Consider the following 230,686-nt stretch of genomic DNA (forward strand, 5'->3'; position numbering starts at 1 on the left):
AGCAGGCACTGTGGAAACGCGCCGAAAGCCTGTCGGACATCACGCTGATTACCCCGGCCGCGCTCAAGCAGGTGGCGTGGGGCGAGAACGATGCCTTTGTCACGCTGGAGGACGGGCGCATGCTGACCGCCCGTCTGGTGATCGGCGCCGACGGCGCCCAGTCGTGGCTGCGCCAGCATGCCGATATCCCGCTCACTTTCTGGGATTACCGCCACCATGCGCTGGTTGCCACCATTCGCACCGAAGAACCGCATCAGGCGACGGCGCGGCAAATTTTCCACGGCGACGGCATTCTGGCGTTCCTGCCGTTCAGCGATCCGCATTTGAGTTCCATCGTCTGGTCGGTGACGCCGGAAGACGCCGAGCGGCTCAAACAGCTTGAGCCGGAGCAGTTCAACCGCGAGCTGGCGATGGCCTTCGATATGCGTCTGGGCGCCTGCAGCCTGGAAAGCGAGCGGTTGACGTTCCCGCTGACCGGCCGCTATGCGCGCAGCTTCGCCGCGCACCGCCTGGCGCTGGTGGGCGATGCGGCGCATACCGTGCATCCGCTGGCCGGGCAGGGCGTGAACCTGGGCTTTATGGACGCCGCCGAGCTGATTGCCGAACTGCGCCGCCTGCAGCGGCAGGGCAAGGATATCGGCCAGCACCTCTATCTGCGCCGCTATGAGCGCCGCCGCAAACATGGCGCGGCGGTGATGCTGGCCAGCATGCAGGGTTTCCGCGAACTGTTCGACGGCAACCACCCGGCCAAAAAGCTGCTGCGCGACGTGGGGCTGCGGCTGGCGGACAGCCTGCCGGGCGTCAAGCCAAAGCTGGTGCGTCAGGCAATGGGCCTGAACGATCTGCCCGAGTGGCTTGCCTGACACCTGCCTTCTGCGAGCCCCCAGCGGGCTCGCGCTTCTCGCCTTATGCCATCGTCTTTCCTTATATAACCCTTCATTTGAAATAATCTAATTTCAGCCGCTTTTTATCATTACTTTTTCTAATTCCATGTTCGGTTATCAAAAGTCGGAATCTCATGTGCGGCCGTCGGTTTGTTATATAACTTCGGAGTTTTGCCGCTTTAATTGTTAATTTTGTGCCTTAAAGCGCATTTTTCCAGTGAAAAACTCTGCACACTAGCCCGGCATTTTACCGCCCTGGAACGGCGATGAGCCTATTTTAACTTATGGTTAATGTGGTCGTTCGGTGATAAGTTCGAGGGAAAGGTATCGTTTGCGTCACGGCGGTTGCACGCAGTTTCCGCCCGTCCCGGCGCAGCATTTGTGTTGAGCAGTCAGTGCGCCATGGCGATCGGGCCGCGAGCCAGGCTCCGCCGCATTGCGTGGCAGCACCCTAACTTCTAGCGACGAGTGGAAAGAGGGAAAAGATGGCAAAGCAAACCCCACTGTACGACCAGCACGTGGCGTGCGGTGCGCGCATGGTAGACTTTCACGGCTGGATGATGCCGCTGCACTACGGCTCGCAGCTCGATGAGCACCACGCGGTGCGTCAGGATGCCGGCATGTTCGACGTGTCTCATATGACCATCGTGGATCTGCACGGCGCCCGCACCCGCGAGTTCCTGCGCTACCTGCTGGCGAACGACGTCGCCAAACTGACCCAACCCGGCAAGGCGCTGTACACCGGCATGCTGAATGCCTCCGGCGGCGTGATCGACGACCTGATCGTTTATTTCCTCACTGAAGACTATTTCCGCCTGGTGGTGAACTCCGCCACGCGCGACAAAGACCTGGCCTGGATTGAAGAGCACGCCGCGCCGTATGGCGTTGCGCTGACGGTGCGCGACGATCTGGCTCTGATCGCGGTACAGGGCCCGCAGGCCAAAGAGCGTGCCGGCACGCTGTTCACCCCGGAACAAAAAAGTGCGGTCGAAGGCATGAAGCCGTTCTTCGGCGTGCAGGCCGGCGAGCTGTTCATCGCCACCACCGGTTATACCGGCGAGGCCGGCTATGAGATCGCGCTGCCGAAAGAGCAGGCGGCGGATTTCTGGCAAAAATTGCTGGCCGCGGGCGTCAAGCCGGCCGGTCTGGGCGCGCGCGACACACTGCGTCTGGAAGCGGGCATGAACCTCTACGGGCAAGAGATGGACGAAGGCGTTTCGCCGCTGGCCGCCAACATGGGCTGGACCATCGCCTGGCAGCCGGAAGATCGCCGTTTCATCGGCCGCGAAGCGCTGGAACAACAGCGCGAGCAGGGCACCGAGCAACTGGTCGGCTTGATCATGACGGAAAAAGGCGTATTACGTAATGAGCTGCCGGTGCGTTTCACCGACGCGGCGGGGCAAACTCACGAAGGCGTGATCACCAGCGGTTCGTTCTCTCCGACGCTGGGCTTCAGCATCGCGCTGGCGCGCGTGCCGGCAGGTATCGGCGAGCAGGCCATCGTGCAGATCCGCAACCGTGAAATGCCGGTCAAAGTGACCAAGCCCGGTTTCGTTCGCGCCGGCAAGCCGCTGACAAATTGATTTTTATTGATTCTTCCCTAGGGATTTCGCGCTGCGGCTAGGCGGCAAGTGCGCGAGTCTTCGGGAGCTTACTGCGGTAAGTGACCGAGGTGAACGTACGCAGCCAACAACGCTGCAGTGTGAAAGATGACGGGAAATTATTTCTTCGAAGGAGTAATCGGCTATGAGCAATGTGCCAACAGAATTGAAATACGCATCCTCCCACGAGTGGGTTCGTTCAGAAGGTAACGGCGTTTACACCGTAGGCATCACCGAACACGCGCAGGGACTGCTGGGCGATATGGTGTTTGTCGATCTGCCGGAAGTGGGCCGCAACGTCGCCGCCGGTGAAGATTGCGCCGTGGCGGAGTCCGTCAAGGCGGCGTCGGACATTTACGCGCCGATCAGCGGCGAAATCGTGGCGGTGAACGGCGAGCTGGAAAGCTCTCCGGAGCTGGTGAACAGCGAGCCCTACGGTGACGGCTTCCTGTTCCAGATTAAAGCCGCCGACGAAGGCGAGCTGGCGAACCTGCTGGACGCCGCGGCTTATCAGGCCTCGATCGACGAGTAATCGTGACCACGCCCCAGGCCTGTTGGCCGGGGCGTTTTAGTTACCGCTCAAGCTATATCCCGTATCACGCAAGCATTCAGGAATTTGTAGCAATGACTCAGACACTCAGCCAACTCGAACACAGCGAAGCGTTCATTGAACGCCACATCGGCTCTTCTGCGGAACAACGCCAGGAGTTGCTGGCAGCGGTGGGCGCTCGCTCGCTCAGCGCGCTGATCCAACAGATCGTGCCGGCGGACATTCAGCTGCCGGGGCCGCCGCCGGTCGGCGACGCGGCGACCGAACACCAGGCGCTGGCTGAGCTGAAGGCGATCGCCTCGCAAAATCAGCGCTACAAATCCTATATCGGCATGGGCTACAGCGCCGTGCTGACGCCGCCGGTGATCCTGCGCAACATGCTGGAAAATCCGGGTTGGTACACCGCTTATACCCCTTATCAGCCGGAAGTGTCGCAGGGCCGCCTGGAAGCGCTGCTGAACTTCCAGACCGTGACCCTCGATCTGACCGGCCTGGATCTGGCTTCCGCTTCGCTGCTGGATGAAGCCACCGCCGCCGCCGAAGCGATGGCCTTGGCCAAACGCGCCAGCAAGCTGAAAGACGCCAATCGCTTCTTCGTGGCTGACGACGTGCATCCGCAGACGCTGGACGTGGTGCGGACCCGCGCCGAAACCTTCGGCTTCGACGTCATCGTCGATAAAGCGGAAAAAGTGCTGGAGCTGGACGGCGTGTTCGGCGTGCTGCTGCAACAGGTGGGCACCACCGGCGAGCTGCACGACTACAGCGCGTTGCTGGCCGAATTGAAATCGCGCAAAATCATCACCAGCGTGGCCGCCGACATCATGGCCCTGGTGCTGCTGACCGCGCCGGGCAAGCAGGGTGCCGACGTGGTGTTCGGCTCCGCGCAGCGCTTCGGTGTGCCGATGGGCTACGGCGGCCCGCACGCCGCCTTCTTCGCCTGCCGCGACGAGTTCAAGCGCTCGATGCCGGGCCGCATCATCGGCGTTTCCCGCGATGCCGCCGGCAACACCGCGCTGCGCATGGCGATGCAGACCCGCGAGCAGCATATCCGCCGCGAGAAGGCCAACTCGAATATCTGTACCTCGCAGGTGCTGCTGGCCAACATCGCCAGCCTGTACGCGGTGTACCACGGCCCGCAGGGGCTGCAGCGCATCGCCGGGCGTATCCATCGCCTGACCGACATTCTGGCCGCCGGGCTGCAGAAGGCCGGCCTGACGCTGCGTCACAACACCTGGTTCGACACCCTGACCGTTGAAGTGAAAGACAAGGCGGCGGTGCTGGAACGCGCGCTGAGCTTCGGCATCAACCTGCGCACCGATATCCACGGCGCCGTGGGCATCACGCTGGATGAAGCCACCTCGCGTGAAGACGTGCAAACGCTGTTTGCACTGCTGGCCGGCGACAACCACGGTCTGGACATCGACGCGCTGGACGCGGCGGTGAGCAAGAACAGTCAATCGATCCCGGCCGCCATGCTGCGCCAGGATCCGATCCTGACCCATCCGGTATTCAATCGCTATCACAGCGAAACCGAGATGATGCGCTACATGCATCGCTTGGAGCGTAAGGATCTGGCGCTGAACCAGGCGATGATCCCGCTGGGCTCTTGCACCATGAAATTGAACGCCGCAGCGGAGATGATCCCGATCACCTGGCCTGAATTCTCCGAGCTGCACCCATTCTGCCCGCCGGAGCAGGCTGCCGGCTACCAGCAGATGATCGGCCAACTGTCTCAGTGGCTGGTACAGCTGACCGGTTATGACGCGGTGTGCATGCAGCCGAACTCCGGCGCGCAGGGCGAATACGCCGGCCTGCTGGCGATCCGTCGCTACCACGAAAGCCGTAACGAAGCGGGCCGCCACGTCTGCCTGATCCCGAGCTCGGCACACGGCACCAACCCGGCCTCTGCCCAAATGGCGGGCATGAGCGTGGTGGTGGTCGCCTGCGACAAGAACGGCAACATCGATCTGCACGATCTGCGCGTCAAGGCAGAGCAGGCGGGCGAAGAACTCTCTTGCATCATGGTGACCTACCCGTCGACCCACGGCGTGTATGAAGAAACCATTCGCGAAGTGTGCCAGATCGTGCATCAGTTCGGCGGTCAGGTGTATCTGGACGGCGCCAACATGAACGCCCAGGTGGGCATCACCACGCCAGGTTACATCGGCGCGGACGTTTCGCACCTCAACCTGCATAAAACCTTCTGCATCCCGCACGGCGGCGGCGGCCCGGGCATGGGCCCGATCGGCGTGAAAGCGCACCTGGCGCCGTTCGTGCCGGGCCACAGCGTCGTGCAGATCGACGGCGTAACCACCCAGCAGGGCGCGGTTTCCGCGGCGCCGTTCGGCAGCGCCTCCATCCTGCCTATCAGCTGGATGTACATCCGCATGATGGGCGCGGAAGGCCTGAAGCAGGCCAGCCAGATGGCGATCCTGAACGCCAACTACATCGCTACCCGCCTGAAAGGCGCATACCCGATTCTGTATACCGGCCGCGATCACCGCGTGGCGCACGAATGTATCCTCGATATTCGTCCGCTGAAGGAAGAGACCGGCATCAGCGAAATGGACATCGCCAAGCGCCTGATCGACTTCGGCTTCCACGCGCCGACCATGTCGTTCCCGGTGGCGGGCACGCTGATGGTCGAGCCGACCGAGTCGGAAAGCAAGGTGGAACTGGATCGCTTTATCGATGCGATGCTGGCGATCCGCAGTGAGATCGACCGCGTCGCCAAAGGCGAATGGCCGTTGGAAGACAACCCGCTGGTGAATGCGCCGCACGTGCAGGCGGAGCTGGTCAGCGACTGGCAGCACCCGTACAGCCGCGAGCTGGCGGTGTTCCCGGTGGCCGGCGTGCGCGAGAACAAGTACTGGCCGAGCGTTAAGCGTCTGGACGACGTGTACGGCGACCGTAACCTGTTCTGCTCTTGCGTGCCGATGAGCGATTACGAATAACACGTTCGGCAAAGTTTGTGTTCGGGGGACACCGCATCATGCGGTGTCCCTTTTTATTTTATTGCGGCCTATTCTTTCCTGTACGTTCCCACGATTTGAGGAGTCACCATGCAAGCGGCAATCGTAACAGCGCTGGGGCAAGCCCCGGTTTTCGGCACCTTTGAGGAGCCCTTGGCGCAGGCGAATGAAGTGCCGATCGAGGTTCTGGCGGCCGGCATCAAACAGCTGGATCGCGCTACCGTCGCCGGTACCCATTACTCCAGCCCCAAGCAGCTGCCGATCGTGCCCGGCACCGACGGCGTGGGCCGGACGGCCGACGGGCAACGGGTCTATTTCGCCTCCTTCCGCCGTCCTTACGGCGCGATGGCTGAGCGCAGCGTCGCGTCATGGACGGTGCCGGTGCCGGAGGCGGTAGACGACGCCACGGCGGCGGCGCTGATCAACCCGGCCTTCGCCGCCTGGCTGCCGCTGCGCTGGCGAGCGGATCTGCAGCCCGGTGAAACGGTGCTGATCATCGGCGCTACCGGCACCTCGGGCAAACTGGCGGTTGCGGCGGCGCGTCAGGCGGGAGCCGGGCGCATCGTTGCCGCCGGCCGTCGGCTGAGCGTACTGGAGGCGTTGGGCGTGGATGCCACGGTGGATCTGAGCCTGCAGGGCGAGGCGCTGACGCAGGCCTTCGCGTCGGCGGCGGGGCCGGGCGGTTATCAGGTGATCGTCGATTATATCTGGGGCCCGGCGACCGAAGCGCTGCTCGCGACGCTCAATAATCACGATCTCTCGTCTTACGCCGGCGGGCGCGGTATTCGCCTGGTCAACGTCGGCTCGATGGCCGCGGCGGATATTCGGTTGCCGGCGGCGGTATTGCGCAGCAATCAGCTGCAGATCCTCGGCAGCGGCACCGGCAACTTCCCGCCGATTCCGGAGATGCAGCGCTACGCGACCGACATTCTGGCGCTGGCGGCGACGGGTGCGCTCACTATCGAGACGCAGGAGCATGCGTTGGCGGAGATAGCCGAAGTGTGGGATCTGAACAAGAAAAGCGACGTGCGTTCGGTGATACGCATCGCCCGTTAGGCCCTTGTCTTTAACGGCAAGGGCAGACCAGGTGAATATCCTCCGGCTCGCGGGCGAACAGCTCGGCATCCGGGCGCTCGATGAGCCGGCAGCCCTGCGCCAGATAGAAGTCTACGGTGCTTTTGTTGGGGATGGAGGAGACGTATAGCCCAGCAGCGCCTTCTTGTGCCGCCTGACGCAGGCAGAGTTGAAACAGTTGCTTGCCCAGCCCCTGGCCGCGTTTGCGCGCGCTGACGTAAAAGAACAGCAGCTGGCGCAGATCCCGCTGCGGGCCGCGCGGCTCTGTGTCCAGCGCCGCTGCCGCGACGATCTCCTTGCCTTCGAACCGCGCGAAGAACGCGCCGCCGCGATCGAAGCAGGCTTCGTGGATCGGCGTATAGGTTTCCCGGTCGTGCGGATCCCAACCGCGCACGTCGTAGTAATCCGGGTAGGCTTGCAGCTTGCCGTCCTGCAGGCGATACAGGGTGTCGATGATTTCACTGCGGTCGATATCCCATAGGCGGTCGAGTTGCTGCCGTTGCAGCAGAACAGGGGCGCTCATGATCGTTGTTCACTCTCCGTCTGTGGCCGGTAACTTTCCGGCAAATCGATAATAAAACCGATGCCGCGATCGTCGAGGCCTTCGGTAACGCGCAGCTGCGCGCCGATTTTGTCGGCCAGGTTCCGGGCGATGGCCAAACCCAGCCCGCTGCCGGTCTGCTGCGTGCCGGGCACGCGGTAAAAGCGTTCAAACAGGCGCGGAAGGTGCTCTTCGCTCACTCCGGGGCCGTTGTCGCGCAACGTAATATAGCAGCCGAGCGGCGCCAGCGAACGGACATTGGCTTCGATGCGGCTGCCGGGCGGCGCATACTTGAGCGCGTTGTCCAGCAGGTTGGTGAAGATGGCGATCAGCGCTTGGCGATCGGTGTTTATCACCACGTCCTCGCTGCCGTCGAGCGAGAGTTCCACATCCTTTTCCAACGCATAGGGGACGTGCTGCGCGATGCATTTGCCAATGTCGGCGTAGATGTCCACCGCCTCGATTTTCAGCGGAAAATCCTCCGCCTCCAGCTTGGCCAGGTTGATCAGCTGGCGCGACAGCGACGCCGCGCGATCCAGCCCCTGCTGCATGTCGCCGATGATTTCCCGGCGCTCCTGCTGCTCGCTGACCTGGGTCAGCAGATGCAGCTGCGCCAGCACAGCGGCGATCGGCGTACGCAGTTCGTGCGCCGCATCGGCCATAAAGCGTTTTTCGCGCTGGTTGGCGGCGTCGATGCGCGCCATCAGCTTGTTGACCTCCACCACCACCGGCCGGATTTCCTGATACTGCTCGCTGACGTTGATCGGCGACAGGTTACCCGGCTGGCGATCTGAGATGGTGCGGGCGATCTGGCGCAGCGGCCGCAGGCTGAAGTAGGCGGTAAACAGCAAGGTGATGATGATCGCCGCCAGAATGCCCAGCAGCGGCACGGCGGTGCTTTCCGCCGGGTTGCCGAACAGCGTGGAACGATCGGCGAAGGATTCGCCGACAATCACCCGATACTGCCGCTTTTCGCTCCAGCTGCCGGCAAGATGCCAGTTGGCGCCGGCGTACTTAACGGAACCGGACAGCACCGAAGGCGGCAGGCGCAGCGGTTCTCCCTGCGTTTGCGAACTGTAAAGCACCCGGTTGTCCCGGTCGTAAACCACGAACAGCGGGCGGTAATCGATTTGATCCTGCATGCCGTTATTGATGGAATCAATGTACATGCCTTCAATGGTTTTGATGATGCCGCGGTAATCGATATTGTCGGTGCCGGTTTCATCGAGAATATTGGCGATACCCACGGCGACGATGCGTTGCTGGTTATCGAAGTATTTTTCCATGTCGGGGTAATACCAATATTTCACCCAGGCGACGAGGAGCCCCCACAATCATAAAATGGCCAGGACCTGGAAAATAATGGTGCGCATAAAGAAGGACTTGAAACCGATCATCCTGCTACTCTTTCTTCAGCAAATAACCAATGCCGCGTACGGTAATAATTCTTTCTTTACCGATCTTGCGCCGTAAATTATGCATGTGCGCTTCCAGCGAGTTGCTTTCCACGCTGTCGCCGTGGCCGAACAGCCGCTGTTCCAACACCGCTTTGCGCACCACGGTGCCGGCACAGCGCATCAGCTCGTGCAGCAGGTGATACTCTTTTTTCGACAGCATCAGCAGTTCGTTATCCAGCGTCACCTGATGGTTGACCGGGTCGAGATACAGCGTGCCGAGGCTCCAGGTTTGCGAAGCGAAGCCCGCCATGCGCCGGTTGACCGCCTTGACGCGCGAGATGAGCTCGGGCAGCGCAAAGGGTTTGGCCAGAAAGTCGTCCGCGCCGGAATCCAGGCTGTTCACCAGGCTTTCGATGCGGTCGCGGGCGGTCAGGATGATGATGGGGATATTTTGCCCGGCGGCGCGCCAGGCGATCAGCTTTTGCAAACCGTCGCCGTCCGGCAGCGTAAGATCCAACAGCATCAGGTCGAACCCGCCGGGTGAAAGTTTATTTTCTGCGTCCGAGAGCAGGCGCACCCAGCACAAATTAAAGCCGGTGAGCTCCAATGCGCGGCATAGCGCCTTGCCTAATTGCAGGTCGTCTTCCACCAACAGTATGTTCACGTTTGTTCCGTTGAGATCCTCAAGTCGCGATTATCTAACTATAACCCTGCCGGGAAGACAACGGGGAAAATCGCTTTGCCTGCGCGTTCTTAAGCAAACCTTAATCTGGCTTTAATCTCGCGTTAAGGGAACGCGGGGGAATTTCAGTTATTTTGCTGCCATTCGATATCACAACAGAAGGAGCGAAACATGCAGACTGACGGTTCCCCGCTCGCGAGCACCTCGCGGCGGCTGATATATTCAGGCGTGGCGGCCGTGCTCGTTCTGTTGATGCTGTCTTTTCGCGGCGACGCCCAGAGCCATGGCCATAGCGGCCTGCATGCTGCCGGCTTGCAACGGGTGCATCAGGTGACGACGCCGGACGCCTACGGCTGCGTCAAAGCGCGCATTAAAAAGCAGCTGCGCCGCCTGGCTCAGCTTTAAAGCGTTTTTTAGAGCGCGTCTCTATACTCTGACGGGCAAATGGGGCGCCTGTGCGCAGGCCGCTGTGTTGATATCGCCAACCAGAGAAAAACAATATGACGAAAGTGGCATTGGTCACAGGCGCGAGCCGGGGAATTGGTCGTGCGGTTGCTTTGCTGCTGGCCCGGCAGGGCTATGCGGTGGGGGTGAATTACCTGCGCGACGAAAGCGCGGCGCGGCAGGTGGTGGCGGAGATTGAGGCGCAGGGCGGTAAGGCGCTGGCGCTGCAGGCCGACGTGGCCGATGAAGCACAGGTGATGGCGATGTTCGCTGCGCTGGACGCCGGGCTGGGCACGCTCAGCGCGCTGGTCAACAATGCCGGGATTCTGTTCCAGCAGGCGAACATTGAACAGTTGACCGCCGAGCGCATCAATCAGGTGCTCGGCACCAACGTGACCGGTTACTTCCTGTGTTGCCGCGAGGCGGTGAAGCGCATGGCGCTGCGCCATGGCGGGCAGGGCGGCGCTATCGTCAACGTTTCCTCCGTGGCGTCCCGGTTGGGAGCTGCCGGGGAATACGTCGATTACGCCGCCTCGAAAGGCGCCGTCGATACCCTGACCATCGGGTTATCGCGCGAGGTGGCGGCGCAGGGCATCCGCGTCAACGGCGTGCGGCCCGGATTCATCTATACCGAGATGCACGCCAGCGGCGGCGAGCCCGGCCGGGTGGATCGCGTGAAGGGCAGTTTGCCGATGCAGCGCGGCGGGCAGCCGCAGGAAGTGGCGGAGGCGATCGCTTGGCTGCTGTCTGACGCCGCGTCTTACGTGACCGGCACTTTTATCGAGGCCGCAGGCGGGCGTTGAATGCATGAGGGGGGGGTGACATCCCGACGTGCGGAGTGTGTTTTGATTAAATAACAATCAAAATGTAGTTACAAAAATGTATGTCTATTTTGAATGGAATCAGGATAAAAATCACAGCAACCAGCGCAAACACCGCGTCAGTTTTGAGATTGCGCAACGGATTTTTCTGGATCCCAACCATTTGGCCGTGCTGGAGAGGATCGAGGGCGGAGAAGAACGCTGGCAAACGCTCGGTACGGTCGGCTCCTGTTTGTTGCTGCACGACGATCGAAACGGATGTCGAAGGCGATACAGTAGAGATCGTGCGTATCATTTCAGCACGCAAGGCCGATGCCAAAGAGAGGGGAAGATATGAAGCGCAAAAATTCAGCCAAAAATCTGGCGCATAGCGTACTCCCTCCGTTGACGGAGGAGCAGAAAGCGCAAATTGCTTCGTTGAGCGCGCTGCCGGATGAGGATATCGATTATGCCGATGTCCCGGCCCTGGGTGAGGAAAAGTGGCAGACTGCGGTGCAGGCGCGTTTTTATAAACCGATGAAAGTATCGAAAACCATCCGAATCGATGCGGATGTGTTGGCCTGGCTTCAGCGGCCAGGCAAAGGCTATCAGAAACGCCTGAACACCGTGTTGCGTGAGGCGATGTTGAAAGAGCATGAGCACGAGGAATAAGTCGTGTCAGACGGGTAACGGTCCGGTGAGGTTCTCACCGGATTTTTTTGCAGTTTTTTTAGGGCAACGCCTACCAACGTCGGCCACCTCTCGACGGAGCTCGGTCAAAACTATAAAAACGGTCATTCCGCGGAGCGTGAAATGTGACCGTTTACCGTTTATCTCCTGCCCATCGGCAGAACAGGGTCATCATAGCTATTCCCGGTAATATCATGCGCCGCGGGGTTACCCGTCGTGCAGCAGCGCGCTGCGGAACGACAGGATATGCGCCTGCGCGGCGGCGGCGGCGGCGGCGCTGTCTTGTGCGGCCAGCGCGGCGATAATTGCCCGGTGTTCGTCGATCACTTCGCGCATATGCCCTTCTCGCGACAGGGTGCTAGCCCAAAAACGCTGCGCTCTGGCGTGCAGTACACTCAGGATATCCGCCAGCATGTTATTGCCGGCGATCTGCGCCAGTTCCTGGTGAAATTCATGATCGAGTGTCATCATGCGCACTCTATCTCGCTCCTGGCTCGCGGCTTCGATTTGCCGATTGAGTTCGGTCAGCATCGCGATTTGCCTCTCGGTAATCTTCTGGCTTGCCAGCCGCATACACAGCATCTCGTTAGCCAGCCTTACTTCGATCAATTCCAACGCATCGTCCATCGACAACGGTGAAACCATCACGCCTTTGCGCGGGATGATCTGCAATAACCCCTCGTTGGCCAAGCGGTGAATTGCCTGATTGATCGGCGTTCTGCCCATATCCAGATCGTTCATCACCTGCGCGGTATTGAGATATTCGCCCGGCTTGTAGCTGAGTGTGACCAGCGCCTGTTTGAAACGCCGGTAGGCCAGCTCGTTCAGTGACACGCCGGCTTCTTCCGTCATCGGGCGCTGCGGGCTTTCTGCGTCAACAGTCTTCACGTTTTGCTCCTGCAAGAAGAAAGTTTTTAGACATAGTACACAAAAACATGGCATGGAAATCGCTTATTTGGTAACTAAAGATATAGTGAAATTTCACAGTGTTTTAACAAAAGGGGCGAAACGACCATGAGACTGACCTTCACTTTACCTGAATCCTGCGGCGCGGCGACGTTGAATGTTGAGATTGATCATCTAGTGATCGCCGGTTGGACCGGACGCGATCGCGAAGCGATCTTGCACCATATTCGTGAATTGGCCGAGCTGGGTGTGCCCCAGCCCAGTGCAATCCCCCTGTTTTACCGCGTTGCGGCCAATCAGTTGAGCCAGCAAGAGACCATTGAAGTCATTGGCAACGCGACGTCCGGCGAAGTGGAGCCGCTGATTTTTGCCCACCGCGGCGAACTGTTCGTGTCATTGGCGTCCGATCACACCGATCGTCAACTCGAAGCGCACAGCGTAGCGCTGTCGAAACAGATCTGCGTTAAACCGGTGGCACGAGCCGCCTGGCCGCTGCAGGAGGTACTGGAACATTGGGACAGTTTGATCTTGCGTTCGTGGATCAGGGAAGAGAGCGAATGGCGATTGTATCAACAGGGCTGCCTTGCCGCGTTGCGTACGCCCGGTGATTTGCTGGAACGTTACTTCACCGGTATGCAGCCGCCGGAGTGCGGGTTGGCGCAGCCGCAAACGCCCGATGGGTTGGCGATGACTTGCGGCACGGTGGCGGCGATCGGCGGCATTCGACCGGCCGGCGAGTTTCGTATGGAACTGGTAGACGAGGTGCTTGGGCGAACCATCAGTCATTGCTACCGCAGCATCGAATTACCGGTGGTGGCGTAATGAAAAAGCTGACTTTGATGCAGGCCACCGCCGGACTGGCTAGCGGTGAGTTCACCGCAGTGCAACTCACCGCCGCCGCTTTGGCGCAGATCGTCGATGAGCGGGGGGAGGGGGGACGCGCGTTTACGCGAACATACACCGAGTGGGCGCAACGGCAAGCGCAGGCCTCCGATAGGCGACGCGCCGCCGGCTCGCCTCTGTCGGCGCTGGATGGCGTGCCGATCTCGGTCAAGGATCTGTTTGACGTGGCCGGTGAGGTGACCACGGCCGGTTCCCGCGTATTGGCGGATGCGCCAGCCGCTGAAAAACACGCTGCGGTAGTGGAGCGGCTGTTGCAAGCCGGCGCGGTGGTGGTTGGCAAAACGACGATGACGGAGTTCGCCTATTCCGGTCTGGGCATCAATCCGCATTACGGGACGCCGGCCAATCCTTGGGAGCGCCAGGCGGCGCGTATTCCCGGCGGCTCCTCTTCCGGTGCGGCGGTGGCGGTGGCCGACGGCATGTGCCTGGGCGCGATTGGCAGCGATACCGGCGGGTCGGTACGTATTCCCGCCGCGCTGTGCGGGTTGACCGGTTATAAACCCACTGCACGGCGTATCAATGACGCTGGCTTACTGCCGCTGTCGCCTTCGCTGGATTCGATAGGCGTGATTGCTCATGACGTCGCCAGCTGTATTGCGCTGGATGCACTGATTGCCGACTGTCCGCTACGGGTGCCGCAAAAAACGTTGGCGCAGGCGCATTTTGCCGTGCCGCAAGCGGTGGTGCTGGATGAACTGCAGCCGGAAGTCGCCGGGGCGTTCCAGCGCAGCCTGCAATGCCTGAGTCAGGCTGGCGCACGTATTGAATTTATCCCCGCCACGGCGTTCGCCGAGCTGGCGGCGATCAATGCCGATGGCGGTTTCACCGCGCTGGAGTCCTGGCGTTGGCATCAAGCGTTGATCGCTGAACGGGCTGATGGCTATGACCCAAGGGTACTGTCGCGCATTCGCCGTGGCGCATCCTTGGGCGACGCCGATCTGCAGCTGTTGCAGCGACAACGCGCCGACTGGCAGCGGCGAGTTACGGCGGAGCTGCAGAGGTTTGACGCTGTGCTGATGCCGGCCGTGCCGATGATTGCGCCAACTATCGGCGAGCTGGCGGCGGATGATGCCTACTTCCGTTGCAACGGACTGATGCTGCGCAATCCCGCGATCATCAATTTCCTCGACGGTTGCGCGCTGTCCTTGCCTTGCCAACAGCCAGGAGAGGCGCCGGTCGGTCTGATGCTGGCGGGCTTGCCGATGCGTGATGAGGCGTTGTTAGGGTGGGCGCTGGCGATCGAGCGCTGCCTCGCCGACGCGTGATTTTCCGGTGGGCGCAGGCCTGCCTTTTGAGATGACCAGGAGAATATCCATGAATGATTCCCAGAACGGAATGCTGTTTGTCGCGACGGATGTTGCCACGCAGGATGATGCGGATTTCAATCGCTGGTATGACCGCGAACATGTGGAGGAGCGAGTGCGGGTGCCCGGCTTTTTATCCGGCACACGCTATCGGGCATTGCAGGGGGGGCGTCAATATTTGGGGTTGTATAAAACCGAATCGTTGGCCAGTTTCACTTCCGAAGCCTATCGCGCCGCGTTTCAACACCAAACGCCATGGTCGGTGGCCAGTCTGGAGAAAATGCGTGATCCAATACGCCGAGTGTGTGCGGTGGAGGCGGTCACTGGCCAAGGGTGCGGCAGCCATCTCTGTATCTTCGTGCTGCCGTCGGCGGTATCGGAAGCGCTGCATGCCCGCATTTTGCAACTGGGCGCGCAGCTGGCTGAACAGCACGGATTCGTGCGCAGCAGCCTATTGACGCCGGATGCCGAACTCAGTTCCCCGCTGCCGAAAGAATCGCGAGAAAACCGCCGAATGCTGCCGATGCTATTGATCGAAAGCAGCGACGCCGAAGCCGGCCTGCGTTTAAGCGAGCAGGCCGCTGAAGCGTTGAACATGTCCGCCGCCGATGCCTGGCACTATGTCCTTGGCTGGCAACTGACCGCACAGGAGTTGACATCATGAATGCATACACTACTGAAACGGCACAGGCTGCCACACCGGCCGCAGAAAGTGCCGCCGCACCGCCCAATACCGGCAAACTGGCGGCGGCCAGCTCGATCGGCACGGCGTTGGAATGGTACGATTTCACCGTCTACAACATCATGGCCGCGTTGATTTTCAACCATGTATTCTTCCCATCGTTTGATCCGCTGGTGGGCACGATTCTGGCTTTCTCCACTTACGCGGTGGGTTATGTTTCCCGGCCGATCGGTGGCATCGTATTCGGCCACCTTGGCGATGTGTTGGGGCGGCGCTTTGTACTGGTCACCACGCTGGTGATCATGGGCGTGACCACGGCGCTGATGGGATTACTGCCCGGCTACGCCAGCTGGGGGATTTGGAGCCCACTGCTGCTGGTGACGTTGCGCTTTATTCAGGGCATTGCGCTGGGCGGAGAATGGGCTGGTGCGGTACTGTTGTCGATGGAACACGGTAAGCCGCATCAGCGCGGGCGCAACGCGTCTTTTGCTCAGGTAGGGCCGTCCTGCGGTTCGTTGATCGGCACAGGCCTCATTACGCTGGTAACGTTGGCGATGTCGGCGGACGATTTTCAGCAATGGGGCTGGCGGATTCCGTTCCTGTTGAGTCTGGTGCTGGTCATCTTCGGTTTGTGGCTGCGCCGGGGTGTGGGTGAGACGCCGGCATTTTTGCAACTGGAGGCGTCGAAAGATGTTACGCAGTCGCCGATCCGCGAAGTCTTCACGCAGCACATGCGTCCACTGCTGATCGCAGGCGGATCGCGTATTGGTTCTGACGTGCTCTATGCGTTGGTGGTTGTGTTCACGTTGACCTACGTCACCACCGTGCTTAATCTGCCGCGCCCGCTGGCGCTGGGAGCCACCATGTTGGGGGCGATAGGCAACGCCGTCGCAGTACCGTTGTTTGGCTCGTTGTCGGATCGCTTCGGCCGTCGTCCGGTGTATATCGGCGGTGCATTGGCGGCGATAGTGTGGGCGTTTGCGTTCTTCGTCCTGCTCGACAGCAGTCAACCGGTGTTGATCTGCATGGCTGTGGTGATTGGGCTGTTGATCCATGCGGCGATGTATGGGCCACAGGCGGCATTCATCACGGAACAGTTCCCGACACGGGTGCGTTATGCGGGATCTTCGTTAGCCTATACCTTGGCGGGGATTATCGGTGGCGGCTTTGCCCCGCTGATCATCACTTCTTTGTTTAAATCTTACGACAGCACGCTGGCGATTTCCGCCTATGTTGCGTTGGCTCTGCTTATCACGCTTTGGGCGGTGTGGGCGGCGCGGGAAACGGCGCATAAGCCGCTGTAAATAGAACGCCGGGCTATTTGGGGTCCGGCGTTCGGTCAAAACCACAAAAACGGTCATTAACGGTCAGGTCGCGGAGCGTGGAATTGTGACCGTTTACCGTTTCTCTCCTGTCTGTCTAAGACGCACACGCATCATAACTGCCTGTTACTCCACAATTTCGTAATTATTCATTTCATTTCCTGCCCGATTTTTTTGACAACTATCACACCGCCATCGTTGACCGATCGCGGGGCGATGCGCTTTGCGTCTGCGCGCAAAACGCGGCGCGGCAAATCGATATCGTAATCATCGTCCTGGAGGAGAAAAGAAACATGCTGCCTGTAGAACGTCATCGCTTTATCACCGAAGTCTTGAGCCAGCGCGGCCGCGTGATGGTGCAGGAGGTGGCGCAGCTGTGCCACATCTCTATCGAGACGGCGCGGCGTGATCTGGCCTTGCTGGAACGGCGCGGCCTGCTGCTGCGCAGCCACGGCGGCGCGGTGTTCGTCGAGCCGCCGGCGGTGGAGAAAACCTATGTGCCCGCCGAGATAGACCAGGGGGAATCTTTCCGCCAGCGCAGCAACGAGGCGCCGGAGCAGAAAACGCGCATCGCCAAACGCGCGCTGGAATTTATCGCGCCGGGGGATTGTCTGCTGCTGGACAGCAGCTCCACCAGCTGGTTTTTGGCGCGCCAACTGCCGGATATCTCGCTGGTGGTATTGACCAACTCGTTGCACATCATCCAGACGCTGGCCTGCAAGGCCAACGTGCGCACCATCGGACTGGGGGGCGAGTATTCCGCCAAGTACGAGGATTTTATCGGCGTGCTGGCGGAGCAGATGTTGAAGGAGTTTGTGATCAACAAGCTGTTCTTCTCCTGCCACGGCATCTGCCAGGATGGCGGCATCCGCGAGAGCAACGAGCACCATGCGCGGTTGAAGCAGCAGATGCTGCTGGCGTCGGAGCGCAAGTTCCTGCTGGTAGACAGCAACAAGTTCGGCCGCCGCTCGTTCGCGCGCATCTGCCACTACCGGGAGATAGATACCTTAATCACCGATCGGCTCAGCGACGACGAATTTCGTCAGGAACTGGCCTGGAACAATGTCGACGTGATTGAAGTTTCACCCGCCGCGAAAAGGGCGGCGCGATAACAACAACGAAAACCCTTATTACAGCCAACACTTGTGGAGAGAGAACAATGAAAAAATCCGTACTGGTCGGTCTGTTTGCCTCGCTGCTGCTTTCGGTCTCCGCGCAGGCGGCGGACAAGCTGAAAATGGGCGTGGTGGTGAAGATCGGCGGCATTCCCTGGTTCAACGCCATGGAGGCCGGCATCAAAAGCGAGGGCGCCAAACGCGGCATCGATGCCTGGATGGTCGGACCGACGGCGGCGGATCCGGCGCTGCAGGTGCGCGCCATCGAAGATCTGATCGCGCAGAAGGTGGACATCATCGGCGTGGTGCCGAACGACGCCCGGGTGCTGGAGCCGGTGCTCAAGCGCGCTCAGGAAGCGGGCATCAAGGTGATCGTGCACGAATCCCCCGGCCAAAAGTACGCCGACTGGGACTTTGAGCTGGTGGACGCCTCGCAGCACGGCGTCAACCACATGAAAGCGCTGGCCGCCTGCATGAAAGAGCAGGGCAAGTACGCGGTGTACGTCGGCAGCCTGACGGTGCCGCTGCACATCACCTGGTCAGACTCGGCGATCAACTACCAGAAGCAGCACTACCCGAACATGCAGCTGGTGGGCGACAAGTTCGGCGTGGGCGAATCGCTGGATGACAGCGTGCGCACTACCAACGATCTGATGGCCAAATATCCCGATCTGAAAGGCGTGCTGGCCTTTGGTTCACAGGGGCCGATCGGCGCCGGACGCGCGGTGCTCAACCGCGGCAAAAGCAACGATATTTGCGTCATCGGGCCGTTCAGCCCGGGCCAGGGCGCTTCGCTGGTCAACCGTGGCGCCATCAAGGGTGGCTATATCTGGAATCCGCTGGTGGCGGGCGAAGTGTTCGTGCGCATCGCCGACATGATGCATAAGGGAGAAAAAATCACCGACGGCATGACCATCGAAGGCATGGGCAAGGTGCAGGTGGATGCGCAGCAGCACACCATTCTCGGCAACGTCACCGAAAGCCTGGATAAGCAAAACCTGCCGAAGCTGGTGAAGATGGGGCTGTAATCATGGCGATTTCCGGCAATACGGCAACGCAGGGCGCGCCGCTGATCGCGCTGCAGCAGCTGTCGATGACCTTTGGCGGCCAGCGAGCGCTGAACGCTATCTCGCTGGCGCTGATGCCGGGGGAAGTGCACTGCCTGGCGGGTACCAACGGCTGCGGCAAGAGTACGTTGATCAAAGCGATCGCCGGCGTGTATCAACCGGACGACGGCAGCCGCATCACCATCGACGGGCAAACCTTCGGTCGGCTGTCGCCGGATCAGGCGCGCGCCTTCGGCATTCAGGTGATCTACCAGGATTTGTCGCTGTTTCCCAACCTGACGGTGGCGGAAAACATCGCCTTCGAGCACAACCTGCATGGGCTGCTGGGATGGTACCGCCCGGCCCGGCTGCGGCGCACCGCCGAGCGGCTGCTGCAGGAGCTGAGTTTCCATCTGGATCTCGACAAACGGGTGGCGGAGCTGCCGATCGCCCAGCGCCAGCAGGTGGCGATCTGCCGCGCGCTGGTGGCGGAGGCGCGGCTGGTGATCATGGATGAACCGACCGCCTCGCTGACCCGCACCGAGGTTAATCAGCTGCTGCGCACGGTGGATTACCTGAAAGCGAAAGGCATCTGCGTGGTGTTCGTCAGCCACCGTCTGGACGAGGTGCTGGAGATTTCGGATCGCGTCACGGTGATCCGCGACGGCAACAAGATCGGCACCTGGCCGGCGGCGGAGATCACCGGCGATCGTCTGACCGAGCTGATGACCGGTCTGAAGCTGGACTATCGCCTGAAGTCGCCGAGCATGAGTAAGGATCGGGTGATGTTGGAGGCGGATCGCCTCTGCCGCACCGGGCAGTATCAGGACGTGAGCTTCCGGCTGCATCAGGGCGAGGTGCTCGGTCTATGCGGGCTGCTCGGCTCCGGGCGCACCGAGCTGGCGCTGAGCCTGTTCGGTATGACCCAACCGGATAGCGGCAAGCTCTACCTCGACAGCAAACCGGTGCGCTTTCGCGGCCATGAGGACGCGATCAAGGCCGGCATCGGCTACGTCTCGGAGGAGCGCCTGACGCTCGGCCTGGTGCAGCAACAGTCGGTGGCGGACAACGCGGTGCTGACCATTCTCGATAAGCTGCGCGGGCGTTTTCGCCTGATTGACGACTACCGCAAGAATCGCATCGTCGCGGAGTGGATCGCCAAACTCGGCGTGCGGGTGGCGGATCCGGACCAGGCGGTTTCGACGCTGTCCGGCGGCAACCAGCAAAAGATCGTGTTAGCCAAGTGGGTGCTGACTCAGCCGCGGATCCTGATCCTCGACTCGCCGACCGTCGGCGTCGACGTTGGCGCCAAGGCCAGCATTTACCAACTGATCCATCTGCTGGCGCAGGAGGGGATCGCCATTTTACTGATCTCCGACGAGGTGCCGGAGGTGTATTACAACTGCGATCGGGTGCTGCACTTCAGCGGCGGCAGCGTGATCGGCGAATACCTGCCGGGGCAGGTGAGCCAGCAACAGCTGGCGGAGGCGGTCAATGCGTAGATTCAACCTGAAACCGCGCGGCAACGAAGGCTACCTGGCCTGGGTACTGTTGCTGACGGTCATCGTTTTTTCGCTGCTCAGCGATCGGTTTTTGACGGTGCAAAACCTGCTCGATCTCAGCGAAAGCTATGCGGTGAGCGGCATTTTCGCCCTCGGCCTGTTCGTGGTGCTGGTGACCGGCGGTATCGATATCTCTTTCGCGGCGGTGGCCTCGGTGGTGCAGTACCTGATCGCCACGCTGGCGGCCCACTACGGGCTGGGCAGCCCGGCGGGCAGCATTCTGCTGGCGTTGGCGATCGGCGCCGCGCTGGGCATGGTCAACGCGCTGTTGATCTACTGCCTGCGCATCGTCTCGATCATCGTCACCATCAGTATGCAGGCGTTGTTGTTCGGCATGCTGATGTGGCTGACCAACGGCCGCAGCCTGTACGCGCTGCCGGACTGGTGGACGCTGCCGCGCAGCGTGCTGCCGTTCCAGCTGGGTGAACAGAGCTATCAGCTCGGTTTGCCGACGCTGGTGATGCTGGCGGTGGCGCTGCTGACCTGGCTGCTGCTGAACAAGACGCACCTCGGGCGTCAGCTGTTTGCCGTCGGCGGCGATGCGGAGTCGGCGCGGCGCATCGGCATCCGCGTCGGCCTGCTGCACCTGTTCGCCTATGGCTATCTGGGCGTGATGGCGGCGATCGGCGGCCTGGTGCAGGTGTACCGCATGGGGGAGGTGGTGCCCAACGCGCTGGTGGGCGGTGAGCTCGACGTACTGGCGGCGGCGGTGCTGGGCGGCGCCAGCCTGAACGGCGGCAAGGGCAGTGTGATCGGCACGCTGATGGGCGTATTCCTGATCGGCGTACTGAAAAACGGCCTCAACCTGATCGGCGTGTCCAGCTACTTCATGAACATGGTGATCGGCCTGGTGATCGTCGCGGCGATTACCGTCACCCACTACAAGAAACGCAAAGAAACCGACGTCGGTTTCGCCTGAGGAGCGCCTGATGGGCAACTACCTGAAATTTCGTCCGGACGGCACCGCCGTCGGCCTGTTGGCGCTGCTGGTGGCGGTGGTGCTGGCCTTCAGCCTGCTGATGCCGGGGCGCTTCTTCAGCGGCGCCACCTTCACCAGCGTGGCGTTCCAGCTGCCGGAGCTGGGCCTGCTGACCCTGGCGATGTTCATTCCGATCCTCAGCGGCGGCCTGAACCTGTGCATTATCGCCAGCGCCAACCTGACCAGCCTGCTGATGGCCTGGCTGTTCATCAGCTATCTGCCGCCGGACGCCGGGCTGGGGCTGCAGGCGCTGTGGCTGGTGTTGGCGCTGGCGGCGGCGATGCTGCTGGCCGTGATGATCGGCGCAGTGACCGGCGCGTTGGTGGCCTACGTCGGCGCGCATCCGATTCTGGTGACGCTGGCGACCATGACCACGGTTAACGGCATCGGCATCTACCTGACGCGCGGTGCGGCCCTGAGCGGCATGCCGGAGATCGTGCGGTTTATCGGCGCCGAGCGCGTGCTGGGCGTGCCGGTACCGCTGTGGATCTTCCTGGCGGTTGCCGTGCTGCTGGCGCTGTTCTTGCAGAAAACCCGGCTCGGCAAATGCATCTACATGAGTGGCAGCAACATCAACGCCACCCACTTCAGCGGCGTGAATACCCATCGGGTGCTAATCGCCATTTACACCCTTTCCAGCCTGCTGTGCGTGATCGCCGGGCTGGTGATGATGGCGCGCTTCAACTCGGCGCGCATGGGCTACGGCGACTCTTATCTGCTGCTGACGGTGCTGGCGATCATTTTGGGCGGTACCGATCCGTTCGGCGGTTTTGGCCGGGTCAGCGGCGTGGTCCTGGCGCTGGTGGTGCTGCAGGTGATCGCCACCGGTTTGAACCTGATGAACGTCAGCCCGCATTTCAGCCTGGCGATGTGGGGCGCGGTGCTGATCGCCGTGCTGGCGCTGAAGTTTTTCCGCCATCGCTATCGGCAGCGGCGGGCGATGCGCCGCAGCGCGGCCCAGGCCAGAGCCGCAGCGGGCCACTGATCCTTTTCCCTTTTGCGCAGGATAACGCTAATGAAATACCAGATTTCGCCTTCACTGATGTGCATGAACCTGATGGATATCCGGCAGCAATTGGCGGTGCTGAACCGCCGCGCCGATATGCTGCATATCGACATCATGGACGGGCACTACGTGAAAAACATCACGCTGTCGCCGTTCTTTATCGAACAGATCCGCCCGCACACCTCGTTGCTGCTGGACGTGCATCTGATGGTGGAGAACCCGACCGATTTTATCGACCCGATCGCCCGCGCCGGCGCGGACTTTATCTGCCCACACGCCGAAACCATCAACCGCGACGCGTTCCGCGTGATCAACCAGATCCGCGCGCTGGGCAAAAAAGTGGGGGTGGTGCTGAACCCGGCCACGCCGGTGGAGTTTATCCGCCACTACCTTCATCTGCTGGACAAGATCACCGTGATGACCGTCGATCCGGGCTATGCCGGGCAGCCGTTCATTCCCGAAATGCTGGAAAAGATCCGCCAGTTGCGCGATCTGAAACGCCAACAAAACCTGAGCTATCTGATCGAGATCGACGGATCCTGTAATCAGCGCACCTACCGCGATCTGATGGGCGCCGGCGCGGAAGTCTTGATCGTCGGCAGCTCCGGGCTGTTCAACCTCGATCCGGATCTGGAGACGGCATGGGAAAAAATGCTGGATCAGATGCGGCAGGCGGCCTGAGGCGGGGGACATGATGCGGCATTTTCTTGGCGTAGACGTCGGCGGCACCAATACCCGCCTGCTGTTGATGGATGATGACGGCGAGTTCAGCGGGTACCGCAAGATAGCGACCGCCGATTGGGCACGGCAGGCCGATCCGTTGGTGGCGTTGGGCCGCCTGATCGTCGGGCATTGCAAGGATCGTCAGGTGGCGCAGGTGATGCTCGGGCTGCCGGGGATCCTCAGCCGCGATCGTTCGCGGGTGCTGTCGCTGCCGTTCATTCCGGCGCTGGACGCCCAGCCGGTGGCGGCGCTGTTGGCCGATGCGCTGGCGCTGCCGGTGCGGATGGATAAAGACGTCAATCACCTGCTGTGGTGGGACTTGCAGCAGCTGCCGGCGCTGCCGCAGGTGGCGGTGGGGCTGTATCTGGGCACCGGCATGGGCAACAGCCTGTGGCTGAACGGCGACTTTTATCACGGGGCGCACGGCGCCGCCGGTGAGCTGGGGCACATTCCCTGGCCGGGCCATCAGGGCGAGTGCCCGTGCGGTAAACGGGGCTGCGTCGAGAGCCTGACCTCCGGTCACTGGCTGACCGGCTGGGCGCGCGCCAACGCGGCGCAAACGCCGTTCGAACGGCTGTTCGAACGCCACGGCGAACATCCGGATCTGCGGCGCTTCGTCGAACGATTGGCGCAGACCATCGCCATCGAAATGAATGTGCTCGATCCCCAGCGGCTGATCCTGGGCGGCGGCGTGATCGCCATGAGCGGTTTCCCGTTGGCGCGCCTTGAGCAAGCGATCCGCCGCCATTTGCGCGGGCCGCAGCCGGCGCAGGGGCTGGCGATCTCCATCAGCCGCCTGACCGATGAAACCGGCAGCAAAGGCGCCTGCCTGGCCGCCCGGCGCCACCTCCAATTGAGCAGGGAGTACCCGCAATGAAAGGCAAAGTCTGCGTGTTCGGTTCGTTCAACCTGGATATCGTCGCCGGCATGGCGCGCTTTCCGCAGCCCGGTGAATCGCTGATCGCCCGCAACAGCATGATGGGCGCGGGCGGTAAGGGCGCCAACCAGGCCACCGCTGCGCTGCGCGCCGGGGCAAGGGTGCATTATATCGGCAAGGTGGGGCGCGATGACTTCGGCACCTTCGCCCGGCGCCACCTCGCCACCGCCGGTTTCGATGCGGTGACGCTGTTCTCGACCGGCGATTGCCCGACCGGCAATGCGCTTATCTACGTTGCCGGCGAGGAGGCGGAGAACATGATCGCCGTCGATCCCGGCGCCAACCTGACGGTCAGCGAAGACGAGGTGCGCCAGTGCCGCCCGGCGATCGCCGCGGCGGACATTCTGTTGACCCAGCTGGAGAACAATCTGCCGGCGATTGAGCAGGTGATCGCCATCGCCCGCGAGGCGCAGACGTTCATCATCCTCAACCCGGCGCCGTTTCAGCCGGTGCCGGACAGCCTGCTGGCACAGGTCGATATGCTGACGCCCAACGCCACCGAGTGTACGTTGCTGACCGGCGTGCCGGTGCGGGATGTGGCTTCGGCGCGCCAGGCGGCGCAGGTGCTGCATGCCAAAGGCATTCGCTTACTGATCGTGACCTTGGGCACGCAGGGGGCGTTGTTCTCGGACGGGGAAAACAGCGAGCTGATCCCGGCGTTTCCAGCGCAGCCGAAAGACACCACCGGCGCGGGCGATGCGTTTAACGGCGCCCTGGCGGCGCAGCTGGCGAATCAGGTGCCGTTAGCCGATGCGGTGCGCTTCGCCGCCGCCTATGCGGCGGTCTGCGTGGAGCGCGCCGGGGCGGCGGGATCGATGCCGAGCTATGAGGAGGCGTTGGAACGCCAGCGGGCGTTCGCTTGACGTTGAAGGGCTGCCGCGGCAGCCCGGTTCACTTACTTCAACCAGCCTTTGCGCTGCGCATCCCGCAGGTGTTGCTCCATGTGGTGCCACAGCTCGGGGTGCACGTCGGCGATCGATGCATTGCGCGCCAGCACCTGCTCCAGGCTGATGCCGTTCTCTACCCAGCTCTGGCCTTCATTGTGCAGGTTCATCAGCATCGGCATGGTGCGATCCAGCAGCAAAGCGAAGCGCGCATCGGCGCTTTCGCCATCTTCATATTCCTGCCATAAAGCGGTGAAATACTCGCGCTGAGCCTCCGGCAACATGCCGAACAGACGGCGCGCCGCCGCCACTTCCTGATCGTGGATCGCCGCGCGGGCCGCCAGATCGTAGACCAGCACGTCGCCGGCGTCGATTTCCACGATGTCATGCAGCAGCGCCATCTGGATCACGCGCTGAATGTCTACGTCATCACCGGCGTAGGGCGCCAGGCTCATGGCGGCGATGGCGAAATGCCAACTGTGTTCGGCGGAGTTTTCCTGGCGCTGGGTACCCAGCACTTTGGTGCGGCGTTGCACGCCCTTCAACTTATCGATTTCCATCAGGAACTGGATGACCTGGGTCATTGAGCCGAAATCTAACGCGGGTACAGCGGATGACATGGTGTAAACCTCAAGGTGGGTGGGTTGAAGCCTGACGATTGTAGACCACCGGACGGGCGATTTCGATGGTTACACGCGTTCACATTTTTATTTTAGCGTACACGTGTACACTGGAATTATTCTCAGTTAAGCTGCTTTGCGTTAATTTCGCACAAAGCAGGGCATTTTGAGGGGTTACGCGTTATGGGGAAAACGGACGTAGTGAAAGCCGGGAACAATAAGATTGTCGCCGCGGCTTATCCGTGGGCGGAAGAGATCGCCAACAGCATCAGCCACGGCATCGGGCTGGTATTCGGTATCGTCGGCCTGGTGTTGCTGCTGGTGCAGGCGGTGAATACCGGCGCGGATGCGACGGCCATCACCAGTTACAGCCTGTACGGCGGCAGCATGATCCTGCTGTTTCTCGCTTCCACGTTGTACCATGCGATTCCGCATCAGAAGGCCAAGCATTGGCTGAAAAAATTTGACCACTGCGCCATTTATCTCCTGATTGCCGGGACTTATACCCCGTTTTTGCTGGTGGGGCTGGATTCGCCGCTGGCGAAGGGCCTGATGGCGGTAATCTGGGGGTTGGCGCTGCTGGGCGTGCTGTTCAAGCTGGCCTTCGCCCACCGTTTTGAAGCCCTGTCGCTGGTGACCTACCTGACGATGGGCTGGCTGTCGCTGATCGTGATTTATCAGCTGGTTACGCGGCTGGAGGCCGGCGGCGTCACGCTGCTGGCGATAGGCGGGGTGGTCTATACCCTGGGGGTGATTTTCTACGCCTCCAAGCGCATCCGCTTTGGCCACGCCATCTGGCACGCCTTCGTGCTCGGCGGCAGCGCCTGCCATTTCATGGCGATCTACCTGTACGTCTAAGCGTTGCCGCTACGTCTGAATGCGTATTGAACAGGCGCCTCTTTTGTTTTAAAAAAGAGGCGCTTGCTTCTTTCGGGTATCCAGCAAGCCCGTTCTTTCATTTCTGAGCCCGCATACTCTTTCTCTTAACTTTGTTCAGGACTCATCACGATGATCGTTCGCTTATCCAAAGCGCTGCTGGTCTGCGCTATCGCTTTGTTCGCTTCGCTGGTGGCCTTCGGCAATATCACCGATTACGGCTCCAACTTCGCCTTCGTGCGCCACGTCTTTATGATGGACACCATTTTCCCCGACGCCACCATCGGCTACCGTTCTATACAAACGCCGTGGCTGCATCACGCCGGCTATATTTTCATCATTGCGCTGGAGAGCCTGACCGCGCTGCTGTGCTGGATCGGCGGTCTGCGTCTGTTGAGCGGCCTGAAACTACCCGCTAAAGCCTTCAACGGCCGGAAAAAACTGGCGGTAGTGGGGCTGACGCTGGGTTTCCTCACCTGGCAGGTCGGCTTTATGTCGATTGGGGGAGAGTGGTTCGGCATGTGGATGTCGAAACAATGGAACGGCGTGCCCGATGCGTTTCGCTTTTTCATCACCATCATCCTGGTGCTGATCTATCTGGTGCAGCGCGACGGGGAGTTGGACGAGTAACGAAGACGGCCGCAGGCAGGGCGCCTGCGGCCGATGGATTATTTCTCTTCGGCCAGCGAGTACGGCAAGGGTTTGATCGCCAGCTGGCTGGCGGCATCGTCGCGCACCCGCAGCTTGCTGTCGGCGTCCAAATCGTTGTTCATCACCACCTGTACCCACAGCGTGCCGTCGGCCAGTTGGCTCGACGCCAGTACGGTGCCGGTGCGGCGCCAGTTTTCACCCAGCTGCAGCTCCAGATCTTCCGCCGCCTGCGGGGCGCGGGCCGCCTTACCTTCCAGCCAGTAGAGCGCACGCTTGTTGGCGCCGCGGAATTTGGCGCGCGCCACCATCTCCTGACCGGTATAGCAGCCCTTGCTGAAGCTGATGCCTTCCAGCGCCTGCAGATTGGTAGCTTGCGGGATCAGCTGCGCGCTGTTGGCGGCGTCGATAACCGGATAACCGGCTTCGATCTCCAGCGCCAGCCATTGGCCGCTGTCATTCAGCTCCGCCTGGTCATGCAGCTTGCCGATCAGCTGTTCGGCCACGGCAGGGCGGGTCACCAGCAGAAAACGTTCCGCCGGCGCATTGAAGTGCAGAATCGTGGTCTCGCCGTCCTGCTCCACCGGGTGTTCGGCATCCGGCAGCGTAGCGAACCGGCCCGCCAACGCGGCGCGCGCCTGGAAACCGGCGACGCCCAGCAACACCGCATCGTTATCGGCGGCGATGGTGACTTTGGAGAACACCGCGTATTTTTTGATTTCAGCCAGTTGGCTGTCCAGCACGCTGCGGCGTTCCAGATAGGCGAAGCCTTCACCACGGTGGAACAGACGCAGGTTGCTCCACATTTTGCCCTTGGCGTCGCAGTGGGCGCACAGCACGTGCCGATCGGCCGCCAGCGCGTCGATGTCCGCCGTCACCTGGCCCTGGAGATACTTCACCGTGTCCGGCCCGTTTAACGTCACCAGCGCCCAATCTTCCAGCGAGATCAGCGTCAGGGGCAGATGGGTGGAAGCGGAGGGCTGACGGGGTGGGAATGGAATGTTATGCGCCATAGTAAGTTCCTGCTTAACGTTTAGCTTACCTGAAGGGTATTGAACCCATGGTAAAAGAGGCGGCGGGCTTTGCAAACTGTTATTCGCGCCGTGGCGCCGGGGTGCGCTTTTTTTGGCATTTTGCGCTTTATTACGTTTTCCGCAGCAAAGCGCCTTCCCGGCGTGTATGTCAAATTGTTACTCTATAGGCTTGCGGCCTGGGCACCCTTGCAGACAGATCCCCGGCTGATGGAATTATATTGCGACGGCGTTGCCATACAGTGTGTCATTTGAACCCTGCGCTGGCGCTGCCGCGCTGAAAAGAGGTGAGTCATAACAACATGGATATTAACAACAAAGCACGTATTCACTGGGCTTGCCGCCGTGGCATGCGCGAGCTGGACATCTCCATCATGCCGTTCTTCGAATACGAATACGACAGCCTGAATGACGCGGACAAGGCGTTGTTCATCCGCCTGCTGGAGTGCGACGATCCCGATTTGTTCAACTGGCTGATGAATCATGGCGCGCCGCAGGACAGCGAGCTGCAGAGAATGGTGACCCTGATCCAAACGCGAAATAAAGACCGTGGCCCAGTGGCGATGTGATATCCGCATTTCCTGGCGCACTCAGCTGTTTTCCCTGTTGACCCACGGCGTTCTGATCCTGCTGATCCTGATTTCGCCCTGGCCGGAAGGCTTTGGTCCGCTCTGGCTGGTGCTGCTGACGCTGGTGGTGTTTCAGTGCATTCGCAGCCAGAAGCGCATCGCCGCGGTGCAGGGCGAGCTGCGGCTGTTGGCGGACCGGCGCTTCAGCTGGCACGGCCGCGAGTGGCGGCTGGCGAAAAAACCGTGGATGCCGGGTTACGGCATGCTGCTGACGCTGCAGCCGACGGAGGGCAAAAAGCGCCGCCGGCTGTGGCTGGCTTCCGACTGCATGAGCAAAGAGGAGTGGCGCCACCTGCGGCAGCTGTTGCTGTATCCGCCGGTGGGTGACGGCGAGGAGGCCTGATGAAACCCGTACTCTGGTTGGTGGAGGATGAACCCAGCATTGCCGATACGCTGGTTTACACGCTGGAGAGCGAAGGCTTCGAAGTCCGCTGGTTCGAACGCGCGGAACCGGCGCTGCAGGCGCTGGCGCAAGGCGCGCCCGCGCTCGCTATCCTCGATGTCGGTTTGCCGGATATCAACGGCTTTGAATTGTGTCGCCGCCTGCTGGCTCAGGCGGCCGACCTGCCGATTCTGTTTCTTACCGCCCGCAGTGATGAAGTGGATCGCCTGATCGGGCTGGAGATCGGCGCCGACGACTATGTCGCCAAGCCGTTCTCCCCTCGCGAGGTTAGCGCCCGGGTGCGCACCATTTTGCGCCGCCTGCATAAGCAGCAGCGCCTGCAACAGAGCACGCGCTACCATTTCGGCGCTTTCACGCTCGACGAAGACGCGGCCACCATCTCCTACCATCAGCGGCCGCTGCCGCTGACCCGTTACGAATACCTGCTGCTGAAAACGCTGCTGTTGGCGCCCGGACGGGTGTTCTCGCGGCAGCAACTGATGGAAAGCGTTTGGGCGCAGGCGGAAGAAAGCCTGGATCGCACCGTCGATACCCACATCAAAACGCTGCGCGCCAAGCTGCGTGCGGTGGAGCCCGGTGAACCGCCCATCCACACCCACCGCGGATTGGGCTACAGCGTGAGCCGCCAGCCATGAAAATTGGCCTGCGCCTGCTGCTGGGGTATTTTCTGATCGTGGCGGTGGCCGGGTATTTCGTGCTGAGCATTTTCGTCCAGGAAGTGAAGCCCGGCGTGCGGCGCGCTACCGAAGGCACGCTGGTGGACACCGCTAACCTGCTGGCGCAGATCGCCCGTCAGGACATGCAGCGCGGCGATGCGGCGCATGGTCAACTGGCGCAGGCGTTTACGCAGCTGAACCAGCGGCCGATCGGCGCCAATATCTCCGGCATCCGCAAGGATCGCAGCGAATACCACGTCTATCTTACCGATGCCCAGGGGCGAGTTATCTTCGATTCTGCCGGCCGCGCACAGGGGCAGGACTATTCGCGCTGGAATGACGTTTATCGGACACTGCGCGGCCAGTACGGCGCCCGCAGTACCCGCAGCGACCCGCAGGATGAAAACAGTTCGGTGATGTATGTGGCCGCGCCGGTGATAGAACAAGGGCGTATTATCGGCGTGCTCACCGTGGGCAAACCCAACAGCACCATGGCGCCGGTGATCAAACGCAGTGAACGGCGCATTCTGTGGGCCGGCGCATTGCTGCTGGGGATCGCGCTGCTGATCGGGGCGGTATTCGTCTGGTGGATCACCCGTTCGATAGGCCGGCTGGTACGCTATGCCGACGGGGTGGCGCAGGGAGAAAACGCGCCGCTGCCCAAAGTGGGCGGCCGGGAACTGACGCAGCTGGCGCAGGCGCTGGAGAGCATGCGACTGAAGCTGGAAGGCAAAGCCTATATCGAACAGTATGCACATACCCTGACGCATGAGCTGAAAAGCCCGTTGGCGGCGATCAGGGGCGCGGCAGAGCTGTTGCAAGAGTTGCCGCCGCCGGAGACCGCCCGGCGTTTTCTCACCAATATCGAGCAGCAAAGCGCACGCATCCAGCAACTGGTGGACAAACTGCTGGTGCAGGCGCGGCTGGAGAGTCGGCCAGATATGGAGACCGCGCCCATCGCGATCGCGGCGCTGATCAGCCAGACGATGGCGGGCAAAGAGGTACAGGCGACGCAGCGCGGCGTCAGGTTACAATTGGAGGCGCTGGCAGAGGTGACGCTGAACGGCGATGCGTTGCTGATCAGCCAGGCGCTGACCAACCTGCTGGACAATGCGATCGACTTTACCCCGCCGGGCGGTTGCGTCAGCGTGCGAGGCGAACGGCGGGAACAGCATTACTGCATCAGCGTTTGCGATGACGGCAGCGGCATTCCGGACTATGCGCTCGATAAGGTGTTCGAACGTTTTTATTCGCTGCCGCGCGCCGAACGGCCGAAAAGCAGCGGGCTGGGGCTGAACTTCGTGCAGGAGGTCGCCCGTCTGCATCATGGTGGCATTCACCTGCGCAACCGTCGGCCGCACGGGGTGGAAGCGACGTTGATGTTATCGCTGTGACTTCACCTTCCCTTCACATAACCACATTCTGATTTCACCTGCGGGTTTTATCGTGGCCTTATTACCTATGAGGAGCGAGCATGATGAAATCGGTACTTTTCTGGAAAATAACCACGCTGCTGGGATTGATGGTGGTGATGTTGATCCCCATCGCCCAACTGATGAGCGTGATCGACGAACGCAGCGGCTATCGGCAAAGCGTGGTCGGGCAGGTAAGCGAAAGCACCAGCGGGGCGCAGCGCGTGCTCGGCCCGTTGATTGTCATTCCCTACGTCGAACGAGAAGAGAAGAAAGACGAGAAAGGACAAACGGTAGTGCAGCGGGTGCAGCATTACCGCTATTTGCTGCCGGAGTCGCTTCAGGTGCTGGGGGCGCCGAAAGTAGAGGTGCGTAAACTGGGCATTTATCAGACGCAGGTTTACCAGGGGCCGCTGAACTTCAAGGTGCGTTTCGGCCAGCCGGAACTGGCGGATTTGCAACGTGCCAACGTGACCCTCGGCCAGCCGTTCCTGCTGGTGGCGCTGAGCGACTCTCGCGGCATCAAGAGCATTTCTCCTCTGGAAATACCGCAGCCGGTGGCGTTTGAACCGGGCACCGGCGTGGGATCGTTGCGCCAGGGGATCCACGCACCGTTGACGCTGGCGGCGCTGCAACAAAAAGAGGGGCTGAACGCCGACTTCACCCTGACGCTGGCGGGCACCAGCAGCCTGTCGCTGGTGCCGCTGGGGCGCAGCAGCGAATTGCAGCTGCAAAGCAACTGGCCGCACCCGAATTTCCTCGGCAACTTCCTGCCGGACGAACGCAGGGTGACGGAGCAGGGGTTTAGCGCTCGCTGGCGCAGCACCTGGTTCGCCAACAATATCAACAGTGCGTTCCATTACGACGATGGCATTATCGACGAGGACAAGCTGCCGGCCTTCAGCGCCAGCCTGGTCGAACCGGTCGATCACTATCAGCTGGCCGAGCGCGCGGTCAAATACGCGCTGCTGTTTATCGGGCTGACGTTTATGGCGTTTTTCCTGTTCGAAACCCTGACCGGGCTGAGGGTGCACCCGATTCAGTATCTGCTGGTCGGCGCGGCGCTGGTGTTGTTCTACCTGATTCTGCTGGCCTTCTCCGAACACCTGGGATTCGCTCTCGCTTACCTGGCGGCCAGCATCGCCTGCAGCGGTCTGATCGGCTTCTATCTGAGCGCCGTACTGCGCGGCAAGCTGCGCGGTGCGCTGTTCGCCGCGAGCCTATTGCTGTTGTACGGCGTGCTCTATTTGCTGTTGCAGTCGGAGGACAACGCGTTGGTGCTGGGGGCAGGGCTGCTGTTCGCCATTCTGGCGGGCATTATGCTGTTGACGCGCAAGCTGGACTGGTATCAGGTGGCGGATCCGGCGCGGTTGGCCAAGGAGACGCCGGCCGGAGAAGACGAGCCACGCTTTCGTCTGTGGAAATAAGCGGGGAAATCGGGCGCGCTCAGCGCCCGACAGCGGCTACAGCAGCGGCTCCATCTCCAACAGGATCTGTTCGCACCATTGCTGCAGGCGCTCTTCGCTCAGATCGTATTGGTTGACCTCATCGAGCGCCAGGCCAACGAAGTGTTTGCCGTCGGCGCTCAGCGGTTTGGGGCTGGTGAACTCGAAGCCGTCGGTCGGCCAGAAGCCGACGAACTGTACGCCCAGCGGCGCGATCTGATCGTGCAGCATGCCCAGCGCGTCGAGGAACCACTCACCGTAACCGAGTTGATCGCCCATGCCGTACATGGCGACGATCTTGCCTTTCAGATCCAGCGCCGGCAGCTGCGGCCAGATCGCTTCCCAGTCTTCCTGCAGTTCGCCGAAATCCCAGGTCGGGATACCGAGGATCAGAATGGAATAGTCCTCCATCAGCTTGGGAGAGACGTCTTTCAGGTTGTGCAGGTCGACCAGGTCTTCACCCAGAATCTCACGGATTTTTTCTGCCGCCATCTCGGTGTAGCAGGTGCTGGAGCCGTAAAACAGACCAATCTTCATGTGTAAACCGTTACGTTGCTGTTTAGAGAATTGCAGCGAGTATACCTGATTTGCGTCGGCTTAAGGCATAATGGCGCGGGTGGAAATGCAACAAAGAGAGGACCGCGTGCAACAGCAAGACAATGCGCTGATTGAACAATTCCTGGATGCGCTGTGGCTTGAGCGCAATCTGGCGGAAAATACGCTGGCCTCCTACCGGCTGGATTTGCAGGCCCTGGGCACCTGGCTTGGCCATCAAAACACCGCCTTGCTGCAGGCGCAGGCGTTGGATCTGCAGGCCTTTCTCGCCGAGCGGGTGGAGGGCGGCTACAAGGCCACCAGCTCGGCGCGTTTGCTGAGCGCCATGCGCCGCCTGTTTCAGTACCTGTATCGCGAAAAACTGCGCGCCGACGATCCCACCGCGCAGCTGGCCTCTCCCAAACTGCCGCAGCGTTTGCCGAAGGATCTGAGCGAGGCGCAGGTCGATGCGCTGTTGCAGGCGCCCTGCGTCGATCAACCGCTGGAGCTGCGCGACAAGGCGATGCTCGAAGTGTTGTACGCCACCGGGCTGCGGGTTTCCGAACTGGTGGGGCTGAGCATCAGCGACGTCAGCCTGCGCCAGGGCGTGGTGCGGGTGATCGGCAAGGGCAACAAGGAGCGGCTGGTGCCGCTGGGCGAAGAGGCGGTCTACTGGATCGAAAATTATCTGGAACACGGCCGCCCGTGGCTGGTCAACGGCCAGACGCTGGATGTGTTGTTCCCCAGCACCCGTTGCCAGCAAATGACCCGACAGACGTTCTGGCATCGCATCAAACACTATGCCATCCTTGCGGGCATCGACAGCGAACGTCTGTCGCCGCACGTGTTGCGGCACGCGTTCGCCACCCATTTGCTGAACCATGGGGCCGATCTCCGTGTCGTACAGATGTTGTTAGGGCACAGCGATCTCTCGACCACGCAAATTTATACTCATGTAGCGACCGAACGACTGAAACAGCTACATCAACAGCATCACCCGCGCGCCTGAGCGGCGGGTTCGAAAGGATTGGAACAATGAAAAAAGGTTTAATGCTGCTCTCTCTGCTGGTGGCTTCGGTGACCGGTGCCGCCCATGCCGATGACGCGGCGATCAAAAAAGCGCTCGCCAGCCTGGGCATCCAGCAGGCGGACGTGCAGCCTTCGCCGGTTAACGGCCTGAAAACCGTGCTGACCGACAGCGGCGTGCTGTACGCCTCCGAAGACGGCAAGCACATCCTGCAGGGCCCGCTGTTCGACGTCAGCGGCAAAGAGCCGGTCAACGTGACCAACCAACTGCTGAGCAGCAAGATGGACGCGCTGAAAGATCAGATGATCGTCTACAAAGCGCCGAAAGAGAAACACGTGATCACCGTGTTCACCGATATCACCTGCGGTTACTGCCATAAGTTGCACCAGCAGATGAAAGAGTACAACGATCTGGGCATCACCGTGCGTTACCTGGCGTTCCCGCGTCAGGGGCTGGCTTCCCAGGCTGAGAAAGACATGAAGTCTATCTGGTGTACCGCCGACAAGGCCAAGGCGTTCGACGCCGCCATGAAGGGCGACGCCATCTCTCCGGCCACTTGCAAAACTGACATCAGCAAGCATTACGAGCTGGGCGTGCAGTTCGGCATTCAGGGCACGCCGGCGATCATTCTGGAAAACGGCATGATGATCCCGGGCTATCAGGGGCCAAAAGAGATGGCCGCCATGCTGGATGCGCACCAGGCCGCCACCAAAGCCGGTGGTTAATCGCCGGTGAGTATTAAAACGCAACTACGCCGCCGTCCGGCGGCGGACGACACGCATCTGCCCGCCAGTTTGCCGCCGCTGCTGCGCCGGCTTTACGCCCTGCGCGGCGTGCAGGGTGAGCAGGAGCTGGAGCGCGGCGTCAAGGGCATGCTGCCCTGGCAACAGCTGGACGGCATCGACGACGCCGTCAGCCTGCTGCAACAGGCGCTGGCCGACGGTCGCCGCATCATAGTGGTGGGCGATTTCGACGCCGACGGCGCCACCAGCACTGCGCTGACGGTGCTGGCGCTGCGCAGCATGGGCGGCGCAACCGTCGACTATCTGGTGCCGAACCGCTTTGAAGACGGCTACGGCCTGAGCCCCGAAGTGGTGGAGCAGGCGGCGGCGCGCGGCGCGGAGCTGATCGTCACCGTCGATAACGGCATCTCCTCGCACGCCGGCGTCGACGTGGCGCACGCCAAGGGCATGCAGGTGCTGGTGACCGATCACCACCTGCCGGGCGAGACCCTGCCGGCGGCCGAAGCGATCGTCAATCCCAACCTGCGCGGCTGCGCCTTCCCGTCCAAATCGCTGGCCGGAGTGGGCGTCGCGTTCTACCTGATGTTGGCGCTGCGCGCCCGGCTGCGGGACAGCGGCTGGTTCGAACAGCGCGCGCTGGCGATGCCCAATCTGGCGGAACTGCTGGATCTGGTGGCGCTCGGCACCGTGGCCGACGTGGTGCCGCTGGACGCCAACAACCGCATTCTGGTGTATCAAGGGTTAAACCGCATCCGCGCCGGCAAATGCCGTCCGGGCATCCGCGCGCTGCTTGAGGTAGCCAACCGCGACGCCCGCCAGCTGGCGGCCAACGATCTCGGTTTCGCCCTCGGCCCGCGTCTCAATGCCGCCGGCAGGCTTGACGACATGTCGATCGGCGTGGCGCTGCTGCTGAGCGACGACATCGCGCAGGCGCGTATGCTGGCCAACGATCTCGACGCGTTGAACCAGACGCGACGCGAGATAGAGCAGGGCATGCAGGTGGAAGCCCTGCAGCTGTGCGACCAGTTGGAGCGCACCAGCACCGAGCTGCCTTACGGACTGGCGATGTATCACCCGGAATGGCACCAGGGCGTGGTGGGTATCCTCGCTTCACGTATCAAAGAGCGTTTCCACCGTCCGGTGATCGCGTTCGCGCCGGCGGGTGACGGCATCCTGAAAGGCTCCGGCCGTTCGGTGCCCGGCCTGCACATGCGCGACGCCCTGGAGCGGCTGGATATGCTGAACCCCGGCCTGATGATGAAGTTCGGCGGCCACGCGATGGCGGCCGGGCTGTCGCTGGAAGAGGCCAGGTTCGACGAGTTCCGCCAGCGCTTCGGCGAGTTGGTGGGGGAATGGCTCGATCCGGCGATGCTGGAAGGGGTGATCTGGTCCGACGGCGAACTGGCGATGCAGGAGCTGTCGCTGACGACGGCGGAGCTGCTGCGCGAGGGCGGCCCGTGGGGCCAGGCGTTCCCGGAACCGACCTTTGACGGCAAATTCCGCATCCTGCAGCAGCGGCTGGTGGGCGAGAAACACCTGAAGCTGATGGTGGAACCGCTCGGCGGCGGCCCGCTGCTCGACGGCATCGCGTTCAACGTGGACACCACGCTGTGGCCGGACAGCAGCGTGCGCGAGGTCGAATTGGCCTACAAGCTCGACGTCAACGAGTTTCGCGGCAACCGCAACGTGCAGCTGCTGATCCAGCATCTTTGGCCGCGCTGAGGCGAAATTGAACACAATTCGGGGATTGGGCTCTCCAATCCCCTGCATCCTTCCCGATCGCCACAAAAACTGACCAACTCGCTATAAACTGCCGCCCGGATCCGTTAGAATTAGCGGTTCCAATGGCATTCCGCCATCGACGACATCAACGTAAAAGAACGAAACCATGTTTGAAATTAACCCGGTAAAAAACCGAATTCAGGACCTGTCCGAGCGGACTGCGGTTCTTAGGGGGTATCTTTGACTATGATGCCAAGAAGGAACGCCTAGAAGAGGTCAACGCCGAGCTGGAGCAGCCGGACGTTTGGAACGAGCCGGAGCGCGCACAGGCGCTCGGCAAAGAGCGCGCCGCGCTGGAAGCCATCGTTGAAACCATCGATCAGCTGGAGCAGGGCGGCGAAGACGTCGGCGGGCTGCTGGAACTGGCGGTGGAAGCCGACGATGAAGAGACCTTCAACGAAGCGGTCGCCGAGCTGGATCAACTGATGAGCAAGCTGGATCAGTTGGAATTCCGCCGCATGTTCTCCGGCGAGTACGACAGCGCCGACTGCTACCTGGATATCCAGGCCGGCTCCGGCGGCACCGAAGCGCAGGACTGGGCCAGCATGCTGCTGCGCATGTACCTTCGCTGGGCTGAAGCCAAGGGCTTCAAGACCGAAGTGATCGAAGAGTCCGACGGCGACGTCGCGGGCCTGAAGTCTGCCACCATCAAGATCATCGGCGACTACGCGTTCGGCTGGTTGCGCACTGAAACCGGCGTTCACCGCCTGGTGCGCAAGAGCCCGTTCGACTCCGGCGGCCGTCGCCACACCTCGTTCAGCTCGGTGTTCATCTACCCGGAAGTTGACGACGATATCGATATCGAAATCAACCCGGCGGATCTGCGTATCGACGTGTACCGCGCCTCCGGTGCGGGCGGTCAGCACGTCAACAAAACCGAATCCGCCGTACGTATTACTCACCTGCCAACCAACATCGTGGTGCAGTGCCAGAACGATCGTTCTCAGCATAAGAACAAGGATCAAGCGTTTAAACAGCTGCGAGCCAAGCTGTACGAGTTTGAGATGCAAAAGAAAAATGCTGATAAGCAGACGATGGAAGACAACAAGTCAGACATCGGCTGGGGCAGCCAAATCCGTTCTTACGTGCTGGATGACTCCCGCATCAAGGATTTGCGCACCAACGTCGAAACGCGTAACACGCAGGCCGTACTGGATGGCGACCTGGATAAATTCATTGAGGCAAGTTTGAAAGCCGGGTTATGAGGAATAGAAATGTCTGAACAACAAGTACAGGGCGCCGATCAGGCGCTGGATCTCAATAACGAACTGCAGTCCCGCCGCGAGAAACTGGCCGGCCTGCGCGAGAACGGCATTGCGTTCCCGAACGACTTCCGTCGTGACTCCACCTCCGACAAACTGCACGCCGCGTACGGCGATAAAGACAACGAAGAGCTGGAAGCGCTGGGCGTAGAAGTGACCGTCGCCGGTCGCATGATGACCCGCCGTATTATGGGCAAGGCATCCTTCGTCACGCTGCAGGACGTGGGCGGCCGCATTCAGCTGTACGTCGCGCGCGACGATCTGGCTGAAGGCGTATACAACGACCAGTTCAAGAAGTGGGACCTGGGCGATATCCTCGGCGCACGCGGCAAGCTGTTCAAAACCAAGACCGGCGAACTGTCGATCCACTGCACCGAGCTGCGTCTGCTGACCAAAGCGCTGCGCCCGCTGCCGGACAAATTCCACGGCCTGGCGGATCAGGAAACCCGTTACCGCCAGCGTTACCTGGACCTGATCGCCAACGAAGAATCGCGCAACACCTTCAAGGTGCGTTCTCAGGTGATGTCGGCTATCCGCAACTTCATGGTGGAACGCGGCTTCATGGAAGTCGAAACCCCGATGATGCAGGTGATCCCGGGCGGCGCGTCCGCGCGTCCGTTCATCACGCACCACAATGCGCTGGACATCGACATGTACCTGCGCATCGCGCCGGAACTGTATCTGAAGCGTCTGGTGGTCGGCGGCTTTGAGCGCGTGTTCGAAATCAACCGCAACTTCCGTAACGAAGGCGTTTCTCCGCGTCACAACCCAGAGTTCACCATGATGGAACTCTACATGGCTTACGCGGATTACAAAGACCTGATCGAGCTGACCGAGACGCTGTTCCGCACCCTGACCGAGAAAGTGCTGGGCACCTCTCAGGTGCAGTACGGTGACGAAGTGTTCGACTTCGGCAAGCCGTTCGAGAAGCTGACCATGACCGAGGCGATCAAGAAATACCGCCCGGAAACCGATCTGGCTGACCTGGCCGACATGGGCAAAGCGGTGGCCATCGCCGAATCCATCGGCATCAAGGTTGAGAAGAGCTGGGGCCTGGGCCGCGTCGTGACCGAGATCTTCGAAGAAGTGGCGGAAAGCCATCTGATTCAGCCGACCTTCATCACCGAGTACCCGGCTGAAGTGTCGCCGCTGGCGCGCCGCAACGACGTTAACCCGGAAATCACCGACCGCTTCGAGTTCTTCATCGGCGGCCGTGAAATCGGCAACGGCTTCTCCGAGCTGAACGACGCCGAAGACCAGGCACAGCGCTTTGCCGATCAGGTGAACGCCAAAGACGCCGGCGACGACGAAGCGATGTTCTACGACGAAGACTACGTCACCGCGCTGGAGCACGGCCTGCCGCCGACCGCCGGTCTGGGCATCGGTATCGACCGCATGGTGATGCTGTTCACCAACAGCCATACCATCCGCGACGTGATTCTGTTCCCGGCGATGCGCCCACAGAAATAATTCCGTTTAGCGTGAAACCACCGGTGCAGGCAACTGCGCCGGTTTTTTTTCGCCCACCGGACTTAACCGCTTAAAACATCGACAGTTACGCGCCATCTCCGCTTGCCCGCCGCCGATAACCGGTTATAATGCCTGTCGCACACCGATGCGGGTGTAGTTCAATGGTAGAACGGCAGCTTCCCAAGCTGCATACGAGGGTTCGATTCCCTTCACCCGCTCCAAACACACTTCTCTCAACGTCCACCAAAGCCTACTAAACCCAGTAAAGACAAGTATCCCGGTAAAATCTGGTTATCTCAACGTCTACGCACATCTACCCAAATCTATACATCCATGTGTATAGTAATGAGTATAGGACGTTTGATTTACCTCGGAGCTATACACATGCCCCTCACAGACCTTGAGCTACGGCGCTCAAAGCCGCAAGAAAAGCCCTATACACTCAGTGATGGCGGAGGGCTCTCTATACTCATTGAGCCGAACGGCTCCAAGGGTTGGCGTTTTCGCTATCGTTTCGATGGCAAACCCAAAATGCTTTCCCTCGGTACATACCCCACAGTTTCACTCACCGAGGCAAGGCAGAAGCGTGATGAAGCTAAAAAGCTGGTGGTATCGGGCATCAACCCTAGCGAAGCCAGGAAGCAGCAGAAACGAGCTCGGCAAGATGTTACCGGCAATACCTTTGAGGGGATAGCGCGGGAGTGGTACGGCAAGCGGCGTGATCGCTGGTCGGAATCATACGCCGAAGAGATGATGAAAACGTTTGAGAGCGATGTTTTCCCATACATCGGCCAGCGGCCAATTGCCGAGATAAAGCCAATGGAGCTTATGGGGACGCTTTCTAAACTGGATGAGCGCGGCGCAACAGAGAAATTGCGCAAGGTACGCCAGCGGTGCGGGGAGGTATGGAAATATGCCATCGTCACCGGTAGGGCTGAATATAACCCAGCTCCGGATCTCGCCAGCGCGTTCTCACCGCATAAAAAAGAACACTATGCCTTCCTATCAGTTTCCGAGCTGCCCGAGTTTTTCCGCGTCTTTAATACATACACTGGCAGCCAAATCGTTAAGTTGGCTATGCGTCTGCTTATTATCACAGGAACCAGGCCTGGAGAACTGCGTAAGGCTGAATGGTCGGAGTTTGATTTTGATAAGCGGCTTTGGGAAGTTCCACCCGAACGCATGAAGAAGCGCCGCCCTCATTGCGTACCACTATCCGACCAGGCGATTAGCATTCTGGAGCAGCTAAAACCCCTGACGGGCCATTACAGCTACGTGTTTCCAGGCAGGATTCACCACAGCAAGCCAATCAGTGAAATGGCTATGAATGTGCTGGTTAGGCGCATTGGTTATGCTGGGCGCGTCACAGGGCACGGCTTCCGCCACACAATGAGTACTATTCTCCATGAACAGGGGTATAACACCGCTTGGATTGAAACCCAACTGGCTCACGTGGATAAGAACAGCATTCGTGGAACCTACAACCATGCCCAGTATCTGGATGGCCGGCGGGAGATGCTTCAGTGGTATGCAGACTACATGGACACCTTGGAGAAAGGCGAAAATGTCGTACACGGCACATTTGGACTACGAGCATAACTGGATGCATAGACAGTTATAGTAGACCGCAGTAGACTTGCATAGATTACCAAAGAATAGGCTATGTCTAGGCTGATCCCCGAAAACCCGTACACCTCTACGGACTGGCATAGCCGCCAAAATTAGAGGACGCGAGGTGGCGTATGGGAAATAATTTAAATATCCTTGCTGATCTGGAGGCAAAGGAGCAAGAGTTTATTTCGGTCAGAGAATTGTTTGAACGCATTAGACTCCTACAACCTCATGTTACTGATGCAGAAATAGCTAAGTGGCTTTCTTGGTTGACAAAAAACAGGCAGTTGCCTGAGTTTGTTTGGCGAAACAGACGTGGGGATATTGAGCCTACCGAATGGAATGAGGATCCTGAGTTTGACCGTCTTCTCGATATAGTCTTGGAGGATGGGGCCGTGCCTATAGTAAGGATTCAATCGAGTGTAAATAAAATTCCTTCTGGTTTGATGGCGAGTAATCCATCAGAGCCACCAATGGACTTTGATGATGATATTCCTTTTTGATTTGGAGGGTTAAATATGGCTGGTGGCTGGGGTAGTGTAGATAATACAAAAGCTGATTATTTTGATAGCTATGGCTTCAGACGTGATGAGTTGGCGAATTTTTTAGAGGGTACAGGTGTTTTCTTGCACATACCCTTAGATGAAATTAAAGAAAGCATACGACTTGAATATGATGAATTTAATTGTATAGAGGAAAAAGTGTCACTAGAAAAACTCATGCAAGAGAATGAGTCTTTAAAAGAAAAAAATAGAAAGCTTTCAGCTGCGATTCCTTTGTTACTAGGGAAGTATAGGAGTGATGATCCATTGCTGTTAGCTATAGAAATACGGAATAAAGAGTGGGAAAAATACGATCCGGAAAATGATAGAGCTACTCGCGGAAATCAAGATGCCATCATCACGTATTTACAAAACAAAGGTTATACAAAGAGACAGGCAGAGTCTATAGAACTGGTTGCCTGCCCGATAAAGAGATAGTAACCCTAGGGGCAAGGGTGTTCTTCTTGCCCCCTAGGGCTAATTAGGCTTACCCTCAGGGTAGTTATTCAAAACGATATTGCAACTTACCCTCAACCCTAAGGGTAAGTTGAGTATAAATACCCTCATGCCTGAGGCTTTGAATCTTTCTCTTTTTTTTGTGCGACGATATGTCTTGTAAACGACAACAGACTTTACGAGGTATATATGACTCAATCACTCATTCGGTTGCATGATGTTCAGCGTCGCACAGGCTACAGTAAGGCATGGATCTATCATCTTATGTCTCAGGGAAAGTTCCCCCCATCCGTAAAAATTGGTACTCGTGCCATTGCTTTTGTTGAAAGTGAAATTGATGACTGGGTCAATCAACGCATTGCTGAATCCCGCAAGGAGGTTTCCTGATAAAGAACATCGGGAGTTCAGATTTTGCGGGTGCTTGCGGGGAGTTGCATTCAATATTCACCGGCAGCAATGAAAAGCTTTAGCGAGGGATAACTAATGGATATTGAAAAAACGGCCAACACTGGTCGGGGACAAACACATCATAAAGAAAGTAAAAGCGATATTAACGGCAGCAGCTTTGCATCTTTGGTGCCGGTCTCTCATGGGCGGATAGGTGGGCGTGAAAGTAATATTGTGAGCGCGAAGGCATTACACAAAACACTGGGTGTAGGCCGTGACTTTACTAACTGGATTAAAGGCCGTATTAGCCAATATGGATTTATAGCCACTGCCGATTATATGTTTGTTGAGAGTTTGAGCGCGCCAAAACGGGCGAGCGCAAAAGCCAGGCAACAGCTCGAACATGACTACCTGATAACCCTGGGTATGGCTAAAGAGTTGGCAATGGTTGAACGTAATGAGCAGGGGCGTGCCGTTCGCCGTTACTTCATTCAGTGCGAAGAAGCATTACAGCTCAGTGCGCCAGAAGTGGCCGCCCAGTTCCGTCGCCAGCTTAAGGCTCGCATAGGTGCAGCTAACCTGTTTAAGCCAATGTGTGTCGCTTTGGATACTGCCCGCGCTGAACAGGGTAAGCAGACGCTACAGCACCACTACAACAATGAAAGCAACATGATTGCCAGGATTGTGCTGGGTGGGCTGTCAGCTAAGCAGTGGGCTCAGGTTAACGGAATTGACGGCGATCCGCGTGACAGCATGAACGCGGAGCAATTGGAGCACCTTACCTATCTGGAAAGCACCAACATAACGTTGATCGAGTTAGGGCAGGACTACCACCAGCGCAAGGCAGAACTGGCGCGATTATCACAACGTTGGATGGCGAAACGTTTAGGGGCAGAGCATGCATAACCACGCTTCCAGCCAGAAAGATGCCTTTCCCCTAGGCGGTATCCATTACTGTTCCGCTGGTGGATTGGCACAAATGAAGAAGGGCTGCACTGCTAATGTAACCCTTCGGGGTCATGACTCAAATTTGAGCTATGAACAAAATCAGTATGTTACCAATCTACTGGGTAACCAATTTTCATTAGGTCGAGGTGCTCAACCCTTTGGTTCAATTCCTTCTTTACGCAATCTATCTCGGCAAGAATCTTTAACCCATGAGCTGAAATTTCCCTGCCCAGCAATGGTGTTAATTTGTTCAAGTAGTGAGTCTTCAAAGCGTATGTGCTTCATCGTGCTGCCTTTGCGGTCAAACGCCTTTTTTTCTTTTTCGTCTTGCATTGGTAGTTACCGGTATTATAATGGTGATACAAATGGTAACTACCGCTTTGTGGTAAATCAATATCATTTTGTAAATACAGCGAAGCCCGGTAGTGGTGGAACACTAACCGGGCCTCTTACTACCAACGATAGAATCAGTATCGAGGCAGCTATGTCAGATCATATCACACCCTTAACCGGGCGGAGTTCGCTCACCCAGAATAAGTTCACCTGGCGCTTTCTGGCGTTATCACGTATAGACCGTAAGGCAAATCCTTGCCGTATGTCTGTAGAGGCCTACACCGAACAAGAAGCCCGCCAGGTGTTAGCCCCTCATTTCATCCTGTCATTCGCTGGGCGCCTGCCGATTCAGGAGGTAAGCCATGCGTAAACCCATGCCAAAAGAACGCTATCAAGATAAGCGAGGTCAGTTCATTACCATCAAATCATGCATTTTCAATCGCGTGATATTTATCCGTGCTGGTTATCAAGCTGAATGCACGTATCCGCTCAATCGCTTTGAATCTGAATTTACCTTTGCCGGAGAGAAAACCTATGACTAATACAACTCATTTTCTCACCGCGGCACTTATCCATGACACAGAGTGCCTGTTAGCAATCTTACGCACGATTAACGATGTCGAAGATACCGAACGCCAGAGTTTTTTAGTCGATGCCGCAGAAAACATTGGCAGCAATCTTCTAAGTAAATTGCAGTGCAATGAGGCTATCGATGATGCCGCATCATCAGATGATAGCAAGGCGGGAGAGACAGAATGAGCAACGTTATCCCTTTCCAAAAAGTAAAAGAAGTGACTGAACAACCAGGTGAATACTATGCAGAGGCCATTCATGATGGCGTGAAGGTATACCAGAAATACAGCGATAACAGATACCACGAGCAAGAAGTAATCCCGTTCGCTGATGTACTGATACGTGCTGATGATGGAGAGTGGGATGATAATCGTTCTTTGGCGCTGCGACTGCTAGCTGAGTGGGGGGGCATCCCGGAGAACCATTCCCCACATAACCTCGTAGTGCTTTATCGCTGGCTGGTGGCTGATGCTTACATCGCTGACTTGGTGGCCATAAATGGAAGAGAAGAGTTCCACGGGCAGAATGGCGGTATGGTGACAAACCGGAAGATTGAGCGATTGGCTATCGCGAATAACATTGAAGGTACTGGTATCGAGCGCTACGGAATTGAAGAGGGCGCAAAGTTTATCGTTAAGTTCTATCAGCAAATGCTTGAAATTAGTAACGGCAATATTGTCGGTATATCGGCGTTTGGGCGCGACACACTGAATGAGTTACATGAGGGATTCTTGCAGGCCTACATCACGGAGGGCTTACCTAATGAAACTCATCACTAAAAATCCCCGTCTGAATGCTCTCGCAAACCAGTATGCGGTTGCTGTGTATCGTTATGTAATTCAGCAGAACAAGGGCTGCCAGTTCGATTTTGGCATGGATGGGGAAGCCCTCTATGTTGCCATTATGGGGGGTGTGCCTGGCATCCGTGACTTGGTTGATTCTTACCTTTTGGATGCATTAAAGCTGAATTGCCCGCAGTTGGATTTGTTAATTATTCAAATGATTAGTAAATGCCTAGACGATGGCAACCTGACACCGCGAGGTTTGGCAGTCTGGCAGTGCATAAAGAAAGATATGTACGCAACTGTATTGGGCAATGGGGAACGGCATGATGCGTAACATTGACCTGATCCGCGAAGTGACCAAATTAGCAGCCAACCGCTGGCCTGATGTGTTGCCGATGGTGGGGATCGACGTTCCCGCTAGCCCACGTGCGCAAGTGGCATGTCCTGCTTGTGGCGGGCGTGATCGGTTTCGGTTCGATGATAACGGGCGCGGCTCCCATTTCTGCAACCAATGTGGAGCTGGTGACGGGTTAGATCTCATCCAGAAAGTAAACCGGTGCGACGCCACCGAAGCCGCTCGGATGGTTGCTGACGTGCTGGCTATCGATTACCGGGCAGCAGATACCGGATCAGAAGCTACTCGCCAGAACAAGGCTGCAATGGAGGCTGAGCGGCAACAACGTGAGCAGGAGCGCCGGCAGGCAGAAGCCGCAGATCATGAGCGTAAGAGCCAGCAGTTTAACCGGCGCTGGCAATCACTGACTGTCGATGCAGTGGAAAGCGAGCCTGAATATCTTAAGGCTAAGGGGCTGACCGGCTTCACCTTCCCCACACTGAAAGATGGCCGCTTGCTGGTGGCCCTGACTGATGAAACCGGCGCAGTCACGGCAGCACAGACTATCACCCCCGCAGGTGAGAAACGTCAGGTAACGGACGGCACCAAGCGCGGAGCATCCCATACCCTGGCTGGTGGACCAGAGCACCCAAAAGTGGTGATTATTGGTGAAGGGCTGGCAACTACCCTAACCGCTCACCTGATACACCCTGACGCGCTGACGGTAGCCGCGATCGATGCCGGGAACCTATTACATGTAGCGGAGGCGATGCACCGCCGGTATCCAGACGCGCAAATCATCATTGCAGGGGATAACGACTACCACGAACCGGGCGAACTGGACGAGCACGGTAAGCCGAGGAAGAACACGGGCCGGATCGCAGCAGAGAAAGCCGCTGCTGCTGTCGCTGGGTGGGTCTCAATACCACCGACAGAGTACAAGGCTGATTGGGATGATTATCGCCAGCAGAACGGGATAGAAGCCGCTGTACTGGCATTTAACAATTCACTGTGTCAACCCAAGGGGGAAGGTGTGAGTGTCCAACTGAAAGCCATTGAGGGCGGTAAAAAAGACCACCAAGAGGCTGACCCGCTAAAACCTCGCATTGAGAGCCGCAAGGACGGCGTTTTCTGGATCACGCCGAAGGTAGATCAAGTGAGTGGTGAGGTTATCAACAATGAATCGTGGTTGTGTTCGCCGCTGGAAGTGATCGGCACCGGCAGGGACGACAAAGACCAATACCTGATTATTCGCTGGCTACCGGTGGGTGAAAGCACACCTACTACCGCCGCTATCCCTTTGGCCGATATTGGCGAGCGTGAGGGTTGGAGAACACTTAAGGCGGGTGGGGTCAACGTGACCACAAAAAACGCGCTCAGGGCGACACTAGCCGACTGGCTGCAGTGTGGCGGCTCCCGCGAAATCTGGCGTGTGGCACAGGCTACGGGCTGGCAATGTGGGGCATATATCATGCCAGACGGAGAAATAATCGGTTCACCTGAAAGACCGGTACTATTCAATGGCCGCAGTGCCGCGGCAGCCGGATATACCGTCAAGGGAACGCCAGAAAGCTGGCGTGATTCGGTGGCGCGCTTGGCTAGGGGAAACCCGTCCATGATGGCAGGTATCGGCGCTGCGTTGGCAGCCCCACTAATTGGGCTGGCCGGCGCTGACGGGTTCGGCATCCACTTCTACGAGCAATCCAGTGCCGGTAAGACTACGACCGCCAATATTGCCAGCAGTCTGTACGGTGAGCCAGATGGCTTGCGCTTGACGTGGTTCGGTACCGCGCTAGGGATAGCCAACGAGGCGGCTGCGCACAATGACGGCCTGATGCCGCTTGATGAGGTGGGACAAGGTGCTGATCCGGATAGTGTAGCGAAATCTGCCTACACTTTGTTTAACGGCGTCGGTAAGCTGCAAGGGGCCAAGGAGGGCGGCAACCGTGATTTGAAGCGTTGGCGTACAGTGGCTCTCAGTACCGGGGAAATGGACATTGAAACCTTCATTGCTACCGCTGGACGCAAAGTGAAGGCAGGACAACTGGTGCGCCTGTTAAACATCCCGCTGGAGAAGTCACAACACCATCACGAAACACCTAACGGAAAGGCTCACGCCGACGCCCTGAAAGATGCCTATCAGCACAACTATGGGGCCGCTGGACGCTATTGGATTAAGCACCTCGCTGACCACAAGCAACAGGCCATAGTTGCGGTGAGAGCTGCTGAGGAACGATGGCGCTCACTAATCCCGGCAGATTACGGCGAACAGGTTCACCGGGTAGCGGCGCGGTTTGCTGTACTTGAAGCCGCATTACTTCTCGGCTGTGTTGTTACTGGATGGAATGAGCAGGAATGCCGAGACGCGATACAACACAATTTCAACTCCTGGATCAAAGAGTTCGGTACTGGCAACAAAGAACACCAGCAGATTATCGAGCAGACAGAATCTTTCCTGAATGCCTACGGTTTGAGCCGCTTCGCACCACTACCTTATGACCCGCAGGGGTTTCCTATACGTGATTTGGCTGGCTACAGAGATAAGGGAAAGCATGATAGTGATGCCATGGTGTTCTATACGTTTCCTGCAGCTTTCGAGGATGAGATAGCACGGGGTTTCAATTCGAAGCATTTTGCCAAAGTTTTGGCAGGAGCTGGAATGCTGACACTGCCAGCCAGTGGAAGGGGTTATCAGCGAAAATCACCGCGCATAGATGGGCGGCAGATTAATGTGTACGTGATCCATCATTTGCCAGAAGGCGAACAGTCAGAAGAGTAAATCTATACATGTGATAAAAATATGTTGGTTCAGTCAGTTTAGTTGGTTCAACTTGTAAAGATGGTTGTTCTAAAAGAGAATTATCGTTCATTTTGAACTAACACTGAACCAACAAATGGCACTTTTGAACTAACAAACTATTGGGTTTCTTGTTGATATCTTAGATATCCATCCTGGATGGAGTTTTTGCTAGATTAACTCGAATATGGCCTCTGTTGAGGGGCGTTGTGTAAAGCCACCATCTCAGCAGGTGGCTTTTTACCTCAGCCAAGCAATGATTGAGCCACGCCTGCAGCAATAGCTGCAAATGAAGCGTTATTGGTCAATTTACTCCAAAGACTCTTCACCTCAGGGTCATTACTTTCTTCAATAGCTTTTGCTAACTGCTCAATAGTTATATTTTTGGTTATCGAGTTAATAGAGCCAGCTTGAAAATCGCCCCTCGCATGTACTGCTCCATTGAATGTAATGCTAGTTACATTTGGTTGAGGTGTGGGCTTTACATCCAACGCTCTGACTTTTAGGCTAGCTAAGTAGGGATAACCGCCGCCGTCAATATCAAGGCTTTGATTTACATCATAATCTAGAATTTCAAAGTGCCGCTCTTTTGTCCCCTGCTGAAGAGTTATGAGTTTCCCTATATCAAAAGGGCAGGTTTCATCAATTAGAGTGATCAATATTTCGTTTTTACTATTAACCTTGTTACCGTAAAACGTCTGGGATTCATAAGTGAAAATATGAGGGAAAAAAAATTCGTCAGGGCGCATAAAACATCCTTTATGTGTGTAGGGGCCATATAACTTACCATAAAAAATGCTCGCGCAAGCTGAGCTAAATCTTGCACACAGCTTCAGGTTGTTAACGGTTGCGGCACAACGGAAAGAGCACTGCATTTGGGCACCTTAGCGCCCCTTGGCATGAACGCGGTTTTCCGACCTAAACACCTCGCCGCCAACAGGAAGTACAATTGTGGCTGGAACAACCACCACACCGCTCCGCAATGGTGAAGTTGCGTATGGGCAGACATAGATCTGGTGAGAGCTGATGCTCAAGACGCTGTGACGTGTCACATGGTAAAGCGTGACGAGTCACGGCAAGTCACACAGCACAGCTTCCGCCGCTTGGCGGTTCTATCCCATGAATAAACAATCACAAGACTAACCATCATCACTTTAGTTATCACTTTTTATACGCCAAATCATTACGTTATCCATTTCTTTCAAATGGTTAATGCATGATTGCCTAATGAAAATAAATACTACTTTACATTAATTTAATAGAATATTTTTCTATTTATTTTTATTTAAATGGAAAATTTATTTTGCGTGTTTTTCGTCCTGAAGTATCATTGTATGCATAACCAGTCATGGGATTACATACATGAAAAATGCCCGCTTCAACCCCAAGCCAATACTTATCGAGCACGATTGCGTTGAGGCGATGAAGCGCCTTCAAGAGCAGGAACGCAGTAAATCTCCACTTGGCGTCGCGCCTTCCCTTCAAGATATTGCCCGCGGCCTAATACGCAAGGCATTGCAACAAGTAGGAGAGTAGTTCCATGCCAATCGTCCCAACTTATCAACGTCAATCGCAATCCCAGATGGCGCCGGTTAACACTCAAGATTTGAGGATTCCGAAAGACAATGTTTTTACAGCGCTGGCCGATGTAGGCGCAAAGGGGCTGGATGTGTACCAGCAAGAGAGGCAAAAGGTCGATTTGGCTGACATGCAGGACAAGATTAACCAGTTTTCCGTGTATGCCGATGACCTCTACAACAACCCGCAGAACGGCCTAATAACCCTGCAGGGTAAAAATGCCGTTGGACAGGGAGAAACTCGCGCCGGGCTGATATCAGATAAAGCTGCATCGATTCGTGAATCGATACCTGAGTACATGCGCCATACTTTTGACCAGCAGATCCAGCCACTGGGACGTAGTTACGGTAACCGCTTCCGGCAGTATGAGGTTGGGCAGAAGCAGCAGTATGAAGTGGGTCAACAGCAAGGCGTACTCAGTAATTTTTTGACCCAAGCTAAAAACCCAGCGCAGTTTGTGCCAGTGGTTCTTTCTGCTCGCCAGGCGATAATGGACTTCGGTGCGAGCCATGGTCAGAGTCCAGAAGAGATAGAGGCGAATTGGCAACAATGGTATCAAGGCGCAGCCAATGCCGCCTTTAGCACCGCCTATACCAATATGTATCAACAGACTATGGGGCCGGGTGGGATAATTCCGGTAACGGATGGTGCAAATAGCGATCAATTATTCTCTGCGATGATTCGTGCCGAAAGCGGTGGAAACCAGTTTGATAATAATGGCTCGCCGCTGATGTCATCAAAAGGAGCTGTTGGCATTGCACAGGTAACTGAAGCCACCGGGCCCGAGGCGGCTCAGCTTGCTGGTCTATCATGGGATAGGGATAAGTGGCTTAATGATCCGCGCTACAACGCAACTATTGGGCATGCCTATTTTCAGTCTCAGATGAAACGTTATGGCGGGGATTCCGTGCTTGCTGTGGCCGCATACAATGCAGGTCATGGTCAGGTTGATAAATGGATCAAGCAAATTGGCGACCCACGTAAAGGGGTGATTTCTTCTGCTGAATTTGCAGCAAAAATACCATTTGAAGAAACACGTAACTATGTCTCGAAAGTGGTTGGTTCTGCTCCAGGGATCCCGGTCAACGCCTCGATTACTGGATTAATGAATACTCCATATTGGCAGGCCATGAGTCCTCAGAACAAATCTGCGGCCATGGCAAAAATTGCTGGGCTATACGATCTTCAGAATTCAGCGGCACGCATTGGGTTACAGAACCGAATGCAGGATGATGTTTCGCGCGTTGAGCTTGGTCTCAAAGTTCCTGAGCCTATTACTGATAGAGAATGGATCGCATCAATGCCGCTTAGTGCCACGCCGCAAGAGCGCATGCAACTACAGCAATCATACCAACGCTACCAACAAACCCTTGCCATGCAACCGGCCTATCAAACGATTGTGCAAGGTGACGCGCAGCAGGGCATGGCGGCAGTAAATGCCATGAAGCCAGATGTTAGCGATCCAGATTTTACGTTCAAGCAGCAACGATATGCTCAAGTTGCCAGTAAGTTTGCGCAGGTGCAGAAGGCAAGGGAGGATGATCCAGGAACGTGGCTTCTTCAGAACTCTCCAGTCATCAAAGATGTCTATGACCAATTTTCTCAACGCCAGGTAACCGGTGAATTCTTTGCATCGCGAATTCAGGCTGAAAAAGAGCGCTTGGGAATACGTAGTAAAGACATACTTCCTACCGAGATGGTCAATAGCATTCTGCACCAGATAGATAACAGCAATGAACAAAGTGTGGCGGCAGTACAATCTATCGCCCAGAGCTATGGAAGCCAGGCTCCAGCTGTAATCTCGCAATTACAGGGGAAGTCGGGAAGTGCACTAAGTGTTGTAATGTCTGTTGATAACGCAAATGCAGCTAATGCATTGTTCCAAAACAGAAAGCTATCAACGGATGAATTAAAGAAGGCGGCTGGAACACAATCATCATCTGTTGAAAGTGAATGGTCAGATCAGTTTGCTGATTTTGGTGTGTCACTAGCATCTCAAAGGGGCGGCCTGAAGGCATACTCAGACTTCAATGAGCAGGGCAAGCGGCTTGCATATATTTATGCATCGCGTGGCATGGACGGGGCATCTGCTGCCAAGATGGCATTCAACCAGATCGCTGGCGACCAATACGAATTTGAAGGTACTTGGCGTCTGCCAAAATCATTGAACCTAAATGTCCGTGATATTACTGACGGAACAGATAACTACCTGGAAAAATTAAAGCCAGAAGATATAGACCCGCAAGGTTTTGTGGGTGACACTCGCTTACCTGCAGAAGTTGGTAGGGCAATGGCTTTGTCTAGAATTAAAAACAATGCTGAATGGGTTACCAGTGAAGACGAAAAAGGGCTTTATCTAACTGCAGATCGGACATATATCAATGGGGCCGATGGCAATCCTATCTTTGTTCCATTCAAGGAACTTTCTCAGCTTGGAATTGCAGACAGAAGTTTCATTAATGCACGGCTACATGAATTAAAAAACCCAGCTACTTTCACTCCTGCGGATGGGATGGACAACCGCGCTATCAATAATGATTTGTCGGATGTCTATCGTAGCCTGCGTGGAGAACCAGCGAGGGAGTTTACTGGCTACCAGGAACAGAAGCCTGCGGAAAACCCTCTGGGTAATGCCCTTCAGCACAGGAGTGGCCAATGACAATTTACACAACTAAGCCTGATTCATCAGTTACCAGGCCACTCGCAAATTTAGAATCAGGACTTGGTGAAAGCCTATCGGCTGAATTTACCGAGGGATTTAGGGAAGGTCCTCTAAACTCATGGGCTCGCGCATCGAAAGCCGATGCATTGAACATGGATCCTGAATCTCCGCGGATGACGAAAGATGAAGCAGAGGCTGGTTTCAAAACTTACGGAGTAAAGTCTATCAATGTTCCACCGCAAGGGATTAGCAAGGCTTTCTATGACAATGTAATTTCTGAAACTCGTAACCGACTCGAGCGAGAGGCAATTATTCAGTCAGCCCCGTCTGGCATTGTGTCTTCTCCGTTGAAGTTCGTTGCGAACCTTGGCGGTAACATGGTTGACCCGGGTAACCTTGCAATTGGGCTGGTTCCATTCTTCGGGCAAGCAAGATCTGCAACAATGCTTGGAAGGGCTGCTGAGCGTTTTGGGCAGGGCACGGTGATGGGTGGGGCGCAAACTGCGGTAACACTACCATTTACCGCTATGGGTGCCGCGGCTGAGGGTGACAATTACACCATTGGCGATGCCGGCGGAAACTTGCTGATGGGAATGATCGCTGGTGGTGCACTTCATGCTGGCGGTGGTTTCATTGCGGATATGGTCCGTGGCCGCCGTCAGTCATCAGATCCTGGCGCTGTTGACGCAGGGGAGCCAGCCATTATCCCTGTTGATTCGGCTATGCCAGCGGAAGTAATTCCACCACCACGCTCCTTGGATATCGTTCCAGTTGAGACCAGTCGGTCGGAGTTAAATAACTCTATATCCAAAAGCATTGATGATTATGCGTATTCAACAGGATACAGCGATGTTGTTCCTGATTTTATCGAACAACGCCGTGCTATAGCTGGCCAGCAGATAGATAACGTTAATGCTTTGCGGTCCGAGTTGACCAGGAATAATCAGCTAACCCAATCTTTAGATGCAACATTGAAAGAAAGAACGTCAGCTTACCAGGCTGAACGAATGAAATTTAAAGAGGCGCAAGCTAAGGCTCGTCAGGATATTGCTGATGAAAAAGCGGCTCTCGAGTCACACAACGCAGAACTTCAACAACAGATAGATAATCATGTCGAAGGGGCAAAGGCTGCGCAGGATATTGCTGATATAAGTAAAGGGATTATACCGGAATCAGCCAAGCCGCTGATTGAACAACGTGCCCAGCAGATAAGAGAGGGCTTGCAGGAAAGCCCGCTTGCCCGTGGGGTCAGAACAGCATCACAACGATTTGATGATGCTGATATATCAATTCGAGAAAACGCAATGCGCGCCGCTATAGCGCAGGCAAAACGCGGAGAGGACATCAATGTAGATCCGTTCTTTGACCTCATGGATCCGGTTAAAAGACCAACTGCCATTGAGCAACTTTCAAGACAATCCCAGCCTCAGCCCGATCCCGTTGCTGGGTCTGTCAGTGCTGCGGCGGAGCAACAGGCTAAACGTGCGACACGTGAAGATGCCGATTTTATAAATGCCCAAGAGGATTTTGAGGCTGAATTAAACATTCTCAATGCGTTCGCTGACTCTGCAGACAATGCAAAGCTCAAAGAAGAACTTAAAACAATTCGTCAGGAAGCTAACGATACCAGTCTGCAAAAAGGTATCCAGGCCGCTGCTGGCTGCATGATAGGTAAAATGTGATGGCAAATCGATACTTGGCTGACTGTGAAAAATTGGTGATCAAGGCCGCCGGCCGTGACTTGTCAGATGATGAACTGCAGGATGTGTTCGGGCAGCTTCGGAGAAACATCGATCGCTATCAGGCAGAGAATGCCTCAATCACTCTTGAAGAGGCTGCTCTGAAGGCTGCTGATGAAATGGTCAGGGGCGACAAGCTGGCCAGGGTGATCGAGGCTCGTAACAAGGCGATTAACCTTAAGATCAGGACTAAGCTTGAGAGCTTTTTAAACAATAGCAAAGAATCTCTTGGTGCCGATCGTCCCGATATAGCGCTATCAGCACTATTGGTTTCCCGCAATGAGGCTGCGGAAGGATTCCGCGCCTCGGCGTCTCGCGAGCAGGGGCAGCTCGAGGGGAAGTACATTGCAGGATTTGAGCATGATTTAAATCAGTCAGGGCTATCCAAGGCTCTATCCTCTGGAGAGTATGACCAAGAGATTGCGGATGCGCTTTGGAAAGTGGGTCGTGGTGAGCCAACAGCAGGCTTGTCGAAAGAGTCCATCAAACTCGCCGAGATAATTAACAAATGGCAAGAGGTGGCAAGGCTTGATAGTAACCGCGCGGGATCATTCATTGGCAAGCTGGCTGGTTATATAACACGGCAAAGCCATGACTGGGCGAAAATCCGTGGTGCCGGCTATGAAGCCTGGCGAGATACAATTCTTCCCCGACTTGATCAGTCAACTTTCGATGGTGTAGCTAATCGCGACGAATTTTTGCGGAGCGTCTATAACGGTCTGGCGTCTGGTATCCATTTGAGTAATCAGAAGTCAGATTGGTTATCAGGATTTAAAGGAGGATCCAATCAGGCAAAGCGTGCGAGCCAGGAGCGCGTTTTACACTTTAAGGATGGCGTTGCATGGCATGAGTACAACAAGGCCTATGGTGTCGGCAACCTTCGCGAATCTGTCATGTCAGGGCTAACCAGTTCCGCCAGGACTACCGGCGTAATGCGCGTGCTCGGCACAAACCCTGAAAATATGTTCAGTCATTTATTCGAAATCCAACAGGCGCGACTCAAGAGGCTGAACAATCCTGCGGCCGAGGCGGATTTTGCTGGGCGTCGGCGCGCTTTGGAAAATGAGCTTTCAGAAATTTTGGGGTACAACAGCATACCTGCAAACTCAGCGATAGCCAGAGCTGGTGCGACCATTAGGGCTGTAGAGGGAATGACCAAGCTTGGCGGGGCTGTCATATCTTCGTTTAACGACGTTGGCAACGCCGCGATGGAGCTACGCTACCAGGGTATGAATTTAATGGATGCTATGGGGAAGAGCATCGCAGGCAAGCTCAAGGGATACAGCGCGGCAGATCAGAAAGAAATTCTTGGGTACATGGGGATTTTTACTGACTCAGTGCGCGATGAGATGATAGCTAAATTTTCAGGTGATACGTCTGTGCCAGGCCGCATATCACGGTTACAGCGTACCTTCTTCAAGCTAAACCTATTGAACTGGTGGACAGAGAACAGTAGAAAATCTATGGGTTTGGTAATGTCAAACTGGATGGCACGAAACTCAAAATCTTCCTGGGCAGCCTTGAATGAAGACCTACGACGGGTCCTAAACTCCAGCGGTATCACTGAGCGTGAATGGAATCTTTATCGCGGCATGGAAATGGATAGCGTACGAGGCAATCAGCACATGACCCCCAATGGCGTTAAATACATTCCTGATGAGCGTATCGCTGAATATATTGCCGCCGATGGACTCCAAGTCAATAAGTCCAGCATTGCTGCGGCGCGCGAGTCTCTGGAAGGTAAACTACGCGGGTATTATCTTGATCGGGTGCTCATTGCCATGTCAGAGCCTGGCGCCAGAACCCGCGCAATGATGAAGCAGGGTACGCAGCCAGGCACTCCACTTGGTGAAGCTATTCGCTTTGGAGGCCAGTTCAAATCGTTTACCGGCTCTTTCATGCAGAATACCATTGGGCGAGAAATATATGGTCGCGGCTATACGCCGGCAGAATTGGGGCAAAGTCGCTTCACCAGCCTGGCCAATGCTATGCGCAATGGTAACGGAGAAAAGCTGGGGCTTGCCCAGTTGTTCATTTGGATGACGGCATTGGGATATGTATCGATGCAAACCAAGTTGTTACTGAAAGGGCAGACGCCACGCCCAGCGGATGCGAAAACGTTCTTGGCTGCTGCTGCGCAGGGGGGCGGTCTCGGCATTATGGGCGATTTCCTGTTTGGTGAATACAATCGGTTTGGTGGTGGCTTGGCGTCGAGTTTGGCTGGCCCTACCGTTGGAGACCTTGACCAGATCCGAAACCTGTTCCTGCGAACTAGAGACGGTGATGCAAAAGCGGCTGACTTGTTGAAGTTTGGTATCGACCATACACCATTCATGAATCTGCATGTAGTGCGACCGGCGATGAACTATCTTATTCTAAACCGTGCGCAAGAATGGCTTAGCCCTGGATCTCTGGAGCGATATCTCCAGCGGGTAGAAAAAGAACAGGGGAACACCTTCATTGTTCCACCGTCTCAGTTTATGCTTGGAAGATAGTCAAGGAGGAACCGTGGCAATATATACAGATAACCCCATGACTGGGGGCAATCAGTCTTTATGTAGTATGCAGCCATCCTTCAGTGAGGTATTCACCGCTTCATTATCATCTGGATGGCATGATAGTGCTTTAGTTTCATACTTTAGAAATTCAAAGTTAGATGGCATAGCAGCAAAAAGTAGTTCTGAATTTGTTGATGAAAGTATAGCTGAGCAAGCTTTTATGCACTATGGGGTTGGTCATGTTAACATACCAGAACATGGTATTAAGAAAGATGTTTTTAATGCAATTATAGATGATAGAACATCACAAATTTATAATGAACAAATTCTTTGCGGTGTTGTAGATGGAACTCCGATGTCTTATCTGTCTACTGCGACTGGGTTTATATCATCCCCAGTGACTTTGATTGTAATCATACTAATTGCATTCATTTTATTAATGGTGAAAAGTAATAACAAAAAAACATTCTAAAACCAAGCCCCGCCAGGGGCTTATAGTTGATTAACCAAATCCTTCAAGCTTCTTGTTGCTAGTGGTATTTTGTCGTAATTTTCTTTAGCTATATTGCACTGCTCATATGTCACACTGCCCTTGAAGTATGGTTGTCGTATTTGTATAACACTCTCCTGTTCATACTTGATGATGGACGCCAAGAGGTCAGAAAGACCAAGGTTGTTAAAGTAAATGCTTGAAACTATCTCAAGCCTAGCTATTGCCCTATCTCTATTTTCATCAATAGGTTCTAAATTGAATTCCGCGCCATTAAGAGCCAAGTTAAAACATACGTAATATCTGTACATGGCCCTTTCAATTTCAATGATTGTCTGAAAGAGAACCTCTTTTTTTCAATCAGTAATTTATTTTTATCTATTGACTTGTTTATGTGGTATGTGGCTATTGCTGTAACAATGCTGCCGGCAATCGCAGCCCCCGCACCAATCAACGCTCCGAGAAGTGTACTGTCCATATGACACCTTTATAAAGAAAGTATTTTGTTATGTAACTTGTTCATATAGCGCATTGCTTCATTATATATCTTTTCTTCTGGCTCTCTGCCTTCGCATATGTCTTCTATCAAGCGATGAGCATGCGTTGATGCGTCCTGAAGTTCAATCCACTCTAACTCTGGGAAATACAGATTTGATATGATTTTTATTTTCAATAAATTGCTTTTTAATTTCTCCTTTACATTCCTTGCAAGATAAATTAATTTCGTCTCGTTATAGCTAGCTTGCTTTAAATCATAAATTATGGATAAAGAGTCAAGATAAAATGAAAACAACTCTTCCTTCTTTTGTTTTAAAAGCTTTTCATTTTCTAATTTTCTATTTGATCTTACCGTCCATATCACAGTGCCACATGCAACAACGACAGATACCGATGCAGGAATAACTAATTCTAATAATGATGCTGCCATTTATTCATCCTGAAACAATTCAATTGACAACAAAAAGCCCGTATCGCGGGCTTTCTTTATGATGCATCAGCAATATATAGCTTGCTAATGTTGCCTTTTTTCACCGATGCTTTTGCTGTTACCGTTATACATGCACTGTCTGCGCCTTGTGATTCAAGATAAGCGTTAAGGGCGGTGATGTATGGGTTGCCAGCCCTCCTAACTGAAGGGTCGTTGATCTCTGCCGGAACGCGCCTACCACTATCGTCATCGAGCAATATGACTTTTGCTGTGGTTCTCTGCGCATCGAACTCAGTTATGAATACCTTATATTCGCGCAGCCCAATAACCTCATCATCATTTAGGCGATCGATCACGGCTTTATCTTCTTCGTCTATCCTGGCTGGGTCATAACCACAGTTAGTTGTGACGCTGATCTCTCTGCAGGTGTTACCGATTGGTGAAACTGCTTGCCTAACCGATGGACGCAACTCTCCAGCCATCTTGTCGATGACGGCCAGTAGTCCATCGATAGTTGCTCTGTCTTTGTTGCCAAGAGCCTCTATCGCTTTGTCGAGAGAGTCTTTAAGCAGTTTCATTTCTTCTTTTTTCTGTGAGTTCCGGCTAAAAATGTAAGGTATCAACGCCCCCAGTATAGAACCCACAGCACCAGAGAACAATTGGGATTGACCTACGAAATTCAGCACTGCATCAAGCGTGAAGCAATTTGCTCTTGCTTCTTTTGCGTACACCTTGACATCCTGTCCGGCGACGTTTTTGCTGTACCTCTGTGTTACTGCAAAATTTCCTGCAGTGGCCAGAATTTTCGAAAACCCCTTTAGCGACTCCCCAAGACATGCGAGATCAATTTCATGGTTCTCCGCGTCCAGTCCGTCGTATCTAAGAGAAATTTTTATGTCAAGTATGCTTGCTGTGTCCATGGTTAAACCTTTGGCAAAGCCGAAAAAGTAATGTCACAGAAGAATACATTAACTACTTTAAGGGGTTAATCTGGTTTTATTAACAGGTTCGTGACATAGATCAGATAATCACATCAGATAGCCGACTCAAGCTTGAGTCGGCTCTTCATATTACTTGCTGTGTCGTTCGTAGTAGTGCTGTGTTTCAGGTGGAGTTCCAGAGTGCCCGCATTTTGTATTGGTGCATTCGAAGTGATCTGACATTTCATTGGCACCACACCGTTGACCAAAACATTGATCCTTATCGCACCAGCAAGATACTACGCCTGATAATTTTACTGGGCTTTCGCACTTTGGACATTTAGTCATCAATTGTTCCTATTTATGTGGTAGATGTAAATTAATAGCATTTCAATAATTCAGAAGATAAAATTACCGAATGATTATTATCTTTTTCATATAGATACCTTGCCCACTTATGAGCGTGGCTATATTACATCTTGCCAATCTGGTGGTCTATGTAGCGGGCGTGGGATGCGTCCAGGTTTGGACGCATCTTCAGCCGGCTGATTACTGCACCTTCGTCTGCTGCGCGATGAACGCCGCGTGCGTGGCGATCGCCGCCATGTTCTTGGCGCACTGCAGGATGTAGTAGTCAACTTAGCGTACTGGCCTGCGTTTGCGCTGGCGGACGTCGGGAGAATAATCCGGCGTGCGGCCGGTGTTCTCGGCCTGTTGCTTATCGAGCCACGCTTCTACTTCGTCCTTGTTCCAGGCCACCGTGCGGTTTGTCAGTGCAAAACGCTGCGGGAACTCTCCTGCCTTTTCCAGTTTGGTGATCTGCGACTCCGACATGGGAACCATCGCCAGGAGTTGGGGTTTTCGAATTGCTGCTTTCATTGTGCTATCTCCTCACTTGCGGTTAATTCCGCAGTGGTATAGACAGCGGCAAGTTACAGTCTTCTGATGAATTGACGGGCTTTATGGTATCGCTTGAGAGGGCAATGAACCAACATTCTTTGCTGCATAAGGGGCGTCAGGGGAATCGGTGGGGTGGGGCAACCTGGTACAATTTTAATCATCCATCGAAGTCGCGATTTAGGCTGGATGATGGAGAGAGAACCTAACTTGTCAGCGTTAGATGAGTGCAATCTGTTGGGATATGGGGGCGACAGAAAAAGCGAATATCTATTATTACTCCACCTTAGTGATCTTCTGGCTAACACATAGCCAGGGGATAACTAGGGTGGTAGCTCTGCCATTGGTAGTGGTAGAAGCCAGTCCCTCGCCGGTAATCAAACAAGATCACAGCAAGGTGTTGCGGTAGCACAACACCCATAACTACGATTAAAGCACCACTGATAAGATTGATAGGTAAAAACATTCAACACATCCTTTAGGTGAGTAAGCAGTGAGGGAACAACTACATATGGTGGTTTGGTGTCGATGTGTAACGAACCATACAAACTCTATCGTGACAGGTCACGTTGACATAGAGACCGCATAGTGTAGATTTAGCTTCAACTGAGCCCGGCCCCCTGGCTTGACCCCATCCTAGATGGGTGATGGTTATGGCTGGGCCTTCTTATATCTGGAGGTTGGGAAAATTTTCAATGGCTGATCCGGTAAAGGTTCATAAAGAATATGACGAACTCATCGATCTGCTACTTTCTCGCGGCATGGATGTACCCGACCGTCCACATGCAATAAAAAAAATCTCGCAGGTAGGCTATTACCGCCTCTCGGGGTTTTGGTATCCATGTCGAATACCTCAAATAACCCCAGAAAATATCAGAACTCGACTGGATCAGGTTCGCCCAGGGACAAACTTCCGAGATGTATACGACCTGTATTTGTTCGATAAAAATCTACGTCTTCTGATGATGAATGCCTTGGAACGAGTCGAAGTTTATGTTCGCTCTGTCATTGCACATGAAATTGGTAAAATATCCCCTCTTGGGTACTTGGACGATGCGATGATAAACCCCAAGCACTTGAAACCTCGGCGTGGCGGGCGTTGTAGCGCAAGAGAAGAATGGCTTACTAAGCATTCAAACGAAGTAGCCAAAAGTAGAGAGGATTTTATCAAGTGGCATGAGGGTAAGTATGAAGGATTGCCGTTCTGGGTAGCTATTGAGGTTTGGGATTTTGGCTTAATGTCAAAATACTATGCCATGCTGAAGGATGGTCACCGCAATGGGATACTTTCTAGGCTGGGTATAGCTCCTGGTAATGGCGCCATCTTTCAAAACTGGCTTAGTGCCATGAACGTACTTAGAAATCGTTGCGCTCATCACTCACGTATCTGGAACAAAGTTAACGAGCCAAAGATAATGCCATTGCCAAACCATCCTTATTTCGAACGTTTGCACATGAACGACGATGCTTACGAAAGGATGTACGGGATGATAGCCGTGCTATGGTTATTGGTGAAAGAAATTGGCCCCGGGTCAACTTGGATTAGGCATGTTGCTGACTTGATAGATGCCAAGCCACTGTTACCAGGGTGTAACTTGACTGCGATGGGATTCCCTGATAACCAGGGGTTCCCTCGGGGCTTATTTGATATTGATTAACTCTAATTTCAAATCTTAGCTAGGTAACTATACAGCCAACGCATTAGCAATCAGGAGAGAATTATTCCCCTGGCGCTTCCAGGCGCTGTAAATATCCTTATCCCATGCCTTACCATCCTTGGTCTGATGGCCTGCATCATTGAGCCGTTCAGCGATGATTCGGCCATTGTCCAAACCTTCCCCGATAGTTTGCGCCACAATAGCAATAACAGCCTTTTCATTGTACGGGTGTGGAGGTATACCAGACCTCCCGACAATCAGCGCCGCTGCTGCCGTTTCCATTCGCTCCACCAGCGCCAGCATACGCTTATCAGAATCAGCCACAGGGCGATTTAGTTTGCTTCTGATGGCATCGACCAGCCAAGCCGATTTATCGCCACCTGACGCCGCCACAGCTTGATTAAAGGCATCCTGTAAATCTGCCGGAACCCGGAACGCCACTAAGTTGGATTTGCTCACACTCGCACCTCGATAGCCAGTTGGTAGCCATACAGTGTACTGCTGTATAACGACGTTATACACTGCCGGTGACTGAATTTAAAGACACGCTAGAGAGTGATGGAACCTTCCCTGGCCGGTTGAGTTTCGCGACCAGTACGTGTAAGACGAGATAATTGGCACTGAACCAACATCTCTCTGGGATGAACCAACATTTTTTCGCGCATGTTGGTTCAGTCAAACCCAGTCGTGGTAAGGGTTAGATGCCTGTGAACCAACCGAACCAACTGAACTGACACAGTTTCTGTATATATACACATTTTTTTGCCAATTCAGATCTTACCAGCTAGGGCCATTGAGACAGGAAAGACGTGAGGGCAGAGGCCCAAGCAAAAACTAATGTGTATAGAAATGTGTGTAGTTTGGTTTTTATAAAGTCTATGAAGTCCCGTTTAACTGGGTTTTTGCTATGGCGTTCTACTCCCTTCACCGCTCCAGTACTTCCTCCTGAAAACATCCTGATTCTCCGAAAGATTACCCTAACCCAATCCTTTGCCCCTGTAAGCGTTATCACTGGTTGTCCGCCATCCCACCAGCATCATCAGCGCCGTGGTGAGGAAAGCGGGGCAAAAAAATGCCGCCCCTGGGGACGGCATGTCGCTCTTTAGCGCACCAGATGCAAGAAATGCAGGTGCTTTTCGTACTGGTCGAGAATATCGTTGATCAACTGCTCCTGATTCCAGCCCATGACATCGTAGTTCTGGCCGCCTTCTTTCAGGTAGATCTCCGCGCGATAATACTTGTGCTGCTCGGCTTGCTGTTCATCGTTATCCAGCCCGGCCAGAGCGAACGTCGGCGAACTGTAGCCGCGCAGTCTGACTTCATAGATAAAGTTAAGCTCATCGCCCAAATCGACCTCGAAACGAATGCGGTCTTCCGCAGTGGCGTTGATGCTGCTGAGCGTGTTTTGTTTACTCAGCTCTTCCTGCACCAGCGTCATGGCCGGTTGGATAACCTCATCCATAAAGCGCTTAACCAGCGAGCGTTTTGGCAGATAGGCGATATTGCGCAGCCTGCGCTGCCAGGGAATGGGGTTGCGGGCGGCGGTGGGGGCGATGGTGGCCATATTTTGGCTGTCGCGTTTCGTCAGGTCGCGGCGCAGCGCTTTAAGCAAGCCGTAAATGGATATCAGCAAGATGGCCGAGAACGGCAATGCGCTGGCGATGGTGACGGTTTGCAGCGCGCTGAGCCCCCCGGCGATCAGCAAGGCGATGGCGACGATGCCCATCAGCGACGCCCAGAAAATGCGTTGCCAAACCGGCGTGTTGCTGGAGCCGCCCGAAGCCAGCGTATCTACGACCATGGCGCCGGAATCGGCGGACGTGACAAAAAAGACGATAACCATCGCCATGGCGATAAACGAAAGCACGCTGGAGAACGGGAAATGCTCCAGGAAGTTAAACAACGCCAACGCCACGTCTTGCTGCACCGTAGTGGCGAGGTCTGTCGCACCCTGTTCCATAATGAGGTAAATGGCGCTGTTGCCGAACACCGTCATCCACATGAGGGTGAAGCCGGCCGGGACGAACAGCACGCCCGTGACAAATTCGCGGATGGTTCGGCCGCGGGAAACCCGAGCGATGAACATACCGACGAAAGGCGACCAGGAGAGCCACCACCCCCAGTAGAGCAGCGTCCATCCGCCTAACCAGTTGCTGGATTTTGGCTCGTAGGCATACAGGTTGAACGTCTTGCTGACCAGCTCGGACAGGTAGCCGCCGGTATTTTCCACAAAGGATTTCAACAGCAGGACGGTTGGCCCCAACAGCAAGACCAAGGCCAGGAGCAACAGCGCCAGGCCGAGGTTCAGCTCTGACAGAAAGCGTATGCCTTTCTCCAGCCCTGAAACCACCGAAATGGTGGCCAGCCCGGTAATTACCACGATCAAGATCACCTGAACGGTTTCGTTGATCGGCACGCCAAACAGGTGGTTAAGCCCGGCGTTGACCTGCAACACGCCATAACCCAGCGAGGTTGCGACCCCGAACACGGTGCCGATGACGGCGAAGATATCGACGGCGTGGCCGATAGGGCCATAAATACGTTCGCCGATGATCGGATAAAGCGCAGAGCGCAGAGTCAACGGCAGGCCATGCCGATAGCTGAAGAAGGCCAGAATCAACGCCACGATGGCGTAGATCGCCCAGGCGTGCAGCCCCCAGTGGAAAAAGGTCAGGCGCATGGCCTGTTTGGCCGCCTCGACGCTCTCGGGCGTGCCGACCGGTGGCGAGAGATAGTGCATCACCGGTTCTGCCACGCCGAAGAACATCAGGCCGATGCCCATCCCCGCTGAAAACAGCATGGCAAACCATGAGTGGTAGCGAAAATCGGGTTGCGCATGATCGGGGCCAAGTTTGATGTCGCCGTAGCGGGAAAGCCCCAGAAACGTCACGCTGAGCAAAATCAGCGCCACGGCCAAAATATAAAACCAGCTGGCGTTGGTGAAAATTTGTTGCTGCAGAAGCTTGAAGTTCTTGTCAGCGACGTCGGGGAAAAAGGCGGCGAACGCGACCAGAAGAAAAATGAGGACTGCAGAGGTGAAGAATACCGCTTTGTTGATATGGCTTTGCGGCTTTTTTAGGGGGGTGTCTTTCTCACTCATAAATTAATTTATTCCATTTGTTTGATTATCGCCCTGAATGGAGGAGAGGTGTAACCTGTTATATCGTAGCAAAATAGTCAGGCTGTCGGTGCCGGTCAATAGGGCGGAATTACCGCTGCCTGAGTGCGGTAATTTCGAGTTATTCCGTGTTGCCGTTAGTTAAATAAAAATGCCAATAGTCCGGTCACCTTATTTTTATTTTCCCATCCTTCCAATTTCATGCAGGCATTAACGAATTCTGTTCTGCGCATTTCATTGCTGTCCGAGGGGAAAGCGCCGCCACCGGCGTTGGGGATCTCCGTGCCGTTGATCGTCATGGAGGAGAAGGTCGGCGAGCTGGCGTGCAAAGACAGGTTCACGGGATAGCGCTGTTCGGCTTCTTGCCGGCAGTGGGTTCTGGCCGCTTCAAGGGGCGTTGGGGTTGCCGTTTGCGCTTCCCATTTCTCCGGCGTGGCACAGGAAGACATCATCAATGCGGCGGTGATAACTGCATATTTTCGCAAAGTAAAAATCCATTTCTAAAATAAAATCTCCTTGATTCTACCCCCAGCGTGCCGCGATGGCCCGCTCAATAAGGTGAGCGGGCCGATGTGGCGAGTTAACTGAGGATATCTTCGGCGATCACCTTAAACAGCGTGTCTATTTCGCCCAGGGTATTGTAGTGCATCATGCCGATGCGCAGCACGCCGCCGTCCTGCAACCCCAGTTGCTGGATCAGGCCCAGCGCATAGAAATGCCCGCTGCCGGCGCAGATGTTGTGCTGCCCCAGGCGGCGGGCGATCGCGTCAGGCGTCTGGCCGCTGAAGGTCAGGGCGAAGGTTGGCGTGCGGCGCGTGCTGTCCGCCTGTGAATGGCCGTAGAGCCGCACGCCGTCGAGTTGCTGCAGCCGTTGCAAAAAGTGGCGGCACAGCGCCTCTTCATGCCGGTGGTAGGCGGCGAAACTCTCCTGCAAACGCTGCCTTAACGGCGCGCCCGGCGTCCCCCACTGCGCCAGATAGTCGATCGCTGCCGCAACGCCGGCCAGCGCCTCGAAGCTTTGCGTGCCGGTCTCGAAACGGCCGGGGCCGACATCGGTGGCCGGCTCGACTTTGTACGGCCGCAGGCGTTGCAGCCACTGCGGCGCGATATAGGCCATGCCGACGTGCGGGCCAAAGAACTTGTAGGCGGAGCACACCAGGAAATCACAGCCCAGCGCCTGCACGTCAATCAGGTTGTGCGGTGCATAGTGCACGGCGTCGACATACACCTGCGCGCCGACCCGATGCGCAGCTTCGACGATGGTTTTGATATCGACGATGCTGCCGGTGACGTTGGAAGCGTAGCTGACCGCCACCAGGCGGGTATTGGCGTTGATGCGCTCACACACCTTTGCGGCGTCCAATGCGCAGTCGGCGCCCTCCAGCGGTATCTGATGCACCACGGCCCCTTGGTCTGCGGCGGCTTGCTGCCAGCTGGAGACGTTGGCGTAGTGATCGAGCGCGGTGACGATGACCTCATCGCCGGCCTGCCAGTCGCGGCTGATGATGCGGCTGAGATGGAAAGTCAGCGTGGTCATATTCATGCCGAAAACGATGTTGTCGGGCGAAGGCGCATTTAACAAGGCGCGCACCGATTCTCGCGCCTGGCCCATCACCTCGCCGGTGACCCGGCTGGAGAAGTAGTGGCCGCCCAGGTTGGCGTTGTATTTCCCCAGGTAGTCCGTCATTTTTTCCAGCACGCCCCGTGAAACCTGTGCGCCGCCGGGGCCGTCGAAAAAGATCGCCGGTTTGCCGTCGATGTGCTGGGACAGGGCGCTGAACTGGCGTCGGGCGAGCTCGGGCGTAAAGGTCATGCTTTCTCTCCCCGCGCAGTGAGGACGAAGAGATCCAGATAGCCTTCTTCTTTCGGGCTTACGGCGTTGATCGGCGTGGCGTTGTGCCACAGTTTGCTGTCTGCCAGCAGCACGGCTTCACCGTCCGCCAGCGCTTTTTTAAAGAAGGGATCGTGGTGGCTGTCGTCGTACAGCATGATTTCACCGCCGACGATGTTGTGCCGGTGAATGGCGATCATGGCGATATGGTCGAAACCGTCCTGGTGAATGCCTTCCGGCGCCACCAGCGTATCTTTCTGGATGGCGACCACGCGCATTTGGTGGATCTCTATCTCGGCACCCTCCGGCAGTTCGTTATTTTCGGCAAACAGGTTGCACATCTCCGCCATGCCGGCGCTCTGCAGCACGGCGCTGTCGATAGGCTCGAAGCGGCGCACCACGTTGCCCTGGAAGTGGTTGATCTGATCGGACTGCATGAAGGTGCGCGGCCCCACTTCGGCGACGTTGGGGTTGAGGTATTTGACGACCGAATAACGGCGCAGGCGATATTTGCCGTCGGCGTGTTGCGTGTGGGGCAAGGAGGAAAACGAAGGCATCAGTTGTTGGGTGGCTTGTGGGCTTAGTACAGTCATACTTATTACGTTTTCGTGTTTCTGTAACATAATCACCTCTAATAATAATAATTTCTGATGTTGTAGGGGGTAATTCGATTGAATTGTAGACGACTCTATAACCAACGCAATTTGGTGGTGGCGAGGTGTGACGGCGGTCGTAAAGCTGGATGAACGCCCGCGCTAAAAGGGGGAGAATAAGGGGGAGATGAGAATGGTGTCGCCATGATTCGGCGCGGATGATAGCCGCGCCGATTGACGTTAAGCGATGGGCGCGCGGCCCTTATGTTCAGAACGTCTCGAAATACAGCTCGCGCAACAGCCAGGATATTTCGTTGTTGGTGCGATTAAGCGTCTCGATTCGGCGAACCCCTTTCGCTTCGGCGCGCAGATCGAGCAGCAAGTTGCGAATCTGCTGGAATAACGGGGTTTGCGGGCTGGGTTTGGCTAACTGTTGCCCGCACAGTTTGATACCGGCGTCGCAGCCGGTGGCAATGTCCGTCAGGCAGCATGGGCAGGTGGTTTTTTGGCGCGCCATATTGCGGCATTGTTGCCCGATTACCTGATTGAAGTGGCGTAATTGCAGGCAGACTTCCCGCGAGTTCAACGGGTTGGAATGGGTTGTCATCGGTTTCAGCTCCCTTGTCTGCGCCTATATTGGCACTTACCGATGAAGATAACCACGGACAAGCAGAGGGGGTATCGCCTTGTTTTGTCTGGAAACAACGAAAGCGATGAGGCCCGCGGTGGCGGGCCGGGAGCGTCAGGCGCGTTTAAACAGATTCGCCGCCTGGAACAGCGCAAAGGAGCTGACCAGCATCTCGATGCCGACGATGGCCGTCACCAGCGTGACCGATGCCGCCGGGCCTGAGCCGATCAGCATCCAGGCGATGATCAAATCGAGCACGCCGATAACGAACTGCAGCCAGTTGCCCGGCAGCCCGCGGCGCATGTAGCCCGCCGCCAGGCGCGCGATGCCGCCGAGCGCGAACAGCACGGCGAGGTACACCGCCAGCGCCAGAATGCCCGCCAGCGGGCTGGTGATGAACACATAGCCGATAATCAGGTAGGCCACGCCCAGCAAAATGCCGCCGATCATCGGCCAGGTATTCTGCGCCCGGTTAGCGATCATGGCGATAATCAGCCCGGCGCCGCTCAACAGCAGCAGGATGCCGACCACGATGCTCAGCGCTGCGCCGGAGGCGAAAGGATTGACCAGGCACAGTATCCCGCCCGCCAGCAGCAGGAAGGCGATGATCAGCAGGGTGGTGCGTTGCTTTTTGAGCAGTTCTTCGCTCAGGAGGGGCAGATTATTGCGGTCGAGGTTCAACATGACAGTACTCCATATCGTCGTTGGGTAATTAATCAGTCATCCTTACCTGTTTAGCATAGACCGTCTGGGGGTTTTTGACTGACCCGGCGCAAATGTTACACTGTGCGGCTGACGCGTATCAGAACCGAAACGACGACTGAGGACTGGACTTGAGCACAGGAAGCAAATGGGCTGGGTGGCGCCGCATCGCGGTGTGTCTGACATTGGGGCTGTTGTTGGCCGGATGTTCGGGTAAAAACACCTACAACCGCGACTACGACAAACTGCCGAAGGGCAGCTACACCGGCAAGTCCTACACCGTCAAACGGGGCGATACGCTGTACTACATTGCCTGGATCACCGACAGCGAAGTCAGCGATCTGGCCAGAATCAACAAGATACGCCCGCCTTATAGCCTGGAAGTGGGGCAGAAACTGCGGCTGAGCGGCAGCGCACCGACCAAAACCGCCGCCACGCGCCGTAAAACCTCTTCTTCTTCCGCCGCGATCGCCAAACAAACGCCGCCGCCGGGCGCTGCCCGCTGTTGGCGTTGGCCGACCAGCGGCCGGATCGTGCAGGCCTACTCCAATTCAGATGGTGGCAACAAGGGCATCGACATCGCCGGCAAACGCGGCCAGCCGATCTACGCTTCCGCCAAGGGCAAAGTGGTGTACGTCGGCAACCAGCTGCGCGGCTACGGCAACCTGATCATGATTAAGCACGGCGAAGACTTTATTACCGCCTATGCGCACAACGACACCACGCTGGTGCGCAACGGCCAGGATGTGAAGGCGGGGCAGAAGATCGGCACCATGGGCAGCACCGGCACCGATTCGGTGTTCCTGCACTTCCAGATCCGCTACCGCGCTACCGCGCTCGATCCGCAGCGCTATCTGCCGCCGCAAGGTTCGTCGCCGTCCTGTTAACGTCAATCTGGCTCCTTGCGGAGCCAGATGTCAGTTACTTCAGCGGCAGGTAAAGATCGGTCACCAGTTCATATTCCGCCACTTCGTGCACGAAGTTGTGGTAGTGGAAATAGAGCGGAAAATCGCGCAGCTCCTCGCCGCTGGCCGGCAACCACTCGCGGTACAGATAATGGGCACTTTCCGAGAGCCCATCCAGTGAGCCGTGATGGCGCAGCAGCGCGCAGCGCCCGGCCGGCAGCGTGCTGTTCACCACGCCGAAGGCGTTGTCCTCGGGGATCGGCGCAGTAACCTCGCCGCAGATGAAGAAGCGGAAGTCCTGCGCTTCGGTGGTGGCCGGATCGTGCGGTGCGATGCCGAAAGTACGGCTGCTTCTGACCGGCGACAGGCCGCTGGTTTTGCGCCACTCGATAAAGCGCGCGGCGGTTTCGTTGACCAGCGCGGACGGGCCGCGATGTTCGATCATCGCCACCGGCGTGGCCGGGAAGTCGACAATGTCTACCTTCATGGGGTGTTTCCTTTTGTGTTTCGGCTCGGGAAAGCGCTGCTGCCAATCGATCCAGGCCGGCCGTTTGCGAAACTGGCTTGGCGTTTGGCTGAACGCCTGTTTGAAGGCGCGGCTGAAGGACTCCGGGTTTTGAAAACCGGTGTCCAGCGCGATGTCAATCACCGGCTCCAGCGGGTTATACGCCAGGCGGTACGAGGCGCGTTTGAGCCTCATCCACTGGATATAACGCCACACCGAGATGCCGCAATACGCGCTAAACTGGCGTTGAAAGTGAAAGCGCGAAAAGTGGGCCACTTCGCTCAGTTTTTCGACGGTGAGCGCCTCGTCCAGGTGGCGGTCGATATAGTCAAAGACCTGCGCAAAGCGCTTTGCATACGTCTGGGTCATGTGATTGTCTCCTCCATGCCTGAACTTTGCCCGAGCCGCCGCCGCTTCTCCTGACGGATGATGCTGAGTTGCCGCCGCAGGACAACGGGATGGCTGCGGCGTTTGCCGCCGGCCAGGCCAAACTCATAACCCCCGCGCGGCCGTGTGCCGCGATCCCGACCGAGAAGATGAATATTACATGATGGATCGTTCCCGTTTGCTGAAATTCCTGCTGCCCTACCTGTGGCCGAAAGACAACCCGCGCCTGCGGAGGTATCTGGTGGTGGCCTTCGTGTTCATGGTGGCGGCCAAGGTCACCACCACGCTGGTGCCGCTGGCCTACAAAGCGATGGTCGATGCGCTGAGCGGCGAGACGGCGAAAATGCTGGCGGTGCCGCTGGGGCTGATCGTCGCCTACGGCGTGGCGCGGGTGGGCGGCGCGCTGTTTGAGGAGCTGCGCAACGTGATGTTTATCCACGTCAGCCAGAACGCCACGCGCCTGCTGGGCGTGCGGGTGTTTCGCCAGCTGCATGCGCTGAGCCTGCGCTTCCATCTGGAGCGCCAGACCGGCGGGCTGTCGTTGTCCATCGAGCGCGGCACCCAGGCGGTGTCCACGGTGCTGTCGCGGCTGCTGTTCTCCATCGTGCCGATCCTGTTCGAGCTGACGCTGGTCACGGCGATCATGTGGCATATGCTGAACGGTTGGTTCGCGCTGGCGATCCTGACGACGGTCGGCTGCTACATCCTGTTTACCGTGCTGGCGGTCAGCTGGCGCACCCGCTTTCGCCGCGAGCTCAACAAGGCCAACGCCGACGCCAACAGCAAATCCATCGACAGCCTGCTGAACTATGAGACCGTGAAGTACTTCGGCAATGAAGAGTTCGAGGCCGAGCGTTTCGACCTGTCGCGCCGGCTGTACGAATACGCCGCCATCAAGAACCAATTCAGTTTTACGGCGATCAACCTGGGGCAAACCGCCATTATTTCGATCGGGCTGATCGTGATGATGGCCATGGCGGCGCAGGGCATTACGCAGGGGACGATGACGGTCGGCGACTTCGTGCTGGTCAACGCCTACCTGCTGCAGCTGTATCAGCCGCTGAACTTCTTCGGCTTTATTTATTCCGAGGTGCGCCAGGCGCTGATCGACATGGAGAACATGTTCGATCTGCTGCAGGAAAAGCGTGAAATCGTCGATAGCCCGGATGCCCAGCCGCTGCGCCTCGATCGCGGCGAAGTGCGGTTCGATGCGGTCAGCTTCGGTTACGACACGCGCCGGCCGATCCTCAAACAGGTGAGTTTTACCATTCCGGCGGGCTACACGGTGGCGGTGGTCGGCGCCTCCGGCGCGGGCAAGTCCACGCTGTCGCGCCTGCTGTTTCGCTTCTACGATGTGCAGAGCGGTGCCATTACCCTCGACGGCCAGGATATTCGCCAACTGACCCAGGCCAGCCTGCGGCAGGCGATCGGCATCGTGCCGCAGGATACGGTGCTGTTCAACGATACGCTGCGCTACAACATCGGCTACGGCAAAACCGGCTCCAGCGATGAAGAAATCGAACGGGCGGCGCGGCTGGCGCATATCCATGATTTTATCGTCGGTCTGCCCGACGGTTACGACACCCGGGTGGGCGAGCGCGGGCTGAAGCTGTCGGGCGGTGAAAAGCAGCGGGTGGCGATCGCACGCACCATTCTGAAAAATCCGGCCATCCTGGTGTTCGACGAGGCGACCAGCGCGCTGGATACCCAGACCGAACGCGAAATCCAGGGGCACCTGCGCGAGGTGAGCCGCAACCACACCACGCTGGTGATCGCCCATCGGCTCTCCACCGTGGTGGAGGCCGATGAGATCATCGTGCTGGAGGCGGGGGAGATCGTCGAGCGTGGGGGGCACGAGGCGCTGCTGGCCGCGAACGGCCGCTACGCCGCGATGTGGCAAACCCAGTACAGCGAAGAGCAGGAATCGCGCTGACGAGGGCGTTTACCCCAGCGGCTGCGCGGCATTGAGTCGCCGTGCAACGTAGTCGCAGGCGATGCGGCAGTCCTGCTTCAGGTCTGTCTCGTCGCCGGCCAGGCTGCCGCGCAGCCAGAGCCCATCGATCATTGCCGCCAGCCCGCGCGCGGCATCACGCGCCTGCCGCAGCGGCAGCTCGCGGCGGAACTGGCAGCAAATGTTGGAATAGAGTCGCCGATCGTTGGCGCGCTGCAGGCGGCGCAGCACCGGCTGGTGCATGCTGGCGGCCCAGAAATCGAGCCAGGCGCGCATGGACACGGCGTTGGTTTGGCTGGGGTGGAAGTTGCCCTGGATAATGGCGAACAGCTGTGACTGGCTGTCGCTCGCCGCCTGCGCGCGGCATTCGGCCACCGCGTCGCGCAGATCGCGCAGGATTTTGCGCATGGTGGCGCTCAGCAACCCCTCTTTATCGCCAAAATAGTGGCTGACGATGCCGGTCGACAGCCCGGCTTCTTTCGCCACCTGAGACAGGGTGACGCCGGCCAGCCCGACGACGTTAATGGTCTCGAAGGCGGCGTTAATCAGCTGCTCCTTACGCTGCTCCGGAATATCTCTGCGGTACATATTTTCCCCAACTGATAGGCCAATCACACTTTGGATTTGATTGATTGAACGGTCAATCAATACTCTATATGCTGCAAAAATGTCAAATAAATGACGATAAAATGTTAACTGAAAGTTGCATTGAAATCGTCTGTCTTTCGCACCATGGAAGCCTGCCAATGACAACAAAAACTCCTCCATCGCTTGACGAAGAACCTGTCAGATTGAATGCTCCGGTATTTTTCGGCTCGGCGGCGGTGATCCTGCTGCTGGGATCGCTGGTCGTGCTGTTTCCCGCCGCCAGCAAACTGTGGCTGAACGCCGCGCAAAGCTGGGTCGCCGACGTGTTCGGTTGGTACTACATGCTGTTGATGGTCGCCTGTATGGCATTCGTCTTCTGGCTGGCGCTGTCGCGCTTCGGCCATATTCGCCTCAGCCAGGATGACGAACCGCCGCAGTTCAGCTATCCCTCGTGGGTGGCGATGCTGTTCTCGTCGGGCATCGGCATTGCGCTGGTGTACTACGGCGCTTATGAACCGCTGGATCACTTCCTGTCGCCACCGGAAGGCAGCGGCGGCACCGTGCAGGCGGCGCGACAGGCGATGGCGCTGACCTTTTTGCACTGGGGGCTGCACGGCTGGGCGCTGTATGCGCTGATCGCCACCGCGCTGGCCTATTTCGCCTATTGCCGCGGCCTGCCGCTGGCGCTGCGCTCTGCGTTATACCCGATCTTCGGTGAACGCATCCACGGCGGCGTCGGTCATCTGGTGGACAGTTTCGGCATTCTGGTGACGGTGATCTCGATGGTAACCAACCTGGGGATCGGCGCGCTGCTGGTGAACTCGGGGCTGTTTTATCTGTTCGATATTCCGCAAAGCACCGGCGTGCTGCTGGCCCTGATCGTGGTGATGATGGTGGTGGCCACGCTGGCGGCGGTCACCGGCGTCGAGAAGGGCATCGCCATGCTGTCGAACATCAACGTTGGCTTCCTGTGCCTGCTGCTGCTGTTCGTGTTTCTGGCCGGGCCGACGCTGAATCTGCTGAACGGCATGTTGCAAAACCTCGGTGATTATCTGACCTCGCTGGTCAGCCGCAGCTTCGATATGTATCTGTACGGCAAGGCGCGCCAGTGGCAGGGCGCCTGGACGCTGTTCTACTGGGCCTGGTGGGTGGCGTGGGCGCCGTTCGTCGGGCTGTTCATCGCGCGCATTTCCAAAGGGCGCAGCATTCGCGAACTGATTTTCGGCGTGCTGCTGATCCCGCTGGGCTTCACGCTGGCCTGGCTGTCCATCTTCGGCAATACCGCCATCAGCCTGGTGCTGGAAGGCGGGCAGGCGATCCTGGGGCAGGTGGCGCAAAGCGATCCGCCGATGGCGGTGTTCAAGCTGTTCGAATACTTGCCCTATACCCAGCTGACCGCCGGCTTTGTGGTGGTGATAAGCTTCGTGCTGTTCCTGACGCCGGTCGATTCAGGCACGCTGATGATAGCGAACCTCTCCTGCCAGGGCGGTTCCGCCCATGATGACGCGCCGGCCTGGCTGCGGGTATTCTGGGCGGCGGTGACTACGCTGGTATGCGCCGGCCTGCTGTATGCCGGCAGTTTCAGCGCGATGCAGACGGCGGTGGTGCTGTGCGGCCTGCCGTTCTCGGCGGTGATCGTGCTGTACATGGTCAGCCTGCGCAAGGATCTGTGCCGTTACGCCATGAAGCCGGTGCTGCCCTGAGGTGGTTTATTCGTCTGCACGCGGCCGGTGATGCACGTACTCGACAGTCGTGCCGTCCGGCAGGCGCGCATTGAAACAGGCGCCGGTGGGCACCTCCACCGGGCCGAAGAAAATCTCTGCTCCGGCGGCCAGCAGCCGCTGGTGATAGGGATAAATGTCATCGACCAGTAGCGTGCCGACGGTGCTGCGGAAAGGGCGCAACTGCTCTTCCGCCCCCTCCAGGATCAGAAATGGCCCCACCGCCGCCAATACCAGCCGATGCTCGGGAAAATCGAAGCGCATGTCCGCTGTTACGCCGTGCAGCTGCTCGTAAAACGCGATGGTGCGATCGATTTCGCCTTCGCCAACGTAGACCCGAATCAGCACGCGTGGCTCACGCAGCGATGAAGAGTCGGCGGTTTTGCGCCAGAAACCGGCTTTTGTCAGTGCTGTCGTCATGTTCATCTCCTTGCTGGTTACCTGCCGCTTATCATGCCGCCGTTTTTCCATCCGGGGTTGGATCGAGTTGGCATAAGCTAGCCGCGCCGGTAATAACCCGCTCACAGGGCGTTAAAGGGCGTTCTGTTTGTGATTCCTGTCACGGCCTACGCTTTTATTATTATTCAGCATTGATAATGTCATGACGTGATTATTGATTAACACAATGGAGTTAATTGTTCGCGCCATAACCGCTATAAAGCAAACGGATTCAAATAATAAAGCGGGTGGGGCAATGCGGCCGATGAAAAGGGAAATACCGTCCATTTATAAGGGAAGATTAACTTTTATTTATTAACCCGTTTATAAATCACGGCATTTTGGTTTTTTCGATAAAAGTAAAAAGTGCAGGATAATTTTATTTAAATCAGTAAAAACATAATGTTGATTTATTTTCATGTCATTCGTGCTCTGTGAAAAATACCTGATTTGCCACCCCGTCGTCGTTTTCAACGGCCGTTTGACATGCCCGTTACTTGAGATAAGTTTATATCGTTAACATGTTAATGAGTTGTTATCGTGACCGATGGCCAATGTTTCTCTTGGCCGCGCGCTTAATCGACTTATGCCATGGCCGCTCGCCATTCATAAGTTAACTTATGGACCAATGACGCTATGAATAATTCGCCAGGGCAGCGCTCGCGATTGAGCGAAGAGAACCGATTGCTGATTATTTTATTCTTCGTGTTCGGCTGCGTGTTCGTCGATCGCCTGACTATCTCTTTCCTGTTTCCGATGATCGCCGCCGATTTGAAACTGAGCAATGTGCATCTTGGCACGCTGTCGGCGGTGCTGGCATTGACCTGGGCGCTGTCCGGGGCGGGGCTGGGGGCGATTGCCGATCGCTTCAATATCCGTAAACCGATGCTGATCCTGTCGATCCTGGTGTTTTCGCTGTTCTCCGCGCTGTCGGGGCTAGTCAGCGGCTTTGCCATGTTATTGATCTTCCGCGCGCTGATGGGGATCGCCGAAGGGCCGGTGCTGCCGATCGCGCAATCGCTGATGGTGGAAAAATCGCAGCCGCAGCGCCGTGGTTTCAACATGGGGCTGATCCAGGGGGCGGCGCCGGGGCTGCTGGGCGGCATTATCGCGCCGCCGTTGATCATCTATCTGGCGCAGAAATGGGGCTGGAGCATGGCGTTTCATCTGACCGCCGTGCCGGGCATCATTCTGGCGTGGCTGATCTATCGCTATGTGAACGGCAAGAAGGATCCCGCTTTCAGCGCCGCGCCGGCGGCCGGCAAGGCGGCGAACAAAGCCGCTTACGGCGAGCTGTTTAAAATCAAGAATGTGGCGCTGTGCATTCTGATTTCCTGCGTGTTCGTCACCTGGTTCATGATCATCATTACCTTCACCCCCAACTTTTTGGTGACCGACCGCGGCTTCGGCGAAGGCACGATGGGCGGCATCATGAGCGCCATCGGCGCCGCCTGGGTGTTCTGGGGTGTGGCGGTGCCGGCGATTTCCGATCGCCTCGGCCGCAAGCCGACGCTGATCTTCTTTTCGCTGCTGGCGGTGTGCTGCCCGCTGTTCCTGAGCTACGTCGATAACCCGTGGCTGCTGGGCGTGCTGGTGTTCCTGTCTTATACCGGCCTTGGCTGCTTCACGCTGTTTATGGCCACCATCCCGTCGGAAACGGTATCGCCGGCCCGCATCGCGACCGCGTTGGGGCTGGTGATGGGGATTGGTGAGGTGATTGGCGGCTGTCTGGCGCCGTTTATCGCCGGGCTGATCGCCGATCGCTACGGGCTGGTCAGCGTGATGTGGCTGGCGGCCGCCGGCGCCGTGTGCGCAGGCGTACTGAGTTGTTTTCTCGATGAAACTGCTCCCGCGGTGGTGAGCCGCAGAGCGGTGAAACCGGCGAGCGTCGCCGACGTTTGAGGCGGTTTTCATCCCATTCGATCAAGGAGAACGAAGATGTCAGCAGAACAATCCGTACTGAATCAAAATGCCGAGCCGGACTGGAAGAATTACGACGATTTCGCGCGCGGTATCGACACTAACCGCCTGCCGGGCACCCAGGAGTGGCGGGGCAAAACGCTGCAGATCGCCTTTGACAACGACGGGGAAATCACGCTGCGTTTCAGTGCCGATCGGCAACGGGTGCTGTGGGCCTGGGGAGGGGAGAGCGGTGAGGACGCTTACGAAGAGGTGCAAACCTCCGCCGCACGCTATTTCTTCAATATTCCGCTGCAGTCGCCGGGAAACGAGTGCCTGACGCTGGTACTCAATCGTGACAGCGGCCGGGCGCTGCTGGTGCGCAGCACGCTGTTGCCGGAACAGACGGTGGAAAAGGGCTCGCGCCTCAAGCAAAGCTTCCACGTCGGCCGGATTGTCGGCGTCACGCCGAGTGGCGTCGCGCCGCATCTGACCCGCGAGCTGATCGGCTATCGTACGCTGAATGTCTACAGTCCCAATCACTATTACGAACACTTCTACGTCAACACCGAGCGCTATGCCTGGCAAAACCTGCGCGGCGAGCAATTCGGCCACGGCGATATGGACTATGCCACCTACTACAAGTTTGAGGACGAGATGTTCCTGTTCACCTTCCGGGAAAAGATTATCCCGGTGTGCTCGGTGTTCTTCTTCGACTTTATTTCCGGGCGCTGCACCGGCACTTTCCTCGGGCTGGACGCCGCCGGCCGGGTGTTGGTGTCACCGGCCGGGGCCTTCATCAGCAAGATGAGCTACAACGCCTACCCGGAAGGCGTGCAGCCGCTTTGATTCAGGCGTTTCTGACCAGCGATCCGGCGTTGATCTCCGCAATGGTTTTCGCGCCGGTGAGCGTCATGGCGACGCGCATTTCCTTGTCGATCAGATCCAGCAAGTTAGCCACCCCGGCTTCGCCGGCCGCCGCCAGCGCATAGACGAAGGCGCGCCCCAGCAGCACGCTGTCGGCCCCCAGGGCGATCATGCGCACCACGTCCAGGCCGCTGCGGATGCCGGAGTCGGCCAACAGGGTGATGTCGCCTTTCACCGCGTCGGCGATCGCCGGCATGGCGCGCGCGGTCGACAGCACGCCGTCCAGCTGGCGGCCGCCGTGGTTGGAGACGATGATGCCGTCGGCGCCGAAGCGCACCGCGTCTTTGGCGTCCTCCGGATCCAGAATGCCTTTGATGATCATCGGGCCGTCCCAGAATTCGCGGATCCACTCCAGATCTTTCCAGGAAATCGACGGATCGAAGTTGGCGCCCAGCCAGCCGATGTAGTCTTCCAGGCTGGTGGGTTTGCCGCGGTAGGCCGAGACGTTGCCCAGATCGTGCGGCTTGCCGAGCAGGCCGACATCCCAGGCCCACTGCGGATGGGCAAACGCCTGCAGCACGCGGCGCAGCGCGGCGTTAGGGCCGCTCATCCCCGAGTGGGCGTCGCGGTAACGGGCGCCCGGCACCGGCATGTCGACGGTAAACACCAGCGTTTTCACGCCGGCGGCCTTGGCGCGCTCCAGCGCATTGCGCATAAAGCCGCGATCTTTCAGCACGTAAAGCTGGAACCACATCGGCCGATCGATCGCCGGCGCCACCTCTTCGATCGGGCAGACCGACACGGTGGACAGCGTGAACGGAATGCCTTTTTTAGCCGCGGCGCGCGCGGCCTGCACTTCGCCGCGGCGGGCGTACATGCCGGTCAACCCCACCGGCCCCAGCGCCACCGGCATCGTCAGCTGCTCGCCGAACAGCGTGGTCTGCAGGCTGAGTTCGGACATATTGCGCAGCACGCGCTGGCGCAAGGCAATATCGGCCAGATCTGCGGTATTGCGCTTCAGCGTATGCTCCGCGTAGGCCCCGCCGTCGATGTAGTGAAACAGAAACGGTGGCAGTTTGGCCTGGGCGGCGGCCCGGTAGTCGGTTGACGCGGAGATGATCATAGTGTTTACCTTCTTGTCTTGCTTGCGATAACGAGTGTTCAGTCAGAGCGTGAGGAGCGCTGCCATGCCGGCCGCAATCCCGCCGTACGCCAGCATCGGCAGCACGGTCTTTCTGATGATTTTGCCTTCGGCGTTGCCGATCCCGAGGATCGAACAGACGGCGATAATGTTGTTCAGGCACACCATGTTGCCCATCGCGCCGCCGACGGACTGCAAGGCCAGCGTCAGATTGACGTCAAGGCCGCTGCTCTGGGCGATCGACTGCTGAATGCCGCCGAAGGTCAGGTTCGAGACGGTATTGGAACCGGAGAAGAACGAGCCCAGCGCGCCGAGGAACGACGAGAACAGCAGCCAGCTCTCGCCGGTCAGCGCCGCCAGCGCTTTACCGATCAGGATCACCGGCGCGTTGTCGCCGCCTTGCATCATCAGGTTGACCATCACCAGCGCGCCGAACAGCGCGATAAAGGGCCGCGCGATGCGCCCGCCGGTTTCGCTGAACATTTGCCGCACCTGGCCGCCATTCAGACGGAACAGAGGAATACACAGCAGCACCACCAGCAGGAACGGGATCAGCGCCGGGACATACAGCGTTTTGTAGCCGGCGGCGGCGGAGGTGCCCAGCACCTGCTGCAGTTCGACGATCAGCGCCCGGCTGATGCGCAGCTCTCCGAGCCAGCCGAGATTTTCCTGCCACTGCAGCGCGGTGTTGTTGAGCAGCGCCTTCAGGCCCAGCTGATGGACGCGCGTCACTATCAGAATGGCAATCAGCAGCAGGGTCGGGGTCATGGCCTTGACCACCTGTAAGAACGGCACCGCCTGACCGGCGCTCTGCGATTTGTCGCTGCGGGTGAGGCCGATGCCGCCGCGCGCCAACAGCACCGAGAGCGCCAGGCCGATCGCGCCGCCGACCAGCGCCGGGAATTCATAGTTCACCTGAGCCAGCAGCAGATAGGGCACGGTACAGCTCAGCACGCTGAGCAGGATAAACGGCAGGTTGCGGCGGATATCCTGCCAGGAAACGATAAAGCGCAGCGCCAGCAGAGGAATGACGAAGCCGGCGACAAAGTGGATCAGCGCGGTCTGCCGGCCAATTTCCAGCAGGCTGGCGTCCGACAGGCCGAGGTTGGCAAAGCCGAACCAGGTGGGGGTACCCACGGCGCCGAAGGAAACCGGTACCGAGTTCATCACCAGCGTCAACAGGGCGACGCGCAGCGGGTTGAAGCCCAGCCCGACCAGAATCGGCGCGGCGATGGCGGCCGGTGTGCCAAAGCCGCTGGCGCCCTCAATCATAAAGGCGAAGGCCCAGCCGATAATCATCAGCTGGGCCACGGGATTGGGGCTGATGGTTTCCAGCCAGCGGCGCACCGCGTTTTCCGCGCCGCTTACCTGCATCAGTTTGTTGAGCAGGATGGCGCCGGCGATGATGGTGATCGGCGTCAGCGTCGACACCAGCGCGGTGATGATATTGGCATGCAGCAGCCGCAGCGAGGCATCGAACCACAGGAGCTGTACGGCATACACCACGGCGGCCGTCAGCGGCAGGGCGAGGTAAGAGGGCACGCCATTCCTTTTGGTCATCATCCAAATCAGCAGGACGATGGGCGCAATACTGAAAAGCAGGGGCATAAGATCCTCAGGGTTATTATTTTTATGGGCAGAGATATGTAGCTGAAAGGTTAATTGCCGCAACATTTTCATTCTAATCACAACGTTGGCGACGATGCCATGCGGTAATTTTTTAACATCGGCGACCAGCGCCGGCGGTGGGAAAATGGTCGATAGGAGGGACTAAATTAACTGCTTAAAAATCATATTGATAAGAGGCTTTTTTTGTGTGATGAATGCGCGAGCTCACATTAATTAGGCGGGAATGTTCAATAGATTATGTCCAAAAATGCGGTAATCCCCGCGGCTTTTTACGGCCGCGGGGAAATAATCAGAGCGGGGGAACTCAAAAATAATGGCTGATATTTTGGTAGGAACCGATGATATGTTCGATCAGCAGACGGGTTTTTAACGGCAGATTGCGGGTGTAAGGATAGACGGCGTAAATGCCCAATACTTTGCCGCAGTGGCCGGCCAGGATCTCCGTCAGTTTGCCGTCCTGCAAATCCTCATACACCATGCAGCGCGGCACCATGGCGATACCGTGGCCGCCGATCACCGCTTTGCGGATCGCCCGCGCATTGTTGGCCGACAGGTTGCCGTTAACCTGCAGCTCGTAGATTTCGTTGCGTCCCGGCCGCTTCATCAGCCAGTTGGCGGTGCCACTCTCTTGGTAGGTGTAGGTCAGGCAGTTGTGGCCGAGCAGATCTTCGGCGCTGCGCGGTTCCGGGTGGCTTTCCAGATAGCCCGGCGAGCAGACGATCACCCAGCGGGAATCGAAGATCGGCCGGGCAATCAGGCTCGAATCCGGCATGGTGCCGGTGCGGATCGCCAGATCGATGCCTTCTTCCACCAAATCGACGAAGCGGTTTTCCAGCCGCATCTCGACCTTCAGGTTGGGGTGCAGAGCGCAAAATTCCGCCACGCTCTCGCTCAGCAGCAGCTCGCCCGAGATGGTCGGCACCGACATGCGAATGGCGCCGGTCAATTCTTCGCTCTTTTCGCTGACGGCATACAGCGCCGCCTGCACTTTGGCGCCGATCTCTTTGGCCTGCTGGTAGAGCGCCTGGCCGCTTTCGGTCAGTGTCAGGCTGCGGGTGGTGCGGTACAACAGCCGGGCACCCAGCGATTTTTCCAGCCGCCCGATGCGTTTACTGACCACCGAGCTGGTGATGCCGGCGCTCTCCGCGGCCTTGCTGAACGAGCCGCAGTCGACAATCAGGGCGAACAGAATCAGGTCGTTGGCGTATTCGTGAGTGGCGAGCATAATCGGCTGTTCCCTTCAGCGGAAAGAGGCGTCAGTGTAAGTCTCTCGTTTCAATAAGCAATCATCAAAGTGCCATTGGCGCCGCAATCGGGGGTCGCGTGAACAATGAGAATTCGTCTTGATCTCATTCTCACGCCGCTTACAATGCCTGCCAGATCGCGACTTCAGAGGTTTTTTCATGGAACTGCTACGGGTGGTTTATCACCAGTACCGTTGGCCATTTCTGGCTGTCATGGCGCTGACCCTGGCCAGCGCCGGTTTAGGCATCGGTATCATTGCATTTATCAATCAATACTTGATGGAGGCCGGCGGCAATGCACTGGCCGTGCTGCCGATGTTTCTCGCCCTGCTGGCATTGCTGATGGCGGTCACGCTGGGCTCGCAATTGGCGCTGACGACATTGGGCCATTACTTCGTCTATCGCCTGCGTGGGCAGCTGGTGAAGCGCATTTTGGATACCGATATTGAACGCCTTGAACAATTGGGCAGCGCCTCATTGTTGGCCAGCCTGTCCAGCGATATTCGCAATATTACCGTCGCCTTCGTGCGCTTGCCTGAACTGGTTCAAGGGGTGATTTTAACCCTGGGGGCGGCGGCCTATCTGGGGTGGCTATCACCGAAAATGCTGGCGGTCACGGCAGTCTGGGTGGCGGTGACCGTCGTGGGCAGCGGCTGCCTGGTGTCACGGGTTTATCGTCATATGGCCAGTTTGCGTGAGTCGGAGGAGCGTCTCTATCATCGTTATGAGTCGGTGATTGACGGTCGTAAGGAGCTGACGTTGAACCGCAAGCGGGCGCAGGCGCTGTACGAACAGGCCTATCAGCCCGATGCGCAAGCTTATCGCTACCATATCATTCGCGCCGACACCTTCCATTTGAGCGCGCTCAACTGGTCAAATATCATGATGTTAGGCGCGATTGGGCTGGTGTTCTTTATGGCCAACAGTCTGGGATGGGCGGACTCGGCGGTGGCCGCTACCTATTCACTGACGCTGCTGTTCTTGCGCACGCCATTACTGCAGGCGGTCGGGGCGTTTCCGACGCTGGTCAGCGCCGAAGTGGCCTTTAACAAGCTGAAGACGCTGCGCCTGGCCGAGTATCAAGCGGCGTTTCCTGCCGCCGTCAGCCGTTCCTGGCAGACGCTGGAGCTACGCGACGTGGTTTTTCACTATGCGGATACCGAACAGCAGCCCGGTTTTGCCGTCGGGCCGCTCAATCTGACGCTGCGCCGTGGTGAGTTGGTCTTTCTGATCGGCGGCAACGGCAGTGGCAAGTCAACGCTGGCGATGTTGTTGACCGGGTTGTACCAACCGGTGAGCGGGCACATCGTTCTGGATGGCGTCGCACAGACCGCGGCGGATATGCCGGACTACCGTCGGCTGTTTTCGGCGATTTTCACCGATTTTCATCAGTTCGATCGCTTGCAAGGGCCGGAAGGCGGTGAACCCGATGCGGAATTGGTCGCCGGCTGGCTTGAGCGGTTGAATATGAAAAGCAAACTGCAGTTCGACGGCACCAGGGTGACCAACCCGCAGCTGTCGCAGGGGCAGCGTAAACGCCTGGCTCTGCTGTTGGCGGTGGCAGAGCAGCGCGATATCCTGCTGTTGGATGAATGGGCCGCAGATCAGGATCCGCAGTTCCGGCGGATTTTCTATCGCGAGCTGTTGCCTGAATTGCGCGCGCTGGGCAAAACGGTGTTTGCCATCAGCCATGACGATCACTACTTCGAACACGCCGATCGGTTGCTGGAGATGCGCTCAGGTCACCTGCGTGAGCTGATCGGCAGCGAGCGTGAACACGCCAGCCGGGATTCCGTCAGCAGAATCGGTTAATTCACGCCGGCCCGAGCGAAACCAAACGGGCCGGTGCTTCTCTCCGTATGATCCCAGTACGTCGCTTCATTTTCTCCCCCGCCTTCAGCGCGGTCTGTTGCCGATTTGGCTTACGGCCAGTCAAATAATTGACTGCTGAATCATTTACCAGTGGTTTAATTTTGACCTCTCAAGGTGTGGCACACTGCACGTTCGTTCGCCTATCAATACAAGTTATCGCCTGCCGATAACAGTGATATCCACGGTGCCGTTCTTACTGAGGCGGTGATGCAGGTCTATGGCTAGCAGCTGTTTTTTTAATTTCCATAGGAAAAAACGACTTTATCGATCGTTAAAACAGATCAATAATCACCATTTAAATGGTTTAATCTATTGGTTGAGGGCGCTGTGGTGAGCAAGGATGGATCAGATATCAAACGTAGAGCATGGCTGTGTGTATTTATCGGTAGCGGGTTGTTCTGGCTGTTCACCGCCGCCGTGATTTATTGGTTACTGAATTAAGTAAGTTAAGCAGGAAGGCGACTTGTGAACAAAAAGCAGGCTAAAAACCGTGAGGGCGCACAGCGTCGTGCGCAGTCCAAAATTCCGCCTTCGTGGGTGTTGAGCGATGAGCAACGCGCCTTCATTGAAGACTTGTGGCAGGATAGCGCGCCTGAGCCGGTACGGCCCCTCGCCCAACGGCGCTAGCTGATCACGCGGCTGCGGCCGGCCAGCGCACCGAACAGCATTTGCAGAACGGTCAGGCACAGCAGGACGATCAGCGGCCAGCGCCAGCCATCCGTCAGATCGTGCAGCAGGCCGAACAACGTGGGCCCCAGCGCCGCCAACAAATAGCCGACGGATTGCGCCATACCCGACAGCAGCGTCGCCTGATGATGATGCTGGCTGCGTAAGCCAAAGAACGACAGTGCCAGCACCAGCGAACTCCCCGCCCCCAACCCGGCAAACGTCAGCCACACCAGTGAACTGGCGGGTTGCACCAATAATCCTCCGACGCCGATAAAGATCAGCAGGGAACTGCCCAGCGCGATTGCCCGCTGATCGCGCGCCCGCGGCAAAATCACCACCATGACAAAGTTGGCGACGATCGCGACCACCTGGTAAACGAACAGCTCGAATCCTGCCTGCTGGGCGGAAGTGCCGTGGCTGGCGGCAAAGGCGCTGAACCAGCCGATGATGGTGTAGAAGGCGATCGATTGCAGCCCCATGAACATCGCCACTTGCCAACCCAACGCGCTGCCCCAGGGAGAACGATAGCGCTGTGGCTCCGTCGGCTGCGGTTCTTTGGTGGCGGGAGTGGCCGAGCGCCGCAGCTGTGGCAGCCACACCAGCAGCGCCAGCAAGGCGGGCAAACCCCAGCACAGCAAAGAGAACCGCCAGCCGAGGTCGGCCAGGGCAGCCAGCGGCACCGCCAGACCTGAGGCGATGGCGGCAACCAGTGACATCACCGCCGCATAGGCGGCGATCATCGCGGCGGCGCGATGCGGGAAATCTCTTTTCACCAGTGTCGGCAGCACCACGTTGGCGAAGGCAATGGCGGCGCCGATCAGGATGCTGCCCGGCCAGAGCATGGCGTCTTGCGGCAGGGAACGTAGCGCGATGCCGCAGACCAGCAGCGCGAGGGCGAGGCCCAGGGTGCGCTCGATGCCGATGCGTTTCGCCAGCGCCGGAGTCAGCGGCGAGAGAACGGCGAACAGGATCAGCGGCAACGAGTTGATCAGGCCGGCGGCGGTGGCGGACAACGCCAGCTGTTGCTGGATCTGCTCCAACAGCGGGCCGACGCTGGTCAGGGCAGCGCGCAGGTTGGCCGCGATCAGCATAATGCCGACGATCAGCAGGACAGGGCGGTGTAAACGGCGACGCGGGGTCGCGGTGGACGCTGGGGATGAAGCGGGTTGCGGCATGGGTTCCTCGCACCAGGGCATGCAGTCAATCAGTGCTGCATGGCGTGATGCGTTGATTGACGTTAACGCTTACGTACCGACAAATTGGCGGTATCCGATCGCAAGTGTAGGGAAGATGGCTCACGCTGACAAGGGGACGGGCCGGCGGGATGATGGCGGTTAACCCCTGCCGGCCGCAGGATAATTGCCATTATGTGATCCTGGTCACTGAGTGAACTAAAAGTCATGGCGCGGGGCGCGCCATGCGTCGCTTTCGCTTTCCTCACCGCCGGCGCTGTGGCCCCCCGGCGTTCGCGCCCGTCATGGCATTTCACTTTTCCCCCTTTCCGCTTTTTGGCTTTTCGATCTGTTTCGATTCGAAAGGTTTTTTGGCGATTTTTTTGCTAAAACGGGGCTGTAAGCCCGATCACAATTTCATTGCTTTCGCTTTGCTGTAATGCCAGCGCAGTAGAGCGAAAGCCATCTTCTCCCCGGCGAGGCCGGAAACCTGAGGACCGCAGCTCATGCCAGTGAATACCGCAAAGCGACGTGAACACATCATCGATCTGTTATGCGAGCACGGCAGCGTGCGCGTGGAGCAGCTCAGCAAACAGTTTGCGGTATCCACGGTGACGATCCGCAACGATCTGCGCTTTCTGGAACGAAAAGGGTGTGCGCTGCGCGCTTACGGCGGCGCGATGCTCAATCAGCAATTCGCTTTCGATCGGCCGCTGCGGGACAAAGGGCGGTTGAATCGCGATGTCAAAACGCTGATCGCCAACGCGGCGGCCGGCTATGTGCGCGACGGCGATGCGCTGATTCTCGATTCCGGCTCCACCACTGCGCAGATCGTGCCGTTCCTGAAGGGGCGGCGCGATCTGGTGGTGATGACCAATGCGCTGAACATTGCCTACGAGCTTTCGGGAAACGACGGGGTGGAGGTGATGGTGCTGGGGGGCAGCGTGCGCCGCAACTCTTACTCGCTCTACGGTCCGGCTGCCGAGCAGCAATTGCGTCAGTACCGCTTCGACAAGCTGTTTTTGGGCGTCGACGGGTTCGATCTGAGCGCCGGCATCACCACGCCTCACCCCGGTGAGGCGCACCTCAATCGCGTGATGTGCGAGGTGGCGCGCGAGATTATCGCGGTGGCGGATGCCAGCAAATTTGGTCGCAAGAGCTTTTGCATGATTCGCGAAGCCGGACAAATCCATCGGCTGATCACCGACAGCCGTCTTCCGGACGATTACGAGCGGGCGTTAACCGAGCTGGGCGTGGAGGTCATCATCGCCGATCGGTAGCAGGGCGCCTGCATGGGGGCTTCATGCAGCAGTTGTTACAGCTTGTCGAGCAGCACAAGGCCGGTATGCCGGTCGGGATCTTTTCTGTCTGTTCCGCCCATCCCTGGGTTCTGAAGGCCGCGCTGCGGCAGGCCAAAGCGCGCGGCACACCGGTGTTGGTGGAGGCGACGTCCAACCAGGTCAATCAGTTCGGCGGCTATACTGGCCAAACGGCGGCCCAGTTCCGCGATGCGCTGTGGCGCCTGGCGGATGAGGTTGGCCTGGCACGCGATCGCGTGTGGCTGGGCGGCGATCATCTGGGGCCCAACGCCTGGCAAGATCGCCCGGCTCAGGAGGCGATGGCGCTGGCGGAAACCTTGATCGACGATTACGTTCGCGCCGGCTTTCGCAAAATTCACCTCGATTGCTCCATGTCATGCGCCGGCGATCCTGCTCCACTGGGGGATGCCACGGTTGCCGAGCGTGCGGCGCGCCTGTGCGCGGTGGCGGAGCGGGCCTGGGCGCAGAGCGGCGGCGAAGCGCCGGTTTATGTGATCGGCACCGAAGTGCCGGTGCCGGGCGGCGCGCAGGAGGCGCTGGCGGGTCTGCAGGTCACCACGCCGCAGGCGGTGGCGCAAACGCTGGAAACGCACCGTATCGCCTGGCAAAAAGCCGAGCTGAACGATGCCTGGCAGCGAACTATCGCGCTGGTGGTACAGCCGGGCGTCGAGTTCGATCACCACAGCGTTGAGCATTACCAACCGCAGCGCGCCGACGCATTGAGCCATTTCATCGAACGGCAGCCGGGCATGATCTATGAAGCGCACTCTACGGACTACCAACCACCGCAGGCCTACCGCCAACTGGTGCGCGATCACTTCGCCATCCTGAAGGTGGGGCCGGCGCTGACCTTCGCGCTGCGCGAAGCGCTGTTCGCCCTCGATCGCATCGAGCGTGAATGGCTGGGGGAACGCCAGTCGGCGCAGCTGTGCGCCACGCTGGAGCAGGTGATGCGCGAGCAGCCGCAGCAGTGGAGCCGCTACTACCACGGTACGCCGCACCAGCAGTATCTCGATCGCCACTACAGCCTGAGCGATCGGGTGCGTTACTACTGGCCGCAGCCGCAGGTGCAGCAGGCGGTCGACGGTTTGCTGGACAACCTGCGCCGCAGCCCGGCGCCGCTGGCGCTGCTCAGCCAGTACCTGCCGGATCAGGCGCGGGCGCTGAACGCCGGCGAATTGAGCGCCGATCCGCAGGAGTGGGTGCTGCATAAAGTGACGCAGGTGCTCGACGATTATCACGCCGCCTGCTACCCGGAGGGCCGCTGACATGCCGAACATTTTAATGACCCGTATCGACAATCGCCTGGTGCACGGCCAGGTGGGCGTGACCTGGACCAACACCCTCGGCGCCAACCTGGTGGTGGTGGCCAACGACGAGGCGGCCGCCGATCCGGTGCAGCAGAACCTGATGGACATGGTGGTGGCGGAAGGGGTGCAGACTCGCTACTTCACGCTGCAGAAAACCATCGACGTGATCCACAAGGCGGCGGATCGGCAGAAGATTTTTCTGGTGTGCAAAACGCCGCAGGACGTGTTGACGCTGGTGCGCGGCGGGGTGCCGATCCGGTTCGTCAACGTCGGCAACATGCACTTCGCCGAGGGGAAGCGGCAGGTGCACAAAACGGTGTCGCTGGACGACGGCGACGTGGCCGCGTTTCGCGCGCTGGCGGCGCTGGGCGTGGAGTGCGAAGTGCGCCGGGTGCCGGATGAGGCGGGCGAGGCGATCGGCAAACTGCTCTTTTGAGCCAGGGGGAAAGCATGTTGACGGATGCGTTATTGATTGCGCTGTTGGCCGGGTTGGCGGGGGTTGACCTGTTCGACGGCCTGACCCACTTCCACCGGCCGGTGGTGATGGGGCCGCTGGTGGGGCTGATTTTGGGCGACGTCTACACCGGGTTGCTGGTGGGCGGCACGCTGGAGCTGGTGTGGATGGGGATGGTGCCGCTGGCGGGCGCCCAACCGCCGAACGTGGTGATCGGCGGTGTGATCGGCACCGCATTCGCCATTCTGACCAAGGCCGACCCTAAAGTGGCGATCGGCGTGGCGGTACCGTTCTCGATTGCGGTGCAGGGCTGCATTACGCTGCTGTTTACGCTGTTCTCGCCGATGATGCACCGCTGCGATCGCATGGTGAAGGAGCTGAACTGGCGCGGCATCGAACGGGTGAACTATCTCGGCATCAGCATCCTGTTCATCTTCTATTTCGTGGTGGCATTCCTGCCGATTTACTTCGGCGCCGATGCGGCCAGCGCCATGGTGCAGAAGGCGCCGGGCTGGCTGCTGGACGGTCTGGCGGTGGCGGGTGGCATGATGCCGGCGATCGGCTTCTCGCTGCTGATGAAGGTGATGATGAAAAAAACCTACGTGGCCTATTTTATCCTTGGCTTCATCTCGGTCACGTTCCTCAAGCTGCCGATTCTGGCGGTGGCGCTGGGTGCCCTGGCGATCGCCCTGATCGACTTCTTCAACACGCAACGTGGCGCGGCAGAGGCGACGGCCCGGCCCGCTCCGCAGGAGGATGCCGAAGATGGCATTTAACGATTCCGACGATATGCTGGCGCAAAAGGCCGAGCAACGCATGGCGCAGGCGCTGGCCACCAGTCAGGTGGAGCAGGACGACTATCTGGACAGCCAGCCCGCCGAAGCGCTGACGCGCGGCGACATCAACCGCATGGCCTGGCGTTCGCTGCTGCTGCAGGCGTCGTTCAACTATGAACGTATGCAGGCCGGCGGCTGGCTGTATCAGCTGATCCCCGGGCTGCGCAAGATCCACCGCAACCCACAGGATCTGGCCAACTCGATGAAGATGCACATGGAATTTATCAACGTGCACCCGTTCGACGTCACCTTCCTGTCCGGCCTGGTGCTGGCGATGGAACAGAACAAGGAGAAGATCTCCACCATTCGCGCGGTGAAAGTGGCGCTGATGGGGCCGCTCGGCGGCATCGGCGACGCGCTGTTTTGGCTGACGCTGTTGCCGATTTGCGCCGGGATAGGCGCTTCGCTGGCGCTGGAGGGCAGCCTGTTCGGGCCGATCGTCTTCCTGCTGCTGTTCAACCTGTTTCACTTCGGCCTGCGCTTTGGGCTGGCGCACTACGGCTATCAGGCCGGCACCAGCGCGCTGGCGCTGTTGAAGACCCACACCCGGCGCATTTCTCACGCCGCGTCGATCGTCGGCATGACGGTGATCGGCGCACTGGTGGCCTCGTATGTGCACCTGTCCACGCCGCTGGTCATGCATGCCGGCAAGGCCAGCGTGGCGCTGCAGACAGACGTGTTGGACAAGCTGATGCCCAACCTGTTGCCGCTGTGCTTCACGCTGCTCATTTTCTTCCTGATGAAGCGCGGTTTCTCGCCGGTGAAGCTGATTGGCGTCACCGTAGCGATCGGCGTGGCGGGCAAATTTATCGGCATTTTGTGAGGAGTGGGCTATGCCAGGCATTGTGATTACCGGCCACGGCGGCTTCGCCACCGGGCTGTTGCAGGCGGTGGAGCAGGTGGTGGGGCCGCAGCCGCACTGCGCGGCGGTCGATTTCCCCGAACAGATGAGCACCGCGCAGCTCAACGACGCCTTGCGCTCGGCGCTGGCGGCGGTGGCGCAGCCGGACGGCGTGGTGTTTCTCACCGACATGCTCGGCGGCTCGCCGTTTCGCAGCGCCTGCGAACTGGCGGATGCGCAGGGCGATTGCGAAGTGCTGACCGGCGTCAATATGCAGCTGGCGGCGGAAATGATGCTGGAGCGCGACGGGTTGAGCCTGGATGAGTTTCGCGAGGTGGCGCTGGCGTGCGGCAAACGCGGCCTGACGAGCCTGTGGCATGAGCGCCGCCGGGTGAAATGCGAAGACGTGCAGACCGACGGCATCTGAACGAACGCCGTCGGTCTGCGGGTTATACCGGCAGCGGGCTCAGCGCCAGGCGCGCCGGTTGATCTTCGCTGCGGCTGAAGCGCCAGCAGGTCTGGTGGTACTTCGCCACGCTGTTGCGGTGCGCCACGCTGATCAGCGTCACGTCCGGCAGTTCATCCACCAGCAGGCAGTACATCAACTGTTCGGTTTCGTCGTCCAGCGCGCTGGTGGCCTCGTCGAGGAACAGGATGCTCGGGCGAATCAACAGGGCGCGGGCGAACGCCAGCCGCTGTTGCTCGCCCGGCGACAGGCGGTGGCTCCAGTTGGCGGAGGTATCCAGCCAGCGCTGCAGGTGCTTCAGGCGGCAGTTTTCCAGCACCCGCATCAGCTGCGGATCGCTGTATTCCGACGCCAGGCTCGGGTAGCTCAACGCTTCGCGCAGCGTGCCGATCGGAATGTAGCTGCGCTGCGGCAGGAACAGCGTGTTGGCATTGGCCGCTACCCCGATAGCCCCCGCGCCGTAAGGCCAGATACCGGCGATGGCCCGCAGCAGCGTCGACTTGCCGCAGCCGGAAGGGCCGACGATCAGCAGGCGATCGCCGCGTTGCAGCGTCATCTCGGCGCCGGCCAGCAGCGGCTGGCCGTCGGGCAAACTCAGGCTGAGGTTATCCAGCGTTAACGGATGGGCGGTCTCTTCCCGCAGCTGAATGCCGCGCGGCTGATGATGCACCTGATCGACGGCGGCGTTGAAGCCGGCCAAACGGTTGACGCAGGCTTTCCAGGTCGCCAAATCGTTAAACGCGTCGATAAACCATGACAGCGCACCCTGCACCTGGCCGAAGGCCGAGGCGATCTGCATCAGGCCGCCCATCTGAATGGCGCCGGAGAAGTAGCGCGGCGCTGCCACCAGCAGGGGAAACACGATGGCGAACTGGCCATAGAAGTTGGTGGCGATGTTCAGCCGCCGGGTGATGCGCATAATTGCCCACCAGTTGCTGCGAATGGTGTCGAAACGATCGCCCAGCTGCTGCGCCTCGCGCGGTTCGCCGTGGTACAGCGCGATGGCGTCGTTGTTTTCGCGGATGCGGATCAGGCCGAAACGGAAGTTCGCCTCGTACCGTTCCTGATTGAAGCCCAGCATGACCAGCGGTTTGCCGACCCACCAGATCAGCAGCGATCCCAGCACCGCATACAGCAGCGCAAACCACACCATATAACCGGGCAGCGTGATGGCGTGCTGGCCGAGCGCGAAGGTCATCGGCCCGCTGACGTGCCACAAGATGTCGATAAAGGAAAGCAGCGTCACCAGGCTGGAGAGCAGCCCGAGCGACAGCGACAGGGTATATTGGGTCAGCACGTTGAGATCTTCGGCGATACGCTGATCGGGGTTATCGACGATCTGCTGCTGCTCGGTGTGGTAATACGCCTGGTGCGCCAGCCATTTTTCCATGAACTTTTCCGTCATCCAGCGCCGCCAGCGCATCTGCAGCCCCTGAGTCAGGTAGATCTTGTAGACCGCCAGCACGATGAAGATCAGCGCCAGATAGGTAAAGCGCCACAGCTGCGCCTTGAATACCGGGTAGTTTTTGTTCTGCAGCGCATCGTAGAACACCTGGTTCCATTGGTTGATCTGCACGCTGATATAGACCAGACCGAGCGACAGGACGACGATGGCGATCAGCATCATCCAGGCGCGCCATCGCTCCTCCGACACCCAAAAGGGTTTGATCAGCTGCCAAACGGCGTGTTTCTGCAAGGGGGTTGCGTTCATAGCGACTCGTTAATTGCGGCATTTTGTTCAGCATGGGCCGCGGGCCGGTAACAAACAAACCGCGACTGTAAGCAGTTTTGACCTCGCTAACCGTTTGAAATAAGGCGGTTGAATCGTCAGCGGTGCGCAGATGGGCGCAATTGCGGCATACACTCCGCCGCCGGGCGGTTATACTGGCGCCGAATTTTTGCAGAAAGGATAAACGATGAAGGCTTGGGTTCCCCTGTTGCTGACCTGCGGCGTCTTCGCCAGCGCCCGGGCCTGGGCGCACATTGACGAGCCGGACATCGCCGCCGACTGCCAAAAGGTGGCGAGCTACGCCGAGCTGGGAAAAAAGGCCTATCAGCGGCAGGATTACGCCAACGCTGCCGACATCTTTCGCGATCAGGCGGCCTGGAGCGAGTTTTGCGGCCTGAGCGAGCAGGCCGTCGCCACGGCCTACAACAACGTGGCGCTGTCGCTGATGCACGCCGGCGAATTGCTCAAGGCGCAGGCCTATCTGGCGCTGGCGCCGCACGATGACAAATCGCAGCACAACATGAGCCTGTTGCGCCAACGGCTGGCGCAGCGGCCGCAGCCGCAGGGGCCGGGCGGCGTGTATTGGCAATACGCCGGGCGCGGCGTGTGGAGCGAAGTGGTGGTGAAGCCGCAGGGCGAGCGCTGGCTGATCGATTTCTCCGGCTACGCCATGCCGCAGATGGGGCTGTATTACGGCCCGAACATGGGTGATTTCACCGCCGAGCTGCCGATCGAGCACGGCAAAGCTGTTTATCATCAGCATGACTCGGAAAGCGCGCAGGTCTGCGACGTCACGCTGGAGTTTGGTGAGCAAACGTTGGAGATGCACACGCGGGGGGATTGCGGGTTCGGTCACAACGTGCGGGCGGAAGGGCGGTTCGTGCGGGTCGAATGACCCGCCCCGGCAGCCGGGGCGAGAAAGGGTGGTTACGCTAGCGCGGCGGCGCCCAGCAGGTTTTTCCAGGCTTCTACATTACCCAGATAGTTGCCGGCCGGCAGCAGACGCAGGCGGCCTTCGCTGTCCTGTAGCGCAAAGGTCGGGAAGCCCTGGCCTTGCACTTTGGCCAGCAGCGCCCGGCTTTCCGCGATGTGTTGCGCGGTCGGCGCGCCGCTGCTGAAACGCATTTCGGCGATAAATGCCGCCGAGGGCAACCCCAGCTCTTTCGCCAACGCTTCCAGCACCGGCGTGTCGGCGATGCGCCGGCCTTCCTGATAGTGTGCCTGCTGAATGCGGTGCAGCATGTCCAGTCCGCGTCCCGCCAGCTTTTCCGCCGCCAGGATAGCGGTAATCGGCGGCTCGGAATCCATCACCGCCGTGGTGTCGCGCAGCAGGCCGTTGAAATAGGCTTCGCCAAAAGGCTGGCCCGTCATCTCGGCGATGCGTTTGTCGTGCGGAATGACGTAGTTGCGCCATTCGTCGGTGATTTGGCGGCGGTTGTTGCCGGTCATCATGCCGCCGGCGTGCGGCACGACCTTCAGCCCGGGGAGGCTCTGAGCCGCTTTCACCAGCGGCGCGGCGCCGTAGCACCAGCCGCACAGCGGATCGAAAATGTAATGCAGAGTGGTTTCGGTCATCTTTACTCCTCGCCTGGCGCGCGGCAGTTCACCGCGGCGCCAGGGCTGGTTCAATCACGCACGGGCGCTTATTGCGGCCACTTCATCTCGCCTTTCAGCACTTTCGCGCTCAGTTCCAGGCTCGACTCGTCTTTCAGCGTCGGGTAGTGCTTTTTCATCGCTTCAATCAGCGCGGCGGAATCCTTGGCTTTCGGCAGTTCGGCTTCCAGCGTGGTCAGGTATTTCTGGGTAAAGTGAACCGATGCCAGCGTTTGCGCTGCGCCCGGCAGGAAGTGGCCCGGCACGACGACCTGCGGCTTCAGCGCTTCGATGTTTTTCAGCGTCTGCTGCCAGTGCTGGCGCGATTCCACGCTCTGGTTGTCGGCGATCCACGGATGGATGTTGTCACCGGCGACCGCGACACCGCCAACGACCGCCTTCAACGCCGGGATCCACACGAAGGTGCGATCGGGGGTCGGGCCGTTCAGGCCTTTCACTTCCACTTTCTGGCCGTCGATGGTGAAGCTGTCGCCCTGCAGCGGCTGCGGCACGATCACGGTTTTCGGCGCGTTGTCTTTCAGGATCGGGCCCCAATAGGCGACTTTGCCGTCTTTGGTGGCGTTGATGTCCTTGATGGTGCCTGGCGAAGCGATGATTTTCGCCTCCGGGAAGGCCGCTTTAATCACGTCCAGACCGAAATAGAAATCCGGGTCTGAGTGGCTGATATAAACGGTGGTCAGTTTCTTGCCGGTCGCCTTGATCTTTTTCACCAGCGCTTCGGCATCGTTACGCTGGAACTGAGCGTCGATCAGCGCCACTTCGTGTTTGCCGCTGATGATTTCGGAAGACACCGGGAACACGCTTTTCTCGCCCGGGTTATACACTTCCATGGTCAGGGTATCGGCCGCGGTGGCGTAGGTGCTGAGGGTGGCGACGCCGGTGAAGGCCAGAGTTAACAGTGATTTCTTAAACATGGGCACAGGTCCTTAGGTATCGGTTAATGTTGTAATGATGTTAGGTTGCATAAAGCGATAGAAAAACCGGATAATAAGCAATTATTCGTTGCATAAATCGGACTAATCATGGATCGCATTACCGCCGCTGAGGTTTTTGTCACCATCGTCGATCGCGGCAGCATGATCGCCGCCGCGGAAACGCTGGAGATGTCGCGCGCGATGGTGACGCGCTACCTGGCGCAGATGGAGCAATGGGCCGGGGCGCGTTTACTGCACCGCACTACCCGTAAGCTTAGTCTGACCGACGCCGGGGAGCGTACTCTGGAACGCTGCCGGCAAATGCTGGCGCTGGCGGGGGAGATCGACCTGGTGGAGGAAGGGCAGAGCGATGAGCTGCGCGGCCTGCTGCGCATCACCTGTTCGCAGTCGCTCGGGCAAACGGCGCTGGTGGGGGCCGTCGCTCAGTATCTGAAGCGTCACCCGCAGGTGGCGGTCGATCTGCAGATGAACAACCGGGCGGTGAACCTGGTGGAAGAGCGCATCGATCTGGCGCTGCGTATCACCAACGAGCTGGATCCCAACCTGATCGCCCGCCCGCTGTCCACCTGCGCATCGGTGGTGTGCGCTGCGCCGGCATATCTGGCGGCGCACGGCACCCCGCGTCAACCGCAGGATCTGGCGTTGCACAACTGCCTGACCTACTCCTATTTCGGCAAAAGCCTGTGGCACTTCGATGCTCAGGGCGTGAAATCGGCGGTAGCGGTCAGCGGCAACCTGAGTGCCAACGAGTCGGTGGTGCTGATGGCCGGCACGGTGCAGGGGGCGGGCATTTCCATGCAGCCCTATTATTCGGCGGCGCCGCTGCTGGCCAGCGGCGAACTGGTCGAACTGTTGCCGGATTACCGGCCGCAGTCGATGGGCATCTACGGCATCTATACCTCACGCCGCCAGATGCCCGCCACCTTGCGCACCATGCTGGACTTTTTGGTGGAGTGGTTCGCCACCGATCCGCAGTGGCAGGCCACGCTGCGCTGATGCTTCGGCAATATTCCCACGCCGCTTTCAGCGCCTGACGGCGGCGGCCAGCCGGGCGGCAAAGGCGGCGGCCTGCTGATGAAGGTGGTCGATAAAGGCGGTGACCAGCGCCGATGAAGGGCGGTGCAGCGGCCGGATCAGGCTGACGGTGAACGGCACGTCGATGCTGAACGGCCGCACGTGCACACCGTTACCGGCATAGTCGAGCGCCGTCAGCGGGTTGACGATCGACACCCCCACGCCCGCCCTCACCATGGCACACACCGACGCTGCGCTGTGCGTTTCCATCACCATGCGGCGCTCGACGCGCTGTTCGCCGAACAACGCATCCAGCAGGTGGCGATAGCTGTCGGTGCTCGACAGGCTGATAAAGTTCTGCCCGGCGAAGTCCTGCGGCGTCAGCCGATCTTTCACCAGCAGCGGGTGGCCTGTCGGCAGCACGCAGACTTCGTTCAACGTCATCAACGTCACCCGCTCGGTGCCCGCCGGCGTCAGGGTGGTTTCCGTCAGCCCGAGATCGTGACGCTGGGCAGACAGCCACTCTTCCAGCAGCGGCGACTCTTGCGGGATGACGCTGAAGCTGACTTCCGGGTAACGTTCGATAAAGGGCCGACACACCGCCGGCAGCAGTGATTGGGAAAATACCGGCAGGCACACGATCGACAGCTGCGCCTGCTGAAACTGGCGAATGCCGGCGGCGGCGTTGACGATGCGATCGAGGCCGTAATAGGAGCGCTGCACCTCTTCGAACAACCGTAGGCCCTGCACCGTGGGGGACAAGCGACCGCGCACCCGGTCGAACAGCTGCAGCCGGATCAGCTTCTCAAAGCGCGCCAGCTCGCGGCTGACGGTCGGTTGCGAGGTTTGCAGCAGGGCCGCCGCCTCGGTCAGGTTGCCGGTGGTCATTACCGCCCGAAAGATTTCGATCTGCCGCAAAGAGATGCTGTGCATGGCGAGGCCGCTCGGTTAAGGGGAAAGCCATATCATAAATGAATAGACTACGGCTAAATAGATATTTTCCACCCAATTCAGCGTGCGGCACTATGGCGTTATCTGCCGTCATTTTCGAATTGGGAATATCGCCATGCCACGCCCGTTGCACGACACCTCCACCGCGTTGAACGCCGCTAACCTGTTGGCCTTGCCGCAGCGTTTCGGCTGCCCGGTCTGGGCCTATGATGCGGACATCATCAGCCAGCGCATCGCTCAGCTGCGCCATTTCGATACTGTCCGTTTCGCACAGAAGGCCTGTTCGAACATTCATATTTTGCGCTTGATGCGCGAGCAGGGCGTGAAGGTGGATTCGGTGTCGCTGGGCGAGATCGAGCGGGCGCTGCGGGCCGGTTTTCAGCCGGGCGGCGAACCGAGCGAGATCGTGTTTACCGCGGACGTGTTGGATCACGCTACGCTGGCGCGCGTCAGCGAATTGAAGATCCCGGTCAACGCGGGTTCCATCGACATGCTGGATCAGCTCGGCCAGGTTTCCGCAGGGCACCCGGTGTGGCTGCGCATTAACCCGGGATTTGGCCACGGCCATAGCCAGAAAACCAACACCGGCGGCGAGAACAGCAAGCACGGTATCTGGTATGCCGACCTGCCGCAGGCGGTGGAGAAGATCCGCCGCTACGGCCTGAAGTTGATCGGCGTGCACATGCACATCGGTTCCGGCGTCGATTACCAGCATCTGGAACGGGTCTGCGATGCGATGGTGCAGCAGGTGATCGATCTCGGTCATGACATCAGCGCCATTTCCGCCGGCGGCGGCCTGTCTATCCCGTACCAGTACGGCGAAGAGGCGATCGATACCGAACACTATTTCGGTTTGTGGAACCGGGCGCGTGAACGCATCGCCGCGCATCTGGGGCATCCGGTGCAGCTGGAGATCGAACCGGGGCGTTTCCTGATGGCGGAAGCGGGCGTCTTGGTGGCCGAGGTGCGGGCGGTAAAGGACATGGGCAGCCGTCACTTCGTGCTGGTGGACGCCGGTTTTAACGATCTGATGCGCCCGGCAATGTACGGCAGCTATCACCATATTTCGCTGTTGCCGGCCGATGGGCGCGATACCTCGGGGCAACCGCTGCGCGAAACGGTGATCGCCGGGCCACTGTGCGAATCCGGCGACGTGTTCACCCAGCAGGCGGGCGGCGGCGTGGAAACCCGCGAACTGCCGCCGGCCCAGATCGGCGATTATCTGGTGTTCCACGACACCGGCGCCTACGGCGCATCGATGTCCTCCAACTACAACAGCCGTCCGCTGTTGCCTGAAGTGCTGTTCGAAAACGGTGAGCCGCGCCTGATCCGCCGCCGCCAAACCATCGAAGAACTGATCGCGCTGGAGATTATCTGATAAGCGGGCGGGCGTGCTGCGCCCGCTTTACAGCGTCATGCGGCGGTGCTGGCCATTGGGCAATTGCACATCCAGCGACAGCGTGCCACCCATCGCCTCGATATAGCGTTTGAGCGATGACAGTTTGATTTCGCTGCCGCGCTTTTCCAAATTGGCGACGGAGGGTTGGCTGATGCCGAGCCGCTTCGCCAATTCAACCTGAGAGACCGCCAGCTCTTCCCTCAGCATCGCCAGCCGCAGCTCGAAAATTTCCTTGTCCGCTTTTTGCCTGGCAGTGGCAACGACGGCGGGATCGAGCTTGTCGATCAGTTGGGATAAAGGTTTGGCCATCTGCACTACCTCCGGGTTGCCAGATAATGTGAAAACTCCATGGCGGCGATGGGCAACATGCGCTGGTAAAAGCGTTGGTCGCCGGTTTTATCGCCGCCGCACAGCAATACCGCTTGCCGCTGTGGGTCAAAGGCGAAAAATACCCTGAAAGGGCGCCCGCGATGTTGAATGCGCAGCTCCTTCAACTGCCGGACCGCGTCGGAAAAATGCAGCGTATCGGCATGCGGCCGTGCCAATTGCGGGCCGAACGTCTGTAATTTGAAGATCGCCGCCAGGATGCTTGTTTGCTGGGCGTTGTTCAGCGCTAAAAACCAGTCGTCGAACCGTTCGACGGTCACCACTTGCCACATGATGCGCTCCGAATATAGCGTTTGTGCTATATAGTGTAAAGATTATTGTGCCAACAATATGCACGAACGCTGGGAGCGGAAAAAATCCAAAAGTGGGAAATGCGGCGGGCTGCGCAATCTGAGCGCATGGGTGACGGCTCACCCATGCGGCGGCGCGAATTACGGCTGTTCGTGCGCGTTGTTGAGGGTGGCGACCGAGTGGCGGCGCACCAGCGTCGGGCTGAACATGTTGGTGATTTCCGGCAGCGGTTGGCGATTGGCCAAGGCCAGGGCCAGTTCCGCCGCCTGGGTTGCCATCGCCACGATCGGGTAGCGAATGGTGGTCAGGCGCGGCCGCAGATAGCGTGAAATCAGCACGTCGTCGAAACCGATCAGCGAAATGTGTCCCGGCACGTCGACGCTGTTGTCGCTCAGCACCGAAAGTGCGCCGGCGGCCATCGGATCGTTGTAGCAGGTAACGGCGGAGAACGAACGGCCGCGGCCGAGCAATTCAGTCATCGCCTGTTCGCCGCCGATCTCGTCCGGCTCGCCGTAGGCGATCAGCTTTTCATCCACGGCAATGCCGTGCTCCTGCAGCGCGTCGAGATAGCCCTGCAGGCGATCGGTGGCGTCGGAAATCTGGTGGGTGGAGCAGATGATGGCGATGCGCTGATGCCCTTGCTGGATCAGATGACGTGTCGCCAGCCAGGCGCCGTAGCGATCGTCGAGCGCCACGCAGCGCGTTTCAAAACCCGGCAGCGTGCGGTTGATCAGCACCATGCCCGGGATCTGTTGCATCCAGCCGCAAAGTTCCCGATCGCTCAGTCTCTTGGCGTGCACCACCAGCGCCTCGCAGCGGTGCCGCACCAGCTGTTCAATCGCCTGACGCTCTTTTTCGGCGTCGTGGTAACCGTTGCCAATCAGCAGAAAATTGTGGGTGGCGTAGGCCACCTGCTCGACCGCTTTGACCATCGCGCCGAAGAAGGGATCGGAAACGTCGGAGACGATCAGGCCCAGCGTCTCGGTGGATTGCTGCGCCAGCGCCCGAGCGTTGGCGTTAGGGTGATACTGCAGCTGTTCCATGGCGGCCAGCACCGCGGTGCGCGACCCTTCGCTGGCCTTGGGGGAATTATTTATCACGCGGGATACCGTGGCCACGGAAACACCCGCCAGCCTGGCAACATCCTTTATCGTAGCCATATCAGTCAACACATCCTGGGTAATCGCTTACATCCCTCAGTTTTGCGGAAAAAAACCGGGGCTGCAAGCGGTCTCGTGCGCAACTTGTGGCGGCTGTTGCAGAATCTCTTCGCGTCTGCGCGCATAACCGTCGGCTGCCGAACGATAGCGCAATTTGTACGTTGGCTCTGGCGGCGGGCTGAGGTAACGTCTGTGCATTCCGATTTGCGCCGAGAACGCCATGTCCATTAAACGCTATCCGCAGCTCGCCCATTGGGGCGCTTATACCGCCGTGGTTGAAGACGGCCGGCTTATCCGCTGTGAACCCTTCGCCGACGATCCCGATCCTTCGCCGCTGCTCGATTCCATCGTCCCGATGGTTTACTCCGACAAACGTATCCGCAAGCCGGCGGTGCGCCGTTCGTGGCTGCAAAAGCGCGAGGGCAGCGACCGTACGCTGCGCGGCAGGGAAGACTTCGTCGAGGTGGACTGGGAGCTGGCGCTCGATTTGGTGGCGCAGGAGAACCGCCGGGTGCGCGATCGCTACGGTGCCTCCGGGCTGTTTACCGGCTCTTATGGCTGGTCATCGGCCGGGCGCTTGCATCATGCGCGTTCGCTGGTGCGACGGTTCTATTTCAGCGGCGGCGGCGGGGTCGATCAGCAGGGCAACTACAGCTGGGGCGCGGCGCAGTTTTTCCTGCCGTATGTGATCGGCACTTTCTCGCCGTTGACCGGGCGCGTCACAAGTTGGCCGAGCGTGGTGGAGCATTGCGAGCTGTTTGTGGCGTTTGGCGGGCTGGCGCTGAAAAACGCCCAGGTCTCTTCCGGCGGCGCGGCGGAGCATGCGCTCAAGCCTTGGCTGCAAAAGCTGGCGCAGAAGGGCACGCCGGTTGTCAACATCAGCCCGATGCGTGACGACTGCCCCGGGTTCGTCAACGCGGAGTGGATCCCGATCCGGCCGAATACCGACGTGGCGCTGATGCTGGCGCTGGCTTACGAAATCCAGCAGCTGGGCGCGCAGGATGAAGCCTTCCTGCACAGCCACTGCGTAGGCTATCAACAGCTGGCGGATTACCTGAACGGCGTGAGCGACGGCGTGGCGAAAACGCCGGCCTGGGCCAGCGCCATTACCGGCATTCCGGCGGCGCGCATCGCGCGGCTGGCGCGGCAGCTGATCGGCGTGCGCAGTTTTATCACCTGTTCCTACTCCGTGCAGCGCGCGCACCGCGGCGAGCAACCGTATTGGATGATGATCGCGCTGTCGGCGATGCTGGGCCAGGTGGGGCTGCCGGGCGGCGGCTTTTCCTTCGGTCATGGCTCGATGAACGGCGTCGGCAACCCGCGCGTGGACACCCCCGCGCCGACCATGCCGGTAGGGGATAACCCGGCCGGGCTGGCGATCCCGGTGGCGCGCATCTGCGACATGCTGCTGCATCCCGGCGAAGCCTATCAATTTTGCGGCGAGACGCGCCAGTACCCGGATGTTCACCTGGTGCACTGGGCCGGCGGCAACCCGTTCCATCATCATCAGCAGCTGAACCGGCTGGTGGAAGGCTGGCAGAAGCCGGATACGGTGATCGTACAAGATATCTGGTGGACGGCGGCGGCCAAAATGGCGGATATCGTGTTGCCGGTCACCAGTTCGCTGGAGCGCAACGACATCGGCGGCTCCTCGCGCGATCGCTACGTGCTGGCGATGCATCAGGCGATTGCGCCGCAGCATCAGGCGCGCAACGATTTTGATATCTTCGCCGATCTGGCGGAGCGCCTGGGCTATCGCGAACGCTTTACCGAAAACCGCGACGAGCGGGCCTGGATCGAAGAGATTTATCGGCAATGCGGCGCGGCGCAGCAGCGTGCCGGCGTCGCCTGGCCCGAGTTTGAGGATTTTTGGCGCCGGGGCTATGTCGAGCTGCCCGCGCCGGCCAAGGAGTTCGTCTTTTTTGACGCGTTCCGCGCCGATCCGCAGGCTAATCCGCTGCAGACGCCCAGCGGCAAGATCGAACTGTTCAGCGAGCGGATCGCCGGTTATCGCTACGAAGATTTCGCGCCGCATCCGCAGTGGCGGCCGCCGGTGGAGTGGCTGGGTGCGCCGCAGACCGAAACCTGGCCGCTGCATCTGATCTCCATCCAACCGAGCGATCGTCTGCACAGCCAGATGGATCCGGCGCCGCTGGCGCAGGGCAATAAGACCGCCGGGCGCGAAACCCTGTATATGCATCCCGAAGACGCGGCGCAGCGCGGCGTAGCAGAGGGTAGCGAAGTGCTGGTCAGCAATGCGCGCGGCAGCTGCCTGGCGGGGGCGACCCTCACCGACGGCGTGACGCGTGGCGTGGTGTTGATGGCGACCGGCGCCTGGTTCGAGCCGGGTTACGACGCGCAGCGCCGGCCGGTCGAACAGGCGGGCAACCCGAACGTGCTGACGCTGGATATCGGCACCTCGCCGCTGACGCAGGGGCCGAACGCCATGAGCTGTCTGGTGGAGGTCAGCGCGCGATGAATGACGATTTCACGTCGGGATAACCGGCTCGCCGTCGTTGTTATATTTATTTTTTCGCCGCTGCGGGAAGGTTTAAGTTTCATTGAGTTATTACAGCAGATCGCGGGAAATTTACAGCTGGTTGCATTTGGAGCAGAACTCTTGCGATTCGCCGGTAGTTTCCTGCTCGCCATCTCTCTAGAGTAGGTGATCCCAGAGGTATTGATTGGTGAGAAATCAGCATACTCTGTATGTTGAAGCCATTTTCAATTGCACCAACCTACGCGGATGCGTAGGTTTTTTTTTGCCTGCCATATAGTATTCTTTTTCCTACAACGATTTACACCTCCATGGCCAAGGGAGAAGGGCATGATTTTTTCACTGCTGCGCGCGCTGTTTCGCCTGCTGTTTCGGGTTCGGGTCGAAGGGGATGTTCAGCACTTCGAGCGGCAAAAACTGCTGATTACGCCGAACCACGTCTCTTTCCTCGACGGCGTGCTGCTGGCGCTGTTCCTGCCGATTAAACCGGTGTTTGCGGTTTACGCCAGCATCGGCGAGAGCTGGTTTATGCGCTGGCTGCGGCCCTACATCGATTTCGTTTCGCTCGATCCCACCAAGCCGATGGCCATCAAACAGCTGGTGCGGATGGTCGAGCAGGGGCGGCCGATCGTGGTGTTCCCTGAAGGGCGCATCACCGTGACCGGCGCGCTGATGAAAATCTACGACGGCGCGGCGTTTATCGCCGCCAAATCGGGTGCCACGGTAGTGCCGGTGCGGATCGACGGCCCCGAATTCAGCCCGTTCGGCCGCATGGCCGGGGTATTCAAGATCCGCTGGTTCCCGCGAATCAGCATCCGCATCTTGCCGCCGACCACGCTGCCGATGCCGGAAGCGCCGCGCGCGCGTGAACGCCGGGCGCTGGCGGGCGATCGGCTGATGCAGATCATGATGCGGGCGCGGATGGATACGCGTGAACCGCAGACGCTGTTCCATGCTTTGCTGGCGGCGCAGCACCGCTACGGGCGCCGCAAGCCCTGTATCGAAGACATTGCTTTCAAAGAAGACAGTTATCAGACGTTGATCAAGAAATCGCTGGGTGTCAGCCGCATTCTGCAGCGCTTTACCGCCGAAGGGGAACACGTTGGGCTGCTGTTGCCGAACGCCACCATCACCGCGGCGGCGATCTTTGGCGCTTCGCTGCGTAACCGCATCCCGGCGATGCTCAACTACACCGCCGGCGCCAACGGCCTGAACAGCGCGATGCTCGCCGCCGGCATCAAGACCATTGTCACCTCGCGCCAGTTTCTGGAAAAGGGCAAGCTGACCCACCTGCCGGAGCAGGTGCCGCAGGCTAACTGGGTGTATCTGGAAGATCTGAAGGATACCGTCACGCTGGCGGACAAGCTGTGGATTTTGCGGCATTTGCTGCAGCCGCAGCGCGCGGCGTTGCCGCAACGCCCGGAAGACGCGGCGCTGATCCTGTTCACTTCCGGTTCCGAAGGCCACCCCAAGGGCGTGGTGCATTCCCACGCCAGCCTGCTGGCCAACGTAGAACAAATTCGCACCATCGCCGACTTCACGCCGCGCGACCGCTTCATGTCGTCGCTGCCGCTGTTCCACTCGTTCGGCCTGACGGTGGGGCTACTCACGCCGCTGATCACCGGCAGCCGCATTTTCCTCTACCCCAGCCCGCTGCACTATCGCGTGGTGCCGGAGCTGGTGTATGACCGCAACTGTACGGTGCTGTTCGGCACGGCGACCTTCCTCAACAACTATGCGCGCTTCGCGCATCCGTATGATTTCGCCCGCCTGCGCTACGTGGTGGCCGGCGCGGAGAAACTGGCGGACAGCACCAAACAGATCTACCAGGATAAATACGGCATTCGCATTCTGGAAGGCTATGGCGTGACCGAGTGCGCGCCGGTGGTCTCCATTAACGTGCCACTGGCGACGAAAGTAGGCACCGTTGGCCGCATCATGCCGCAGATGGAGGCGCGCCTGATCGCGGTGCCAGGCATCGATAACGGCGGCCGCCTGCAGCTGAAGGGGCCGAATATCATGAAAGGCTATTTGCGGGTTGAGCGCCCCGGCGAGCTGGAGCCGCCGGCGGCGGAAGATGCGAACGGCGTGCTGCAGCCGGGCTGGTACGACACCGGCGATATCGTCAGCCTGGATGAGCAGGGTTACTGCACCATTCGCGGCCGCGTGAAGCGCTTCGCCAAGCTGGCGGGGGAGATGGTGTCGCTCGAGAGCGTCGAATTGCTGGCGCAGCGGCTGTCGCCGGAAAAACTGCATGCCGCCACCGTCAAAAGCGACAGCAGCAAAGGCGAGGCGCTGGTGCTGTTCACCACCGATCCCGCCATTACCCGCGAGGCATTGCTGCGGGTGGCGCGCGAGCTGGGCAGCCCGGAGCTGGCGGTGCCGCGCGATATTCGCCTGTTGAAAACGCTGCCTGTGCTCGGCAGCGGCAAACCCGATTTCGTCACCCTGCGTCATATGGCCGAACAGCCGGAGAGTGCCTGATGAATCCTTCGACCGAATCCCCTTTGTTGTCACGCGGTATGATCGCCGTCATCAGCGCGCAGTTTCTCTCGGCGTTCGGCGACAATGCGTTGCTGTTTGCCACGCTGGCGTTGATCAAGCAGCAGCTGTATCCGGACTGGAGCCAGCCGATCCTGCAGATGGCCTTTGTCGCCACCTACATCATTCTGGCGCCGTTTGTCGGCCAGGTGGCCGACAGCTTCGCCAAAGGGCGGGTGATGATGTTCGCCAACGCCCTGAAGCTGGCGGGGGCGTTGGTGATCTGCTTTGGGTTCAACCCGTTTCTCGGTTACAGCCTGGTCGGCGTGGGGGCCGCCGCGTATTCGCCGGCCAAATACGGCATTCTGGGCGAGATCACCAGCGGTGAGAAGCTGGTCAAGGCTAACGGCCTGATGGAGGCCTCGACCATCGCCGCCATTCTGACCGGGTCGGTGGCCGGCGGTATTCTGGCGGACTGGCATGTGGTCGCGGCGCTGGCGGCCTGCGCCTTGGTTTACGCGGGAGCGGTGGTCGCCAACCTGTATATTCCGCGTCTGGCGGCGGCGCGCCCGGGGGCCTCCTGGCGCCCGCGGGCTATGACGAACAGCTTCTTTACCGCCTGCGTCACGTTATGGCGCGATGGGCAGACGCGTTTCTCCTTGATCGGCACCAGCCTGTTCTGGGGGGCCGGCGTGACGTTGCGTTTTCTGCTGGTGCTGTGGGTGCCGCTGGCGCTCGGCATCGCCGATAACGCCACGCCGACGCTGCTGAACGCCATGGTGGCCGTCGGTATCGTGGTGGGGGCCGGCGCTGCCGCGCGCTTCGTCACGCTGAAGACGGTAAAACGCTGCATGCCGGCCGGGATCCTGATCGGCGTCGCGGTCGCGGTGTTCGCGCTGCAAACCACCATGCTCAATGCCTATGTCTTGTTGGCGATCATCGGCATGCTGGGGGGCTTCTTCGTGGTGCCGCTCAATGCGTTGCTGCAGGAGCGGGGCAAGCATTCGGTCGGTGCCGGCAATGCGATCGCGGTGCAAAACCTGGGTGAAAACGCCGCCATGTTGCTGATGCTGGCGCTGTATTCGCTGGTGGTGAAGCTGGGCGTGCCGGTGGTGGGGGTCGGCGTAGGGTTTGGCGTGGTGTTTGCGCTGGCGATTAGCGTGCTGTGGTGGTCGCAGCGGCGGTAAAAAACGGGGCGCAGCCTGGCTGCGCCCCGGCTGTATTAAGGCGCCGGAATGGTAAACCGGGTATGGATTTCTTCAAGCGCCTGCAGCACGTCCTCATCCAATACCACATCGAGGCTGTCGATGTTGATTTTCAACTGCTCCACCGTAGTGGCGCCCAGCAGGGTGCTGGCGACGAACGGCTGCTGACGCACGAAGGCCAAGGCCATCTGCGAAGGATCCAGCCCGTGTTTTTTGGCCAGCGCCACGTACTCGGCGATCGCCAGCTGGGTTTGCTGCCCTGAATAACGGTTGAAGCGGGTGAACAGCGTATTGCGCGCACCGGCCGGTTTAGCGCCGTTGAGGTATTTGCCGCTCAGAGTACCGAACGCCAGGCTGGAATAGGCCAGCAGTTCTACCCCTTCGTGCTGGCTGATCTCGGCCAGGCCAATCTCAAAGCTGCGGTTCAGCAGGCTGTAAGGGTTTTGAATCGACACGATGCGCGGCAGCTCGTGTTTCTCCGCCAGCTGCAGGTAGCGCATCACGCCCCAGGGCGTTTCATTGGATACCCCGATATAGCGAATCTTGCCGGCGCGCACCTGCTCGGTCAGCGCCTCCAGCGTTTCCAACAGCGTAACCGTAGCTTTGTCATCGGTGTATTGATAGTTGAGTTTGCCAAAGCAGTTGGTGGCGCGCTGCGGCCAGTGCAATTGATAAAGATCGAGATAATCGGTGTTCAGCCGCTTGAGGCTGGCGTCCAAAGCGGCGCGGATGTTTTTGCGATCGAGCGCCTGCTGCGGGCGGATGCTGCTGTCGGTGCCGCGCACCGGGCCCGAGACTTTGCTGGCCAGGACGATTTTTTCACGATTGCCGCGCGCCTTGATCCAGCTGCCGATATAGCTCTCGGTCAGGCCCTGGGTTTCCGGGCGGGGCGGCACCGGGTACAGTTCGGCGGTGTCTATCAGGTTCACGCCTGCGGCCAATGCATAGTCCAGTTGCGCATGGGCGTCGGCTTCGCTGTTCTGTTCGCCAAAGGTCATGGTGCCCAGTCCCAGCACGCTCACTTCTAAAGAACTGTGGGGAATACGGTGGTATTGCATTAACGGCCTTCCTTTCTTGTTAGCGCTGACGGGCCGCGCGGCCCGGTGAAACAGGAGCCCAATGTCAGAAGACGGCGCAAAGTCCGTCGGGCGGCGATGTCGCCTTTCCTGACTATAACCAAGCGGTGAAGATGGGGGAAGCGGATTCCGTGCGGACACGAATGAGGGCTACCGTGCTCGCGCGGGCGATAGCCGGCGGGTGGTGATTAGCGTTCGATAACCTGGGAAACCTGATCGCCGTTAATCTGGCGGTGGTTGCCTTTCTCGTCTTTATAGCTGATGAGGCCAGTGTCTTTGTCGATCTCTGGCTTGCCTTGCGTCAGGATCATGTTGCCGTCTTTGGTCGCCATCACGTAGTCGCTGGAACATCCCGCCAGGCCGGCCACCATCACCAGCGCCGACACTGCCATTACCCACTTTTTCATCCTGCGGATCCTCAATTATGCAGAAAAGGTTGTTATTTCAAGATTAGCAAACTCTCGGCGAAGGGCGTCTCAGATAAGTCTTTATCTGATAAGAAAAAGTGAAATGAGAGGTCAACGAAGCGATGGAAGCCGCCGATGGCGGCTTCCGGGTAGGGTTATTCCGGCGAGCGGTTTTTCTTGCTGCGCATCAGATTGAGCGCTTCTACCGACATCGAGAAGAACATGGCGAAGTAGATGTAGCCTTTCGGCACGTGCACCTGGAAACTTTCCAGCATCAGCGTGAAGCCCACCAGGATCAGGAACGCCAGCGCCAGCATTTTCACCGACGGATGGCGATTGACGAACTCACCGATCGGCCGGGCGGCGAACATCATCACACCGACGGCGATCACTACTGCCGCCATCATGATGAACAGATGGTCGGAAAGGCCCACGGCGGTAATCACCGAGTCCAGACTGAAGATAATATCGAGCAGCATGATCTGCACGATCGCGCCGAAGAAGCTGTGCACCTTGGTGTGGTGCTCTTCTTCCGTGCCCTCGATGGTTTCGTGGATCTCTTTGCTGGCTTTCCAGATCAGGAACAGCCCCCCCAGAAGCAGGATCAGATCGCGGGCGGAAACGGCGTGATCCAGCACGGTAAACAGCGGGTGCGTCAAGCGGATCACCCAGGCGATAGAGGCCAACAGCGCCAGGCGCATAATCATGGCGGCGGCCAGACCGAGCCGGCGAGCTTTGTTCTGTTGCGCTTTGGGCAGCTTGGCCACCACCAGCGACAGAAAAATGATGTTATCAATACCCAGTACGATCTCAAGAATGGTTAGCGTACCTAACGCTAACCAGGCATTGGGATCCATAATCCATTCGAACATTGCCCGGCACACCTTAATACTTAATAAATGCAAAACGTGAATTATACGCGTTTATCGTGGCGCTGACAGGGTTAGCTAAACCAGAGTTAAACGAAATTGCTTAGATTGAGAAATGTCTTGCCAGCAGCGCGCCGGTAAAACTCTTTTTCAGATAGAAACCGCGCGGCAGCGTCATGATAGGTTGCCCCTGTTCGCCGATGGCTTCGGTGAGCGCCTTGCTGTTGGCGGCTTTGGGGCGCAGCTGCAACACTTCGCCGTGGCGCGCGGTGATGCGCTCTACGTGGCCGAGTACGATCAGATCCATCAACTCTTCCCAATCGCGGCGCAGACTCTCTTCTTCTGCGGCGCTCGGGCTCCACAGCAGCGGCGAGCCGACGCGGCGTTCGGCCAGCGGGATCTGCCGTTCGCCTTCTACCGGTATCCACAAGACGCGCGCCAACTTGTGGCGAACGTGGCTGCTGGCCCAGGTGACGCCGCTGTTACCGGTAAGCGGGGCGACGCAGACAAAAGTGGTTTCCAGCGGTTTGCCGGCGGCGTCGACAGGAATGGTTTTCAGCTCGATGCCCAGTTCGGGAAAGTCCTGCTCCGGTTTGCTGCCGGCCATGGCGCCGAGGTACAGCTCCAGCAGCATGCCCACCCAGCCCTTATCGCGCTTCAGATCCTTGGGGATCGGCAGCTGCGCGCGGGCGGCCAGCTCGCCAAAGCTGGCGCCGGCCAGCGCCTGAGCACGCTCGAACAGCTGCCGTTCATTTTCCGGCGGGGGCGGCAAAGGGGATAAAAACGCCATAAATCAAGCCTGTCGAATTTGGTTGAAAAACGTACTGCAATTATGCACGACGAACAATAACCATCATCGCCTGGGGAAAAGAATAATAGTAGCATGATTTTACATGACTTTTTTCATTTCCTTGCGGGGTAGGCAATGCACTGGCGGGGCTTGTTCACCTGAAGCCACCGACAATAAACAGGATCTTACACCTATTTATCCACAGATTTATGGGATAACCCAAATTTTTACCGATCACTGGTTCAATTTACAGCCTTGACTCGGGCAGTTTTTTACGAATTTGTCCGTTTTGTGCGTAACTTGCTCGGATAATCTGTGGATAAAAACGGCGTTGGTGGATCTTTCGCCAGGGTAAGATCCTTACCGTGCATAGATCACATTTTTACCCTGTACATAATGATGGGGCATTAATTAAATATATATTTTTAAAGTAAATATGTGTTTTAGGGGGCAATGGGGGATTTTGGGGTTTAAGAGTTGTACCGGCTTATCCCTCGAGTTCTGCACACACCTATCCACAGAAAAAGTGAATAAAACCGGCCAGATAGGCTGGGGTATGTTTATAACTTTGCCTATATCTGTGAGTTATCTCAATGTTATCCGGCCCGCAGCGCCGTAAAGCAGTGGTTTACCGCCTGTAGCTTGTGTGAAACAATCAGGACATCTATGCGAATTTAAGCTTATCGAGGTAGTCCGGTGATCGATGATGATGGCTACCGCCCGAATGTTGGTATCGTAATCTGTAATCGTCAGGGGCAGGTCTTATGGGCCCGCCGTTACGGTCAGCACTCCTGGCAGTTTCCCCAAGGTGGGATTAACCCTGGCGAAACTGCGGAGCAGGCGATGTACCGTGAGCTGTTCGAAGAAGTGGGGCTGAGTAAAAAGGATGTGCGCATCCTGGCTTCGACCCGCAACTGGTTGCGCTATAAATTGCCGAAACGTTTGGTGCGTTGGGACACAAAGCCGGTTTGTATCGGCCAAAAGCAAAAATGGTTTTTGTTGCAGCTACTGTGCAATGACGCTGATATCAACATGCAGCGCAGCAGCACGCCGGAGTTCGACGGTTGGCGCTGGGTGAGCTTCTGGTATCCGGTGCGCCAGGTGGTGTCGTTCAAACGCGACGTCTACCGCCGGGTGATGAAAGAATTCGCTGTGACCGTGATGCCGATGCAAGAGCAGGCGGCGCCGCGGCAGGCCCCCGCTTATCGCCGAAAGAGAGGTTAAGTTAAGCCGACTATGCTCACGCGCTTGCGAGAAATTGTAGAGAAGGTGGCCGCGGCGGCCAGTCTGACGGATGCGCTGGATCTGCTGGTCAATGAAACCTGTCTGGCGATGGACACCGAAGTGTGTTCCATCTACCTGGCGGACAACGATCGCCGCTGTTACTACCTGATGGCCACGCGCGGGCTGAAAAAGCCGCGTGGGCGCACTATCGCATTGGCGTTTGACGAGGGCGTCGTCGGGTTGGTCGGCCGCCGGGCCGAGCCTATCAACCTGGCCGATGCCCAAAGCCACCCCAGTTTCAAATACGTTCCGCAGGTGAAAGAGGATCGTTTCCGATCCTTCCTCGGGGTGCCGATCATTCATCGGCGCCAGCTGCTGGGCGTGCTGGTGGTGCAGCAGCGCGAACTGCGCCAGTTCGACGAAAGCGAAGAGTCTTTCATGGTCACCCTGGCCACGCAGATGGCTGGGATCCTGTCACAGTCGCAGCTCAACGCCATTTTCGGCCAGTATCGCCAAACGCGCGTGCGCGCGCTGGCGGCTTCGCCCGGCGTGGCGGTGGCGGAAGGGTGGCAGGACAGCAGCCAGCCTTCTCTCGATCAGGTTTACCGCGCGTCGACGCTGGACACCGCCAGCGAGCGCGAGCGCCTGACCCTGGCGCTGGAAGAGGCCGGCGCGGAATTTCGCCGCTTCAGCAAGCGTTTTGCCGCCAGTTCGCAAAAAGAGAGCGCGGCGATCTTCGATCTTTATTCTCACCTGTTAAACGACGCCCGTCTCAAGCGCGAACTGTTCGCCGAAATCGACAACGGTTCGGTGGCGGAGTGGGCGGTGAAACAGGTGATAGAAACCTTTGCCGAGCAGTTCGCCAAACTGCAGGACACCTACATGCGCGAGCGCGGCAGCGATCTGCGCGCGCTGGGCCAGCGCCTGCTGTTCCACCTCGACGACACCACCCAGGGCGCCACCCAGTGGCCGGCGCGTTTTGTGCTGGTGGCGGATGAACTGACCGCGACATTGCTGGCCGAAGTGCCGCAGGATCGTCTGGCCGGCGTGGTGGTGCGCGACGGTGCCGCCAACTCGCATGCGGCAATTCTGGTGCGGGCGATGGGGGTACCGACGGTGATGGGCGCCGACATCCAGCCTTCTCTGCTCAGCCAGCGGCTGCTGATCGTCGACGGTTATCGCGGTGAACTGCTGGTCGATCCTGAGCCGGTACTGGTGCAGGAATATCAACGGCTGATCAGCGAAGAGCTGGAGCTGAGCAAGCTGGCGGAAGACGACGTCGAGCAGCCTGCGCAGTTGAAAAGCGGCGAGCGCATTCAGGTGATGCTGAATGCCGGCCTCAGCCCGGAACATGAACAGCTGTTGGGCGGCCGGGTGGATGGCGTGGGGCTATACCGCACCGAAATCCCGTTCATGCTGCAAAGCGGCTTCCCTTCCGAAGAGGAGCAGGTCGCGCAGTACCAGGGCATGCTGCAGCTTTACCCGAGCAAGCCGGTCACGCTGCGCACCCTGGACATCGGCGCCGACAAGCAGCTGCCCTATATGCCGATCAGCGAAGAGAACCCTTGCCTGGGCTGGCGCGGCATCCGTATTACCCTGGATCAGCCGGAGATCTTTTTGATTCAGGTGCGCGCGATGCTGCGTGCCAACGCCGGCACCGGCAACCTGGGCATTCTGCTGCCGATGGTCACCAGCCTGGAGGAGGTCGACGAGGCTAAACGCCTGATTGACCGCGCCGGGCGCGAGGTGGAAGAAGTGCTCGGCTACACGATCCCGAAACCGAAGATCGGCGTGATGCTGGAAGTGCCGTCGATGATTTTCCTGATCCCGCATCTGGCCGGGCGCGTTGATTTCATCTCGGTCGGCACTAATGACTTGACGCAGTACCTGCTGGCGGTGGATCGCAACAACACCCGGGTCGCCTCGTTATACGACAGTTTGCATCCCGCGATGTTGCAGGTGCTGAGACTGATCGCCGAGCAGGGGAAAGCAGCCGGGTTGCAGCTTAGCCTCTGCGGTGAACTGGCCGGCGATCCCATGGGCGCGCTGTTGCTGGTGGGTATGGGCTATCGTAATCTGAGCATGAACGGCCGCAGCGTGGCGCGCATCAAATACCTGCTGCGGCATATCGACCTTGCCGACGCCGAAGTGCTGGCACAGCGGGTGCTGAACACTCAGATGACCACCGAAGTGCGCCATCTGGTGGCGGCGTTTATGGAGCGGCGCGGCATGGGCGGGCTGATCCGCGGGGGCCGATAGCCGCCGCGCGGTGTGATTTTTTTACAGAACTTTTCCCGCCCTGCCGGACCGGACCGCGCTAAGCCTATGTTATGATGCGCAACCTCAGCGCGGCGCATGCTCGTCGCCTTGCACACCACAGCGGCTAACGCTGCCGTTTGCAAGGCGCGGGATAATCTTCGTCGCCGCTTGGCACCTGCCGCCCCCGCATGGGGAAAAATAACAGACATGTTGTGGTGATAGATGAGCAATAGCTATCTGGCGTTTCCTAAATTTGATCCGGTCATTTTCTCCATTGGCCCGGTTTCTTTGCATTGGTACGGCCTGATGTACCTGGTCGGCTTCGTTTTTGCCATGTGGCTGGCGGTGCGCCGCGCCAACAAGCCGGGCAGCGGCTGGACCAAAGACGAAGTTGAAAACCTGCTCTACGCCGGTTTCCTGGGCGTATTCGTCGGCGGCCGCGTGGGCTATGTGCTGTTCTACAACTTGCCGCTGTTCCTGGATAACCCGCTCTATCTGTTCAAGGTCTGGGATGGCGGCATGTCGTTCCACGGCGGCTTGATGGGGGTGATTCTGGTGATGTTCTGGTTCGCTCGCCGCACCAAACGCACCTTCTTCCAGGTTTCCGATTTTATCGCGCCACTGATCCCATTTGGTCTGGGGGCCGGCCGCCTCGGCAACTTCATCAACGGTGAACTGTGGGGCCGCGTGACCACCGATACCCCCTGGGCAATGCTGTTCCCAAGCTCGCGCAGCGAAGACGTGGCCCTCGCCGCCGCCGATCCTTCTCTGCTGCCGCTGCTGAACCAGTACGGCGTACTGCCGCGCCACCCGTCGCAGCTGTATGAACTGCTGCTGGAAGGTGTGGTGCTGTTTATCATTCTGAACCTGTTTATTCGCAAGCCGCGGCCGATGGGCGCCGTATCGGGCCTGTTCCTGATCGGTTATGGCACATTCCGCATCATCGTTGAGGCGTTCCGCCAGCCGGATGCCCAGCTTGGCCTGTTCGACGGCGTTATCAGCATGGGGCAGATCCTGTCCATCCCGATGGTGGTGGCCGGTGTTATTATGATGATTTGGGCGTACCGTCGTCGCCCGCAGCAACAACTGTCGTGAGGGACAAATGAAACAGTATCTGGATTTGATGAACAAGGTGCTCGCCGAGGGCACCCCTAAAGCCGACCGTACCGGCACTGGCACGTTGTCGATTTTCGGCCACCAGATGCGTTTCAACTTGCAGGAAGGTTTCCCGTTGGTGACCACCAAGAAATGTCATCTGCGTTCGATCATTCATGAGCTGTTATGGTTCCTGAACGGCGATACCAACATCGCCTACCTACGTGACAACAAGGTCACCATTTGGGACGAGTGGGCCGATGAAAACGGCGATCTCGGCCCGGTGTACGGCAAACAGTGGCGCGCCTGGGGCGCAGCGGACGGCCGTCAGATCGATCAACTGAGCAACGTGCTCCAACAGCTGAAGCAGGATCCGGATTCGCGCCGCATCATCGTTTCCGCCTGGAACGTCGGCGAGCTGGATCAGATGGCGTTGGCGCCGTGCCACGCGTTCTTCCAGTTCTACGTAGCGGACGGCAAGCTCTCTTGCCAGCTGTACCAGCGTTCCTGCGACGTCTTCCTCGGCCTGCCGTTCAACATCGCCAGCTACGCGCTGTTGGTGCACATGATGGCGCAGCAGTGCGATCTGGAAGTGGGCGATTTCGTCTGGACCGGCGGCGATACCCACTTGTACAGCAACCACATGGAACAGACTCAGCTGCAGCTGACGCGTGAACCGCGTCCGTTGCCGAAACTGGTGATCAAACGCAAGCCGGCTTCGCTGTTCGATTACCGTTTCGAAGACTTCGAGATCGAAGGTTACGATCCGCATCCGGCCATCAAGGCACCGGTCGCGATCTGACCTTAACCGCATCACATCAGGGGCGCAGCGATTGTGCCCCTTTTTTTATCCGCATTGCGCACCGCGCCGCATTTTATTGTCGCCACTTGTCGCTATAGGGAAAACATTGCATAGCTTGCCGCAAGGCTTGCGCATGCGGCTTTACCGCCTTGTTACGGCCCTTACACTGGCCGCATGAAAGAAAATACGCTATCGAACATCAATGACCGCCAGCGTGGCATGACGCTGATTGAGCTGTTGGCGGCGCTTCTGATCGCCGGCATGCTGACCGGCTGGGGCGTCGGGCAATGGCGCCACCATCAGCAAACGCTGCGCCTGGAACATACTGCCCAGCAGCTGCTGGCGTTTCTGCTGCGGCTGCAGGCGGACGCCAACTGGCGCAACCGCACGACGCTGCTGTGGTTCAAGAACGGCACGCCCTGGTGCCTGGGCGGGGGGGTGCCGCCGCCGGATTGCGCTTCCGCCGAGGGTTCCGTTTTCTCACCGTCTTATCGCGACGTCGCTTTGAGCGGCTACACCGGCAAAGAGATTGGGTTTTACGGTTTGCGCAATACCGCACAGGCGGGGCACATCCTTCTCAGCAACGACGCAGGCAGCCTGCGGTTGGTGCTGTCTGCCCGTGGGCGACTGCGTTTGTGCAACGAAGGGCAGCGGCTCAGGGGCATGGCGCTATGTTGACTTTAGAACGCGGTTTTACCTTGCCGGAGGTGATGTTGGCGTTGGTCTTCGGCAGCGTAATCGCGCTTGGCGCGGCGAAAACGTACCCGCTGTTGCGCCAGCAAAGCGTGGCCGTCGGCCAGCACTTTCGGCTGGAGTCAACGCTGCGGCAGTTGGCGTTCGGCATTGAGAAAGATCTGCGCCGCGCCGGTTTTTGCGCCGGGCAGTGCGCCGGCCGGCCGCTGCTGATCGGCCAGGCTGCGGGAGAAGCGGCGGGCAGCTGCGTTATCGTCGCCTACGACATTACTCGCAGCGGGCAATGGCTCACTTCGGGCGAGGATGCAGGCTATTTCGGTTACCGGCTGCGCAATGGCGCCTTGGAAGGGCAGCGCGGCGTGAGCCAATGCGGTGGCGGTGGCTGGGAGCGGCTACTCGACCATGACGAGGTGCGCATTGAGCGGTTTCATGTGGCGATTGAGCGCGGGGAGCACGGCGGGGCGCTGGCCCGTCTGACGCTGGCGGGGCGCTCCGCCAGCGATGCGCGTATCGGGCGCAACCTGAGCGGGAGCGTCGAAATGGCAGCGCTGCCATGAACCGGCGCACCCAGCGAGGCGGTAGCACCCTGGCGGCGGTGATGTTGCTGTTGGCGCTGGGGCTGATGTTGCTTAACGCTCAGCATCGGCAGTTGGATAACGCGCTGTTACTGGCTGCCGATCAGCAGCGTTACCTTCAGGCTTACAATCAGGCCGCTTCGGCGCTGAGTTGGGGCATCAGCCAGCGCTGGCCACGCGCTGAGCTGAGTGCGGCGGCCTGGTTATGCAGGCAGCGCGCGGAGCTGACGGCCTGCGCTCGGCTGTCTGCCAGAGCGGGCGTTGTGACGGTACGCGGCCTTGGCGAAATGCGCGGCGGTGAACCGCTATGGTTGTATCAATGGGGCACTTTTAACGGCGCGGAGGCCGCTGGCAAGGTGCAAGCACAGCCGGGCGGTCGGCTGGATTTTTGCCCCGAGAAAAGGCTGGCCGACTGTGACGGCTAACGCTCGGACTGGGCGGCTATCCCGCAACGGCTTCAGCCTGCCGGAAGTGTTGGTGGCTGCCTTGCTGTTCTCGGTGTCGCTGCTGGGCTTGTTACAGTATCATCAGGTGCTGTTGCAGTCGTTTCAGCGCCAGTGGCACTACCGGCAAGCCTGGGGGCTGGCGCATCAGCAGCTGGAGGCGTTTGCCGTCACCGGACGGCTCGAGGCTGAACCGCTGCCGGAAGGGTGGCGACGCGAGACGGCGCTTGACGATGCGGAGAGTGATTGCCGCCGATTGACGGTCAGGATCCAAACGCCGCAGCGGCAGTGGGCAACGCTGAGCCGCTGGTATTGCACCCGCTTTTAAGCCGGTATGTCTTTTGTTTTAAAGGAGCCTTGATGTTCACGGTTTATCATTCCAATCAGCTGGATTTGTTGAAAACGCTGACCAGCGCGCTGATAGCCAGAGATCCGTTGGCCGATCCTTTTCAACAGGAAGTGGTGCTGGTGCAGAGCCCCGGCATGGCGCAATGGCTGCAGATGCAGCTGGCGGAACAGTTCGGCATCGCCGCCAATGTCGCGTTTCCGCTGCCGGCGACCTTTATTTGGGACATGTTCACCCGGGTGTTGCCGGATATCCCGAAAGAGAGCGCCTTCAGCAAGGACGCCATGACCTGGAAGCTGATGTGGTTGTTGCCGGAGATGCTGACCCAGCCGGCGTTTGCGCCACTGCAGCACTATCTGACCGATGACGGCGACAAGCGCAAGATCCACCAGTTGGCCGGCCGGGTCGCCGACCTGTTCGACCAGTATTTGGTTTATCGCCCGCAGTGGCTGGAGAGCTGGCAGCGCGGTGAGCGTATCGACGGTCTGGCGGAGGCTCAGCAATGGCAGGCGCCGCTCTGGGCGCGATTGGTGGAGTACACGCAAGAGCTGGGGCAGCCGGAATGGCACCGCGCCAATCTGTACAGCCGCTTTATCCACGCGCTGGAGCAGGCAAAAACGTGCCCGCCCGGTTTGCCGCCGCGGGTGTTTATCTGCGGCATCTCGGCATTGCCGCCGGTCTATTTGGAGGCGCTGCAGGCGCTGGGGCGGCATATCGATATCCACCTGATGTTTACCAACCCCTGTCGCTATTACTGGGGCGACATTCAGGATTACGCTTTCCTGGCTCGCTTGCAGAGCCGCAAGCGCCGTCACTACCACCAGGCTCGTGAGCAGGGGCTGTTCCGCGAGCCGGATGACGCGGCGCGCCTGTTTGACGCCGAAGGCCAGCAGCAGCTCAGTAACCCGCTGCTGGCCTCCTGGGGCAAGCTGGGGCGCGATCACCTCTATCTGCTGTCGCAGATGGAAGGGGCGCAAGAGGTCGACGCCTTTGTCGACATCCCGGCCGATACCATGCTGCACGCCGTTCAGCGCGATATGCTGGAGCTGGAAGACCATGCGGTAATCGGTATTACCGCGGAAACGCTGGAAAGCAGCTTCAGCAAACGTCCGCTTGATGAGAACGACCGCTCCCTCAGCCTGCATGCCTGCCACAGCCCGCAGCGAGAAGTGGAGGTTTTGCACGATCAACTGCTGAGCATGCTGGCGCAGGATCCGTCGTTGACGCCGCGCGATATCATCGTGATGGTGGCGGATATCGACAGCTACACGCCTTACATTCAGGCGGTGTTCGGCAATGCCCCCGCCGAGCGCTACCTGCCGTTCGCCATTTCCGACCGTAAAGCGCGCCAGGCACATCCGGCGCTGCAGGCGTTCATTTCACTGCTCGATCTGCCGCAAAGTCGCTTTACCTCGGAACAGGTACTGGCGCTGCTGGAGGTGCCGGCCCTGGCCGCCCGTTTCGCCATTGGCGAAGAGGGGCTGCGCCTGTTACGTCATTGGGTCGGTGAATCCGGCGTGCGCTGGGGCCTGGACGACGATAACGTGCGCGAACTGGATCTGCCCGCCACCGGCCAGCATACCTGGCGCTTCGGCATTACGCGTATGCTGCTCGGCTACGCGATGGACAGCAATGCCGGCGATTGGCAGGGCATTTTACCTTACGACGAATCGAGCGGATTGGTCGCCGAGTTGGCGGGGCAGTTGGCGGATCTGCTGGCGCAGCTCAGCCACTGGCGGCAAATCTTGAGCGAAGCGCGCCCGCTCGAAGCGTGGCTGCCGCTGTGCCGGCAACTGCTGGATGCCTTCTTCGCTGCGGACAGCGACACCGAAGTTGTGTTGGCGCTGATCGAACAGCAGTGGCAGCAGGCCATCAATTTTGGCCTGGCGGCGCGCTATCCCGATGAGGTGCCGTTGACCATTCTGCGTGACGATCTGGCGGCGCGCCTCGATCAGGAGCGCATCAGCCAGCGCTTCCTCGCCGGACAAATCAACTTCTGTACGCTGATGCCGATGCGTTCCATTCCGTTCAAGGTGGTGTGCCTGCTGGGCATGAATGACGGCGTGTATCCGCGCACGCTGCCGCCGCTGGGGTTCGATCTGATGGCGCAGCAGGTTAAGCGCGGTGACCGTAGCCGTCGCGATGACGACCGCTATCTGTTCCTGGAAGCGATTTTGTCCGCTCAGCAGCGGCTGTATATCAGTTTCATCGGCCGTTCCATTCAGGACAACAGCCTGCGCTACCCTTCGGTGCTGGTCACCGAGCTGCTGGAGTACCTGGAGCAAAGCTATTGTCTGCCGGGAGATGAGGAACTCAGCGCAGACGCCAGCGCCCGGCGGGTAGGTGAGCACTTGCTGAAGTGGCACGCGCGCATGCCGTTCGCCGCCGAGAATTTCTTGCCGGGCTCGGAGGCGCAAAGCTATGCCGCCGAGTGGCTGCCCGCCGCCGATGGGCGCGGTGCGGCGCATCCGGCGTTCAACCAGCCGCTGCCTGCCGAAGCGCTGCAGCAAATATCGTTGGATGAGCTGCTGCGATTTTACCGCCATCCGATTCGCGCATTTTTCCAACTGCGGCTGGGCGTCAGTTTTATCCTGGAAGAGACCGAGCTGCCCGACGAAGAACCCTTCACGCTGGATAACCTCAGCCGCTACCAGTTCAACAGCCAGCTGCTGAATACGCTGATAGACGGCGACGATCCCGAACGGTTGTTCCTGCGGGTGCGCGCCGCCGGCGGCTTGCCCTATGGCGCCTTCGGCGAAATCTATTGGCAAAAGCAGCAGGAAGAGATGAGCGAACTGGCCGAGCAGGTGCGTGCGGAACGCGCAGAGAGCCATAGCCTGGAGCTGGATATCGATATCGCCGGCGTGCGCCTCAGCGGCTGGCTGCATCAGGTGCAGGATGACGGCCTGCTGCGCTGGCGGCCCGCTACGCTGTCGGCGGTGGACGGCATATTGCTGTGGCTGGAGCACCTGGTGTACTGCTGCGCCGGCGGCACCGGCGAGAGCCGCATGTATGGCCGCAAGAATTCCGCCTGGCGCTTTGCCGCGCTGGCGCCAGAAGAGGCACAGGCGCAGCTGGCGGAACTGCTGGCGGGCTATCAGCGCGGTCTGAGTCAGCCGCTGCTGTTGCTGAACAAGAGCGGCTGGGCGTGGCTAAGTCAGTGCTATCTGCCGGAAACGCAGGAAATCGACTGGGAGGAAGAAGCGCAAATTAAGGCACGCGCCAAACTGCTGCAGGCCTGGCAGGGCGATCAGCGCATTTCCGGAGAAGGGGAAGATCCCTACGTGCAGCGGGTGTTCCGCCAATTGGATAATGAATACTTGGCGCAAATACTGGCCGAAACAGAGCGTTATCTGTTGCCGGTGGCGCGGCATAACCTGGGGTAACAATCCCCCGGTGGTGCTGTGCGGCGGGAGGTGGTAAAAATAACGAAGGTTATATTCAACCATTGGGGTAATTCCCGGTCTTACATAACGAACAGGCATATACCCGCCGTGTTTCGGGCCGCCACATTGGCGAAGAACCCGGCGAGTACCGATTTGGTTATGTGGTTTTGATGCACGTCGCCAACGTCAGGGAGTGGGCGTAGCGACGTCAGAATAGGGGTTTATTTTGGATATGCGCAGACAGTTGGCCCGTATCGCCGGGCTGGTATTATTGGCTATGTGTTGGGCACCGTTGAGTTGGGCCGCGCAAGGATGGCAACCGCTGGCGGAGAAGATCAACAAGAGCGAACACGATCCACGTCAGTATGAAGCGATCAAGTTGGCTAACGGCATGACGGTGTTGCTGGTGTCCGATGCCCGGGCACCGAAATCGCTGGCGGCGCTGGCATTGCCGGTTGGGTCACTCGAAGATCCGAACAGCCAACTGGGCTTGGCGCACTATCTGGAGCATATGGTACTGATGGGCTCCAAACGTTACCCAGAGCCGGAGAACCTGTCCGAATTCCTGAAAAAGCACGGCGGCAGCCACAACGCCAGCACGGCCTCTTATCGCACTGCCTTCTATCTGGAAGTGGAAAATGACGCGCTGGAGCAGGCGGTCGATCGCATGGCCGACGCCATTGCCGAGCCGCTGCTGGATCCGGGCAATGCCGATCGCGAGCGCAACGCGGTGAACGCCGAATTGACGATGGCGCGTTCGCGCGACGGCATGCGTATGGCGCAGGTCGGCGCGGAAACCCTTAACCCGGCGCATCCGAGCGCGCGCTTCTCCGGCGGTAATCTCGATACGCTGAAAGACAAGCCGGACAGCAAATTGCACGATGAGCTGACCGGCTTCTATAAACGCTACTACTCCGCCAACCTGATGATGGGCGTTTTGTACGGCAATCAGCCGTTGCCGCAGCTGGCTGATATTGCGGCGAAAACCTTCGGCCGCGTGCCGAATCACGACGCCAGCGTGCCGCCGATCACCGTGCCGGCCGTGACGCCGGAACAGCAGGGCATCATCATTCACTATGTGCCGGCGCAGCCGCGCAAGCAGCTGAAGGTCGAGTTCCGCATCGATAACAACAGCGCCGCGTTTCGCAGCAAAACCGATACCTACATCAGCTACCTGATCGGCAACCGCAGCAAGAACACGCTGTCTGACTGGTTGCAGAAGCAGGGGCTGGCGGACGCCATCAATGCCGGCGCCGATCCGATGGTCGATCGCAACGGCGGCGTCTTCGCCATCAGCGTCTCCCTGACCGACAAAGGCCTGGCCCAGCGCGACGAAGTCGTCGCCGCCATTTTCAACTACCTGAAAATGCTGCGCAGCGAAGGCATCAAGCAGAGCTACTTCGATGAAATCTCGCATGTTCTGAACCTGGATTTCCGTTATCCGTCGATCACGCGCGACATGGACTACATCGAATGGCTGGTGGACACGATGCTGCGCGTGCCGGTTGAGCATGCGCTGGACGCGCCTTACCTGGCCGATCGTTATGATCCTAAGGCGATCGCCGAACGTCTGGATGCCATGACGCCGCAAAACGCGCGCATCTGGTTCGTCAGCCCGGATGAGCCGCACAACAAGACGGCCTATTTCGTCAACGCGCCTTACCAGGTCGACAAAATCACGCCGCAGCGCTTTACGCAGTGGCAGCAGCTGGGCAGCGGCATTTCCCTGTCGTTGCCGGCGCTCAACCCGTACATCCCGGATGACTTTACCCTGACCAAGCCGTCGCACGAGTTCAAAAAGCCGGAAATGGTGGTGGATAAACCTGGCCTGCGCGTGCTGTACATGCCGAGCCGTTACTTCGCCGACGAGCCGAAGGCCGACGTCACCGTCGCTTTCCGCAACGCCAAGACCATGGATTCCGCGCGTAACCAGGTGCTGTTCTCGCTGACGGATTATCTGGCCGGCCTCGCGCTGGATCAGCTGAGCTATCAGGCATCGGTCGGCGGACTGAGCTTCTCGACCTCGCCGAACAACGGCCTGATGTTTAACGCCAACGGTTTTACCCAGCGTTTGCCGCAGTTGCTGACGGCGCTGATCGAGGGCTATTCCAGCTTCACGCCGACGGAAGATCAGCTGGCGCAGGCCAAATCCTGGTATCTGGAACAGTTGGACGCCGCCGAGAAGGGCAAGGCGTTTGAGCTGGCCATTCAGCCGGTGCAGATGGTTTCGCGCGTGCCGTATTCCGAACGCCGCGAGCGCCGCGAAGTGCTGAAGACGCTGACGCTGAAAGACGTGCTGGCCTATCGCGATAGCCTGCTGGCCGAGGCCACGCCAGAGCTGTTGGTGGTGGGCAACATGAGCAAGCAGCAGGTCGACACGCTGGCGTCGACGCTGAAGCATCGCCTGGGCTGTACCGGCATTGAATGGTGGCACGGCGAAGATGTGGTGGTGGACAAGAATCAGCTGGCCAACCTGCAACAGGTGGGCAGCAGCACCGACTCGGCGCTGGCGGCGGTCTATGTGCCGACCGGCTACGACGAAGTGACCGGCATGGCCTACAGCTCGCTGCTGGGGCAGATTATTCAGCCGTGGTTCTATAGCCAACTGCGCACTCAGGAGCAATTGGGGTATGCGGTCTTTGCCTTCCCGATGTCGGTGGGGCGCCAGTGGGGCGTGGGCTTCCTGTTGCAGAGCAACAGCAAGCAGCCGGCCTACCTGTACCAGCGCTATCAGGATTTCTACCCGAAAACCGAGAAGCGCTTGCGCGACATGAGCGAGGCGGACTTTGAGCAGTACAAACAGGCGCTCATCAATGAGCTGAAGCAGCGGCCGCAAACCCTGAGCGAAGAGGCCAGTCGGTTCGCCAACGATTTCGATCGCGGCAATTTTGCCTTCGATACCCGTCAGAAGCTGATTGCGCAGGTGCAACAGCTGACGTCGGCCAAACTGGCGGATTATTTCCACCAGGCGGTGATCCAGCCACAGGGGCTGGCGGTGCTGTCACAGGTGAGTGGCAGCGGGCAAGACAAGGCGGATTACGCGGCGCCTAAGGACTGGGTCACCTATCCGAACGCGTCTGCATTGCAGCAGATCCTGCCGCGCAAAGTGGCGACGCCATGACGGAAACTGCCCCGCAGAGGCTGGAGCCGCTGACGCTGCCGCTGTTCGGCGAACGCCTGATCGAGGCGTCGGCGGGCACCGGCAAAACCTTTACCATCGGCGCGCTGTATCTGCGTCTGCTGCTGGGGTTGGGCGGTGAAGCGGCGTTTCCTCGCCCGCTGACGGTAGAAGAAATCCTGGTGGTGACCTTTACCGAGGCCGCCACTGAGGAGCTGCGCGGGCGTATCCGCGACAATATTCACGGATTACGCATCGCCTGTGTACGGGGCGTCAGCGCCAACCCGCTGTTTTCGGCGCTAATGGCTGAAATTGACGATTTGACCGACGCCGCTTCGCAGCTGCTGGCGGCGGAGCGGCAGATGGACGAAGCGGCGATCTACACCATTCACGGCTTTTGCCAACGAATGCTGACGCACAACGCCTTCGAGTCCGGCATGCTGTTTGAACAAACGCTGGTGCAGGACGAGCTGCCGCTGCGGCGGCAGGCCTGTGCCGACTTCTGGCGTCGCCACTGCTATCCGTTGCCGCTGGGCGTGGCGCGTGCGGTCAGCCAGGAGTGGAGCGGCCCGGAAGCGTTGCTGGCCGATCTCTCCGGTTATCTGCACGGTGAAGCGCCGGCGCTGCGTCGGCCGCCGAAGGAGGAAGAAACCGTCCTGATGCGCCACGAGCAGATCGTCGCACGCATCGACGCCATCAAGGCGCAATGGCGGGCGGCGGCGGGCGAGCTGGAGGCGCTGATCGCCCAGTCAGGCGTCGATAAGCGCAGTTACAGCAGCAAGCACCTGCCGAACTGGCTGAACAAGGTCGGCGAATGGAGCGGGCAGGAGACTCAGGACTACCAGCTGCCGAAGGAACTGGATAAATTTCGCCAGTCGGTGCTGCTGGAGAAGACCAAGAAAGGCGAGCCGCCGCGGCATGCGCTGTTCACGGCGATAGATGAACTGTTCGATGAACCCTTGACGCTGCGCGACCTGATCATGGCGCGCGCGCTCAGCGAGATCCGCACTTCCATTCAGCAGGAAAAGCGCCAGCGCGCCGAGCTGGGGTTTGACGACCTGCTCAGCCGGCTGGACGGCGCCCTGCAAAGCGGCGGCGGCGAACAGCTGGCGCAGGCGATCCGTCAGCGCTACCCGGTGGCGATGATCGATGAATTCCAGGATACCGATCCGCAGCAATACCGTATTTTCCAAAAGCTTTACGTCGGCCGGCCCGATTGCGGCTTGCTGCTGATCGGCGATCCCAAGCAGGCTATTTACGCCTTTCGCGGCGCCGACATTTTTACCTACATGCGGGCGCGTTCAGAGGTGAGCGCCCACTATACGCTGGAGACTAACTGGCGCTCGTCGCCGTCGATGGTCGCCAGCGTTAATCACCTGTTTTCTCAGGTAGAAAAGCCTTTCCTGTTCGGCCAAATCCCCTTTATCGAGGTCAGCGCGGCAGAAAAGAACCAAGGGTTGGCGTTTGACCTGCACGGCAAGCCGCAACCGGCGATGCAGTTCTGGCTGCAGCAGGGGGAAGGCGCCGGTGTAAGTGATTACCAACAGTTGATGGCGCGCCTGTGCGCCACGCAAATTCGTGACTGGCTCAGCGCCGGGCAGCAGGGCCAGGCGTGGCTGCAGGGCGGCAAAGAGCCAAGGCCGGTACAAGCTTCCGATATCACGGTGCTGGTGCGCAGCCGCAATGAGGCTGCGTTGGTGCGCGATGCGCTGAGCGCGCTGTCCATTCCATCGGTGTATCTATCCAACCGCGACAGCGTGTTCGACACCCCGGAGGCCAAAGACCTGCTGTGGTTGTTGCAGGCGGTGTTGGCGCCGGAACAGGAGCGCACGCTGCGCAGCGCCATGGCCACCGGGCTGATGGGGCTGGACGCGCCGACGCTGGACGGCCTGAGCCGCGATGAGCGCGCCTGGGACGCGTTGGTTAATGAATTCGACGATTACCGCACGCTCTGGCTGCGCCGCGGCGTGTTGCCGATGCTGAGCGAGGTGATGAAAGCGCGCCAGCTGGCGGAGAACCTGCTGGCCAGCGCCGGCGGCGAGCGTCGCTTGACCGACGTGCTGCACCTGGGGGAGCTGTTGCAAGAGGCGGCGGCGCAGCTCGACAGCGAGCATGCGCTGGTTCGCTGGTTGGCGCAGCAGATTGCCCAGCCTAATCGCCAGTCCGACAATCAACAGCTGCGGCTGGAGAGCGACCGGCATCTGGTGCAGGTGATCACCATCCACAAGTCTAAGGGGCTGGAATTCGATCTGGTGTGGCTGCCGTTCGTCGGCAATTTCCGCCAGCAGCAACAGGCGCTGTATCACGATCGCCATAGCTTCCAGGCATTGCTGGATCTCGACGCCAATGAAGAGAGCCAGGCCTGGGCAGAGGAGGAGCGGTTGGCGGAAGACCTGCGTCTGCTGTACGTGGCGCTGACCCGCTCGGTGTATCACTGCAGCATCGGCATCGCGCCGTTGTTCCAGGGCACGCGCAAGAAACAGGGCGAGACCGATCTGCACCGCAGCGCATTGGGTTATCTGGTGCAGGGCGGGCAGGCCGGCGACGCGGCGTATCTGCAGGAGCGGCTGCAGCAATTGGCGGGCGGCGGCATTGCGCTGTCGCTGGTGGAACCGCCGGACGAGGCGCCCTGGCAGCCCCAGGCGGCGCTGGCCGAAGCGTTGGCGGCGAAAAACTTTACCCGGCGGATCCAGGATTTTTGGCGGGTGACCAGCTATACCGGTTTGCAACAGCACGGCGCGAGTCTGATGCAGGATCTGCTGCCGCGTCTGGATGTTGACGCCGCGGGCGAGCGCGGGGAAGAAAGTGAGCCAGCGCTCACACCGCATACCTTCCCGCGCGGCGCAACGCCCGGCACCTTCTTGCACAGCCTGTTCGAAACATTGGATTTCACTCAGCCGTTGGACGAACAGTGGCTGCTGGCACAGCTGCAACAGCACGGGTTCGCCGAACATTGGCAGCCGATTTTGCTGGCGTGGATGCGGGTATTGCTCAACACGCCGCTCGCCGACAGCGGTGTGACGCTGGCGGCGCTGACGCCGCAGCACAAGCAGGCCGAGCTGCAGTTCTATTTGCCGATTAACCGGTTGTTGCAGGCGAAGGAGCTCGATGCCCTGGTGAAGCGTTACGATCCGCTTTCCGCCCGCTGTCCGGCGCTGGATTTTCATCAGGTGCAGGGCATGCTGAAAGGCTTTATCGACCTGGTGTTCTGCTGGCAGGGCAAATACTACCTGCTGGACTACAAGTCCAACTGGCTGGGGGAAGACAGTAGCGCCTATACCCGGCCGGCGATGGAGCAGGCGATGGCGGAGCATCGTTACGATCTGCAATACCAGCTGTATACGCTGGCGCTGCATCGTTATCTGCGTCATCGGTTGCCGGATTACGATTATCGGCGCCATTTTGGCGGGGTGATTTATCTGTTCCTGCGCGGCGTGGATGCGGCGCACCCGGGCAACGGCATTTTCACCTGTCTCCCCGAGTTTGAGTTGGTGGAGGGGATGGATCGCTTGTTCAGCGGCGAAGCTGCGGCGACGGAGGAAGGATCATGATCGCACTGCTGGAGCAGGCGGTAGCGCTTGGCGTGCTGCGCCCGCTGGACGTGCAGTTCGCCCGCGTGGTGGCGAACGAAGACGAGCCCGATATTTTGCTGGCCGCCGCCTGCCTGAGCGCAGAGGCGGGGGCCGGTCACGTCTGTCTGATGCTGGAACAGCTGCAGGCGGACACGCTGTTTGAAGGGCGCCAGCCGGCGTTGGCGCTGGCGGTGTGGGAGGCGGCCGGGCGACCGGATAGCGCGCGTTGGCAGCAGCGTTTGGCGGCCAGCGCAGCGGTCGGGGACGGCAGTAGCGCTACGCCACTGGTGCTGCGCGGGCCGCGCCTGTATCTGCAGCGCATGTGGCAAAACGAAGGTGAAGTGGCGGCGTTTATCGGCGGTGAAGGCGAGTCGTTGGCGGTACCGGAGGCTGAGCTGCGCATTATTCTCGACCGCTTGTTCGGCGCGGCGAGTGACGAGCCCGATTGGCAGAAGATCGCCGCCGCAGTGGCCGCTACGCGGCGTATCGCGGTCATTTCCGGCGGGCCTGGCACCGGTAAAACCACCACCGTCGCCAAGCTGTTGGCGGCGCTGGTGCAGCTGGATGAAGGCGCGCGCTTGCGCATTCAGCTGGCGGCACCGACCGGCAAGGCGGCGGCGCGCCTGACGGAGTCGCTTGGCAGCGCCAGCCGTCAACTGGCGCTGACCCCGGCGCAGCAGGCGCTGTTCCCGACGGAGGCGGCGACGTTGCACCGTCTGTTGGGGGCGCAACCGAACAGTCAGCGCATGCGCTATCACCGTGGCAACCGACTGCATTTGGATGTGCTGGTGGTGGATGAGGCCTCGATGGTCGATCTGCCGATGATGGCACGCCTGATTGCCGCGTTGCCCGATCGGGCGCGGGTGATTTTCCTCGGCGACCGCGATCAGCTGGCCTCGGTGGAGGCCGGCGCGGTGCTGGGAGATATTTGCCGCTTTGCCGAGCAGGGATACAGCGACGCGCGTGCCGCAGAGCTGAGCCGCCTGACCGGCTGTTCGCTCGCAGGGCAGCAGGCCGATGCGGAAGCGGCGGTGCGCGACAGCCTGTGTCTGCTGCGCAAGAGCTACCGTTTCGATGCCCGTTCCGGTATCGGTCAGTTGGCGTTGGCGGTCAACGCCGGTGCGGGGGATCGCGCGCTGGCGGCATTAAACGGCAGTTTCGGCGATGTCACGGGCTATGCGCTGGCGACGAGCGAAGAGTATCAGGCGCTGTTGGATGCCTGCGTGGCGGGCTATCGCGACTATTTGCGGCTGACCGCCGAAGGCGCGGACGCGGCGGCGGTGCTGGCGGCCTTTGGCCGTTTTCAGGTGCTGTGCGCGCTGCGTGAAGGGCCGTTCGGCGTCGCCGGCTTGAATGATCGTATTGAGCTCGGGCTGCAGCGTGCCGGTCTGATCGACCGCAAACCGGGCGTGCTCGGCCGCTGGTACCGGGGCCGGCCGGTGATGATCGGCCGCAACGACAGCGCGCTGGGGCTGTTCAATGGGGATATCGGCATCACGCTGCCGGATGAGCACGGCGATCTGCGCGTGCATTTCCAACTGCCGGACGGCAGCATCAAGTCGGTGCAGCCGAGCCGTTTGCCGGCGCATGAAACCGCCTATGCCATGACGGTGCACAAATCTCAGGGATCGGAGTTTGACCATACGGTCCTGGTGTTGCCGAATCACTTCCTGCCGGTGCTGACGCGTGAGCTGGTCTATACCGCGATCACTCGCGCGCGTAAGCAGCTCTCGCTGTATGCCACGGAGGCGGTGTTGCTGCGGGCCATTCGCATGCCGACTCAGCGTCGCAGCGGATTGGCTGAACGGCTGCAGGCGACGGAATAAGCGTTGAAGGGGCGCGGCAACGGCCGCGCCGTGGGGATTACAGATCGGCCAGCAGGATTTTGGAACGACGCTGGTAGTTATACAGCGCCTGCTTTTGCATCGGCAGCACGTCGACTTCCGCCGGGGTGAATCCGCGCTCCTGGAACCAATGGATGCTGCGGGTGGTCAGCACGAACAGCTTCTTCAGCCCCATCTGCCGCGCCTGGTTTTCCACCCGCTGCAGCAGCATCTCGCCGCGCGAAGAACTGCGGTAATCGGGATGTACCGCGACACAGGCCATCTCACCGATTTTTTCCTCTAAGAACGGGTACAGCGCCGCGCAGGCGATGGTCAGGTTGTCGCGTTCGATAATGGTGAACTTGTCGATCTCCATCTCCAGCTGTTCACGCGAACGGCGCACCAGAATACCCTGCTGCTCGAGCGGCCGAATCAGCTCCAGGATGCCGCCGATGTCGTTGATCGTCGCCCGGCGCACCTGTTCGGCGCTCTCCATCACGATTTGGGTGCCGATGCCGTCGCGCGAGAACAGCTCCTGCACCAGCGCGCCGTCCTCCTGGTAGCTGATCAGGTGGCTGCGGCGTACGCCGCTGCGGCAGCCTTTTACCGCGCCGCGCAGGAAGCGCACGGTGCCGGAATGGTAGTCGCCGCCTTCCTCGAGCTCTTCAAGGCGCTTTTGCGCGTCGTTGGGGAACAGCTCGGAAAGGATGTTCCCCTCCGCGTCGGTCACGCCCTGTGAGGAGCAGAAACCGATCATTTTTTCCGCTTTCAGCTTGATCGCCAATTGGGTAGCCACTTCTTCCGAAGTCAGGTTGAAGCTCTCGCCGGTGACCGAAACCGCGACCGGGCCGATCAGCACGATGGCGTTGCTGTCGAGCTGGCGGTGGATCGCGTCTTCATCGATGCGGCGAATGCGGCCGCTGTGACAGTAGTCGATGCCGTCATCGACGCCCAGCGGCTGCGCGATGATGAAGTTGCCGCTGACCACGTTGATATGCGCACCTTGCAGCGGCGTGTTGTTGAGGCTCATCGACAGCCGGGCGGTGATATCGAGCTGCAACAAACCGGCGGCCTGCTTGACCAGCTCGAGCGTATGGGCGTCGGTCACGCGGGTGTGTTTGTGGTAGATCGGCTCATAGTTGTGCTGCGCCAGATTGGCGTCGATCTGCGGCCGTGCGCCGTAAACCACCACCAGGCGAATGCCCAGACTATGCAGCAGCCCGATATCGTTGACGATGTTGGAGAAATTCTCGTGTTCGATGGCTTCCCCGCCGAGCATGATGACAAACGTCTTGCCGCGGTGGGCATTGATATAGGGGACTGAGTGACGGAATCCTTGCACCAGCTCTGTACTACGTTCCTTCACGACAAACCTCTTTTGCATATTTATACGGTATTTTTGTATTTTTATTCTTTTATTGCGCCGATGGCAAGCGGGAAATCGTCATGAAGAGTGCGCTAAGGGTGCTAAATGGTTAATAAATTGAAAAACCATAAAAAGATTTTCTGATGACAGGGCTGGAATGATTGGTTAAAGTTTTCGGCATCCCCATTTTATTGGTGTTTTTTTCATCTGTTGTAAACAGCTATTACTGCCGGAGCCGCATGCCAAACTCTAATCACAATCTGGGCCGCCGTCGTTTATTACAGGGCGTTGCCGCCAGCTGGTTGCTGAGTGTGAGTCGTACAGGCTTCGCCGCGTCATCGCACGTGATCGCCGTGCGCGTCTGGCCATCCTCCACCTATACCCGCGTCACGCTGGAATCCAACGTCGAGCTGAAATACAAGCAGTTTGCCCTGACCAATCCCGATCGCGTGGTGGTGGACATCGAAGGCGTTCACCTTAACAGCGTGCTGAAAGGCATCGCCGGGCAGGTACGTGCCGACGACCCTTATCTCAAGCAGGCGCGCGTCGGCCAGTTCGATCAGAATACCGTGCGGCTGGTGCTGGAGCTCAAGCAGAGCGTCAGCCCGCATATTTTCACGCTGGCGCCGGTGCCGGAGTATCGCAACCGCCTGGTAATGGATCTCTACCCGACCAAGGCCGGCAGCGGCGGCGAGGAGTATGATCCGCTACTGGCGTTACTGGAAGATTACAATAAGGGCGATCTGGAGCGCACGCTGCCGCCGGAGGCGCCGCAGGCCGGCAAGGCGGGGCGCGATCGGCCGATCGTCATCATGCTGGATCCCGGCCACGGTGGTGAAGATCCCGGCGCTATCGGCAAGTACAAGACGCGCGAGAAAGACATCGTATTGCAGATTGCCCGCAAGCTGAGCGCCATGATCAAGCGCGAGCCGAACATGAAGGTGTTCATGACGCGCAACGAAGACGTGTTTATCCCGCTCAAGGTGCGCGTCGCCAAGGCGCGCAAGCAGCGCGCGGATCTGTTCGTTTCGATTCACGCCGATGCCTTTACCAGCCGCGCAGCGCGCGGTTCATCGGTGTTCGCGCTGTCTACCAAGGGCGCCACCAGCTCGGCGGCCAAGTTCCTGGCGCAGACGCAGAATGCTTCGGACCAAATTGGCGGCGTCAGCAAGAGCGGCGACCGCTATCTCGACCACACCATGTTTGATCTGATCCAGACCGCGACCATCAACGACAGCCTGAAGTTCGGCAAGGAAGTGTTGAATCGGATGGGGAAAATCAACCGGTTGCACAAGAATCGCGTCGATCAGGCCGGTTTTGCGGTGTTGAAAGCGCCGGATATCCCGTCGATCCTGGTGGAAACGGCGTTTATCAGCAACATTGAGGAGGAGCGCAAGCTGCGCACCAGCCATTTCCAGCAGCAGGTGGCAGAGTCGATTCTGGCGGGCATCAAGGCTTATTTCGCCAACGGCGGCGCGCTGGCGAGCCGATAGAAGCCGGGCCGGGCGCGAGTCCGGCTATTTTGCGGATTGCAGATACAAAAAAACACCCCTCAGGGTGCTTGTCTGTTGTCATCAAGAGTTGGTTGCGGAGGCCGGATTTGAACCGACGACCTTCGGGTTATGAGCCCGACGAGCTACCAGGCTGCTCCACCCCGCGTCCGTCTTGATGCTGTATTACTACGAAACCACCGTTTCATGGTATGCCGCTGGTACGGCATTCGGTTGGTTGCGGGGGCCGGATTTGAACCGACGACCTTCGGGTTATGAGCCCGACGAGCTACCAGGCTGCTCCACCCCGCGTCCGTATAATACTTTGTTATCGAAGCCAAACACAAATACCGCTAATGCGGCATCGGTTGGTTGCGGGGGCCGGATTTGAACCGACGACCTTCGGGTTATGAGCCCGACGAGCTACCAGGCTGCTCCACCCCGCGTCCGATGGATGCGCACTATACTCTCCATGCGTTTTGTTGCAAACCCTTTTTGCATTTTATTGGCCTAAACCCGTTTTTCTGCTGGATTTGCCCGCAATTTGCCTTCTTTTTCATCACCATCCTCCATGCGGCTTTTTTTATTTGCAGCGATTCCTTTATCAATGAGCGTTTGTTATCGTTCAGCCGGTAGATCATATCAGTTTGAGAGTGTGCGCGATGAAAGGACGTTGGGGCAAATACCTGCTGGGCGGGTTGATGGTGGCGGTGTTGGCGGGCTGTTCGTCCAAGCCGACCGATCGGGGTCAGCAATATAAAGACGGCCGTCTGGATCAATCGCTGGAGCTGGTCAATCAGCCCAACGCCAAAGGTTCGCCGGTCAACGCCAAGGACTACTCGGATCAGCTGATGGAGATCAAGTACGCGTCGCCTTCGCTGTTTAACCGCAACAGCAGCACCTATCAGGCGGTGCAAAGCTGGATGGCGTCCGGCGCCGACACGCGCATGCTGAGCCAGTACGGCCTCAGCGCTTACCAGATGGAAGGCGTCGACAATTACGGCAACGTGCAGTTTACCGGCTACTACACGCCGGTGGTGCAGGCGCGCTATACCCAACAGGGCGAGTTCCGCTATCCGCTGTACCGCATGCCGCCGAAGGGCAGAGGCCGCTTGCCGGATCGCGCGGGCATCTATTCCGGCGCGCTCGACGATCGCTATATCATCGCTTACACCAACTCGCTGATGGACAACTTCATGATGGAAGTCCAGGGCAGTGGCTACGTCGACTACGGCAACGGCCAGCCGCTGGTGTTCTTCGGCTACGGCGGCAAGAACGGCCACGCCTATCGCAGCATCGGCAAGGTGCTGATCGATCGCGGCGAAGTGGCCAAGGCTGACATGTCGATGCAGGCGATCCGTCAGTGGGCGGATACCCACAGCGCCGCAGAGGTGCGTGAGCTGCTGGAGCAGAATCCGTCGTTCGTGTTCTTCCGCCCGGAAGCTTTTGCGCCGGTGAAGGGCGCCAGCGCGGTGCCGCTGATCGCCAAAGCCTCGGTGGCCTCCGACCGTTCGCTGATCCCGGCGGGCACCACGCTGCTGGCCGAAGTGCCGCTGCTGGACAACAAGGGCAAATTCACGGGAAAATACGAGATGCGCCTGATGGTCGCGCTCGACGTGGGCGGCGCCATCAAGGGCCAGCATTTTGACATGTATCAGGGCATCGGGCCGGAAGCCGGCCACTCGGCGGGATACTACAACCACTATGGCCGCGTCTGGGTGCTGAAGAACAACGGCGGTGGCCAGCTGTTCAGCGCCAATCAGTCAAACGGCGGCGGTTCGTTGCTGGCCACCCGCTAAACGCATACGGCGTGAAAAGAGTGACCCGCAAGGGCCGGATTTTCCGGCCCTTATCATTTGCATTACGAAGGTAATTAAAGCGTTATGAGCACAGCTTATTCGGAAGCCTATCTGCAGCGTTTCGGCGGCACGGCGCGGTTGTACGGCCAGCAGGCGCTGGCGGTGTTCGCGCAGGCGCACGTCTGCGTGATCGGCATCGGCGGCGTGGGTTCCTGGGCGGCTGAGGCACTGGCGCGCACCGGCATCGGCGCCATCACCCTGATCGACATGGATGATGTTTGCGTCACCAATACCAACCGCCAGATCCACGCGTTGCGCCAACACGTCGGACAGTCGAAAACCGAGGTGATGGCGGAGCGTATCCTGGCGATTAACCCGGAATGCCGGGTGACCTGCATCGACGATTTCATCACCCCGGACAACGTCGCCGAGCTGCTGGACCATAACTTCAGCTACGTCATCGACGCGATCGACAGCGTGCGGCCGAAGGCGGCGTTGCTGTCATACTGCCGCCGCTTCAAGATCCCGGTGGTGACTACCGGCGGCGCCGGCGGGCAGATTGACCCGACCAAGATCGAAGTGGCCGATCTGGCGAAAACCATCCAGGATCCGCTGGCCGCCAAGCTGCGTGAGCGGTTGAAGCACGATTTCAACGTGGTGAAAAACGGCAAGGGCAAGCTGGGCATCGACTGCGTCTTCTCCAGCGAGCCGCTGGTTTACCCGCAGCCGGACGGTTCGGTGTGCGCTTCGCGCAGCACGGCGGAAGGGCCGAAAAGAATGGATTGCAGCGCGGGATTCGGCGCGGCGACCATGGTCACCGCGACCTTCGGCTTCGTCGCCGTGTCGCACGCGCTGAAAAAGATGGTGGCGAAGGCGGCGCGTCAGGCGTAACGGGCGGCGATCGCCTTTACGGCGGCGGCCAGCGCCGCCAGGCCGCTGGCGCGGGTGGCGCTCAGCTGCGCGCGCAATGCCAGGCGGTCGAACAGCGCCAGCGGATCCAATGCGGCGATCTGCTGCGGCGTTTTCCCTTCCACTTCGGTCAGCAGCACCGCCAACAGGCCGCGCACGATGCGGCCTTCGCTGTCGCCATAGAAGTGCAGCGTGCCGTCTTCCAGCAACTGGTGCCCCAACCAGACGCGGTTTTCACACCCGCTCAACGCTATTTCTTCACTGCGCAAGGCCTCCGGCAGCGGCGGCAGCCGTTTCGCGAGCATAATCAGCTGGCGGTAGCGGTCTTCCCACTGTTTCAGCGTGCTGAAGGTGGCGATCAACGCTTCGGCGGTGACCTCTCGGCCAAAAGGATGGGGGGCGAGCATAGCGTCTCCGGGAGTCAAGTCAGTCGGCCAGCAGATCGAGGGCGTGAGTCAACGCGCTGACCAGCGTATCGACGTCCTGTTGCGTATTGTAGGGGGCGAACGATGCGCGCAGCGTGCCGCTGACGCCTAACGCCGCCATCAGCGGCTGCGCGCAGTGTTGGCCGGCGCGCAGCGCAATGCCTTGCTCCGCCAACAGCGTGACGATGTCGCTGTGGTGTACGCCGGCGATATCGAACGCCAGCAGGCTGGAGCCGGAGCTGCGGAAGCTGCGAAAGCCCGGCAGCTGCGCTAACCGCTGTTCCGCCTGGTCCGCCAGCTCGCGGCTGTAGCGCTCCGCCGCCGCCATGTCCTGCTCGTTGAGCCAGGTGAGCGCCGCGGCCAACCCCAGCACGCCGGCGATGTTCGGCGTGCCGGCTTCGAAGCAGTGCGGCGGTTTTTGCGGGGTAAAACCGTCGAACGACGCCTGGGTCAGCATCTTGCCGCCGCCTTGCCACGGCGCCATCTGCGCCAGCAGCTCGGCTTTGCCGTACAGCGCGCCGATGCCGGTCGGGCCATACAGCTTGTGGCCGGAGAAGGCGTAGAAATCGATGTCGAGCCGCTGTACGTCGGCCGGGCCGTGAACCACGCCCTGAGCGCCGTCGATCATCACGCGTGCGCCGGCGGCATGCGCCAGCGCGATAGCCGGCGCCAGATCCGGGCAGCCGCCGGTGACGTTGGACATTTGCCCCAGCGCCAACAGGCGGGTTTTGTCGTTGAGCAGGGTGGGCAGCTGCGTCAAATCCGGCAACCGATCGGCGCCGATCGGCAGTTTCACCACCCGCGCGCCGGTTTGCTCTGCCACCATCAGCCAGGGGATCAGGTTGGCGTGGTGTTCCGCTTCGCTCACCAGGATTTCATCGCCCGGCTGCAGGCGCGGACGCAGGTAGCTCTGCGCCACCAGGTTGATCGCCTCGGTGGTGCCGCGCATCCAGACGATGTCGTCGGCCGACGGTGCATTGATCAGCTGCGCCACCTGGCCGCGCGCTCGTTCGAAACGGGCGGTCAGATCCTGCGCCGCCCGATGCTGGCTGCGGTGCACGGTGGCGGCGTCATCGCGATAAAATTGCTGCGTGGCGTCGATCACCGCCTGCGGTTTCAACGCGGTGGCGGCGCTGTCCAGATAGATGCCGTCCTGCGCGAGCGCGGGAAACTGTTGGCGAAAAAGGCTGGGGTTAAAAGGCGTCATACCCTGATTATCACTGGCTTGAATCGATGGGTGATCCTGTCCTATTTTGCCGCCGGAGACAAGCGATCCTGCCTATTAGGACTTATCGCCTGGCAAAATTTGGAAAGTTTGTTATGCTATTAAATGTGCGCTAATTAATCGCATATATACAGATAAAAGGTATTTATCAGCATTTAAAACTACAAAGGAGTCCTCAATGAAGAAAACAGCCGCAGTTCTCTCTGCCCTGATGCTTACGTTCACCCTGGCCGCCTGTTCCAGCAACTACGTGATGCATACCAATGACGGACGCACCATTGTCGCTGACGGCAAGCCTAAAGTGGACAACGATACCGGCATGATCAGCTATAAAGACGCCAACGGCGTCGAGCAGCAGATCAACCGCGCCGATGTGAAAGAGATGGTTGAAAGCAACCAGTAACCGTCAGGCAAAAAAAAGCACCGCAAGTTTTGCGGTGCTGCATAAAATCACTATGGACAGACAGGGTAAATGTACAGGAAGTGAAAAAACAGTAGCCTAGCTACCATGTCCGGAATCGCCGGACAATTTGCAAACACAACATCACAACCACAAGCCAAAAGTTCATCGGCGTCCTCGACACCCACTCCCTTTTCGTTCCGGCCCGGGAAGTGCCGCCACTATAGGTATTTGCTGGCGCATCCTCAACGGACAAATTATAATGGATCGGATTAAAAAAACTAATGGCAATACGCCGTTAGCGTTTACCGATGGCTTGCCACGCAAAGCCGCCCGATTTTCGGCGCCGAATCATTCGGATTAATGTTACACAAAAGTAGCTAATTTAATGTCTAAACGCTTACCTCCCCTCAATGCGCTGCGCGTGTTCGATGCGGCCGCTCGCCACCTGAGTTTCACCAAGGCGGCGGAAGAGCTGTTCGTGACCCAGGCCGCGGTGAGCCACCAGATCAAGTCGCTGGAGGACTTCCTCGGGCTGAAGCTGTTTCGCCGGCGCAACCGCTCGCTGTTGCTGACCGAAGAGGGGCAAAGTTACTACCTTGATATCAAGGAGATCTTCTCTTCGATCAACGAGGCGACGCGCAAGCTGCAGGCGCGCAGCGCCAAGGGGGCATTGACCGTCAGCCTGCCGCCGAGCTTCGCCATTCAGTGGCTGGTGCCGCGCCTGTCCGGTTTTAACTCAGCTTATCCGGGGATCGACGTGCGCATCCAGGCGGTGGACCGCGAAGAAGACAAGCTGGCGGACGACGTCGACGTGGCGATTTTCTACGGCCGCGGCAACTGGCCGGGGCTGCGCGCCGAGCGCCTGTATGCGGAATATCTGCTGCCGGTGTGTTCGCCGAGCCTGCTGACCGGCGATCATCCTCTGAAAACCGCAGAGGATCTGGCTTATCATACGCTGCTGCACGACGTTTCACGCCGCGACTGGCTGGCCTATACGCGCCAGCTGGGGCTGCAGCACATCAACGTGCAGCAGGGGCCGATCTTCAGCCACAGCGCCATGGTGGTGCAGGCGGCGGTACACGGCCAGGGCGTGGCGCTGGTGAACAACGTGATGGCGCAAACCGAGATTGAAGCCGGTCGCCTGGTGTGCCCGTTCAACGATGTGCTGGTCAGTAAAAACGCTTTTTATCTGGTATGTCATGACAGCCAGGCAGAACTGGGTAAAATAGCCGCCTTCCGGCAGTGGATCCTGGCGCGTGCCGCCAGCGAACAAGAGAAGTTCCGCTTCCGCTACGAACAATAAGGCCGGCCGCCGTCTTGCCGCGGCCGGTGATTTTTAATGGGATAGATCACGATGAGCAGCCGTTCCATGCTGGTTTTCGCCGCTATCAGCGGCTTTGTGTTTGTCGCGTTGGGCGCATTCGGCGCGCATGTGCTAAGCGGTACGCTCGGCGCCAACGAAATGGCCTGGATCCGCACCGGGCTGGAATATCAGGGATTCCACACCCTGGCCATCCTGGCGCTGGCGGTCGCGATGCAGCGCCGCGTGAGCCTGTGGTTTTACTGGAGCGGAGCGCTGTTGGCGTTCGGCACCGTGTTGTTCAGCGGCAGCCTCTATTGCCTGGCGCTGTCGCACCTGAAGGTCTGGGTTTATATCACGCCGGTTGGCGGCGTGTGCTTCCTGATCGGCTGGATATTGATGTTGATTGGCGCTTTGCGTCTGAGGAAAAAGGCCGAGCGCCATGAATAAGATTGCGTTGTACTGCCGCCCCGGCTTTGAAAAAGAGTGTGCGGCGGAGATCACCGACAAAGCCGCACAGCTGGAGATTTACGGCTTTGCACGGGTAAAAGAGCACAGCGGTTACGTGCTGTTCGAATGCTATCAGCCGGACGATGCCGACCGCCTGGCGCGGGAAATTCCGTTCCGCGAACTGATTTTCGCCCGCCAGATGATCGTGGTGGGTGAGCTGCTGCGCGATCTGCCGCCGGAAGATCGGGTATCGCCGATCGTCGGCATGCTGATCGGCGTGGTTGACCGTGGCGGTGAGCTGCGGGTGGAAGTGCCGGACACCAACGAAAGCAAAGAGCTGATGAAGTTCTGCCGCAAGCTGACGGTGCCGCTGCGCGGCGCGATGCGCGAGCAGAAGGTGCTGATGGCGCGCGAGAACCCGACTCGCCCGGTGGTGCACGTGTTCTTCATCGCGCCGGGCTGCTGCTACGTTGGTTACTCCTACAGCAACAACAACTCGCCGTTCTACATGGGCATTCCGCGTCTGCGCTTCCCGGCCGATGCGCCGAGCCGTTCGACGCTGAAGCTGGAAGAAGCGTTCCACGTGTTCATCCCCGCCGACGAGTGGGACGAACGCCTGGCCAGCGGCATGCACGCGGTCGATCTGGGCGCTTGCCCGGGCGGCTGGACCTATCAGCTGGTGAAACGCAGTATGATGGTGCATTCGGTGGATAACGGCCCGATGGCGCCGAGCCTGATGGAAACCGGCCAGGTGACGCACCACCGCGCCGACGGCTTCAAGTTCGAGCCGAACAGCAGCAAGATCTACTGGCTGGTGTGCGACATGGTGGAGAAACCGGCGAAGGTGACCAGCCTGATGATTCAGTGGCTGGTGAAAGGCTGGTGCCGCGAAGCGATCTTTAACCTCAAGCTGCCGATGAAAAAGCGCTATGAGGAAGTGTCGCAAAACCTGACGAGCATCCGCGAAGCGCTGGGCGCCGCCGGTATCAGCGTCGAAGTGCACGCCAAGCAGCTGTATCACGACCGCGAAGAGATCACCGTACACGTGCGCCGCATGTGGTCGGCGGTGCCGGGCCGGCGCGACGAGCGCGATTAATCGCGTTAAGCCTGATAAAGGGCGCTGCTTGCAGCGCCCTTATTGTATCGGCAGGCGCAGCTGCTGCAGGTTACCGTCCAACGACAGATCGGTGCGCAGCGTGGCCACCTGTTTGCTGACGTAGGCCTGCTCGCGGTGCTGCTCCAGCTTGCCGCGCCATTTCTCCGGCACCTGCTCCAGGTGCTGATAGAGCCCGTCCAGGCTGCCCGACTGCTGCAACAGCAGCACGGCGGTTTTTGGCCCGATACCCGCCACGCCGGGGATCTTGCTGCTGCCGATCCCCGCCAGCCCCCAATAGTCCGGCAGCTGCTGCGGCTGTACGCCGAATTCCTGTTGCACGAAAGGCATATCCAGCCAGCGTTTCTGGAAGTAATCGCGGATCTGCACGTTCGGCGCCAAAAGCTGACAGTAGCCTTTGTCGGTGGAGACGATGGTCACCTGATGGCCGCCGCCGGCGACCTTGGCCGCCAGCGTAGCCGCCAGATCGTCCGCCTCGTTGCCGGGAGAATGCCAGCTGGCGACGCCCAATTCGGCGAAGGCCTCGCGCAGCTGCGGCATCTCCTGCTGCAGGTTTTCCGGCATCGGCGAGCGCCCGGCCTTGTAGTCCGGCAGAATTTGGTGGCGCCAGCTGTCGCGGCGATCGTCCTCGTCGAAGACCGCCACCGCGTGGGTCGGGCGGCTGTGTTGGATCAGCTGCTGCAGCGCGTGGCGGCAGGCGTTGACGCAAGGGGAGCCCTGCACGGCGTGAATGCGGCGGATGAGGTTCAGGGCGTCGACAATCAGTAGGTGTATCATCATGGGCGGCAAGGTCAGAAAAAACAGGGCGGCCGTTACGCCGCCCGGGATTGAGGGTCAGGCTACGATTTCGTAGCAGGGCACATAGGCGCTACCCGGCAGCTTCATGCGGTGCTGGGCGACAAAGCCCTGCAGCAGGCTGTCCATCTGCTTCATCATCTGCGGTTCGCCGTGCAGCTTGTACGGGCCGAACTGCTCGATGGCATGGATGCCGTTTTCCTTCACGTTGCCGGCCACAATGCCGGAGAACGCGCGGCGCAGCGCGGCGGCCAATTGCTCCGGCGGCTGGTTCGGATACAGATTGAGGTTCGCCATGTTCTCATGGGTCGGCTCGAACGGCAGCTGCAGATCCGGCGCGATGCGGATCGACCAGTTGAAGCTGTAGGCGTCGCCGGTGTTGCGGCGGTTTTCCTTCACCAGCGGCATGGCTTGCTTCATCTGCCGCGCCACTTCCGCCGGATCGTCGATGATGATGGTGTAATGGCGGCGTGCTTCGTCGCCCAGCGTGTTCATGATGAACTCGTCCAGCACGCGGAAGTAGTCGGCGCTCTCTTTTGGCCCGGTCAGGATCAGCGGCAGCACCTGTTCGCTGTTCTCCGGGTTCATCAGGATACCCAGCAGGTACAGCAGCTCTTCGGCGGTGCCGACGCCGCCCGGGAAGATGATGATGCCGTGTGCGATACGCACGAAGGCTTCCAGGCGTTTTTCGATGTCCGGCATGATCACCAGCTCGTTGACCAGCGGGTTAGGCGGCTCGGCGGCGATGATCGACGGCTCGGTCATGCCGATGAAGCGGCTGTTGCGGTAGCGCTGCTGCGCGTGACCGACCGCCGCGCCTTTCATCGGCGCTTCCATGGCGCCCGGCCCGCAGCCGGTGCAGATGTTCAGCTCGCGCAGGCCCAGCTGGCTGCCGACCTTGCGCGCGTACAGGTATTCGTTTTCGTTGATCGAGTGGCCGCCCCAGCACACCACCATATTGGGATCTTCATCCAGATGCAGCGTGCGTGCATTGCGCAGGATCGAGAACACCAGGTTGGTGATGTGGGCCGAGTTTTCCAGGTTCAGGTGCTGGAAGCGGCCGGCGCTGGCGATTTGGCCATGCACGAACAGGATGTCGCGCAGCACGGCGAACAGGTTGGCCTGCAGCGAGCGGATGATGCGGCCGTCGACGAACGCCTCTTCCGGCGGATTGACCAGCTCCAGCTTCACCCCGCGCTCGCGGCGCAGCACGTTGATGTCGAAGGTTTCATAGCGCGACAGCAGCTGCTTGCTGTTGTCGGTTTGGCTGCCGGAGTTCAACACGGCCAGCGAACAGTTGCGGAACAGGCGGTACAGGTCGCTGCTGGCGGTGCGCTTCAGCATGTCTACTTCCAGCTGCGACAATAAATCCATAGAGCCAAGCGGGCTGATGTGTGTAATCAAGGTAACTCCTTTGCACCCGGTGCGGGGCGGTAGTAATCCATACGCAGCAAAACAGCATCTCGTTATGGTTGGCGTGCTGCGGCGAAGCGGGCGCTCTGCCCGGCCGCAGCCTCGTTTTAACCTTACCGCCGTCCCTGTGCTTTTACCAACACAAACCGCTCGTTAGCTCAGTTGTTGAGCAATGTTTCGCACTTATTGGCGCGCCAGGCGGCCGTGCTCGGGGGCGAACGCGACGTTGCTGCGCCACGGGTTGATATCCAGGCCGCCGCGGCGGGTATAGCGAGCGTAGACCGTCAGGCTTTGCGGCCGGCAATAGCGTATCAGATCGTTGAAGATGCGCTCGACGCACTGCTCGTGGAATTCGTTGTGGTGGCGGAAGGAAACCAGATAGCGCAGCAGCGCTTCGCGATCGATCTTGCCGCCGCGGTAGCTTATCTGCACCGAGCCCCAGTCCGGTTGATGGGTGATCAGGCAATTGGACTTCAGCAGGTGACTGACCAAGCGCTCTTCCACCACCTCTTCACCGGCGGCGTTCAGCAGGTAGTCGGCGTTGAACTCATAATTGTCGATGCGGATATCCTGCTGGTCGATGCAATCGCCGGCCAGGCAGGCGATCGGCGTGCCTTGCAGCTGCTCGACGCTGAACAGGGTGACGCTGACCTCGCCCTGGGCGCAGGCGGACAGATCGCGCTGCAGGGTGCTGCGCACCGTTTCCCAATCGGCGAACGGGGTTTGGTTGAAGCTGTTGAGGTACAGCTTGAAGCTTTTCGATTCGATCAGGTTCAGGCTGTCGGCGTTGAGGCTGATTTCACCAACCGCTACCTGCGGCAAGCCGTTGGCGTTCAGCCAGGAGAGCTCGTACAGCGTCCAGATGTCCGCGCCGTGGAAGGGCAGGTTATCGGGATACAAGCCCAGCGGCTCGCGGTTCATGCTGCGCGGCACCGCCTGCAGCAGCGTGGCGTCGTAGCGATCGCGGTAGGCGGTGGGTTTGCCCAGCGTCAGCCCCGACAGGGCCTGGTGGTCTTGATATGAGGACATCTGCTGTCACCTCGGTCAGAGATAGGTACAATGGCCGTCAGTTTAACGTATGCGAGAAAGAATATGGACCATGATGTATCGCACGCTCTGCGTGAATTCACTCAACGCTATGTCGAGTTGTGGCAGCAAGAGCGCGGCCACGCGCCGGCCAGCCAGGCGCTGTACGGCGTGCCGTCGCCCTGCATCGTGGAGAACCGCGAGGACGAAGTGCTGTGGTTGCCGCGGCCTTTCGAACCGGCGGCGACGCTGGAAAAGGTAGAAACCGCGCTGGAGCTGCGTTTGCAGCCGGATGCGCACCGCTTCTACACGCAGCAATACGCCGGCGACATGAGCGCGCAGTTCGGCGAGCATCGCCTGAGCCTGCTGCAGGTCTGGAGCGAAGAGGATTTTATCCGCCTGCAGGAGAACCTGATCGGCCATCTGGTGACGCAAAAACGTCTCAAGCTGTCGCCAACGCTGTTCCTGGCGACCACCGAATCCGAGATGACGATGGTGTCGTTGTGCAACGTCAGCGGCAACGTGGTGCTGGAACAGTTCGGCAGCGATAAACGCACCCTGCTGGCGGCGACGCTGGGGAATTTCCTCGATGCGCTGCGCCCGGTGTTGGACTGAATCGCGACGGATTCGCCGTCACCCGTGTGAGAGATCTCTTACACGGCCTGTGAGAGATCGCTCTTAATTTTTCCCGCCTTTCTCCAGGCTATGAGATTATTGTTATCCAGATCAATTGGTTAGAATTTCTTTAGGATAACTCTTAGTCTTAATTTAGTGTGAGACACCTCCCAAACCCTTGTGATTCCGGGGAATTTAAGCGATCTTATCGTTACCGGAACGGAACCGGCGGAGCAGGAAAGCATCAGGATGATGCAGCTTCAGGAAGAAGAAAGGGATGCGCTCAGGCAAGAGCGAAGGATGGCGTCAGGAGATGCCCAGGATGTTTCAGGATAGAAACCAGGGACACCTCCAGGACGGAGATTGAGAGCCGGCACAGGACTGTCGGCGGGTCAGGAAGGCTGAGGAACCGCGTCAGGATGATGCTGCAGGATGATGCAAGGACCACTTGGTCAGGATGGCCGCAGGAAAAGTTTTCAAGGATTGAGCAGGGAGCACGCTGTGTAGCGGGATAGCTATAAAACGAACCGGGGGCACTGTTAACGCAGTGCCCCCAACTTTTTGTTTTATCCCGCTGCGCGTGCGCCCCGCCTTAATCCCTCTTCAGCGTTAACCAATCGCGCCCAGCGTATCGCCTGCGCCCTGTTTTTTCGGCAGCAGGAACAGCGTGGCGTAGATATCCAGCAGGTAAATCGCCGCCAGCAGGCTGATGGCCGCGGTAAACGACACCTGCGTCACCAGCGCACCGATCACCAATGGCCCCAGGCCGCCGACGCCGCGCCCCAGGTTGAACAGGATGTTCTGCGCGGTGGCGCGCGCCTGCACTGGATAGGTATCGGAAATCAACGCGCCGTAGCCGCCTATCATGCCGTTGACGAACATGCCCATCACGGCGCCGGCGAACAGCATCAGCGTCGGGTCGCTCAACTGGGCGTAGCCGATCACCATCACCACGGCACCGATCTGATAAAGCACGAAGATCTTCCAGCGGGCGAAGCGGTCGGCCAGCATGCCAAACAGCCAGATGCCGAACGTCATGCCGACCACCGTCACCGCCGTCCACAGGCCGGACTTGGTGAGCGAGAAGCCAAAGTTTTTCGCCAGGTAAGTCGGCATCCAGATCATCAGGCCGTAGTAACCGAAGTTCTGCACCGAACAGAGAATGAAGATGCCGATGCTGGCCCTGCTGGTGGCGCGATCCTTAAACAGCAGGCGCAAACGCTGCAGGAAGGAGAGCGGTTGCCCGGCCTCTTTCTGCCGCACGAACGCCTCCGGCTCGCCCAGGGTACGGCGGATCAGGAATGACGCCAGCGCCGGCAGCAGGCCAACCAAAAACATGCCGCGCCAGCCGATGTGTTCCAGCAGCAGCGGCGTCAGGAAGGCGGCCGCCAGCACGCCCAATTGCCAGCCCATGCCGACGTAAGCCGAAGCGCGGTTGCGCTTCTCCGCCGGCCAGGCTTCGGCGATCAGCGCCATGCCGATGCCGAATTCGCCGCCCAGCCCGATGCCCGCCAGGGTGCGATAGGCCAGCAGATCCCAATACCCTTGCGCCACGGCGCACAGGCCGGTGAACAGGGAGAACATCAGAATGGTGATCGTCAGCACCCGGATACGGCCGAAACGATCGCTGAGGTGGCCGAAAATCACGCCGCCCAGCACCGCGCCGATCAGCGTCCAGGTGACCAGAGAACCGGCGGCCGATGAGGTTAATCCCAATTCGATGCTGATGGCCGGCAGCATAAAGCCGAGGATCAGCAGGTCAAACCCGTCCATGGCATAACCGGTGACCGAAGCCAGCATGGCTTTACCGGGCGTCGCGTGGTTTTTTTTCTCTGTTATTACGGACATGAATCTTTATCTGTGTGGTGAACTCGGTGAGCCTATTGTGCCGCGCGGCGGCGAACGCCACCAGATAAAAACGGCGGACTGTCTCAGGCGCGCCGAATTTGGGCTATAAAAATGCTATGCTTTGCCGCCTTTCAGCCAGCGCGCTGAATACCATGATGAAAAGAGATCGGGAATGCAGATGAGTATACATAACCAGGTGCGCCGCAGTTTGCAGGCGATTGAACAATCCATGCGCGATCTGGCGCTGTGGCAGGCTGCGCCGCCTGATCATGAGGCTTTCTCCAGCACCGAGCCGTTCTGCATCGACAGCATGTCGGCCGAAGCCTGGCTGCAGTGGGTGTTCTTGCCGCGCATGTATGCGTTGCTGGACGCCGAAGCGCCGCTGCCGACGCGCTTCGCCATCACGCCTTATTTCGAAGAGGCGTTGAAAGATCGTGAACCGAGCAGCCTGCCGCTGTTGGTGCTGCTGCAACAGCTGGATTTGATGTTGAATAAAGAGCCGTAATTCGCCGGCGGCGCGCAGATTTTTGCCGCCCGGCAGTGTAGAGTACTCGCGCGGATGCCGGGTAGGAGAGCCGACGGCGTCTTTCGGCTCGGTTGAACCACGGCGGTTGACCGGGGGCTGCATTAGGATGATGAGGTGCTGCAATAATGGATTTATTAAGGTTTATCCTGCGTTTGCCTTTTACCCTGGTTAAGGGCGTCTGTCGCCTGCTGGGTGGGGCGTTGTCGCTGTTGGGGCGGCTGCTGAGACCGCTGGTCGGTAACCTCAGCTGGCGTGCGCCGGCCTGGTGGGCTGCGCTGCCGCGCGGTTTCATGCGGCTCGAAAGCGGCGTGGATAAACACCCGAAAGCGATCGGTTTAGGCCTGTTGCTGTTGGCTGGCGCCGCAGGCGGCGCATTTTACGGCTGGCACTGGTGGCAAAACCGGCCTCAGCCTATCGAGCCTGCGCCGATGGTGGTTCAGGAGGTCAGCGCATCGCTTGCCAACCCCGAGCCGATAGATTACGCCGCCGCCCGGCAGGTGCCGCAAACGGTGAGCCTGACCTTCAGCGGGTCGGTCGCGCCGATCGCCGCAGTGGGTAAAACCGTGAGCGCCGGCATCATTCTGAAGCCGACGGCGGAAGGGCAGTGGGCATGGATCAATGAGTCGACGCTGCTGTTCACGCCGAAAAAGCCGCTGCCGATGGGCGCGAAGTATGACGTGACCCTTGAGCCCGCCACCTTGCTGGCGCCGCAGATCAAACTGGCCAAAACCCGCTATGCCTTCACCGTGCCCGCGTTCGATTACCGCCTGGGGCAGGCCGAGTATTACCGCGATCCGCAAGATGCGCAGAAACGCAGCGCGATTTTCAATCTGCAGTTCAACGCGCCGGTCGACGTCGCCAGCTTTGAAAAACAGATTTCGCTGGGGTTGAAAGAAGGCAGCACTTCCTCCGAGAAAAAGCTGAACTTCTCTCTGGTCTATGACGAGAAAAAACTGAACGCCTGGGTGCATTCCGAACCGCTGCAGGCGCTGGATCAGGGCGGCGCTGTGCATCTGACCGTCGGCAAGGGCGTCAAATCGACGGCGGCCGGCAATGCGGTCGAAGAGGCGAAAAGCAACTGGGTTAAAGTCCCGACGCTGTACAGCCTGGCGCTGAGCGACGCCAGTGCACAGGTTGTGGATACCGACGGCGGCCAAGGGCAGCGTGCGCTGGTGGTCGGCTTCAGCGATGCGGTGAAGGATAAAGAGCTGGCGCGAGCCACCAAAGCCTGGCTGCTGCCGCAGCACGATCCGAGCGATGCCGAGACCGCCAACGATGCCGAAGACTTCTATCAATGGACGGTCGACAGCGTCGGTAAAAACGTGCTGGCGCAGGCGACGGCATTGCCATTGACGCTTAACGAGGCGGAAGAGGCCTATCAACCGCAGTTCAGCTTCCGCTTTGAAGCTCCGGCGCACCGCTTCGTGCTGATCGAGATAGACAACCAGCTGGTCTCCGTCGGCGGTTACAAAATGCCGAAGAAGGTTTATCGGGTGGTCGAAGTGCCGGAGTTCCCGAAATCGCTGCAGTTCATGTCCGCAGGCTCGCTGCTGTCGGTCAACGGCGACAAACAGATCAGCGTGGCGGCGCGCAACGTGGCGGGCCTGCGGCTGGACATCAAGCGGGTGATCCCGAGCCAGCTGCAGCACATCGTCTCCTTCAAAAGCCGGGAATATTCGTCCACGGAATTCAACCGGCTCAACGATGAGTATTTCACCGAGCATTTCAAATACCAGACGGCGCTCAATAACGAGCGGCCGGGGGAAGTGAACTATCAGGGCATCGATCTTTCCCGTTATCTCTCCACCAACGCCAGTTCCCATCGCGGGGTGTTCCTGCTGACGCTGTCTGAATGGCAGCCGAACCGGAAACCGGCGGCGGAAGAGGCGGGCGCCGAACCAGAACAGGAACCGGACGAGAGCACCGGGGATGATCAGCCCGACGTCGGCGATTCGCGCTTTGTGGTGGTGACCGATCTGGGCATTGTCGCCAAGAGCTCGCAGGATAAGACGCGCGACGTCTTCGTGCAGTCGATTCAAAGCGGCGCGCCGGTCAGCGGCGCCAACGTGTCGGTAGTGGCCAAAAACGGCGTGACGCTGCTCAGCCAAACCACCGGGGCCGACGGCCACGTGCGTTTCCCGGCGCTCGACGTGTACACCAACGAGCGCCAGCCGGTGATGTTCCTGGTGGAAAAGGAAGGGGATGTTTCCTTCCTGCCGACCGGCAGCTATAACGATCGCGGGCTGGACTTCTCGCGCTTCGATGTCGCCGGTGAACAAACGCCGACCGATCCGCGCACGCTCGGCAGCTACCTGTTCTCCGATCGCGGCGTTTATCGACCGGGGGATACTTTCAATATTGGCCTGATCACCCGCGCCGCCGACTGGCGCGTTGGCCTGGCCGGCGTGCCGGTGCGCGCCGAAGTCCGCGATCCGCGCGACAAGCTGATGACCACCGTGCCGCTGACGCTGGGCGCCAGCGGTTTCAACGAGCTGAGCTATACCACCGATGAAAACTCGCCCACCGGCGAGTGGAACGTCTATCTGTATCTGATCGGCAAAAACAACGATACCTCCACGCTGCTCGGCCATACCGCGGTCAATGTGAAGGAGTTCGAGCCGGATCAGCTGAAAGTGAAGCTGGCGCTGACGCCGAATCGCCAGCAAGGCTGGGTCAAACCGTCCGAGCTGAAGGCCAGCATCGATGTGCAGAACCTGTTCGGTACCCCGGCGCAGGATCGCCGCGTGACCACCAGGCTGACGCTGCGGCCGATGTATCCGAGCTTCGATCGCTTCCCGGATTATGCGTTCTATGAAAACCGGCAAAACAGCGACGGGTTCGAAACCGAGCTGGAAGATCGCACCACCGATGAGCATGGTGTGGCCGATATTCCGCTCGATCTGAAATCCTATGCCGACGCGACCTATCAGCTGCAGCTGCTGTCGGAGGCGTTCGTCGCCGGCGGCGGGCGCTCGGTGGCAGCTACCGCCCGCACGCTGGTCTCGCCTTACGATTACCTGATTGGGGTGAAGGCGGACGGCGATCTGGGCTACATCAACCGCGACGCGGAGCGGCATCTGAACGTGATCGCCATCGATCCGGACCTGAAACAGATCGCCATGCCGAACCTGAAGCAGGTGTTGATCGAGCAGAAATACATTTCGGTGCTGACCAAACAGGATTCGGGCGTTTACAAATACCAGTCGAAGATGAAGGAAGTGCAGCTGTCGGAACAGCCGCTGGCACTGAGCGAGCAGGGCGCGGATCTGCGGCTGGCGACCGATAAGCCGGGCGACTTCGTGCTGGTGATTGAAGATGCGCAGGGCAAGACGCTCAACCGCGTCGCCTACAGCGTGGCCGGTAACGCCAACCTGAGCCGTTCGCTGGATCGCAACGCCGAACTGAAGCTGAAACTGAACCAGGCGGAATATCAGCCGGGCGAGGAGATCGAGGTGGCGATCAACGCGCCTTATACCGGTAGCGGCTTGATCACCATCGAGAAGGACAAGGTTTACGCTTGGCAGTGGTTCCACAGCGACACTACCAGCTCGGTGCAGAAGATCCGCGTGCCGGCCGGCATGGAGGGCAACGGCTACATCAACGTGCAGTTCGTGCGCGACATCAACTCCAGCGAAATCTTCATGAGCCCGCTGAGCTATGGCGTGATGCCGTTCAAGATCAGCACACAGGCGCGCCAAAACAGCCTTGAGGTGACGGCGCCGGAGGTCATCAAGCCGGGTGAAAACCTGACGATGACGGTCAAGACCGACGCGCCGCAGCAGGTGGCGCTGTTTGCCGTCGATGAGGGCATTCTGCAGGTGGCGCGCTACCGCCTGAAGGATCCGCTGGAGTTCTTTTTCAGCAAGCGTGAACTGAACGTGAGCAGCTCGCAGATCCTCGACCTGATCCTGCCGGAGTTCAGCAAGCTGATGGCGCTGACCGCGGCGCCGGGCGGCGATGCGGGCGAAGGGCTGGATCTCAACCTCAACCCGTTCAAGCGCAAACGCGACAAGCCGGTGGCCTATTGGTCCGGCATTACCGAGGTCAGCGGCGAGAAGCAGTTCGTCTACCCGGTGCCGGACTACTTTAACGGCAAGATCCGCGTGATGGCGATTTCGGTGACGCCGGAGAAAATCGGCAAGGCGCAAACCGCCGCCACGGTGCGCGACAACTTCATTATGACGCCGAACGTGCCGGCGATGGTAGCGCCGGGCGACGAGTTCGACGTCAGCGTGGGCGTCAGCAACAACCTCGAAGGGCTGAACGGCCAGTCGGTGGCCATCAACGTTCTGTTGACGCCGCCGCCGCAGTTGGAAGTGGTGGGCAACGCGACGCAAAGCCTGACGCTGGCGGAAAAACGCGAGGGTGTGATCGCTTTCCGTCTGCGCGCCAAATCCGCGCTGGGCGATGCACCGCTGGTGTTCGACGCCCGTTACGGCGACCAGGCCAGCCGCCGCACCGTCAGCACCTCGGTGCGGCCGGCGGCGCCGTACCGCACCCAGTCGGTGATGGGGCGTATGAGCGGCAGCAGCCAGAACGTCGATGGCCTGCGCCAGATGTTCGACGCTTTCGCGCAGCGCCGGGCGGCGGTGTCGAATTCGCCGCTGGTGCTGACCCGCGGGCTGGCGCAATACCTGGCGGATTATCCGTATTACTGTTCCGAGCAGATCGTCAGCCGCTCCATTCCGCTGATGCTGCAGAGCCGCCACCCAGAGATGAAAAGCAGCCTGAGCCAGGCGGAAGTCAGCAAGCAGCTGCGCAACCTGCTTGGCGTGCTGCGCGCGCGCCAGAACGACAGCGGGGCGATCGGCGCCTGGCGTTCGTCGCCGGATGCCGATCCTTTCGTCACGCCTTATGTGGTGCAGTATCTGCTCGAAGCCAAAGCGGCGGGCTACGCCCTGCCGGAAGGCATGCTGGACGAGGCCAACGGCGCGTTGCGCGAGCTGGCGGCCAGCGGATTCGACGATCTGTATCTGCTGCGCCTGCGCAGCTGGGCGGTTTACCTGCTGACGCTGCAGGGCGAAGTGACCACCAACTCGCTGGCGGCGGTGCAGGATACGCTGCAAAAACGCTATGGCGAAGGGTGGAAAACCGATCTGAGCGCGCTGTATCTGGCCTCTTCTTATCGGTTGTTGAAGATGGACGACGAAGCCGCCGCGCTGTTGCAACCCAGCTGGCAGCAGCTGAGCAAGGCGTATGACAGCGCCTGGTGGACGCAGAACTATTTCGATCCGCTGGTGCAGGATGCGACGCGGCTGTATCTGATTACCCGTCACTTCCCTGAGAAGGTGGCGTCGATCCCGCCGCAGGCGCTGGAGAATATGGTCAAGGCGCTGAAAGAAGAGCGTTACACCACCTACTCCTCCGCAATGAGCATTCTGGCGCTGGAAAGCTACTCGACCCAGGTGGCGGCGCAATCCGCCAATGCGGATGCCTTGGGCATCGTGCAGGTAGGCAAAGCCGGCGGCGAGCCGCAGCGCATCAGTGAGCTGCAGGGGTTGTTCGTGCAGGGGCAGTTCAACGCCGATGCTACCGTCGTGCGCTTCACCAACGGCGGCAATGCGCCGGCCTGGTATGTGGTGACGCAGGCCGGTTACGACCTGAATGCGCCGCAAAAAGCGCTGTCGCGCGGGATTGAGATCGTTCGCGATTACACCGACGAACAGGGCAAACCGGTGACGCAGGTGACGCTGGGGCAGAAGATCAACGTCCATCTGAAGGTGCGCGCCAACTCGAAAGAGGGGCAGAGCAACCTGGCGATCGTCGATCTGCTGCCGGGCGGGTTCGAAGTGGTGCAGCAGACGCCGCCGGAACCGGCCGACGCCGGCGAGGAGAGCGAAGACCGCGGCGGTTGGCAGTCGCCGCTGGCCGCTACCGGCTCCACCTGGGCGCCGGATTACAGCGATATCCGTGAAGATCGGGTGATTATCTACGGCAGCGCCGGCACCGAGGTGCAGGAGTTCGTCTATCAGATCAAGGCCACCAATACCGGCAGCTTTATTGTTCCACCGGCCTACGGCGAAGCCATGTACGACCGTGAAGTACAGGCGATGTCGGCCGGCGGCGGCAAGCTGGTGGTGGTGCCGGCGGGCAACGACTAGGCCGGATCCGGCGCCAGGCCAGCGTCTGGCGCCGGGGTGGTGAGAACGTATGAAGATCCTGACCGGGCGCGTGCTGCAAAACGGCTTGATGGCGGCGTTTTTACTGGCGCTGCTGCTGACCGCGATTCGGCTGTGGCCGCATCCGCCCCTGTGGCAGGGGCTGCCGCAGTCTTCCGTCTATTACGACAGGCACGGCGCGCTGCTGCGCATCACGTTGGCCAACGACGACCGCTACCGCCTGTGGACCCCGCTGGAGCAGGTGTCGCCGCTGGCGGTGCGCGGGCTGCTGCTGCACGAAGACCGCTGGTTCTACTACAACCCCGGCTTTAACCCCGTCAGCCTGATGCGTGGCTTCTGGCGCAGCTATGTCGCCGGCGGAAAAATGCAGGGCGGGTCGACCATCAGCATGCAGCTGGCGCGTATGCGCTGGCATCTCAACACCCGCACGCCGGGCGGCAAGCTGCTGCAGGTGCTGCGCGCGGTGCAGCTGGAGCTCAGCTACTCCAAGCACGATATCCTGGAAGCCTACCTGAATTATGCCCCCTACGGCCGCAACATCGAAAGCATCGGCGCTGCCAGCCTGATCTATTTCGCCAAGTCGCCGAAGGATTTGACCCTGCCGGAGGCGCTGACGCTGGCGGTGCTGCCGCAGTCGCCCAGCTACCGTCTGGAGCCGAAAACCGGCGTGCTCGGCGCTGCATTGACGCAGGCGCGCAACCGTCTGTTCCAGCGCTGGCAGCGGGTTTACCCCACCGACGCCAGCCAGCAAACGCTGTTCCGCCTGCCGCTGGCGCTGCGGCAGCCTGAGCAAGTGCCCTATATCGCGCCGCACTTTATCGAGCAGCTGCGGCTGCAGACGCAGCAACTGGTGCAGCGCGATACGCGCGTCGATACCACGCTGGACGCCGGGTTGCAGCGGCTGGTCGAGCGGCAGGTCAACGCGTTTATCGCCCGCAACCGCAGCCGCGGCATCCAAAACGCCGCGGTGCTGCTGGTGGACAGCCGCGATATGGGGGTGCGTGCGCTGGTGGGATCGGCGGACTATTACAATCGGCCGATCCAGGGGCAGGTGAACGGTACCAACGCCAAGCGCTCGCCGGGTTCGACGCTGAAGCCGTTCATCTACGCGCTGGGCATGGAGCAGGGCGTGCTGCATCCGATGACCATCCTGAAAGACGTGCCTTCGTCGTTCGGCGCCTATGCGCCGGAAAACTTCGACCGGCGCTTTCTCGGCCCGGTGACCGCCACCGATGCGCTGAATTTCAGCCGCAACATTCCGGCAGTGTATGTCGCCTCGCAGCTGCGCCAGCCGACCTTTTATCAGTTTTTGCGTCTGACCGGCGTGGCCAATATGGCCAGCGAGAGCCACTACGGGCTTTCGCTGGTGCTGGGCGGTGGCGAGGTGACGGCGCAGGAATTGGCGAAGCTGTATGCGCTGCTGGCGAACCGCGGCGAGCTGCGGCCGCTTCGTATGCAGCTGAACGAGACTGAATCGACGCCGGTTCGGCTGCTGAGCGAGGAGGCCAGTTTCATTACGCTGGATATGCTGCGCCAGCATCGGCGGCCGGGCGATACGCTGGCACAGCGTTCTTCTTCGCTGCCGGTGTACTGGAAGACCGGCACCTCCTGGGGCTTTCGCGACGCCTGGAGCGTCGGGATTTTCGGCCCTTACGTGCTGGTGGTGTGGGAAGGCAACTTCGACGGGCGCGGCAACAATGCGTTGGTCGGCGCCGAGGCGGCCGCGCCGCTGTTCTTCAATATCATCGACAGCGTCAACGCCAGCTACCCAGGCCTGCGGGAACCGAAGCACCCGTTCCCCCAACGGCTGCGGAGGGTGGACATTTGCCTCGCCAGCGGCGATCTGCCAACGCCGTGGTGCCAGCAGAAGGGCAAGACCTGGTTTATTCCCGGCAAGTCACCGATCAAGGTCGACAGCGTTTACCGGCCGGTGGTGCTGGATATTCACAGCGGCGAGGTCGTCTGCCCGCCGTATGACGCAGCGCAGACCCGCACCGAAATTTTTGAGTTCTGGCCTTCCGATTTGGCCAACGTATTCGCCCAGGCCGGGCTGCCGAAGCAGGCGCCGCCGGTCAACCGCTGCAAGGACAACGGTGTCGCCGTCGGCGGCAACGCGCCGCGCATCACTTCGCCGCTGAAAAATACCACCTATACCCTGCGCCAGTCGCAGCAGGGGCGGGATAAAATCGCCTTCAACGCGGTGACGGACGCCGACAGCAAGACGGTGTACTGGTTCGTCGACGATATCTATCTCGGCAGCAGCGCCAGCAAAAAGCCGATCGACTGGCGGCCGATCAACAACGGGCGCTACCGCATTCGGGCAGTGGACGATCGCGGCCGCGCCGATACGCGTCTGGTGACCATCGAATGGGTGAACTAGCGCTGAGCCGCACGCCTGTTATACTCGCGCCCGAAACGGCTATTTACCTGGGAAAGCGATGTGATAGAGATTTTGTATCAGGATGAACACCTGGTGGCGGTGAACAAGCCGTCGGGCTGGTTGGTGCACCGCAGTTGGCTGGACCGTCATGAAACTCGCTTTATGATGCAGACGGTGCGCGATCAGCTCGGGCAGCACGTCTTTACCGTGCACCGTCTCGATCGCCCGACTTCCGGCGTATTGCTGATGGCGCTCTCCAGCGAGGTGGCGCGCCTGCTGTCGCAGCAGTTCGAGCAGCATCAGGTGCAGAAAACCTACCATGCGGTGGTGCGCGGCTACGTGCAGGAGGGGGCGACCCTCGACTACCCGCTGACGGCGGAGCTGGACAAAATCGCTGATAAACATGCCGATGCCGATAAGGGGCCGCAGCCGGCGGTGACACACTACCGGCCGCTGGCACAGGTAGAGATGCCGGTGGCCGTCGGCCGCTACGACAGCGCGCGGTACAGCCTGGTGGAGCTGCAGCCGGAAACCGGCCGCAAGCACCAGCTGCGGCGCCACATGGCGCATCTTCGCCATCCGATCATCGGCGACAGCAAGCACGGCGATCTGCGGCAGAACCGCGGTATGGCGCAGCATTTCGGCTGCCCGCGCCTGATGCTGCACGCCAGCCATCTGCAGCTGACGCACCCGGTGACCGGCGAGCCGCTGCGGGTGACGGCGCGCTGGGACGAAGACTGGCAAGGGGTGATGGCGCAGTTCGGCTGGGCGGGGGTATTCCCTGAACTTGCCGGGGTTGAGTTTAGCGCGGCTAACGGTCAGGATAGCTGACAATTTTTAAAGGTAATGAAGGGAGTAGGAGCCATGGCTCAGGTTGGTATCTTCGTGGGAACGGTCTACGGCAATTCGCTGCTGGTGGCGGAAGAAGCGCAAAACATCCTCAGCGAGCAGGGCCATGAGGTCAAACTGTTCGAAGAGGGCACGCTGGAGGCCTGGCAGTTTTATCGTCAGCACTACGCGCTGGTGATCACCTCCACCACCGGGCAGGGCGATCTGCCGGACAGCATCGCGCCTCTGTTCCACGCCATTCGCGATCGGGTCGGCTACCAGCCGGAGCTGCGCTATGGGCTGATCGCCCTCGGCGACAGCAGCTATGACAACTTCTGCGGCGCGGGGCGCGCATTCGACGCGTTGCTGCAAGAGCAGGGCGCCACCCGCGTTGGCGAAGTGCTGGAGATCGATGCGATGGAACAGCCGGAGCCGGAAGTGGCTGCCTGCCCGTGGGTCGAGCAGTGGGGCACGCTGCTGCAATCGTAAAGTAAAAAGGCGCCGCGAAAGGGCGCCTTGGCGATGATGAGGGTCAACCGATCCGCATTATTTGCCGCGGGTGAGTTTTTCCAGATCGGCTTCGATCTCGGCAATCTTGTGCGACACCACGCCTTCGAGATGGCGCAGGTCGTCGAGGATTTTACGCTTCAGATCCACTTCCACCTGATCGCGCTGGCACAGCTGATCCAGTTCGTCGATCACGTAGCGCAGGTTCGGGTTGATCTCGTGAATTTCCTTGTAGCCCTGGCCGGCGTTGTCCGCCACCACGGTTTTACGCTGGCGCGGGTACTTGAACTTCACGCTCTTGGCGAAGAACTCGCCCTTATCTTTGCGGAAATAGATCTTGAGGATGTCGTTGTTGGCCTCTTGACGCAGGCTATAGCGATCGACGTCTTCCGGTTGATTGATGCCCAAACTCTTCAAGTTATCGTACATACTGCGCCCTCTTTAGATGTGATCGTTATATTCCACGACTGCGATTATGGCGGAAAGCGAGATCTGCGACTGTGACTGCCAGCGAAACGCAGACAAAAAAATAGCGGGTGAATCACCCGCTATTTCAATTTAGTCGATAGTGCGCAATAACTCATTAATACCGACTTTACCGCGCGTTTTAGCGTCGACCTTCTTGACGATCACCGCGCAGTACAGGCTGTAAGAACCGTCTTTCGACGGCAGGTTACCGGAAACCACCACCGAACCCGCCGGCACGCGGCCGTAATGGATTTCGCCGGTCTCGCGGTCATAGATGCGGGTGCTCTGGCCGAGGTATACGCCCATCGAAATCACCGAGCCTTCTTCCACGATCACGCCTTCCACCACTTCGGAGCGCGCGCCGATGAAGCAGTTGTCTTCGATGATGGTCGGGTTGGCCTGCAGCGGCTCCAGCACGCCGCCGATGCCGACGCCGCCGGACAGGTGAACGTTTTTGCCGATCTGCGCGCAAGAACCGACGGTGGCCCAGGTGTCGACCATGGTGCCTTCGTCGACGTAGGCGCCGATGTTAACGTAAGACGGCATCAGCACGGTGTTGCGAGCGATGAACGCGCCCTGGCGCACGGTGGCCGGCGGCACGACGCGGAAGCCTTCCTTCTGGAAGCGCGCTTCGTCGTAGTCGGCAAACTTCATCGGCACCTTGTCGTAGTAGCGGGTTTCCGCGCCGTCCATCACCTTGTTGTCGTTGATGCGGAAAGAGAGCAGCACGGCTTTCTTCAGCCACTGATGGGTGATCCATTGACCGTCGATCTTCTCGGCGACGCGCAGGGCGCCGCTGTCCAGCAGGCCGATCACCTGGTTTACCGCTTCGCGCGTTACGGTGTCTACGTTCGCCGGGGTGATGTCCGCACGGCGCTCGAAGGCGCTTTCAATAACGTTCTGTAATTGCTGCATGCTGTTCTCTTTCCTGATGTTGTCGGTAAAAAGTTACTTGTATCACATTTTATCGTTTGGGGTGAGGGCCTCTGTCAACCGTTGCTCCAACTTTCTGCGCGTTTCCTGATCGAGCGCGCGTCGCTCGCCGTCGGCCAGGATAAACAAGTCCTCGACCCGCTCGCCGATGGTGGTAATGCGCGCGCCGTGCAGCGACAGCCCTAGGTCGGCGAACACTTCGCCCACCCGCGCCAGCAGGCCGGGCTGGTCGAGTGCGATCAGCTCCAGGTAGCTGCGGCGATCGGTGTGGGTCGGCAGGAAGGTCACCTCGGTCGGCACGCTGAAGTGACGCAGCTTGGAAGAAGGCCGGCGCACGCGCGGCGGCTGGTACTCCCGCTGGGTGATGGCCTGCAGCAGCGCCTGGCGGATCGCCGCGTGGCGATCCTGCGCCAGCGGGCTGCCGTCCGGCTCCAGCACGATAAAGGTGTCCATCGCCATGCCGTCGCGGTTGGTGAAGATCTGCGCGTCGTGCACGCTCAGGTTGCGGCGATCCATCTCGCCGGCGACGGCGGCGAACAGGTAGGGGCGATCCGGGCTCCAGATAAAGATCTCGGTGCCGCCGCGCGTCGCCTGGCGGCTGACCAGCACCAGCGGCTGGGTGGAGTCGTGGGCCAGCAGGTGACGGGCGTGCCAGGCCAGCTGGTTCGGCGAGTGGCGCAGGAAATAGTCGGCGCGGCAGCGGCTCCAGATGCGGTGCAGCGCCTCTTCGTCGATGTTGTCCATGCGCAGCAGCGCCAGCGCCTGCAGGCGGTGATGGCGCACGCGTTCGCGTAGATCCGGGCTGTTCTGCATGCCGCGGCGCAGCTGCTTCTCGGTGGCGAAGTACAGCTCGCGCAACAGGCTCTGCTTCCAGCTGTTCCACAGGGTTTCGTTGGTGGCGCAGATATCCGCCACCGTCAGGCACACCAGGTAACGCAGGCGGGTTTCGCTCTGCACTTCGCTGCTGAACTGCTGGATCACCGTCGGATCCTGGATATCGCGGCGCTGCGCGGTGACCGACATCAGCAGGTGCCAGCGAACCAGCCACGCCACCAGTTGGGTTTCGCGCGAGTTGAGGCCGTGCAGTTCGGCGAACTCCACCACGTCTTCCGCGCCGAGGATCGAGTGATCGCCGCCGCGCCCTTTGGCGATATCGTGGAACAGCGCCGCCAGCAGCAGCAGTTCCGGATGCGGCAGGCGCGGGTACAGCTCCACGCACAGCGGATGGCGCGGCCGGGTTTGCGCATCGGCGAAGCTCTCCAGCTTTTGCAGCACGCGGATGGTGTGTTCATCGACGGTATAAGCGTGGAACAGGTCGAATTGCATCTGGCCGACGATCTTGCCCCACTGCGGCATATAGGCCCACAGCACGCTATGACGGTGCATCGGCACCAGCGCGCGCGAGACCGCGCCGGGGTGGCGCAGAATGGCCATAAACAGATCGCGCGCTTCCGGAATGGTGCACAGCGGCTGTTTCAGATGGCGGCGGGCGTGGCGCAGCTGGCGCACGGTGGTGGAATAAATGCCCTTGATCTCGCGGTTGCGCACCATCAGGTAGAACATGCGCATGATGGCCTGCGGCTCGCGGATGAACAGCGTTTCGTCGCGCAGATCGATCAGATCGCCGCGCAGCTGGAAATCGTCGTTCAGCGGGCGCGGCTTCTCGGTGGCATCCAGCGCCAGGATGGCCTCGTCGAACAGCTGCAGCAGCATGTGGTTCAGCTCGCTGACGCGCCGCGTCATGCGGTAGAAGTCTTTCATCATGCGCTCGACCGGCTCGTTGCCTTCGCCTTCATAGCGCAGCAGCTGCGCCACGCTGAGCTGGCGATCGAACAGCAGGCGGTTGTCGTAACGCGGCAGCACCAGGTGCAATGCGAAACGGATGCGCCACAGGAAGCTCTGGCACTCGTTCAGCTCGTTGCGCTCGGCCTGGGTGAGGAAACCGAAGCCGACCATTTCGTCCAGCGAGGTGGCGCCGAAGTGGCGCCGCGCCACCCACAGCAGGGTGTGGATGTCGCGCAGGCCGCCGGGGCTGCTTTTGATATCCGGCTCCAGGTTATAGCTGGTGCCGTGGTAGCGCTGGTGGCGCTCCTGCTGTTCGTTGACCTTGGCGTGGAAAAACTGCGGCGAGGGCCAGAAGCCGTCGCTGAAGATATGTTTTTGCATCTGCAGGAACAGCGCGACGTCGCCACAGATCATGCGCGATTCGATCAGGTTGGTGGCCACGGTCAGATCCGCCAATCCCTCCAGCAGACATTCTTCCAGGGTGCGCACGCTGTGGCCCACTTCCAGCTTGAGATCCCACAGCAGGGTGATGAATTCGCCGACCCGCTGCGACTGCTGTTCCGTCAGCCGGCGCTGGCTGAGCACCAGCACGTCGATGTCCGACAGCGGGTGCAGCTCGCCGCGGCCGTAGCCGCCGACCGCCACCAATGCGGTTTCCGGGATATCTTCGAAGCCGTAGAAGGTCCACAGCCGGCGCAGCAGGCGATCGATGAAGTCGCTGCGCGCCGCCACCAGGCTTTCGGCGCTGGCGCCGGCGTCGAACGCTGCCGCCAGCCACAGCTGGAACTGCTCCAGCCGCTGTTTCAGCACCGGACAGGTGAGCTCGTCGTTGCCGTAGGTGCTGGGGGAGGCGGGCGGCATCGGCACGGCCGGGGCCGCTTGTTGAAGGAGATTGTCAGACATAGTGCGCAGCCCATAAAAAAGGCCGGCAAAAGCCGGCCTGGTGATATTCTGCACGCGGCGTTCGCCGCGGTGCTTACATCTCGTGCGTAATGATGTTGGGGATGGTGTCATCCTTGCGCAACGTCATTATCTCGCAGCCGTTATCAGTGACCACAATAGTATGCTCATACTGCGCCGACAAGCTGCGATCTTTGGTTTTTACCGTCCAGCCGTCTTTCATGGTGCGGATGCGGTAGTCACCGGCGTTGACCATCGGTTCGATGGTGAAGGCCATGCCCGCCTGCAGTACCACACCGCCGTCATCGGCATCATAGTGCAGCACCTGCGGCTCTTCGTGGAACACTTCGCCGATGCCGTGGCCGCAGTACTCGCGCACCACAGAGAACTTCTCGGCCTCGACGAATTGCTGGATAGCCTTGCCCAGGGTGCGCAGGCGGATACCCGGTTTGACCATCTTCAGCGCCAGATACAGGCTTTCCTGAGTGACGCGGCACAGGCGCTCGCCCAGAATGGTCGGTTTGCCGACGATGAACATCTTCGAGGTGTCGCCGTGGAAGCCGTCTTTAATTACGGTCACGTCGATATTGACGATGTCGCCGTCCTTCAGCGTTTTGTCATCGCTTGGGATGCCGTGGCACACCACTTCGTTCACCGAGATGCACACGGATTTCGGGAAGCCGTGGTAGCCGAGGCAGGCGGAAATGGCCTGTTGCTCGTTGGTGATGTACTCGTGACAGATACGGTCCAGTTCGCCGGTGGTCACGCCAGGTTTGACGTGCGGCTCGATGATTTCCAGCACTTCGGCGGCCAGGCGGCCGGCCACGCGCATTTTTTGGATGTCATCAGGTGTTTTAATTGAGATTGCCATGAAATTCGTCCGCAGGTGTCGTTATCGTCGACAATAAGAAGCAGTGACTTATGGTATCAGCCCGGCCGGAGGCTGCCAAATTTCATTTCCCGATGCCCGGCGTAAAGCAACAAAAGTTGGTGTCGGCGGCGGGTTTATGGTATAAAGCGCGCCGGCGATCCGCGACTTGGTTCTTGTGACCTGGCAGGAATTGGCCGAAAATACTTTAACTGCACTCATTTTGTGTAAATAACACACACGTATCGGCACATCCGCCGGGGTGCCCTGAGGTGACTTGTCGCCGCCAGGGTCGGCGTTATGGGATACGTGGAGGCATAACCCCAATTAATCTATAGAGGTTTAATCATGGCAACTGTTTCCATGCGCGACATGCTCAAGGCTGGTGTTCACTTCGGTCACCAGACCCGTTACTGGAACCCGAAAATGAAGCCTTTCATCTTCGGCGCTCGTAACAAGGTTCACATCATCAACCTGGAGCAGACCGTACCAATGTTCAACGCCGCTCTGGCTGAACTGAGCAAGATCTCTTCCCGTAAAGGCAAGATCCTGTTCGTTGGTACCAAGCGCGCAGCAAGCGAAGCGGTAAAAGACGCTGCTAACAGCTGTGACCAGTTCTTCGTGAACCACCGCTGGTTGGGCGGCATGCTGACTAACTGGAAAACCGTTCGTCAGTCCATCAAGCGTTTGAAAGATCTGGAAATCCAGTCTCAAGACGGCACCCTGGACAAGCTGACCAAGAAAGAAGCGCTGATGCGCACTCGTGAACTGGCCAAGCTGGAAAACTCCCTGGGCGGTATCAAAGATATGGGCGGTCTGCCAGACGCACTGTTCGTTATCGATGCCGATCACGAGCACATCGCGATCAAAGAAGCCAACAACCTGGGTATCCCGGTATTCTCTATCGTTGATACCAACTCCAACCCAGACGGCGTTGACTTCATCATCCCTGGTAACGACGACGCAATCCGTGCAGTAAACCTGTACCTGACTGCCGTTGCTGCCGCTGTGCGTGAAGGTCGTTCTCAAGATCTGGCCGTTCAGGCGGAAGAAGGCTTCGTAGAAGCTGAATAATAAGGCAAGCTCATCACTGAGCCCTTATTAACCAGGTATTGACATATGTTGGTTAGGGGGGCCTGTAAAGGCCCCCTTTGCTTATCTGAATGAGAACTGTCTCCACGCGAGATAACCGAGGAAAAATAAATGGCTGATATTACCGCTGCCCTGGTAAAAGAACTGCGCGAGCGTACCGGCGCTGGCATGATGGATTGCAAGAAGGCGCTGGTTGAATCCAACGGCGACATCGAACTGGCAATCGAAAACATGCGTAAGTCCGGTGCGATCAAAGCCGCTAAAAAAGCAGGCAATGTGGCTGCTGACGGCGTGATCAAAACCAAGATCGAAGGCAACTACGGCATCATTCTGGAAGTTAACTGCCAGACTGACTTCGTAGCAAAAGACGCCGGTTTCCAGGCGTTCGCCGACAAAGTGCTGGATGCCGCTATGGCCGGCAAAATCACTGACGTTGACGTGCTGAAAGCACAGTTCGAAGAAGAGCGCGTAGCGCTGGTGGCAAAAATCGGCGAAAACATCAACATTCGTCGCGTTGCTTCCCTGGAAGGCGAAGTGCTGGGCAGCTACCTGCACGGCGCGCGTATCGGCGTACTGGTTGCGGCTAAAGGCGCTGACGAAGAGCTGGTTAAGCAAATCGCAATGCACATTGCGGCAAGCAAGCCAGAGTTCGTGAAGCCAGAAGACGTGTCTGCTGAAGTGGTAGAAAAAGAGTACCAGGTTCAGCTGGACATCGCCATGCAGTCCGGCAAGCCGAAAGAAATCGCAGAGAAAATGGTTGAAGGCCGCATGAAGAAATTCACCGGCGAAGTTTCTCTGACCGGTCAGCCTTTCGTTATGGATCCGAGCAAATCCGTTGCTCAGGTGCTGAAAGAGCACAACGCTGACGTGACCAACTTCATTCGCTTCGAAGTGGGCGAAGGCATCGAGAAAGTCGAAACCGACTTCGCTGCTGAAGTTGCCGCGATGAGCAAACAGTCTTAATGACTGTCGATGGAACCGCCGTCTGGCGGTTCCATACTATCCAGCCAGAATTACACCGGTGGCAGGCCCTGCAGCGTGATTCTCACCTCAGGCGCGTTTCATCGGCTGAAATCCCCAATACTAATACTGCTTCTTAGGACAGAACACCATGGCAACCAATGCAAAACCCGTATATCAGCGTATTCTGCTTAAACTGAGTGGCGAAGCCCTGCAAGGTGCAGAAGGTTTTGGTATCGACGCCAGCGTTTTGGATCGCATGGCTCAGGAAGTGAAAGAGCTGGTCGAACTGGGAATTCAGGTCGGTGTAGTTATTGGCGGCGGGAACCTGTTCCGCGGCGCGGGCCTGGCGCAAGCCGGCATGAACCGCGTAGTGGGCGACCACATGGGAATGCTGGCTACCGTGATGAACGGCCTGGCTATGCGTGATGCACTGCACCGTGCCTATGTGAACGCCCGCCTGATGTCGGCGATCCCGCTGAACGGCGTATGTGACAATTACAGCTGGGCAGAGGCTATCAGCCTGCTGCGCAACAACCGCGTGGTGATCTTCTCCGCCGGTACCGGCAACCCGTTCTTCACCACCGATTCCGCCGCTTGCCTGCGCGGTATCGAGATCGAAGCGGACGTGGTGCTGAAAGCCACCAAAGTGGATGGCGTATACTCCGCCGATCCGGTGAAAAACCCGGATGCGACGCTGTATGAACAATTAACCTATCAGGACGTGTTGGAGCGCGAGCTGAAAGTGATGGATCTGGCGGCGTTTACGCTGGCCCGCGATCACGGCTTGCCGATCCGCGTGTTCAACATGAACAAGCCTGGCGCGCTGCGCCGCGTGGTGATGGGTGAGAACGAAGGTACGCTGATCAGCAAATAAGGCTGTTCACACCCCTTTTTCGGTGCGCGTGACGCCAGGCGCCGCGCGCTCTCCGAGTACGATTACGGGCTATACTTGAGTATCGCCTGCCAAGTAACCAGCTTCCAAGGGTTTGCAACGTGACTAATGAAATCAGAAAAGATGCTGATTCACGCATGGAAAAAAGCGTAGAAGCATTCAAAAACCAAATCAGCAAGATCCGCACCGGCCGCGCTTCTCCAAGCATTCTGGACGGCATCATGGTGGAATACTACGGCGCCGCTACGCCGCTGCGCCAGCTGGCCAACGTGACCGTGGAAGACTCCCGCACGCTGAAAATCAACGTGTTCGACCGCAGCCTGAGCCAGGCCGTTGAGAAAGCGATCATGAGCTCCGATCTGGGCCTCAACCCGTCTTCCGCCGGCTCTGACATTCGCGTTCCGCTGCCTCCGCTGACCGAAGAACGTCGTAAGGATCTGATCAAGATCGTACGCGGCGAAGCCGAGCAGGGCCGCGTAGCGGTGCGTAACGTGCGTCGCGACGCTAACGACAAGGTCAAGGCGCTGCTGAAAGACAAAGAGATCAGCGAAGACGAAGAACGTCGTTCACAAGACGAGATTCAGAAAATGACCGACGCTTACATCAAGCTGGTCGATGCCGCGCTGGCAGAGAAAGAAAAAGAGCTGATGGATTTCTAATCAGCATCGCGCAGAAACAAAGCGTCGCCTGGGCGGCGCTTTGTTTTTTGTGGCGCAGATCCCGTTTCATCGTACTGAAAGATCATGGACAAGCGGTGTCCAAGGTTCCACACTGGAGCACCTCCGATCTCATCAGACAGTTATTCAGAGTGAACTCATGAAGCAACTGACCATTCTTGGCTCGACCGGCTCGGTAGGGACCAGCACCCTGGCCGTGGTCAGGGCGAATCCCGACCGTTTTGCGATCAAAGCACTGGTGGCCGGCCTCAACGTCGCGGTCATGGCGCAGCAATGCATGGAATTCCGGCCCGCCTTCGCCGCGATGGCTGAGGAAAGCGCCGCTCGCGAGCTGCGCGCCATTCTGGCGGAAAACGGCGTCGCTACCGAGGTCTTGGCCGGGGAACAAGCGGCCTGCGAACTGGCGGCGTTGGATGACGTCGATCAAGTGACGGCGGCCATCGTCGGCGCCGCAGGGCTGTTGCCGACGCTGGCGGCGATCCGCGCAGGCAAGCAGGTGCTGCTGGCCAACAAGGAGTCGCTGGTCACCTGCGGCCGTCTGTTTATGGACGCAGTGCGGCAAAGCCAGGCGCAGCTGCTGCCGCTCGACAGCGAGCACAACGCGATTTTTCAGAGTTTGCCTGAGAGCATTCAGCGTCAGTTGGGGTACTCTTCCCTGGAAAGTCATGGCGTTTCGCGCATCGTGCTTACCGGCTCAGGCGGCCCGTTCCGCACCACCCCGCTGGAGCAGTTCGCCGCAATGACGCCGGATCAAGCCTGCGCCCACCCGAACTGGTCGATGGGCCGCAAGATCTCGGTGGACTCCGCCACCATGATGAACAAAGGTCTGGAATATATTGAGGCACGCTGGCTGTTTAACGCTTCGGCCGAGCAAATGGAAGTGATCCTGCACCCACAGTCGGTGATTCACTCGATGGTGCGCTATGCCGACGGCAGCGTGCTGGCGCAGCTGGGTACGCCGGATATGCGCACGCCGATCGCCCATGCGATGGCGTATCCGCAGCGCGTAAACTCCGGCGTGGAAGCGCTGGACTTCTGCCGCATCGGTTCGCTGACCTTCGCCGAACCGGAGCGCGAGCGCTATCCTTGCCTGTATTTGGCAATCGAAGCGTTCGACGCCGGCCAGGCGGCGACCACCGCACTGAACGCGGCGAATGAAATCGCCGTGGCGGCATTTTTGCAGCAGCAGATTCGCTTTACCGACATTGCCGCGGTCAACCGGCAGGTCGTCGAGCGCCTTGCGCTGCAGGAACCGACGTGCATCGAAGCGGTCTTAGACATTGACCGCCAGGCGCGCGCCGCCGCCGAGGAGCGCGTTCGCGCGTTGCGCGGTTGAGCACGGTGATTATCCGATTTTGTTCGTAATTCGCGTATGCCGCAGCGGGGCCGTTTGTTCATGTTCCGCTGAGGTGGTATAGTCTGCGCCACCTGTCAGCGGTTATACCGTTGAATTATGGCCCGATTGGCGCCATGAGCGTCAATGGTGACCCGGCTGCGCCGGGCATCGCGAGGGCAGGCTGAAAGCCGTGTCGGGCACACGGCTTTTTTTGCGCGTAAGGGCCTGATGTTCCGGAAAGGCAGTTATATTTCTATTGAGGAAATAAGTACGAGTTATGTCGTCCGCAAACCAACAAGAGGCTAATCTATCTTCCCCGGGGCCGCGCCATGTTGCCATCATCATGGACGGTAACGGACGCTGGGCCAAACGTCAGGGCAAGTTACGTGTCTTCGGTCATAAAGCAGGGGTGAAATCGGTTCGCCGCGCGGTCAGTTTTGCCGCCAGCCACCATTTAGATGCGCTCACGCTTTATGCCTTCAGCAGCGAAAACTGGAACCGTCCGGTGCAGGAAGTCTCCGCCCTGATGGAGCTTTTTGTCCGTGCTCTGGATAGTGAAGTAAAAAGCCTGCATAAACATAACGTCAGGTTGCGGGTGATCGGCGATATCAGCCGGTTCAGCTCGCGTTTGCAGGAGCGGATCCGCCGCTCTGAAGCGCTGACGGAAAATAACGATGGCCTGACGCTCAATATCGCTGCCAACTACGGCGGCCGTTGGGATATCATTCAGGGAGTAAGGGAGCTGGCCGAACGGGTACGGGTGGGAGAGTTGCACCCGGATCAGATCAGCGAGGAATTATTGAGTGAGCGGGTTTGCATGAGCGACCTGGCGCCGGTGGATCTGGTTATCCGCACCGGTGGCGAGCATCGCATCAGTAACTTCCTGCTGTGGCAAATCGCCTATGCTGAACTTTACTTTACGGATGTGCTCTGGCCTGATTTCGATGAACTTGTCTTTGAAGGTGCGCTGAATGCATTTGCACAACGTGAGCGCCGCTTCGGGGGAACAACACCTATCGGCGCCGATGCGTCCTAGGGAGAACTTTTGCTGAAGTATCGCCTCATAACTGCTCTGATTTTAATCCCGATCGTTATCGCGGCGCTGTTCCTGTTGCCGCCGCTGGCCTTTGCTCTGGTAACGCTCGTCGTGTGCATGTTAGCAGCCTGGGAGTGGGGCCAACTGGCCGGTTTTACCTCCCGTTCGCAGCGCATCTGGCTGGCGATACTGTGCGGTTTTCTGCTGGCGCTGATGATGCTCAGCGTTCCCGCGTACCATCAATCCGTGCCGCAGGTGAGCGGCTCGCTGTGGCTGTCGCTGGTCTGGTGGCTGGCGGCGCTGCTGCTGGTGCTGTTCTACCCCGGCTCGGCCGCCATCTGGCGCAACTCGCGCCCGCTGCGCCTGCTGTTCGGCCTGCTGACCATCGTGCCGTTCTTCTGGGGCATGCTGGCGCTGCGCCAGTACGGCTACGAGCAAAACCCGTTTACCGGCGCCTGGTGGCTGCTGTACGTGATGTTGCTGGTGTGGGGCGCGGATTCCGGCGCCTACATGTTCGGCAAGCTGTTCGGCAAGCATAAGCTGGCGCCGAAGGTCTCGCCGGGCAAAACCTGGGAAGGGCTGATCGGCGGGTTGTTGACGTCGGCGGTAATCTCCTGGCTGTTCGGCCGCTATGCGCCACTGAACGTGGTGCCGACCACCCTGTTGGCCTGTTCGGTGCTCGCCGCGCTGGCTTCGGTGCTGGGCGATTTGACCGAAAGCATGTTCAAACGCGAAGCGGGTATCAAGGACAGCGGTCATTTGATCCCCGGTCATGGTGGCATACTGGATCGTATCGACAGCCTGACCGCGGCGGTACCGGTGTTTGCCTGCCTGATGCTGTTGGTGTTTTAATCCGTCGATGACGGAAAGTGAGGGATGATGGTCAGCGTGCTTTGGAACCTGGTGGCGTTTCTGATTGCGCTCGGTATCTTGATAACCGTGCACGAGTTCGGACACTTTTGGGTTGCCCGCCGTTGCGGCGTGCGCGTTGAACGTTTCTCCATCGGCTTCGGTCGCGCGCTGTGGCGCCGCACCGATCGCCAGGGCACCGAGTACGTCATCGCCTTGATTCCGCTCGGTGGCTACGTGAAGATGCTGGACGAGCGCGTGGAGTCGGTGGCGCCGGAAATGCGCCATCAGGCCTTCAACAACAAAACCGTCTGGCAGCGCGCGGCCATCATCAGCGCCGGCCCCATCGCCAACTTCCTGTTTGCTATCCTTGCCTACTGGCTGGTGTTCATCATCGGCGTGCCGAGTTTCCGCCCGGTGATCGGCGAAATCGCGCCGCAATCCATCGCCGCCAGGGCCGAAATTTCGTCTGGCATGGAACTAAAGTCGGTTGACGGCATCGAAACGCCTGATTGGGAGTCAGTTCGTCTGGCGCTGGTGGCGAAGATTGGCGATGCGCAAACCGAAGTCGGCGTTGCCCCATTCGGCTCTTCGCAGGTAGTGACCAAAACCCTGGATTTACGCCAGTGGAACTTTGAGCCGGACAAGCAGGATCCCGTTGTCGCGCTGGGCATTATGCCGCGCGGCCCGCAGATTGAATCCGTGTTGGCGGAAGTGCAGCCTGACTCGGCGGCGCAAAAGGCGGGTTTACAAGCGGGGGACAGGATCGTTAAAGTCGATGGTCAGCCGTTGGGTCGTTGGCAGACGCTGGTGAAGCGTATCCACGATGGCCCGGGGCAACCGCTGGCTTTGGAGATTGAAAGAAACGGCGCCCCCTTGTCTTTGACGCTGATACCGGATACAAAGCCGGTGGGAAAAGACAAATCGGTGGGTTTTGCAGGCATCATTCCAAAGGTGCTGCCGCTGCCGGACGAGTATAAGACGATTCGCCAGTATGGACCGTTCCCGGCGCTGTATCAGGCCGGCGACAAGACCTGGCAGCTGATGCGGCTGACGGTTAACATGCTGGGCAAATTAATAACCGGTGATGTAAAGCTGAACAACCTGAGTGGCCCGATCTCGATTGCACAGGGAGCAGGGGCGTCAGCCGGAGTCGGGTTCGTGTATTATCTGATGTTCCTGGCGTTGATTAGCGTCAACCTGGGGATCATCAACCTGTTCCCATTACCGGTGTTAGATGGTGGGCATCTCCTCTTCCTGGCGATAGAAAAGCTGAAGGGTGGGCCGGTTTCCGAGCGAGTACAGGACTACAGCTACCGCATAGGTTCGATCGTGCTGGTGTTGTTGATGGGTCTTGCACTTTTCAATGATTTTTCCCGCCTCTAGGGGCGGGGATAGGTTAGGAAGAACGCATAACAACGATGGCGATGAAAAAGTTGCTCATAGCGTCGCTGCTGTTTGGCAGCGCCACCGTATACGGTGCAGACGGGTTCGTAGTGAAAGACATTCATTTCGAAGGCCTGCAGCGAGTCGCCGTCGGTGCGGCGTTACTCAACATGCCGGTTCGCGTAGGCGATACCGTCACTGACGATGACATCAGTAATACCATCCGTGCCTTGTTTGCCACCGGCAACTTCGAGGACGTGCGCGTACTGCGCGATGGTAATACCCTGATCGTGCAGGTGAAGGAACGTCCTACCATCGCCAGCATCACTTTCTCCGGCAACAAGTCGGTGAAGGATGACATGCTCAAGCAGAACCTGGAAGCCTCCGGCGTCCGGGTGGGCGAGGCGCTCGACCGCACCACGATCTCCAGCATTGAAAAAGGGCTGGAAGACTTCTACTACAGCGTCGGTAAATACAGCGCCTCGGTGAAAGCCGTGGTCACGCCGCTGCCGCGCAACCGTGTCGACCTGAAGCTGGTGTTCACGGAAGGGGTCTCCGCCAAGATTCAACAAATCAACATCGTCGGCAACCATGCCTTCACCAACGACGAACTGATCTCGCGCTTCCAGCTGCGTGACGAGGTGCCGTGGTGGAACCTGGTCGGCGATCGCAAATACCAGAAGCAAAAACTGGCGGGCGATCTCGAAACCCTGCGTAGCTTCTATCTGGATCGCGGCTATGCCCGCTTCAACATCGATTCTACCCAGGTGAGCCTGACGCCGGATAAAAAAGGCATCTACATCACCATCAACATCACCGAAGGCGATCAGTACAAGCTTTCCGATGTTGTCGTGAACGGCAACCTGGCCGGCCACTCGGCGGAAGTCGCTCAGATCACCAAGATCGAACCGGGCGAGCTGTATAACGGCAGCAAGGTGACCAAAATGGAAGACAACATCAAAACGATGTTGGGCCGTTATGGTTACGCCTACCCGCGCGTCGGCACTCAGCCGGAGATCAACGACGCGGATAAAACCGTCAAGCTGCACGTCAACGTCGACGCGGGCAACCGCTTCTACGTGCGCCGCATCAAGTTCGAAGGCAACGACACCAGCAAGGATTCCGTACTGCGTCGCGAAATGCGCCAGATGGAAGGCGCCTGGCTCGGCAACGAACAGGTCGAGCAGGGCAAGGAGCGTTTGAACCGTCTGGGCTACTTCGAAACGGTTGACGTGGAAACCCAGCGCGTGCCGGGTACCGCCGATCAGGTCGACGTGACCTACAAGGTGAAAGAACGCAACACCGGTACCTTCAACTTCGGCGTTGGTTACGGCACCGAGAGCGGCGTCAGCTTCCAGGCCGGCGTGCAGCAGGACAACTGGTTGGGTACCGGCTACTCGGTCGGCATCAGCGGCACCAAAAACGACTACCAAACCTATACCGAACTGTCGGTCACCAACCCGTACTTCACCGTTGACGGTGTGAGCCTGGGCGGCCGCGTGTTCTACAACGACTTTAAAGCGGATAACGCGGATCTGTCGGACTACACCAACAAGAGTTACGGTGTTGACGGCACGCTGGGCTTCCCGATCAACGAAAACAACTCGTTGCGCACCGGTCTGGGCTACGTCCACAACGGCCTGTCGAAAATGCAGCCGCAGATCGCCATGTGGCGTTATCTCGACTCGATGGGCGTGAATGCGAACAAAACCGATCGCGCCAGCTACTCGACGGACGACTTTACCTTGAACCTGGGCTGGACCTACAACAACCTGGACCGCGGCTACTTCCCGACGTCGGGTAACCGCACCACGTTGAACGGTAAGGTCACCATTCCGGGCTCGGACAACGAATACTATAAGGTGACGCTGGACAGCGTTCAGTACGTGCCGATCAACGACGATCGCACCTGGGTGCTGTTGGGCCGTGGCCGTCTGGGTTACGCGGATGGGCTGGGCGGCAAGGAAATGCCGTTCTATGAGAACTTCTATGCCGGTGGTTCGAGCACCGTGCGTGGCTTCCAGTCCAACACCATCGGTCCGAAGGCGGTGTACTACAACTCCAACTCGTACCGGTGCCAGTTCAAAGCCGGCAGCACGACCGATCGTCAGAACATCTGCAGCTCGAATGACGCGGTGGGCGGTAACGCCATGGCGGTTGCCAGCCTGGAGTTGATTACCCCGACGCCGTTCATCAGCGATAAATACGCCAACTCCGTGCGGACGTCGCTGTTCATCGATGCCGGTACCGTGTGGGATACCAAGTGGAAGAATACCAACGAGACGCTGATGTACGGCGTGCCGGACTACAGTAAAGCGGGCAATATTCGTTCCTCCGCCGGTATCGCGCTGCAGTGGATGTCGCCGCTGGGGCCGTTGGTGTTCTCTTACGCCAACCCGATTAAGAAATACGAAGGCGACAAGTCCGAACAGTTCCAGTTTAACATCGGTAAGACCTGGTAACGGGTCTCGCCTCTGGGCATAACAGTTATTAAGAATCGCAATGGCCAGGCGCCCGCCGGCAGAGGGAGATGATTCTCATTGTTTGGTGGGATAAGTCTGGCAAATTGTGTACTTCAGTGTCATATGACACAAATGGGTGATGGTAAGGAGTTTATAGTGAAAAAGTGGTTGTGTGCCGCAGGCCTCGGTTTAGCAATGGCTGCTTCAGCTGGCGTTCAGGCAGCAGATAAGATCGCTGTCGTTAACGTCTCCAGCATTTTCCAACAGCTGCCGGCCCGCGAAGCGGTCGCTAAACAGCTGGAAAACGAGTTTAAGGGCCGTGCAAGCGAACTCCAGAACATGGAACGTAGCCTGCAGACCAAAATGCAACGTCTGCAGCGTGACGGCGCTACCATGAAAGCCGGTGACCGCAGCAAGTTGGAAAAAGACGTGATGGCACAGCGCGAGCAGTTCTCTCAGAAAGCGCAGGCTTTCGAGCAGGACAACCGTCGTCGCCAGATGGAAGAGCGTAACAAGATCCTGAGCCGCATCCAGGACGCTGTGAAATCTGTTGCCAGCAAAGGCGGTTATGACGTGGTGATCGACGCCAACGCCGTTGCCTATGCAGACTCTTCCAAAGATATCACTGCTGACGTGCTGAAACAGGTTAAATAACACATGCTTTCAATTCGACTGGCTGATTTAGCGCAGCAGTTGGATGCACAATTGCACGGTGATGGCGATCTCGTCATCACCGGCATTGCTTCTATGCATTCGGCACAGCCTGGCCAAATCACGTTTTTGTCAAACAGCCGCTATCAAGAGCAGCTGTCTTCCTGCCAGGCAAGCGCCGTGGTGCTTACCGAAGCGGATTTACCACACTGCCGTGCTGCGGCGCTGGTGGTTAAGAACCCTTACCTGACCTACGCGCGCATGGCGCAGCTGATGGACACCACGCCGGCACCGGCGCAGGATATCGCGCCAAGCGCGGTGATCTCGCCTGAGGCGCAGCTGGGGCACAACGTCGCCATTGGGGCGAACGCGGTGATCGAGTCGGGTGCGGTGCTGGGCGATAACGTGGTTATCGGCCCGGGCTGCTTCATTGGCAAACACGCACGCATCGGCGCGGGAACGCGTCTGTGGGCGAACGTCACAATTTATCATGCGGTTGAAATTGGCCAGCGCTGCCTGATCCAGTCCGGCACCGTGATCGGCGCGGACGGTTTCGGCTATGCGAATGAGCGCGGCGAGTGGATCAAAATCCCTCAGTTGGGCACGGTGATTATCGGCGATCGCGTCGAAATCGGCGCTTGCACCACCATTGACCGCGGCGCTTTGGATAACACCCAAATCGGGAATGGTGTTATCATCGACAACCAATGTCAGATTGCACATAACGTCGTGATTGGCGACAATACCGCCGTCGCCGGCGGCGTGATCATGGCCGGCAGCCTGAAAATCGGCCGCTACTGCCAGATCGGCGGTGCCAGCGTGATCAACGGTCACATGGAGATTGCCGACAAGGTTGTTGTTACCGGAATGGGAATGGTTATGCGACCAATCACCGAACCTGGGGTATACTCTTCGGGCATTCCGTTGCAGCCTAACAAGGTTTGGCGTAAAACCGCTGCGTTGGTGATGAATATCGATGAGATCAGCAAGCGCTTGAAAGCTGTCGAACGTAAAGTCGGAAAAGACTAATCATTGCCGCCCGCCTTGGCGGGGACAAAACGAAACGCGTTGGTCGTGAGACCAAAAGCGCAAAGAGATGTTAATTTGCGGCCTGCATGATGATCTCCTTTTGGGGTCAGCGCAGGCCGTGTTGTTGATGCCATCAGTTTTTAGAGACAGGAAGAGTATTTTGACTACTGACACTCATACTCTGGATATTGCAGAAATTTTGGATCTGCTTCCTCACCGTTACCCGTTCTTGCTGGTCGACCGCGTCCTCGAGTTTGAAGAGCACAAATATCTGCGTGCGGTGAAGAACGTATCGGTGAACGAACCGTTTTTCCAGGGCCACTTCCCTGGCAAACCGATTTTCCCAGGCGTATTGATCCTGGAAGCCATGGCGCAGGCCACCGGTATCCTGGCGTTTAAAAGCGTCGGCAAACTGGAGCCGGGCGAGCTGTATTACTTCGCCGGTATCGACGAAGCACGCTTCAAGCGTCCTGTGGTGCCAGGGGATCAGATGGTCATGGAAGTCACCTTCGAGAAAACTCGCCGCGGCCTGACTCGCTTCAAAGGCGTGGCGACCGTTGACGGTAAGATTGTCTGCGAAGCAACCATGATGTGTGCCCGCAGCCGGGAGGCTTAATCCGTGATTGACCAAACCGCCTTTATCCATCCTAGCGCGATAGTCGAAGAAGGCGCCGTGATCGGCGCCAACGTGCATATCGGCCCTTTCTGCTACGTCGGCTCCCAGGTGGAAATCGGCGCGGGCACGGTGCTGAAATCCCACGTGGTGGTGAACGGCATTACCAAGATCGGCTGCGATAACCAGATTTATCAGTTCGCCTCCATCGGTGAAGTGAACCAGGATCTAAAATACGCGGGCGAACCGACGCGCGTTGAAGTGGGCGATCGCAACCGCATCCGCGAAAGCGTCACCATTCATCGCGGCACCGCGCAGGGCACCGGCCTGACCAAAGTGGGCAACGATAACCTGCTGATGGTCAATACGCATATCGGGCATGACTGCGTGGTCGGCAATTTCTGTGTGCTGGCCAACAACGCTACGCTCGGCGGACACGTGGAAATCGACGATCACGCCATCATCGGCGGCATGACGGCGATCCACCAATTCTGCGTTATCGGTGCGCATGTGATGGTAGGCGGTTGTTCCGGCGTCGCTCAGGACGTGCCTCCTTTCGTCATCGCTCAGGGCAACCACGCGACGCCGTTCGGCGTCAATGCGATTGGCCTGAAGCGTCGCGGTTTTGACAAGGATGAAATGCAGGCGATTCGCAATGCCTACAAGATCCTGTATCGCAGCGAGAAAACGCTGGATGAAGCGAAAGCGGAAATCGAAGCCCTGGCCAAAGAGCAACCGGTGGTGCAGCTGTACCTCGATTTCTTCACCCGTTCCACCCGTGGCATCATTCGCTGAGTTATGTCGAATCGTCCATTGACTATCGGATTGGTCGCCGGAGAAACCTCCGGTGACATTCTCGGCGCCGGTTTGATCCGCGCGCTCAAGGCGCAGATCCCCGACGCGCGTTTCGTTGGCGTCGCCGGCCCGCTGATGCAGGCCGAAGGGTGCGAAGCCTGGTACGAAATGGAAGAGCTGGCGGTCATGGGCGTGGTGGAAGTGCTTGAGCGCTTGCCACGCCTGTTGAAGATCCGCAAGGATCTCACCCGCCGCTTCGGCGAGCTGCGGCCGGACGTGTTTGTCGGCATCGACGCGCCGGACTTCAACATCACGCTGGAAGGCCGCCTCAAGCAGCGCGGCATCCGCACCATTCACTACGTCAGCCCTTCCGTGTGGGCCTGGCGGCAAAAGCGCGTTTTCAAAATTGGCAAAGCCACCGATCTGGTGCTGGCCTTTCTCCCTTTCGAAAAAGCGTTTTACGATCGTTTCAACGTGCCTTGCCGGTTTATCGGCCATACCATGGCAGATGCCATGCCGTTACAGCCCGATCGGCTGGCGGCGCGCGCTCAGCTTGGCATCGATCCGCAGGCGCGCTGTCTGGCCTTGCTGCCGGGCAGCCGCGGCGCCGAAGTTGAGATGCTGAGCGCCGACTTCCTCAAAACAGCGCAGCTGCTGCGCATGCGTTATCCCGAGCTTGAAGTGGTGGTGCCGCTGGTTAACGCCAAACGGCGCGAGCAGTTTGAGCGCATCAAGGCGGAAGTGGCGCCGGATCTGACCGTACACCTGCTGAACGGCCAGGGGCGCGAGGCGATGATCGCCAGCGACGCGGCGCTGCTGGCGTCCGGCACGGCGGCGCTGGAGTGCATGCTGGCCAAGTGCCCGATGGTGGTGGGCTATCGCATGAAGCCGTTCACTTTCTGGCTGGCGCAGAAGCTGGTGAAAACGCCTTACGTTTCGCTGCCGAACCTGCTGGCGGGGCGCGAGATCGTCACCGAGCTGCTGCAGCATGACTGCGTGCCGGACAAACTGGCCGCCGCCGTGATGCCGCTGCTGGAAGAGAGCCCGCAAACCGAAGCGCTGAAACAGACTTTCCTTACCTTGCACCAAAGCATCCGTTGCGGTGCGGACGAACAGGCCGCTCAGGCTGTGTTGGAGCTGGCGAAAGCATGATTGAACCCTTTATCTATCCCGCTGCCACGCTGATTGCCGGTGTGGACGAAGTGGGCCGCGGCCCGTTGGTTGGCGCGGTGGTCACCGCCGCCGTGATCCTCGATCCGGCGCAGCCGATCGTCGGGCTGGCGGACTCCAAGAAACTCAGTGAAAAACGCCGCCTGGCGCTGTATGACGAAATCGTCGCCAAGGCGCTCTCCTGGAGCCTGGGGCGCGCCGAGCCGGCGGAAATCGACCAGCTGAACATTTTGCACGCCACCATGCTGGCGATGCAGCGCGCGGTGGCCGGGTTGCATATCGCGCCGGACATGGTTTTAATCGACGGTAACCGTTGCCCGCACTTGCCGATGCGTTCGCAGGCGGTGGTGAAGGGCGACAGCCGCGTGGCGGAGATCAGCGCGGCGTCCATTCTGGCAAAGGTCACGCGCGATCGCGAAATGGCCGAGCTGGACAGCGAGTTCCCGAACTACGGTTTCGCGCAGCATAAAGGCTACCCGACCGCCCTCCACCTGGAGCGGCTGGCCGCGCTGGGCGCCACCGAGCACCACCGCCGCAGCTTCGCGCCGGTGAAAAGGGCGCTGGCGCTCTAGTCTGCGGGCCTGGTTGACCAGGCTCGACGATAGCATTAACCCGGGCTCAGCCTGCTGAGCCCCTTCAATCAGGTATCTGGAGATGGCCGAACCTCGTTTTATTCACCTGCGCGTCCACAGTGACTACTCCATGATTGATGGATTGGCCAAGACGGCGCCGCTGGTGAAAAGAGCCGCCGCGTTAGCCATGCCTGCTCTGGCAATCACCGATTTCACCAACCTGTGCGGGCTGGTGAAGTTCTACGGCAGCGCGCACGGCGCCGGGATCAAACCGATCATCGGCGCGGATTTTCATGTGCAAAGCGAAGAGCTGGGCGACGAGCTGGCTCAGCTGACGGTGCTGGCCAGCAACAACGAAGGCTACCAGAACCTGACGCTGCTGATTTCCCGCGCCTATCAGCGTGGCTACGGGGCCGCCGGCCCGACCATCGATCGCGACTGGCTGATTGAACATCGTGAAGGGCTGATTCTGCTCTCCGGCGCGCGTCAGGGCGACGTCGGCAAGTTTCTGCTGCGCGGCAACCAGGCGCAGGTGGATCAGTGCCTGGACTTCTACCAGCAGCACTTCCCGGACTGTTACTACCTGGAACTGATCCGCACCGGCCGCCCGGACGAAGAGAACTACCTGCATGCGGCGGTGGCGCTGGCCACCGAACGCGGTTTGCCGGTGGTGGCCACCAACGACGTGCGCTTCCTGGTGGAAGACGACTTCGATGCCCATGAGATTCGCGTCGCCATCCACGACGGCTTTACGCTGGACGATCCCAAGCGGCCGCGCAACTACAGCCCGCAGCAATACATGCGCAGCGAAGACGAGATGTGCGAGCTGTTCGCCGACATTCCGGAAGCGCTGCTGAACAGCGTCGAGATCGCCAAGCGCTGCAACGTCACCATTCGCCTCGGCGAATACTTCCTGCCGCAGTTCCCGACCGGCGACATGAGCACCGAGGACTTCCTGGTACTCAAATCGAAAGAGGGGCTGGAAGAGCGTCTCGAGTTCCTGTTCCCCGATCCTGAAGTGCGCGCGCAGCGCCGCCCGGAATACGACGAGCGTCTGGACGTCGAGCTGAAGGTGATCAACCAGATGGGGTTCCCCGGCTACTTCCTGATCGTGATGGAGTTTATCCAGTGGTCGAAGGACAACAACGTACCGGTGGGGCCGGGGCGCGGCTCCGGTGCCGGTTCGCTGGTGGCCTATGCGTTGAAAATCACCGACCTCGATCCGTTGGAATTCGACCTGCTGTTCGAACGCTTCCTGAACCCGGAACGTGTCTCGATGCCCGACTTCGACGTCGACTTCTGCATGGAGAAGCGCGACCAGGTAATTGAGCACGTGGCGGAGATGTACGGCCGCGAAGCGGTATCGCAGATCATCACCTTCGGTACTATGGCGGCGAAAGCGGTTATCCGCGACGTGGGCCGCGTGCTGGGGCATCCGTACGGCTTCGTCGATCGCATCTCCAAGCTGGTGCCGCCGGATCCGGGCATGACGCTGGAAAAAGCCTTCGCCGCCGAACCGCAGCTGCCGGAAATTTACGAGGCCGACGAAGAGGTCAAGGCGCTGATCGACATGGCGCGCAAGCTGGAAGGGGTGACGCGCAACGCCGGTAAACACGCCGGGGGCGTGGTGATCGCGCCGACCAAAATCACCGACTTCGCGCCGCTGTACTGCGACGCCGAAGGGCACCATCCGGTGACCCAGTTCGACAAGAACGACGTGGAATACGCCGGGCTGGTGAAGTTCGACTTCCTCGGTCTGCGTACCCTGACCATCATCGACTGGGCGCTGGAGATGATCAACGCCCGGCGCGCCAAAACCGGGCTGGAACCGATCGACATCGCCGCCATTCCGCTCGATGACAAGAAAAGCTTCGACATGCTGCAGCGCTCGGAAACCACGGCGGTGTTCCAGCTTGAATCGCGCGGCATGAAAGACCTGATCAAACGTCTGAAGCCCGACTGCTTCGAAGACATGATCGCACTGGTGGCGCTGTTCCGCCCGGGGCCGCTGCAGTCGGGCATGGTGGATAACTTCATCGACCGCAAACACGGCCGCGAAGAGATCTCCTACCCGGACATTCAGTGGCAGCATGAGTCGCTCAAGCCGGTGCTGGAACCGACCTACGGCATCATCCTGTATCAGGAACAGGTGATGCAGATTGCCCAGGTGCTGGCCGGCTATACCCTGGGCGGCGCGGACATGCTGCGCCGTGCGATGGGTAAAAAGAACCCGGTCGAAATGGCCAAGCAGCGCGGCGGCTTTGAAGACGGCGCGAAAGCGCGCGGTATCGACGGCGAACTGTCGGTGAAAATCTTCGACCTGGTGGAGAAGTTCGCCGGTTACGGCTTCAACAAATCGCACTCCGCCGCCTATGCGCTGGTTTCGTATCAGACGCTGTGGCTGAAGGCGCACTATCCGGCCGAGTTTATGGCGGCGGTGATGACCGCCGATATGGACAACACCGACAAAGTGGTGGGGCTGGTGGACGAATGCTGGCGCATGGGGCTGAAGATCCTGCCGCCGGACATCAACAGCGGTTTGTATCACTTCCACGTCAACGACGACGGCGAGATCGTTTACGGCATCGGCGCCATCAAGGGCGTGGGCGAAGGGCCGATCGAGGCCATTATCGAGGCGCGCAACAGCGGCGAACAAGGTTACTTCAAAGACCTGTTTGACCTGTGCGCGCGCTCCGACATCAAGAAACTGAATCGCCGCATTCTGGAAAAACTGATCATGTCCGGCGCGTTCGATCGCCTCGGGCCGCACCGCGCCGCGCTGATGAATTCGCTCGGCGACGCGTTGAAAGCGGCGGATCAGCATGCGAAAGCCGAAGCTATTGGCCAGGTAGATATGTTCGGCGTGCTGGCGGAGGCGCCGGAGCAGGTGGAGCAATCCTATGCCAATATCGCCCCCTGGCCGGAGCAGGTGGTGCTGGACGGTGAACGGGAGACGCTGGGGCTGTACCTGACCGGCCACCCGATCACCCAGTACCTGAAGGAGATCGAACGTTACGCCGGTGGCCAGCGTTTGAAAGACATGCACCCGACGGATCGGGGCAAAATGACCACCGCCGTCGGGCTGGTGGTCGCCGCGCGGGTGATGGTGACCAAGCGCGGCAACCGCATCGGTATCTGTACATTGGATGACCGTTCGGGCCGCCTGGAAGTGATGTTATTCACCGAAGCGTTAGAAAAATACCAGCATTTGTTGGAAAAAGACCGTATCCTTATCGCCAGTGGACAGGTCAGCTTTGATGACTTTAGCGGCGGGCTTAAAATGATGGCCCGCGAGGTAATGGACATCAGTGAAGCCCGGGAAAAATACGCTCGCGGGCTTGCTATCTCGCTGACTGACAGGCAAATTGATGACCAGCTTTTGAACCGTCTCCGTCAGTCGTTGGAACCCCATCGATCGGGGACGATTCCAGTGCATCTCTACTATCAACGGGAAGATGCGCGAGCCAAGCTGCGTTTTGGCGCAACCTGGCGCGTGACGCCCACCGACCGCTTGTTGATAGACTTGCGGACGTTGGTAGGCAATGAGCAGGTGGACTTGGAATTTGACTAAAATAGGAATGCTATGAGTCTGAATTTTCTTGATTTTGAACAGCCGATTGCAGAGCTGGAAGCGAAAATTGACTCGCTGACTGCAGTCAGCCGTCAAGACGAAAAATTAGATATTAATCTGGACGAAGAGGTTCAGCGCCTGCGTGAAAAGAGCGTTGAGCTGACGCGCAAGATTTTTGCCGATCTTGGGGCTTGGCAGATTGCCCAATTGGCACGCCACCCGCGCCGTCCTTATACCCTGGATTATATCAAACACATCTTTACCGACTTCGAAGAGTTGGCGGGCGATCGCGCTTACGCCGATGACAAAGCGATCGTCGGCGGTATTGCGCGCCTGGATGGTCGCCCGGTGATGATCATCGGGCACCAGAAAGGCCGTGAAACCAAAGAGAAGATCCGCCGCAACTTCGGTATGCCGGCGCCGGAAGGCTACCGCAAGGCTTTGCGCCTGATGGAAATGGCCGCCCGCTTCAAGATGCCGATCATCACCTTTATCGACACCCCGGGCGCTTATCCGGGCGTGGGCGCGGAAGAGCGTGGCCAGTCTGAAGCCATCGCGCGCAACCTGCGTGAGATGTCGCGTCTGAACGTACCGGTCATCTGCACCGTCATCGGCGAAGGCGGCTCCGGCGGCGCGCTGGCGATCGGCGTGGGCGATAAGGTGAACATGCTGCAGTACAGCACCTACTCGGTGATTTCGCCGGAAGGCTGTGCCTCCATCCTGTGGAAGAGTGCCGACAAGGCGCCGCTGGCCGCAGAAGCGATGGGCATCACCGCGCCGCGCCTGAAAGAGCTGAAGCTGATTGACTCGGTGATCCCGGAGCCGCTCGGTTCCGCACACCGCGACGTGCCGGCGATGGCGGCCGCGCTGAAAGCGCAGCTGTTGGCCGATCTGAAAGATCTGGACGGTCTGAACGATGAAGAGTTACTCAACCGTCGCTACCAACGTCTGATGAACTACGGCTACTGCTGAGTTCTGTGCTTCGTTGCAAGAAACCGCCTCCGGGCGGTTTTTTTTGGTTCATCGCGCTTTACCGGGGAACGCTGCTTTGATTTTCAGGAAGAAGTAAGCGTTATCCCGGTATCCATAGGCCATCCGCTTCATCACTTTTATCTTATTGTTCATCCCTTCCAGCACGCTGGTATTCAACCTGTGTCTGGCACTCGCGATGATGCCACCGGCATACCCTTTCAGTTTCTCGGCGAAGTGTTGCAACGCCTTGATTCCGCTTTCCTGAGACTGCCTGTACCAGCTTGTCCAGCGTCTCTGCGCCTCTTGTTCACTCGGGGCGTACCACAGTTCTTTCAGCGTCGTTTTCATCAGCCATACCACATTCAGCGGCTGATTCGCCTCCAGCAACTCCGTGAGCTTTACCTCATGCCCTTCGGGCAGGTTTTCTGGGTTGCGCAGCAGCAGCCAGCGGCTGCGTTTGATGACCTGACGCGATTTTGGGTTATCACGGAGTTGATTGGCCTGGTCGACGCGGACCCGGTCGATAACCTCCCGGCCATACTTTGCCACCACATGGAACAAGTCATAGACCACTTCCGCCTGCGGGCAGTGATGCCTGACCTCCAGGTCTAACGCCGTATTCATATCCATGGCGACAGACTGGATAGCAGCACAGCCTTCAGCGCCCAGCCAGACGAAGAAGGGGCGGAAGGCCGCTCTGCTGCGGCCTTCGCCCACCCACAACACCTGTTGCGTATCCGCATCCATCACCACGGTGGCATAGCGATGTCCTTTGAACAGGGCGAACTCATCCATCACCAGACGGCGGAGGGTATGGCGCTGCGGCTCTGTTCGTTCCCGCAGCAGACGCCGGTAGTCGATATTCTTGACCGTATGCCAGTGCAGTCCGGTGAGTTGTGCAACATGTTTAATCGGCAGTAAACGGGTCAGTGACTCAACCCATACGGATAGCGTCGTGGTATATCTCTGGCGTTCAGGCAACCAGCTGATTTTTTCGTTTTTTTTTGGCTACACACCGCCGGATTTTCGTGGTGTTATAGAGACTTGGCCGTTAACTGACAGGAGCTGCCGATGAATATCATCGCCATCATGGGCCCGACGGGCGTCTACTACAAAGATGAGCCGATCCGCGAGCTCCATGCTGCGCTGGCTGCTATGGGATTCCAGCTGGTGTACCCCAAAAACAGCGGCGACCTGCTGAAGCTGATCGAAGCCAACGCCCGCATCTGCGGGGTGATCTTCGACTGGGACGACTACAGCCTGGAGCTGTGCAGCGAGATCAACGAGCTGAACGAATACCTGCCGCTGTACGCCTTTATCAATACCCACTCCACTTTCGACGTCAGCCTGCATGAAATGCGCATGGTGCTCTATTTCTTCGAGTATGGCCTAAATGCGGCCGACGATATCGCGCAGCGCATCCAGCAGTACACCGCGGAATACATCGATACCATTACGCCGCCGCTCACCAAGGCGCTGTTCAACTACGTGCGCGAAGGGAAGTACACCTTCTGCACGCCGGGCCACATGGCCGGCACCGCGTTTCAAAAAAGCCCGGTGGGCTGCCTGTTCTACGATTTCTTCGGCGCCAATACCCTGAAGGCCGACATCTCGATTTCGGTTACCGAGCTCGGTTCGCTGCTGGATCACACCGGGCCGCACCTGGAGGCCGAAGAGTATATCGCGCGTACCTTCAACGCCGAGCAGAGCTATCTGGTCACCAACGGCACCTCCACCGCCAACAAGATCGTCGGCATGTATTCGGCGCCGGCCGGCAGCACGGTGCTGATCGACCGCAACTGCCACAAATCGCTGTGTCACCTGTTGATGATGAGCGATATCGTGCCGATCTATCTGCGCCCGCTGCGCAACGCCTATGGCATCCTCGGCGGCATTCCGCAGCGCGAGTTTACCCGCGAAAGCATCGCCGCCCGGGTGCAGGAGACCCAGAATGCTACCTGGCCGGTGCACGCGGTGATCACCAATTCCACCTATGACGGCCTGCTGTACAACACCGACTACATCAAGCAGACGCTGGAGGTGCCATCGATCCACTTCGACTCCGCCTGGGTGCCTTACACCAACTTCCATCCGATTTACGACGGCAAAAGCGGCATGAGCGGCGAGCGGGTGCCCGGTAAGGTTTTCTACGAAACCCAGTCGACGCACAAGCTGCTGGCGGCTTTCTCGCAGGCTTCGATGATTCATATCAAGGGCGACTACGACGAGAGCACCTTCAACGAAGCCTACATGATGCACACCACCACCTCGCCGCACTATGGCATCGTGGCATCGATGGAGACCGCTGCCGCCATGCTGCGCGGCAACCCGGGGCGCCGCTTGATCAACCGCTCGGTGGAGCGTGCGCTGCATTTTCGCCGTGAAGTGCAGCGGCTGCGCGAGGAGAGCGACAGTTGGTTCTTCGACATTTGGCAGCCGGAAGAGATCGATGAAGCGCAATGCTGGCCACTGGATCCGGACGACAACTGGCACGGTTTTGGCCAGACCGATCGCGATCACATGTACCTCGATCCGATCAAGGTGACGATCCTGACGCCGGGCATGAACGAGCTGGGCACGCTGGAGGAGGAGGGGATCCCGGCGGCGCTGGTGGCGAAGTACCTCGACGAGCGCGGCATCGTGGTGGAGAAGACCGGGCCGTACAACCTGCTGTTCCTGTTCAGTATCGGCATCGATAAAACCAAGGCGATGAGCCTGCTGCGCGGCCTGACCGACTTCAAACGCGCCTACGATCTCAACCTGCGGGTGAAGAACATGCTGCCGGATCTGTACGCCGAGGATCCGGATTTCTATCGCAACATGCGCATTCAGGATCTGGCCGCCGGCATTCACCGCCTGATCTGCCAGCACGAGCTGCCGCGCCTGATGCAGCGGGCGTTCGATGTGCTGCCGGAAATGAAGCTGACGCCGCACCAGATGTTCCAGGAGCAGGTGCGCGGCAACGTGGAAACCTGTGAGCTGGATCAGCTGGTGGGCAAGGTGGCGGCCAATATGATCCTGCCGTATCCGCCGGGCGTGCCGCTGGTGATGCCGGGAGAAATGATCACCGAAGAGAGCCGGGCAGTGCTCGATTTTCTGCTGATGCTGTGCTCGATCGGCGAACGCTACCCCGGCTTTGAAACCGACATCCACGGCGCCAAACTGACGGAGGACGGACGCTATCTGGTGAAGGTGTTGAAAGCCCCGCAGCCGTAATGCATTACACGCCCGGCGGTTTGGAAAGATATGCCGGGCGTTCTCATTGACGTCATCGCCGCCGCCGGATACCTTGCCTCATCAAACCGAACAGGAGAGGCCGCCATGCTGGCGTTACGTCAGGTACACCATATCGCGATCATTGGCGCGGACTACGCCGCCAGTAAGCATTTTTACTGCGACATTCTCGGATTTACCCTGCTGAGCGAAGTCTACCGCGAGGAGCGCGGCTCCTGGAAAGCCGATCTGGCGCTCAACGGGCAATACACTATCGAGCTGTTTTCTTTCCCTTCGCCGCCGGCCCGCGTCAGCCGCCCGGAGGCCTGCGGCCTGCGCCATCTGGCGTTCAGCGTTGACGACATTGACCAGGCCATCGCCCATCTGCAGGCGGCCGGCGTCGCCTGCGAACCGGTCCGCGTCGATCCTTATACCCAATCCCGTTTTACCTTTTTCAGCGATCCCGATGGTTTACCGTTAGAATTATACGAGAGTTAACGGCTTAATCGCCTCCCGGCGGCCACAGCCGGGGGCGGTTATGCTATGATCGCGCCCTTGCCCTACATGCCTACAGAGTTATTTCCGCCATGCAAGAGCCTGCTTTTCGCGTCGGGGAGTGGCTGGTGACCCCTGCCGACAACACCATCAGCCGCGACGGACGCCAAAAAACGCTGGAACCGCGCCTGATCGACATGCTGTGCTATTTCGCCCGGCATCCCGACGTGGTGCTGAGCCGCGACGAGCTGATCGACAACGTCTGGAAGCGCAATATCGTCACCAACCACGTGGTGACCCAATGTATTTCAGAGCTGCGCAAATACCTGAAAGACGGCGACAGCGACAGCCCGGAATACATTATCACCGTGCCCAAGCGCGGGTATAAGCTGGCGACGTCGGTGATCTGGTGTGAAGAAGGGGAGACGCAACCCGCTCCCGCACTGGCGCCGCAGATCGCGGTGATCATGCATGAGCCGGAAGACGGCAGCGAGGAAGACGAGACGCCGTATGTGCCGCCGCGCCGGGCAAGCGCACCGCCTGCCGCGCCCGGCGAAAAGAAGCCGCGTTTTTATCGTCGCTCGACCTTCTGGGTGTGGCTGGCGTTTCTGGCGGCGCTCAGCGTCTGCGTGGCGTTTGTCGGCATCGCCACGCTGTCGCAGCGCGTGCCGGTATCCACCATGCCGGTGTTGCTCAACCCGCGCGATATCGATATTCGCATCCAGGGCGGCGAGAGCTGCAGTAACTGGATGCCGCAGCTCTCTTATGTGGTGGGCGTCAGCGAGCTGATCACCGATTCGCTGAACACCTACTCGACCTTCCTGGTGCACGACCAGACCAACTACAACTATTCCGGCCCCAGCAACTCGGGCAAGTCGCTGTATATCGAGTTCGTCAATCAGCGCCACTATCGCGCCCAGCAGTGTTTCCTGTCCGTGCGGCTGGTGGATAACGCCGACAGCTCAGTCATGCTGGACAAGCGTTACTTTATTACCGCCGATAACCAGCTGAAGATCCAGACCGACTTCCTCTCCAGCCTGTCCGCTGCGCTGAAGCAGCCTTGGCCGCCACAGCTGGCGCAGCGCCTGGCGCAGCTGCTGCCCGACAACGGGCCGTTGCTGCAGCGTTTCTACCAGGCGCATCAGTTGCTGATCCACGGCGACGCCGATTCGTTGACCCGCGCCAGCGCCCAGCTGAGCGAGCTGATTAAAAGCGCGCCGAACTTCCACTACCTGCTGGCCGAAAAGGCGCTGGTGGATCTGCTGCGTAATTCTTATCAACCGTTCGACAGCCAGGCCCTGGCGCAATTGCGCGCCGATATCAGCCATCTGGCGACGATCCCCGAATTGAAAAACACGCCAATCATGCAGCAAGTTCTGGCGGTAGATGCATTGACGCAGGGGCGCATTGACGAGGCGCACCGGGCGATCGATCTGGGGATTGAATTGCAAATGTCGTGGCTGAATTATGTGCTGCTGGGCAAGGTGTATGAAATGCAGGGGCAGAACCATTTGGCAGCGGATTCTTATATTACCGCATTCAATCTTCGCCCCGGCGAAGACACATTGCATTGGATAACCAATGGCGTATTCCAGACGTCATTGACCAACGTGGTGCCTTATTTAAATAACTATCAGCGCCAATAATTAACCGATATCACGCCGCTATTATTCTCCGGGAATCATGGTGGCGTTATTTATTGGTGAAGGTATGTTGCGTGAGTGTATTATTTTGCTGCGCGATATTATTTCTTTTCTGCCGTTTGTTATTTGTTTTTAACCTTTCTATATTGTTGTTTTAAAATGATGTTTATCTTTTCTTTAGCTTACCTTTTTATCTTGATGTGTTAATGAAAAACCTCAGGTTATCATTTGTATGATCATGAGCGTAATCTCACTTTATCTTTAGGACTTTATTCCCCCCGATGGTTAGCATCCTGACTATCAAGCCGGCTCATTAAAATCTTTTATTTATGGGTGTGGCTTATAAGAAACGTAAATCAGGAGAAACTGACCATGGCTTCACCCAAGAAAATAGGGCTTATTGCCTGCACCGGCGTTGTCGCCGGTAATATGATGGGGAGCGGGATTGCCTTATTGCCCGCCAATCTGGCGAGTCTCGGATCTATCGCCATCTGGGGATGGGTGATCTCGATTATCGGGGCGATGTCGCTGGCCTATGTGTATGCCCGCCTCGCCACCAAAAACCCGCAGCAGGGCGGCCCTATCGCCTACGCGGGTGAAATCTCCCCGGCCTTCGGTTTCCAGACCGGCGTGCTTTATTACCATGCCAACTGGATCGGTAACCTGGCCATCGGCATTACCGCCGTTTCTTATCTCTCCACCTTCTTCCCGGCGCTGAACAACCCGGTACCTGCCGGCATCGCCTGTATCGCTATCGTGTGGGTCTTCACCTTCGTGAACATGCTGGGCGGAACCTGGGTCAGCCGTTTGACCACCCTGGGCCTGGTGCTGGTGCTGATCCCGGTGATCGTGACTGCCACCATCGGCTGGCACTGGTTTGACGTCGCCACCTATCAGGCTAACTGGAATACCTCCGGCACCACCGACAGCCATGCGGTCATCAAGAGTATCCTGCTGTGCCTGTGGGCGTTTATCGGCGTGGAATCCGCAGCGGTCAGCACCGGCATGGTGAAAAACCCGAAACGTACCGTGCCGCTGGCAACCATGCTCGGCACCGGCCTGGCTGGCATTATCTACATCGCTGCCACCCAGGTGATCAGCGGTATGTTCCCGGCGTCTGAAATGGCCGCCAGCGGCGCGCCGTTCGCCATCAGCGCCTCGGCGATTATGGGCAACTGGGCCGCACCGATGGTTTCCGCCTTCACCGCCTTCGCCTGCCTGACGTCACTGGGTTCGTGGATGATGCTGGTCGGCCAGGCCGGGGTACGTGCCGCCAACGACGGCAACTTCCCGAAAGTGTACGGCGAGCTGGATAAAAACGGCATTCCGAAGAAAGGCCTGCTGCTGGCCGGTTGCAAAATGACCGCGCTGATGGTGCTGATCACCCTGATGAGCTCCGCCGGCGGCAAAGCGTCCGACCTGTTCGGCGAACTGACCGGCATCGCGGTGCTGCTGACCATGCTGCCTTACTTCTACTCCTGCGTAGACCTGATCCGCTTCGAAGGGGTCAACGTGCGCAACCTGCTGAGCCTGATCGCTTCGGTGTGCGGCTGTGGCTTCTGCTTCATCGCGCTGATGGGCGCCAACTCATTCGAACTGTCCGGCACCTTTATCATCAGCCTGATTATCCTGATGTTCTACGCCCGGAAAATGAATACCCGCCAGGCTGCCAACGCAGCGGCGGTCGATGAAAACACCACGGCCAAAGCGCACTGATTCGCGTCCGCTGACCGACTGAATTTACCCAGCCCCTTTCTTTCCGACCTGTCAGCCGCGACGGGAAGGGGCTTGCTTTGCCAGGAGAAATGCATATGAACGTTATCGCCATCATGAATCACATGGGTGTCTACTTCAAAGAAGAGCCTATCCGTGAACTGCATCAGGCGCTGGAAAGTCTGGATTTCCGCATCGTTTACCCTAACGATCGCGAAGACCTGCTGAAACTGATCGAGAACAACGCCCGTCTGTGCGGGGTGATCTTCGACTGGGACAAATACAACCTGGAGCTGTGCGAAGAGATCAGCCAGCTGAACGAGTACATGCCGCTGTACGCGTTCGCCAACACCTATTCGACGCTGGACGTCAGCCTGAACGATCTGCGCATGCAGGTGCGCTTCTTCGAATATGCGCTCGGCGCGGCAACCGACATCGCCGCCAAGATCAAACAGAATACCGACGAGTATATCGACACCATCCTGCCGCCGTTGACCAAGGCGCTGTTCAAATACGTGCGCGAAGGCAAATACACCTTCTGTACGCCGGGCCACATGGGCGGCACCGCGTTCCAGAAGAGCCCGGTGGGCAGCCTGTTCTACGATTTCTTCGGCCCGAACACCATGAAGTCGGATATCTCGATTTCGGTGTCCGAACTGGGATCGTTGCTGGATCACTCCGGCCCGCACAAAGAGGCGGAAGAGTACATTTCCCGCGTGTTCAACGCCGAACGCAGCTACATGGTCACCAACGGCACCTCCACCGCCAACAAGATCGTCGGCATGTACTCGGCGCCGGCGGGCAGCACGGTGCTGATTGACCGTAACTGCCACAAGTCGCTGACTCACCTGATGATGATGAGTGACATCACGCCGATCTACTTCCGCCCGACCCGCAACGCCTACGGCATCCTCGGCGGCATTCCGCAGAGCGAGTTCCAGCGCGCCACCATCGCCAAACGCGTGAAGGACACCCCGAACGCCACCTGGCCGGTACACGCGGTGATCACCAACTCCACCTATGACGGCCTGCTGTACAACACCGACTTTATCAAGAACACCCTGGACGTGAAGTCGATCCACTTCGATTCCGCCTGGGTGCCTTACACCAACTTCCACCCGATCTACAAAGGCAAGTGTGGCATGAGCGGCGGCCGCGTGGAGGGCAAGGTGATCTATGAAACCCAGTCCACCCACAAACTGCTGGCGGCCTTCTCGCAGGCTTCGATGATTCACGTGAAGGGTGACATCAACGAAGAAACCTTCAACGAAGCCTACATGATGCACACCACCACCTCGCCGCACTACGGCATCGTGGCGTCGACCGAAACCGCCGCGGCGATGATGAAAGGCAACGCCGGCAAGCGCCTGATCAACGGCTCTATCGAGCGCGCGATCAAGTTCCGCAAAGAGATCAAACGCCTGAAAGTTGAATCCGACGGCTGGTTCTTCGACGTCTGGCAGCCGGAGCATATCGATGAGCCGGAATGCTGGCCGCTGCGTTCCGACAGCGCCTGGCACGGCTTCAAGAATATCGATAACGAACACATGTATCTCGACCCGATCAAGGTCACCATTCTGACGCCGGGGATGAGCAAGGAAGGCGAGATGCAGCCGTTCGGTATCCCGGCCAGCATCGTGGCGAAATACCTCGACGAACGCGGCATCATCGTCGAGAAAACCGGGCCGTACAACCTGCTGTTCCTGTTCAGCATCGGCATCGACAAAACCAAGGCGCTCAGCCTGCTGCGCGCGATGACCGACTTCAAACGCTCGTTCGATCTGAACCTGCGGGTGAAAAACATGCTGCCTTCGCTGTATCAGGAAGCGCCTGATTTCTATGAAAACATGCGCATTCAGGATCTGGCGCAGAACATTCACCGCCTGGTGGAGCAACACAACCTGCCGGATCTGATGTATCGCGCGTTCGAAGTGCTGCCAACCATGGTGATGAACCCGTATCAGGCGTTCCAGAAAGAGCTGCACGGCGAAGTGGAAGAAGTCTATCTGGAAGAGATGGTCGGCAAGGTCAACGCCAATATGATCCTCCCATACCCACCGGGCGTGCCGCTGGTGATGCCGGGCGAAATGCTGACCGAGGAGAGCCGGCCGGTGCTGGAGTTCCTGCAGATGCTGTGCGAAATCGGCGCGCATTATCCGGGCTTTGAAACCGACATTCACGGCGCCTATCGTCAGGCGGACGGACGTTATCGGGTGAAAGTGCTGAAGGCGAAATAACCGCAGCCAATAACAGGGGAGGCGCTCGCGCTTCCCCTTTGTCGTTCACCGACTGATGGGAGACCTCCATGAAAACACCCTCACAGCCGCGCGCAATCTACTATGTCGTAGCCATACAAATTTGGGAATATTTCAGCTTTTACGGCATGCGTGCGTTACTGATTCTCTATCTGACCCACCAACTCGGCTATACCGACAGCCACGCCATCGATCTCTACAGCGCTTACGCTTCGTTAGTTTATGTCACTCCTATTTTGGGCGGCTGGCTCGCCGACCGCCTGCTGGGCAATCGCGTCGCGGTGATTGCCGGCGCGGCGCTGATGACGCTGGGGCATATCGTGCTCGGCCTGAGTGCGGTCTCCGCCCAGTCGCTCTATCTGGCGCTGGCCATCATCATCTGCGGCTACGGTCTGTTCAAATCCAATATCAGCTGCCTGCTGGGCGAGCTGTATCCGGCGCAGGACTCGCGCCGCGAAGGGGGCTTCTCGCTGCTGTACGCCGCCGGCAACGTCGGTTCCATTTTGGCGCCGATCGCCTGCGGGTTGGCGGCCGAGCGCTATGGCTGGCACGTCGGCTTTGCGTTGGCCGGGATCGGCATGTTCGCCGGCCTGGCGATCTTCCTGCTTGGCGGGCGCCACTTCCGCCATACCCGCGGCGTGAATGCACCGCTGATGCGCGCCAAAAGCCTGGGTTTGCCGCACTGGGGTTGGCTGTTGGCGGCGCTGCTGGCATCGCCGCTGTTCTTCACGCTGCTGTTTGTGCACGACTGGGCCGGCTATTTGCTCGGGCTGGTATGCGTGGCGGCGGTGGTGCTGGTGGCGCGCATTATGCTGCGTGCGGACGCCGGCCAGCGCCGGGGGCTGTGGCAGATCGCTGTGCTGATGCTGCTGGGCACGCTGTTCTGGGCTTTCGCCCAGCAGGGCGGCAGCTCCATCAGCCTGTTTATCGATCACTTCGTCGATCGGCGCTGGTTCGGCTGGACGGTGCCGACCGCGCTGTTCCAGTCGGTTAACGCCTGCGCGGTGATGCTGGGCGGCGTGGCGTTGGCATGGCTTGCGAGCGGCGACGGTACGGGCGATCGCACGCTGCGCATCTGGTGCAAGTTCGCCTTCGGTCTGCTGTTGATCGGCGTCGGCTTTACGCTGATGGCGCTCAATACGCGGCTGCACGGGCCGGGATCGATGGGGCTGATGATCGCCGGCCTGGCGGTGATGGGCTTCGCCGAACTGTTTATCGATCCGGTGGCGATGGCGCAGATCACCCGGCTGAATATCCCCGGCGCCACCGGCGTGCTGACCGGTATCTATATGCTGGCGACCGGCTCGATCGCCAACTACCTGGCGGGCATTATCGCCAATCAGACCGCCGAGGATCACATCGAGGGGGCGGCGATGCAGGCGTATGGCCGCATTTTCGCTCAGATCGGCTGGGGAGCGGCCGGATGCTCGCTGGCGGTGATCGCGGTGCTGGGCGGCTGGTGGTTGCTGACGCGGCGCCAGGCCCGGACGGTTAATGCTTGATTGATGACGGTAGGCGGGGTTAACGTGCAGCTATGTAGAAGTGACAAAGCCTATCGATGAATACTGATCAATTAACGACGCGGGTGGCGGACCAGTTGGGCGCGCAGCAGCGGCTGCTGGTGGCGTTCAGCGGCGGCCTGGATTCCAGCGTACTGCTGCATGCGCTGGCGGAGTTGCGACGCCAGCGTCCGGCGCTGCAGCTGCGTGCGCTGCACGTGCATCACGGCCTGAGCGCCTTTGCCGACCGCTGGGTTGAGCATTGCCGCAGCCGCTGTGCCGACTGGCAGATCCCGCTGACGGTGACGCACGTGCAGGTGGACGCCCGCCAGGGCGGTATCGAAGCGGCGGCGCGTGCGGCGCGCTATGCCGCCTTCAGCACCGCGCTGACGGAGGGCGAAGCGCTGCTCACCGCTCAACACCTCGACGATCAAAGCGAAACCTTCCTGTTGGCGCTCAAGCGCGGCAGCGGGCCGGCGGGGCTGTCGGCGATGGCGGCGCGCGCGGCGTTGGGTGAGCACCTGCTGTTGCGGCCGCTGTTGGGCTGTTCGCGTCAGACGCTGGAAAGCTATGCGCAACGCCACGCCTTAACCTGGATCGATGACGACAGCAATCAGGACACGCGCTTCGATCGCAATTTCCTGCGGTTGCAGGTGCTGCCGCAGCTCAATCAACGCTGGCCGCACTTCGCCTCGGCGGTGGCGCGCAGCGCCGGCCTGTGCGCCGAGCAGGAGCAACTGCTGGACGAACTGCTGGCGGAACCGCTGCAAAACCTGTTGGCGGCGGATCGCTCATTGGCGATTGACGGCCTGACGGACTGTTCGCCGGTGCGGCGCTTCGCCTTGCTGCGGCGCTGGATCGCGTTGTTTAACGTCGCCATGCCGGCGCGTGAGCAGCTGCAACGCCTGTGGGAGGAGGTGGCGCTCAGCCGGGAGGATGCCGAACCGCAGCTGCAGCTCGGCACCTATCAGATTCGCCGTTTCCGCGGCCGGTTGCACCTGTTGCCGCCGTTGGCGGCGCTGCGCGATGTGCATCTGCCCTGGCAGCCTGACGAGCCGCTGGCGCTGCCGGATGGGCTGGGGCGGCTTGTCGCCGGTGAGGGCGAGCTGGCGCTGCGTGCGCCGCAGCCATCGCAGCGGATCAGCATTCGTTTCGGCGGCGTGCAGGGCACGGTACGCATCGTGGGGCGCACCCATTCGCGGCCGATAAAAAAACTGTGGCAGGAGCTGGGTATTCCGCCCTGGCAGCGTGAACGCATCCCGTTGATTTATTATGATGAGCAGCTGATCGCCGCGCTGGGCGTATTCGTCTGTGAAGCGGGGCTGGTGCCGGAAGGCGAACGCCCATGGCGGCTGCGCTGGGAAAAAAATCATAATAGCGAGGAGCAATGATGAAGTTTGTGGGGATCACGCTGTTGGCCACCGGCCTGTTCAGCCTGCCGGCGTTGGCGGCGGGGGATGCGGCCGCCGGTCAGGCGAAAGCCGCCGCCTGCGCGGCGTGCCACGGCGCGCAGGGCAAGGTGACGGTGCCGATGTACCCGAATCTGGCCGGGCAGAATGCCATGTACCTGCAGCACGCGCTGCAGGCGTATAAGAAAGGGGAGCGCAACGGCGGCCAAGCCGAGGTGATGAAGGCCTATGTGTCGGGGCTGTCGGATGACGATATCGCCGATCTGGCGGCCTTTTACGCCAGCCTGAAGCCTTAAATGACGAGGGCAGCCGTTGGGCTGCCCTGTTGGGATGGGGTTACCGCTACTCAGTCCGACAGACTGACGACCACGGTACCGATTTCCGGATGACTGAAACTGCTGATATGGTCAAGGCGCAGGTCGCGCTGTTGGCCGTTCTGTTCGATGGTCAGATACTCAACGCGTTTCTTTTGCAGCAGGTCGATCGCCTTGGCCTCGATCACTTCTCCGTCGCGTAACTCCAGCTTCAGAATAAGTTTATGCTGACAGGCGAGTTCCAGGTTGTCGTAGTCATCGCAATTGATGGGTTGGTACTCATCATTTATCAACATAGTCGCTCACCAATAAGTTAGCGGCGGCAAAGGCCGCCTGTTCCCTAACGGAGGACGGTAGCGCGTCGTTCGCTGCGACATCGTCCAATGCCTTTAACGCACAAGCCAGCGCATCAGGCACGTAGCCAAGATCTCCACTGCCAATCTCGGCGTAAGTACGGCGTACTAACTCACAGTATTGTTGCACAGTTTCCTCCCTTAAGAACCTCTGCATCATCAAGACCGCTCTCGCGATGAGGCGCAGGCTCTCGGAGTTTTATCCTATCCTAGACGACTATAGCACAGCTGTTATGGAGTTATCAGCACCCTGGCACGCCTTTCGCACTGCCGCGGCCTGGCCGCGCTGGCGGGGTTTGGCCCTGATCAAGTACACTGTCGCCGGATAATAACGAGGTCACCCATGGCGCTGAAAGCAACCATTTATAAAGCCGCGGTCAATATTGCTGATATGGATCGTCACTTCTACCACGACGCCACGCTGACGCTGGCGCAACACCCGTCCGAAAACGAGCAGCGCATGATGCTGCGCTTGCTGGCCTGGATCTGCCATGCGGACGAACGGCTGGTGTTCACCAAAGGGCTGAGCGCCGACGACGAGCCGGAGATCTGGCAGCGCAACGACCACAATGGGCTGGAAATGTGGATCGAGATGGGATTGCCCGACGAGAAGCGCATTCGCAAGGCCTGCAACCAGTCGCCGCGCGTGGTGCTGTACGCTTACGGCGAGCGCGCCGCGCACGTATGGTGGCAGGGAATGCAGGGCAAGGTGGCCGGCCACAAGAACCTGAGCGTGCGTTTTCTCGACGACGAACAGCTGGCGCGCCTGACGGCATTGGCCAGTCGCACCATGACGCTGCAGGCGACGTTGCAAGAGGGAACTATTTGGCTGTCCGATGCTCAGAATAGTCTGGAAATCCAGTTTGCCGAGTGGCAGCAGGCACAGGTGTGACCGGTGCTGGAACTGTCAAGAAACGTAGCCATACCGGATAATGAGCTGGAATTGACGGCGATCCGCGCGCAGGGCGCGGGCGGCCAGCACGTGAACAAAACCTCAACGGCGATCCATTTGCGCTTTGACATCCGGGCATCCAGCCTGCCAGAGTATTATAAGGAACGGCTGCTGGCGCTGAATCATCATCTTATTACCGCTGATGGCGTGGTGATTATCAAGGCGCAAGAGTATCGCAGCCAGGAATTGAATCGCGAAGCGGCGTTGGCCAGGCTGGCCGCGCTGATTCGGCAGGCGATGGTGGTGGAAAAAACCCGCAAGGCGACCAAGCCCACGAAAGGGGCCAAACTGCGTCGCCTGGAAGGCAAGGCGCGTAAAGGCGCCACCAAGGCGCTGCGTGGCAAGGTTCGCACTTAGGAATACATGAACACAGTAGGAGAATAACTGTGAAAAAAATTACGGTAGCCCTGTTCCTCGCGGCAGGCGCACTCTCGTTGTTGGGATGCAACAATCATTATCAACCGAAGGAACAACCGCTGCAGCCGATGCCGCAGAGCTATCAAGGGGTGTTGCCTTGCGCCGATTGCGGCGGTCTGGATACGGCGCTGTTCCTGGATGAGGACGGCACCTTCGTGCTGCAGGAAACCTATCGCGGCACCAAAGACGGCGATCAGACCTTTGCCGATTACGGTAAATGGGCGCGCACGGCGGATAAATTGGTGCTGACCGACAGCAACGGCGAAAAACGCTACTTCCGCCCGGTGGGCAAGAGCCTGGAAATGCTGGAGCGCAGCGGCGTGCCGATCGAGTCCAAACTGAATTACCGCCTGGATCCGGTTGAGAAGCCGTTGCCTAAAACGCCGATGACGTTGAAAGGCAGCTACACCTATATGGCGGACGCGGCCGTCTTCAAGGACTGCGCGACCGGCAAAACCTTCCCGGTAGACAACAACATCGCGCTGGAGCAAGGTTACGCCAAAGCATATAAGACCGCCGGTGAGCCGGTATTCCTGACGTTCAGCGCGCACTTCAGCGTGCAGCCGTCGATGGAGGAAGGTCTGACCGAAAAGGCGCTGGTGCCGGACGGTAAAATCGCGTTCGACCGCAGCAAGAACTGCAGCAGCAAATAAGCGATTTCGGATATAAAAAAACCCGCCTGAGCGGGTTTTTTATTTTCTGACGTTCGTCGCTTAGCGTTTGATCTGGCCCAGCAGGAAATCAACGATTTCGCCGGTTTTGATCATTTGCTTCTCGCCGACGCGGCGGTTCTTGTACTCGATCTCTTCGTTGTCGAGGTTGCGGTCACCGATAACGATAGAGTGCGGCACGCCGATCAGCTCCATATCTGCGAACATCACGCCCGGGCGCTCTTTGCGGTCATCGAGGATCACGTCGATGCCGTGGGAACGGAGGGTGTTGTACAGCTCTTCGGCCAGCGCCTGCACGCGGAACGACTTGTGCATATTCATCGGCAGGATCGCTACCTGGAACGGCGCGATGGCGTCCGGCCAGATGATGCCGCGTTCGTCATGGTTCTGCTCGATGGCAGCGGCCACGACGCGCGTGACCCCGATGCCGTAGCAACCCATGGTCAGCACCTGATTACGGCCATCTTCGCCCTGCACGGTCGCTTTCATCGCTTCCGAGTACTTGGTGCCGAGCTGGAAGATATGGCCCACTTCGATGCCGCGTTTGATCAGCAGCGTGCCCTGACCGTCCGGGCTGGCGTCGCCTTCCACCACGTTACGGATATCGGCCACCTGCGGCAGCGGCAAATCGCGCTCCCAGTTGATGCCGAAGTAGTGTTTGCCGTCAACGTTGGCACCGGCGCCAAAGTCGCTCATCGCCGCTACGCTGCGGTCAGCAACCACCGGCATCGGCAGGTTGACCGGGCCGAGTGAACCCGGGCCGGCGCCGACGATGGCGCGAATTTCTTCTTCGGTGGCGAAGGTCAGCGGCGCGGCAACCTGTGCCAGCTTCTCGGCCTTGACTTCGTTCAGCTCGTGATCGCCGCGCACCAGCAGGGCAACCAGCTTGTGGCCGCTCTCTTCGGTGGCGCGCACCATCAGCGTCTTCACGGTTTTTTCCACCGGCAGCCGGAACTGCTCGACCAGTTCAACGATGGTTTTGGCGTTCGGCGTATCCACCAGGCGCAGCGCTTCGCTGGCCGCGGCGCGCGGCTCTGCCGGCGCGACCGCTTCCGCCAGCTCGATGTTGGCGGCGAAATCGGAACCGGTGGAGAACACGATATCGTCTTCACCGCTGTCTGCCAGCACCTGGAATTCGTGCGAGGCGCTGCCGCCGATCGAGCCGGTATCGGCCTGCACCGGGCGGAAATCCAGGCCCATGCGGCTGAAGATTTTGCTGTACGCTTCGTACATCGCGTCGTAAGTCTCCTGCAGAGACTCCTGTGAGGTATGGAAGGAGTAGGAATCCTTCATCAGGAACTCACGGGAACGCATCACGCCGAAACGCGGGCGCACTTCATCACGGAACTTGGTCTGGATCTGGAAGAAGTTCAGCGGCAGCTGTTTGTACGAGCTGATCTCGTTGCGGATCAGATCGGTGATCACTTCTTCATGCGTCGGGCCCAGCACGAACGGACGATCGCCGCGATCGACGAAACGCAGCAGCTCGGGGCCGTATTGCTCCCAACGGCCGCTTTCCTGCCACAGGTCGGCAGGCTGAACCACCGGCATAGACACTTCGATCGCGTTAGCATTGTTCATTTCTTCGCGAACGATGTTTTCAACCTTTTTCAGAACGCGCAGGCCGGTCGGCAGCCAGGTGTAAAGACCGGAGGCCAGCTTGCGGATCATCCCGGCGCGCAGCATCAGCTGGTGGCTGATCACTTCGGCGTCGGCAGGTGTCTCCTTCAGTGTGGAGAGCAGATATTGGCTAGTACGCATGGTGTTTTGGTTCCGTTAGAACTGCAAATTGCATCGGGCTGCCAGAGTGGCGGCCAAAAGTGACAAAAGTGGTTTAGTTTACCAGCGCGAGCGGGTCGCCAAAAGAGAGGCGGCGGAATTTTAACGCGGGTCGAGCGCCAACACTTCGGTATGACCGTCCACGACGCGCCAGCGCACGTTGAAATCCAGCAGCCAGACGGCGTAATCCCGTTCGACGTCCTCTCCTTTACGATAGGCGGGACGGGGGTCTTGCGCCAGCACCTGGCTGATAAAACGCCTTAATTGCGGGTAACGCGCCTGATGTTGCTGCAGCTGCTGCTCGGCCTGCGGCGCGAAACGCACCGGCATATCGCCGGCGGGCGCGGCCTGGGCAAAGCCGGCGCGGGCCTGTGGCTGGCTCTCGGCGAACGGCAGATAAGGCTTGATGTCCACCACCGGGGTGCCGTCGACCAGATCGAGGCTGCCCAGCTCCAGCACCACGTCGCCGTTTTTTATCCGCACACCTTTCAGCTCAATGAGGGACATACCTAGCGGGTTGGGGCGGAAGGTGGAGCGGGTGGCGAACACCCCCATGCGGGCATTGCCGCCTAAACGCGGCGGTCGCACCGTCGGCCGCCAGCCGCCTTCCAGGGTTTGATGGAAAATGAACATCACCCACAGATGGCTGAAATCGCTGAGGCCGCGTACCGCCTCCGCCTGGTTGTAGGGCGGCAGCAGCAGCAGTTCGCCGCCACCGTCTTCGACCAGCCCCGGCTGGCGGGGAACGGCGAATTTTTCTTTATACGGCGAGCGGATCACGCCGATCTGCTCGAAAACGAATTCGGTCATTTGGACGAGACGTTAAGCGCCGAGCCCTGGCAGACGGCCTGCTGGTAACAACCGGCGACGCCGCTGACAATCTGGCAGTCGTGCAGCAGCACGGCGTTGGCCTTCATGTAAGACGCGCGGATTTGCATGCGTTTACGGGCGGTGGCCAGATTCGGTGGGGAGTCTTGTACGGTGGTTTGGCACGATTCGCCGGACACTTCACCCAGATCGCGGAACGGTTTGCCCACGAGCTCTTCTGCACTTTTGTACAGTTTTACCGGAGCAGGGCGGGCGGCCGGCGTGGCCTTGGCCGGGCTGGTGGTGGTCGGCTTGCTGGTGCTGTTTGTTGAGGACGGCGCGATACGTTGCGATGAACATCCGGCCAGCGCGAGCGCTAACAAACAGAGAGGTAAAACACGCATTGAGATTCCTCTGCCTTAATGAAAGTGGCGCTATTGAAGCAATCTATGGCGGAAATAACAAGACGGGCCTTGGCCCGTCTTGCAATTATAGGAATAAAATTGGCGAATAAGCGCTTACCAGCCTTTCACCGCACCGCCGTTGAAGATTTTGTTGGCGGCGGCGTCAACTTCGTCAGACTGATAGGCCTGCACGAATTTCTTCACGTTTTCCGCATCTTTGTTATCTTCGCGCGCAACCAGCAGGTTGACGTAAGGCGAGTCTTTATCTTCCACGAACAGACCGTCTTTCGCCGGCGTCAGGCCGATCTGGCTGGCGTAGGTGGTGTTGATCACTGCCAGCGCGATCTGCTGATCGTCCAGGGAACGTGGCAGCTGAGGCGCTTCCAGCTCAACCAGCTTCAGGTTTTTCGAGTTCTCGGTCACGTCCAGCACGGTTGGCAACAGGCCAACGCCGTCTTTCAGTTTGATCAGGCCGACTTTCTGCAGCAGCAGCAGCGAACGGCCCAGGTTGGTCGGATCGTTAGGCAGTGCGATCTGAGAGCCGTCTTTCAGCTCGTCCAGCGATTTGATTTTCTTGGAGTAACCGGCAATCGGGTAAACAAAGGTGCTGCCGACCGGCACCAGCTTGTAGCCGCGATCTTTGATTTGCTGATCCAGGTATGGCTTGTGCTGGAAGGCGTTCAGATCGATATCGCCTTTGCTCAGCGCTTCGTTAGGCAACACGTAGTCGTTGAAGGTCACCAGTTCAACGTCCAGACCGTATTTCTCTTTCGCCACTTTCTGAGCAACTTCAGCCACTTGCTGCTCAGCGCCGACGATCACGCCGACCTTGATGTGGTTTGGATTCTTTTCATCCTGGCCGCAGCCCGCCAGAGCCAGAGTACCGATCAGTGCGCCAATTGCCGCGATGGATTTAAATTTTAACGACATATCCCTTCCTCATTAGACTCGCATTAACATGCTGTGAAACTATTTATGGGTAACGGCTTTGACGATGCGATCGCCGCAGAACTGGATCAGATAAACCAAAACTACCAGTAATACTAATACGGTATTCATCACTGTGGCGTTATAACCGATATAACCGTATTGGTAACCGATTTGTCCCAGACCACCGGCGCCGACCGCGCCGCCCATGGCGGAGTAGCCTACCAGGGTGATCAGCGTGATGGTTGCGGCGTTGACCAGGCCCGGCAGGGCTTCCGGCAGCAACACTTTCTTGATGATCTGCATCGGCGTGGCGCCCATGGCGCGCGCCGCTTCCACCAGACCGGACGGGATCTCCAGCAGGGCGTTTTCCACCATGCGCGCGATGAACGGTGCGGCGCCCACGGTCAACGGCACGATGGCCGCCTGCAGACCGATAGAGGTGCCGACGATCATGCGGGTAAACGGAATCATCCAAACCAGCAGGATAATGAACGGGATGGAACGGAAGATGTTCACCAGCCCGGACAGGATTTTATACAGCGAGTTATTGGCGATGATCTGCCCCGGGCGGGTGACATACAGCAGCACGCCGACCGGCAGGCCGAGCACGAAACCGAAGAAGCCGGAGACAAAGGTCATCATGACGGTTTCCCACACGCCACGCGCCATCAACCACATCATTGCCTCAGACATAACCCAGAACCTCTACTTTTACCTGATTTTCTTGCAGGAACTTAATCGTCGCCAGCGCGTCTTCGTCGCTGCCGTGCAGCTCCGCCAGCATCACGCCGAATTTCACGCCGCCGGCATAATCCATCTGGGCGCTGATAATGTTGTTGTTCACGTTGAAGCGGCGAGCGGCTTCAGACAGCAGCGGCGCATCGACCGACTGGCCGGTGAATTCCAGGCGCAGCAGCGGCTGGCGGTCGCCCTGACGTTCCGGCGACAGGCGTGCGGCGTAGTCGTCCGGAATATCCAGATGCAGCGTGGACTGAATGAACTGTTGGGCCAGCGGGGTTTTCGGGTGCGAGAACACTTCGCTGACGCTGTCTTTTTCGATCAACTGCCCCTGGCTGATGACCGCGACCTGGTCGCAGATGCGTTTCACCACGTCCATTTCGTGGGTGATGAGTAGAATGGTCAGGCCCAGACGGCGGTTGATGTCTTTCAGCAGTTCCAGGATGGAACGGGTGGTGGCCGGATCCAACGCGCTGGTGGCTTCGTCGCACAGTAGCACTTTGGGATTGCTGGCCAGCGCACGGGCGATCGCCACGCGCTGTTTCTGGCCGCCGGACAGGTTGGCCGGGTAGGCGTCGTGCTTGTCCGCCAGGCCGACCAGCTCCAGCAGTTCGGTCACGCGCTTTTTGATCTCGGCGCGCGGCGTATTGTCCAGCTCCAGCGGCAGCGCCACGTTGCCGAACACCGTGCGGGAAGAGAGCAGATTGAAGTGCTGGAAGATCATGCCGATTTGGCGACGGGCGCGCGTCAGTTCGCTTTCAGACAGCGAGGTCAGATCCTGACCATCGACCAGGACCTGGCCGGACGTTGGGCGCTCCAGCATGTTGGCGCAGCGGATCAGCGTGCTTTTGCCGGCACCGGAAGACCCGATAACGCCATAGATTTGCCCGGCAGGGACGTGAAGGGTCACGTCAGAGAGCGCGGTAATAGTGCGCGAACCCTGCTGGAACACTTTAGTGATGTTAGAAAGTTTAATCATATTCTTCTTATTTTAGCGTGGTTGCCCGTGGCTAGATAAAAGTAAACCTCGGCGCGGAACCAAGGTATGGATCAGATGTTAAGGCGTCTAGACGTCTAAGTCAACGGCCAACGACGTTCTCCGGCGTTCTCAGTGCGGGGTAAAACATGCGATACTGTCAGCGTATACAGGCCCTCAGGAGCAAAGCGGTGACACAAAGCGTTCCAGCAATTTTTCTCGATCGTGACGGTACGATTAACGTTGACCATGGCTATGTCCATGAAATCGACAACTTCCACTTTATTGACGGCGTGATTGACGCCTGTCGCGAACTCAAAAAGATGGGCTTCGCGTTGGTGATGGTGACCAACCAGTCCGGCATTGCGCGCGGCAAGTTCAGCGAAGACCAATTTATGTACCTGACCGAGTGGATGGACTGGTCGCTGGCCGATCGCGACGTCGACTTCGACGGCATCTATTTCTGCCCGCATCATCCGGAGGCAGTAATAGAAGAGTATCGTCAGGTGTGTGACTGCCGCAAACCGCAGCCGGGTATGCTGCTGCAAGCGCAGCAGGAATTGAACATCGATATGGCCGCTTCTTATATGGTGGGCGATAAACCGGAAGATATGCAGGCGGCGCTCGCGGCCGGCGTTGGCACCAAGGTGTTGGTGCGCACCGGCAAGCCGGTGACCGAGCAGGGCGAACAGCTGGCCGATTGGGTGCTAAATAGCCTGGCGGACCTGCCTGCAGCCATCAAAAAGCGGGTTTAATAGGCGTTACGAATGAATAGTGAGCGGTCAGATAAAAAATGCATATTATCGCTTGTCATTCTGAACCGGCTCCCTATAATGCGCCTCCATCGACACGGCGCAAGTGATTCACTTCACACGGTGACCGGGAAGAAAGAGAAAAAATCCTGAAAATTAGGGTTGACTCTGAAAGAGGAAAGCGTAATATACGCCACCTCGAGTTAGCAAGCGAAAGCGCCTAACTCACTGCTCTTTAACAATTTATCAGACAATCTGTGTGGGCACTCCACAAGACGATATCCAGCATCTTCGGATGCAAAAAAATATCAAGTCTTGAAGAGTGACTAACTGAAGTAAAATTCATGCAGTAAATCTTTGAGCATCGCTTCTCGAGTGGAAGCAAATCAAGCTTTTAATTGAAGAGTTTGATCATGGCTCAGATTGAACGCTGGCGGCAGGCTTAACACATGCAAGTCGAGCGGTAGCACAGGGGAGCTTGCTCCCTGGGTGACGAGCGGCGGACGGGTGAGTAATGTCTGGGAAACTGCCTGATGGAGGGGGATAACTACTGGAAACGGTAGCTAATACCGCATAACGTCGCAAGACCAAAGAGGGGGACCTTCGGGCCTCTTGCCATCAGATGTGCCCAGATGGGATTAGCTAGTAGGTGGGGTAATGGCTCACCTAGGCGACGATCCCTAGCTGGTCTGAGAGGATGACCAGCCACACTGGAACTGAGACACGGTCCAGACTCCTACGGGAGGCAGCAGTGGGGAATATTGCACAATGGGCGCAAGCCTGATGCAGCCATGCCGCGTGTGTGAAGAAGGCCTTCGGGTTGTAAAGCACTTTCAGCGAGGAGGAAGGTGGTGAACTTAATACGTTCATCAATTGACGTTACTCGCAGAAGAAGCACCGGCTAACTCCGTGCCAGCAGCCGCGGTAATACGGAGGGTGCAAGCGTTAATCGGAATTACTGGGCGTAAAGCGCACGCAGGCGGTTTGTTAAGTCAGATGTGAAATCCCCGGGCTCAACCTGGGAACTGCATTTGAAACTGGCAAGCTAGAGTCTCGTAGAGGGGGGTAGAATTCCAGGTGTAGCGGTGAAATGCGTAGAGATCTGGAGGAATACCGGTGGCGAAGGCGGCCCCCTGGACGAAGACTGACGCTCAGGTGCGAAAGCGTGGGGAGCAAACAGGATTAGATACCCTGGTAGTCCACGCTGTAAACGATGTCGATTTGGAGGTTGTGCCCTTGAGGCGTGGCTTCCGGAGCTAACGCGTTAAATCGACCGCCTGGGGAGTACGGCCGCAAGGTTAAAACTCAAATGAATTGACGGGGGCCCGCACAAGCGGTGGAGCATGTGGTTTAATTCGATGCAACGCGAAGAACCTTACCTACTCTTGACATCCAGAGAACTTAGCAGAGATGCTTTGGTGCCTTCGGGAACTCTGAGACAGGTGCTGCATGGCTGTCGTCAGCTCGTGTTGTGAAATGTTGGGTTAAGTCCCGCAACGAGCGCAACCCTTATCCTTTGTTGCCAGCGGTTCGGCCGGGAACTCAAAGGAGACTGCCAGTGATAAACTGGAGGAAGGTGGGGATGACGTCAAGTCATCATGGCCCTTACGAGTAGGGCTACACACGTGCTACAATGGCATATACAAAGAGAAGCGACCTCGCGAGAGCAAGCGGACCTCATAAAGTATGTCGTAGTCCGGATTGGAGTCTGCAACTCGACTCCATGAAGTCGGAATCGCTAGTAATCGTAGATCAGAATGCTACGGTGAATACGTTCCCGGGCCTTGTACACACCGCCCGTCACACCATGGGAGTGGGTTGCAAAAGAAGTAGGTAGCTTAACCTTCGGGAGGGCGCTTACCACTTTGTGATTCATGACTGGGGTGAAGTCGTAACAAGGTAACCGTAGGGGAACCTGCGGTTGGATCACCTCCTTACCTAAAGATATTAGTTCGAGTGGCGTGCTCACACAGATTGTCTGATAGAAAGTAACGAGCAGAAATACCTTTATAGGCTTGTAGCTCAGGTGGTTAGAGCGCACCCCTGATAAGGGTGAGGTCGGTGGTTCAAGTCCACTCAGGCCTACCACTTCTCGGAAGTGGAAAAGGTACTGCGCGTGACTGTATGGGGCTATAGCTCAGCTGGGAGAGCGCCTGCCTTGCACGCAGGAGGTCAGCGGTTCGATCCCGCTTAGCTCCACCATATAGTCCGGTATTTCAATACTTCAGAGTATATTGGAAACAGTATGCTGCGAAGTATTTTGCTCTTTAACAATCTGGAACAAGCTGAAAATTGAAACATGACGGCTGAAATTTATCCCTCCGTAGAAGTATTGGGGTAAAGAGTAACCTGTCATAGAGTCTCTCAAATGTTTGCAGCGCGAACGATGGAAACATCTTCGGGTTGTGAGGTTAAGTGACTAAGCGTACACGGTGGATGCCTAGGCAGTCAGAGGCGATGAAGGGCGTGCTAATCTGCGAAAAGCGTCGGTAAGGTGATATGAACCGTTACAACCGGCGATACCCGAATGGGGAAACCCAGTGTGTTTCGACACACTATCATGTCATGAATACATAGTGGCATGAGGCGAACCGGGGGAACTGAAACATCTAAGTACCCCGAGGAAAAGAAATCAACCGAGATTCCCCCAGTAGCGGCGAGCGAACGGGGAGGAGCCCAGAACCTGAATCGGCTTGTGTGTTAGTGGAAGCGTCTGGAAAGTCGCGCAGCAAAGGGTGATAGCCCCGTACACTAAAATGCACAGGTCGTGAGTTCGATGAGTAGGGCGGGACACGTGACATCCTGTCTGAATATGGGGGGACCATCCTCCAAGGCTAAATACTCCTGACTGACCGATAGTGAACCAGTACCGTGAGGGAAAGGCGAAAAGAACCCCGGCGAGGGGAGTGAAATAGAACCTGAAACCGTGTACGTACAAGCAGTGGGAGCACCTTCGTGGTGTGACTGCGTACCTTTTGTATAATGGGTCAGCGACTTATATTTTGTAGCAAGGTTAACCGTATAGGGGAGCCGTAGGGAAACCGAGTCTTAACTGGGCGAATAGTTGCAAGGTATAGACCCGAAACCCGGTGATCTAGCCATGGGCAGGTTGAAGGTTGGGTAACACTAACTGGAGGACCGAACCGACTAATGTTGAAAAATTAGCGGATGACTTGTGGCTGGGGGTGAAAGGCCAATCAAACCGGGAGATAGCTGGTTCTCCCCGAAAGCTATTTAGGTAGCGCCTCGTGAACTCATCTTCGGGGGTAGAGCACTGTTTCGGCTAGGGGGCCATCCCGGCTTACCAAACCGATGCAAACTCCGAATACCGAAGAATGTTATCACGGGAGACACACGGCGGGTGCTAACGTCCGTCGTGAAGAGGGAAACAACCCAGACCGCCAGCTAAGGTCCCAAAGTCATGGTTAAGTGGGAAACGATGTGGGAAGGCATAGACAGCCAGGATGTTGGCTTAGAAGCAGCCATCATTTAAAGAAAGCGTAATAGCTCACTGGTCGAGTCGGCCTGCGCGGAAGATGTAACGGGGCTAAACCATGCACCGAAGCTGCGGCAGCGACGTTTAGGCGTTGTTGGGTAGGGGAGCGTTCTGTAAGCCGTTGAAGGTGGCCTGTGAGGGTTGCTGGAGGTATCAGAAGTGCGAATGCTGACATAAGTAACGATAAAGCGGGTGAAAAGCCCGCTCGCCGGAAGACCAAGGGTTCCTGTCCAACGTTAATCGGGGCAGGGTGAGTCGACCCCTAAGGCGAGGCTGAAAAGCGTAGTCGATGGGAAACAGGTTAATATTCCTGTACTTGGTGTTACTGCGAAGGGGGGACGGAGAAGGCTAGGCTAGCCGGGCGACGGTTGTCCCGGTTTAAGCGTGTAGGGGGTGTGACCTGGTAAATCCGGTTGCATATCAACCCTGAGGCGTGATGACGATGCACTACGGTGCAGAAGTAGTTGATGCCCTGCTTCCAGGAAAAGCCTCTAAGCTCTAGGTAACATTAAATCGTACCCCAAACCGACACAGGTGGTCAGGTAGAGAATACCAAGGCGCTTGAGAGAACTCGGGTGAAGGAACTAGGCAAAATGGTGCCGTAACTTCGGGAGAAGGCACGCTGGCATGTAGGTGAAGTCCTTCGCGGATGGAGCTGAAGCCAGTCGAAGATACCAGCTGGCTGCAACTGTTTAATAAAAACACAGCACTGTGCAAACACGAAAGTGGACGTATACGGTGTGACGCCTGCCCGGTGCTGGAAGGTTAATTGATGGGGTCAGCCGCAAGGCGAAGCTCTTGATCGAAGCCCCAGTAAACGGCGGCCGTAACTATAACGGTCCTAAGGTAGCGAAATTCCTTGTCGGGTAAGTTCCGACCTGCACGAATGGCGTAATGATGGCCAGGCTGTCTCCACCCGAGACTCAGTGAAATTGAACTCGCTGTGAAGATGCAGTGTACCCGCGGCAAGACGGAAAGACCCCGTGAACCTTTACTATAGCTTGACACTGAACATTGAGCCTTGATGTGTAGGATAGGTGGGAGGCTTTGAAGCGTGGACGCCAGTCTGCGTGGAGCCATCCTTGAAATACCACCCTTTAATGTTTGATGTTCTAACTCGGCCCCATAATCTGGGGTGAGGACAGTGTCTGGTGGGTAGTTTGACTGGGGCGGTCTCCTCCCAAAGAGTAACGGAGGAGCACGAAGGTTAGCTAATCACGGTCGGACATCGTGAGGTTAGTGCAAAGGCATAAGCTAGCTTGACTGCGAGAGTGACGGCTCGAGCAGGTACGAAAGTAGGTCTTAGTGATCCGGTGGTTCTGAATGGAAGGGCCATCGCTCAACGGATAAAAGGTACTCCGGGGATAACAGGCTGATACCGCCCAAGAGTTCATATCGACGGCGGTGTTTGGCACCTCGATGTCGGCTCATCACATCCTGGGGCTGAAGTAGGTCCCAAGGGTATGGCTGTTCGCCATTTAAAGTGGTACGCGAGCTGGGTTTAGAACGTCGTGAGACAGTTCGGTCCCTATCTGCCGTGGGCGTTGGAAGATTGAGAGGGGTTGCTCCTAGTACGAGAGGACCGGAGTGAACGCACCACTGGTGTTCGGGTTGTCATGCCAATGGCATTGCCCGGTAGCTAAGTGCGGAAAAGATAAGCGCTGAAAGCATCTAAGCGCGAAACTTGCCTCAAGATGAGTCTTCCCTGGGCCTTTAAGGCCCCTGAAGGAACGTTTAAGACTAAGACGTTGATAGGCTGGGTGTGTAAGTGCAGCGATGCATTGAGCTAACCAGTACTAATGATCCGTGAGGCTTAACCTTACAACACCGAAGGTGTTTTTAGAGAGATTTTCAGCGAAGTTCCGAGATTGATTCTGATGGCGACACGAGAGTGAAGCGGTTGGAATGAAACAGAATTTGCCTGGCGGCAATAGCGCGGTGGTCCCACCTGACCCCATGCCGAACTCAGAAGTGAAACGCCGTAGCGCCGATGGTAGTGTGGGGTCTCCCCATGCGAGAGTAGGACACTGCCAGGCATCAAACCAAGCCGAAAGCCCTGAACGTCAGTTCAGGGCTTTTTGCTATGCGTAAAATGGATAATCCCGGTTGTAACCCGCTTCATCTTTCATCTCACGATTCTATATTCATCACAAAACCAATCCATTTTTTGAATGAACTCCAGATATTCTTCGTCCGCTATTAAGTTTGGCTGTTAACTTATAAATAACAATAAAGTAACAACCAGGGCGGCAGGAAGCCGAACTTCATCATTGCTATGGCTCGGAGAAAACATCATGACAGAAACAACCTCGGCTCTTGAGGGTGATCGCGGCGTCGAACAGGGGGCGCTGGATAACAAAAAACGCATTTTCGCTATCGTTGGGGCTTCGTCAGGCAATCTGGTGGAGTGGTTTGATTTTTACGTTTACTCCTTCTGCTCAATCTACTTTGCCGCCTCATTTTTTCCGGCGGGCAACAGCACCACGCAGCTGCTGCAAACCGCCGGGGTATTCGCCGCCGGCTTCTTTATGCGACCTATCGGCGGCTGGCTGTTCGGCTATATTGCCGACAAACATGGTCGAAAAAACTCAATGCTGCTTTCGGTCTGCATGATGTGCGCCGGATCGCTGGTGATCGCCTGTCTGCCGACGTATGAGGCGATCGGCAGCTGGGCACCGGCGCTGCTGCTGCTTGCGCGCCTGTTCCAGGGGCTGTCTGTGGGCGGTGAGTATGGCACCAGCGCCACCTACATGAGCGAGGTGGCGATCAAGGGCCGCCGTGGCTTTTATGCCTCGTTCCAGTATGTCACGCTGATCGGCGGGCAACTGCTGGCGCTGCTGGTATTGGTGATCCTGCAGCAAATATTGTCCGGCGAAGAGCTGAAGGCCTGGGGATGGCGTATTCCGTTTGCCCTGGGGGCGGTGTTGGCGGTAGTGGCGCTGTACCTGCGCCGTTCGCTGAATGAAACCTCCGATGCGAAGACGCGTAACCATAAGGATGCCGGTTCGCTGACGGGGCTGTGGAAAAACCGCAAAGCGTTTCTGATGGTGCTGGGCTTTACCGCCGCCGGTTCGCTGACCTTCTACACCTTCACCACCTACATGCAGAAATATCTGGTGAACACCGCCGGTATGGACGCCAAGCTGGCCAGCGCCATCATGACCGTCGCGCTGTTCGTCTTTATGCTGCTGCAGCCGGTGGTCGGCGCGTTCTCGGATAAAATCGGCCGACGCAGCTCGATGCTGATCTTTTCGGCATTGGCCACGGTGTTGACGGTGCCAATCCTGTTTGCCCTGAAAGAGGTGACCAACCCCTTTATGGCGTTCGGCCTGATCGTGCTGGCGTTGTTCGTCGTCAGCTTCTACACCGCGATCAGCGGGCTGCTTAAAGCCGAGATGTTCCCGCCGGAGGTGCGTGCGTTAGGGGTAGGCTTGTCTTATGCGGTAGCGAATGCCCTGTTCGGCGGTTCGGCGGAATATGTCGCGCTGTCGCTGAAATCGTTCGGCGTGGAGAACGCTTTCTTCTGGTACGTTTCCGGCATGTGCCTGCTGGCGTTGCTGGTCTCGCTCCGGCTGCATCGCAAAGGCAAGGAGATACAGCTGTAATAAAAACCCCGGCCTTGGCCGGGGTCAGAGTACATCTTACAGGATACGGCTAATCAGCCGATCGATGCGGATGCGCCGCAGACGGCGAATCAGCTTGCGCACCTTGATCGGGTACTGCTGAATGCTTTGTAGCTCCTGATAATGGCCGACCACGGTGGTGTGGGTGCGGATGCATTCCAGCTCTTTTTGCCGCTGCTCGCGCATTTCCTGCTTGGGATCGTGGATCAGAATGGCGTTTTCCAGATCCAGCCGCCAGGCGCGCGGGTTGAGGTTATTGCCGGTGACCAGCTGCCACTCTTCGTCTACCCACATGCCTTTCAGGTGATAGCTGTTATCGCCATCTTTCCACAGGCGCACGATCAGCTGGCCGGTGTCGACGTAACGCTGCAAGCGGCTCAGGAAGCGGCGCAGGTTGATCTCGTACAGGTAGGGCAGCGCGCCGATGATTTTGAACGGCTGGTCTTCCGGAATATAGAAGTCGTTGGCGGTTTTGTCGCCGACGATGATCTCCACCTGTTTGCCCTGGCGCAGCAGATAAATGATGTTGCGCACCAGCAGCGCCGGCAGGTTGAAATAGGGGGTACACAGCGTCAGTTTCTGGTCGGCGCACGACATCAGGTGATGAATGGTTTTATTCAGCACGCTTTGCTTGCCAAGCCCAACCAGCGGCGTCACCGCCAGCTCATCGTTACCGGCTTTACCGCGGAAGTGGTAACCGGCGCGGCGCAGGGCGAAACGGAACAAACGGGTCTCGTTTTTGATCTCCGGGCTTTTCGGCCGATCGCTGCGATCGAGGCGCTGTACGGCGCCGGCGGTGAGCAGATGCTGCTTGATGTAATCGATCAGGGTATCGGCCAACGCCTCGTTGGTAATCAGCTGGTAGCGATCGTAACGGTATTTCTCATGCTGATGCAGATAGACGTCATTAATGCTGGCGCCGCTGTAGATCACGGTATCATCGACCACGAAGCCCTTCAGGTGCAGTACGCCCAGCGCTTCGCGGGTATTGACCGGCACGCCGTAGATAGGCACCGATTGCTCTGGATGTTGGCTGGCCATGGCGCAGTACCAGTCGGCGTTGGTATTGGCGGCGGCGGCGCCGATGCGCCCGCGCTGTGCGCGGTGCCAGTCGACCAGCACGTAGATTTCCAGCTCGGGCCGCTGCTGCTTGGCTTGATACAGCGCGTTGAGGATCTCGCGCCCGGCGTCGTCATGCTCCAGATACAGGGCCACCAGATAGATACGTTGGGTGGCGTTGGCGATGGCGTCCAGCAGCGTGGTGCGAAAGTCGGACGGCGCGTACAGCGTACGAACATCAGCAACCGTCTGGGGGAGTTTGGGCAGTTGTGCAAGGTGTTGTTGATGTTTGCTACGTTTAAATTTTGACAACATCACAGTGCGTTTCTTCTCTCATGATTGATGGCCGGAACGCCACAGGCTTAAAAACAATAAACCGAATAATCGGGCGATAATACCATTAGTTGCCTCGATTGTGCGTATGTTTTGGCGTTAAGTGGTGGATTCGTAGCGCATTGCGACGCAGGTCACTGCGCGTCGGCGGCCTGCAGCGGCAGCGTCAGATTGACGATGCCGTCCTCAAGCTGCACCTCGATGCCAAAGCCCAGCCGCTGCGCCAGTGCGATCATGCCGCGGTTATTCGGCATGGTGATGCCGCTCAGACGAGTCAGGCCATGAGCGCGCGCATAGGCGATCATTTTCTCCAGCAGCTGACGGCCCAGGCCCACGCCTTTCAGATCGGAACGCACCAGCACGGCGAATTCGGCGTCGGTGTTGTCCGGATCGGACAGCGCGCGGGTCACGCCGATGATCTCGTCTGCGCGCACCGCCACAAAGGCCATTTCACGATCGTAGTCGATCTGCGTCATGTTGGCCAAATCGTCATGGGTAAACTCGTTGATCTCGCTGAAGTAGCGATAATAGAGATCTTCCTTGGTCACTCTATCGATGAAATGCTTCAGCGCCGGCTCGTCTTCCGGCAGGATTGGGCGGAACAGGCATTGGCTGCCGTCTTTCAGCGCGATGGTCTCTTCCAGCTCATGCGGATAAGGGCGGATCGCCAGTCGCGCCTGCGGATCGCCGCTGAACGGCGCGAGCTGCATCGAAACGTCCAGCAGGGTGAACTCGCTGCCGGAGGCCAGCACCGGGTGAATATCCAGCCGGGCGATCTCCGGGCAGTCGAGGATCAGGTTGGATACCTGAACCAGCAGGCGGCTCAGCCCAGGGATATCCAAAGGCCGCAGCGCGCTGCGCCCGCGGATCTTGCCGCCTTTCACCGCCTGCAGCACCAGATAACGCGCCAGCGCCATGTTCAGCGGCGGCAGCGCGACCGCCACCTGATTTTCCTGGCGCCACTCTACGCCGCCTTCGCCCAGCATGATCAGCGGGCCGAAAATCGCATCCTGCTCTACCGCGATGCGCAGCTCCTGGGCGCCTGCGCGGTTGGCCATGCTCTGCACCAACAGGCCATGGATGCGTGCCTGGGGGTAGGTGCGCTTCACGCGATCGAGGATCGCCTCCGCCGCGCGCTGCACTTCGGTCGCGGTGCGCAGGTAGAGCATGACGCCCTGAACTTCCGATTTGTGCGGGATATCCGGCGAACGCAGCTTCAGCGCCACCGGGTAGCCGATCTGTTCGGCAATGTGTACCGCTTCGGCGCTGTCCTCGGCAATCCAGGTCGGCAGGGTGCTCAGATCGTAGGCCTGCAGGATGGATTGCACCTCGTGGGTATCCAACTGGGTGGCGCCTTCGGCCAGCGCCTGATGGATAAGGCGGTGGGCGTCGGCGGTGTTGGCGGTGAGGCCGACCGGCAGCGCCGGCGTCTCTTTCAACTGCTTCTGGTTGCGGCGATATTCCACCATATGCATAAAGGCGGTCACCGCGCCTTCCGGCGTGCGGTAGGTGGGAATGGCGGCCTCGGTAAATAACCGGCGCGCCTCTTGCGAAGAGTATTCGCCGCACCAGTTGGTCAGCAGCGTGATGCGTTTGCCGCGCGGATGGCGGTGCAGCGCCTCGATCAGCCGTTCCGCCGTGGCGGTGCCCGGCGCCGCCGCGCTCGGCGCGTGGATTAACAGCAGCGCGTCATAGTCGTGGCTATCGAGCAGCGCTTCGATTGCCGCCAGGAAGCGCTGCGGCGTGGCATCGTCGCGCAGGTCGAGCGGGTTGCCGGCGCGGATGAAATCCGGCAGCGCGTCGCTCAATGTCGCCAGGCTCTCATCGCTCAGCGTGGCCAGCTTGCCGTTGCGTCCGAGCAGTTCGTCCAGCGCCATCGCCGCCGGCGCCGCCCCGTTGCTGACGATCATCAGCCGCTCGCCGCGCAGCGGATGCATATGGCTGAGGGTTTCCACCGCCGAGAACAGCTCATGGGTATCCTGCACGCGCAGCAGGCCGGCGCGCTGGATGGCGGCGTCATAGGCGGCATCCAGCCCCAGCTGGCTGTTGAGCAGCAGCTGCGCCTGTTGGCTGCGGCCGCTTTTGATCACCAGAATGGGCTTGTTGCGCGAGGCGCTGCGCGAGGCGGAGAGAAAGCGCCGCGCGTCGCTGATGTTTTCCAGATACAGCAAAATGGCGCTGGTCTTGCTGTCGCGCGCCAAAAAGTCGAGCAGGTCGTCGACGTCGATGTCCAGGCTGTCGCCCAGCGCGATAAAGTAAGAGAAACCGACTTCGCGCTGCTGTGCCCAGTCGAGAATGGTGTTGGCCACGGCGGCGGACTGCGAAATAAACGCCAGCTTGCCCTTTTGGATCGGCACCGGCGAGAAGCTGGCGTTGATACCCTGCCACGGCGCCAGCAGCCCCAGGCTGTTGGGGCCCAATAGCCGCATGGCGTAGCGCTGCGCGCAGGCCTTCAGCTCGGCAAACTGTTCCGGCGGCGAAGAGAGTACGATGGCGGTTTTACAGCCGCGTTGGCCCAGCGCTTCAATCAGCGCCAGATTGCGTTTGGCGTGGGTGCAGATGATCGCCAGATCCGGCGTCAGCGGCAGGCTGGCGACGTCGGGGTAGGCCATGACGCCGCATACCGCCTTGTAGCGCGGCGTGACCGGCAAGATGGGCCCGCCGAATCCGCCGGCCAGCAGGTTGCTCATCATCAGGTTGCCGGCGCGGCCGGGCTGCTGCGAAGCGCCCAGCACGGCGATCGATTTGGGACGTAGTAGCGCTTCTAACCCTCGCTGGCTCATGCACGGCTCCTTTTGGCGACGTTACGCCTGATTTTAGGCGCTTTCTGGCTACATTGCTGTGACCGGTGCCTCCGGCCGGGTCGGTTTTCCCGCCAGATACTGTTGACGGAAATAGCGGAAATGCTGATTCAATCCGTCGGCGGCCGGCAGATCGCCCGCCTGTTGCAGCAGGGCGGCGGCCACTTCCGCCGTGCAGTGTTGCTCGGCGCGGCTGGCTTCGCGCAGCTGGTAGTCCGATGCCGCGTCGACGTTGAGGGAAAACACCGGGAATTGATTGAGGTACGGGCTTTTACGGAACATTTTGCGCGCTTCCGCCCAGGTGCCGTCCAGCATAATGAACAGCGGCGGTTTGCCGCCGGCGGGCAGCTGGCTGAACACCGGCCGTTCGGCGTCGGCGTAGGAAGCGGGGAACACCACATAAGGCTGCCGCAACGGATCGTTGATGGCCGCCAGCAGGGCCGGATCGATCTCGGTGCGCGACCAGAGGAACGCCTGGGTGTCCGGCAGGATATCGGCGATCAGGCGGCCGGTGTTGCTGGGCTTGAGCGGCTCGGCGCCGAACATGATCAGGCAGAAACGGCTGCCGGCCTGCTGCGGACGAATGGTGTCGCACAGGCAGTTTTTATGCGGCAGCAGGCAACCCTGACAACGCGCCACCCGGCAACCGCGCGCCAGAAAAGGGCGGGTGGCGCGGTCTAAACGGAATTGGCGCAGGCGAAGTACGGCGTTGTCGGTCATAACGATCCTGGGGAAAAACCGCTATTGTAACGCAGAAAAAAGCCCGCCGGGAGGGGCGGGCTCGATCGGGGCGCGTTCGCGCGCGATGGCGGGATACGGCCTATACTTGCCGAATCACACTAACTCGTTGAGCCAGTTGTCAAACGGCGCTTTTGGCATCGCGCCGTTGAGCATGTCGACCATCTTGCCCTGACGGAACACCATGATGGTTGGGATGCTGCGGATGCGGAAACGGGCGCTCAGCTCCGGCTCGGCTTCGGTGTTCACTTTCACGAAGCGCACTTTGCCGGCGCGCTCTTCGGCCACGTCTTCAAAGATCGGCGCAAAGCTGCGGCACGGGCCGCACCACGGCGCCCAGAAATCGACCACGACCGGCAGATCGTCCTGCAGCAGCTGGTCCAGCGTGGCGGCGGTGGCGTTGATCACTTCACCGTCGAAGAGCTCATGGCCGCAGCGGCCGCATTTCGCGTTGTCCGCCAGACGTTCTTCCGGCACGCGGTTGGTGGCATTGCAAGCTGCACAAACTGTATTCATGTTGACCTCGGGTACAGAGAAAGCATGGTCCCCGCAACGCGGTTGCGGAGATGTTTCTTTAATGCTGACAATTATCGGCAAAACCCGGCGCATGAACAATGAGGTTTGTTCAATGGATGTGATAGTTGGGAGCTTTTAGCGCAAGTTGGTGGCTTCGTGCACCAACATCAGGTAATCTTCGCGCCCTGCGCGTTGGTGGAGAAGACAATGAACGATTCATTTAGTGGCAAGAACGGTAAGGTCAAAGTGATGTACGTCCGCAGTGACGACGACAACGGCGACGACCGCAACAAGAATAAACGTCCGGCCGGCAAAGGCCGTCCGGCTGACGGTGCGCGCTCCGGCCGCACCGGTCAAGACAAGGCGCGCGGCGGCAACGATCGCCGCGGTGCCGACTCCCGCCGCAGTGAAAGCGATCGTCCTCGCCGTCCGGCGCGCACTGAAGATCGCGGTGGCAACGAGTCGCCGTGGAGAACCGTCTCGCGCGCGCCGAATGAAGAGCCGGCGTTCGATCACGGCGGTATCAGCGGCAAAAGCTTTATCGATCCGGAGCAGCTGCGCCGCCAGCGCGCGGAAGAAACCCGCGTTTACGGTGAAAACGCCTGTCAGGCGCTGTTCGCCAGCCGTCCGGAAGCGATCGTGCGCGCCTGGTTCGTGCAGTCGGTCACCCCGCGTTTCCGCGAAGCGCTGCGCTGGATGGCGGCTAACCGCAAGGCTTACCACGTGGTGGATGAGGAAGAGCTGGCCAAGGCTTCCGGCACCGAGCACCACGGCGGCGTCTGCTTCCTGATCAAAAAGCGTCAGGGCCTGGATGCGCAGACCTACCTGAAAAGCGCACCGGCGACCGACTGCGTGCTGGCGCTGGAAGAAGTGGGTAATCCGCATAACCTGGGCGCTATCGTCCGTTCTTGCGCTCACTTCGGCGTCAACGGCGTGCTGCTGCAGGATCCGGCGCTGCTGGAATCCGGTGCGGCGGTGCGTACCGCAGAGGGCGGCGCTGAGCATATCAAGGCGATCAACGCCGACGATTTCCTGTCGGTGCTGGACACCTTCCGCAAGGCGGGTTACACCATCGTTACCACCTCCAGCCACAAAGGCACCGCGCTGGCGCAGGCCAAGCTGCCGGCCAAGATGGTGCTGGTGCTGGGCCAGGAACGTGACGGTCTGAGCGACAGCGCCTGGCAGCAGGGCGACATGAACGTGTCTATCGGCGGCACCGGCAAGGTGGAAAGCCTGAACGTTTCCGTGGCGACCGGCATTCTGCTGGCGGACTGGTGGCGTCAGAATCAGGCGTAATCTGTTCTACGTCGGATAAAAAAACGGGCGCCGCAGGGCGCCCGTTTCGTTTATTGAAGCTTAGTGAGCGCCGCCGCCCCCACCGCCGCCGGAGCTGAACGGCGGTTTCGCCACCCACACCAGCACCAGCAGCACCAGGAATACCCCGGCCGACAGCCAGAAGATCTCGTTGGCGGAGATGATCAGGCCCTGCGCGGTGATCTCGTTGGCGATATACGCCGACGCCTGTTGTTTGCTCATGCCGAGCTGCTCCAACTGCCGGTACATCTCCTGCGACTGCGGGTTGTACGGGTTGACGAACTCCGTCAGCTGCGAATGGTGTTGCGATTCGCGCTGCGTCCACAGGGTGGTGGTGATCGAGGTACCGATCGACCCCGCCAGCGTTCGCGTGAAGTTCGACAGGCTCGACGCCGCCGCCATGCGTTCCGGCGGCAGGCCGGACAGCGTGATGGTGGTCAACGGCATGAAGAAGCAGGCGATGGCGAAGCCCTGGACAAACTGCGGCCAGGCGGAAGCGCCGAAGTCCATGCCCGGTTCAAACGTATAGGCACGCCAGTAGAAGCACACGGCATACATGATGAAGCTGAAGGTGACCAGCCGGCGCATGTCGAGCCGGTTGCCGAACTTGCCGATGATCGGCGACAGCAGCACCGGGATCAGCCCAACCGGCGCCGACGCCAGCCCCGCCCAGGTGGCGGTATAGCCGTACACCTCTTGCAGCAGCTGCGGCAACAGCACGATGGCGCCGAAGTACAGCATGTAGGCGAGGCTGATACACAGGCAGCCGATGGTGAAGTTGCGCGACTTGAACAGCGACAGATCCACCACCGGATGGTCGTCCGTCAGCTCCCACACCACCAGGAACAGCAGCGCCACCACCGCGACGACGGTGAGCGTGATGATCTCGGTCGAGTTGAACCAGTCCAGCTCCTTGCCCTGATCGAGCATGATCTGCAGCGAACCGATGCCGACGATCAGCAATACCAGGCCGACGGTGTCGATCGGTTTGATCTCGGTTTTGGTTTCTCGCCCCTTCAATGTCGCCATCGCCGCCACGATCACGAAGACGCCGATCGGGATGTTGATGAAGAAGATCCAGCCCCAATGGTAGTTGTCGCTGATGTAGCCGCCGAGGATCGGCCCAAAGATCGGCGCGACGATAACGGTCATCGACCAGAGCGCCAGGGCCATCGCTCGCTTGGCGGGCGGATAGTTGTTCAGCAACAGGCTCTGCGACAGCGGGATCAGCGGCCCGGCCACCACGCCCTGGATCACGCGGAAGAAGATCAGCATGCCGAGGCTGTTGGAGATGCCGCACAGCCAGGAGGCGAGGGCGAACAGCGCGGTGGACCAAAGGAACAGCCGCACTTCGCCGAAGCGCTTCGCCAGCCAGCCGGTGATCGGAATCGAGATGGCGTTCGCCACGCCGAACGAGGTGATCACCCAGGTGCCCTGCGAGTTGGAAGACCCGAGGTTACCGGAAATGGTGGGGATCGCCACGTTGGCGATGGTGGAGTCCAGCACCTGCATGAAGGTCGCCATGGCGAGCGCGACCGTCATCCAGGCAAGCTGGGCGCCTTCAAGCGGTTTCTGTGGCAAGATGGCCTCCCGCGCGCTTAGCCGGCGTTCGCATGGATCACGTCGGCGATCAGCTGGTTAACCGGTGCCAGATTCAACGCCAGCGCGTCGCTCTGGTACAGCGGTTTGTCGCGCACCACGTCGGCCAGCACGCGGCCGTCCAGGTTGGCGGTGTCGACGGTCACCAGCGTAGAAAGACCGATGCGCAGCGGATGATCGGCCACCTGCTTGGCGTCGAGCTCAATACGCACCGGCAGACGTTGCACCACTTTGATCCAGTTGCCGGTGGCGTTTTGCGCCGGCAGCAGGGAGAAGGCGCTACCGGTGCCCATGTCGATACCGGCCACTTTGCCTTGATACACCACGTCGTCGCCGTAGACGTCGCTGACCACCGTCGCCGGCTGGCCGATACGCATGTTGGCGATCTGGGTTTCCTTGAAGTTGGCGTCGACCCAAATGTGATCGGCCGGCACCACCGCCATCAGCGGCGAACCGGCGGCGATCTGCGCGCCGACCTGCACGCTGCGGCGCGAGACATAGCCGGTGATCGGGCTGATCACTTTGGTACGCTGCAGCGCCAGCCAGGCATCGCGCATCTGCGCGGCGGCCTGTTGGATCGCCGGCTGCTGTTCCAGCGGGGTGTTCAGTACCATCGCCTGATTGGCGTTGTATTGCTGCACCGCCACTTCCAGCGCGGCCTTGGCGCTGTCGACCGCATCGCGAGCGTGTTGCAGCTCTTCGCGGCCGATGGCGTCAACGCTGCCCAGCACCACGCGGCGCTTCAGATCGTTCTCGGCCTTGCTCAGATCGGTCTTGCGCAGGGCGATGTTGGCCTGATATTGCTTGCTGTTGATGATCAACTGGTGGGTCTGACGCACGCTGTTGGCCAGGCCGGTCTTGGCGCGTTCAAACGCCTGCTCGGCATCGGTCGGATCGAGCGTCAGCAGCACGTCGCCCTGCTTGACGTAGTCGGTGTTGTCGAAATTGACGCTGTTCACGCTGCCGGACACCTGGGCCATGATCTGCACCTGGTTGCCGGAGACGTAGGCGTCGTCGGTTTCCTGGTGATGACGCAGCACCAGGAACCAATACACTAAGTAAGCCACCCCTATAACAATGAAAATAACCGTCAGCAACAGCAGCCAAAATTTACGCTGCTTCTTTTTGCCGTTCGGCTGCTGCGGGTTTTGGATTTCCGCGCTTGCGCTCATGGTGTTCTCCAAGCCTTATATTATTATGCTTTCGAATCCGCTGCGGCCGGGGCCTGATAGCCACCGCCCAGCGCGCGGATCAGTCCTATCTTCGCCTGCAGTAAATTGCTGCTGGCATTCAACTCCGCCTGTTGCTGCTGCAATAGCTGCGTCTGGCTGGTCAACAGATCGTCGCGCCCGATAATCCCTGCCTGGTAACGGGCGTTGGCGACCTGATACACCTGTTGCATCGACTGGGCCGCGGACGCCGCCTGCAGCTGCTGTTGCGCAGAGCTCTGCTGGATGGTGATGGCGTCGGCGGTTTCCTGTACCGCATTCAGGATGGTTTGGTTGTAGGATTCCACCGCTTCGTCATACAGCGCGGATTCCTCGCCCAGCTTGCTGCGCAGCGCCCCGGCGTGGAAGATCGGCAGTGAAATCGCCGGCATCACGTTCCAGGCCTGGCTGGCCGCTTCAAACAGATTCGGGCTGGTGCCACTGGTATTGGTGGTCATCAGGCCGGCGAAGGCTGAAATGGTCAGGCTGGGGTAAAACTCTTTACGCGCGGCGCTGACGCGCTGGCTGTAAGACTCCACCAGCTGACGTTGCGCGGCGATGTCCGGGCGTTTGCCCAGCAGATCCGCCGTCAGCTCGCCCTGCGGCGCCATCAGATTGTCTGCGGGCAACGGCACCTGACGCAGGTGCTGCATGGCGTTCGGCCCCTGGCCGGCCAGCGCAGCGAGCTGGTGTCTGAGCTGCTCGATCTGCGATTGCAGCTGCAGGATCTGCTGCTTGGCGACGTCGGACTGCGCCTGGGTTTGTTGCGGCACGTCGACGCCGGTCAGGCCGGCCTGATAGCGCTGTTGGCGCAGCGCGGTCAGGCGCTCATTGTTGTTCACTTCCTGCTGCAGCAGCTTTTCGAGTGCCAAATTGCTCTGCAGCAGATAGTAGGCGGACGCCACCGAACTGGTCAGCGTCAGCGCCGCCTGTTCCTGCTCGGCGCGCGCGGCGTTGACCTGCGCCTTGGCGGCGTTCACCTGATTGCGGTATTTGCCCCACCAGTCGAACTCGTACGCCAGGTTCAGCCCCAGCGAATTGGAGCTTTCGTAGATCGGCTTATGCGGATACCCCAGCCCCATATTGACGTTTTGCGGCACGCGCTGGCGTTGGGTGCTGGCGTTCAGATCCAGGTTCGGCCCGTTGGCGGCGCTGGCTTCACCCACCACGCTCTGCGCTTCGCGCACGCGGGCGGCGGCCTGCCGCAGGGTCGGCGAGCTTTGCAGCGTCTGCGTCATCAAGGCGTCCAGCTGCGGATCCTTGAGGGCGCGCCACCACTGCGGGCTGACGGCCAGCGAACTGACTTTCGGCTGAGCCAACTGCAGGCTCTGCGGATCCATCAGCGTGGATTGCGGGGCAATATTATCGGTCGAAGCACACCCGACCAGCAGCAACACGGCGAACAGCGGGGTGAATCTCCAGTTAAATGGGGATCGCATAAGTAGGTACCTGAACAGAAATTGTGAATTAGGATAACTGTTCTGTGATTTCCATTTGATCCAGACGTGCCAGCAATTTGCGCGTCAGCTGTTCCAGCTGTTTTTGCTCATCGTCGGTCAGCGTGGACCACAGGAAATGCAGACATTGGTGCTGCGGCGGCAGCAGTTGACTGAGAAATTCTTCCCCCTGCGGCGTCAGATGCAGATGCAGGCAGCGGCGATCGTTGTCGCTTTCCCGGCGCTCGATCCAGCCGCGTTTCTCAAGCTCGTCGGCGATGCGGGTCGCATTGGTGCGCGAGGAGCCTAAGGCAGAGCTTAGCTCAGAAGGTTGGATGCTGTGGCTTTCCTGCGCATCCAGGGTGATCAGCGCCATAAACAGTGTTTCGTTAATCCCCTGCGCCTTCAGCATCTTATTGCGGTTTTCCAGCAGCTTGCCTTGCATGTGCATACACAGGCGGGTCAGCAGGATTTCCTGATAAGGGAAATCTTTCTGCCGGGTGGCGCGGAAATTCAGCATTTGTTCTATGGGGGCAAACGAGCTTTCCATAATTTAGGGCCTCATTAATTTCGTTCGAGATAGTAACGACGGTGACAAATAATGTAAATGTTCAGCCGTGCGGATAATTTAGCAATTCGTGTCATTTGTCAGTGTTTGTAAAGATGTGGCGCATGAAAACGCCAAAGTGAAGCCAAACGATCGGGAGCGGCGTCAGCCCAGACCGAAAAGCATTAACAGCTTTAATGTGACGCCAAAGGTCGTCGCGCCGAGCAGCGTCGACAGAATGATGCTTTTGCTGCGGTAGAAGCACAACGCCAGCGCGGCGAACCCCACCAACGTCGGCAGCAGCTTGGCCGGCTCGCGCATGACGACCGGCGTGCTGGAGACCACCAGCAGGGCGCAGATCGAGGCGATGCCGATGCTGTCGAGCAACAGGGCGGCTTTACCGCGCTTGAGGCCGGGCTGGGCGCGCGCCGGCGCCAGCCGCAGCGGCAGATAACGGAACAGGTAATTGGCGCAGCCCACCACCAGGCCGATCACCAGCACATCAGTGTTCATGGTTGGCCTCCGCAGGGGCGGGCTGGAACAGGGCGGCGACGCAGCCGGCGCCGATGCCGGCCAAAATGGCGACCGGGATGGAGAACAGCACCACGCCGAGCAGCGCGCCGGCCAATGCGGCAGCAATGGTCAGGCTCTGCGGGCGCCGGAAGGCGGCCAGCAGGAAACTGAGAAACAGCGCCGGTAGCATGAAGGCCAGCGAGGCTTCGATCACCGGGAACTGCTCCAGCGGGCCGTTGCCGAACAGCGCGCCGAGCGCGGTGCCGGCCACCCAGGAAAGCCAGGAACAGAGCGCGATGCCCAGCATCCAGTTTTCGCTCCAGCTGCGGTTATTGCGCATCAGCCTGGCGGTAGCGGCGGCGAAGACCTCATCGGTCAGGCCAAAGGCCCACATCGCCGTTTTACCGGGCGACATGCGCGAGACGATGCGGTGGCGCAGCGCCGGGCCGTACAGCAGGTGGCGCACATCCATCGCCATCACCGTCAACGCGGAGACCCACAGCGACATCCCGGCGCTCAGCAGGGCGGTGATCACGAACTGGCTGGCGCCGGCGTAGATGATGCAGGAGAAAAAAATGCTTTCCAGCGGGGAAAAGCCCAGTTTGACGGCGCTGAGGCCGAAGGCGAACGCCACCGGGACATACCCGATGACGATCGGCAAACTGTCGACGACGCCGTTGGCGAAGGTGGCGCTGACGGCGGGCGGATTGAGGCTGTCTGCAGCTTGGCTTTGCATGGTTGTGGGTCGCAGGGTAGATAGGACTTCAATAGTTTATGTCCAGAACATTACCAGAGAGTAAGTAATGTTTATACCCTGCACCGCTAATAAATTTCTTAAGTGACTATTTGCACGATAATCAGATTGTCGCCGGCCCCTGCGGATCGTGGTGCTTGCCGAGCCACCAGGTCAGCAGGTTGAGCAGGCATAACACCCCGCCGGCGGCGGCCACGCCGTACCAGCCGGCATGCTGATAGGCCGAGGCGGAGAGCAGTGAGCCGAGGGCGCCGCCGATAAAGTAGCTGGTCATGTAGCCTGCGGTCAGGCGGTTGCGCGCGTCCGGCATGATGCGGTACATCACGCTCTGGTTGGTGACGTGTACCGCCTGCACCGCCAGATCGAGGATCAGGATGCCGGCGATCAGCGCCCACAGCGATTGTTTGGCGAACGCGATAGGTATCCAGGACAGCAGCAGCAGCACCAGGCCGACGGTGGTGGTCAATCCGGCTTTGCCCTTGTCTGCCAGATGCCCGGCACGTGAAGCGGCCAGCGCCCCGGCGGCGCCCACCAGGCCGAACAGCCCGATCACCCCTTCGGAATAGTTGAACGGCGGCGCGGCGAGCAGAAAGGCCATGGAGGTCCAGAGCACGCTGAAGTTGGCGAACGACAGGGCGCCGAGGATGGCGCGGGTGCGCAGCAGCGGCGTGCGGCAGAACAGGCTGAAGATCGAGGCCAGCAGCTGCGGATAGTTCAGCCCGGAGTGTTGCTTATAGCGCGGCAGCGCGCGCCACAGGATCAGCGCCATCAGGATCATCAGCACGCTGGCGACCCAGTAGATGGTGCGCCAGCCGCCGAACGACGCCAGCGCGCCCGCGACGGTGCGCGCCAGCAGGATGCCGAGCAGCAGGCCGCTCATGATGATGCCGACGGTCTTGCCGCGCTTTTCCGGGTGGGCCAGCGTGGCGGCCAGCGGCACCAGGATCTGCGCTACCACCGAGAACAGCCCGGTAAGCGCGGTGCCGAGGATCATCATCGGCAGCGTGGCGGAGGTGGCGGTGATCAGCATGCCCCCGGCGGCCAGCAGCGTCATGAACACGATCAGCCCGCGGCGCTCGAACATATCGCCGAGCGGCACCAGCAGCAGCAGCCCGGTGGCGTAACCGAGCTGCGCGGCGGTAACGATAAAGCCGGCCTGATTGACCGACAGGTTGAAACCGGTGGCGATGGTTTCCAGCAGCGGCTGCGCGTAATAGTTGCTGGCGACCGCCAGACCGGTAGCGATGGCGATCAGCACGGTCAGCGCCGGGCTGAGGCCCGGGTGGGCGTTTTGTTGGCTCATGGTTTTTTCATCACGGGAAGAAGATGGCGCGCAGTATCCGGCAACGCACGCCGGGAAACCAATGTATAATTTTCATTTTATTTATCTCATTTCAAGATAGATGCCATGAACCTGAAACAGATCCGCTATGCGCTGGCGGTGGCGGAAGAGCTGAACTTTACCCGGGCGGCGCAGCGCTGCCATACGGTGCAGTCGGCGCTGAGCCACCAGATCGCCAAACTGGAAGAAGAGCTGGGCTGTACGCTGTTTGAACGCACTTCGCGTCGGGTGCGGTTGACCCCCGCCGGCCAGGCTTTCGTGGCCCCTGCGCAGCGCCTGCTGGCGGCGCAGCAGGCGCTGGTGGAGGAGGTGACGGCGGCCGACGGCGCGGTGTCAGGCACCCTGACCATCGGCACCATTTCAACGATAAACGTGATGGCTCTGACCGAAAGGCTCGACAAGTTTCACCACCACTATCCGGCGGTGAATATCCGCCTGTACGTCGGCATGAGCGAAGCGCTGCTGGAGGACGTACGCCAGCAAAAATGCGATATGGCGTTCGTCGGCATCTGGCCGGGCGATGCCGATCTGCTGCCGATGTCGCACCGGCAGTTGGCCGATGAGCCGCTGGTGGCGCTGGTGGCACCGCAGCATCCGCTGGCCGGCCGCGAGCGGGTGAACCTGCAGGCGCTGGCGGAAGTGCCGCTGGTGGATTTCTACAGCGGCACCGGCGCGCGGCGCCAAACCGATCGCGCCTTTCAGGCGGCGGGCATTCGTCGGCACGTCAGTTTTGAAATCGATCATATCGAATGGCTGGAGAATTTGGTGCGGCGCGGGCTGGCGGCGGGCATCGTACCGATCTCGACCGCGCAACGCTTGAGCGCGCTGGTGTCGATTCCGATTGAAGACGGGCCGCGGCGCCAGGTGTATTGCATTTGGCCGCAGCCCATGTCGACTATCGCCGAGCGCTTTTTGCATTTCAGCGGCATCGATATGGCGGGGTAGGGGCGCGGCACTGGCGGCGCCCCTGAACGGTTACGGCTTCGCCGCTTCGGCGGCGGTTTTCACCCAGCCGTCGAAGGTGGCCTGGTGCGCCTTGATCCAGCCGTTGACGTGGTTCTGGATGTCGGCTTCCGAAGCCTGGCCTTCATGCATGCGCAGGTTTTGCGCGTTGATGTCGGCGATCGGCAGCTTCATGATGGCGAACAGCTTGGCGGCCGCCGGATTGGCTTCGGCCCACTGCTTGTTGGCGGCGATGCGCATGGTGTTCACCGGGAAGCCGTAGTTGGCGCCGTTAGGCTGCGTGGTGTCGACGTTCTTCTGCTCGCCCGGCAGGGAGGAGAACGGCACCCGCAGCCAGACCACGTCGCGCCCCGGCACCATCACATCGCTGACCCAGTACGGCGTCCAGGTGTAATACAGCACCGGTTTGCCCTCTTTGTAGCGGGTGATGGTGTCGGCGATCATCGCCGCGTAGTTGCCCTGATTGTGTTCGACGGTATTGCTCAGGCCGTAGGCCTTGATGTGGTGGTTAATCACCGCTTCGCAGCCCCAGCCCGGAGTGCAGCCGGTCAGATCGGCCTTGCCGTCGCCGTTGGTGTCGAACAGCTTGGCGATCTTGGGATCTTTCAGCTGCTCGACGTTGGTGATGTGGTACTGCTCGGCGGTTTTCTTGTCGATCAGGTAGCCCTGCGCGGCGCCGTTGACGTAGACGCCTTCGCGGTAGAACTTGGCGTCGCCGCCGGCGGCCTTGTACTGATCGGCGTGCAGCGGATCCCAGTTGACCGCGATAAAGGTCGCGTCGCCGGAGGCGATCGAGGTGTAGGCGACGTTGTAATCCACTTCACGCGGTTCCTTCACGTCGTAACCCAATTTTTCCAGCGCCTTGCTGACCAGCAGCGTCTGGAACGTCTCTTCGGAAATGGTGCTTTGCACCGGCTGTACCGCGATCCCCTTGCCGGGTAAATCTGCCGCGCTCACGCTCTGTGAGCCAATCAGCGTCGTCAGGGCGAGAGCCCAGATGCCCATAGTGCGCATAGTGTTTCCCCTTTTTTCGATGTGGTGGTGTCATAGCCCGCCGGGGCCGCAGCCGCCGGCGGGAAAAGCGTCAGGCTTGTTTGATGAACGGGCGAGTCAGCAGCCCGATGGGGCCGCGGCGATACCAGCGGCCGATGCCTTTGCTGCGGCGATCGCGCCCCAGCGATTGGGTGAGGCGATCGAGAATGATCGCCAGGATCACGATGCCGACGCCGCCGACGGCGGCCAGGCCCATGTCCAGCCGGCCGATGCCGCGCAGCACCATCTGGCCCAAGCCGCCGACGGCGATCATCGAGGCAATGACGACCATCGACAGCGCCAACATCAGCGTCTGGTTAACGCCGGCCATGATGGTCGGCATCGCCAGCGGCAGCTGCACCTTGAACAGCAGCTGACGCGGGCTGGCGCCGAAGGATTCGGCGGCCTCGATCAGATCCTCCGGCACCTGCTTGATGCCCAGAATGGTCAGGCGCACGATCGGCGGCAGCGCGAAGATGATGGTCACCACCACGCCCGGCACGTTGCCGATGCCGAACAGCATGACGATCGGCACCAGATAGACGAAGGCCGGGGTGGTCTGCATGGCGTCGAGCAGCGGTCTAATCACCTTGGCGGCATGCTTGCTGCGTGCCAGCCAGATGCCGAGCGGCAGGCCGATAAGAATGCAGAAGAACAGCGCGGTCAGCACCAGCGCCAGCGTGACCATCGCCTGCGACCAGGCACCGATGGCGCCGATGGCGACCAGGGAGAGCAGCGTGGCGGCGCCCATGCCGAGCCCCGAGACCTGCCAGGCGAGCAGCGAGAACACCAAAATGGCGATCGGCGCCGGCATGCCCAGCAGCAATTGCTGGAAGCCGCTCAGGATCATGTCCACCGGCACGCGGATACCCTGGAACAGCGGGCGGAAGTGCAGCACCAGCCAGTCGATGCCTTGCGTAACCCAGGCATCGAACGGCACCCAGGCTTTGTGGAACGGATCGAGCAGGCTGAAGTGCTCCGGCTGCGCCGGCATCGACCGGTGCGGTAGCCCAGGGATCTTGGGTTTGCGTGGTATCACTCATTGGCGGAGCCCTCCTTGTCCAACGCCTGCAGCAGCATGGCCTTGGAGATGATGCCGAGATAGTTATGTTCTTCGCACACCACCGGCACCGCGCACGGCGCCTGGGCGACCAGGGAGATCAGATCGCTGAGCGGCGTGTCGGCCGGCACGGCGGCGGGGGCCTCGAGCAGGGCATCGTCCAGCGTTTGATTGGCGGACAGCGCCTTTTTCAGCGACTCTATCGACACTACGCCGATAAATTTCTTCCCGCGTTCAACAACATAACCATAGTCCCGGTCCTCATCGCGCAGCAGCTGCAGCGCCGAACGGGGGCCAAAACCGGGGGTTTTGCGGATCAGCGTCACCGGGCGCCGTTGGGCGATATCCTTGGCGCTGAACACATGACTGATGTCCACGCCGCGGAAGAAGGTGCGTACATAGTCGTTGGCCGGGTTATTCAGGATCTCGTCCGGCGTACCGACCTGGATCACCTCACCGCCCTGCATGATGGCGATGCGATCGCCGATGCGCATCGCTTCGTCCAGATCGTGGGAAATAAACACGATGGTGCGTTGATGCTGGGCCTGTAATTTCACCAGCTCATCCTGCATTTCGGTACGAATTAACGGATCGAGCGCCGAGAAGGCCTCGTCCATCAATAATATATCCGGGTTATTGGCCAGGGCGCGGGCTAATCCCACGCGCTGGCGCATACCGCCGGATAATTCATCCGGATAAGACAGCGCATAATTCTCCAGCCCGACCTGACGCAGGGCGTCCAGCGCTTTTTCCTGGCGCTCCTGCAGCGGTATGCCGGCTAATTCCATACCGAAGGCGGTATTATTCAGGACATTCATGTGTGGCATTAGCGCGAATGATTGAAATACCATGCTGATCTTATTTCGCCGCACGGTACGCAGCGCGGTGTCGGATATTTTGGCGATGTCCTCACCGTCGATCAGCACCTGACCGCGGGTGGGTTCTATCAGACGATTGAGAAGGCGTACCAGGGTGGACTTGCCGGAACCGGAGAGCCCCATGATGACAAATATCTCGCCTTCTTCAATGGCCAGAGTGGCGTCTTTTACGCCGAGCGATAAGCCGGTTTTTTCAAACAGCCGATCTTTTGTCAGACCTTTATCCAGCAGTTTGAATGCGCGTTCCGGGTGTTCGCCAAATATCTTATACAGGTTCTTTACTTCGAGTTTAATTGCCATGCAATTTGCTGTTTCCTCTGGTTTAATTAAAACGACATGAGCTGTCCTTAGCAAAAATAAAAGAGCTTTTTACCCTAACACAGTGAATATCTGAGACAACCCTGAATGTCGTTTAAATGGGGTATTAGTGGTTTACATCAAGGTTTTAATTAGTTATGGTAATTTGGCCCGTGACTCAAAATTGATGGCCGTTATTCGCCATAATGGATTGGTTTTGGGGGAAATAACGCGGCGTGAAGCAGGGGGATATTTCGCTTCTGCGCTTGCCGTTTGGATAATAAAAAACCCGACCAGAGGTCGGGCAAAAGTCATCAGTATTTCATCAGTTTTAACGACAGGTGCCGATATCGAGGGGGATATCGTCGGGCGCTATGTTACCGCCGTAATATGACAGCCAGATGGCAGCCTCAGGCCTTGCGATACAGCCGCCGCGGGTGGCCGATATTGCCGTACAGCATCTCCACCCGCACGAACTGGGTGGCGACGCAATATTCCAGATAACGGCGGGCGGTGGTCTTGCTGATGCCGACCTGCTCCACCACGTCTTCCACCGCATGCGCCACCGCCGGCTGGGCGATAAACAGCGCCTGCACCAGCTCCAGCGTGTTGGTTTCGATGCCTTTGGCGCTCGGCTCACTGGAGAACTGCTTCGACTGCAGGTTGTACAGCGCATCGACATTGTCCTGATCGATGATTTTGAAGGTGCGCTGGGTCTGCACGAACTGCATGAAGCGCTCGAGCGAGTTGCGCAGCCGCTTGTAGGATACCGGCTTGATGATGTAGTCGAAGGCGCCGTTGCGGATCGCCTGGCTGCAGGTATGCATGTCGCTGGCGGCGGTGATGAAGATCACCGAGCAGGCGGGGTTCTTCACCGCCGGTTCTTCCATCAGCTCGATGCCCTGGCCGTCCGGCAGAAAGTTATCCAGCAGGATCAGCCGCGGCTGATGCGCATTGGCTTTGGCCCGCGCTTCGGCCAGCGTGGCGGCGTAAGCCACCACCCGCAGGTTGAAATTTTTCTCGATGAACTCCGCGTGCAGCGTCGCCAGTTGCGGCTCGTCTTCCACGATCAGAACGTCCAGTGTTTGGTGTGACATAATCGGGTGCTCAAAAAAAATCGGGTTATGGGTTTTATTTAGGGATAAATATAGAGAATATCGCGCCGTGCGGCTCGTTGTCCGACACTTCTATGCTGCCGTGCGCCTGCGCCACGTGGCTGGCGACCAGATGCAGGCCGATGCCGTGGTCGCTTTTATCCGCTTTGGTGGTCACGCCCTGTTCAAACAGCGTATCACGAATCTCCTCGGCGATGCCGGTGCCGCGATCCGCCACCTCGATCACCAGCTCGTCGCTGCCGTCGCTGATATAAAGCTCGATCGCTTCGTGCGGGGCCGGGCAGTGCAGCGTCGCCTCCACGGCATTATCCAACAGGTTACCGACGATCGACATCAGTTCGGTCTCATTCAGCGCCGCCGGGATCTGCCGCAGCTGGCAGGCCGGATCGAAGCGCAGCTCAATGCCTTTTTCTCTGGCGCTGGAGTATTTGCCCAGCAGCAGGCCGCACAGCGCCGCCGAGCTGAAGCGCTGCGAGATGAAATCGAGGATTTCCTGTGCGCCCTCCGACTGGGCCTCCACGTAGCGGATAGCCTCGTCGTAGCGCTGCATATGCAGCAGCCCGGCCAGCGTCGCGGTCCAGTTCAGCTGCTCGTGGCGCATGATGCGCAGGTTGTCGGCATAGCGTTTCACCTGGCTGAGCTGGCTGCTCAGGGTATTGATATCGTTCTTGTCGCGGAAACTGATCACCCAGCCTTGCAGTTCCTGTTCCTGCATGATGCGCACCCGGCTGGCGATCACCCGCACGTGGTTAAAGCGGCACACCTCGTCATGCGTATCCTGGCCCAGCTGCGCGGCGGCGAAGAAGTTCGGCTGCGCCTGGATCACGTCGCCGATCGGCCGGCCCAGCAAGCCGGCGGCGGGCTGGTGCAGATCCAGCAGCTCGCGCGCCGCATGGTTGATGGTGATGATCCGCATCTGCGGATCGATGGCGATCACCCCTTCATAGATGGCTTCCAGCAGCGCTTTTTGCTGGCGAACCAGCAGCGCGATCTCTTTCGGCTCCAGCCAGAACATCTGGCGCTTGAGGTTTTTCGACAGCAGCCAGGAAAAGACGAACAGGGCGATCAGCAGCAGGACGATGGAGCCGATAATTTGCGTCAACGTCCTGGCATTTAAATTATCGATATGCGATTTCAAATAGCCGACGGAAACGATGCCGATCACGCGATTATTTTCATCCACGATCGGCGCCTTGCTGCGCAATGAAACGCCAATGCCGCCCTTGCGAATGGAAATAATACTTTTTCCTTCCAGCACCTCTTTATTATCGCCGCCGATCATCGGCGTGCCCAGGCGGCCTTCATATTCGGAATGATAAAGGTGGCGGGCATGATTATCGCCGATGACGATATAACTGGCGTCGCTGCTGGCGCGGATTTTTTTCATCAGCGCGGCGATCCGGACGGCGTCGTTGTTCTCCACTGCGTCGACCAGCGAAGGAATGAGGGCAATTTCCCGCGCCTGTACCTGGGCGCGGGCGCCGAGATCGCGGTGCAGCTGCGCATCCAGCTGGTAATAGGTATAGGCGCCGATACAGGTCAGCAGCAGGCAGGAGAAGGCCACCAGGCACAGAAACAGCTTGATTTGAAATGAGAGTTTGAGGCGCATGGCGGTGCTTCACCGTAAAGAGATCCTGAAGCCTTACCCTATCACGAGAAGCGGGGTCTGTAATATTGCGCCCGATCAACTTGTGATCCCTCACACGGGATTAGAGTGAACCGGACGAGAATTGTTCGTCTGCGATAAAGTTGATAAGCTTTAAAATAAAAGCGGTATTAACACCATTAAAACCACGCCGGTTTTTACATAATCTTAATTAACCCCATAGAAACCATAACCACCATTAAAAACCCTTTTTAACTTTGAACATAATCACAGCAGATAATCCGTGCGCTTCTCTATGATGGCTGAACAAACTAATAAGAGGCCAGATTATGAGCACAACAGATGATTCTTACCTCGTAGCCAAAGACAAGGCCGCCGATATTCCTCTGCGTGAGAAATGGTGGCGGATACTGGACAATTATAAAGTAGGGATTATTCCGTTACCGTTCTTTATTCTGGCCGGCGTATTGATTCTGCTCGACTGCCTGGAAGGCAAATTGCCGAGCGATATCGTGGTGATGGTGGCCACCCTGGCGTTCTTCGGTTTCGCCTGCGGCGAATTCGGCAAGCGCCTGCCGCTGATCGGCAAAATGGGCGCGGCGGCGATCTGCGCCACCTTCATTCCTTCCGCGCTGGTGCACTACGGCCTGCTGCCGGACGTGGTGGTGGAGTC

Annotated in this window: 198 protein-coding genes, 6 tRNA genes, 3 rRNA genes and 3 pseudogenes (2 of these 210 running past the window's edge); 134 read left to right on the plus strand and 76 right to left on the minus strand. The window is 59.0% G+C overall.

Translation table 11 applies throughout. The annotated features are described in order from the left end of the window. From ubiI to GF111_RS17265, 5 genes are all read left to right on the plus strand, one after another. Positions 1 to 863, plus strand: the 3' portion of a protein-coding gene (gene ubiI / locus GF111_RS17245) for an FAD-dependent 2-octaprenylphenol hydroxylase (RefSeq protein WP_048234641.1). 340 nt of this gene lie to the left of the window's left edge; the window shows 863 of its 1,203 coding nt (coding positions 341-1,203); its start codon lies beyond the left edge, outside the window; its stop codon occupies positions 861 to 863. Positions 864 to 1,369: 506 nt separating this feature from the next. Further along, positions 1,370 to 2,467 carry a glycine cleavage system aminomethyltransferase GcvT gene (gene gcvT, locus GF111_RS17250; RefSeq protein ID WP_004931631.1) on the plus strand — a complete coding sequence of 366 codons (1,098 nt, stop codon included), beginning with the start codon at positions 1,370 to 1,372 and terminating at the stop codon, positions 2,465 to 2,467. 163 nt (positions 2,468 to 2,630) lie between these two features. Next, on the plus strand, positions 2,631 to 3,017 hold the full coding sequence (gcvH, locus tag GF111_RS17255; RefSeq protein ID WP_038871176.1) for a glycine cleavage system protein GcvH: 387 nt from the start codon (positions 2,631 to 2,633) through the stop codon (positions 3,015 to 3,017). Between the two features lie 92 nt (positions 3,018 to 3,109). Continuing rightward, positions 3,110 to 5,989 carry an aminomethyl-transferring glycine dehydrogenase gene (gcvP, locus tag GF111_RS17260; RefSeq protein ID WP_047729901.1) on the plus strand — a complete coding sequence of 960 codons (2,880 nt, stop codon included), beginning with the start codon at positions 3,110 to 3,112 and terminating at the stop codon, positions 5,987 to 5,989. 108 nt (positions 5,990 to 6,097) lie between these two features. Beyond that, on the plus strand, positions 6,098 to 7,063 hold the full coding sequence (locus tag GF111_RS17265) for a zinc-binding alcohol dehydrogenase family protein (RefSeq protein ID WP_147190272.1): 966 nt from the start codon (positions 6,098 to 6,100) through the stop codon (positions 7,061 to 7,063). Between the two features lie 10 nt (positions 7,064 to 7,073). Here GF111_RS17265 and GF111_RS17270 read toward each other — a convergent pair whose 3' ends face one another. The 3 genes from GF111_RS17270 to GF111_RS17280 all read right to left on the minus strand — a co-directional run bounded on the left by GF111_RS17270 (position 7,074) and on the right by GF111_RS17280 (position 9,683). After that, on the minus strand, positions 7,074 to 7,604 hold the full coding sequence (locus tag GF111_RS17270) for a GNAT family N-acetyltransferase (protein ID WP_147190270.1): 531 nt from the start codon (positions 7,602 to 7,604) through the stop codon (positions 7,074 to 7,076). Beyond that, positions 7,601 to 8,956: an ATP-binding protein gene (locus tag GF111_RS17275; protein WP_224217739.1), complete on the minus strand. Its 1,356-nt coding sequence runs from the start codon at positions 8,954 to 8,956 to the stop codon at positions 7,601 to 7,603. Before GF111_RS17275 ends, GF111_RS17270 begins: the two co-directional genes overlap by 4 nt. Before the next feature lie 67 nt (positions 8,957 to 9,023). Next, positions 9,024 to 9,683: a response regulator gene (locus tag GF111_RS17280; protein WP_147190268.1), complete on the minus strand. Its 660-nt coding sequence runs from the start codon at positions 9,681 to 9,683 to the stop codon at positions 9,024 to 9,026. A gap of 189 nt (positions 9,684 to 9,872) precedes the next feature. On the opposite strand from GF111_RS17280, the gene GF111_RS17285 reads away from it, so the two are divergent. From GF111_RS17285 to GF111_RS17300, 4 genes and pseudogenes are all read left to right on the plus strand, one after another. Next, a complete protein-coding gene (locus GF111_RS17285; protein ID WP_147190266.1) occupies positions 9,873 to 10,106 on the plus strand; it encodes a hypothetical protein in 234 nt (77 codons plus the stop codon). 95 nt (positions 10,107 to 10,201) lie between these two features. Then, positions 10,202 to 10,948, plus strand: coding sequence for an SDR family oxidoreductase (locus GF111_RS17290; protein ID WP_147190264.1), 747 nt, complete (start codon positions 10,202 to 10,204; stop codon positions 10,946 to 10,948). Between the two features lie 76 nt (positions 10,949 to 11,024). Beyond that, positions 11,025 to 11,337, plus strand: a pseudogene (locus GF111_RS17295) (BrnT family toxin). Beyond that, positions 11,300 to 11,617 (plus strand): BrnA antitoxin family protein, encoded by a 318-nt coding sequence (locus tag GF111_RS17300; protein ID WP_147190262.1) that lies wholly within the window; start codon positions 11,300 to 11,302, stop codon positions 11,615 to 11,617. Before GF111_RS17295 ends, GF111_RS17300 begins: the two are co-directional and overlap by 38 nt. Positions 11,618 to 11,842: 225 nt before the next feature. Here the strand turns inward: GF111_RS17300 and GF111_RS17305 are convergent, their stop codons facing one another. Next, positions 11,843 to 12,487, minus strand: a complete 645-nt coding sequence (locus GF111_RS17305) for a GntR family transcriptional regulator (RefSeq protein WP_170310519.1) — start codon at positions 12,485 to 12,487, stop codon at positions 11,843 to 11,845. 162 nt (positions 12,488 to 12,649) lie between these two features. On the opposite strand from GF111_RS17305, the gene GF111_RS17310 reads away from it, so the two are divergent. From GF111_RS17310 to rbsK, 12 genes are all read left to right on the plus strand, one after another. Further along, positions 12,650 to 13,363 (plus strand): DUF2848 domain-containing protein, encoded by a 714-nt coding sequence (locus GF111_RS17310; protein WP_047729910.1) that lies wholly within the window; start codon positions 12,650 to 12,652, stop codon positions 13,361 to 13,363. Continuing rightward, entirely contained in the window at positions 13,363 to 14,709 is a 1,347-nt protein-coding gene (locus GF111_RS17315; protein ID WP_055316655.1) for an amidase, read from the plus strand. The genes GF111_RS17310 and GF111_RS17315 overlap by 1 nt, the downstream gene beginning before the upstream one ends. Before the next feature lie 49 nt (positions 14,710 to 14,758). Then, positions 14,759 to 15,412: a DUF4286 family protein gene (locus GF111_RS17320; RefSeq protein ID WP_055316657.1), complete on the plus strand. Its 654-nt coding sequence runs from the start codon at positions 14,759 to 14,761 to the stop codon at positions 15,410 to 15,412. After that, positions 15,409 to 16,734: an MFS transporter gene (locus GF111_RS17325; protein WP_047729913.1), complete on the plus strand. Its 1,326-nt coding sequence runs from the start codon at positions 15,409 to 15,411 to the stop codon at positions 16,732 to 16,734. Before GF111_RS17320 ends, GF111_RS17325 begins: the two co-directional genes overlap by 4 nt. 311 nt (positions 16,735 to 17,045) lie before the next feature. Next, positions 17,046 to 17,864 (plus strand): DeoR/GlpR family DNA-binding transcription regulator, encoded by an 819-nt coding sequence (locus GF111_RS17330; RefSeq protein WP_004931653.1) that lies wholly within the window; start codon positions 17,046 to 17,048, stop codon positions 17,862 to 17,864. Positions 17,865 to 17,911: 47 nt separating this feature from the next. Then, on the plus strand, positions 17,912 to 18,895 hold the full coding sequence (locus GF111_RS17335) for a substrate-binding domain-containing protein (protein WP_047729915.1): 984 nt from the start codon (positions 17,912 to 17,914) through the stop codon (positions 18,893 to 18,895). A 2-nt stretch (positions 18,896 to 18,897) separates the two neighbouring features. Then, positions 18,898 to 20,415 carry a sugar ABC transporter ATP-binding protein gene (locus tag GF111_RS17340; protein WP_147190260.1) on the plus strand — a complete coding sequence of 506 codons (1,518 nt, stop codon included), beginning with the start codon at positions 18,898 to 18,900 and terminating at the stop codon, positions 20,413 to 20,415. After that, positions 20,408 to 21,394: an ABC transporter permease gene (locus GF111_RS17345; RefSeq protein WP_147190258.1), complete on the plus strand. Its 987-nt coding sequence runs from the start codon at positions 20,408 to 20,410 to the stop codon at positions 21,392 to 21,394. Before GF111_RS17340 ends, GF111_RS17345 begins: the two co-directional genes overlap by 8 nt. A 10-nt stretch (positions 21,395 to 21,404) precedes the next feature. Beyond that, positions 21,405 to 22,439: an ABC transporter permease gene (locus GF111_RS17350; protein WP_047729918.1), complete on the plus strand. Its 1,035-nt coding sequence runs from the start codon at positions 21,405 to 21,407 to the stop codon at positions 22,437 to 22,439. Between the two features lie 30 nt (positions 22,440 to 22,469). Further along, complete coding sequence (alsE, locus tag GF111_RS17355) at positions 22,470 to 23,141, plus strand: D-allulose 6-phosphate 3-epimerase (RefSeq protein ID WP_033635837.1); 672 nt, start codon at positions 22,470 to 22,472, stop codon at positions 23,139 to 23,141. 10 nt (positions 23,142 to 23,151) lie between these two features. Then, entirely contained in the window at positions 23,152 to 24,060 is a 909-nt protein-coding gene (alsK, locus tag GF111_RS17360) for an allose kinase (protein WP_147190256.1), read from the plus strand. Further along, the gene (gene rbsK, locus GF111_RS17365; protein WP_047729921.1) at positions 24,057 to 24,983 is read left to right on the plus strand and encodes a ribokinase; all 927 of its coding nucleotides are present in this window, start codon (positions 24,057 to 24,059) and stop codon (positions 24,981 to 24,983) included. Before alsK ends, rbsK begins: the two co-directional genes overlap by 4 nt. A 32-nt stretch (positions 24,984 to 25,015) precedes the next feature. On the opposite strand, the gene GF111_RS17370 is transcribed toward rbsK, so the two are convergent. Further along, on the minus strand, positions 25,016 to 25,624 hold the full coding sequence (locus GF111_RS17370) for an HD family hydrolase (RefSeq protein ID WP_025304127.1): 609 nt from the start codon (positions 25,622 to 25,624) through the stop codon (positions 25,016 to 25,018). A gap of 183 nt (positions 25,625 to 25,807) precedes the next feature. Between GF111_RS17370 and GF111_RS17375 the strand changes: the two genes are divergently transcribed. Next, positions 25,808 to 26,482 (plus strand): hemolysin III family protein, encoded by a 675-nt coding sequence (locus GF111_RS17375; protein WP_038871224.1) that lies wholly within the window; start codon positions 25,808 to 25,810, stop codon positions 26,480 to 26,482. A 150-nt stretch (positions 26,483 to 26,632) separates the two neighbouring features. After that, a complete protein-coding gene (locus tag GF111_RS17380) occupies positions 26,633 to 27,130 on the plus strand; it encodes a DUF2165 family protein (RefSeq protein WP_038871226.1) in 498 nt (165 codons plus the stop codon). Positions 27,131 to 27,168: 38 nt separating this feature from the next. Here the strand turns inward: GF111_RS17380 and ygfZ are convergent, their stop codons facing one another. Beyond that, positions 27,169 to 28,161: a tRNA-modifying protein YgfZ gene (gene ygfZ, locus GF111_RS17385; RefSeq protein ID WP_147190254.1), complete on the minus strand. Its 993-nt coding sequence runs from the start codon at positions 28,159 to 28,161 to the stop codon at positions 27,169 to 27,171. 320 nt (positions 28,162 to 28,481) lie between these two features. Here ygfZ and sdhE point away from each other — a divergent pair, with 320 nt between their 5' ends. The 5 genes from sdhE to creD all read left to right on the plus strand — a co-directional run bounded on the left by sdhE (position 28,482) and on the right by creD (position 32,706). Continuing rightward, positions 28,482 to 28,748, plus strand: a complete 267-nt coding sequence (gene sdhE, locus GF111_RS17390; RefSeq protein WP_019455657.1) for an FAD assembly factor SdhE — start codon at positions 28,482 to 28,484, stop codon at positions 28,746 to 28,748. Next, positions 28,729 to 29,151 (plus strand): protein YgfX, encoded by a 423-nt coding sequence (locus GF111_RS17395; RefSeq protein ID WP_047729923.1) that lies wholly within the window; start codon positions 28,729 to 28,731, stop codon positions 29,149 to 29,151. The genes sdhE and GF111_RS17395 overlap by 20 nt, the downstream gene beginning before the upstream one ends. Further along, positions 29,151 to 29,846 carry a two-component system response regulator CreB gene (gene creB, locus GF111_RS17400; RefSeq protein ID WP_055316660.1) on the plus strand — a complete coding sequence of 232 codons (696 nt, stop codon included), beginning with the start codon at positions 29,151 to 29,153 and terminating at the stop codon, positions 29,844 to 29,846. The genes GF111_RS17395 and creB overlap by 1 nt, the downstream gene beginning before the upstream one ends. Continuing rightward, the gene (gene creC / locus GF111_RS17405; protein WP_102779448.1) at positions 29,843 to 31,261 is read left to right on the plus strand and encodes a two-component system sensor histidine kinase CreC; all 1,419 of its coding nucleotides are present in this window, start codon (positions 29,843 to 29,845) and stop codon (positions 31,259 to 31,261) included. The genes creB and creC overlap by 4 nt, the downstream gene beginning before the upstream one ends. Positions 31,262 to 31,341: 80 nt before the next feature. After that, complete coding sequence (gene creD, locus GF111_RS17410; RefSeq protein ID WP_055312418.1) at positions 31,342 to 32,706, plus strand: cell envelope integrity protein CreD; 1,365 nt, start codon at positions 31,342 to 31,344, stop codon at positions 32,704 to 32,706. 36 nt (positions 32,707 to 32,742) lie between these two features. On the opposite strand, the gene fldB is transcribed toward creD, so the two are convergent. Then, positions 32,743 to 33,261, minus strand: coding sequence for a flavodoxin FldB (fldB, locus tag GF111_RS17415; RefSeq protein WP_038871234.1), 519 nt, complete (start codon positions 33,259 to 33,261; stop codon positions 32,743 to 32,745). A 106-nt stretch (positions 33,262 to 33,367) separates the two neighbouring features. Here fldB and xerD point away from each other — a divergent pair, with 106 nt between their 5' ends. The 11 genes from xerD to GF111_RS17470 all read left to right on the plus strand — a co-directional run bounded on the left by xerD (position 33,368) and on the right by GF111_RS17470 (position 43,444). Continuing rightward, complete coding sequence (gene xerD / locus GF111_RS17420) at positions 33,368 to 34,267, plus strand: site-specific tyrosine recombinase XerD (protein ID WP_038871248.1); 900 nt, start codon at positions 33,368 to 33,370, stop codon at positions 34,265 to 34,267. 26 nt (positions 34,268 to 34,293) lie between these two features. Next, on the plus strand, positions 34,294 to 35,010 hold the full coding sequence (dsbC, locus tag GF111_RS17425; RefSeq protein WP_038871236.1) for a bifunctional protein-disulfide isomerase/oxidoreductase DsbC: 717 nt from the start codon (positions 34,294 to 34,296) through the stop codon (positions 35,008 to 35,010). A gap of 6 nt (positions 35,011 to 35,016) precedes the next feature. Next, on the plus strand, positions 35,017 to 36,750 hold the full coding sequence (gene recJ, locus GF111_RS17430; protein ID WP_038871239.1) for a single-stranded-DNA-specific exonuclease RecJ: 1,734 nt from the start codon (positions 35,017 to 35,019) through the stop codon (positions 36,748 to 36,750). A 166-nt stretch (positions 36,751 to 36,916) separates the two neighbouring features. Continuing rightward, a protein-coding gene (gene prfB, locus GF111_RS17435) for a peptide chain release factor 2 (RefSeq protein ID WP_096242572.1) occupies positions 36,917 to 38,015 on the plus strand; the annotation gives its coding sequence in 2 pieces (ribosomal slippage) (positions 36,917 to 36,991 and positions 36,993 to 38,015; 1,098 coding nt in all). A 9-nt stretch (positions 38,016 to 38,024) separates the two neighbouring features. Beyond that, the gene (gene lysS / locus GF111_RS17440; protein ID WP_033649459.1) at positions 38,025 to 39,542 is read left to right on the plus strand and encodes a lysine--tRNA ligase; all 1,518 of its coding nucleotides are present in this window, start codon (positions 38,025 to 38,027) and stop codon (positions 39,540 to 39,542) included. Between the two features lie 147 nt (positions 39,543 to 39,689). Continuing rightward, positions 39,690 to 39,763: transfer RNA gene (locus GF111_RS17445), tRNA-Gly, on the plus strand. A gap of 163 nt (positions 39,764 to 39,926) precedes the next feature. Then, complete coding sequence (locus tag GF111_RS17450; RefSeq protein WP_047729928.1) at positions 39,927 to 41,141, plus strand: integrase arm-type DNA-binding domain-containing protein; 1,215 nt, start codon at positions 39,927 to 39,929, stop codon at positions 41,139 to 41,141. A gap of 143 nt (positions 41,142 to 41,284) precedes the next feature. After that, complete coding sequence (locus GF111_RS17455) at positions 41,285 to 41,656, plus strand: hypothetical protein (protein ID WP_047729929.1); 372 nt, start codon at positions 41,285 to 41,287, stop codon at positions 41,654 to 41,656. 15 nt (positions 41,657 to 41,671) lie between these two features. Next, positions 41,672 to 42,133 (plus strand): hypothetical protein, encoded by a 462-nt coding sequence (locus tag GF111_RS17460; RefSeq protein WP_047729930.1) that lies wholly within the window; start codon positions 41,672 to 41,674, stop codon positions 42,131 to 42,133. A gap of 207 nt (positions 42,134 to 42,340) precedes the next feature. Then, on the plus strand, positions 42,341 to 42,538 hold the full coding sequence (locus GF111_RS17465; protein ID WP_071845363.1) for an AlpA family transcriptional regulator: 198 nt from the start codon (positions 42,341 to 42,343) through the stop codon (positions 42,536 to 42,538). Positions 42,539 to 42,634: 96 nt separating this feature from the next. Further along, a complete protein-coding gene (locus tag GF111_RS17470; protein ID WP_047729931.1) occupies positions 42,635 to 43,444 on the plus strand; it encodes an antA/AntB antirepressor family protein in 810 nt (269 codons plus the stop codon). Between the two features lie 192 nt (positions 43,445 to 43,636). On the opposite strand, the gene GF111_RS17475 is transcribed toward GF111_RS17470, so the two are convergent. Further along, positions 43,637 to 43,819 (minus strand): DUF3950 domain-containing protein, encoded by a 183-nt coding sequence (locus tag GF111_RS17475; protein ID WP_071845364.1) that lies wholly within the window; start codon positions 43,817 to 43,819, stop codon positions 43,637 to 43,639. A gap of 151 nt (positions 43,820 to 43,970) precedes the next feature. On the opposite strand from GF111_RS17475, the gene GF111_RS17480 reads away from it, so the two are divergent. Genes GF111_RS17480 through GF111_RS17505 form a run of 6 tightly spaced genes read left to right on the plus strand, consistent with a single transcriptional unit; the run spans position 43,971 to position 48,290 of the window. Beyond that, on the plus strand, positions 43,971 to 44,189 hold the full coding sequence (locus GF111_RS17480) for a host cell division inhibitor Icd-like protein (RefSeq protein ID WP_224217740.1): 219 nt from the start codon (positions 43,971 to 43,973) through the stop codon (positions 44,187 to 44,189). Beyond that, positions 44,182 to 44,361 carry a DUF4222 domain-containing protein gene (locus GF111_RS17485; protein WP_047729932.1) on the plus strand — a complete coding sequence of 60 codons (180 nt, stop codon included), beginning with the start codon at positions 44,182 to 44,184 and terminating at the stop codon, positions 44,359 to 44,361. The genes GF111_RS17480 and GF111_RS17485 overlap by 8 nt, the downstream gene beginning before the upstream one ends. Further along, a complete protein-coding gene (locus tag GF111_RS17490; protein WP_047729933.1) occupies positions 44,354 to 44,578 on the plus strand; it encodes a hypothetical protein in 225 nt (74 codons plus the stop codon). Before GF111_RS17485 ends, GF111_RS17490 begins: the two co-directional genes overlap by 8 nt. Next, the gene (locus tag GF111_RS17495) at positions 44,575 to 45,171 is read left to right on the plus strand and encodes a hypothetical protein (protein ID WP_053056849.1); all 597 of its coding nucleotides are present in this window, start codon (positions 44,575 to 44,577) and stop codon (positions 45,169 to 45,171) included. Before GF111_RS17490 ends, GF111_RS17495 begins: the two co-directional genes overlap by 4 nt. Beyond that, positions 45,155 to 45,511, plus strand: coding sequence for a hypothetical protein (locus GF111_RS17500; RefSeq protein ID WP_047729934.1), 357 nt, complete (start codon positions 45,155 to 45,157; stop codon positions 45,509 to 45,511). Before GF111_RS17495 ends, GF111_RS17500 begins: the two co-directional genes overlap by 17 nt. Next, the gene (locus GF111_RS17505; RefSeq protein ID WP_047729935.1) at positions 45,504 to 48,290 is read left to right on the plus strand and encodes a TOPRIM and DUF927 domain-containing protein; all 2,787 of its coding nucleotides are present in this window, start codon (positions 45,504 to 45,506) and stop codon (positions 48,288 to 48,290) included. The genes GF111_RS17500 and GF111_RS17505 overlap by 8 nt, the downstream gene beginning before the upstream one ends. A 263-nt stretch (positions 48,291 to 48,553) precedes the next feature. Here GF111_RS17505 and GF111_RS17510 read toward each other — a convergent pair whose 3' ends face one another. Then, entirely contained in the window at positions 48,554 to 49,057 is a 504-nt protein-coding gene (locus tag GF111_RS17510; RefSeq protein ID WP_047729936.1) for a hypothetical protein, read from the minus strand. Between the two features lie 613 nt (positions 49,058 to 49,670). On the opposite strand from GF111_RS17510, the gene GF111_RS17515 reads away from it, so the two are divergent. From GF111_RS17515 to GF111_RS17535, 5 genes are read left to right on the plus strand one after another with little or no spacing between them, the layout of a single operon-like run. Beyond that, entirely contained in the window at positions 49,671 to 49,844 is a 174-nt protein-coding gene (locus tag GF111_RS17515; protein ID WP_165440190.1) for a hypothetical protein, read from the plus strand. Between the two features lie 4 nt (positions 49,845 to 49,848). Then, positions 49,849 to 52,545: a transglycosylase SLT domain-containing protein gene (locus GF111_RS17520; protein ID WP_047729937.1), complete on the plus strand. Its 2,697-nt coding sequence runs from the start codon at positions 49,849 to 49,851 to the stop codon at positions 52,543 to 52,545. After that, a complete protein-coding gene (locus GF111_RS17525) occupies positions 52,542 to 54,230 on the plus strand; it encodes a hypothetical protein (protein ID WP_047729938.1) in 1,689 nt (562 codons plus the stop codon). The genes GF111_RS17520 and GF111_RS17525 overlap by 4 nt, the downstream gene beginning before the upstream one ends. Continuing rightward, positions 54,230 to 56,782, plus strand: a complete 2,553-nt coding sequence (locus GF111_RS17530) for a hypothetical protein (protein ID WP_047729939.1) — start codon at positions 54,230 to 54,232, stop codon at positions 56,780 to 56,782. The genes GF111_RS17525 and GF111_RS17530 overlap by 1 nt, the downstream gene beginning before the upstream one ends. Positions 56,783 to 56,795: 13 nt before the next feature. Next, on the plus strand, positions 56,796 to 57,257 hold the full coding sequence (locus GF111_RS17535) for a hypothetical protein (RefSeq protein ID WP_146220580.1): 462 nt from the start codon (positions 56,796 to 56,798) through the stop codon (positions 57,255 to 57,257). A 505-nt stretch (positions 57,258 to 57,762) separates the two neighbouring features. On the opposite strand, the gene GF111_RS17540 is transcribed toward GF111_RS17535, so the two are convergent. From GF111_RS17540 to GF111_RS17550, 3 genes are all read right to left on the minus strand, one after another. Further along, positions 57,763 to 58,203, minus strand: a complete 441-nt coding sequence (locus GF111_RS17540) for a hypothetical protein (RefSeq protein ID WP_154235533.1) — start codon at positions 58,201 to 58,203, stop codon at positions 57,763 to 57,765. A gap of 56 nt (positions 58,204 to 58,259) precedes the next feature. Next, positions 58,260 to 59,123, minus strand: a complete 864-nt coding sequence (locus GF111_RS17545; protein WP_047729942.1) for a hypothetical protein — start codon at positions 59,121 to 59,123, stop codon at positions 58,260 to 58,262. A 639-nt stretch (positions 59,124 to 59,762) separates the two neighbouring features. Next, positions 59,763 to 60,002 (minus strand): AlpA family transcriptional regulator, encoded by a 240-nt coding sequence (locus tag GF111_RS17550; protein ID WP_047729943.1) that lies wholly within the window; start codon positions 60,000 to 60,002, stop codon positions 59,763 to 59,765. A gap of 713 nt (positions 60,003 to 60,715) precedes the next feature. Between GF111_RS17550 and GF111_RS17555 the strand changes: the two genes are divergently transcribed. Further along, the gene (locus GF111_RS17555; protein WP_047729944.1) at positions 60,716 to 61,678 is read left to right on the plus strand and encodes an Abi family protein; all 963 of its coding nucleotides are present in this window, start codon (positions 60,716 to 60,718) and stop codon (positions 61,676 to 61,678) included. A 27-nt stretch (positions 61,679 to 61,705) separates the two neighbouring features. Here GF111_RS17555 and GF111_RS17560 read toward each other — a convergent pair whose 3' ends face one another. From GF111_RS17560 to GF111_RS17590, 7 genes are all read right to left on the minus strand, one after another. Beyond that, positions 61,706 to 62,137 carry a hypothetical protein gene (locus tag GF111_RS17560; RefSeq protein WP_047729945.1) on the minus strand — a complete coding sequence of 144 codons (432 nt, stop codon included), beginning with the start codon at positions 62,135 to 62,137 and terminating at the stop codon, positions 61,706 to 61,708. Positions 62,138 to 62,780: 643 nt separating this feature from the next. Further along, positions 62,781 to 64,778: a choline BCCT transporter BetT gene (locus GF111_RS17565; RefSeq protein ID WP_047729946.1), complete on the minus strand. Its 1,998-nt coding sequence runs from the start codon at positions 64,776 to 64,778 to the stop codon at positions 62,781 to 62,783. A gap of 155 nt (positions 64,779 to 64,933) precedes the next feature. Beyond that, positions 64,934 to 65,281 carry a hypothetical protein gene (locus GF111_RS17570; protein WP_224217741.1) on the minus strand — a complete coding sequence of 116 codons (348 nt, stop codon included), beginning with the start codon at positions 65,279 to 65,281 and terminating at the stop codon, positions 64,934 to 64,936. A 95-nt stretch (positions 65,282 to 65,376) separates the two neighbouring features. Further along, complete coding sequence (locus GF111_RS17575; RefSeq protein ID WP_055313490.1) at positions 65,377 to 66,609, minus strand: cysteine desulfurase-like protein; 1,233 nt, start codon at positions 66,607 to 66,609, stop codon at positions 65,377 to 65,379. Next, the gene (locus GF111_RS17580) at positions 66,606 to 67,220 is read right to left on the minus strand and encodes a 2OG-Fe dioxygenase family protein (protein ID WP_224217742.1); all 615 of its coding nucleotides are present in this window, start codon (positions 67,218 to 67,220) and stop codon (positions 66,606 to 66,608) included. The genes GF111_RS17575 and GF111_RS17580 overlap by 4 nt, the downstream gene beginning before the upstream one ends. Positions 67,221 to 67,488: 268 nt before the next feature. Next, entirely contained in the window at positions 67,489 to 67,827 is a 339-nt protein-coding gene (locus GF111_RS17585; RefSeq protein ID WP_049194795.1) for a hypothetical protein, read from the minus strand. Positions 67,828 to 67,962: 135 nt separating this feature from the next. Next, positions 67,963 to 68,532 carry an HdeD family acid-resistance protein gene (locus tag GF111_RS17590; RefSeq protein ID WP_033644791.1) on the minus strand — a complete coding sequence of 190 codons (570 nt, stop codon included), beginning with the start codon at positions 68,530 to 68,532 and terminating at the stop codon, positions 67,963 to 67,965. A 149-nt stretch (positions 68,533 to 68,681) separates the two neighbouring features. Between GF111_RS17590 and actS the strand changes: the two genes are divergently transcribed. Next, positions 68,682 to 69,437 (plus strand): amidase activator ActS, encoded by a 756-nt coding sequence (gene actS, locus GF111_RS17595; protein ID WP_048234629.1) that lies wholly within the window; start codon positions 68,682 to 68,684, stop codon positions 69,435 to 69,437. A gap of 34 nt (positions 69,438 to 69,471) precedes the next feature. Here the strand turns inward: actS and GF111_RS17600 are convergent, their stop codons facing one another. Further along, positions 69,472 to 70,329, minus strand: a complete 858-nt coding sequence (locus GF111_RS17600; protein ID WP_060434870.1) for a GyrI-like domain-containing protein — start codon at positions 70,327 to 70,329, stop codon at positions 69,472 to 69,474. A 181-nt stretch (positions 70,330 to 70,510) separates the two neighbouring features. Here GF111_RS17600 and GF111_RS17605 point away from each other — a divergent pair, with 181 nt between their 5' ends. Further along, a complete protein-coding gene (locus GF111_RS17605) occupies positions 70,511 to 72,280 on the plus strand; it encodes an ABC transporter ATP-binding protein/permease (protein ID WP_147191493.1) in 1,770 nt (589 codons plus the stop codon). A 9-nt stretch (positions 72,281 to 72,289) separates the two neighbouring features. On the opposite strand, the gene betI is transcribed toward GF111_RS17605, so the two are convergent. Beyond that, on the minus strand, positions 72,290 to 72,886 hold the full coding sequence (gene betI / locus GF111_RS17610; protein ID WP_047729952.1) for a transcriptional regulator BetI: 597 nt from the start codon (positions 72,884 to 72,886) through the stop codon (positions 72,290 to 72,292). 158 nt (positions 72,887 to 73,044) lie between these two features. Between betI and GF111_RS17615 the strand changes: the two genes are divergently transcribed. Beyond that, positions 73,045 to 74,589 (plus strand): BCCT family transporter, encoded by a 1,545-nt coding sequence (locus GF111_RS17615; protein ID WP_049193869.1) that lies wholly within the window; start codon positions 73,045 to 73,047, stop codon positions 74,587 to 74,589. 6 nt (positions 74,590 to 74,595) lie between these two features. On the opposite strand, the gene GF111_RS17620 is transcribed toward GF111_RS17615, so the two are convergent. Then, on the minus strand, positions 74,596 to 75,027 hold the full coding sequence (locus GF111_RS17620; protein ID WP_048234779.1) for a VOC family protein: 432 nt from the start codon (positions 75,025 to 75,027) through the stop codon (positions 74,596 to 74,598). Between the two features lie 654 nt (positions 75,028 to 75,681). On the opposite strand from GF111_RS17620, the gene GF111_RS17625 reads away from it, so the two are divergent. After that, a complete protein-coding gene (locus GF111_RS17625; RefSeq protein WP_047729954.1) occupies positions 75,682 to 76,947 on the plus strand; it encodes an MFS transporter in 1,266 nt (421 codons plus the stop codon). Positions 76,948 to 76,983: 36 nt separating this feature from the next. Continuing rightward, the gene (locus GF111_RS17630) at positions 76,984 to 77,793 is read left to right on the plus strand and encodes a MoaF C-terminal domain-containing protein (RefSeq protein WP_047729955.1); all 810 of its coding nucleotides are present in this window, start codon (positions 76,984 to 76,986) and stop codon (positions 77,791 to 77,793) included. A gap of 1 nt (position 77,794) precedes the next feature. Here the strand turns inward: GF111_RS17630 and lldD are convergent, their stop codons facing one another. The 3 genes from lldD to GF111_RS17645 form a co-directional block, all read right to left on the minus strand. Beyond that, positions 77,795 to 78,934 (minus strand): FMN-dependent L-lactate dehydrogenase LldD, encoded by a 1,140-nt coding sequence (gene lldD / locus GF111_RS17635; protein WP_047729956.1) that lies wholly within the window; start codon positions 78,932 to 78,934, stop codon positions 77,795 to 77,797. A gap of 42 nt (positions 78,935 to 78,976) precedes the next feature. Further along, complete coding sequence (locus GF111_RS17640) at positions 78,977 to 80,560, minus strand: L-lactate permease (protein WP_162420190.1); 1,584 nt, start codon at positions 80,558 to 80,560, stop codon at positions 78,977 to 78,979. A gap of 325 nt (positions 80,561 to 80,885) precedes the next feature. Beyond that, positions 80,886 to 81,806 (minus strand): LysR family transcriptional regulator, encoded by a 921-nt coding sequence (locus GF111_RS17645; protein WP_055313387.1) that lies wholly within the window; start codon positions 81,804 to 81,806, stop codon positions 80,886 to 80,888. A gap of 178 nt (positions 81,807 to 81,984) precedes the next feature. On the opposite strand from GF111_RS17645, the gene GF111_RS17650 reads away from it, so the two are divergent. Together GF111_RS17650 and GF111_RS17655 are read left to right on the plus strand one after the other, a co-directional pair. Continuing rightward, the gene (locus tag GF111_RS17650) at positions 81,985 to 83,637 is read left to right on the plus strand and encodes a multidrug ABC transporter permease/ATP-binding protein (RefSeq protein WP_080491083.1); all 1,653 of its coding nucleotides are present in this window, start codon (positions 81,985 to 81,987) and stop codon (positions 83,635 to 83,637) included. Between the two features lie 387 nt (positions 83,638 to 84,024). After that, positions 84,025 to 84,138, plus strand: a complete 114-nt coding sequence (locus GF111_RS17655; RefSeq protein ID WP_048234622.1) for a YmiA family putative membrane protein — start codon at positions 84,025 to 84,027, stop codon at positions 84,136 to 84,138. A 182-nt stretch (positions 84,139 to 84,320) separates the two neighbouring features. Here GF111_RS17655 and GF111_RS17660 read toward each other — a convergent pair whose 3' ends face one another. Then, entirely contained in the window at positions 84,321 to 85,541 is a 1,221-nt protein-coding gene (locus tag GF111_RS17660) for an MFS transporter (RefSeq protein WP_055317447.1), read from the minus strand. A 503-nt stretch (positions 85,542 to 86,044) separates the two neighbouring features. Between GF111_RS17660 and agaR the strand changes: the two genes are divergently transcribed. The 6 genes from agaR to agaF are packed head-to-tail and all read left to right on the plus strand — an operon-like array spanning position 86,045 to position 90,725. Continuing rightward, positions 86,045 to 86,818 carry a transcriptional repressor AgaR gene (gene agaR, locus GF111_RS17665; RefSeq protein ID WP_004931804.1) on the plus strand — a complete coding sequence of 258 codons (774 nt, stop codon included), beginning with the start codon at positions 86,045 to 86,047 and terminating at the stop codon, positions 86,816 to 86,818. Between the two features lie 23 nt (positions 86,819 to 86,841). Then, the gene (locus GF111_RS17670) at positions 86,842 to 88,125 is read left to right on the plus strand and encodes a D-tagatose-bisphosphate aldolase, class II, non-catalytic subunit (RefSeq protein ID WP_055317448.1); all 1,284 of its coding nucleotides are present in this window, start codon (positions 86,842 to 86,844) and stop codon (positions 88,123 to 88,125) included. A gap of 1 nt (position 88,126) precedes the next feature. Next, positions 88,127 to 88,603: a PTS N-acetylgalactosamine transporter subunit IIB gene (agaV, locus tag GF111_RS17675; RefSeq protein ID WP_019455696.1), complete on the plus strand. Its 477-nt coding sequence runs from the start codon at positions 88,127 to 88,129 to the stop codon at positions 88,601 to 88,603. 14 nt (positions 88,604 to 88,617) lie between these two features. Then, positions 88,618 to 89,397 (plus strand): PTS N-acetylgalactosamine transporter subunit IIC, encoded by a 780-nt coding sequence (gene agaW / locus GF111_RS17680; protein WP_019455697.1) that lies wholly within the window; start codon positions 88,618 to 88,620, stop codon positions 89,395 to 89,397. Then, on the plus strand, positions 89,387 to 90,280 hold the full coding sequence (locus tag GF111_RS17685; RefSeq protein WP_047729963.1) for a PTS system mannose/fructose/sorbose family transporter subunit IID: 894 nt from the start codon (positions 89,387 to 89,389) through the stop codon (positions 90,278 to 90,280). The genes agaW and GF111_RS17685 overlap by 11 nt, the downstream gene beginning before the upstream one ends. Positions 90,281 to 90,290: 10 nt before the next feature. After that, a complete protein-coding gene (gene agaF, locus GF111_RS17690) occupies positions 90,291 to 90,725 on the plus strand; it encodes a PTS galactosamine/N-acetylgalactosamine transporter subunit IIA (RefSeq protein WP_033635782.1) in 435 nt (144 codons plus the stop codon). 22 nt (positions 90,726 to 90,747) lie between these two features. Here agaF and GF111_RS17695 read toward each other — a convergent pair whose 3' ends face one another. Beyond that, positions 90,748 to 92,475, minus strand: a complete 1,728-nt coding sequence (locus GF111_RS17695) for an ABC transporter ATP-binding protein/permease (protein WP_060434143.1) — start codon at positions 92,473 to 92,475, stop codon at positions 90,748 to 90,750. Between the two features lie 205 nt (positions 92,476 to 92,680). Between GF111_RS17695 and GF111_RS17700 the strand changes: the two genes are divergently transcribed. After that, on the plus strand, positions 92,681 to 93,388 hold the full coding sequence (locus tag GF111_RS17700) for a hypothetical protein (RefSeq protein ID WP_047729965.1): 708 nt from the start codon (positions 92,681 to 92,683) through the stop codon (positions 93,386 to 93,388). A gap of 32 nt (positions 93,389 to 93,420) precedes the next feature. On the opposite strand, the gene GF111_RS17705 is transcribed toward GF111_RS17700, so the two are convergent. Further along, the gene (locus GF111_RS17705; RefSeq protein ID WP_047729966.1) at positions 93,421 to 94,068 is read right to left on the minus strand and encodes a DsbA family protein; all 648 of its coding nucleotides are present in this window, start codon (positions 94,066 to 94,068) and stop codon (positions 93,421 to 93,423) included. Positions 94,069 to 94,136: 68 nt separating this feature from the next. Continuing rightward, the gene (locus GF111_RS17710) at positions 94,137 to 95,021 is read right to left on the minus strand and encodes an MBL fold metallo-hydrolase (protein ID WP_033635778.1); all 885 of its coding nucleotides are present in this window, start codon (positions 95,019 to 95,021) and stop codon (positions 94,137 to 94,139) included. A 108-nt stretch (positions 95,022 to 95,129) separates the two neighbouring features. On the opposite strand from GF111_RS17710, the gene GF111_RS17715 reads away from it, so the two are divergent. Then, positions 95,130 to 96,038 (plus strand): LysR family transcriptional regulator, encoded by a 909-nt coding sequence (locus GF111_RS17715; protein ID WP_015378928.1) that lies wholly within the window; start codon positions 95,130 to 95,132, stop codon positions 96,036 to 96,038. A 27-nt stretch (positions 96,039 to 96,065) separates the two neighbouring features. Here GF111_RS17715 and GF111_RS17720 read toward each other — a convergent pair whose 3' ends face one another. Beyond that, the gene (locus tag GF111_RS17720) at positions 96,066 to 96,989 is read right to left on the minus strand and encodes a LysR family transcriptional regulator (protein ID WP_094460604.1); all 924 of its coding nucleotides are present in this window, start codon (positions 96,987 to 96,989) and stop codon (positions 96,066 to 96,068) included. Between the two features lie 133 nt (positions 96,990 to 97,122). Here GF111_RS17720 and lysA point away from each other — a divergent pair, with 133 nt between their 5' ends. Continuing rightward, positions 97,123 to 98,385, plus strand: coding sequence for a diaminopimelate decarboxylase (gene lysA, locus GF111_RS17725; protein WP_080491087.1), 1,263 nt, complete (start codon positions 97,123 to 97,125; stop codon positions 98,383 to 98,385). A gap of 27 nt (positions 98,386 to 98,412) precedes the next feature. Here lysA and GF111_RS17730 read toward each other — a convergent pair whose 3' ends face one another. The 3 genes from GF111_RS17730 to galR all read right to left on the minus strand — a co-directional run bounded on the left by GF111_RS17730 (position 98,413) and on the right by galR (position 100,244). Continuing rightward, entirely contained in the window at positions 98,413 to 98,715 is a 303-nt protein-coding gene (locus GF111_RS17730) for a helix-turn-helix domain-containing protein (protein WP_038878665.1), read from the minus strand. A gap of 5 nt (positions 98,716 to 98,720) precedes the next feature. After that, on the minus strand, positions 98,721 to 99,065 hold the full coding sequence (locus tag GF111_RS17735; RefSeq protein ID WP_038878669.1) for a type II toxin-antitoxin system RelE/ParE family toxin: 345 nt from the start codon (positions 99,063 to 99,065) through the stop codon (positions 98,721 to 98,723). A gap of 159 nt (positions 99,066 to 99,224) precedes the next feature. Next, positions 99,225 to 100,244 (minus strand): HTH-type transcriptional regulator GalR, encoded by a 1,020-nt coding sequence (galR, locus tag GF111_RS17740; protein WP_038878671.1) that lies wholly within the window; start codon positions 100,242 to 100,244, stop codon positions 99,225 to 99,227. A gap of 220 nt (positions 100,245 to 100,464) precedes the next feature. On the opposite strand from galR, the gene GF111_RS17745 reads away from it, so the two are divergent. The 3 genes from GF111_RS17745 to lplT all read left to right on the plus strand — a co-directional run bounded on the left by GF111_RS17745 (position 100,465) and on the right by lplT (position 106,409). Beyond that, positions 100,465 to 102,723, plus strand: coding sequence for a molybdopterin guanine dinucleotide-containing S/N-oxide reductase (locus GF111_RS17745; protein WP_094460602.1), 2,259 nt, complete (start codon positions 100,465 to 100,467; stop codon positions 102,721 to 102,723). Positions 102,724 to 103,071: 348 nt separating this feature from the next. Further along, on the plus strand, positions 103,072 to 105,225 hold the full coding sequence (gene aas, locus GF111_RS17750) for a bifunctional acyl-ACP--phospholipid O-acyltransferase/long-chain-fatty-acid--ACP ligase (protein ID WP_055312344.1): 2,154 nt from the start codon (positions 103,072 to 103,074) through the stop codon (positions 105,223 to 105,225). Then, positions 105,225 to 106,409: a lysophospholipid transporter LplT gene (gene lplT / locus GF111_RS17755; RefSeq protein ID WP_038878684.1), complete on the plus strand. Its 1,185-nt coding sequence runs from the start codon at positions 105,225 to 105,227 to the stop codon at positions 106,407 to 106,409. Before aas ends, lplT begins: the two co-directional genes overlap by 1 nt. A 35-nt stretch (positions 106,410 to 106,444) precedes the next feature. Here lplT and GF111_RS17760 read toward each other — a convergent pair whose 3' ends face one another. The 4 genes from GF111_RS17760 to mutH all read right to left on the minus strand — a co-directional run bounded on the left by GF111_RS17760 (position 106,445) and on the right by mutH (position 109,569). Beyond that, a complete protein-coding gene (locus GF111_RS17760) occupies positions 106,445 to 107,485 on the minus strand; it encodes an NADP(H)-dependent aldo-keto reductase (protein ID WP_047729969.1) in 1,041 nt (346 codons plus the stop codon). 206 nt (positions 107,486 to 107,691) lie between these two features. Then, positions 107,692 to 107,910 (minus strand): YgdI/YgdR family lipoprotein, encoded by a 219-nt coding sequence (locus GF111_RS17765; RefSeq protein WP_038878690.1) that lies wholly within the window; start codon positions 107,908 to 107,910, stop codon positions 107,692 to 107,694. Between the two features lie 155 nt (positions 107,911 to 108,065). Further along, on the minus strand, positions 108,066 to 108,782 hold the full coding sequence (locus GF111_RS17770; protein WP_038878693.1) for a TerC family protein: 717 nt from the start codon (positions 108,780 to 108,782) through the stop codon (positions 108,066 to 108,068). 100 nt (positions 108,783 to 108,882) lie between these two features. Continuing rightward, positions 108,883 to 109,569: a DNA mismatch repair endonuclease MutH gene (gene mutH, locus GF111_RS17775; protein WP_038878695.1), complete on the minus strand. Its 687-nt coding sequence runs from the start codon at positions 109,567 to 109,569 to the stop codon at positions 108,883 to 108,885. Positions 109,570 to 110,265: 696 nt separating this feature from the next. On the opposite strand from mutH, the gene rppH reads away from it, so the two are divergent. From rppH to recD, 12 genes are all read left to right on the plus strand, one after another. Then, entirely contained in the window at positions 110,266 to 110,793 is a 528-nt protein-coding gene (gene rppH / locus GF111_RS17780) for an RNA pyrophosphohydrolase (protein WP_004931849.1), read from the plus strand. Positions 110,794 to 110,805: 12 nt separating this feature from the next. Next, entirely contained in the window at positions 110,806 to 113,052 is a 2,247-nt protein-coding gene (gene ptsP / locus GF111_RS17785) for a phosphoenolpyruvate--protein phosphotransferase (protein WP_047729970.1), read from the plus strand. 222 nt (positions 113,053 to 113,274) lie between these two features. After that, the gene (gene lgt, locus GF111_RS17790; RefSeq protein WP_055312345.1) at positions 113,275 to 114,147 is read left to right on the plus strand and encodes a prolipoprotein diacylglyceryl transferase; all 873 of its coding nucleotides are present in this window, start codon (positions 113,275 to 113,277) and stop codon (positions 114,145 to 114,147) included. 7 nt (positions 114,148 to 114,154) lie between these two features. Next, positions 114,155 to 114,949 carry a thymidylate synthase gene (gene thyA, locus GF111_RS17795; protein ID WP_016929918.1) on the plus strand — a complete coding sequence of 265 codons (795 nt, stop codon included), beginning with the start codon at positions 114,155 to 114,157 and terminating at the stop codon, positions 114,947 to 114,949. Between the two features lie 174 nt (positions 114,950 to 115,123). Continuing rightward, positions 115,124 to 115,627 carry a prepilin peptidase-dependent protein gene (locus GF111_RS17800; RefSeq protein ID WP_102779437.1) on the plus strand — a complete coding sequence of 168 codons (504 nt, stop codon included), beginning with the start codon at positions 115,124 to 115,126 and terminating at the stop codon, positions 115,625 to 115,627. Then, a complete protein-coding gene (locus tag GF111_RS17805; protein ID WP_147190188.1) occupies positions 115,621 to 116,199 on the plus strand; it encodes a prepilin peptidase-dependent protein in 579 nt (192 codons plus the stop codon). Before GF111_RS17800 ends, GF111_RS17805 begins: the two co-directional genes overlap by 7 nt. Beyond that, the gene (locus GF111_RS17810; protein WP_060434158.1) at positions 116,196 to 116,642 is read left to right on the plus strand and encodes a YgdB family protein; all 447 of its coding nucleotides are present in this window, start codon (positions 116,196 to 116,198) and stop codon (positions 116,640 to 116,642) included. The genes GF111_RS17805 and GF111_RS17810 overlap by 4 nt, the downstream gene beginning before the upstream one ends. Then, positions 116,632 to 116,988: a prepilin-type N-terminal cleavage/methylation domain-containing protein gene (locus GF111_RS17815; protein ID WP_048234614.1), complete on the plus strand. Its 357-nt coding sequence runs from the start codon at positions 116,632 to 116,634 to the stop codon at positions 116,986 to 116,988. The genes GF111_RS17810 and GF111_RS17815 overlap by 11 nt, the downstream gene beginning before the upstream one ends. 32 nt (positions 116,989 to 117,020) lie before the next feature. Then, a complete protein-coding gene (gene recC, locus GF111_RS17820) occupies positions 117,021 to 120,392 on the plus strand; it encodes an exodeoxyribonuclease V subunit gamma (RefSeq protein ID WP_060434160.1) in 3,372 nt (1,123 codons plus the stop codon). A gap of 232 nt (positions 120,393 to 120,624) precedes the next feature. Continuing rightward, positions 120,625 to 123,513: a pitrilysin gene (ptrA, locus tag GF111_RS17825; protein ID WP_147190190.1), complete on the plus strand. Its 2,889-nt coding sequence runs from the start codon at positions 120,625 to 120,627 to the stop codon at positions 123,511 to 123,513. Then, positions 123,510 to 127,061: an exodeoxyribonuclease V subunit beta gene (recB, locus tag GF111_RS17830; protein ID WP_055317065.1), complete on the plus strand. Its 3,552-nt coding sequence runs from the start codon at positions 123,510 to 123,512 to the stop codon at positions 127,059 to 127,061. Before ptrA ends, recB begins: the two co-directional genes overlap by 4 nt. Next, complete coding sequence (recD, locus tag GF111_RS17835; RefSeq protein ID WP_038878723.1) at positions 127,058 to 128,908, plus strand: exodeoxyribonuclease V subunit alpha; 1,851 nt, start codon at positions 127,058 to 127,060, stop codon at positions 128,906 to 128,908. The genes recB and recD overlap by 4 nt, the downstream gene beginning before the upstream one ends. Before the next feature lie 37 nt (positions 128,909 to 128,945). On the opposite strand, the gene argA is transcribed toward recD, so the two are convergent. After that, a complete protein-coding gene (argA, locus tag GF111_RS17840; protein WP_048234611.1) occupies positions 128,946 to 130,289 on the minus strand; it encodes an amino-acid N-acetyltransferase in 1,344 nt (447 codons plus the stop codon). Between the two features lie 221 nt (positions 130,290 to 130,510). Here argA and amiC point away from each other — a divergent pair, with 221 nt between their 5' ends. After that, complete coding sequence (gene amiC / locus GF111_RS17845; RefSeq protein ID WP_047729977.1) at positions 130,511 to 131,764, plus strand: N-acetylmuramoyl-L-alanine amidase AmiC; 1,254 nt, start codon at positions 130,511 to 130,513, stop codon at positions 131,762 to 131,764. 89 nt (positions 131,765 to 131,853) lie between these two features. Here the strand turns inward: amiC and GF111_RS17850 are convergent. From GF111_RS17850 to GF111_RS17860, 3 genes are all read right to left on the minus strand, one after another. Continuing rightward, a tRNA-Met gene (locus GF111_RS17850) sits at positions 131,854 to 131,930 on the minus strand. Positions 131,931 to 131,996: 66 nt separating this feature from the next. Continuing rightward, a tRNA-Met gene (locus GF111_RS17855) sits at positions 131,997 to 132,073 on the minus strand. A 57-nt stretch (positions 132,074 to 132,130) separates the two neighbouring features. Next, positions 132,131 to 132,207 (minus strand) — tRNA-Met (locus tag GF111_RS17860). A gap of 216 nt (positions 132,208 to 132,423) precedes the next feature. On the opposite strand from GF111_RS17860, the gene mltA reads away from it, so the two are divergent. After that, positions 132,424 to 133,560 carry a murein transglycosylase A gene (gene mltA, locus GF111_RS17865; RefSeq protein ID WP_038878731.1) on the plus strand — a complete coding sequence of 379 codons (1,137 nt, stop codon included), beginning with the start codon at positions 132,424 to 132,426 and terminating at the stop codon, positions 133,558 to 133,560. 84 nt (positions 133,561 to 133,644) lie between these two features. Continuing rightward, a complete protein-coding gene (tcdA, locus tag GF111_RS17870; RefSeq protein ID WP_004931886.1) occupies positions 133,645 to 134,451 on the plus strand; it encodes a tRNA cyclic N6-threonylcarbamoyladenosine(37) synthase TcdA in 807 nt (268 codons plus the stop codon). On the opposite strand, the gene csdE is transcribed toward tcdA, so the two are convergent. Both csdE and csdA read right to left on the minus strand, forming a co-directional pair. Next, positions 134,442 to 134,876 carry a cysteine desulfurase sulfur acceptor subunit CsdE gene (gene csdE / locus GF111_RS17875; protein WP_038878734.1) on the minus strand — a complete coding sequence of 145 codons (435 nt, stop codon included), beginning with the start codon at positions 134,874 to 134,876 and terminating at the stop codon, positions 134,442 to 134,444. The two genes, tcdA and csdE, sit on opposite strands and share 10 nt — an antisense overlap. 19 nt (positions 134,877 to 134,895) lie before the next feature. After that, positions 134,896 to 136,101 carry a cysteine desulfurase CsdA gene (gene csdA / locus GF111_RS17880; protein WP_047729978.1) on the minus strand — a complete coding sequence of 402 codons (1,206 nt, stop codon included), beginning with the start codon at positions 136,099 to 136,101 and terminating at the stop codon, positions 134,896 to 134,898. 196 nt (positions 136,102 to 136,297) lie between these two features. Here csdA and GF111_RS17885 point away from each other — a divergent pair, with 196 nt between their 5' ends. From GF111_RS17885 to rlmM, 4 genes are all read left to right on the plus strand, one after another. After that, the gene (locus GF111_RS17885; RefSeq protein ID WP_025304050.1) at positions 136,298 to 136,522 is read left to right on the plus strand and encodes a YgdI/YgdR family lipoprotein; all 225 of its coding nucleotides are present in this window, start codon (positions 136,298 to 136,300) and stop codon (positions 136,520 to 136,522) included. A gap of 385 nt (positions 136,523 to 136,907) precedes the next feature. Next, positions 136,908 to 137,825, plus strand: coding sequence for a transcriptional regulator GcvA (locus GF111_RS17890; protein WP_025304049.1), 918 nt, complete (start codon positions 136,908 to 136,910; stop codon positions 137,823 to 137,825). Between the two features lie 51 nt (positions 137,826 to 137,876). Beyond that, complete coding sequence (locus GF111_RS17895; protein ID WP_004931896.1) at positions 137,877 to 138,272, plus strand: DUF423 domain-containing protein; 396 nt, start codon at positions 137,877 to 137,879, stop codon at positions 138,270 to 138,272. Then, positions 138,265 to 139,368: a 23S rRNA (cytidine(2498)-2'-O)-methyltransferase RlmM gene (gene rlmM / locus GF111_RS17900; RefSeq protein ID WP_047729979.1), complete on the plus strand. Its 1,104-nt coding sequence runs from the start codon at positions 138,265 to 138,267 to the stop codon at positions 139,366 to 139,368. The genes GF111_RS17895 and rlmM overlap by 8 nt, the downstream gene beginning before the upstream one ends. A gap of 39 nt (positions 139,369 to 139,407) precedes the next feature. On the opposite strand, the gene xni is transcribed toward rlmM, so the two are convergent. The 3 genes from xni to queF form a co-directional block, all read right to left on the minus strand. Continuing rightward, positions 139,408 to 140,166, minus strand: coding sequence for a flap endonuclease Xni (gene xni / locus GF111_RS17905; protein WP_147190246.1), 759 nt, complete (start codon positions 140,164 to 140,166; stop codon positions 139,408 to 139,410). Positions 140,167 to 140,220: 54 nt separating this feature from the next. Beyond that, complete coding sequence (gene ppnN, locus GF111_RS17910; RefSeq protein ID WP_038878760.1) at positions 140,221 to 141,585, minus strand: nucleotide 5'-monophosphate nucleosidase PpnN; 1,365 nt, start codon at positions 141,583 to 141,585, stop codon at positions 140,221 to 140,223. A 192-nt stretch (positions 141,586 to 141,777) separates the two neighbouring features. Beyond that, positions 141,778 to 142,623, minus strand: coding sequence for an NADPH-dependent 7-cyano-7-deazaguanine reductase QueF (queF, locus tag GF111_RS17915; RefSeq protein ID WP_110611522.1), 846 nt, complete (start codon positions 142,621 to 142,623; stop codon positions 141,778 to 141,780). 63 nt (positions 142,624 to 142,686) lie between these two features. On the opposite strand from queF, the gene syd reads away from it, so the two are divergent. Then, entirely contained in the window at positions 142,687 to 143,235 is a 549-nt protein-coding gene (syd, locus tag GF111_RS17920; RefSeq protein WP_038878762.1) for a SecY-interacting protein, read from the plus strand. 609 nt (positions 143,236 to 143,844) lie between these two features. Here the strand turns inward: syd and GF111_RS17925 are convergent. Beyond that, positions 143,845 to 145,083: an MFS transporter gene (locus GF111_RS17925; protein ID WP_038878764.1), complete on the minus strand. Its 1,239-nt coding sequence runs from the start codon at positions 145,081 to 145,083 to the stop codon at positions 143,845 to 143,847. A gap of 178 nt (positions 145,084 to 145,261) precedes the next feature. Between GF111_RS17925 and GF111_RS17930 the strand changes: the two genes are divergently transcribed. From GF111_RS17930 to GF111_RS17950, 5 genes are all read left to right on the plus strand, one after another. Further along, entirely contained in the window at positions 145,262 to 145,588 is a 327-nt protein-coding gene (locus GF111_RS17930; RefSeq protein ID WP_033638567.1) for a YqcC family protein, read from the plus strand. A gap of 146 nt (positions 145,589 to 145,734) precedes the next feature. After that, the gene (locus tag GF111_RS17935) at positions 145,735 to 151,710 is read left to right on the plus strand and encodes an MG2 domain-containing protein (RefSeq protein WP_038878765.1); all 5,976 of its coding nucleotides are present in this window, start codon (positions 145,735 to 145,737) and stop codon (positions 151,708 to 151,710) included. Between the two features lie 49 nt (positions 151,711 to 151,759). Continuing rightward, positions 151,760 to 154,108: a penicillin-binding protein 1C gene (pbpC, locus tag GF111_RS17940; RefSeq protein ID WP_147190248.1), complete on the plus strand. Its 2,349-nt coding sequence runs from the start codon at positions 151,760 to 151,762 to the stop codon at positions 154,106 to 154,108. 60 nt (positions 154,109 to 154,168) lie between these two features. After that, a complete protein-coding gene (gene truC / locus GF111_RS17945) occupies positions 154,169 to 154,939 on the plus strand; it encodes a tRNA pseudouridine(65) synthase TruC (protein ID WP_033654120.1) in 771 nt (256 codons plus the stop codon). A 33-nt stretch (positions 154,940 to 154,972) separates the two neighbouring features. Continuing rightward, a complete protein-coding gene (locus GF111_RS17950; RefSeq protein WP_047729983.1) occupies positions 154,973 to 155,425 on the plus strand; it encodes a flavodoxin in 453 nt (150 codons plus the stop codon). A 57-nt stretch (positions 155,426 to 155,482) separates the two neighbouring features. Here the strand turns inward: GF111_RS17950 and GF111_RS17955 are convergent, their stop codons facing one another. The 4 genes from GF111_RS17955 to map form a co-directional block, all read right to left on the minus strand. Further along, complete coding sequence (locus GF111_RS17955; protein ID WP_004931929.1) at positions 155,483 to 155,872, minus strand: DUF3461 family protein; 390 nt, start codon at positions 155,870 to 155,872, stop codon at positions 155,483 to 155,485. Positions 155,873 to 156,001: 129 nt separating this feature from the next. After that, complete coding sequence (gene dapD / locus GF111_RS17960) at positions 156,002 to 156,826, minus strand: 2,3,4,5-tetrahydropyridine-2,6-dicarboxylate N-succinyltransferase (protein WP_047729984.1); 825 nt, start codon at positions 156,824 to 156,826, stop codon at positions 156,002 to 156,004. A gap of 42 nt (positions 156,827 to 156,868) precedes the next feature. Further along, entirely contained in the window at positions 156,869 to 159,532 is a 2,664-nt protein-coding gene (gene glnD / locus GF111_RS17965) for a bifunctional uridylyltransferase/uridylyl-removing protein GlnD (protein WP_047730854.1), read from the minus strand. 73 nt (positions 159,533 to 159,605) lie between these two features. After that, positions 159,606 to 160,400, minus strand: coding sequence for a type I methionyl aminopeptidase (gene map, locus GF111_RS17970; RefSeq protein WP_004931936.1), 795 nt, complete (start codon positions 160,398 to 160,400; stop codon positions 159,606 to 159,608). Positions 160,401 to 160,745: 345 nt separating this feature from the next. Here map and rpsB point away from each other — a divergent pair, with 345 nt between their 5' ends. From rpsB to accA, 17 genes are all read left to right on the plus strand, one after another. After that, a complete protein-coding gene (rpsB, locus tag GF111_RS17975) occupies positions 160,746 to 161,471 on the plus strand; it encodes a 30S ribosomal protein S2 (protein WP_016929891.1) in 726 nt (241 codons plus the stop codon). 129 nt (positions 161,472 to 161,600) lie between these two features. Beyond that, positions 161,601 to 162,452, plus strand: a complete 852-nt coding sequence (gene tsf / locus GF111_RS17980; RefSeq protein ID WP_033635739.1) for a translation elongation factor Ts — start codon at positions 161,601 to 161,603, stop codon at positions 162,450 to 162,452. Between the two features lie 148 nt (positions 162,453 to 162,600). Beyond that, positions 162,601 to 163,326, plus strand: a complete 726-nt coding sequence (pyrH, locus tag GF111_RS17985; RefSeq protein WP_004931940.1) for a UMP kinase — start codon at positions 162,601 to 162,603, stop codon at positions 163,324 to 163,326. A gap of 119 nt (positions 163,327 to 163,445) precedes the next feature. Next, the gene (frr, locus tag GF111_RS17990; RefSeq protein ID WP_004931943.1) at positions 163,446 to 164,003 is read left to right on the plus strand and encodes a ribosome recycling factor; all 558 of its coding nucleotides are present in this window, start codon (positions 163,446 to 163,448) and stop codon (positions 164,001 to 164,003) included. A 157-nt stretch (positions 164,004 to 164,160) separates the two neighbouring features. Then, a complete protein-coding gene (ispC, locus tag GF111_RS17995; protein ID WP_055312355.1) occupies positions 164,161 to 165,357 on the plus strand; it encodes a 1-deoxy-D-xylulose-5-phosphate reductoisomerase in 1,197 nt (398 codons plus the stop codon). 277 nt (positions 165,358 to 165,634) lie between these two features. Then, the gene (gene ispU, locus GF111_RS18000) at positions 165,635 to 166,393 is read left to right on the plus strand and encodes a (2E,6E)-farnesyl-diphosphate-specific ditrans,polycis-undecaprenyl-diphosphate synthase (protein ID WP_047729986.1); all 759 of its coding nucleotides are present in this window, start codon (positions 165,635 to 165,637) and stop codon (positions 166,391 to 166,393) included. 9 nt (positions 166,394 to 166,402) lie between these two features. Further along, positions 166,403 to 167,245: a phosphatidate cytidylyltransferase gene (gene cdsA, locus GF111_RS18005; protein WP_047729987.1), complete on the plus strand. Its 843-nt coding sequence runs from the start codon at positions 166,403 to 166,405 to the stop codon at positions 167,243 to 167,245. Between the two features lie 27 nt (positions 167,246 to 167,272). Beyond that, positions 167,273 to 168,628: a sigma E protease regulator RseP gene (rseP, locus tag GF111_RS18010; RefSeq protein ID WP_038878816.1), complete on the plus strand. Its 1,356-nt coding sequence runs from the start codon at positions 167,273 to 167,275 to the stop codon at positions 168,626 to 168,628. A gap of 35 nt (positions 168,629 to 168,663) precedes the next feature. Beyond that, positions 168,664 to 171,090 carry an outer membrane protein assembly factor BamA gene (gene bamA, locus GF111_RS18015; protein WP_038878782.1) on the plus strand — a complete coding sequence of 809 codons (2,427 nt, stop codon included), beginning with the start codon at positions 168,664 to 168,666 and terminating at the stop codon, positions 171,088 to 171,090. Between the two features lie 156 nt (positions 171,091 to 171,246). Continuing rightward, the gene (gene skp / locus GF111_RS18020) at positions 171,247 to 171,744 is read left to right on the plus strand and encodes a molecular chaperone Skp (protein WP_060434176.1); all 498 of its coding nucleotides are present in this window, start codon (positions 171,247 to 171,249) and stop codon (positions 171,742 to 171,744) included. A gap of 3 nt (positions 171,745 to 171,747) precedes the next feature. Beyond that, on the plus strand, positions 171,748 to 172,770 hold the full coding sequence (lpxD, locus tag GF111_RS18025; protein ID WP_048234602.1) for a UDP-3-O-(3-hydroxymyristoyl)glucosamine N-acyltransferase: 1,023 nt from the start codon (positions 171,748 to 171,750) through the stop codon (positions 172,768 to 172,770). 160 nt (positions 172,771 to 172,930) lie between these two features. Continuing rightward, positions 172,931 to 173,386 (plus strand): 3-hydroxyacyl-ACP dehydratase FabZ, encoded by a 456-nt coding sequence (fabZ, locus tag GF111_RS18030; protein ID WP_004931962.1) that lies wholly within the window; start codon positions 172,931 to 172,933, stop codon positions 173,384 to 173,386. 3 nt (positions 173,387 to 173,389) lie between these two features. Further along, complete coding sequence (gene lpxA, locus GF111_RS18035) at positions 173,390 to 174,178, plus strand: acyl-ACP--UDP-N-acetylglucosamine O-acyltransferase (RefSeq protein WP_047729988.1); 789 nt, start codon at positions 173,390 to 173,392, stop codon at positions 174,176 to 174,178. 3 nt (positions 174,179 to 174,181) lie between these two features. Further along, a complete protein-coding gene (gene lpxB, locus GF111_RS18040; protein WP_047729989.1) occupies positions 174,182 to 175,330 on the plus strand; it encodes a lipid-A-disaccharide synthase in 1,149 nt (382 codons plus the stop codon). Next, positions 175,327 to 175,920 (plus strand): ribonuclease HII, encoded by a 594-nt coding sequence (gene rnhB, locus GF111_RS18045; RefSeq protein ID WP_047729990.1) that lies wholly within the window; start codon positions 175,327 to 175,329, stop codon positions 175,918 to 175,920. The genes lpxB and rnhB overlap by 4 nt, the downstream gene beginning before the upstream one ends. An 82-nt stretch (positions 175,921 to 176,002) precedes the next feature. Then, complete coding sequence (dnaE, locus tag GF111_RS18050) at positions 176,003 to 179,491, plus strand: DNA polymerase III subunit alpha (protein ID WP_047729991.1); 3,489 nt, start codon at positions 176,003 to 176,005, stop codon at positions 179,489 to 179,491. Between the two features lie 12 nt (positions 179,492 to 179,503). After that, on the plus strand, positions 179,504 to 180,463 hold the full coding sequence (accA, locus tag GF111_RS18055) for an acetyl-CoA carboxylase carboxyl transferase subunit alpha (RefSeq protein ID WP_004931972.1): 960 nt from the start codon (positions 179,504 to 179,506) through the stop codon (positions 180,461 to 180,463). Between the two features lie 48 nt (positions 180,464 to 180,511). On the opposite strand, the pseudogene GF111_RS18060 reads toward accA, so the two are convergent. Next, positions 180,512 to 181,462: pseudogene (locus GF111_RS18060) on the minus strand (ISL3 family transposase); the annotation flags it as partial. A gap of 72 nt (positions 181,463 to 181,534) precedes the next feature. On the opposite strand from GF111_RS18060, the gene GF111_RS18065 reads away from it, so the two are divergent. The 8 genes from GF111_RS18065 (at position 181,535) to GF111_RS18100 (ending at position 192,986) form a co-directional block, all read left to right on the plus strand. Beyond that, a complete protein-coding gene (locus GF111_RS18065) occupies positions 181,535 to 183,679 on the plus strand; it encodes a lysine decarboxylase LdcC (RefSeq protein WP_047729992.1) in 2,145 nt (714 codons plus the stop codon). 105 nt (positions 183,680 to 183,784) lie between these two features. Continuing rightward, entirely contained in the window at positions 183,785 to 184,174 is a 390-nt protein-coding gene (locus GF111_RS18070; RefSeq protein WP_038878796.1) for a VOC family protein, read from the plus strand. 89 nt (positions 184,175 to 184,263) lie between these two features. Further along, positions 184,264 to 185,817: a lysine decarboxylation/transport transcriptional activator CadC gene (gene cadC / locus GF111_RS18075; RefSeq protein WP_060434181.1), complete on the plus strand. Its 1,554-nt coding sequence runs from the start codon at positions 184,264 to 184,266 to the stop codon at positions 185,815 to 185,817. 369 nt (positions 185,818 to 186,186) lie between these two features. Further along, positions 186,187 to 187,530, plus strand: a complete 1,344-nt coding sequence (cadB, locus tag GF111_RS18080) for a cadaverine/lysine antiporter (RefSeq protein WP_038878801.1) — start codon at positions 186,187 to 186,189, stop codon at positions 187,528 to 187,530. Between the two features lie 95 nt (positions 187,531 to 187,625). After that, positions 187,626 to 189,764: a lysine decarboxylase CadA gene (cadA, locus tag GF111_RS18085; protein WP_038878804.1), complete on the plus strand. Its 2,139-nt coding sequence runs from the start codon at positions 187,626 to 187,628 to the stop codon at positions 189,762 to 189,764. 68 nt (positions 189,765 to 189,832) lie between these two features. Then, positions 189,833 to 191,284: a dipeptide permease DtpD gene (gene dtpD, locus GF111_RS18090; RefSeq protein ID WP_048234599.1), complete on the plus strand. Its 1,452-nt coding sequence runs from the start codon at positions 189,833 to 189,835 to the stop codon at positions 191,282 to 191,284. A 56-nt stretch (positions 191,285 to 191,340) separates the two neighbouring features. Further along, positions 191,341 to 192,672, plus strand: coding sequence for a tRNA lysidine(34) synthetase TilS (gene tilS / locus GF111_RS18095; RefSeq protein WP_147191237.1), 1,332 nt, complete (start codon positions 191,341 to 191,343; stop codon positions 192,670 to 192,672). Continuing rightward, positions 192,672 to 192,986 carry a cytochrome c gene (locus GF111_RS18100; RefSeq protein ID WP_033649818.1) on the plus strand — a complete coding sequence of 105 codons (315 nt, stop codon included), beginning with the start codon at positions 192,672 to 192,674 and terminating at the stop codon, positions 192,984 to 192,986. The genes tilS and GF111_RS18100 overlap by 1 nt, the downstream gene beginning before the upstream one ends. A gap of 50 nt (positions 192,987 to 193,036) precedes the next feature. Here the strand turns inward: GF111_RS18100 and rof are convergent, their stop codons facing one another. Both rof and GF111_RS18110 read right to left on the minus strand, forming a co-directional pair. Then, a complete protein-coding gene (gene rof, locus GF111_RS18105) occupies positions 193,037 to 193,300 on the minus strand; it encodes a Rho-binding antiterminator (RefSeq protein ID WP_102779882.1) in 264 nt (87 codons plus the stop codon). Beyond that, positions 193,287 to 193,487, minus strand: a complete 201-nt coding sequence (locus tag GF111_RS18110; RefSeq protein WP_102779885.1) for a YaeP family protein — start codon at positions 193,485 to 193,487, stop codon at positions 193,287 to 193,289. Before GF111_RS18110 ends, rof begins: the two co-directional genes overlap by 14 nt. A 213-nt stretch (positions 193,488 to 193,700) precedes the next feature. Here GF111_RS18110 and GF111_RS18115 point away from each other — a divergent pair, with 213 nt between their 5' ends. From GF111_RS18115 to nlpE, 3 genes are read left to right on the plus strand one after another with little or no spacing between them, the layout of a single operon-like run. Beyond that, a complete protein-coding gene (locus GF111_RS18115) occupies positions 193,701 to 194,249 on the plus strand; it encodes a YaeQ family protein (protein ID WP_033649819.1) in 549 nt (182 codons plus the stop codon). Between the two features lie 3 nt (positions 194,250 to 194,252). Continuing rightward, positions 194,253 to 194,666 (plus strand): alternative ribosome rescue aminoacyl-tRNA hydrolase ArfB, encoded by a 414-nt coding sequence (gene arfB / locus GF111_RS18120; protein WP_028127523.1) that lies wholly within the window; start codon positions 194,253 to 194,255, stop codon positions 194,664 to 194,666. 29 nt (positions 194,667 to 194,695) lie between these two features. Beyond that, positions 194,696 to 195,379 carry an envelope stress response activation lipoprotein NlpE gene (gene nlpE / locus GF111_RS18125; RefSeq protein WP_147191239.1) on the plus strand — a complete coding sequence of 228 codons (684 nt, stop codon included), beginning with the start codon at positions 194,696 to 194,698 and terminating at the stop codon, positions 195,377 to 195,379. 60 nt (positions 195,380 to 195,439) lie between these two features. Here the strand turns inward: nlpE and proS are convergent, their stop codons facing one another. The 6 genes from proS to metN form a co-directional block, all read right to left on the minus strand. Then, positions 195,440 to 197,158: a proline--tRNA ligase gene (gene proS / locus GF111_RS18130; RefSeq protein ID WP_038874470.1), complete on the minus strand. Its 1,719-nt coding sequence runs from the start codon at positions 197,156 to 197,158 to the stop codon at positions 195,440 to 195,442. A 120-nt stretch (positions 197,159 to 197,278) separates the two neighbouring features. Beyond that, complete coding sequence (gene tsaA / locus GF111_RS18135; RefSeq protein ID WP_038874472.1) at positions 197,279 to 197,986, minus strand: tRNA (N6-threonylcarbamoyladenosine(37)-N6)-methyltransferase TrmO; 708 nt, start codon at positions 197,984 to 197,986, stop codon at positions 197,279 to 197,281. After that, the gene (gene rcsF / locus GF111_RS18140; protein ID WP_038874474.1) at positions 197,983 to 198,387 is read right to left on the minus strand and encodes an Rcs stress response system protein RcsF; all 405 of its coding nucleotides are present in this window, start codon (positions 198,385 to 198,387) and stop codon (positions 197,983 to 197,985) included. The genes tsaA and rcsF overlap by 4 nt, the downstream gene beginning before the upstream one ends. 114 nt (positions 198,388 to 198,501) lie before the next feature. Then, positions 198,502 to 199,317 carry a MetQ/NlpA family lipoprotein gene (locus tag GF111_RS18145; protein WP_038874476.1) on the minus strand — a complete coding sequence of 272 codons (816 nt, stop codon included), beginning with the start codon at positions 199,315 to 199,317 and terminating at the stop codon, positions 198,502 to 198,504. A 39-nt stretch (positions 199,318 to 199,356) separates the two neighbouring features. Further along, positions 199,357 to 200,010 carry a methionine ABC transporter permease MetI gene (locus GF111_RS18150; protein ID WP_004932010.1) on the minus strand — a complete coding sequence of 218 codons (654 nt, stop codon included), beginning with the start codon at positions 200,008 to 200,010 and terminating at the stop codon, positions 199,357 to 199,359. Continuing rightward, positions 200,003 to 201,034 carry a methionine ABC transporter ATP-binding protein MetN gene (metN, locus tag GF111_RS18155; protein WP_004932012.1) on the minus strand — a complete coding sequence of 344 codons (1,032 nt, stop codon included), beginning with the start codon at positions 201,032 to 201,034 and terminating at the stop codon, positions 200,003 to 200,005. Before metN ends, GF111_RS18150 begins: the two co-directional genes overlap by 8 nt. Positions 201,035 to 201,222: 188 nt before the next feature. Here metN and gmhB point away from each other — a divergent pair, with 188 nt between their 5' ends. The 7 genes from gmhB to GF111_RS18190 all read left to right on the plus strand — a co-directional run bounded on the left by gmhB (position 201,223) and on the right by GF111_RS18190 (position 208,884). After that, positions 201,223 to 201,786: a D-glycero-beta-D-manno-heptose 1,7-bisphosphate 7-phosphatase gene (gene gmhB, locus GF111_RS18160; protein WP_055312360.1), complete on the plus strand. Its 564-nt coding sequence runs from the start codon at positions 201,223 to 201,225 to the stop codon at positions 201,784 to 201,786. A gap of 392 nt (positions 201,787 to 202,178) precedes the next feature. Further along, positions 202,179 to 203,720 (plus strand): 16S ribosomal RNA (locus tag GF111_RS18165). A 74-nt stretch (positions 203,721 to 203,794) separates the two neighbouring features. Further along, positions 203,795 to 203,871 (plus strand) — tRNA-Ile (locus GF111_RS18170). Positions 203,872 to 203,909: 38 nt separating this feature from the next. Then, positions 203,910 to 203,985: transfer RNA gene (locus GF111_RS18175), tRNA-Ala, on the plus strand. A 207-nt stretch (positions 203,986 to 204,192) separates the two neighbouring features. Further along, a 23S ribosomal RNA gene (locus GF111_RS18180) occupies positions 204,193 to 207,100 on the plus strand. Positions 207,101 to 207,199: 99 nt separating this feature from the next. Continuing rightward, positions 207,200 to 207,315 (plus strand): 5S ribosomal RNA (rrf, locus tag GF111_RS18185). Together the 16S, 23S and 5S rRNA genes with 2 tRNA genes alongside form the textbook arrangement of a ribosomal RNA operon. A gap of 258 nt (positions 207,316 to 207,573) precedes the next feature. Further along, entirely contained in the window at positions 207,574 to 208,884 is a 1,311-nt protein-coding gene (locus tag GF111_RS18190; protein WP_055312217.1) for an MFS family transporter, read from the plus strand. Between the two features lie 36 nt (positions 208,885 to 208,920). Here the strand turns inward: GF111_RS18190 and pssA are convergent, their stop codons facing one another. The 4 genes from pssA to trxC all read right to left on the minus strand — a co-directional run bounded on the left by pssA (position 208,921) and on the right by trxC (position 214,349). Beyond that, positions 208,921 to 210,276, minus strand: coding sequence for a CDP-diacylglycerol--serine O-phosphatidyltransferase (gene pssA / locus GF111_RS18195; protein WP_047730001.1), 1,356 nt, complete (start codon positions 210,274 to 210,276; stop codon positions 208,921 to 208,923). Positions 210,277 to 210,428: 152 nt separating this feature from the next. Continuing rightward, on the minus strand, positions 210,429 to 213,077 hold the full coding sequence (locus GF111_RS18200; RefSeq protein WP_047730002.1) for a bifunctional acetate--CoA ligase family protein/GNAT family N-acetyltransferase: 2,649 nt from the start codon (positions 213,075 to 213,077) through the stop codon (positions 210,429 to 210,431). A 48-nt stretch (positions 213,078 to 213,125) separates the two neighbouring features. Then, the gene (locus GF111_RS18205; RefSeq protein ID WP_038872866.1) at positions 213,126 to 213,815 is read right to left on the minus strand and encodes a tRNA-uridine aminocarboxypropyltransferase; all 690 of its coding nucleotides are present in this window, start codon (positions 213,813 to 213,815) and stop codon (positions 213,126 to 213,128) included. A 114-nt stretch (positions 213,816 to 213,929) separates the two neighbouring features. After that, positions 213,930 to 214,349: a thioredoxin TrxC gene (gene trxC, locus GF111_RS18210; RefSeq protein ID WP_004928868.1), complete on the minus strand. Its 420-nt coding sequence runs from the start codon at positions 214,347 to 214,349 to the stop codon at positions 213,930 to 213,932. Between the two features lie 207 nt (positions 214,350 to 214,556). On the opposite strand from trxC, the gene GF111_RS18215 reads away from it, so the two are divergent. Next, positions 214,557 to 215,645 (plus strand): tRNA/rRNA methyltransferase, encoded by a 1,089-nt coding sequence (locus GF111_RS18215; protein WP_038872863.1) that lies wholly within the window; start codon positions 214,557 to 214,559, stop codon positions 215,643 to 215,645. A gap of 60 nt (positions 215,646 to 215,705) precedes the next feature. Here the strand turns inward: GF111_RS18215 and emrB are convergent, their stop codons facing one another. The 7 genes from emrB to GF111_RS18250 form a co-directional block, all read right to left on the minus strand. After that, complete coding sequence (emrB, locus tag GF111_RS18220; RefSeq protein ID WP_038872860.1) at positions 215,706 to 217,244, minus strand: multidrug efflux MFS transporter permease subunit EmrB; 1,539 nt, start codon at positions 217,242 to 217,244, stop codon at positions 215,706 to 215,708. Positions 217,245 to 217,261: 17 nt separating this feature from the next. After that, positions 217,262 to 218,434 (minus strand): multidrug efflux MFS transporter periplasmic adaptor subunit EmrA, encoded by a 1,173-nt coding sequence (gene emrA / locus GF111_RS18225; protein WP_033635707.1) that lies wholly within the window; start codon positions 218,432 to 218,434, stop codon positions 217,262 to 217,264. A gap of 23 nt (positions 218,435 to 218,457) precedes the next feature. Continuing rightward, positions 218,458 to 219,909, minus strand: coding sequence for an efflux transporter outer membrane subunit (locus GF111_RS18230; protein ID WP_038872855.1), 1,452 nt, complete (start codon positions 219,907 to 219,909; stop codon positions 218,458 to 218,460). 28 nt (positions 219,910 to 219,937) lie between these two features. Continuing rightward, positions 219,938 to 220,456 (minus strand): transcriptional repressor MprA, encoded by a 519-nt coding sequence (gene mprA, locus GF111_RS18235; RefSeq protein WP_025160249.1) that lies wholly within the window; start codon positions 220,454 to 220,456, stop codon positions 219,938 to 219,940. Positions 220,457 to 220,618: 162 nt separating this feature from the next. Further along, entirely contained in the window at positions 220,619 to 220,966 is a 348-nt protein-coding gene (gene ygaH / locus GF111_RS18240) for an L-valine transporter subunit YgaH (RefSeq protein ID WP_038872852.1), read from the minus strand. Next, on the minus strand, positions 220,956 to 221,702 hold the full coding sequence (locus GF111_RS18245; RefSeq protein WP_038872849.1) for an AzlC family ABC transporter permease: 747 nt from the start codon (positions 221,700 to 221,702) through the stop codon (positions 220,956 to 220,958). Before GF111_RS18245 ends, ygaH begins: the two co-directional genes overlap by 11 nt. A 121-nt stretch (positions 221,703 to 221,823) precedes the next feature. Next, positions 221,824 to 223,023 carry an MFS transporter gene (locus GF111_RS18250; protein WP_033632267.1) on the minus strand — a complete coding sequence of 400 codons (1,200 nt, stop codon included), beginning with the start codon at positions 223,021 to 223,023 and terminating at the stop codon, positions 221,824 to 221,826. A 105-nt stretch (positions 223,024 to 223,128) separates the two neighbouring features. Here GF111_RS18250 and GF111_RS18255 point away from each other — a divergent pair, with 105 nt between their 5' ends. Next, the gene (locus GF111_RS18255) at positions 223,129 to 224,007 is read left to right on the plus strand and encodes a LysR family transcriptional regulator (protein WP_147191012.1); all 879 of its coding nucleotides are present in this window, start codon (positions 223,129 to 223,131) and stop codon (positions 224,005 to 224,007) included. 30 nt (positions 224,008 to 224,037) lie between these two features. On the opposite strand, the gene proX is transcribed toward GF111_RS18255, so the two are convergent. The 3 genes and pseudogenes from proX to proV all read right to left on the minus strand — a co-directional run bounded on the left by proX (position 224,038) and on the right by proV (position 227,295). Then, on the minus strand, positions 224,038 to 225,039 hold the full coding sequence (gene proX, locus GF111_RS18260; protein ID WP_147191013.1) for a glycine betaine/L-proline ABC transporter substrate-binding protein ProX: 1,002 nt from the start codon (positions 225,037 to 225,039) through the stop codon (positions 224,038 to 224,040). A gap of 70 nt (positions 225,040 to 225,109) precedes the next feature. Then, positions 225,110 to 226,045, minus strand: a pseudogene (gene proW / locus GF111_RS18265) (glycine betaine/L-proline ABC transporter permease ProW); the annotation flags it as partial. A 47-nt stretch (positions 226,046 to 226,092) separates the two neighbouring features. Further along, complete coding sequence (gene proV, locus GF111_RS18270) at positions 226,093 to 227,295, minus strand: glycine betaine/L-proline ABC transporter ATP-binding protein ProV (RefSeq protein ID WP_038872840.1); 1,203 nt, start codon at positions 227,293 to 227,295, stop codon at positions 226,093 to 226,095. A 127-nt stretch (positions 227,296 to 227,422) separates the two neighbouring features. Here proV and GF111_RS18275 point away from each other — a divergent pair, with 127 nt between their 5' ends. Next, positions 227,423 to 227,686 carry a hypothetical protein gene (locus GF111_RS18275; protein WP_147191015.1) on the plus strand — a complete coding sequence of 88 codons (264 nt, stop codon included), beginning with the start codon at positions 227,423 to 227,425 and terminating at the stop codon, positions 227,684 to 227,686. Positions 227,687 to 227,702: 16 nt separating this feature from the next. On the opposite strand, the gene GF111_RS18280 is transcribed toward GF111_RS18275, so the two are convergent. Both GF111_RS18280 and GF111_RS18285 read right to left on the minus strand, forming a co-directional pair. After that, positions 227,703 to 228,389, minus strand: coding sequence for a response regulator (locus GF111_RS18280; RefSeq protein ID WP_016929845.1), 687 nt, complete (start codon positions 228,387 to 228,389; stop codon positions 227,703 to 227,705). 34 nt (positions 228,390 to 228,423) lie between these two features. Continuing rightward, on the minus strand, positions 228,424 to 230,016 hold the full coding sequence (locus GF111_RS18285; protein WP_038872834.1) for a sensor histidine kinase: 1,593 nt from the start codon (positions 230,014 to 230,016) through the stop codon (positions 228,424 to 228,426). Positions 230,017 to 230,342: 326 nt separating this feature from the next. Here GF111_RS18285 and GF111_RS18290 point away from each other — a divergent pair, with 326 nt between their 5' ends. After that, positions 230,343 to 230,686, plus strand: partial view of a 2-hydroxycarboxylate transporter family protein gene (locus tag GF111_RS18290; protein WP_033635692.1) — the beginning only. It continues 1,012 nt past the right edge of the window; 344 of the gene's 1,356 nt are visible here — the first part of the coding sequence; the start codon lies at positions 230,343 to 230,345; the stop codon falls past the right edge of the window.

The organism is Serratia sp. HRI, from assembly GCF_010119335.3.
Lineage (GTDB): Bacteria > Pseudomonadota > Gammaproteobacteria > Enterobacterales > Enterobacteriaceae > Serratia > Serratia nevei.

Excerpts from the sequence above, each read along its gene's own strand:
- GF111_RS17510 (WP_047729936.1), bottom strand. The coding sequence starts at position 49,057 with ATGCGCCCTGACGAATTTTTTTTCCCTCATATTTTCACTTATGAATCC.
- GF111_RS17810 (WP_060434158.1), top strand. The coding sequence starts at position 116,196 with ATGAACCGGCGCACCCAGCGAGGCGGTAGCACCCTGGCGGCGGTGATG.
- GF111_RS17270 (WP_147190270.1), bottom strand. The coding sequence starts at position 7,604 with ATGAGCGCCCCTGTTCTGCTGCAACGGCAGCAACTCGACCGCCTATGG.
- GF111_RS17805 (WP_147190188.1), top strand. The coding sequence starts at position 115,621 with ATGTTGACTTTAGAACGCGGTTTTACCTTGCCGGAGGTGATGTTGGCG.
- cadC (WP_060434181.1), top strand. The coding sequence starts at position 184,264 with ATGCAAGAGCCTGCTTTTCGCGTCGGGGAGTGGCTGGTGACCCCTGCC.
- dnaE (WP_047729991.1), top strand. The coding sequence starts at position 176,003 with ATGGCCGAACCTCGTTTTATTCACCTGCGCGTCCACAGTGACTACTCC.
- rof (WP_102779882.1), bottom strand. The coding sequence starts at position 193,300 with ATGTTGATAAATGATGAGTACCAACCCATCAATTGCGATGACTACGAC.
- GF111_RS18230 (WP_038872855.1), bottom strand. The coding sequence starts at position 219,909 with ATGCGATCCCCATTTAACTGGAGATTCACCCCGCTGTTCGCCGTGTTG.
- csdE (WP_038878734.1), bottom strand. The coding sequence starts at position 134,876 with ATGCTCGCCCCCCATCCTTTTGGCCGAGAGGTCACCGCCGAAGCGTTG.
- proX (WP_147191013.1), bottom strand. The coding sequence starts at position 225,039 with ATGCGCACTATGGGCATCTGGGCTCTCGCCCTGACGACGCTGATTGGC.
- GF111_RS17720 (WP_094460604.1), bottom strand. The coding sequence starts at position 96,989 with ATGCACAGCATCTCTTTGCGGCAGATCGAAATCTTTCGGGCGGTAATG.
- syd (WP_038878762.1), top strand. The coding sequence starts at position 142,687 with ATGGACCATGATGTATCGCACGCTCTGCGTGAATTCACTCAACGCTAT.
- cadB (WP_038878801.1), top strand. The coding sequence starts at position 186,187 with ATGGCTTCACCCAAGAAAATAGGGCTTATTGCCTGCACCGGCGTTGTC.
- GF111_RS17885 (WP_025304050.1), top strand. The coding sequence starts at position 136,298 with ATGAAGAAAACAGCCGCAGTTCTCTCTGCCCTGATGCTTACGTTCACC.
- ptsP (WP_047729970.1), top strand. The coding sequence starts at position 110,806 with ATGCTCACGCGCTTGCGAGAAATTGTAGAGAAGGTGGCCGCGGCGGCC.
- GF111_RS17605 (WP_147191493.1), top strand. The coding sequence starts at position 70,511 with ATGGATCGTTCCCGTTTGCTGAAATTCCTGCTGCCCTACCTGTGGCCG.
- GF111_RS17290 (WP_147190264.1), top strand. The coding sequence starts at position 10,202 with ATGACGAAAGTGGCATTGGTCACAGGCGCGAGCCGGGGAATTGGTCGT.
- mutH (WP_038878695.1), bottom strand. The coding sequence starts at position 109,569 with ATGGCGTTTTTATCCCCTTTGCCGCCCCCGCCGGAAAATGAACGGCAG.
- mprA (WP_025160249.1), bottom strand. The coding sequence starts at position 220,456 with ATGGAAAGCTCGTTTGCCCCCATAGAACAAATGCTGAATTTCCGCGCC.
- GF111_RS17310 (WP_047729910.1), top strand. The coding sequence starts at position 12,650 with ATGAGACTGACCTTCACTTTACCTGAATCCTGCGGCGCGGCGACGTTG.
- GF111_RS17765 (WP_038878690.1), bottom strand. The coding sequence starts at position 107,910 with ATGAAAAAGTGGGTAATGGCAGTGTCGGCGCTGGTGATGGTGGCCGGC.
- agaF (WP_033635782.1), top strand. The coding sequence starts at position 90,291 with ATGCCAGGCATTGTGATTACCGGCCACGGCGGCTTCGCCACCGGGCTG.
- mltA (WP_038878731.1), top strand. The coding sequence starts at position 132,424 with ATGAAAGGACGTTGGGGCAAATACCTGCTGGGCGGGTTGATGGTGGCG.
- xni (WP_147190246.1), bottom strand. The coding sequence starts at position 140,166 with ATGATGATACACCTACTGATTGTCGACGCCCTGAACCTCATCCGCCGC.
- lysS (WP_033649459.1), top strand. The coding sequence starts at position 38,025 with ATGTCTGAACAACAAGTACAGGGCGCCGATCAGGCGCTGGATCTCAAT.
- GF111_RS18280 (WP_016929845.1), bottom strand. The coding sequence starts at position 228,389 with ATGTCACACCAAACACTGGACGTTCTGATCGTGGAAGACGAGCCGCAA.
- GF111_RS17710 (WP_033635778.1), bottom strand. The coding sequence starts at position 95,021 with ATGTTTAAGAAATCACTGTTAACTCTGGCCTTCACCGGCGTCGCCACC.
- GF111_RS17455 (WP_047729929.1), top strand. The coding sequence starts at position 41,285 with ATGGGAAATAATTTAAATATCCTTGCTGATCTGGAGGCAAAGGAGCAA.
- fldB (WP_038871234.1), bottom strand. The coding sequence starts at position 33,261 with ATGAAGATTGGTCTGTTTTACGGCTCCAGCACCTGCTACACCGAGATG.
- rcsF (WP_038874474.1), bottom strand. The coding sequence starts at position 198,387 with ATGCGTGTTTTACCTCTCTGTTTGTTAGCGCTCGCGCTGGCCGGATGT.
- GF111_RS18200 (WP_047730002.1), bottom strand. The coding sequence starts at position 213,077 with ATGAGCCAGCGAGGGTTAGAAGCGCTACTACGTCCCAAATCGATCGCC.
- GF111_RS17315 (WP_055316655.1), top strand. The coding sequence starts at position 13,363 with ATGAAAAAGCTGACTTTGATGCAGGCCACCGCCGGACTGGCTAGCGGT.
- gcvP (WP_047729901.1), top strand. The coding sequence starts at position 3,110 with ATGACTCAGACACTCAGCCAACTCGAACACAGCGAAGCGTTCATTGAA.
- ygfZ (WP_147190254.1), bottom strand. The coding sequence starts at position 28,161 with ATGGCGCATAACATTCCATTCCCACCCCGTCAGCCCTCCGCTTCCACC.
- thyA (WP_016929918.1), top strand. The coding sequence starts at position 114,155 with ATGAAACAGTATCTGGATTTGATGAACAAGGTGCTCGCCGAGGGCACC.
- GF111_RS17550 (WP_047729943.1), bottom strand. The coding sequence starts at position 60,002 with ATGAAAGCAGCAATTCGAAAACCCCAACTCCTGGCGATGGTTCCCATG.
- creB (WP_055316660.1), top strand. The coding sequence starts at position 29,151 with ATGAAACCCGTACTCTGGTTGGTGGAGGATGAACCCAGCATTGCCGAT.
- GF111_RS17620 (WP_048234779.1), bottom strand. The coding sequence starts at position 75,027 with ATGACGACAGCACTGACAAAAGCCGGTTTCTGGCGCAAAACCGCCGAC.
- lldD (WP_047729956.1), bottom strand. The coding sequence starts at position 78,934 with ATGATCATCTCCGCGTCAACCGACTACCGGGCCGCCGCCCAGGCCAAA.
- GF111_RS17685 (WP_047729963.1), top strand. The coding sequence starts at position 89,387 with ATGGCATTTAACGATTCCGACGATATGCTGGCGCAAAAGGCCGAGCAA.
- GF111_RS17375 (WP_038871224.1), top strand. The coding sequence starts at position 25,808 with ATGGGGAAAACGGACGTAGTGAAAGCCGGGAACAATAAGATTGTCGCC.
- ygaH (WP_038872852.1), bottom strand. The coding sequence starts at position 220,966 with ATGAACACTGATGTGCTGGTGATCGGCCTGGTGGTGGGCTGCGCCAAT.
- lpxD (WP_048234602.1), top strand. The coding sequence starts at position 171,748 with ATGCTTTCAATTCGACTGGCTGATTTAGCGCAGCAGTTGGATGCACAA.
- GF111_RS17640 (WP_162420190.1), bottom strand. The coding sequence starts at position 80,560 with ATGCCCCTGCTTTTCAGTATTGCGCCCATCGTCCTGCTGATTTGGATG.
- GF111_RS17330 (WP_004931653.1), top strand. The coding sequence starts at position 17,046 with ATGCTGCCTGTAGAACGTCATCGCTTTATCACCGAAGTCTTGAGCCAG.
- GF111_RS17305 (WP_170310519.1), bottom strand. The coding sequence starts at position 12,487 with ATGACGGAAGAAGCCGGCGTGTCACTGAACGAGCTGGCCTACCGGCGT.
- GF111_RS17580 (WP_224217742.1), bottom strand. The coding sequence starts at position 67,220 with ATGACTGTACTAAGCCCACAAGCCACCCAACAACTGATGCCTTCGTTT.
- GF111_RS17735 (WP_038878669.1), bottom strand. The coding sequence starts at position 99,065 with ATGTGGCAAGTGGTGACCGTCGAACGGTTCGACGACTGGTTTTTAGCG.
- GF111_RS17585 (WP_049194795.1), bottom strand. The coding sequence starts at position 67,827 with ATGACAACCCATTCCAACCCGTTGAACTCGCGGGAAGTCTGCCTGCAA.
- rbsK (WP_047729921.1), top strand. The coding sequence starts at position 24,057 with ATGAAAGGCAAAGTCTGCGTGTTCGGTTCGTTCAACCTGGATATCGTC.
- GF111_RS18255 (WP_147191012.1), top strand. The coding sequence starts at position 223,129 with ATGAACCTGAAACAGATCCGCTATGCGCTGGCGGTGGCGGAAGAGCTG.
- GF111_RS18100 (WP_033649818.1), top strand. The coding sequence starts at position 192,672 with ATGAAGTTTGTGGGGATCACGCTGTTGGCCACCGGCCTGTTCAGCCTG.
- GF111_RS17565 (WP_047729946.1), bottom strand. The coding sequence starts at position 64,778 with ATGAGTGAGAAAGACACCCCCCTAAAAAAGCCGCAAAGCCATATCAAC.
- agaR (WP_004931804.1), top strand. The coding sequence starts at position 86,045 with ATGCCAGTGAATACCGCAAAGCGACGTGAACACATCATCGATCTGTTA.
- dapD (WP_047729984.1), bottom strand. The coding sequence starts at position 156,826 with ATGCAGCAATTACAGAACGTTATTGAAAGCGCCTTCGAGCGCCGTGCG.
- GF111_RS17480 (WP_224217740.1), top strand. The coding sequence starts at position 43,971 with ATGTCAGATCATATCACACCCTTAACCGGGCGGAGTTCGCTCACCCAG.
- GF111_RS17350 (WP_047729918.1), top strand. The coding sequence starts at position 21,405 with ATGGGCAACTACCTGAAATTTCGTCCGGACGGCACCGCCGTCGGCCTG.
- GF111_RS17890 (WP_025304049.1), top strand. The coding sequence starts at position 136,908 with ATGTCTAAACGCTTACCTCCCCTCAATGCGCTGCGCGTGTTCGATGCG.
- GF111_RS17700 (WP_047729965.1), top strand. The coding sequence starts at position 92,681 with ATGAAGGCTTGGGTTCCCCTGTTGCTGACCTGCGGCGTCTTCGCCAGC.
- GF111_RS17525 (WP_047729938.1), top strand. The coding sequence starts at position 52,542 with ATGACAATTTACACAACTAAGCCTGATTCATCAGTTACCAGGCCACTC.
- glnD (WP_047730854.1), bottom strand. The coding sequence starts at position 159,532 with ATGTCTGACAATCTCCTTCAACAAGCGGCCCCGGCCGTGCCGATGCCG.
- betI (WP_047729952.1), bottom strand. The coding sequence starts at position 72,886 with ATGTACCGCAGAGATATTCCGGAGCAGCGTAAGGAGCAGCTGATTAAC.
- GF111_RS18070 (WP_038878796.1), top strand. The coding sequence starts at position 183,785 with ATGCTGGCGTTACGTCAGGTACACCATATCGCGATCATTGGCGCGGAC.
- GF111_RS18145 (WP_038874476.1), bottom strand. The coding sequence starts at position 199,317 with ATGTCGTTAAAATTTAAATCCATCGCGGCAATTGGCGCACTGATCGGT.
- ptrA (WP_147190190.1), top strand. The coding sequence starts at position 120,625 with ATGCGCAGACAGTTGGCCCGTATCGCCGGGCTGGTATTATTGGCTATG.
- dtpD (WP_048234599.1), top strand. The coding sequence starts at position 189,833 with ATGAAAACACCCTCACAGCCGCGCGCAATCTACTATGTCGTAGCCATA.
- GF111_RS17925 (WP_038878764.1), bottom strand. The coding sequence starts at position 145,083 with ATGTCCGTAATAACAGAGAAAAAAAACCACGCGACGCCCGGTAAAGCC.
- GF111_RS17335 (WP_047729915.1), top strand. The coding sequence starts at position 17,912 with ATGAAAAAATCCGTACTGGTCGGTCTGTTTGCCTCGCTGCTGCTTTCG.
- GF111_RS17745 (WP_094460602.1), top strand. The coding sequence starts at position 100,465 with ATGTCCATTAAACGCTATCCGCAGCTCGCCCATTGGGGCGCTTATACC.
- GF111_RS17770 (WP_038878693.1), bottom strand. The coding sequence starts at position 108,782 with ATGTTCGAATGGATTATGGATCCCAATGCCTGGTTAGCGTTAGGTACG.
- GF111_RS17695 (WP_060434143.1), bottom strand. The coding sequence starts at position 92,475 with ATGAACGCAACCCCCTTGCAGAAACACGCCGTTTGGCAGCTGATCAAA.
- GF111_RS17800 (WP_102779437.1), top strand. The coding sequence starts at position 115,124 with ATGAAAGAAAATACGCTATCGAACATCAATGACCGCCAGCGTGGCATG.
- rpsB (WP_016929891.1), top strand. The coding sequence starts at position 160,746 with ATGGCAACTGTTTCCATGCGCGACATGCTCAAGGCTGGTGTTCACTTC.
- GF111_RS17670 (WP_055317448.1), top strand. The coding sequence starts at position 86,842 with ATGCAGCAGTTGTTACAGCTTGTCGAGCAGCACAAGGCCGGTATGCCG.
- GF111_RS17575 (WP_055313490.1), bottom strand. The coding sequence starts at position 66,609 with ATGACCTTTACGCCCGAGCTCGCCCGACGCCAGTTCAGCGCCCTGTCC.
- GF111_RS17730 (WP_038878665.1), bottom strand. The coding sequence starts at position 98,715 with ATGGCCAAACCTTTATCCCAACTGATCGACAAGCTCGATCCCGCCGTC.
- GF111_RS17505 (WP_047729935.1), top strand. The coding sequence starts at position 45,504 with ATGCGTAACATTGACCTGATCCGCGAAGTGACCAAATTAGCAGCCAAC.
- pssA (WP_047730001.1), bottom strand. The coding sequence starts at position 210,276 with ATGTTGTCAAAATTTAAACGTAGCAAACATCAACAACACCTTGCACAA.
- GF111_RS17625 (WP_047729954.1), top strand. The coding sequence starts at position 75,682 with ATGAATAATTCGCCAGGGCAGCGCTCGCGATTGAGCGAAGAGAACCGA.
- GF111_RS17345 (WP_147190258.1), top strand. The coding sequence starts at position 20,408 with ATGCGTAGATTCAACCTGAAACCGCGCGGCAACGAAGGCTACCTGGCC.
- lysA (WP_080491087.1), top strand. The coding sequence starts at position 97,123 with ATGCCACGCCCGTTGCACGACACCTCCACCGCGTTGAACGCCGCTAAC.
- GF111_RS18190 (WP_055312217.1), top strand. The coding sequence starts at position 207,574 with ATGACAGAAACAACCTCGGCTCTTGAGGGTGATCGCGGCGTCGAACAG.
- map (WP_004931936.1), bottom strand. The coding sequence starts at position 160,400 with ATGGCAATCTCAATTAAAACACCTGATGACATCCAAAAAATGCGCGTG.
- tsf (WP_033635739.1), top strand. The coding sequence starts at position 161,601 with ATGGCTGATATTACCGCTGCCCTGGTAAAAGAACTGCGCGAGCGTACC.
- GF111_RS17760 (WP_047729969.1), bottom strand. The coding sequence starts at position 107,485 with ATGCAATACCACCGTATTCCCCACAGTTCTTTAGAAGTGAGCGTGCTG.
- recB (WP_055317065.1), top strand. The coding sequence starts at position 123,510 with ATGACGGAAACTGCCCCGCAGAGGCTGGAGCCGCTGACGCTGCCGCTG.
- ispC (WP_055312355.1), top strand. The coding sequence starts at position 164,161 with ATGAAGCAACTGACCATTCTTGGCTCGACCGGCTCGGTAGGGACCAGC.
- galR (WP_038878671.1), bottom strand. The coding sequence starts at position 100,244 with ATGGCTACGATAAAGGATGTTGCCAGGCTGGCGGGTGTTTCCGTGGCC.
- GF111_RS17300 (WP_147190262.1), top strand. The coding sequence starts at position 11,300 with ATGAAGCGCAAAAATTCAGCCAAAAATCTGGCGCATAGCGTACTCCCT.
- lpxB (WP_047729989.1), top strand. The coding sequence starts at position 174,182 with ATGTCGAATCGTCCATTGACTATCGGATTGGTCGCCGGAGAAACCTCC.
- GF111_RS17650 (WP_080491083.1), top strand. The coding sequence starts at position 81,985 with ATGGAACTGCTACGGGTGGTTTATCACCAGTACCGTTGGCCATTTCTG.
- alsK (WP_147190256.1), top strand. The coding sequence starts at position 23,152 with ATGATGCGGCATTTTCTTGGCGTAGACGTCGGCGGCACCAATACCCGC.
- GF111_RS18245 (WP_038872849.1), bottom strand. The coding sequence starts at position 221,702 with ATGCAAAGCCAAGCTGCAGACAGCCTCAATCCGCCCGCCGTCAGCGCC.
- GF111_RS17955 (WP_004931929.1), bottom strand. The coding sequence starts at position 155,872 with ATGTACGATAACTTGAAGAGTTTGGGCATCAATCAACCGGAAGACGTC.
- GF111_RS18215 (WP_038872863.1), top strand. The coding sequence starts at position 214,557 with ATGAACGATTCATTTAGTGGCAAGAACGGTAAGGTCAAAGTGATGTAC.
- alsE (WP_033635837.1), top strand. The coding sequence starts at position 22,470 with ATGAAATACCAGATTTCGCCTTCACTGATGTGCATGAACCTGATGGAT.
- GF111_RS17930 (WP_033638567.1), top strand. The coding sequence starts at position 145,262 with ATGAGTATACATAACCAGGTGCGCCGCAGTTTGCAGGCGATTGAACAA.
- GF111_RS17590 (WP_033644791.1), bottom strand. The coding sequence starts at position 68,532 with ATGTTGAACCTCGACCGCAATAATCTGCCCCTCCTGAGCGAAGAACTG.
- proV (WP_038872840.1), bottom strand. The coding sequence starts at position 227,295 with ATGGCAATTAAACTCGAAGTAAAGAACCTGTATAAGATATTTGGCGAA.
- creC (WP_102779448.1), top strand. The coding sequence starts at position 29,843 with ATGAAAATTGGCCTGCGCCTGCTGCTGGGGTATTTTCTGATCGTGGCG.
- GF111_RS17475 (WP_071845364.1), bottom strand. The coding sequence starts at position 43,819 with ATGCAAGACGAAAAAGAAAAAAAGGCGTTTGACCGCAAAGGCAGCACG.
- rnhB (WP_047729990.1), top strand. The coding sequence starts at position 175,327 with ATGATTGAACCCTTTATCTATCCCGCTGCCACGCTGATTGCCGGTGTG.
- GF111_RS17265 (WP_147190272.1), top strand. The coding sequence starts at position 6,098 with ATGCAAGCGGCAATCGTAACAGCGCTGGGGCAAGCCCCGGTTTTCGGC.
- GF111_RS17615 (WP_049193869.1), top strand. The coding sequence starts at position 73,045 with ATGACAACAAAAACTCCTCCATCGCTTGACGAAGAACCTGTCAGATTG.
- GF111_RS18285 (WP_038872834.1), bottom strand. The coding sequence starts at position 230,016 with ATGCGCCTCAAACTCTCATTTCAAATCAAGCTGTTTCTGTGCCTGGTG.
- GF111_RS17380 (WP_038871226.1), top strand. The coding sequence starts at position 26,633 with ATGATCGTTCGCTTATCCAAAGCGCTGCTGGTCTGCGCTATCGCTTTG.
- GF111_RS17715 (WP_015378928.1), top strand. The coding sequence starts at position 95,130 with ATGGATCGCATTACCGCCGCTGAGGTTTTTGTCACCATCGTCGATCGC.
- proS (WP_038874470.1), bottom strand. The coding sequence starts at position 197,158 with ATGCGTACTAGCCAATATCTGCTCTCCACACTGAAGGAGACACCTGCC.
- GF111_RS17895 (WP_004931896.1), top strand. The coding sequence starts at position 137,877 with ATGAGCAGCCGTTCCATGCTGGTTTTCGCCGCTATCAGCGGCTTTGTG.
- tilS (WP_147191237.1), top strand. The coding sequence starts at position 191,341 with ATGAATACTGATCAATTAACGACGCGGGTGGCGGACCAGTTGGGCGCG.
- GF111_RS17490 (WP_047729933.1), top strand. The coding sequence starts at position 44,354 with ATGACTAATACAACTCATTTTCTCACCGCGGCACTTATCCATGACACA.
- metN (WP_004932012.1), bottom strand. The coding sequence starts at position 201,034 with ATGATTAAACTTTCTAACATCACTAAAGTGTTCCAGCAGGGTTCGCGC.
- GF111_RS18250 (WP_033632267.1), bottom strand. The coding sequence starts at position 223,023 with ATGAGCCAACAAAACGCCCACCCGGGCCTCAGCCCGGCGCTGACCGTG.
- trxC (WP_004928868.1), bottom strand. The coding sequence starts at position 214,349 with ATGAATACAGTTTGTGCAGCTTGCAATGCCACCAACCGCGTGCCGGAA.
- GF111_RS17325 (WP_047729913.1), top strand. The coding sequence starts at position 15,409 with ATGAATGCATACACTACTGAAACGGCACAGGCTGCCACACCGGCCGCA.
- agaW (WP_019455697.1), top strand. The coding sequence starts at position 88,618 with ATGTTGACGGATGCGTTATTGATTGCGCTGTTGGCCGGGTTGGCGGGG.
- ispU (WP_047729986.1), top strand. The coding sequence starts at position 165,635 with ATGTCGTCCGCAAACCAACAAGAGGCTAATCTATCTTCCCCGGGGCCG.
- GF111_RS17630 (WP_047729955.1), top strand. The coding sequence starts at position 76,984 with ATGTCAGCAGAACAATCCGTACTGAATCAAAATGCCGAGCCGGACTGG.
- tcdA (WP_004931886.1), top strand. The coding sequence starts at position 133,645 with ATGAGCACAGCTTATTCGGAAGCCTATCTGCAGCGTTTCGGCGGCACG.
- GF111_RS17470 (WP_047729931.1), top strand. The coding sequence starts at position 42,635 with ATGGATATTGAAAAAACGGCCAACACTGGTCGGGGACAAACACATCAT.
- queF (WP_110611522.1), bottom strand. The coding sequence starts at position 142,623 with ATGTCCTCATATCAAGACCACCAGGCCCTGTCGGGGCTGACGCTGGGC.
- GF111_RS17950 (WP_047729983.1), top strand. The coding sequence starts at position 154,973 with ATGGCTCAGGTTGGTATCTTCGTGGGAACGGTCTACGGCAATTCGCTG.
- agaV (WP_019455696.1), top strand. The coding sequence starts at position 88,127 with ATGCCGAACATTTTAATGACCCGTATCGACAATCGCCTGGTGCACGGC.
- GF111_RS17520 (WP_047729937.1), top strand. The coding sequence starts at position 49,849 with ATGCCAATCGTCCCAACTTATCAACGTCAATCGCAATCCCAGATGGCG.
- GF111_RS17285 (WP_147190266.1), top strand. The coding sequence starts at position 9,873 with ATGCAGACTGACGGTTCCCCGCTCGCGAGCACCTCGCGGCGGCTGATA.
- GF111_RS17450 (WP_047729928.1), top strand. The coding sequence starts at position 39,927 with ATGCCCCTCACAGACCTTGAGCTACGGCGCTCAAAGCCGCAAGAAAAG.
- GF111_RS18150 (WP_004932010.1), bottom strand. The coding sequence starts at position 200,010 with ATGTCTGAGGCAATGATGTGGTTGATGGCGCGTGGCGTGTGGGAAACC.
- GF111_RS18205 (WP_038872866.1), bottom strand. The coding sequence starts at position 213,815 with ATGACCGACAACGCCGTACTTCGCCTGCGCCAATTCCGTTTAGACCGC.
- GF111_RS17340 (WP_147190260.1), top strand. The coding sequence starts at position 18,898 with ATGGCGATTTCCGGCAATACGGCAACGCAGGGCGCGCCGCTGATCGCG.
- pbpC (WP_147190248.1), top strand. The coding sequence starts at position 151,760 with ATGAAGATCCTGACCGGGCGCGTGCTGCAAAACGGCTTGATGGCGGCG.
- gcvT (WP_004931631.1), top strand. The coding sequence starts at position 1,370 with ATGGCAAAGCAAACCCCACTGTACGACCAGCACGTGGCGTGCGGTGCG.
- GF111_RS17545 (WP_047729942.1), bottom strand. The coding sequence starts at position 59,123 with ATGGACACAGCAAGCATACTTGACATAAAAATTTCTCTTAGATACGAC.
- GF111_RS17530 (WP_047729939.1), top strand. The coding sequence starts at position 54,230 with ATGGCAAATCGATACTTGGCTGACTGTGAAAAATTGGTGATCAAGGCC.
- accA (WP_004931972.1), top strand. The coding sequence starts at position 179,504 with ATGAGTCTGAATTTTCTTGATTTTGAACAGCCGATTGCAGAGCTGGAA.
- GF111_RS17320 (WP_055316657.1), top strand. The coding sequence starts at position 14,759 with ATGAATGATTCCCAGAACGGAATGCTGTTTGTCGCGACGGATGTTGCC.
- tsaA (WP_038874472.1), bottom strand. The coding sequence starts at position 197,986 with ATGACCGAATTCGTTTTCGAGCAGATCGGCGTGATCCGCTCGCCGTAT.
- sdhE (WP_019455657.1), top strand. The coding sequence starts at position 28,482 with ATGGATATTAACAACAAAGCACGTATTCACTGGGCTTGCCGCCGTGGC.
- GF111_RS17660 (WP_055317447.1), bottom strand. The coding sequence starts at position 85,541 with ATGCCGCAACCCGCTTCATCCCCAGCGTCCACCGCGACCCCGCGTCGC.
- recC (WP_060434160.1), top strand. The coding sequence starts at position 117,021 with ATGTTCACGGTTTATCATTCCAATCAGCTGGATTTGTTGAAAACGCTG.
- GF111_RS17370 (WP_025304127.1), bottom strand. The coding sequence starts at position 25,624 with ATGTCATCCGCTGTACCCGCGTTAGATTTCGGCTCAATGACCCAGGTC.
- GF111_RS17600 (WP_060434870.1), bottom strand. The coding sequence starts at position 70,329 with ATGACCCAGACGTATGCAAAGCGCTTTGCGCAGGTCTTTGACTATATC.
- pyrH (WP_004931940.1), top strand. The coding sequence starts at position 162,601 with ATGGCAACCAATGCAAAACCCGTATATCAGCGTATTCTGCTTAAACTG.
- lplT (WP_038878684.1), top strand. The coding sequence starts at position 105,225 with ATGAATCCTTCGACCGAATCCCCTTTGTTGTCACGCGGTATGATCGCC.
- dsbC (WP_038871236.1), top strand. The coding sequence starts at position 34,294 with ATGAAAAAAGGTTTAATGCTGCTCTCTCTGCTGGTGGCTTCGGTGACC.
- GF111_RS17500 (WP_047729934.1), top strand. The coding sequence starts at position 45,155 with ATGAAACTCATCACTAAAAATCCCCGTCTGAATGCTCTCGCAAACCAG.
- GF111_RS17460 (WP_047729930.1), top strand. The coding sequence starts at position 41,672 with ATGGCTGGTGGCTGGGGTAGTGTAGATAATACAAAAGCTGATTATTTT.
- argA (WP_048234611.1), bottom strand. The coding sequence starts at position 130,289 with ATGCAAAAGAGGTTTGTCGTGAAGGAACGTAGTACAGAGCTGGTGCAA.
- GF111_RS17705 (WP_047729966.1), bottom strand. The coding sequence starts at position 94,068 with ATGACCGAAACCACTCTGCATTACATTTTCGATCCGCTGTGCGGCTGG.
- GF111_RS17645 (WP_055313387.1), bottom strand. The coding sequence starts at position 81,806 with ATGCTCGCCACTCACGAATACGCCAACGACCTGATTCTGTTCGCCCTG.
- GF111_RS17515 (WP_165440190.1), top strand. The coding sequence starts at position 49,671 with ATGAAAAATGCCCGCTTCAACCCCAAGCCAATACTTATCGAGCACGAT.
- lgt (WP_055312345.1), top strand. The coding sequence starts at position 113,275 with ATGAGCAATAGCTATCTGGCGTTTCCTAAATTTGATCCGGTCATTTTC.
- rlmM (WP_047729979.1), top strand. The coding sequence starts at position 138,265 with ATGAATAAGATTGCGTTGTACTGCCGCCCCGGCTTTGAAAAAGAGTGT.
- GF111_RS17555 (WP_047729944.1), top strand. The coding sequence starts at position 60,716 with ATGGCTGATCCGGTAAAGGTTCATAAAGAATATGACGAACTCATCGAT.
- gcvH (WP_038871176.1), top strand. The coding sequence starts at position 2,631 with ATGAGCAATGTGCCAACAGAATTGAAATACGCATCCTCCCACGAGTGG.
- creD (WP_055312418.1), top strand. The coding sequence starts at position 31,342 with ATGATGAAATCGGTACTTTTCTGGAAAATAACCACGCTGCTGGGATTG.
- amiC (WP_047729977.1), top strand. The coding sequence starts at position 130,511 with ATGCCAAACTCTAATCACAATCTGGGCCGCCGTCGTTTATTACAGGGC.
- GF111_RS18115 (WP_033649819.1), top strand. The coding sequence starts at position 193,701 with ATGGCGCTGAAAGCAACCATTTATAAAGCCGCGGTCAATATTGCTGAT.
- GF111_RS17485 (WP_047729932.1), top strand. The coding sequence starts at position 44,182 with ATGCGTAAACCCATGCCAAAAGAACGCTATCAAGATAAGCGAGGTCAG.
- recD (WP_038878723.1), top strand. The coding sequence starts at position 127,058 with ATGATCGCACTGCTGGAGCAGGCGGTAGCGCTTGGCGTGCTGCGCCCG.
- bamA (WP_038878782.1), top strand. The coding sequence starts at position 168,664 with ATGGCGATGAAAAAGTTGCTCATAGCGTCGCTGCTGTTTGGCAGCGCC.
- cadA (WP_038878804.1), top strand. The coding sequence starts at position 187,626 with ATGAACGTTATCGCCATCATGAATCACATGGGTGTCTACTTCAAAGAA.
- aas (WP_055312344.1), top strand. The coding sequence starts at position 103,072 with ATGATTTTTTCACTGCTGCGCGCGCTGTTTCGCCTGCTGTTTCGGGTT.
- emrA (WP_033635707.1), bottom strand. The coding sequence starts at position 218,434 with ATGAGCGCAAGCGCGGAAATCCAAAACCCGCAGCAGCCGAACGGCAAA.
- GF111_RS17465 (WP_071845363.1), top strand. The coding sequence starts at position 42,341 with ATGACTCAATCACTCATTCGGTTGCATGATGTTCAGCGTCGCACAGGC.
- GF111_RS17540 (WP_154235533.1), bottom strand. The coding sequence starts at position 58,203 with ATGGCAGCATCATTATTAGAATTAGTTATTCCTGCATCGGTATCTGTC.
- GF111_RS17935 (WP_038878765.1), top strand. The coding sequence starts at position 145,735 with ATGGATTTATTAAGGTTTATCCTGCGTTTGCCTTTTACCCTGGTTAAG.
- rseP (WP_038878816.1), top strand. The coding sequence starts at position 167,273 with ATGGTCAGCGTGCTTTGGAACCTGGTGGCGTTTCTGATTGCGCTCGGT.
- csdA (WP_047729978.1), bottom strand. The coding sequence starts at position 136,101 with ATGACGCCTTTTAACCCCAGCCTTTTTCGCCAACAGTTTCCCGCGCTC.
- GF111_RS17495 (WP_053056849.1), top strand. The coding sequence starts at position 44,575 with ATGAGCAACGTTATCCCTTTCCAAAAAGTAAAAGAAGTGACTGAACAA.
- GF111_RS18065 (WP_047729992.1), top strand. The coding sequence starts at position 181,535 with ATGAATATCATCGCCATCATGGGCCCGACGGGCGTCTACTACAAAGAT.